At 66.9% G+C, this 230,686-nt stretch carries 197 protein-coding genes, 1 tRNA gene, 15 pseudogenes and 2 riboswitches (2 of these 215 only partly in view); of the genes and pseudogenes, 114 read left to right on the plus strand and 99 right to left on the minus strand.

The features are described 5' to 3' along the window. The 15 genes and pseudogenes from QP165_RS02630 to QP165_RS02700 all read right to left on the minus strand — a co-directional run. Nucleotides 1-781: the 5' portion of a polysaccharide pyruvyl transferase family protein gene (locus tag QP165_RS02630; protein ID WP_333993624.1), read on the minus strand. 146 nt of this gene lie to the left of the window's left edge; the window shows 781 of its 927 coding nt (coding positions 1-781); the start codon lies at nt 779-781; its stop codon lies beyond the left edge, outside the window. Beyond that, complete coding sequence (locus QP165_RS02635) at nt 778-1,395, minus strand: glycosyltransferase (protein ID WP_333993626.1); 618 nt, start codon at nt 1,393-1,395, stop codon at nt 778-780. Before QP165_RS02635 ends, QP165_RS02630 begins: the two co-directional genes overlap by 4 nt. Nucleotides 1,396-1,484: 89 nt before the next feature. Next, a pseudogene (locus QP165_RS02640) lies at nt 1,485-1,808 on the minus strand (glycosyltransferase); the annotation flags it as partial. Between the two features lie 47 nt (nt 1,809-1,855). Next, nucleotides 1,856-2,785 carry a glycosyltransferase family 2 protein gene (locus tag QP165_RS02645; protein WP_333993627.1) on the minus strand — a complete coding sequence of 310 codons (930 nt, stop codon included), beginning with the start codon at nt 2,783-2,785 and terminating at the stop codon, nt 1,856-1,858. Between the two features lie 42 nt (nt 2,786-2,827). Further along, nucleotides 2,828-3,955: a hypothetical protein gene (locus QP165_RS02650; protein WP_333993629.1), complete on the minus strand. Its 1,128-nt coding sequence runs from the start codon at nt 3,953-3,955 to the stop codon at nt 2,828-2,830. Beyond that, nucleotides 3,952-5,961, minus strand: a complete 2,010-nt coding sequence (locus tag QP165_RS02655) for an HAD family hydrolase (RefSeq protein ID WP_333993630.1) — start codon at nt 5,959-5,961, stop codon at nt 3,952-3,954. Before QP165_RS02655 ends, QP165_RS02650 begins: the two co-directional genes overlap by 4 nt. Nucleotides 5,962-6,111: 150 nt before the next feature. After that, on the minus strand, nt 6,112-7,209 hold the full coding sequence (locus QP165_RS02660; RefSeq protein WP_333993632.1) for a metallophosphoesterase: 1,098 nt from the start codon (nt 7,207-7,209) through the stop codon (nt 6,112-6,114). Nucleotides 7,210-7,404: 195 nt separating this feature from the next. Continuing rightward, the gene (locus tag QP165_RS02665) at nt 7,405-9,081 is read right to left on the minus strand and encodes a GMC oxidoreductase (protein WP_056023470.1); all 1,677 of its coding nucleotides are present in this window, start codon (nt 9,079-9,081) and stop codon (nt 7,405-7,407) included. 29 nt (nt 9,082-9,110) lie between these two features. Then, on the minus strand, nt 9,111-9,956 hold the full coding sequence (locus QP165_RS02670; protein WP_333993633.1) for a sugar phosphate isomerase/epimerase family protein: 846 nt from the start codon (nt 9,954-9,956) through the stop codon (nt 9,111-9,113). Next, entirely contained in the window at nt 9,953-10,534 is a 582-nt protein-coding gene (locus QP165_RS02675) for a gluconate 2-dehydrogenase subunit 3 family protein (protein WP_333993634.1), read from the minus strand. Before QP165_RS02675 ends, QP165_RS02670 begins: the two co-directional genes overlap by 4 nt. Further along, entirely contained in the window at nt 10,531-11,463 is a 933-nt protein-coding gene (locus tag QP165_RS02680; RefSeq protein WP_333996919.1) for a hydroxypyruvate isomerase family protein, read from the minus strand. Before QP165_RS02680 ends, QP165_RS02675 begins: the two co-directional genes overlap by 4 nt. Before the next feature lie 43 nt (nt 11,464-11,506). Next, nucleotides 11,507-11,890 carry a c-type cytochrome gene (locus tag QP165_RS02685; RefSeq protein WP_333993635.1) on the minus strand — a complete coding sequence of 128 codons (384 nt, stop codon included), beginning with the start codon at nt 11,888-11,890 and terminating at the stop codon, nt 11,507-11,509. Between the two features lie 75 nt (nt 11,891-11,965). Then, entirely contained in the window at nt 11,966-13,102 is a 1,137-nt protein-coding gene (locus tag QP165_RS02690; RefSeq protein WP_333993637.1) for a Gfo/Idh/MocA family protein, read from the minus strand. Then, nucleotides 13,099-14,168: pseudogene (locus tag QP165_RS02695) on the minus strand (sugar phosphate isomerase/epimerase family protein). Before QP165_RS02695 ends, QP165_RS02690 begins: the two are co-directional and overlap by 4 nt. Beyond that, nucleotides 14,165-15,427, minus strand: coding sequence for an MFS transporter (locus QP165_RS02700; RefSeq protein ID WP_082446158.1), 1,263 nt, complete (start codon nt 15,425-15,427; stop codon nt 14,165-14,167). Before QP165_RS02700 ends, QP165_RS02695 begins: the two are co-directional and overlap by 4 nt. Before the next feature lie 127 nt (nt 15,428-15,554). On the opposite strand from QP165_RS02700, the gene QP165_RS02705 reads away from it, so the two are divergent. Further along, the gene (locus QP165_RS02705) at nt 15,555-16,571 is read left to right on the plus strand and encodes a LacI family DNA-binding transcriptional regulator (RefSeq protein ID WP_333993639.1); all 1,017 of its coding nucleotides are present in this window, start codon (nt 15,555-15,557) and stop codon (nt 16,569-16,571) included. A 69-nt stretch (nt 16,572-16,640) separates the two neighbouring features. Next, nucleotides 16,641-16,862, plus strand: a complete 222-nt coding sequence (locus QP165_RS02710) for a hypothetical protein (RefSeq protein WP_333993640.1) — start codon at nt 16,641-16,643, stop codon at nt 16,860-16,862. Nucleotides 16,863-16,880: 18 nt separating this feature from the next. Here QP165_RS02710 and QP165_RS02715 read toward each other — a convergent pair whose 3' ends face one another. The 7 genes and pseudogenes from QP165_RS02715 to QP165_RS02750 form a co-directional block, all read right to left on the minus strand. Then, nucleotides 16,881-17,672 carry a 3-keto-disaccharide hydrolase gene (locus tag QP165_RS02715; protein WP_333993642.1) on the minus strand — a complete coding sequence of 264 codons (792 nt, stop codon included), beginning with the start codon at nt 17,670-17,672 and terminating at the stop codon, nt 16,881-16,883. After that, nucleotides 17,669-19,102, minus strand: a complete 1,434-nt coding sequence (locus QP165_RS02720) for a Gfo/Idh/MocA family protein (RefSeq protein WP_333993643.1) — start codon at nt 19,100-19,102, stop codon at nt 17,669-17,671. Before QP165_RS02720 ends, QP165_RS02715 begins: the two co-directional genes overlap by 4 nt. Before the next feature lie 69 nt (nt 19,103-19,171). After that, the gene (locus tag QP165_RS02725) at nt 19,172-21,499 is read right to left on the minus strand and encodes a GH92 family glycosyl hydrolase (RefSeq protein ID WP_333993644.1); all 2,328 of its coding nucleotides are present in this window, start codon (nt 21,497-21,499) and stop codon (nt 19,172-19,174) included. A gap of 21 nt (nt 21,500-21,520) precedes the next feature. Continuing rightward, nucleotides 21,521-22,927, minus strand: a complete 1,407-nt coding sequence (locus tag QP165_RS02730; protein WP_333993645.1) for a glycoside hydrolase family 125 protein — start codon at nt 22,925-22,927, stop codon at nt 21,521-21,523. Between the two features lie 34 nt (nt 22,928-22,961). Next, entirely contained in the window at nt 22,962-25,253 is a 2,292-nt protein-coding gene (locus QP165_RS02735; protein ID WP_333996920.1) for a GH92 family glycosyl hydrolase, read from the minus strand. Between the two features lie 74 nt (nt 25,254-25,327). After that, nucleotides 25,328-26,556 (minus strand): annotated as a pseudogene (locus QP165_RS19930) (glycoside hydrolase family 43 protein). Then, complete coding sequence (locus QP165_RS02750) at nt 26,531-29,638, minus strand: TonB-dependent receptor (RefSeq protein WP_333993646.1); 3,108 nt, start codon at nt 29,636-29,638, stop codon at nt 26,531-26,533. Before QP165_RS02750 ends, QP165_RS19930 begins: the two are co-directional and overlap by 26 nt. A gap of 336 nt (nt 29,639-29,974) precedes the next feature. Here QP165_RS02750 and QP165_RS02755 point away from each other — a divergent pair, with 336 nt between their 5' ends. The 5 genes from QP165_RS02755 to QP165_RS02775 all read left to right on the plus strand — a co-directional run bounded on the left by QP165_RS02755 (nt 29,975) and on the right by QP165_RS02775 (nt 37,648). Next, on the plus strand, nt 29,975-30,973 hold the full coding sequence (locus QP165_RS02755; protein ID WP_333993647.1) for a LacI family DNA-binding transcriptional regulator: 999 nt from the start codon (nt 29,975-29,977) through the stop codon (nt 30,971-30,973). 124 nt (nt 30,974-31,097) lie between these two features. Next, a complete protein-coding gene (locus QP165_RS02760; protein WP_333993648.1) occupies nt 31,098-33,620 on the plus strand; it encodes a TonB-dependent receptor domain-containing protein in 2,523 nt (840 codons plus the stop codon). Nucleotides 33,621-33,634: 14 nt separating this feature from the next. Beyond that, nucleotides 33,635-35,434 carry an alpha-amylase family glycosyl hydrolase gene (locus tag QP165_RS02765; protein WP_333993649.1) on the plus strand — a complete coding sequence of 600 codons (1,800 nt, stop codon included), beginning with the start codon at nt 33,635-33,637 and terminating at the stop codon, nt 35,432-35,434. Between the two features lie 49 nt (nt 35,435-35,483). After that, nucleotides 35,484-36,323 (plus strand): ROK family protein, encoded by an 840-nt coding sequence (locus QP165_RS02770; protein ID WP_333993650.1) that lies wholly within the window; start codon nt 35,484-35,486, stop codon nt 36,321-36,323. Beyond that, a complete protein-coding gene (locus tag QP165_RS02775) occupies nt 36,320-37,648 on the plus strand; it encodes an MFS transporter (protein WP_333993651.1) in 1,329 nt (442 codons plus the stop codon). Before QP165_RS02770 ends, QP165_RS02775 begins: the two co-directional genes overlap by 4 nt. Nucleotides 37,649-37,697: 49 nt before the next feature. On the opposite strand, the gene QP165_RS02780 is transcribed toward QP165_RS02775, so the two are convergent. Genes QP165_RS02780 through QP165_RS02790 form a run of 3 tightly spaced genes read right to left on the minus strand, consistent with a single transcriptional unit; the run spans nt 37,698 to nt 41,547 of the window. After that, nucleotides 37,698-40,034 carry a xanthine dehydrogenase family protein molybdopterin-binding subunit gene (locus QP165_RS02780; RefSeq protein ID WP_333993653.1) on the minus strand — a complete coding sequence of 779 codons (2,337 nt, stop codon included), beginning with the start codon at nt 40,032-40,034 and terminating at the stop codon, nt 37,698-37,700. Continuing rightward, a complete protein-coding gene (locus QP165_RS02785; RefSeq protein WP_333993654.1) occupies nt 40,031-41,044 on the minus strand; it encodes an FAD binding domain-containing protein in 1,014 nt (337 codons plus the stop codon). The genes QP165_RS02780 and QP165_RS02785 overlap by 4 nt, the downstream gene beginning before the upstream one ends. Next, nucleotides 41,041-41,547, minus strand: a complete 507-nt coding sequence (locus QP165_RS02790; RefSeq protein WP_056023528.1) for a 2Fe-2S iron-sulfur cluster-binding protein — start codon at nt 41,545-41,547, stop codon at nt 41,041-41,043. Before QP165_RS02790 ends, QP165_RS02785 begins: the two co-directional genes overlap by 4 nt. Before the next feature lie 241 nt (nt 41,548-41,788). On the opposite strand from QP165_RS02790, the gene QP165_RS02795 reads away from it, so the two are divergent. After that, entirely contained in the window at nt 41,789-42,154 is a 366-nt protein-coding gene (locus QP165_RS02795; RefSeq protein WP_056024340.1) for a DUF4440 domain-containing protein, read from the plus strand. A gap of 49 nt (nt 42,155-42,203) precedes the next feature. On the opposite strand, the gene QP165_RS02800 is transcribed toward QP165_RS02795, so the two are convergent. After that, nucleotides 42,204-44,159 carry a beta-N-acetylglucosaminidase domain-containing protein gene (locus tag QP165_RS02800; protein WP_333993657.1) on the minus strand — a complete coding sequence of 652 codons (1,956 nt, stop codon included), beginning with the start codon at nt 44,157-44,159 and terminating at the stop codon, nt 42,204-42,206. 226 nt (nt 44,160-44,385) lie between these two features. Here QP165_RS02800 and QP165_RS02805 point away from each other — a divergent pair, with 226 nt between their 5' ends. Beyond that, on the plus strand, nt 44,386-47,178 hold the full coding sequence (locus tag QP165_RS02805) for a TonB-dependent receptor plug domain-containing protein (RefSeq protein ID WP_056023534.1): 2,793 nt from the start codon (nt 44,386-44,388) through the stop codon (nt 47,176-47,178). A gap of 85 nt (nt 47,179-47,263) precedes the next feature. Here the strand turns inward: QP165_RS02805 and QP165_RS02810 are convergent, their stop codons facing one another. Both QP165_RS02810 and QP165_RS02815 read right to left on the minus strand, forming a co-directional pair. Next, nucleotides 47,264-48,874 carry a putative bifunctional diguanylate cyclase/phosphodiesterase gene (locus QP165_RS02810; protein ID WP_333993659.1) on the minus strand — a complete coding sequence of 537 codons (1,611 nt, stop codon included), beginning with the start codon at nt 48,872-48,874 and terminating at the stop codon, nt 47,264-47,266. 541 nt (nt 48,875-49,415) lie between these two features. Then, a complete protein-coding gene (locus tag QP165_RS02815) occupies nt 49,416-50,531 on the minus strand; it encodes a Gfo/Idh/MocA family protein (protein ID WP_333993661.1) in 1,116 nt (371 codons plus the stop codon). 173 nt (nt 50,532-50,704) lie between these two features. Here QP165_RS02815 and QP165_RS02820 point away from each other — a divergent pair, with 173 nt between their 5' ends. The 6 genes from QP165_RS02820 (at nt 50,705) to QP165_RS02845 (ending at nt 54,325) form a co-directional block, all read left to right on the plus strand. Further along, nucleotides 50,705-51,391, plus strand: a complete 687-nt coding sequence (locus QP165_RS02820; RefSeq protein WP_333993663.1) for a nitroreductase — start codon at nt 50,705-50,707, stop codon at nt 51,389-51,391. A 73-nt stretch (nt 51,392-51,464) separates the two neighbouring features. Beyond that, nucleotides 51,465-51,908: a ferritin-like domain-containing protein gene (locus QP165_RS02825; protein ID WP_333993665.1), complete on the plus strand. Its 444-nt coding sequence runs from the start codon at nt 51,465-51,467 to the stop codon at nt 51,906-51,908. A 198-nt stretch (nt 51,909-52,106) separates the two neighbouring features. Then, entirely contained in the window at nt 52,107-52,670 is a 564-nt protein-coding gene (locus QP165_RS02830) for a sterol desaturase family protein (protein ID WP_333993667.1), read from the plus strand. A 13-nt stretch (nt 52,671-52,683) separates the two neighbouring features. Next, nucleotides 52,684-53,445 carry a fatty acid desaturase gene (locus QP165_RS02835; protein WP_333993669.1) on the plus strand — a complete coding sequence of 254 codons (762 nt, stop codon included), beginning with the start codon at nt 52,684-52,686 and terminating at the stop codon, nt 53,443-53,445. A 63-nt stretch (nt 53,446-53,508) separates the two neighbouring features. Beyond that, entirely contained in the window at nt 53,509-53,790 is a 282-nt protein-coding gene (locus tag QP165_RS02840; RefSeq protein WP_156350545.1) for a hypothetical protein, read from the plus strand. Between the two features lie 97 nt (nt 53,791-53,887). Further along, nucleotides 53,888-54,325, plus strand: coding sequence for an ion channel (locus QP165_RS02845; RefSeq protein ID WP_056023556.1), 438 nt, complete (start codon nt 53,888-53,890; stop codon nt 54,323-54,325). A gap of 13 nt (nt 54,326-54,338) precedes the next feature. Here QP165_RS02845 and pnuC read toward each other — a convergent pair whose 3' ends face one another. The 3 genes from pnuC to QP165_RS02860 are packed head-to-tail and all read right to left on the minus strand — an operon-like array spanning nt 54,339 to nt 58,361. Beyond that, nucleotides 54,339-54,905 carry a nicotinamide riboside transporter PnuC gene (gene pnuC, locus QP165_RS02850; RefSeq protein ID WP_333993671.1) on the minus strand — a complete coding sequence of 189 codons (567 nt, stop codon included), beginning with the start codon at nt 54,903-54,905 and terminating at the stop codon, nt 54,339-54,341. Continuing rightward, nucleotides 54,902-56,056, minus strand: a complete 1,155-nt coding sequence (locus QP165_RS02855) for a phosphotransferase enzyme family protein (protein ID WP_333993673.1) — start codon at nt 56,054-56,056, stop codon at nt 54,902-54,904. The genes pnuC and QP165_RS02855 overlap by 4 nt, the downstream gene beginning before the upstream one ends. Before the next feature lies 1 nt (nt 56,057). Then, nucleotides 56,058-58,361: a TonB-dependent receptor gene (locus tag QP165_RS02860; RefSeq protein ID WP_333996924.1), complete on the minus strand. Its 2,304-nt coding sequence runs from the start codon at nt 58,359-58,361 to the stop codon at nt 56,058-56,060. A gap of 66 nt (nt 58,362-58,427) precedes the next feature. Continuing rightward, nucleotides 58,428-58,536, minus strand: a riboswitch (TPP riboswitch). A gap of 127 nt (nt 58,537-58,663) precedes the next feature. Here QP165_RS02860 and QP165_RS02865 point away from each other — a divergent pair. Continuing rightward, complete coding sequence (locus QP165_RS02865) at nt 58,664-61,561, plus strand: PAS domain S-box protein (protein WP_443019255.1); 2,898 nt, start codon at nt 58,664-58,666, stop codon at nt 61,559-61,561. After that, nucleotides 61,546-63,054, plus strand: a complete 1,509-nt coding sequence (locus QP165_RS02870; RefSeq protein ID WP_333996925.1) for a chemotaxis protein CheW — start codon at nt 61,546-61,548, stop codon at nt 63,052-63,054. The genes QP165_RS02865 and QP165_RS02870 overlap by 16 nt, the downstream gene beginning before the upstream one ends. Here the strand turns inward: QP165_RS02870 and hmgA are convergent. Continuing rightward, the gene (hmgA, locus tag QP165_RS02875) at nt 63,012-64,325 is read right to left on the minus strand and encodes a homogentisate 1,2-dioxygenase (RefSeq protein ID WP_333993675.1); all 1,314 of its coding nucleotides are present in this window, start codon (nt 64,323-64,325) and stop codon (nt 63,012-63,014) included. The genes QP165_RS02870 and hmgA overlap by 43 nt on opposite strands. 43 nt (nt 64,326-64,368) lie before the next feature. Beyond that, complete coding sequence (gene hppD / locus QP165_RS02880) at nt 64,369-65,433, minus strand: 4-hydroxyphenylpyruvate dioxygenase (protein ID WP_056023573.1); 1,065 nt, start codon at nt 65,431-65,433, stop codon at nt 64,369-64,371. A 171-nt stretch (nt 65,434-65,604) separates the two neighbouring features. On the opposite strand from hppD, the gene QP165_RS02885 reads away from it, so the two are divergent. Then, nucleotides 65,605-66,993: a carboxylesterase/lipase family protein gene (locus QP165_RS02885; RefSeq protein WP_333993678.1), complete on the plus strand. Its 1,389-nt coding sequence runs from the start codon at nt 65,605-65,607 to the stop codon at nt 66,991-66,993. Here the strand turns inward: QP165_RS02885 and QP165_RS02890 are convergent. Continuing rightward, a complete protein-coding gene (locus QP165_RS02890; protein ID WP_333993679.1) occupies nt 66,977-67,630 on the minus strand; it encodes a TetR/AcrR family transcriptional regulator in 654 nt (217 codons plus the stop codon). The genes QP165_RS02885 and QP165_RS02890 overlap by 17 nt on opposite strands. Nucleotides 67,631-67,702: 72 nt before the next feature. Between QP165_RS02890 and QP165_RS02895 the strand changes: the two genes are divergently transcribed. Continuing rightward, nucleotides 67,703-70,189, plus strand: a complete 2,487-nt coding sequence (locus tag QP165_RS02895; RefSeq protein ID WP_333993680.1) for an alpha/beta fold hydrolase — start codon at nt 67,703-67,705, stop codon at nt 70,187-70,189. 17 nt (nt 70,190-70,206) lie between these two features. Here the strand turns inward: QP165_RS02895 and QP165_RS02900 are convergent, their stop codons facing one another. The 6 genes from QP165_RS02900 to QP165_RS02925 form a co-directional block, all read right to left on the minus strand. After that, the gene (locus QP165_RS02900; protein ID WP_333993681.1) at nt 70,207-70,977 is read right to left on the minus strand and encodes a gamma-glutamyl-gamma-aminobutyrate hydrolase family protein; all 771 of its coding nucleotides are present in this window, start codon (nt 70,975-70,977) and stop codon (nt 70,207-70,209) included. Then, entirely contained in the window at nt 70,974-71,921 is a 948-nt protein-coding gene (gene epsC / locus QP165_RS02905) for a serine O-acetyltransferase EpsC (RefSeq protein ID WP_333993682.1), read from the minus strand. Before epsC ends, QP165_RS02900 begins: the two co-directional genes overlap by 4 nt. Before the next feature lie 20 nt (nt 71,922-71,941). Continuing rightward, complete coding sequence (locus QP165_RS02910) at nt 71,942-72,793, minus strand: phosphate/phosphite/phosphonate ABC transporter substrate-binding protein (protein WP_333993684.1); 852 nt, start codon at nt 72,791-72,793, stop codon at nt 71,942-71,944. Then, on the minus strand, nt 72,720-73,643 hold the full coding sequence (locus tag QP165_RS02915) for a fatty acid desaturase (protein WP_333993686.1): 924 nt from the start codon (nt 73,641-73,643) through the stop codon (nt 72,720-72,722). Before QP165_RS02915 ends, QP165_RS02910 begins: the two co-directional genes overlap by 74 nt. Nucleotides 73,644-73,899: 256 nt before the next feature. Continuing rightward, nucleotides 73,900-73,974: transfer RNA gene (locus tag QP165_RS02920), tRNA-Gln, on the minus strand. 52 nt (nt 73,975-74,026) lie between these two features. Beyond that, nucleotides 74,027-75,124: a branched-chain amino acid aminotransferase gene (locus tag QP165_RS02925; RefSeq protein WP_056023594.1), complete on the minus strand. Its 1,098-nt coding sequence runs from the start codon at nt 75,122-75,124 to the stop codon at nt 74,027-74,029. An 80-nt stretch (nt 75,125-75,204) separates the two neighbouring features. Between QP165_RS02925 and QP165_RS02930 the strand changes: the two genes are divergently transcribed. After that, nucleotides 75,205-75,711, plus strand: a complete 507-nt coding sequence (locus tag QP165_RS02930) for a MarR family transcriptional regulator (RefSeq protein ID WP_333993687.1) — start codon at nt 75,205-75,207, stop codon at nt 75,709-75,711. Between the two features lie 42 nt (nt 75,712-75,753). On the opposite strand, the gene QP165_RS02935 is transcribed toward QP165_RS02930, so the two are convergent. From QP165_RS02935 to QP165_RS02955, 5 genes are all read right to left on the minus strand, one after another. Then, nucleotides 75,754-76,560 (minus strand): pyrroline-5-carboxylate reductase family protein, encoded by an 807-nt coding sequence (locus QP165_RS02935; RefSeq protein ID WP_333993689.1) that lies wholly within the window; start codon nt 76,558-76,560, stop codon nt 75,754-75,756. Nucleotides 76,561-76,594: 34 nt separating this feature from the next. After that, nucleotides 76,595-77,101: a YbjN domain-containing protein gene (locus QP165_RS02940; protein ID WP_056023603.1), complete on the minus strand. Its 507-nt coding sequence runs from the start codon at nt 77,099-77,101 to the stop codon at nt 76,595-76,597. Between the two features lie 97 nt (nt 77,102-77,198). Beyond that, entirely contained in the window at nt 77,199-77,453 is a 255-nt protein-coding gene (locus QP165_RS02945) for an accessory factor UbiK family protein (protein WP_333993692.1), read from the minus strand. A gap of 37 nt (nt 77,454-77,490) precedes the next feature. Continuing rightward, nucleotides 77,491-78,048: a TspO/MBR family protein gene (locus tag QP165_RS02950; protein WP_333993693.1), complete on the minus strand. Its 558-nt coding sequence runs from the start codon at nt 78,046-78,048 to the stop codon at nt 77,491-77,493. A gap of 116 nt (nt 78,049-78,164) precedes the next feature. After that, nucleotides 78,165-78,923, minus strand: a complete 759-nt coding sequence (locus QP165_RS02955) for a TlyA family RNA methyltransferase (protein ID WP_333993695.1) — start codon at nt 78,921-78,923, stop codon at nt 78,165-78,167. 186 nt (nt 78,924-79,109) lie between these two features. Here QP165_RS02955 and QP165_RS02960 point away from each other — a divergent pair, with 186 nt between their 5' ends. The 9 genes and pseudogenes from QP165_RS02960 to QP165_RS03000 all read left to right on the plus strand — a co-directional run bounded on the left by QP165_RS02960 (nt 79,110) and on the right by QP165_RS03000 (nt 89,045). Next, nucleotides 79,110-79,781, plus strand: a complete 672-nt coding sequence (locus QP165_RS02960; RefSeq protein ID WP_333993697.1) for an RBBP9/YdeN family alpha/beta hydrolase — start codon at nt 79,110-79,112, stop codon at nt 79,779-79,781. A 118-nt stretch (nt 79,782-79,899) separates the two neighbouring features. Then, nucleotides 79,900-80,082, plus strand: coding sequence for a hypothetical protein (locus tag QP165_RS02965; RefSeq protein ID WP_056023613.1), 183 nt, complete (start codon nt 79,900-79,902; stop codon nt 80,080-80,082). Between the two features lie 156 nt (nt 80,083-80,238). After that, complete coding sequence (locus QP165_RS02970) at nt 80,239-81,117, plus strand: TorF family putative porin (protein ID WP_333993698.1); 879 nt, start codon at nt 80,239-80,241, stop codon at nt 81,115-81,117. Between the two features lie 106 nt (nt 81,118-81,223). After that, nucleotides 81,224-81,313: a K(+)-transporting ATPase subunit F gene (gene kdpF, locus QP165_RS02975; protein WP_037531783.1), complete on the plus strand. Its 90-nt coding sequence runs from the start codon at nt 81,224-81,226 to the stop codon at nt 81,311-81,313. Nucleotides 81,314-81,326: 13 nt separating this feature from the next. Continuing rightward, on the plus strand, nt 81,327-83,030 hold the full coding sequence (kdpA, locus tag QP165_RS02980) for a potassium-transporting ATPase subunit KdpA (RefSeq protein ID WP_333993702.1): 1,704 nt from the start codon (nt 81,327-81,329) through the stop codon (nt 83,028-83,030). 12 nt (nt 83,031-83,042) lie between these two features. Continuing rightward, a pseudogene (gene kdpB, locus QP165_RS02985) lies at nt 83,043-85,080 on the plus strand (potassium-transporting ATPase subunit KdpB). Between the two features lie 12 nt (nt 85,081-85,092). After that, on the plus strand, nt 85,093-85,683 hold the full coding sequence (gene kdpC / locus QP165_RS02990; RefSeq protein WP_333993703.1) for a potassium-transporting ATPase subunit KdpC: 591 nt from the start codon (nt 85,093-85,095) through the stop codon (nt 85,681-85,683). Beyond that, nucleotides 85,683-88,358 (plus strand): sensor histidine kinase KdpD, encoded by a 2,676-nt coding sequence (locus tag QP165_RS02995; RefSeq protein ID WP_333993704.1) that lies wholly within the window; start codon nt 85,683-85,685, stop codon nt 88,356-88,358. Before kdpC ends, QP165_RS02995 begins: the two co-directional genes overlap by 1 nt. After that, nucleotides 88,359-89,045 carry a response regulator transcription factor gene (locus QP165_RS03000; protein WP_333993705.1) on the plus strand — a complete coding sequence of 229 codons (687 nt, stop codon included), beginning with the start codon at nt 88,359-88,361 and terminating at the stop codon, nt 89,043-89,045. 141 nt (nt 89,046-89,186) lie between these two features. Here the strand turns inward: QP165_RS03000 and QP165_RS03005 are convergent, their stop codons facing one another. From QP165_RS03005 to QP165_RS03020, 4 genes are all read right to left on the minus strand, one after another. Then, the gene (locus QP165_RS03005) at nt 89,187-91,583 is read right to left on the minus strand and encodes a TonB-dependent receptor (RefSeq protein WP_333996926.1); all 2,397 of its coding nucleotides are present in this window, start codon (nt 91,581-91,583) and stop codon (nt 89,187-89,189) included. Between the two features lie 2 nt (nt 91,584-91,585). Beyond that, the gene (locus tag QP165_RS03010) at nt 91,586-92,524 is read right to left on the minus strand and encodes a FecR family protein (RefSeq protein WP_333993707.1); all 939 of its coding nucleotides are present in this window, start codon (nt 92,522-92,524) and stop codon (nt 91,586-91,588) included. Next, nucleotides 92,521-92,997, minus strand: a complete 477-nt coding sequence (locus tag QP165_RS03015; protein WP_333996927.1) for an RNA polymerase sigma factor — start codon at nt 92,995-92,997, stop codon at nt 92,521-92,523. The genes QP165_RS03010 and QP165_RS03015 overlap by 4 nt, the downstream gene beginning before the upstream one ends. Nucleotides 92,998-93,157: 160 nt before the next feature. After that, a complete protein-coding gene (locus QP165_RS03020; RefSeq protein ID WP_333993708.1) occupies nt 93,158-96,022 on the minus strand; it encodes an autotransporter outer membrane beta-barrel domain-containing protein in 2,865 nt (954 codons plus the stop codon). Here QP165_RS03020 and QP165_RS03025 point away from each other — a divergent pair. From QP165_RS03025 to QP165_RS19935, 22 genes and pseudogenes are all read left to right on the plus strand, one after another. Then, entirely contained in the window at nt 95,985-96,275 is a 291-nt protein-coding gene (locus tag QP165_RS03025) for a hypothetical protein (protein WP_333993710.1), read from the plus strand. The two genes, QP165_RS03020 and QP165_RS03025, sit on opposite strands and share 38 nt — an antisense overlap. Nucleotides 96,276-96,698: 423 nt before the next feature. Then, complete coding sequence (locus tag QP165_RS03030; RefSeq protein WP_333993711.1) at nt 96,699-97,460, plus strand: SDR family NAD(P)-dependent oxidoreductase; 762 nt, start codon at nt 96,699-96,701, stop codon at nt 97,458-97,460. Between the two features lie 46 nt (nt 97,461-97,506). Next, on the plus strand, nt 97,507-98,667 hold the full coding sequence (locus QP165_RS03035) for an acetyl-CoA C-acetyltransferase (protein WP_333993712.1): 1,161 nt from the start codon (nt 97,507-97,509) through the stop codon (nt 98,665-98,667). 2 nt (nt 98,668-98,669) lie between these two features. Beyond that, a complete protein-coding gene (locus QP165_RS03040) occupies nt 98,670-99,713 on the plus strand; it encodes a CaiB/BaiF CoA transferase family protein (RefSeq protein WP_333993713.1) in 1,044 nt (347 codons plus the stop codon). A gap of 340 nt (nt 99,714-100,053) precedes the next feature. Next, nucleotides 100,054-102,276 (plus strand): TonB-dependent receptor, encoded by a 2,223-nt coding sequence (locus QP165_RS03045; protein WP_333993715.1) that lies wholly within the window; start codon nt 100,054-100,056, stop codon nt 102,274-102,276. Nucleotides 102,277-102,395: 119 nt separating this feature from the next. Beyond that, a pseudogene (locus QP165_RS03050) lies at nt 102,396-103,895 on the plus strand (phosphocholine-specific phospholipase C); the annotation flags it as partial. An 8-nt stretch (nt 103,896-103,903) separates the two neighbouring features. Then, a pseudogene (locus tag QP165_RS03055) lies at nt 103,904-104,017 on the plus strand (phospholipase domain-containing protein); the annotation flags it as partial. A 123-nt stretch (nt 104,018-104,140) separates the two neighbouring features. Then, the gene (locus QP165_RS03060; protein WP_333993717.1) at nt 104,141-104,386 is read left to right on the plus strand and encodes a phospholipase domain-containing protein; all 246 of its coding nucleotides are present in this window, start codon (nt 104,141-104,143) and stop codon (nt 104,384-104,386) included. Nucleotides 104,387-104,570: 184 nt separating this feature from the next. After that, entirely contained in the window at nt 104,571-104,822 is a 252-nt protein-coding gene (locus QP165_RS03065) for a GCG_CRPN prefix-to-repeats domain-containing protein (RefSeq protein ID WP_333993718.1), read from the plus strand. A gap of 91 nt (nt 104,823-104,913) precedes the next feature. After that, nucleotides 104,914-105,348, plus strand: a complete 435-nt coding sequence (locus QP165_RS03070) for a signal transduction protein (RefSeq protein WP_333993719.1) — start codon at nt 104,914-104,916, stop codon at nt 105,346-105,348. Between the two features lie 38 nt (nt 105,349-105,386). Beyond that, the gene (locus tag QP165_RS03075; protein WP_333993721.1) at nt 105,387-105,953 is read left to right on the plus strand and encodes an RNA polymerase sigma factor; all 567 of its coding nucleotides are present in this window, start codon (nt 105,387-105,389) and stop codon (nt 105,951-105,953) included. Beyond that, nucleotides 105,938-106,348 carry a hypothetical protein gene (locus QP165_RS03080; RefSeq protein ID WP_333993723.1) on the plus strand — a complete coding sequence of 137 codons (411 nt, stop codon included), beginning with the start codon at nt 105,938-105,940 and terminating at the stop codon, nt 106,346-106,348. The genes QP165_RS03075 and QP165_RS03080 overlap by 16 nt, the downstream gene beginning before the upstream one ends. 2 nt (nt 106,349-106,350) lie before the next feature. Continuing rightward, nucleotides 106,351-106,797, plus strand: coding sequence for a periplasmic heavy metal sensor (locus QP165_RS03085; RefSeq protein ID WP_333993726.1), 447 nt, complete (start codon nt 106,351-106,353; stop codon nt 106,795-106,797). A 77-nt stretch (nt 106,798-106,874) separates the two neighbouring features. Next, nucleotides 106,875-108,284: a DUF1800 domain-containing protein gene (locus QP165_RS03090; protein WP_333993728.1), complete on the plus strand. Its 1,410-nt coding sequence runs from the start codon at nt 106,875-106,877 to the stop codon at nt 108,282-108,284. A 4-nt stretch (nt 108,285-108,288) separates the two neighbouring features. Further along, nucleotides 108,289-109,434: a DUF1501 domain-containing protein gene (locus QP165_RS03095; RefSeq protein ID WP_333993730.1), complete on the plus strand. Its 1,146-nt coding sequence runs from the start codon at nt 108,289-108,291 to the stop codon at nt 109,432-109,434. Nucleotides 109,435-109,586: 152 nt separating this feature from the next. Further along, nucleotides 109,587-110,252 (plus strand): dihydrofolate reductase family protein, encoded by a 666-nt coding sequence (locus tag QP165_RS03100; RefSeq protein ID WP_333993731.1) that lies wholly within the window; start codon nt 109,587-109,589, stop codon nt 110,250-110,252. Nucleotides 110,253-110,427: 175 nt separating this feature from the next. Further along, nucleotides 110,428-111,765, plus strand: coding sequence for an alpha/beta hydrolase (locus tag QP165_RS03105; RefSeq protein ID WP_333993733.1), 1,338 nt, complete (start codon nt 110,428-110,430; stop codon nt 111,763-111,765). Continuing rightward, a complete protein-coding gene (locus tag QP165_RS03110) occupies nt 111,762-113,300 on the plus strand; it encodes a GMC family oxidoreductase (protein ID WP_333993734.1) in 1,539 nt (512 codons plus the stop codon). The genes QP165_RS03105 and QP165_RS03110 overlap by 4 nt, the downstream gene beginning before the upstream one ends. Before the next feature lie 10 nt (nt 113,301-113,310). Continuing rightward, nucleotides 113,311-114,114 (plus strand): SDR family NAD(P)-dependent oxidoreductase, encoded by an 804-nt coding sequence (locus tag QP165_RS03115; protein ID WP_333993736.1) that lies wholly within the window; start codon nt 113,311-113,313, stop codon nt 114,112-114,114. Nucleotides 114,115-114,287: 173 nt separating this feature from the next. Then, nucleotides 114,288-114,629: pseudogene (locus QP165_RS03120) on the plus strand (hypothetical protein); the annotation flags it as partial. Between the two features lie 109 nt (nt 114,630-114,738). Then, nucleotides 114,739-116,952, plus strand: a complete 2,214-nt coding sequence (locus QP165_RS03125) for a TonB-dependent receptor (RefSeq protein ID WP_333993738.1) — start codon at nt 114,739-114,741, stop codon at nt 116,950-116,952. A 2-nt stretch (nt 116,953-116,954) separates the two neighbouring features. Next, nucleotides 116,955-117,992: pseudogene (locus QP165_RS19935) on the plus strand (PepSY-associated TM helix domain-containing protein); the annotation flags it as partial. 168 nt (nt 117,993-118,160) lie between these two features. Here the strand turns inward: QP165_RS19935 and QP165_RS03140 are convergent. From QP165_RS03140 to QP165_RS03165, 6 genes are all read right to left on the minus strand, one after another. After that, nucleotides 118,161-120,635 carry a TonB-dependent receptor plug domain-containing protein gene (locus QP165_RS03140; RefSeq protein WP_333993744.1) on the minus strand — a complete coding sequence of 825 codons (2,475 nt, stop codon included), beginning with the start codon at nt 120,633-120,635 and terminating at the stop codon, nt 118,161-118,163. 179 nt (nt 120,636-120,814) lie between these two features. Continuing rightward, nucleotides 120,815-122,920 (minus strand): glutaminase family protein, encoded by a 2,106-nt coding sequence (locus QP165_RS03145; RefSeq protein ID WP_333993746.1) that lies wholly within the window; start codon nt 122,918-122,920, stop codon nt 120,815-120,817. 318 nt (nt 122,921-123,238) lie between these two features. Then, on the minus strand, nt 123,239-123,613 hold the full coding sequence (locus QP165_RS03150; RefSeq protein WP_333993748.1) for a hypothetical protein: 375 nt from the start codon (nt 123,611-123,613) through the stop codon (nt 123,239-123,241). 72 nt (nt 123,614-123,685) lie between these two features. Beyond that, nucleotides 123,686-124,144, minus strand: coding sequence for a hypothetical protein (locus QP165_RS03155; protein ID WP_333993750.1), 459 nt, complete (start codon nt 124,142-124,144; stop codon nt 123,686-123,688). Between the two features lie 92 nt (nt 124,145-124,236). Then, complete coding sequence (locus QP165_RS03160) at nt 124,237-124,530, minus strand: DUF1488 family protein (protein WP_333993752.1); 294 nt, start codon at nt 124,528-124,530, stop codon at nt 124,237-124,239. 5 nt (nt 124,531-124,535) lie between these two features. Then, nucleotides 124,536-124,826, minus strand: a complete 291-nt coding sequence (locus QP165_RS03165; RefSeq protein ID WP_333993753.1) for a hypothetical protein — start codon at nt 124,824-124,826, stop codon at nt 124,536-124,538. A gap of 171 nt (nt 124,827-124,997) precedes the next feature. Here QP165_RS03165 and QP165_RS03170 point away from each other — a divergent pair, with 171 nt between their 5' ends. The 10 genes from QP165_RS03170 to QP165_RS03215 all read left to right on the plus strand — a co-directional run bounded on the left by QP165_RS03170 (nt 124,998) and on the right by QP165_RS03215 (nt 131,958). Further along, complete coding sequence (locus QP165_RS03170) at nt 124,998-125,828, plus strand: aldo/keto reductase (protein WP_333993755.1); 831 nt, start codon at nt 124,998-125,000, stop codon at nt 125,826-125,828. A 124-nt stretch (nt 125,829-125,952) separates the two neighbouring features. Next, the gene (locus QP165_RS03175; protein WP_333993756.1) at nt 125,953-126,345 is read left to right on the plus strand and encodes a ribonuclease inhibitor; all 393 of its coding nucleotides are present in this window, start codon (nt 125,953-125,955) and stop codon (nt 126,343-126,345) included. 49 nt (nt 126,346-126,394) lie between these two features. Then, the gene (locus tag QP165_RS03180; protein ID WP_333993757.1) at nt 126,395-126,895 is read left to right on the plus strand and encodes a DUF6438 domain-containing protein; all 501 of its coding nucleotides are present in this window, start codon (nt 126,395-126,397) and stop codon (nt 126,893-126,895) included. Nucleotides 126,896-127,012: 117 nt separating this feature from the next. Then, the gene (locus tag QP165_RS03185) at nt 127,013-127,294 is read left to right on the plus strand and encodes an I78 family peptidase inhibitor (RefSeq protein WP_333993758.1); all 282 of its coding nucleotides are present in this window, start codon (nt 127,013-127,015) and stop codon (nt 127,292-127,294) included. A gap of 10 nt (nt 127,295-127,304) precedes the next feature. Continuing rightward, nucleotides 127,305-127,679 carry a hypothetical protein gene (locus tag QP165_RS03190; RefSeq protein ID WP_333993759.1) on the plus strand — a complete coding sequence of 125 codons (375 nt, stop codon included), beginning with the start codon at nt 127,305-127,307 and terminating at the stop codon, nt 127,677-127,679. 109 nt (nt 127,680-127,788) lie between these two features. Next, nucleotides 127,789-128,604 carry an NIPSNAP family protein gene (locus QP165_RS03195; protein WP_333993761.1) on the plus strand — a complete coding sequence of 272 codons (816 nt, stop codon included), beginning with the start codon at nt 127,789-127,791 and terminating at the stop codon, nt 128,602-128,604. A gap of 201 nt (nt 128,605-128,805) precedes the next feature. Beyond that, on the plus strand, nt 128,806-129,549 hold the full coding sequence (locus QP165_RS03200) for a 3-keto-disaccharide hydrolase (protein ID WP_333993762.1): 744 nt from the start codon (nt 128,806-128,808) through the stop codon (nt 129,547-129,549). Between the two features lie 2 nt (nt 129,550-129,551). Next, on the plus strand, nt 129,552-130,019 hold the full coding sequence (locus QP165_RS03205) for an FAD-binding protein (RefSeq protein ID WP_333993763.1): 468 nt from the start codon (nt 129,552-129,554) through the stop codon (nt 130,017-130,019). Next, the gene (locus QP165_RS03210) at nt 130,016-131,257 is read left to right on the plus strand and encodes a GMC family oxidoreductase (protein WP_333993765.1); all 1,242 of its coding nucleotides are present in this window, start codon (nt 130,016-130,018) and stop codon (nt 131,255-131,257) included. The genes QP165_RS03205 and QP165_RS03210 overlap by 4 nt, the downstream gene beginning before the upstream one ends. Further along, a complete protein-coding gene (locus tag QP165_RS03215; RefSeq protein ID WP_333993767.1) occupies nt 131,254-131,958 on the plus strand; it encodes a gluconate 2-dehydrogenase subunit 3 family protein in 705 nt (234 codons plus the stop codon). Before QP165_RS03210 ends, QP165_RS03215 begins: the two co-directional genes overlap by 4 nt. A 51-nt stretch (nt 131,959-132,009) precedes the next feature. Here QP165_RS03215 and QP165_RS03220 read toward each other — a convergent pair whose 3' ends face one another. The 3 genes from QP165_RS03220 to QP165_RS03230 all read right to left on the minus strand — a co-directional run bounded on the left by QP165_RS03220 (nt 132,010) and on the right by QP165_RS03230 (nt 135,983). Beyond that, on the minus strand, nt 132,010-133,314 hold the full coding sequence (locus QP165_RS03220) for a hypothetical protein (protein WP_333993769.1): 1,305 nt from the start codon (nt 133,312-133,314) through the stop codon (nt 132,010-132,012). Nucleotides 133,315-133,377: 63 nt separating this feature from the next. Further along, nucleotides 133,378-134,520 carry a 3,4-dihydroxy-2-butanone-4-phosphate synthase gene (ribB, locus tag QP165_RS03225; protein ID WP_333993770.1) on the minus strand — a complete coding sequence of 381 codons (1,143 nt, stop codon included), beginning with the start codon at nt 134,518-134,520 and terminating at the stop codon, nt 133,378-133,380. A gap of 50 nt (nt 134,521-134,570) precedes the next feature. Continuing rightward, nucleotides 134,571-135,983, minus strand: a complete 1,413-nt coding sequence (locus QP165_RS03230) for a purine-cytosine permease family protein (protein ID WP_333993771.1) — start codon at nt 135,981-135,983, stop codon at nt 134,571-134,573. Nucleotides 135,984-136,100: 117 nt separating this feature from the next. Here QP165_RS03230 and QP165_RS03235 point away from each other — a divergent pair, with 117 nt between their 5' ends. The 4 genes and pseudogenes from QP165_RS03235 (at nt 136,101) to QP165_RS03245 (ending at nt 137,828) form a co-directional block, all read left to right on the plus strand. After that, nucleotides 136,101-137,138 carry an LLM class flavin-dependent oxidoreductase gene (locus QP165_RS03235; RefSeq protein WP_333993772.1) on the plus strand — a complete coding sequence of 346 codons (1,038 nt, stop codon included), beginning with the start codon at nt 136,101-136,103 and terminating at the stop codon, nt 137,136-137,138. Continuing rightward, nucleotides 137,138-137,257, plus strand: a pseudogene (locus QP165_RS19940) (DUF1330 domain-containing protein); the annotation flags it as partial. The gene QP165_RS03235 and the pseudogene QP165_RS19940, both read left to right, overlap by 1 nt. Nucleotides 137,258-137,283: 26 nt before the next feature. Beyond that, nucleotides 137,284-137,433: pseudogene (locus QP165_RS19945) on the plus strand (DUF1330 domain-containing protein); the annotation flags it as partial. Continuing rightward, nucleotides 137,430-137,828 (plus strand): carboxymuconolactone decarboxylase family protein, encoded by a 399-nt coding sequence (locus QP165_RS03245; protein ID WP_333993774.1) that lies wholly within the window; start codon nt 137,430-137,432, stop codon nt 137,826-137,828. The pseudogene QP165_RS19945 and the gene QP165_RS03245, both read left to right, overlap by 4 nt. A gap of 69 nt (nt 137,829-137,897) precedes the next feature. On the opposite strand, the pseudogene QP165_RS03250 reads toward QP165_RS03245, so the two are convergent. The 5 genes and pseudogenes from QP165_RS03250 to QP165_RS03270 all read right to left on the minus strand — a co-directional run bounded on the left by QP165_RS03250 (nt 137,898) and on the right by QP165_RS03270 (nt 142,760). Beyond that, nucleotides 137,898-139,341: pseudogene (locus tag QP165_RS03250) on the minus strand (NAD-dependent succinate-semialdehyde dehydrogenase). Next, the gene (locus tag QP165_RS03255; RefSeq protein WP_056023741.1) at nt 139,338-139,841 is read right to left on the minus strand and encodes a flavin reductase family protein; all 504 of its coding nucleotides are present in this window, start codon (nt 139,839-139,841) and stop codon (nt 139,338-139,340) included. Before QP165_RS03255 ends, QP165_RS03250 begins: the two are co-directional and overlap by 4 nt. 11 nt (nt 139,842-139,852) lie before the next feature. Next, nucleotides 139,853-141,331 carry an aldehyde dehydrogenase gene (locus QP165_RS03260; RefSeq protein WP_333993775.1) on the minus strand — a complete coding sequence of 493 codons (1,479 nt, stop codon included), beginning with the start codon at nt 141,329-141,331 and terminating at the stop codon, nt 139,853-139,855. 2 nt (nt 141,332-141,333) lie between these two features. Continuing rightward, entirely contained in the window at nt 141,334-142,158 is an 825-nt protein-coding gene (locus tag QP165_RS03265; protein ID WP_333993776.1) for an alpha/beta fold hydrolase, read from the minus strand. After that, nucleotides 142,158-142,760, minus strand: coding sequence for an amino acid synthesis family protein (locus QP165_RS03270; RefSeq protein ID WP_333993778.1), 603 nt, complete (start codon nt 142,758-142,760; stop codon nt 142,158-142,160). Before QP165_RS03270 ends, QP165_RS03265 begins: the two co-directional genes overlap by 1 nt. Nucleotides 142,761-142,859: 99 nt before the next feature. Here QP165_RS03270 and QP165_RS03275 point away from each other — a divergent pair, with 99 nt between their 5' ends. Next, a complete protein-coding gene (locus QP165_RS03275) occupies nt 142,860-143,552 on the plus strand; it encodes a GntR family transcriptional regulator (RefSeq protein ID WP_333993780.1) in 693 nt (230 codons plus the stop codon). Nucleotides 143,553-143,695: 143 nt separating this feature from the next. Here the strand turns inward: QP165_RS03275 and QP165_RS03280 are convergent, their stop codons facing one another. Beyond that, nucleotides 143,696-144,127 (minus strand): Rrf2 family transcriptional regulator, encoded by a 432-nt coding sequence (locus QP165_RS03280; RefSeq protein ID WP_333993782.1) that lies wholly within the window; start codon nt 144,125-144,127, stop codon nt 143,696-143,698. Between the two features lie 86 nt (nt 144,128-144,213). On the opposite strand from QP165_RS03280, the gene QP165_RS03285 reads away from it, so the two are divergent. After that, a complete protein-coding gene (locus tag QP165_RS03285) occupies nt 144,214-144,993 on the plus strand; it encodes a class I SAM-dependent methyltransferase (RefSeq protein ID WP_333993783.1) in 780 nt (259 codons plus the stop codon). A gap of 133 nt (nt 144,994-145,126) precedes the next feature. Here the strand turns inward: QP165_RS03285 and QP165_RS03290 are convergent, their stop codons facing one another. Beyond that, entirely contained in the window at nt 145,127-145,270 is a 144-nt protein-coding gene (locus QP165_RS03290) for a zinc-binding dehydrogenase (protein ID WP_333993784.1), read from the minus strand. A gap of 11 nt (nt 145,271-145,281) precedes the next feature. Between QP165_RS03290 and QP165_RS03295 the strand changes: the two genes are divergently transcribed. Continuing rightward, complete coding sequence (locus tag QP165_RS03295; RefSeq protein ID WP_333993785.1) at nt 145,282-145,527, plus strand: hypothetical protein; 246 nt, start codon at nt 145,282-145,284, stop codon at nt 145,525-145,527. Nucleotides 145,528-145,621: 94 nt separating this feature from the next. Here the strand turns inward: QP165_RS03295 and bdcA are convergent, their stop codons facing one another. Next, entirely contained in the window at nt 145,622-146,335 is a 714-nt protein-coding gene (gene bdcA, locus QP165_RS03300; protein WP_333993786.1) for an SDR family oxidoreductase, read from the minus strand. A gap of 76 nt (nt 146,336-146,411) precedes the next feature. Here bdcA and QP165_RS03305 point away from each other — a divergent pair. From QP165_RS03305 to QP165_RS03325, 5 genes and pseudogenes are all read left to right on the plus strand, one after another. Next, nucleotides 146,412-146,600, plus strand: a pseudogene (locus QP165_RS03305) (helix-turn-helix domain-containing protein); the annotation flags it as partial. Between the two features lie 9 nt (nt 146,601-146,609). Next, nucleotides 146,610-147,146 carry a TetR/AcrR family transcriptional regulator gene (locus QP165_RS03310; protein ID WP_333997076.1) on the plus strand — a complete coding sequence of 179 codons (537 nt, stop codon included), beginning with the start codon at nt 146,610-146,612 and terminating at the stop codon, nt 147,144-147,146. Nucleotides 147,147-147,165: 19 nt separating this feature from the next. Further along, nucleotides 147,166-147,404: riboswitch (cobalamin riboswitch) on the plus strand. A 167-nt stretch (nt 147,405-147,571) separates the two neighbouring features. Further along, nucleotides 147,572-147,760, plus strand: a complete 189-nt coding sequence (locus QP165_RS03315; protein WP_333993787.1) for a hypothetical protein — start codon at nt 147,572-147,574, stop codon at nt 147,758-147,760. Between the two features lie 55 nt (nt 147,761-147,815). Further along, entirely contained in the window at nt 147,816-149,744 is a 1,929-nt protein-coding gene (locus QP165_RS03320) for a TonB-dependent receptor (RefSeq protein WP_333996928.1), read from the plus strand. Between the two features lie 210 nt (nt 149,745-149,954). Continuing rightward, nucleotides 149,955-150,725 carry an SDR family oxidoreductase gene (locus QP165_RS03325; protein ID WP_333993788.1) on the plus strand — a complete coding sequence of 257 codons (771 nt, stop codon included), beginning with the start codon at nt 149,955-149,957 and terminating at the stop codon, nt 150,723-150,725. 19 nt (nt 150,726-150,744) lie between these two features. Here QP165_RS03325 and QP165_RS03330 read toward each other — a convergent pair whose 3' ends face one another. Then, on the minus strand, nt 150,745-152,991 hold the full coding sequence (locus tag QP165_RS03330; protein WP_333993790.1) for a S9 family peptidase: 2,247 nt from the start codon (nt 152,989-152,991) through the stop codon (nt 150,745-150,747). A gap of 353 nt (nt 152,992-153,344) precedes the next feature. After that, entirely contained in the window at nt 153,345-153,863 is a 519-nt protein-coding gene (locus tag QP165_RS03335) for a S41 family peptidase (protein ID WP_333993791.1), read from the minus strand. On the opposite strand from QP165_RS03335, the gene QP165_RS03340 reads away from it, so the two are divergent. Then, on the plus strand, nt 153,823-154,458 hold the full coding sequence (locus QP165_RS03340; RefSeq protein ID WP_333993793.1) for a hypothetical protein: 636 nt from the start codon (nt 153,823-153,825) through the stop codon (nt 154,456-154,458). The genes QP165_RS03335 and QP165_RS03340 overlap by 41 nt on opposite strands. Before the next feature lie 432 nt (nt 154,459-154,890). Here QP165_RS03340 and QP165_RS03345 read toward each other — a convergent pair whose 3' ends face one another. Together QP165_RS03345 and QP165_RS03350 are read right to left on the minus strand one after the other, a co-directional pair. Continuing rightward, nucleotides 154,891-155,244 carry a helix-turn-helix domain-containing protein gene (locus tag QP165_RS03345; RefSeq protein ID WP_333996929.1) on the minus strand — a complete coding sequence of 118 codons (354 nt, stop codon included), beginning with the start codon at nt 155,242-155,244 and terminating at the stop codon, nt 154,891-154,893. Continuing rightward, entirely contained in the window at nt 155,157-155,987 is an 831-nt protein-coding gene (locus QP165_RS03350) for a hypothetical protein (protein ID WP_333993795.1), read from the minus strand. The genes QP165_RS03345 and QP165_RS03350 overlap by 88 nt, the downstream gene beginning before the upstream one ends. 272 nt (nt 155,988-156,259) lie before the next feature. Here QP165_RS03350 and QP165_RS03355 point away from each other — a divergent pair, with 272 nt between their 5' ends. The 3 genes from QP165_RS03355 to QP165_RS03365 all read left to right on the plus strand — a co-directional run bounded on the left by QP165_RS03355 (nt 156,260) and on the right by QP165_RS03365 (nt 159,246). After that, nucleotides 156,260-156,409 (plus strand): hypothetical protein, encoded by a 150-nt coding sequence (locus QP165_RS03355; RefSeq protein ID WP_333993797.1) that lies wholly within the window; start codon nt 156,260-156,262, stop codon nt 156,407-156,409. Nucleotides 156,410-156,419: 10 nt separating this feature from the next. Next, complete coding sequence (locus QP165_RS03360; protein WP_333993799.1) at nt 156,420-157,595, plus strand: alpha-hydroxy acid oxidase; 1,176 nt, start codon at nt 156,420-156,422, stop codon at nt 157,593-157,595. Nucleotides 157,596-157,782: 187 nt separating this feature from the next. Beyond that, nucleotides 157,783-159,246, plus strand: coding sequence for an alpha/beta fold hydrolase (locus QP165_RS03365; RefSeq protein ID WP_333996930.1), 1,464 nt, complete (start codon nt 157,783-157,785; stop codon nt 159,244-159,246). Here QP165_RS03365 and QP165_RS03370 read toward each other — a convergent pair. From QP165_RS03370 to QP165_RS03380, 3 genes are read right to left on the minus strand one after another with little or no spacing between them, the layout of a single operon-like run. Beyond that, complete coding sequence (locus QP165_RS03370; RefSeq protein ID WP_333993800.1) at nt 159,218-160,315, minus strand: acetate/propionate family kinase; 1,098 nt, start codon at nt 160,313-160,315, stop codon at nt 159,218-159,220. The genes QP165_RS03365 and QP165_RS03370 overlap by 29 nt on opposite strands. Beyond that, nucleotides 160,303-161,181, minus strand: coding sequence for a hypothetical protein (locus QP165_RS03375; protein WP_333993802.1), 879 nt, complete (start codon nt 161,179-161,181; stop codon nt 160,303-160,305). Before QP165_RS03375 ends, QP165_RS03370 begins: the two co-directional genes overlap by 13 nt. Then, a complete protein-coding gene (locus QP165_RS03380; protein WP_333993804.1) occupies nt 161,069-162,634 on the minus strand; it encodes a phosphoketolase family protein in 1,566 nt (521 codons plus the stop codon). Before QP165_RS03380 ends, QP165_RS03375 begins: the two co-directional genes overlap by 113 nt. A 337-nt stretch (nt 162,635-162,971) precedes the next feature. On the opposite strand from QP165_RS03380, the gene QP165_RS03385 reads away from it, so the two are divergent. Continuing rightward, entirely contained in the window at nt 162,972-163,190 is a 219-nt protein-coding gene (locus QP165_RS03385; RefSeq protein WP_443019256.1) for a DUF3253 domain-containing protein, read from the plus strand. Between the two features lie 129 nt (nt 163,191-163,319). Here QP165_RS03385 and QP165_RS03390 read toward each other — a convergent pair whose 3' ends face one another. Both QP165_RS03390 and QP165_RS03395 read right to left on the minus strand, forming a co-directional pair. Continuing rightward, entirely contained in the window at nt 163,320-163,865 is a 546-nt protein-coding gene (locus QP165_RS03390; protein ID WP_333993807.1) for a DsrE family protein, read from the minus strand. 64 nt (nt 163,866-163,929) lie between these two features. Beyond that, nucleotides 163,930-165,639, minus strand: coding sequence for a chloride channel protein (locus QP165_RS03395; protein WP_333993808.1), 1,710 nt, complete (start codon nt 165,637-165,639; stop codon nt 163,930-163,932). A 416-nt stretch (nt 165,640-166,055) separates the two neighbouring features. Here QP165_RS03395 and QP165_RS03400 point away from each other — a divergent pair, with 416 nt between their 5' ends. Next, nucleotides 166,056-167,150, plus strand: a complete 1,095-nt coding sequence (locus QP165_RS03400; protein WP_443019257.1) for a serine hydrolase — start codon at nt 166,056-166,058, stop codon at nt 167,148-167,150. Between the two features lie 44 nt (nt 167,151-167,194). Here QP165_RS03400 and QP165_RS03405 read toward each other — a convergent pair whose 3' ends face one another. Next, the gene (locus tag QP165_RS03405; protein WP_333993810.1) at nt 167,195-167,920 is read right to left on the minus strand and encodes a hypothetical protein; all 726 of its coding nucleotides are present in this window, start codon (nt 167,918-167,920) and stop codon (nt 167,195-167,197) included. Nucleotides 167,921-168,198: 278 nt separating this feature from the next. Here QP165_RS03405 and QP165_RS03410 point away from each other — a divergent pair, with 278 nt between their 5' ends. The 14 genes and pseudogenes from QP165_RS03410 (at nt 168,199) to QP165_RS03475 (ending at nt 183,322) form a co-directional block, all read left to right on the plus strand. Next, nucleotides 168,199-169,542, plus strand: a complete 1,344-nt coding sequence (locus QP165_RS03410) for an SLC13 family permease (protein ID WP_333993812.1) — start codon at nt 168,199-168,201, stop codon at nt 169,540-169,542. 9 nt (nt 169,543-169,551) lie between these two features. Continuing rightward, nucleotides 169,552-170,612 (plus strand): annotated as a pseudogene (locus tag QP165_RS03415) (endonuclease/exonuclease/phosphatase family protein). Between the two features lie 218 nt (nt 170,613-170,830). Next, on the plus strand, nt 170,831-171,853 hold the full coding sequence (locus QP165_RS03420) for a potassium channel family protein (protein ID WP_333993816.1): 1,023 nt from the start codon (nt 170,831-170,833) through the stop codon (nt 171,851-171,853). Nucleotides 171,854-172,137: 284 nt separating this feature from the next. Continuing rightward, complete coding sequence (locus tag QP165_RS03425; RefSeq protein ID WP_333993818.1) at nt 172,138-173,151, plus strand: Gfo/Idh/MocA family protein; 1,014 nt, start codon at nt 172,138-172,140, stop codon at nt 173,149-173,151. Nucleotides 173,152-173,211: 60 nt separating this feature from the next. Continuing rightward, nucleotides 173,212-173,814 carry a hypothetical protein gene (locus tag QP165_RS03430; RefSeq protein ID WP_333993819.1) on the plus strand — a complete coding sequence of 201 codons (603 nt, stop codon included), beginning with the start codon at nt 173,212-173,214 and terminating at the stop codon, nt 173,812-173,814. Nucleotides 173,815-174,101: 287 nt separating this feature from the next. Then, nucleotides 174,102-175,280 carry an inositol-3-phosphate synthase gene (locus QP165_RS03435; RefSeq protein ID WP_333993821.1) on the plus strand — a complete coding sequence of 393 codons (1,179 nt, stop codon included), beginning with the start codon at nt 174,102-174,104 and terminating at the stop codon, nt 175,278-175,280. Further along, on the plus strand, nt 175,277-176,170 hold the full coding sequence (locus tag QP165_RS03440) for a hypothetical protein (protein WP_333993823.1): 894 nt from the start codon (nt 175,277-175,279) through the stop codon (nt 176,168-176,170). Before QP165_RS03435 ends, QP165_RS03440 begins: the two co-directional genes overlap by 4 nt. Continuing rightward, nucleotides 176,167-177,264, plus strand: a complete 1,098-nt coding sequence (locus QP165_RS03445; protein ID WP_333993824.1) for a class I SAM-dependent methyltransferase — start codon at nt 176,167-176,169, stop codon at nt 177,262-177,264. Before QP165_RS03440 ends, QP165_RS03445 begins: the two co-directional genes overlap by 4 nt. A 2-nt stretch (nt 177,265-177,266) precedes the next feature. Then, nucleotides 177,267-178,262: a Gfo/Idh/MocA family protein gene (locus QP165_RS03450; protein WP_333996932.1), complete on the plus strand. Its 996-nt coding sequence runs from the start codon at nt 177,267-177,269 to the stop codon at nt 178,260-178,262. Then, the gene (locus tag QP165_RS03455) at nt 178,253-179,068 is read left to right on the plus strand and encodes a hypothetical protein (RefSeq protein WP_333993825.1); all 816 of its coding nucleotides are present in this window, start codon (nt 178,253-178,255) and stop codon (nt 179,066-179,068) included. Before QP165_RS03450 ends, QP165_RS03455 begins: the two co-directional genes overlap by 10 nt. Further along, nucleotides 179,065-180,585, plus strand: coding sequence for a YcaO-like family protein (locus QP165_RS03460; protein WP_333993827.1), 1,521 nt, complete (start codon nt 179,065-179,067; stop codon nt 180,583-180,585). The genes QP165_RS03455 and QP165_RS03460 overlap by 4 nt, the downstream gene beginning before the upstream one ends. Continuing rightward, the gene (locus QP165_RS03465; RefSeq protein WP_333993829.1) at nt 180,582-181,412 is read left to right on the plus strand and encodes a sugar phosphate isomerase/epimerase family protein; all 831 of its coding nucleotides are present in this window, start codon (nt 180,582-180,584) and stop codon (nt 181,410-181,412) included. The genes QP165_RS03460 and QP165_RS03465 overlap by 4 nt, the downstream gene beginning before the upstream one ends. 181 nt (nt 181,413-181,593) lie before the next feature. Then, the gene (locus QP165_RS03470; protein WP_333993831.1) at nt 181,594-182,619 is read left to right on the plus strand and encodes a glycosyltransferase family 4 protein; all 1,026 of its coding nucleotides are present in this window, start codon (nt 181,594-181,596) and stop codon (nt 182,617-182,619) included. Between the two features lie 7 nt (nt 182,620-182,626). After that, nucleotides 182,627-183,322 carry a PIG-L deacetylase family protein gene (locus QP165_RS03475; protein WP_333993833.1) on the plus strand — a complete coding sequence of 232 codons (696 nt, stop codon included), beginning with the start codon at nt 182,627-182,629 and terminating at the stop codon, nt 183,320-183,322. Between the two features lie 130 nt (nt 183,323-183,452). On the opposite strand, the gene QP165_RS03480 is transcribed toward QP165_RS03475, so the two are convergent. Further along, nucleotides 183,453-183,773, minus strand: coding sequence for a hypothetical protein (locus QP165_RS03480; RefSeq protein ID WP_056023848.1), 321 nt, complete (start codon nt 183,771-183,773; stop codon nt 183,453-183,455). A 118-nt stretch (nt 183,774-183,891) separates the two neighbouring features. Further along, on the minus strand, nt 183,892-184,806 hold the full coding sequence (locus tag QP165_RS03485; protein ID WP_333993836.1) for a LysR family transcriptional regulator: 915 nt from the start codon (nt 184,804-184,806) through the stop codon (nt 183,892-183,894). 99 nt (nt 184,807-184,905) lie between these two features. Between QP165_RS03485 and QP165_RS03490 the strand changes: the two are divergent. The 3 genes and pseudogenes from QP165_RS03490 to QP165_RS03500 all read left to right on the plus strand — a co-directional run bounded on the left by QP165_RS03490 (nt 184,906) and on the right by QP165_RS03500 (nt 187,150). Then, nucleotides 184,906-185,603 (plus strand): annotated as a pseudogene (locus QP165_RS03490) (pirin family protein). A gap of 57 nt (nt 185,604-185,660) precedes the next feature. Continuing rightward, nucleotides 185,661-186,488 (plus strand): alpha/beta fold hydrolase, encoded by an 828-nt coding sequence (locus QP165_RS03495; protein ID WP_333993838.1) that lies wholly within the window; start codon nt 185,661-185,663, stop codon nt 186,486-186,488. Nucleotides 186,489-186,559: 71 nt separating this feature from the next. Continuing rightward, nucleotides 186,560-187,150, plus strand: coding sequence for an NADPH-dependent FMN reductase (locus QP165_RS03500; RefSeq protein ID WP_333993839.1), 591 nt, complete (start codon nt 186,560-186,562; stop codon nt 187,148-187,150). Between the two features lie 51 nt (nt 187,151-187,201). Here QP165_RS03500 and QP165_RS03505 read toward each other — a convergent pair whose 3' ends face one another. Continuing rightward, nucleotides 187,202-188,785: a Na+/H+ antiporter gene (locus QP165_RS03505; RefSeq protein ID WP_333993840.1), complete on the minus strand. Its 1,584-nt coding sequence runs from the start codon at nt 188,783-188,785 to the stop codon at nt 187,202-187,204. A gap of 158 nt (nt 188,786-188,943) precedes the next feature. On the opposite strand from QP165_RS03505, the gene QP165_RS03510 reads away from it, so the two are divergent. Then, entirely contained in the window at nt 188,944-190,566 is a 1,623-nt protein-coding gene (locus tag QP165_RS03510) for an FAD-dependent oxidoreductase (protein ID WP_333993842.1), read from the plus strand. Nucleotides 190,567-190,685: 119 nt separating this feature from the next. Here QP165_RS03510 and QP165_RS03515 read toward each other — a convergent pair whose 3' ends face one another. The 14 genes from QP165_RS03515 to QP165_RS03580 form a co-directional block, all read right to left on the minus strand. Next, nucleotides 190,686-190,850: a hypothetical protein gene (locus QP165_RS03515; RefSeq protein ID WP_333993843.1), complete on the minus strand. Its 165-nt coding sequence runs from the start codon at nt 190,848-190,850 to the stop codon at nt 190,686-190,688. 303 nt (nt 190,851-191,153) lie between these two features. Further along, entirely contained in the window at nt 191,154-192,395 is a 1,242-nt protein-coding gene (locus tag QP165_RS03520) for an MFS transporter (RefSeq protein WP_333993844.1), read from the minus strand. Between the two features lie 67 nt (nt 192,396-192,462). Next, nucleotides 192,463-195,003 (minus strand): TonB-dependent receptor, encoded by a 2,541-nt coding sequence (locus tag QP165_RS03525; RefSeq protein ID WP_333993845.1) that lies wholly within the window; start codon nt 195,001-195,003, stop codon nt 192,463-192,465. A 282-nt stretch (nt 195,004-195,285) separates the two neighbouring features. Further along, nucleotides 195,286-196,260 carry an alpha/beta fold hydrolase gene (locus tag QP165_RS03530; protein WP_333993847.1) on the minus strand — a complete coding sequence of 325 codons (975 nt, stop codon included), beginning with the start codon at nt 196,258-196,260 and terminating at the stop codon, nt 195,286-195,288. Between the two features lie 9 nt (nt 196,261-196,269). Beyond that, nucleotides 196,270-197,178 carry an alpha/beta fold hydrolase gene (locus QP165_RS03535; RefSeq protein ID WP_333993848.1) on the minus strand — a complete coding sequence of 303 codons (909 nt, stop codon included), beginning with the start codon at nt 197,176-197,178 and terminating at the stop codon, nt 196,270-196,272. After that, the gene (locus QP165_RS03540; RefSeq protein ID WP_333993849.1) at nt 197,175-198,164 is read right to left on the minus strand and encodes an alpha/beta fold hydrolase; all 990 of its coding nucleotides are present in this window, start codon (nt 198,162-198,164) and stop codon (nt 197,175-197,177) included. The genes QP165_RS03535 and QP165_RS03540 overlap by 4 nt, the downstream gene beginning before the upstream one ends. A gap of 111 nt (nt 198,165-198,275) precedes the next feature. Then, nucleotides 198,276-199,679, minus strand: a complete 1,404-nt coding sequence (locus QP165_RS03545; RefSeq protein WP_333993851.1) for an MFS transporter — start codon at nt 199,677-199,679, stop codon at nt 198,276-198,278. Between the two features lie 20 nt (nt 199,680-199,699). Further along, nucleotides 199,700-200,263 carry an alpha/beta fold hydrolase gene (locus QP165_RS03550; RefSeq protein ID WP_333993852.1) on the minus strand — a complete coding sequence of 188 codons (564 nt, stop codon included), beginning with the start codon at nt 200,261-200,263 and terminating at the stop codon, nt 199,700-199,702. A gap of 280 nt (nt 200,264-200,543) precedes the next feature. After that, a complete protein-coding gene (locus QP165_RS03555; RefSeq protein WP_333993854.1) occupies nt 200,544-201,812 on the minus strand; it encodes an LLM class flavin-dependent oxidoreductase in 1,269 nt (422 codons plus the stop codon). A 1-nt stretch (nt 201,813) separates the two neighbouring features. Then, complete coding sequence (locus QP165_RS03560; RefSeq protein WP_333993856.1) at nt 201,814-202,689, minus strand: LLM class flavin-dependent oxidoreductase; 876 nt, start codon at nt 202,687-202,689, stop codon at nt 201,814-201,816. A gap of 39 nt (nt 202,690-202,728) precedes the next feature. After that, the gene (locus tag QP165_RS03565) at nt 202,729-204,039 is read right to left on the minus strand and encodes a M24 family metallopeptidase (protein ID WP_333993858.1); all 1,311 of its coding nucleotides are present in this window, start codon (nt 204,037-204,039) and stop codon (nt 202,729-202,731) included. Next, entirely contained in the window at nt 204,036-205,406 is a 1,371-nt protein-coding gene (locus tag QP165_RS03570; RefSeq protein ID WP_333993859.1) for an MFS transporter, read from the minus strand. Before QP165_RS03570 ends, QP165_RS03565 begins: the two co-directional genes overlap by 4 nt. A 4-nt stretch (nt 205,407-205,410) precedes the next feature. Beyond that, complete coding sequence (locus tag QP165_RS03575; protein WP_333993861.1) at nt 205,411-206,427, minus strand: phosphotransferase enzyme family protein; 1,017 nt, start codon at nt 206,425-206,427, stop codon at nt 205,411-205,413. Nucleotides 206,428-206,437: 10 nt separating this feature from the next. After that, complete coding sequence (locus tag QP165_RS03580) at nt 206,438-207,175, minus strand: alpha/beta fold hydrolase (protein ID WP_333993863.1); 738 nt, start codon at nt 207,173-207,175, stop codon at nt 206,438-206,440. Between the two features lie 231 nt (nt 207,176-207,406). Here QP165_RS03580 and QP165_RS03585 point away from each other — a divergent pair, with 231 nt between their 5' ends. Both QP165_RS03585 and QP165_RS03590 read left to right on the plus strand, forming a co-directional pair. Then, a complete protein-coding gene (locus tag QP165_RS03585; protein WP_333993864.1) occupies nt 207,407-208,327 on the plus strand; it encodes a LysR family transcriptional regulator in 921 nt (306 codons plus the stop codon). Nucleotides 208,328-208,788: 461 nt separating this feature from the next. After that, a complete protein-coding gene (locus tag QP165_RS03590) occupies nt 208,789-209,943 on the plus strand; it encodes a class I SAM-dependent methyltransferase (protein WP_333993866.1) in 1,155 nt (384 codons plus the stop codon). 47 nt (nt 209,944-209,990) lie between these two features. Here QP165_RS03590 and QP165_RS03595 read toward each other — a convergent pair whose 3' ends face one another. Continuing rightward, nucleotides 209,991-210,728 (minus strand): hypothetical protein, encoded by a 738-nt coding sequence (locus QP165_RS03595; protein WP_333993868.1) that lies wholly within the window; start codon nt 210,726-210,728, stop codon nt 209,991-209,993. A 230-nt stretch (nt 210,729-210,958) separates the two neighbouring features. Here QP165_RS03595 and leuC point away from each other — a divergent pair, with 230 nt between their 5' ends. The 3 genes from leuC to QP165_RS03610 are packed head-to-tail and all read left to right on the plus strand — an operon-like array spanning nt 210,959 to nt 213,619. Further along, complete coding sequence (leuC, locus tag QP165_RS03600) at nt 210,959-212,362, plus strand: 3-isopropylmalate dehydratase large subunit (RefSeq protein WP_333993869.1); 1,404 nt, start codon at nt 210,959-210,961, stop codon at nt 212,360-212,362. A gap of 1 nt (nt 212,363) precedes the next feature. Beyond that, a complete protein-coding gene (leuD, locus tag QP165_RS03605; RefSeq protein WP_333993871.1) occupies nt 212,364-212,987 on the plus strand; it encodes a 3-isopropylmalate dehydratase small subunit in 624 nt (207 codons plus the stop codon). Continuing rightward, a complete protein-coding gene (locus QP165_RS03610) occupies nt 212,984-213,619 on the plus strand; it encodes an isochorismatase family protein (RefSeq protein ID WP_333993873.1) in 636 nt (211 codons plus the stop codon). Before leuD (QP165_RS03605) ends, QP165_RS03610 begins: the two co-directional genes overlap by 4 nt. Here the strand turns inward: QP165_RS03610 and leuD (QP165_RS03615) are convergent. The 3 genes and pseudogenes from leuD (QP165_RS03615) to QP165_RS03625 form a co-directional block, all read right to left on the minus strand. Continuing rightward, nucleotides 213,607-214,230 carry a 3-isopropylmalate dehydratase small subunit gene (gene leuD, locus QP165_RS03615; RefSeq protein WP_333993875.1) on the minus strand — a complete coding sequence of 208 codons (624 nt, stop codon included), beginning with the start codon at nt 214,228-214,230 and terminating at the stop codon, nt 213,607-213,609. The two genes, QP165_RS03610 and leuD (QP165_RS03615), sit on opposite strands and share 13 nt — an antisense overlap. 3 nt (nt 214,231-214,233) lie before the next feature. Beyond that, nucleotides 214,234-215,607: pseudogene (locus QP165_RS03620) on the minus strand (3-isopropylmalate dehydratase large subunit). Between the two features lie 42 nt (nt 215,608-215,649). Beyond that, nucleotides 215,650-216,795, minus strand: a complete 1,146-nt coding sequence (locus QP165_RS03625) for a CaiB/BaiF CoA transferase family protein (protein WP_333993876.1) — start codon at nt 216,793-216,795, stop codon at nt 215,650-215,652. 106 nt (nt 216,796-216,901) lie between these two features. Between QP165_RS03625 and QP165_RS03630 the strand changes: the two genes are divergently transcribed. The 4 genes from QP165_RS03630 to QP165_RS03645 are packed head-to-tail and all read left to right on the plus strand — an operon-like array spanning nt 216,902 to nt 220,336. Beyond that, complete coding sequence (locus QP165_RS03630; protein ID WP_333993877.1) at nt 216,902-217,834, plus strand: hydroxymethylglutaryl-CoA lyase; 933 nt, start codon at nt 216,902-216,904, stop codon at nt 217,832-217,834. Further along, nucleotides 217,831-218,514, plus strand: coding sequence for an isochorismatase family protein (locus QP165_RS03635; protein ID WP_333993878.1), 684 nt, complete (start codon nt 217,831-217,833; stop codon nt 218,512-218,514). The genes QP165_RS03630 and QP165_RS03635 overlap by 4 nt, the downstream gene beginning before the upstream one ends. After that, on the plus strand, nt 218,514-219,422 hold the full coding sequence (locus QP165_RS03640) for a polysaccharide deacetylase family protein (protein ID WP_333993880.1): 909 nt from the start codon (nt 218,514-218,516) through the stop codon (nt 219,420-219,422). The genes QP165_RS03635 and QP165_RS03640 overlap by 1 nt, the downstream gene beginning before the upstream one ends. Next, the gene (locus QP165_RS03645; RefSeq protein WP_333993882.1) at nt 219,419-220,336 is read left to right on the plus strand and encodes a polysaccharide deacetylase family protein; all 918 of its coding nucleotides are present in this window, start codon (nt 219,419-219,421) and stop codon (nt 220,334-220,336) included. Before QP165_RS03640 ends, QP165_RS03645 begins: the two co-directional genes overlap by 4 nt. Nucleotides 220,337-220,377: 41 nt before the next feature. On the opposite strand, the gene QP165_RS03650 is transcribed toward QP165_RS03645, so the two are convergent. Next, nucleotides 220,378-221,001 (minus strand): hypothetical protein, encoded by a 624-nt coding sequence (locus QP165_RS03650; RefSeq protein WP_333993883.1) that lies wholly within the window; start codon nt 220,999-221,001, stop codon nt 220,378-220,380. Nucleotides 221,002-221,288: 287 nt separating this feature from the next. Here QP165_RS03650 and QP165_RS03655 point away from each other — a divergent pair, with 287 nt between their 5' ends. From QP165_RS03655 to QP165_RS03670, 4 genes are all read left to right on the plus strand, one after another. Then, nucleotides 221,289-222,860 (plus strand): FAD-binding oxidoreductase, encoded by a 1,572-nt coding sequence (locus QP165_RS03655; RefSeq protein ID WP_333993884.1) that lies wholly within the window; start codon nt 221,289-221,291, stop codon nt 222,858-222,860. A 90-nt stretch (nt 222,861-222,950) separates the two neighbouring features. Beyond that, the gene (locus QP165_RS03660; protein ID WP_056023958.1) at nt 222,951-223,244 is read left to right on the plus strand and encodes a DUF1330 domain-containing protein; all 294 of its coding nucleotides are present in this window, start codon (nt 222,951-222,953) and stop codon (nt 223,242-223,244) included. Nucleotides 223,245-223,356: 112 nt separating this feature from the next. Beyond that, entirely contained in the window at nt 223,357-224,586 is a 1,230-nt protein-coding gene (locus QP165_RS03665; protein WP_333993887.1) for a class I SAM-dependent methyltransferase, read from the plus strand. After that, nucleotides 224,583-224,948, plus strand: a complete 366-nt coding sequence (locus QP165_RS03670) for a hypothetical protein (RefSeq protein WP_056023964.1) — start codon at nt 224,583-224,585, stop codon at nt 224,946-224,948. Before QP165_RS03665 ends, QP165_RS03670 begins: the two co-directional genes overlap by 4 nt. A gap of 240 nt (nt 224,949-225,188) precedes the next feature. Here QP165_RS03670 and QP165_RS03675 read toward each other — a convergent pair whose 3' ends face one another. Next, on the minus strand, nt 225,189-226,406 hold the full coding sequence (locus QP165_RS03675; protein WP_333993889.1) for an FAD-dependent oxidoreductase: 1,218 nt from the start codon (nt 226,404-226,406) through the stop codon (nt 225,189-225,191). 242 nt (nt 226,407-226,648) lie between these two features. Between QP165_RS03675 and QP165_RS03680 the strand changes: the two genes are divergently transcribed. The 4 genes in view from QP165_RS03680 to QP165_RS03695 are tightly spaced (at most 17 nt apart) and all read left to right on the plus strand, a layout consistent with a single transcriptional unit that may run on beyond the window. Continuing rightward, nucleotides 226,649-227,407: a maleate cis-trans isomerase family protein gene (locus QP165_RS03680; protein ID WP_333993890.1), complete on the plus strand. Its 759-nt coding sequence runs from the start codon at nt 226,649-226,651 to the stop codon at nt 227,405-227,407. Nucleotides 227,408-227,424: 17 nt separating this feature from the next. After that, on the plus strand, nt 227,425-228,339 hold the full coding sequence (locus tag QP165_RS03685; protein WP_333993891.1) for a polysaccharide deacetylase: 915 nt from the start codon (nt 227,425-227,427) through the stop codon (nt 228,337-228,339). After that, a complete protein-coding gene (locus tag QP165_RS03690; RefSeq protein WP_333993893.1) occupies nt 228,336-229,487 on the plus strand; it encodes an FAD-dependent monooxygenase in 1,152 nt (383 codons plus the stop codon). The genes QP165_RS03685 and QP165_RS03690 overlap by 4 nt, the downstream gene beginning before the upstream one ends. Next, a protein-coding gene (locus QP165_RS03695) for an aldehyde dehydrogenase family protein (RefSeq protein WP_333993894.1) crosses the window boundary here: on the plus strand, nt 229,484-230,686 show its 5' portion. Its footprint extends 312 nt past the window's final position; only the first 1,203 of its 1,515 coding nucleotides appear in the window; it begins with the start codon at nt 229,484-229,486; its stop codon lies off the right edge, out of view. Before QP165_RS03690 ends, QP165_RS03695 begins: the two co-directional genes overlap by 4 nt.

A 230,686-nucleotide genomic window follows, 5' to 3' on the forward strand; every position in this document is an offset into this window, starting at 1 on the left:
TATGCGCATGCAGCCGGTCGGTGACGATATGCCGGCCGCGCGACAGCAGGGCGAGCCCGCGCGCGACGCGGGCGCCTGCGAGCGCCGCATAGTGGTCGGCATGCGACTGACCTGGGCGGGGAGCGGGCAAGACGCCGTCCTCGAGCCAGTCCGTCGTGACGATGCGCCCCTCGCCCGGTGGAAGATCGTCATGCGCGATGCGTTCGTCGTCGGTGCGCAGGAGCCTCAGCACGTCGCAATCCGCGGCCCTGCGGGGCTGTCGGCCGAGGGCGAATGCCGAATCCGGAGCGAGCGCAACGGGACAGTCAAGATGGCGCCGCGCCAGTTCTAGGCTGGGCCGGTCGCGAACATAGAGGTGCAGGTCGGGATGCGCGGCGACACCCCTGGCAAACGCCGCGATACGGCCGGGTGCGCGGAAGTGGATCGACTGGGGAAGCTGGACGATCCGGCGGTCGCGGACCTGTGCGACCATGCGCTCGCGAAACTGCTGATGATGCGGCCAGATGTCGCCGAGATTGCCCCCGCCGTGGAGGAAGAGGACGCCGTGCGGACTGGCGCGCGCAAAGGCATCGGGATCGAAGCCGTCCCACGTGCAGACATAGTCGGGATCGTTCCCCGTTACCGCGCGCAGCATCGCGAGTTCGCCCAGCCAGATCGCGCTGTCGCCGACATTGGCATGGTCCGGGAAGTCGACCAGCGCATAACGGTCGCCGCGTACGACATGCGCAGCGTAGAGCGCGCGCAATGCCGCCTGCTGCGCTTCGATGACGTCGATCGTCATGCGGCGACGTCTTGCGCAGCCGCGTGTGCGGCGCGGACATCGGCGTAGAGCGCCTCGCAACGGTCGAGCCAGCGGTCGCGCGTGAACAGCCGTTCAACGCGGGCACGCGGCACGCTTCGCGGGATCGCCAGCGCGGCGGGGATCGCGGCGGCGAGTCCCGCGACGTCGTCCGCGTCGGCGAACCGTCCGGCCTCGCCGATCACCTCGCGTGCGGCACCCATCTCGATCGCGGCGACCGGCAGGCCGCACGCCATCGCCTCGATCGCGACCAGCCCGAACGGCTCGTCCCAGCACGGCGTGAACAGGAACACCGACGCGCGGCCGAGCTCGGCCGCGAGCGCGGCGCCGTCGCAATGCCCGCCATAGCGGATCGTGCCGTCGAGGTACGGGACGATCTCGGCGGCATGATAGTCGGGATCCTCGATCGATCCGAATAGCGTGAGCGCGATTCCTGCCGCACGTGCCGCGCGAACCGCAAGATGCGTGCCCTTGTTGGGGGTGATCCGCCCGCACCAGACCGCGCTGCCGTCGCCCGCGGGGCTGAACGGCCACGCGGCGGGGTCGATGCCATTGTGCAGCACCGACGCCTCGGGGGAGCGCCGTCGGGCCACCATGCGTGCAGCTGCGGCGTCGAGGTGACGGTCAGCCGGTGCGTCGGCGTCGCGCTCGCCTTCACGAACCAGTGCAACGCATCATAGGGCGGCACGTGCAGCGACGTGACCGTAGGTACGACGGCAGTCCGCGCGGGCTCGATCGGAAAACGGTGGAGGCTGTTATTGTGGACGACGTCGAACCCGCCCGCGGCGATCCTGTCGCAGGCGGCGGCATAGCCCTGGTCGACATGCGCGATCAGCGGGGCGGAACCGCGATGCTCCGCCCAGGGGAAGACGCGCTCGTAATGCTCGCGCAGCACAGGGTCGATCGTGAAGCGCGGATCGCTGTCGCCCGCCGCGAACAGCACGACGTCATGGCCGCGCGCCTCGAGACCTTCGGCAAGATACCAGCTGTGCGATTCCATGCCGCCCATGAACGGCTGCGCGATCCGCTGGCGGACGTGCGACAGGAGCGCGATCCTCACGCAGCGACGCGGCCGTCTTTGTCCGACGCCATCCTGGCCTCGAGCATCCGGATCACCGTCGCGGTGTTGGCATAGGGCTGATGGCTCTGCTGCCCGGTGAGCGCGAGATCGTCGGCATCAGGGCGACGCAGGATGCGGATCGGCACGCCTTCGCGGTCATCGATCAGCCCCATCAGCCGGAACGCGTAGAGCCAGTGCCCCATCGTCCGATATCCCCAGCGCGCCTCGAACAGCTCGGCGTTGCGCACCACGCTCTCGAGATGATGGACGGGCGGCATGTGATGCGGATGGTATTGATGATGCGCGAGCCCGCCCTTGATCCAGGCGATCGGGACACCCGCGGTGGCAAGGACCTTGCCGAAATCGGTGTCCTCGCCACCATAGCCGACATAGCCCTCATGAAAGCCACCGACCGCCTCGAACGCGGCGCGTCGCATCGCGAAGTTGAGCGACCAGAAGCAGCGATAGTCGTTGCACAGCTCGATCCCCTCGGCGGGCGGACCGCGGCGATCCGAATGGCGCACGGCGATCGCCGTGAACGCATCGCTGGTCCATTCGCCTGCCGTCGCACCGCCGGGCAGATACATGACCTCGCCCATCAACAGCCCGTCGAACCGGTCGAGATACCCCGCATAGTCGGCGACGAGATCGGGTGCGGGGATGCAGTCCATGTCGAGAAACACCAGCGCATCGCCGACCGAGGTCCGCGCCGCGGCGTTGCGCGCGACCGCGAGCGGCAGCGCGTCGCCGCCGATCATGAGCTGACGGACCGGAAAGTCGGTCTCGGGCAGATCATACGCCGTGTCCTGCATGACGGCGACGATCAGTTCGGTCGGCTTCAAAGTCTGGCGCGAGAGACCGACGACGAGATTATAGAGGTGGTCGGGCCGGCCCTTGGCGAGCGTTACGACGGATAGGGTGGACATGGCGGCTCCGTGTATCGGATGGAAATGGTAGGCGAACAGCGATCAGGCGGCGTTTCGCGCGGGCTGGTCGGGCGGGGTCCACAGCCGGTCGGCAAGCGTCTCGAGCCAGCGTGCGGCGTCGGCAGCGGGGGCATCGGCGATCAGGCCGCGCTGGCGGTCGGGCGCGTGCGTCGCCATCGTCTCGGCGATCGCGTCACCCCAGGCATCGGCCGACGACGGCAGATGCGGGCGGACGCAGGCGACGCCCGCCGCGGCGAGCGCATCGGCCTTGCGGTGCTGCTCGTCGAAATACCGCCACTCGGGGATCGCCAGCCACGGGCGCGCGGCGGCGAGGATCTGCTGGCAGGTCGTATTGCCCGTCGATGCGGTGACGAGGTCGGCCGCGGCGACGTAATCCGCCGGATTGTCCACCCAGCCGCGATGCTCGATATTGTGCGGCTCGGTTGCATGCCAGTCGCGTACGACCGGGCCGATCGTGATCCAGCGGCTGGCCGGGCGGCTGCGCGCGCCGATCCCGAGCGGTGCCTGACCGAAGCCGCCACCGCCGCCGCCCGACAGCACGAGAACGAGTTCGGCATCGGCTTCGACGCCGATCCGTGTGCGCGCCTCGACGCGGTCGGGCACATGCGTGTCGACGCCGAGGCCGCCCGCGAAGCAGGTCCGCGCGCGCATCCCGGCGTCCCAGTCGGGCTGCGCAAGATCAGCGTGAAACGCCGCGAGCAGGCCCGCGGCTCCGTCATAGGCGGCACGGTGGCCCGCGTCGCCACGGTCGCCATGCTGCAGGATCTTGACGTGCGGGACGCTGCAGATCCGCGACAGCTGCGCGATCTCCGCTGAGACGTCGCAGATCATCAGCGCGGGATCGGCGCTGGCGAACCAGCCGCTGATCGTCGCCATCGCCTGACGGATGCCCGGCCAGCCGAGCGGCGCGCAGTGAAGCGTCGCGGGGGTCGGCACCCAGTCCATCGTCGTCGCCTCGTCGCCGGTCGCCTCGAACAGCGACGGGATGCGAACGATCCTGGCCTTTGCGGGCAAGGGCGGAAATATGTCGTCGCGGGCGCAGAAGATCGTCAGCGGCCGCTCGGCGGGCAATGCATGCGCGATCGCCGCGCATCGCTCCGCATGCCCGCGCCCCTGATGATGGACGAAATAGCCGAACGGACGAGTCATGCCGCCTGCCGCGACGGGGCCGATGCCAGCCCGAGCGTTTCGAGCCCCTCGACCACGCCCGCCGCATGCCGGCGCGTGACGCGGTGAAGGCCCGTGCGGTCGGGCAGGTCGTCAAGCTCTGCATCCGCATTCGCGACGACGATCGCAAAGCCGCATTGCTCGAGCATGTCCCGGTCGTTACCGCTGTCGCCCGCGGCGATACAGTCGGCGAGCGTCAGACCAAGTCCGGCGGCATAGGCCTGGATCGCCGCCGCCTTCCCGCCGCGCGGCGCGAGGACGTCGATCAGTCGGCCGTGCGAGAAGATCACGCGCGCCCCGAGCTTCGCATGGGCAAGCGTCTGCCGGATCGTCTCGGCATCGCGTGCGGTACCGAAGAAACTGAGCTTGTGCGGCCCGTCCGTCTCGACGGGCTGCGGCTCGATCGGCAAGCGGGCGAGCGCAGACGCGACGGCATCGCGGTTCCAGTCGCGATCGAGCGACCCAGCGTACGCCGTACAGTTTGCCCAGCCGCCATCCGCGCCGCGCCGCATGATCCGCGTACCGACATCGACGATGAAGGCGTCGGGTTCGGGCAGGCCCCAGCTCTTGAGGATCGCGCGCGCCTCGGCGAAGGCGCGGCCAGTCGCAACGACGAACGGCATGTCCGCATCACGGTGCCAGGCCGCGAACGCGTCCGCGCCGTCGCTCGATCCCGTCAGCGTATGATCGATGTCGCAGGCGAGCAGCGCGGGACGGCGGCAGATCGAGCGGTACACCGCAACCGAGTCCGCGGCATAGCGTGCCCAATCGTACAACGCATGGCGCGCGAGCGCGGCAGTTCGAAGTCGCGCGTGACAGGCGGGATCACCGATGATCCGCAGACACGCGGCGGCGATGTCCGTCTCGTCGCGCGGGTCGACGAGGATGCCGTGGCCGATCCGCGACACGATTTCGGCGGGACCGCCGTTGCGCGTGGCAACGACCGGCACGCCTGCCCCCGCGGCCTCGATGAGCGTCAGCCCGAAGGGTTCGTGCAGCGCCGGGTTGACGAAGACGCCCCCCGCCGCCGCGCGCTCGTACAGCGCGGTCACGTCGCCGGCGAGATGGCGCGGCGGAAGCGCGACGCGACCACGGAGCAGCGGCTGTGCCGCCAGCGTGTGCAACTCGTCGAGGATCGCGCGCTCCTCGGGCGACGATTGCCCGCCATGCTGGCCCGCGAGGATGACGAGATTGGCCTGCTCGTGCAGTCGGATGTCGGCGGCGTAGGCGCGCATCAACGCGGCAAGGTTCTTCTTGGCGACCGGTCGCGCAATCGCGAGCACGATCGGGCGTTCGGGATGGTCGAGCCACTGCCCGAGACCGTCGACGAGCCCGGTTGCGGGCGCGGTCGTCGATCGCTGCGGGATGCCGGGCGGAAGGCAGTGGATCCGGCCGTCGACGGGAACGCCGTACGCGCGAACCTGCCGATCGGCCTCGTCGTGCGTCGACACGATCAGTGCATCGACCGCGGCGATCGCGGCGCGTTCGGCGGCGATCCGCGCCTCGATCCCGTTCGCGGCGAGCCCCTGCGCGCGCTTGTCGATCGCGAGCGCGTGTGGCGTGTAGGCGACGGGGATACCGAAACGGCGACGCGCCTCGAGCGCGACCGCGGCCGCATCGGCGAAATGCGCGTGGATCAGCGTCGGCCGGACCGCGAGCCCGGCCACGTAGCGGCAGAACGCCTCGGTAAAGGCAGGAAGATCCGCGGCGAGCGCCTCCTTCTCGAGATAACGGTCATCCCCGGTCTCGATCCGGTCGATGGTGAGCGTATCGCTCAGCCGCTCGGTCGGCATCCGGTGCTCGGCGGGCAAGTGGGGATCGCGGAACAGCCGCGTGACGATCGACACCGCAGTGACGCCCGTGCTGGTCGATTGTCGGGTCGCGGCGTCGAGCACATACGCCAGATGGCCGCCGGAATCAGCCGTTATGCCAAAGTCGATCGGTGGCGCCTTGAGACAGCCCCCAAGGGCCAGATGGAGAATGAACAAGCGGACCCCGTTTCGTTAGATACGCGAAACGACACGCCATCCGATTGTATCCCGCACCAAAAACTATCCGATTGAGCGATGTTAATAGGCCGGGCTTTTGACCGCGGTGCACTGCCCCGGGGCGTCATTCGCGGCGTCTCTCGACGCCGGTCAGCCCGGGCTGTCCCCCGGCCTGCGTAGCGTAATCCGCGTCATTTCCGACGGCGTGCCGAGCCGCAGCGCGAAGCCCGGCCAGAGCCCGGTGCCGTTGCTGACATAGAGCGTCATGTCGCCAACCCGGTAGCGCCCCGAGACATAGCCGTTGTTCGCCCGCGCGACGATACGGTCGAGCCCGCGGATCATCCCGCCATGCGTATGCCCGGAGAGTTGCAGGGCAACACCGCGCTCGGCACCGTACCGGGCGTTGCGCGGCTGGTGATCGAGCAGGACCACGGGAACGCCCGCGGGGATGCCGCGCATCGCGGTCGCGAGGTCCGGCCCCGCCTGCCCCGCGCCCGGTGCGGAGAGGTCGGTGACGCCGACGATCGCGAGCCGCTCCCCCTGCCGCTCAAGCACCCTATTAGCGTTAGGCAGCATCCGGATGCCCAGATCCGAAAGATGCCGCATCCACGCGGCGTAATCGAAGAAATATTCGTGGTTGCCGGGAATCGCATAGACGCCGTCGGGCGCGCGCAGCCTGGCGAGCGGCGCGACGTCGCGCTCCCGCATCGCCACCGACCCATCGATGAAGTCGCCCGTGACGACGATCAGGTCGACACCCGACGCGTTCGCGCGGTCGACGACCGCGCTGGCCCAGCGCGCGGGAAACAGCCGGCTGATATGGAGGTCCGTCAGTTGCAGCAGGCGATAACCGTCATAGCGCGGCGGCAGGTCGCGGACGACGACATCGATGTCCTTGACCGGCGGAACGCGGACCGCATTGGCGACGCCGAGCGCCGCAAGCGCCACCGCCAGGACCGCAATCGCATAGCGCCACGCGTCGGGCACCGCGACGGGCGCGCGCTGGACCGCCATCGCCAGCAGCATGCCGATGTCGAGCAGGATCTGCAGCACCGCGAGCAGGATGATCGCCCCGAACGCGACGTTGAACGCGATGACGAGCGCACGCGGGAATTCGGGTGCGAACACCGACCCCGACGATAGCCGGCTCCAGAGATGATATTGCGAGGCGGCCAGCACGAGGAGCGCAACGAGCAGCGTCACCCCGAGCGGCAGAGACAGCGGCCACAGCCAGCGTGCGATCACCACGAGGCAGGGCAGCGTGAAGATGAGGTGAAAGATCGTCGGTCTCCGGTTCGCGCGCTGACACGCGGCGCGCGATTACCATGTCTGACCGGAAAACACAGCGCGGGCGCGTGCGGGCGCCACCACTTGCACGCGGGTCCGAAGTTTCAGGGTGCGTGATGGCGGCGACCAGACCCGCCATCACGCTGTATCCCCGCGTCAGGCGGTGCGCGTCTGCTTCACCGCATGATCGACCGCACGTGCGGTCAGCGCCATGAAGGTCAGCGACGGATTGACGCACGAGATCGAGGCCATCTGCGCGCCGTCGGTGACGTAGAGGTTGGATGCCTCATGCGCCTGGCTGAAGCCGTTCAGGACCGACTTGCGCGGATCGACACCCATCCGTGCCCCGCCCATCTCATGGATCGCGTCGCCGGGCACATGCTCCTTTTCCTCGCTGACGACGTTGGTCAGGCCCGCGCCCTTGAGCATCGCTTCGCCCTGGACACGCGCATCCGCCATCATCCGCAGCTCGTTGTCGCGGAACCGCACGTCGAAGCGGAGGAGCGGCACGCCAAACCGGTCGACCTTGCTCGCGTGGAGCGAGACGCGGTTGTCCTCATAGGGCAGGCATTCACCGAAAGCGCCCATGCTGAACTTCCAGCCGTCATATTTGCGCATGCCCTGCTTCATCGATGCGCCGAACCCGACCGGGGCCGCAGGGTCGCGCCGTGCGCCACCCTGATAGCCATAGCCGCGCTTGAACCCTGCCCCGTCGTCGCGGTCGATGTTGCGGAAGCGGGGAATATAGACCCCGCCCGGACGGCGGCCATATTCGATGAACTCCTCCATCCCGGGAATATCGCCCGAGATGTTGACGCGGAAGATATGGTCCATGACGTAGCGGCCAAGCGTGCCGCTGGTATCGAAGTAGCTGCGGCCCGTGCCCGGTGCGCGCGAGTTCATCATGATCTGCGTCGACGCCATTGCCGAGGCGCAGAGGAAGACGAGCCCGGCGTTGACGACCTCGGCCTTGCCGGTCTTGGCGTCGATGAAGCGGACACCGGTGACCTTCTTGCGGGTGGCGTCATATTCGAGATTGGTGACGACCGCGTCGGAGCGCAGCGTGAGGCGGCCCGTCGCACGCGCGGCGGGCAGCGTCACCGCCTGCGTCGAGAAATACGCGCCGAACGAACAGCCATTGCCGCACTGGTTGCGGAACTGGCATTTGGTGCGGTTCTGGTCGGGCTTGTCCTCGGTCATGTTCGACAGCCGCGTGTTGATCAGCTTGCGGCCCGGAAACGTCGATTCGAGCCGCGGCTTGATCCACTTCTCGGCGACGTTCATCGGGATCGGCGGCTGGAACTCGCTGTCGGGCAGATAGGCGAGGTTCTCGCGCGAGCCCGAGACGCCGATATATTTCTCGACATAGCTGTACCAAGGCGCGACGTCGTCATAGCGGATCGGCCAGTCGCCATCGATCCCGTCGCGCTTGTTCGCCTCGAAATCGGCCGCGCTCCAGCGGAAGCACCAGCGGCCCCAGATCAGCGACTTCCCGCCGACCGCGCCGGGACGGATCCAGTAGAATTTGCTGCCCTCGTCATGCGCATAGGGGTTCAGCCGGTCGTCGTTGTAGAACAACTGGTTGCTGGGTGCGACATAGCCATGCTGGGCGATGAAATAATCGCTGTCGCGGATTGCCGGTGGCATGCGGTTGCGCGCCGGCACCTCGTAGGCGGGCTTGCCGTCATAGGGATAGCCCTCGCCATGTTCGACCATGACGCCGCGGTCCAGCATCAGGACCCGCATGCCCTTTTCAGTCAGTTCCTTTGCGGCGAACCCGCCGCTGACGCCCGATCCGATGACGATCGCGTCGAACCTGTCGGTCGAAGCCATGTTCTTTCCTCTCCAGGATTATGTTTTTGTCAGTACCGCAGCGCGCGGAGCGTCTGGAAGCTGGTGGTGATGTCGGGGAGATAGGGCGCGGGCGCCTCGTCATTCTCGACGTAGAAGTGGCGGACGCCCGCGCTGCCGCGCAGCTTGAACAGCGAGGCGAAATCGATCGTCCCCTGGCCGACCGCGGTCATGCTGCGATCCTTCCGCATGTCCTTGACATGATAGGAATAGAGCCGCGCCGAGAGCCGGTTGATCAGCGCACTCAGATCCTCGCCGGCATGCGCCGCCCAATAGAGGTCGAGTTCGCATTTCATCACCGAAGGCGGGATCGCGCGCAGCATCCGGTCATAGAGGCTGACGCCGCCGGGGCGGACGGTGAACTCGAAATCATGGTTGTGATAGGCGAAGCCCAGCTTGTTCTGCTTCAGCTTCGCACCGATCGCCGCGATATTGGGGAGCGCTGCGGACCAGCCGGCCTCGGTACGATGTTCGTCGGTCATATACGGCAGGACGACGGTGGTCGCGCCGAGCGTCTTGGCCATCGCGATGCTCTTGTCGAAATCCTTGAGCAGCAGGTCGTAGCCGATATGCGCCGACGGTGCCTTGAGCTGGAGCCGGTCCATCGTCCGGCGTAGCTTGGCATGGTCCATCTTTTCATAGCCGCCGCCGCCGAACTCGATCTCGCGGTAGCCGATCTTGGCGATCTGCTCGAGGGTCCCTTCGGGGTCGCTCGCGAAGATCTCGCGCACGGTATAGAGCTGGATCCCGATCGCGCCGAGTTGCGCGGCGGCGGCGGGGGCGGCGTGGAGATCGAGGCAGGCGACCGCGGCTGCGCTCCCCGTCCCGACCAGCAGATTGCGACGGGTGATGATCATGCGGCGTACACCTTGTTGACCTGAGAATAGGGGAAGGCGCCGTTATATTCGCCCGGCACCGGGAGATATTCGCGCTCCTGCGTCATGCCGATCTCGGACGTGTAATAGCCGGTGACGACCAGCTGTCGGAACGCCTCGAAGAACGTCTTTCCGCCCGTCGTCGCGGTCGGAAGTGCGCCGTTCATCGCGAGTGTCAGCAACGCATCCTGCTGTGCCGGCGTCGCCTTGGCGGCGGACACCTTGTAGTCCTGGCGGCTGCGCGCCTCGATCGCGTCGAGACCGGCGACGATCGGCACGCGGTCGCCGGGCAATCCCCAGTCGGCAAGCAGTTTCTCGATATAGGCGGGCACGCCTGCGGCGATCGCGCCCGGCGTGTCGGTGGTCGGGACGACGCGGTCGCTGAGCGCGGTCATCACCGCGCGCTGGACGGGCGTGAACACCTGGACGCTGGGCGGTCCCTCGCTGATGACGGGTACGCCGGGGGGCATCGCCACCCCCGCCGCACGCGCGATCGGCGCGAACAGCTGCGCCCCGAACATTCCCACGATCCCCGCCATTGCGGTTCTCCGATCGATCATTTTGCCTCTCCCTCGATAGCCGTGTCGATCGTGCGATAGGCGGCGACCAACCGGTCCTCCCCTGCCCGCCCGGCGACAGAATTGCCGTGTTCCATGCCGATCACCCCGCCATAGCGCTTGGCACGCAGCCAGCGGACGATCGTCGCATAGTTGATCTCGCCGGTGCCGGGCTCGTTGCGTCCCGGATTGTCGCCGAACTGGATATAGCCGACCTCGTCCCAGCAGGTGCCGAGGGTCGGGATCAGGTTCCCCGACTGGATCTGCTCGTGATAGAGATCCGCGAGCACCTTGACGTAGGGCGAATTGACGCCGCGCGCGACCGCATAGCCCTGCGATATGGTCTGCATGAAGACGCCGGGGTGATTGGTCCGCGTGTTGAGCGGCTCCATGACCAGCGTCAGCTTGTGCGGCGCGACGATGTCGGCGGCGCGGCGCATGACGTCGATCACGCGCGCGGTCTGGATGTCGTTTGGCAGGCGCGAGTCGAGGAACCCGGTGACGACCGTCGCGTGCGTCGCGTTCAGCCGCTTGGCAACCTCGATCGAGGCGCGCAGGTCGGCAAGGAACCCCTCGCGCTCGGCATCGTCCTTGCCGCCCAGCACCGGCCGCGACTGCGACCATTTGGGCATGCTGGCCACGAACACGCCCATCGCCATGCCGCGCTTCGACAGCGCGCTGGCCATCGCGACCTGTTGCGCGACGGGACGCGCCGCCGCCTCGTTATCCTCCCATGCGCGGAACCCCTGGTCCGCGGCATAGGCGATCTGTTCGAGCAGCCCGCCGCGGCTGGCGAAGCTGCCCTCGTGCGGCGCAAAGCCGAGCGAAAAGCGCGCGGCGTTCGAGACGCCTGCGCCGATCGCGCCCCCCGCCAGCGTCGCGGCACCGCCCGCGAGCATCGTGCCGCCCGCAATCACGGTCCGGCGCGACATGCTCACGCTGCCCGGCCTCGCGCTGGATCCGGTGCCGGACGGGTCATCGACCGCCCGCCCCCTTGAGATAGGCGATGATCGCCGCGCGCTTGCCGGCATCGGGCGTGCTGATCGGCATCCGTGTGCCGGGCACCTTCTTGGCAGGCGCGGCGAGGTAGGAATCGAGCGTCGCCGCATCCCATGTCAGCTTCGACGCCTTGAGCGCCGGCGAATAGGCAAACCCGGGCGTCGAGGCGGCAGCGCGGCCGACGACGCCGTAGAGGTTCGGGCCGATGCCGTTGCGCCCGCCCTTGTCGACGGTATGGCACGCGCGGCAGGCGGCAAAGGCGGGTGGTGACGCGGGTGCGGTCTGCGCGACCAGCGGTGTCAGCGCGGCACCCAGCGCCGCGACGGTTGTTCCGATACCCAAGACCAAGGACAGCTTCATTCCAGACCTCCTGATACCCGCGGCCTGGTCATGCCCCGGTGCGGGACAGACGATCCGGCGGGCGATATTACACAATCAAACGGTGTCGATCGGGCTCCACTTGACGTCGGAGCCGGCATTGGCGACGACGGCTTCGACGAAGCGCATCGTCCGCAGCCCGTCGTCGACACCCGGAAACCAGACCTGGGAGCCACGGATCGTTGCAGCGAACGCACGATAAATCGTTGCGAAAGCCTCGATATACCCCTCGGGATGACCCCCGGGTGTACGGAACATCGACGCGGTGGCGGGCTGCAACCCCGGCCCTCCTGCGCGCAGGACTTCGATCGGGCGATCGAGCCAGCGCATCGTCAGCGTGTTCGGCTCCATCTGTGCCCATTCGAGCCCGCCGCGTTCGCCGTGGATCCGGAGCCTGAGCCCGTTCTCCTCGCCCGCTGCGACCTGTGTGACCTTGAGCGTACCGCGTGGACCGCCGTCGAACCGCAGCAACGCACTGACGTCGTCGTCGAGGCGGCGCCCGGGGACGTGCGTGGTAAGCTCGGCACAGACCGCGTCGGTGCGCAGGCCCGAGACATGCTCGGCAAGCTGGAACGCGTGCGTGCCGATATCGCCGAGACATCCGCCGATCCCGGCGCGCGCCGGATCGGTGCGCCACTCGGCCTGCTTGTTGCCGTCGGTGTCGACCGGCTGGCTGAGCCAGCCCTGGAGATATTCGACCTGGACCAGCCGGACCTTACCGAGGTCGCCGTTCGCGACGCGCGCGCGGGCCTCCTCGATCAGCGGATAACCGCAATAGGTGAAGGCAAGCGCGAACTCGCGACCGCTCGCCTCGACCGCGGCGGCGATCGCCTCGGCCTCCGCGACGCTCATCGCCATGGGCTTTTCGCACAGGACGTGAAAGCCCGCTTCGAGCGCGGCGATCGCCATCGGTGCGTGGAGGAAGTTGGGCGTGACGATCGCGACGGCGTCGATCCGCTCGCCCTCGGGGAGCGCCCGCTCGCCCGCGATCAGCGCGTCGATCGACGCATAGACGCGCGCCGGGTCGAGCCCGAGGGCGTCGCCCGACCGCGTATTGCGGCCCGGATCGGTGCTGAATGCGCCGGCTACAAGCTGCCAGTCGCCGTCGATCGCCGCCGCCATGCGGTGAACGGCGCCGATGAACGCACCCTCGCCGCCGCCGACCATGCCGAGCTTGAGCCGGACGCCGCTCATGCCGTGTCGTCCCGGCGATCGAGCCCCAACAGCGACCGGATCGCGTGCTTGTCGACATTGCTCGCGGCGAAGTCGTCGAACGCGCGTTCGGTGCGGCGGATCATGTGGTCGCGGATGAACGGTGCGCCTTCGCGCGCGCCGTCTTCGCTGCGCTTTATCGCGCATTCCCATTCGAGAACCGCCCAGCCCGCATAGTCATATTGCGCCAGCTTGCTGAAGATCGCGCCGAAGTCGACCTGCCCGTCGCCGAGCGACCGGAACCGACCCGCACGGTCAACCCAGGGCTCATACCCGCCATAGACACCCGATCGGCCGGTCGGGTTGAACTCGGCATCCTTGACGTGGAAGCACGCGATGCGGTCGTGATAGCGATCGATGAAGTCTAGATAATCGAGCTGCTGCAGGACGAAGTGCGACGGATCGAACAGCATCCGTGCACGCGGGTGATGGTTCACTGCATCGAGGAACCGCTCCCAGCTGGCGCCGTCGTGGATGTCCTCACCGGGATGGATCTCGAACGCGCAGTCGACGCCGGCGGCATCGAACGCGTCGAGGATCGGGGTCCAGCGGCGCGCGAGTTCGGCAAACGCCTCCTCGATCAAGCCGGCCGGACGCTGTGGCCAGGGATAGACATAGGGCCAGGCGAGCGCGCCCGAGAAGGTGGCGTGCGCTGTGAGCCCGAGATTGGCGCTGGCGCGCGCGGCGAGCATCAGCTGCTCGACCGCCCAGCGCTGACGCTCGGCAGGCTTGCCGCGGACATGCTCGGGGGCGAACCCGTCGAACAGCGTGTCGTACGCAGGATGCACCGCGACCAGCTGGCCCTGGAGATGCGTCGACAATTCGGTCGGCACGACGCCGTGTTCGGCAAGCCGGCCGCGCAGATCGTCGCAATAGGCCTTGCTCTCGGCCGCCTGCGCGAGATCGATCAGCCGGGGATCGCACGGGATCTGCACGCCGGCATAGCCGAGCTCCCCGCCCAGCGGGCAAGACCGTCGAGCGTGTCATACGGCGCGGTGTCGCCGAGGAACTGCGCGAGGAAAATCGCCGGGCCCTTCATTCCCGTCATGCCATCGCTCCCTTGCGGCTGGTGTCACGGAACGTCAGCTGGAACAGCAGTGCGATCAGCGCGGCGGCGATCGCCGGATACCACCACATCTGGTGCCAGTCGGCGACGGTCGGTGCGGCGGGCAGCTGTGCGTACAGGAGCGCGCCGATCTGCGACCCGAGCAGCATGCCGACCCCGTAGGTGAACAGGGTCAGCATGCCCTGCGCCTGCGCGTTGACGCCCTTCGGCGTGGCGATCGTGCCGGTATAAATCGCGCCGGCAACGAAGAAGAAGTCGTAGCACACGCCGTGCAGCGCAACGCCCAGATACACCGCCCAGAGCATGTCGCCGCCGTCGCCGATCGCGAACAGCGCATAGCGGGCGGCCCAGGCGATCATCCCGACGAGCAGCAGCGGCTTGACCCCGAAGCGGCGGTACAGCCACGGCATCGCGAACATGAAGGCGAGCTCGGACATCTGCCCGATCGCCAGCGTGCCGCCGACATTCTCGATCCCCGTCGCGCCGACATAGGGCGAGGCATAGGCGTAATACATCGCCAGCGGGATCGAGATGAGCGTCGCGCAGGTGATGAAGACGAGGAACGACCGCTGGCGCATCAGCCCGAACGCGTCGACGCAGAGGATCTGCTTGACGAGCCCCTGCTCGGGCGGCGTGTCGGCCGCGACGTTGGGGAGCGTGAAACTGTAGAGGCCGAGCGCGATCGAGACGACGGCGGCGACACGGAAGATCTCCGGGCTGGCGGACAGGCCGGCCCAGCCGATGATCAGCCCTGCGGTGATCCAGCCGAGCGTCCCGAACGCGCGAACGAAGGGGAACCGGTCGACGCGGTCGCCGAAGCTCTTGAGCGCGATCGTGTTCGCAAGGCCGACGGTCGGCATGTACAGGATCATGTAGCCGAGCAGCAGCCAGACGAACGTGCTGCCGGTCTCGGGCGTCACCAGCGATGGCAGGAAGAACAGGATCACACCGCCCACGAGGTGGAGGATCACCATCAGCATCCGCGGGCTGAGATAGCGCGCTGCGGCCATGCCGAGCAGGAACGACCCGACGATCGAGGCGATCGGCCCGACCGAGAAGGCGTTGCCGATCATCGCGCCGAGCCCGCGCGTCTGCATCGCGAGCCCGAGCGTGACGTTCCACGCGCCCCAGACGAAGAACTGCATGAACATCAGCACGCTCATCCGTGCCGTCAATATCGACGACGGCTTGTCCGACACCGGTGGTGTCGAGGCTGGAATATCCGCGCTTGCCAGTGCCATGCACACCTCTCTGGTTCGATACAGCTTTTGCTGCTTCGGGGTCGAGAATATGGCGCGACCGCAAAAGTGTAAAGGATTACATTCTCGGGCCGTCGACATATTCTTCGCAGGGCTCCATGGGTTTGTGATGACGACGATAATTCAGGTCGCGACGAGCGCGGGCGTCTCCACCGCGACGGTATCCCGCGTGCTCAGCCACCCCGACCGGGTCGCCGAGAAGACGCGGCTCCACGTGCTCGGCATCGTCGAGGCGCTGGGGTACAGACCCAACGTCGCCGCCCGGTCGCTGCGGACATTGCGCGCGGCCAAGATCCTGCTGACGGTCCCCGACATTTCCAACCCGTTCTTTGCGAGCGTGATTCGCGGCGCGGAAGAAGCCGCGCGCGACGCGGGGTACGGCGTCGTGGTCGGCGATACGCGGCACGATCCGGTCATCGAGGACCAATATGCCGAGATGCTGTCGCGGCGCGAAGTCGACGGACTGATCTTCCTCGGCCACCGCCTGCCCGACCCGCTGCAGCGCGTGCTCGACCGCGCGGGCTGTGCCGCACCGATCGTCAATGGCTGCGATTATAATGTCGAGACCGGCGTGCCGGGCGTGCATATCGACAATGCCGCAGCCGGCCGTGACGCGGTCCAGCATCTGGTCGACCTGGGGCACCGCGATATCGGCATCGTGGCCGGCCCCAGCACAAGCCCGCTCAGTCGCGACCGCCTCGCCGGGGCCATGGCCGTCGCAGAGGCACATGGCGTCGCCGACCGGATACAGACGCGGATCGGCGATTACTCCGCGGCTTCGGCGTTCGAACAGGCGCGCGCGATGATCGCAGGCGGCGTCACCGCGCTGTTCTGTTTCAGCGACGAGATGGCGATGGGCGCGATCGCCGCGGTCCGCGATGCGGGGTTCGACTGTCCGCGCGACGTGTCGGTGATCGGGTTCGACGACCTGCCGCACGCGCTCTATTTCCACCCTGCGCTGACCACGATCTCGCAACCCAAGGGGCTGATCGGGCAGCGCGCGGTCGAGATGCTCGTCGCGATCCTCAACGGCGACACCGACCGCTCCGACCGCGTGGTCCTGGCGCACGAACTCGTGGTCCGCGGCAGCACGGGTCCTGCCGCGCCGCGCACTCCGCCACGTTGAGAAACGCGGCTGTCATCTGGCGGCAATGAACCACGCGTAGGACGTCCCTCGACATCGGAGGTGACTACCATGTTCAGTGCAAGCCCGCTCGTACCCGACCAGCTCGTCGACTGCATCGCGACCGGACGCGAGCCGACCGCCGCGGATCTCGACAGCGTCGCCGCACGGATGTGGCGCGAAGTCTCGACGCACCGTTCGGCCTTTTCCTGGGGCGACCTCGCGCCCCTCGCGCAGGACCGCATCGTCGCGATGCGGTCCGCGGTGATGGCGTTGCAGGGCAGCGCGCGCTGATCGCGCGCGACGCCGGTGTTATTTCAGCTCGCGGAGCCAGATCGACCGGAAGCTGATCGGCGCGCTCGGATCGCCGTGATCTTGGAGCTTGATCGGCAGCGCGCCGTGCGGGGTGTAGCGCGGTGCGCCGATATAGACGGTCTCGCCCTTCACCGCGACATGGTCCTGGACGAGCACGCCGTTCATCATCACGGTCGCATAGGCGGGGCTGGTCACGCTGCCATCCGCGGCGAAGACGGGCGCGGTCCAGACGATGTCGTAGGTCTGCCATTCGCCCGGCGCGCGCGTCGGGTTGGCGAGCGGTGCGATCTGCTTGTAGATCGCGCCTGCCTGTCCGTTGACATAGGTCTTGTTGCGGTAGCTATCCATGATCTGCAGCTCATAGCCGCCATCGCCCTCGCCCGTCGCGCCGAGGAAGACGCCGCTGTTCCCGCGCGCCTGGCCTTCGCCCGTGATCCCGGCCGGGACGCGCCATTCGAGGTGGAGCTGATAATTGCGGAAGCTGCGCTTGGTCTGGATATTGCCGGTACCCTTGCGCACCGTCAGCACGCCATCGCCGACCGTCCAGCGGGCGGGGCCATTGCCCTTGGTGCTGGTCCATTGATCGAGCGACTTGCCGTCGAACAGCACGACCGCGTCCGATGGCGGTGCGACCGTTGCATAGGCCGGCGCGACGACGACCGGCGGTTCGGGCTGCCAGACCTCGGTATCCTCGGGCCGCGGGCTTGTGGCTGCAGGTTTCGCCTGCGACGGCGGCGTCGCCTGCGTGGCGAGTGCGGCGGCGGCGAAAAGCAACGTGACAGCGGTCATAACGACCATCCTTTCCTGTATTCCCGGTCGAGAAACCGGTTTGCATCGGCGAAATTGGTGACCCGGCCCGCCTGTCCGTCATAGTCGATCGGGCGCTCGGCGCGAAGCGCGACCATGCCGAGGACCATCGTCTCGTTGAGCGGCACCGCGACCGAGAAGGGCGACGAGATCGCCTCCTCGCCCCGGATCGCGCGGATCCAGTTCATCTCGTGGCCGTCGCGTCCGCCCTGGATGCGCGGCATCGAGACCGGGACCGCGGCGGCGCGCGCCTGCGCGCCCTCGCCGATCAACACCGGTTTCTCGCCATAGGTGTCGTGCATCAGCATCCCGGACTCACCGACATACAGCACGCCGCCCTCGGGGTTCATCACCGCGTCGACCGGCATCGTATCGGGCGTCGGCGGCATCATCCCGCCGTCATACCACGTCATCGTCACCGGCCCGCCCTTCGCGTTGCCGAACCGGTAGGTGGTCATCGACGCGAGCGGATAGCTGCCGAGTTCGACGGGCGGCTTGCCGTCCCAGAGGTCGGTATCGCCACCCCAGCGGCTGTGCCGCGTCTCGATCCGCGTCGGCAGCCCGGGCTCGAGCGCCCAGACCGGGAAGTCGATGAGGTGCGCGCCCATGTCGCCGAGCGCGCCGACGCCGAACGGCACCCAGCCGCGCCAGTTGAAATGGGCATAATCGGGGTGATAGCCCCAATCGACCGCCGCGGGTCCGAGCCACAGGTTCCAGTCGAGGCTGGCGGGTTTGGCGACCGGCGCGGGGCGTGCCTCGCCCTGTGGCCAGACGGGGCGGTTGGTCCAGACATGGACGTCGCGCACGCGGCCGATCGCACCGCCACGGATCAGCTCGACGACGCGGCGCCCGTCATCGCCCGAATGCCCCTGGTTGCCCATCTGCGTCACCAGCTTCGGGTTGCGCCGCGCGAGATCGAGCAGCGTCCGCCCCTCCCGCACGCTGTAGGTCAGCGGTTTCTGGACATAGACGTGCAGACCGCGCTCCATCGCCATCTTCGCCGCGAACGCGTGATGATGATCGGGCGTGGCGATCACGACCGCGTCGATATCCTTGCGCGTGTCGAGCATCCGCCGATAGTCGGCGAACCGCGTCGCCCGGTCATAGGCGGTCTTGAGCGCGAGCCGATCCGCACGCAGCGCGCCGTTCGAATCGACCATCGACTTGGCGACATGATCGAAATCGACATCGGCGAGCGCCACGATGTTCTGGCCGGTGAGCTTGGCCATGTTTTGCGAGCCCATGCCGCCCGCACCGATCACCGCGACATTGACGCGATCGCTCGGCGCGATCCGGCGTGTGCGGCCGGCAGCCGCGGCGGCAGCGGTGCCGGGGAGCGCGAGCAACCCCGCGCTTGCCGCCGCGCCGCCAAGCCAGTTCCGGCGCGTCATGCCTGCGTTTCGCTCGGTCATGCCTTATCCTCTTCCTTGGTCAAACCTGACAGCCCCGGCACCAGCCGGCAACCCCTTGTCCGTGCGTTCTCAGGTGGTTCTGCCGTAGGACGGCGGACGATCCGCCTTTGCGCTGCCGAACTTCGACGGCTTGGGCCCCATCACGAAGGCGAGCTCGCCACCGCGCGCAAGATCCGCATGCGCGATCCAGTTCTTCGTCCAGGGCTTGCCGTTCCAGCGGACCGACTGGACATAGGGCGCCTGCGGACCATTGCCCGAGGCGGTGATCCTAAGCGTCTTGCCGCCGCCCAGCGCGACCTCGGCGGCGTCGAACAGCGGCGAGCCGAAGACATAGACCGCGCTGACCGGATCGACCGGGTAGAGGCCAAGCGCGGAGAAGATGAACCACGCGCTCGTCTGCCCGCAATCGTCGTTGCCGATCACGCCGTCGGGATCCGCCTTGTACATCTCAGTGCACAGCCGCCGGACCATCGCCTGCGTCTTCCACGGCGCACCTGCATAGGCATACATGTACGCGGCATGCTGATCTGGTTCGTTGCCATGCGCATATTGGCCGACCAGCCCGGAAATGTCGGGCGGTGCATTCTTGGGCAGCGTCGAGGGCGCGACGAACAGCGCGTCGAGCTTCTTCACGAACCCGGCATCGCCGCCGAACAGGTCGATCAGTCCGTAGATATCGTGCTGGTTGAGGAAGGTCGCCTGCCAGCCATTCGCCTCGGTATAATCGCGGTGCTTGTCGGGGTTGTGGCCAAGCTGGATCGGATCATAGTCCGCCCACCAGGTCCCGTCGGCGAAGCGCGGCCGCGCGAAACCGATCTTCGGATCGATGACGTTGCGGTAGTTGAGGCTGCGCTTGCGCAACGCCTGCGCGTCGGCGGAGGCGCCCGCCGCGTCCGCGAGCACCGCCATAGCCCAGTCGTCATACGCATATTCCTGCGTCCGGCTGACCGATTCCCAGACCTTGTCGGCAGGTATGTAGCCGAGGTCGTAATAATAGCCGCGGCCGAGCGTGCTCTCCAGATCGCGAAAGGTGCGGTCGAACGCGCGGCGGCGGATCTGCGGCCAGGCGGCGGCATAGTCCGCCTTGACGCCCTTCACGCACGCCTCGGCGAGCACCGACACCGAATGCCAGCCGATCATGCAGGCAGTCTCGACACCCTGGAGCGGCCAGACCGGCGAGCCGGCCGGGCTCTGGATCGTCTGGCGGACCAGATCGCGCGTGAACTGCGCGGCCTTGTCGGGCTGGACCAGATTGAGCAGCGGGTGGAGCGCGCGGTACGTGTCCCACAGCGAATAGGTGCTGTACGCGGGATCGCCCGGCGCCGCTGTGTGCACGTTGCGGTCGAGCCCGACATAGCGGCCATCGCGGTCGGTGAAGAGCGTCGGCGACAGGAACGTATGATACAGCGCGCTCGCCATGATCGTGCGCTGATCGGGCGTGCCGCCCTCGACGCGGATACAGTCGAGCTGCGTCTGCCAGGTCCGCGCGGCCGCGCGCCGGACGCTGTCGAACTGCCAGCCCGGGGCCTCGCCCGCCAGCGCGGCCTTGGCGCCCGCGACGTCGACCGCGGAGATGCCCGTCTTGATCAGGATCGGTTCGCCGCCCGCCTGGTCGAAGAACAGCGCGACCTTCAGCCGGTTGCCGGTGATCGCCTTCGCGCCCGCCGGTGCCGGTTTGTCGTCGTCGCCGAAGAACTCGACGCGGTCGGGGCGGCGCGACAGCTGCATCGCGAAATGGATCCGCCGACCCTTCGCCCAGCGGTGGACGCGGCGGCTGCCGGTCAGCATGCCGTCGGGCGACAGCGCCAGCGACGCCTCGTCAATCAGCACGCCCTTGTCCCAGACGTCGAGGATCATGTGCGCGAAGTCGATCAGGATGTGCCCCGCGCCCTGCGGGAAGGTGTAGCGGTGATGCCCCGTCCGCTCGGTCACGGTCAGCTCGGCGAGCACGCCCGATTCGAGCTTCACACGGTAATAGCCGGGCTCTGCCAGCTCATCGGAGAAGCGCTGGCGATAGCCCTCCTGCGGCTTGTCGAGCGCACCGGGCTTGAGCTTCAGCGGCCCGCGCGTCGGCACGACGAGCACGTCGAGCATGTCGCCGATCCCCGTCCCCGACAGATGCGTGTGGCTGAACCCCATGATCGAGCCGTCATCCTGATGATAGCCCGAGCACGCATCCCAGCGGCTGTTGTCGGTGTCGGGGCCGAGCTGGACCATCCCGAAAGGCAGCGACGGCCCGGGATAGGTGTGACCGTGACCGCCGGTACCGATGAACAGGTCGGGCTTGCCCGCGATCGGGCGCTGGCCCTGCGCACCGGCGGCGGCGACGGGCAGCACACCCGCGAGGCCGGCGAGCCCGGTGGTGGCGAGCACCTCGCGGCGGTTGGCGGTGGTCATGTGTATCTCCCGTAGTCCGTGTCAGTAGCGCGCGGCGAGCAAGGCGGGCTTGCGGCGCTCGAGATCGAGGATCAGCTCGCCGAACAGCCCGTTGGCCCAGGCGAACCAGCTGCGCGTGAATTTCGTCGGATCGTCCTTGTGGAAGGATTCGTGCATGAAGCCGGTCCCGCCATGCGTCGTCTTGAGCCAGGTCAGGCACTGGCGGATCACGGCGTCGTCATCGCTGTTCATCGCATGCGTGACGATCGACATCGGCCAGATCATGTCGAGGCCGATATGCGGCCCGCCGATCCCCTTCGCGGCGGTTCCCGCAAAGAAATACGGGTTGCGATCGCTCCACGCGAGCGCGGCGGTGCGGCGGAACAGCGGGTCGGCGCGGTCTGCGGCGCCGAGCAGCGGCAGCCCCGACAGGCTCGGGACGTTGGCGTCGTCCATGAAGATCGCATTGCCGAAGCCGTCGACCTCATAGGCCCAGACCTCGCCGCCCTGCCCGTCGGGCATCCGGCCATGCGCGCGCAGCGCCGCCTCGACTTCGGTCGCCAGCGCCTCGCTGTCCGCCGCCCCCGCGGTATCGCCGCGCGCCTCGCGCTGGACCATCGCCAGCATGCGCAGCGCCGACACCGCGAACAGGTTGGACGGGATCAGGAACGGGTAGAGGCACGCATCGTCCGACGGGCGGAACATCGAATGGATCAGCCCGACCTTGCGCGTCGGTGCGCCGTATCCCTCGAACATCAGCGTCTCGGTCGGCGAGACGTTCAGCCGCTGAAAATGATACGGACCCTTGCCGTCCTTGCGTTGCTGTTCGCGGAAGGTCGCGACCGCGCGGACCATCGCCTGCGCCCACAGCTCGTCGAACGGCGTCTTGTCGCGCGTCGCGGTCCAGTAGCCATGCGCGAGCCGCATCGGGTAGCAGAGCGAGTCGATCTCCCACTTCCGCTCGGCGACGCCCGGCTTCATCTCGGTCTGGTCGGTCCGCGCGCCGAGGTTCGATTTCGCGGTCGGATCGTCCATGAACGCGTTGGCGTACGGGTCGATCAGGATGCAGCGCGCCTGCCGTGCGATCAGCCCGACAAAGACGCGCCGCAGCCCTGCATCCTTGGGCGCGAGATGGACATAGGTCTGCATCTGCGCCGAGCTGTCGCGCAGCCACAGCGCCTCGATATCGCCGGTGATGACGAACGCGTCGGGCTTGCCATCGACGGTGCCGAGCCGGACCGTGGTGTCGAGCGTGTTGGGGTAGCAATTCTCGAACAGCCAGGCGAGCTCGGGGTCGGCGATCTTCGCCTTCACGCGCGCGATCTCGGCCTCGACCGCGGCGCTGACGAAGCGACGCTCGCCACGCGGCGGGCGCTTGCTCGCCAACGGCGCGGCGACCGCCCCGGCGGGCAACGCGGTCGTCAGCGCGAGCGCCGCCGCACCGGTCATGACGTCGCGGCGGCGGGGGTGAAGCGCACGTCGCTCATGGCTTGCCCGCCGGCGCGCTCATCGAGAAGGGCGCTGCGCTGCTCGCCGCACCCCATTTCAGGTTCGGCGTCGACCCCATCACGAAGCGCAGCGTACCACCCTTCTGCAGCGCCTCGCGCGTCAGCCACGGCTTGTCGTGCGGCGTCCCGTTGAAGCTCGCCGACTGGATATAGACATTGCCGGGGCCGTTGTTCGCCGCCTCGATCGTCAGCGGCTTGCCGCCGGGCATCGTCAGCTTGACGGTGCGAAACAGCGGGCTGCCGATCGCATATTGGCCGACCGCGGGCGTGACCGGATAGAAACCGAGTGCGGAGAACACGTACCACGCCGAGGTCTGGCCGTTATCCTCGTCACCCGGATAGCCGTCGGGCGTGGGCGCGTAGAGCTTCTTCATCACGTCGCGGACGTGATATTGCGTCTTCCACGGCGCGCCTGCCCAGTCATAGAGATAGGGCATGTGCTGGATCGGCTGGTTGCCATGCGCATATTGGCCCATGTCGACGATCTGCATCTCGCGGATCTCGTGGATCGTCTGCCCGTAATAGCTGTCGTCGAAGATCGGCGGCGTGGTGAAGACCGAATCGAGCCGCTTCACGAACGCTTCCTTGCCCCCCATCAGGTCGGCGAGCCCCTGCACGTCCTGCATCACCGACCAGCTATAGTGGAGCGCATTGCCCTCGGTGAACGCGTCGCCCCATTTATACGGGTTGAAGGGGGTCGACCAGCTGCCGTCCTGGTTGCGACCGCGCATCCACCCGCTCTGCGTGTCGTAGAGCTTGCGGTAATTCTGCGCCCGCGCGGCATAGAGTTTCGCATCCTCGGTTTTGCCGAGCGCGCTTGCCAGCCGCGAGATCGAGAAATCGGCGGTCGCATATTCGAGGCTGCGCGCGGCATTCTCGTTGATGCCGACGTCATAGGGCACATAGCCCAGCCGGTTGTAATATTCGACGCCCTCACGCCCGACCGCGCCGACGACGTTGCCCTTCTTGTCAACCGGGCGCCCTTTCGACGTGGTCGCGTTCTTGATCATCGCCTCGTACAGCGTCTCGACGTCGAACCCGCGTACGCCGTTGAGATACGCATCGGCGATCAGGTTCGCCGAATTCGACCCGATCATTACGTCGCGGTGGCCGGGGCTCGCCCATTCGGGAAGCCAGCCGGACTCCTTATACGTGTTGACCAGCCCCTGCATGATCTCGCTGTCGCGCTCGGGATACATCAGCGCGAAGAACGGGAAGACCGCGCGCCACGTGTCCCAGAAGCCGTTGTCGGTATAGAGAAAGCCCGGATGCACCTTGCCGTCATAGGGGCTGTAATGGACCGTCTGCCCCTTGGCATCGACCTCGTGGAACATGCGCGGGAACTGCAGCATGCGGTACAGCGCGGAGTAGAAGGTGCGCCGGTTGTCGATGTCGGGATCGCTCACCTCGATCCGGTCGAACTCGCGCTGCCAGACCGCCTTCGCCTTGGCCTTGGTCTGCTCGAAGCCATCGCCGCCGATCTCGCCGCGCAGGTTGCGCTCCGCCTGGTCGAGGCTGATGAACGACGACGCGACCTTGACGCCGACCTGCTCGCCCTTGCGCGTCTTGAAGCTGACGACCGCGCCGACATGATCGCCCTCGCGCACCGGCGTCGCGGCGATCTGGCCGTTGTCGTCCCAGGTCCGGCTGACGGTGAAGGCGTGGTCGAACTCGGCGACGAAGTAATTGTGGAAATTGCCCGGCACGCCGCCATGATTGTTGCGCACATAGCCGGTGATCCGGCGCCTGGCCGGATCGACCGACACCATCGATCCGCCCGCATAGCCGTCGAGGATGATGTGCGCGTCGTCGCTTTCGGGGAAGGTGAACCGGAACTGCGCGGCGCGGTTGGTCGGCGCGACCTCCGCGGTCACGTCGTAATCGGCGAGATAGACCTTGTAGCTATAGGGCCGGCTCTCCTCCGCCTTGTGGCTGTACCACGAGGCGCGTTCGTCCGCCTTGACCTTCAGCGCGCCGGTCGTCGCCATCAGCGCGAACGCGGCATAATCGTTCATCCACGGGCTGGGCTGGTGCGTCTGCTTGATGCCGTTGATCTTGTTGCCGTCATAGGTGTAGCCCCAGCCGCTGCCGGGCTTGCCCGTCACCGGGGTCCAGAAGTTCATCCCCCACGGCACCGCGACCGCGGGATAGGTGTTGCCGTACGACAGCGTATAGTCGGAATCGGTGCCCATCAGCGGGTTGACGAGATCGATCGAGGGCTGGTCCTGCGCTGCCGCGGTGGCGGTGGCGGCCGACTGCGCCGACAGCGGCACCGGTGCGACGAGCGCGATCGACGCGACCGCCGCCACCGTACCGCGCAATGCGGCGATTACCCTGTGTCTCACATCGCTCTCCCAGATGAATGTTCGTCCCGCCCGGAGGCAGTCCTCCCGGCGCGTTTGACCGCAGCGCGGATCGGCCGCGGCGCGACGCCGGTGTTGGTCATTACCACAGGCTTGATCGTGCCGTCGGCGGCAAAGACCATGCGGTCGATCGCGATCTGGCGGTGTTCGCCGCGATCGGTGTCGAGCGGCCGGCGGTGATAGGCGATGTACCAGTCGTCGGTGCCGGGCACGTTGACGACCGAATGATGCCCCGCACCGCGCGCGATCCGCAGGTCCTGCGCCAGGATCTTGCCCTTCGGCGTGAACGGCCCGGTCGGGCTCGGCGCGGTCGCATAGGCGACGCTGTAATCCGGACCGGTCCACCCGCCCTCCGACCACATCAGGTAATAGACGCCGCGGCGTTCGATCATGAACGACCCCTCGACATAGCCGGGCGGCGTGATCTCCTTGAACGTCGTCCCGTCCGGAAACGCCAGGACGCGCTTGAGGTCGGGGCTCAGCCGGACGACGTTGCAGTGCTTCCAGCCGCCATAGAAGAGATAGACCTGCCCGTCGCGATCCCGGAACGCGAACGGGTCGATCGGCTGCGCACCGTTATGGAACGCGCCGACCAGCGGCTTGCCGAGCGCGTCCTTGAACGGCCCCCCGGCGTCGCGCTGACCGCGAGACCGATCCCCCCAGGCTCGGCATCGCTCTGGATGTCGTTGGCGCTGAAGAACATGTAATAGCGCCCGTTCGCCTCGATCACCGACGGCGCCCAGATCGCATAGGCTGCCCAGCCCGCATTCTGAACGTCGAACACGCGGCGGTGCCTGGTCCAGTGGACGAGGTCGGGCGAGGAGAATGCGTCGAAGAACGTCTGCATCCCGTAGGAGGGACGGACCGTCTTGCGCTGGCGGGCGAGCTTTTGCGCAGGGGAAAAGCGGCTCGCCGCAACCGCCTTTCCGACATGGTCGGAATAGGTCGGGTAGATCCAGTATTGCCCCGCAAACACGCGGATCTCGGGATCGGCATACCAGCCGGGCACGATCGGGTTCGACGCCGTCGCTGCACCGCATGCGAGCAGACCCGCAATCGTCAGCGTGCGACGTGCTGCACGCCGCGTGACCGGGATAGCGCGCCAGGGGGCGAGAATTCTATTGAAAAAAGGTGGCTCCGCGAGGGAGCCACCAGGGGAGAGGACGTCGTGAGCCCCGCCATCAGAAGTTGAACGACACGCCGACATAGGCGCGGCGCCCGAAGTAATTCCGATAGGTGAAGCGATCCTTGGTATCGTTGCCGAGATGGCGGCTCTCTTCCGACTTGGTCAGGTTGATGATCGAGGCGGTGATGTTGAGCCGGTCGGTCAGCGCATAGGCGGCGTTGAGATCGACCTGTTCATAGGGGTCGGTATAGACGTTCAGCCCCGACTGGAGCCCGCCGACGACCTCGCCGCGACGGTTGTACGATGCGCGGACCAGCACCTTGCCATGCTCGTAGAACAGGGAGGCGTTCATCTGCGTCTTGGCGCTGCCGACGAGCGCGGACGAGCCGACCGTCTGGCCGTCGAGCGTCACGTCGGCGACCGACGTGTCGTTGTAGGTGAAGTTGACCTGCGCACCCAGTCCGAAGGACAGCGTGTGCTGTGCGTAGAGCTCGACACCCTGCGAGCGCGCGTTCGAGCCGTTCGCGACGGTCGAATAGGGCTGGATCAGCACCTGCTCGCCCGCGACGTCGCGCGTGACGTTGAGTACGAGCGGCACGACGAAGTCCGACACGTCCTTGCGGAACGCGGTCGCGCCCAGCACCGAGCCGCGGTGGAAATACCATTCGATGCCAGCGTCGTACTGCCAGGCCGAGAACGGGTTGAGTTCGGCATTGCCGCCGCTGCCCGACCAGCCCTCGAATTCGCCGAACTGGCCGCGATCGAACGCATATTCGGGCGAGCGATAGGTCAGCGACCGTTCCGACCCGAGATTGGCGAACGACGGCCGCGAGATCACCTTGGCGACCGCACCGCGAACGAGCAGATCGGAGGTGATCTCGTACGAGATGTTGAAGCTCGGCAGCCAGTCCGTGTAGGTCTTGGTCTGATCGGTCCGCGTATTGATGATCGTCTCGCGGACGCTCAGCGGCAGGACCTGACAATTGCCGTCCGCGCCCAGCGGCCGGTTCGGATCGAACGAACCGTTCGGCCCGTTGACGCAATAGTCGTTCAGATACTGGAGCCGGTCGGACGTGTTGCCCGACTGACGCGTATTGGCCATGCGCAGACCGATATTGCCGCGAAGGCCGCCGGTACCGAAGTTCGCCTGCGCATACCCCGCGAACACGCGCTCGCCCAGATCATACACGAAGTCCTTTTCGTCGACGCGGACCGCGTTGCCGTAGGTGGCGTTCAGGTAGCTCAGATATTTGTCGAAATTGATCCCGGGCACGACGTTGGCGTTAAACCCGCCGCTGATGTTGCCGATCGGGTTTTCGTAGAAGAATTCGGGCCGCGCGACCGCGCCGGCCGCCGTATCCTGATAGCGAATCTCGTTGGCTGCATCGGCGTACCATTCGTTGCGTCCGGTCTCGCGGTGGATGCTCAGGTCGCGCCATTTGCCGCCGATCTGCACCGACTTCAGGAACCCGTCGAAGCGGCGCGTCAGGTCGAGCTGAAGATACCGCTGTCCCACGTCGCTGTTGACGAAGCTCGACCCGGTCGAGCCGACGTCGATCTGGGCGATGCCGTTGCGGATGTTCTGCTGGATTTCCGGCGAGAATTCGAAGTCGGCGATACCGTTCGAGATATCCCAGTTGCTGACGAGGTTGCCGTTCTGCTCGCGACCCGGGATCGTCAGGCGTGGCTTGGCGGCGACGCTGAACCGCGTCGAAGGGCCCCCGCTCGACTTGGTCTTGCCGAGTTTCAGCACCGCGTCGAACCGGTCCTGGCTGTACTTGACCTCGGTCTCGAAGGTGTTCGAAACCTGCTTTTCGCGGCTGTAGGTGCCTGCAATCTGCGGCGTTTCCATCGTGCACGGCGTAGCGCGTGCAAGGCACCCCGTCCCCGCCGCGGGAACCGCGAAGTTCGCCGACTGGAAGATCGTGCCGCTCTTGTCGAGCGTCGCGCCGGTGAAGAAGTCGTTATAGCCCCATTCGGGGATCTTCAGGACGTTCGAGGTAAAGTCGCTGCTGTAGCCGAAGCGGAAATAGTTCGACGTGACCGTGACGTTGTCGAACGGACGGAACTGCGCGGTCGCCTGGATGCCGTAACGCTCGCGCTCCTGGTCGAACACCTCGGCATTGACCGACTGCGGCGCCCAATAGCCCGAATAATGCGTGCCGTCGCGCGCGGTGGTGCCCTGCCCCGGCCAGTAGGAGATCGCATCGTCGTTCGCGAACGGCTTGCCGTTGACGTCGGTCGCGGGGGTCAGCACGTTGCCCTGCGCGTCGCGGTCGCTCCACCAAAGCCAGCTCTCCGAGCTGCTGCGCAGTTCGCGGTTCGTGCGCTTCTGCCACACGCCGCCGACCAGCAGGCCGAACGTCTCGTCGTCATTCTTCCACGACAGCTGTCCGCCGAGCTGCGGCTCGAACTTCTCGGTCGTGTCCGAATAGGTGCCCTCGGTCGAGACGAACCCCGACCAGGCGGGGACGTCGAACGGCTTGCGCGTGTTGAGGATGATCGTGCCGCCGACACCGCCTTCCTCGAGCCGTGCCTCGGGCGATTTGTAGACTTCGGTGCTGGCGATGAAATTCGACGGCAGCAGGACATAGTTGAACGACCGCTGCGGATCGCCGCTGTCAGCACCGGCAAGGAAATTGCCGTTGAGCAGCGTCAGCGTCAGGTCGGACTGGAGCCCGCGGATGCTGACCCGGCTGCCCTCGCCGCCGTCGCGCGTGATGACGACGCCCGGGACGCGCTGCAGCGCGTCGGCGACGTTCTTGTCGGGGAACTTGCCGATATCCTCGGCGGTGATGACATCGACGAACGCATTGGCCTCGCGCTTCTGCGTCAGGCTCTGCTCGATCGAGCGACGATAGCCGGTGACGACGATGTCCTCGCCGGCGGGGTCCTGCGCGGCGGCATTCTGGGCGGTAACATCAGCGGGAGCCGCGGTGACCTGACCCGATTCGGCGGTCGCGGTCGAGGCCGGGCCAGGCGGCGTGGTCTGCGTTGGCGTCTGGGTCGGCGCACCAGCCAGCGGGGGCGCCTGTTGCGCCTGCGCGGCCGAGACGAGCGACGCGGTCAGGCTCGCGCCCGCCAGCAGCATCGCCATCGTGCGACGGCACCCGGCAAACCTCGAATGCCCCACGTTCGAAACTACGATCTTGCCAGTAATCATCAGACTTCCTCCTCCCGGTGAGAGAACCGAAGTCCGCCCACGCGCCCCTATGAAATCGCGCTGCCCACCCATGCGGGTGGTGTGTCCGTTGTACGGATCGTCACAGCGCGGCGTCTTGTTGACGTCATTTGCCGATTGCTAAAGCAAATTGTCAAATCAATTGTTGAGGGAAATTAGGCAAGGTCGCGTGTGGTATCGCTATCTTGCAGATTAGGCGTAAGAATTGATCGACGACGCAGCAGCCGCGATGGTCGGACGGACCGGGAGATTGCGAGCGGCGGTCGCTGCGCGTACGACACGCGACGTCGAGGGTTAAACCTAGGAAATGCCATCGCAATGAAACTCGCCGATCTGGCCACACTCGCCGGCGTGTCGACCGCGACCGTATCGCGCGCACTGTCGGGGCATTCGTCGGTCAACGCGCAGACCCGCGACCGCATCAAGGCACTGGCGCGCGAACATGACGTGCGGCCAAACCAGCTTGCGCGCAATTTGCGGCTGAAAAGCACGGGCGCGATCGGTCTCGTCCTGCCGCTGGGCCATGCGCGGACGCAGCATCTGACCGACCCGTTCTTCCTGACCTTGCTCGGGCTGCTCGCCGATCTGCTGGTCGAGCGCGGCTATGATATCCTGTTGTCGCGCGTGATCCCGGACGGCGAGGACTGGCTCGACCGGCTTGTCGACAGCGGACGGATCGACGGGCTGTTACTGGTCGGCCAGTCGGACCAGTTCGCGGTGATCGAGCGGGTGTCGCAACGCTATCGCCCGCTCGTCGTCTGGGGCGCGAACCGCACAGGGCAGGCGCATCTGACGATCGGGTCGGACAATGTCGAGGGCGGGCGGATCGCGGGGCGTCACCTGATCGGCCAGGGCCGGACGCGGTTGCTGTTCGTTGGCGATCCGCTGCCCCCCGAATTCGCCGACCGGCTCGCCGGATTTACCGAGGTCGCCGCGGATGCGGGACTGACCTGCGACGTGCTGTCGACCGCGATGACGCCCGAGTCGGTGCATGTCGCGATGGCGGATCGGCTGTCCCACGCGCCGCCGCCGGACGCGGTGTTCGCGGCGTCGGATGTCGCGGCAATGAGCGTGCTGCGCGCGCTTGCCGAGGCGGGAATCGACGTCCCGGGGACGACCGCGGTGATCGGTTACGACGACGTGACGCTCGCCGCACATACCTCGCCGCCGCTGACGACGGTGCGGCAGGATCTGGCCGAAGGCGCGGCGCTGATGGTCGATCGCCTGATGAAGCGGATCGAGGGCGAGCCCGGCCGGTCGGACGCGGACGGATCGGCGATCGTCGTCCCGGAACTGATCATCCGACAATCGGCCTGACGGCGACGGAGCCACACGGGCGGTAGTTTTTCACAATCGATTGCGAAAGCGGTTGCAATCGATTGTGACGGCGCTATTTGGCGGCTCCGGGCTTCAGAGAAAGCCACGCACGGGGAGGATCGCAATGAAATCACGTCACATTCTGCTGGCCGGTATCGCCGCTACGTCGTTCACGACGATGGCCGCTGCCCAGACGATGGCACCCGCGGCCGCTGAGTCACAGGCGACCACGACGCAGGCCGACACCGCCGCCCCCTCCCCGACGATCGACGGCCAGGAGGACATCGTCGTCACCGCGGTCGCGCGCGGCACCAACCGCCTCAACACCTCGATCACGACCAGCTCGATCGGGTCCGACGCGCTGATCCAGCTCGCGCCGCGCACGTCGGGCGAGCTGCTGCGCAACCTGCCGGGCATCCGCGTCGAGGCATCGGGCGGCGACGGCAACGCGAACATCTCGGTCCGCGGCCTGCCGGTCGCATCGGGCGGCTCGAAGTTCCTCCAGCTGCAGGAAGACGGTCTGCCGATCCTCGAGTTCGGCGACATCACGTTCGGCAATGCCGACATCTTCCTGCGCGCCGACTTCAACGTCCGCACGGTCGAGTCGGTCCGCGGCGGCTCCGCGTCGACCTTCGCGTCCAACTCGCCGGGCGGCGTGATCAACTTCATCTCGAAGACCGGCGAGCAGGAAGGCGGCGCGTTCCAGCTGTCGAGCGGGCTCGACTACCGCGAATTCCGCGTCGACTTCGACCAGGGCGGCAAGCTCTCGGACAGCGTCACCTATCATCTCGGCGGCTTCTACCGGATCGGCGATGGCCAGCGCGAGGTCGGCTTCGACGGCGTCAAGGGCGGCCAGATCAAGGCGAACATCACCAAGTCGTTCGGTAATGGCGGCTATGTCCGGCTGTACGGCAAGTATCTCGACGATCGCGCGATCGGCTATCTGCCCAACCCGGTCCGCGTCACGGGCAGCAACAGCGACCCCGATTACAGCAGCATCGCCAATTTCTCGATCAACAACGGCACGCTGCACAGCGCCAACATCCGTACCGCGCAGACGCTCGACGGCAACAACCGGCTGACCACGCGCTCGATCCGCGACGGCCAGCACCCGGTCGTCTATTCGGCGGGCCTCGAGACGCAGATCCCGCTCGCGGACGACTGGAACATTGTCGAGCGGTTCCGCTACGCCGACATCTCGGGCGGCTTCACCTCGCCCTTCCCCGCCAGCGTCGATTCGGCGCAGTCGGTCGCGAACGGCATCGGCGGCGCGGGCGCACAGCTCTTCTACGCCAGCGGTGCGCAGGCGGGTCAGCGGATCGCCAACCCCGCCTCGCTCAACGGCAACGGCCTGCTCGCCAACATCGTGCTGTTCGACGTCGACCTGAAGAGCCTCAACAACATCACCAACGACATCCGCCTCAACGGCTCGCTGCCGTTCGCCGGCGGGTCGCTCGCGGTCACCGGCGGCTTCTATGCCTCGCGTCAGGACATCAAGAGCGACTGGCTCTGGACCTCGTCTGTCCAGACCGTCGCGGACAAGGGCCGCTCGGAACTCGTCGACGTCCGCACCGCGGCGGGCGTGCCCGTCACGCAGAACGGCGTCCCCGGCTATTCGGCGAGCTTCTTCGGCAATTGCTGCCGCCGCTCCTATGATCTCGACTATACGACCTACGCACCGTTCGCGCAGCTCGGGCTCGAGTTCGGACGGTTCAACATCGACGGTTCGCTGCGCTACGACTTCGGCCGCGCGCGCGGCAGCGTCGCCGGGTCCGACCTCGGCGCCGCGTTCGGCACCGGCATCACGACGTTCGACATCAATGGCAACGGCGTGATCTCGACGCCCGAGCGCCAGGTCGCGGTGATTCCCAATGCCCGGTCGCCGCTCGATTACAACTACGATTACCTGTCCTATTCGGGCGGCGTGAACTTCCGCCTCACCGACAGCACCGCGCTGTTCGGTCGCTACAGCCGCGGCGGTCGCGCCAATGCCGATCGCCTGTTGTTCGGTCCCTCCATCAACACCGCGACGGGCGGGCTGACCGACCAGGGCGCAGCGGTCGATTTCGTCCGCCAGCTCGAGGGCGGGTTCAAGTTCCGCCAGGGCGGCGTCTCCCTCTACGCCACCGGCTTCTGGGCACGCACCGAGGAACAGAATTTCGAGGCGACGACGCAGCGTTTCTTCAACCGCGAATATGATGCCAAGGGCGTCGAGCTCGAGGGCCGGATCGCACGCGGGCCATTCTCGCTCTCGGCGGGCGGCACCTATACCGATGCCGAGATCACGCGCGACGTGCTCAACCCCGGGGTCGAGGGCAATCGCCCGCGGCGCCAGGCGAAGTTCATCTATCAGGCGACGCCACAGGTCGATTTCGACCGCGTGACGATCGGCGCGAACGTGATCGGCACCACCGACAGCTATGCGCAGGACAACAATGTCCTAAAGATGCCGGGCTATACGCAGGTCAACGCGTTCGTCTCGATCCGCCCGGCGGACAATGTCACGGTATCGCTGAACGGCAACAACCTGTTCGACGTGACCGGGATCACCGAGTCCGAGGAGGGTGCGACCCCGACCAACGGCATCGTCCGCGCGCGGTCGATCACGGGTCGCACGATCTCCGCCGCCGTCCGCTTCGGCTTCTGACCAGGCGGCCCGGCGTGCACCTCCTCCCGCACCGAGTGCCGCCTGCTGGCACTCGGCCCCGCCTCCGACGCCAGCTCGAACGCCTTTATGGCAGCACCGGGCTGGCGCTCTGGCCCCGGCTCGAAGCGATCCTGCGCGAGCGGGCAGCCGAGCGACCCGCCGCGATGGTCGCGCTTGACGAGGCACGGCTCGCCGATCCCGACTGGTTCGTCGCTCCCGACATGCTGGGCTATTCGACCTATGTCGACCGGTTCGCCGGAACGGTCGACGGGCTGATCGACAAGGTCGACCATCTCGAATCGCTTGGCGTCCGCTATCTGCACCTGCTCGCATTGCTCAAGGCGCGCGCGGGTGACAGCGACGGCGGGTTCGCGGTGGCGGACTATCTGGCGGTCGAGCCGCGGCTGGGGACGATGGCCGATGTCGAGCGGCTCACCGCCCGGCTGCGCGAAGGGCGGATCAGCCTGTGCGTCGACCTCGCGCTCAACCACACCGCCGACGACCATGCGTGGGCGCAGGCGGCGCGGGCGGGCGATCCGCACTACCGTGCCTTCTATCACGTCGTCGATCCCGCCGAGGCCGAAGCCTATGAAGCCGATCTTCTGCAGGTGTTCCCGACCACCGCGCCGGGCAATTTCACCGCCGTGCCCGAGATGGGTGGATCGGTGTGGACGACCTTCTATCCGTTCCAGTGGGACCTGAACTGGGCGAACCCCGAGGTCATGCTGGCGATCGTCGACACGATGCTGCGGCTTGCCAATCACGGCTTCGAGGCATTCCGGCTCGATTCGATCGCGTTCCTGTGGAAGCAGATGGGCACCGATTGCCGCAACCGGCCCGAGGCGCACTATATCGTCCGCGCGCTGCGCGCCGCGCTCGCCATCGTCGCGCCCGCGACGTTGCTGAAAGCGGAGGCGATCGTGCCGACCGCGCTGGTCCCGCCCTATTTCGGTGCGGACGAGGGCGATGACTGGAATGGCGGGTTCGAGCCCGAATGCCACCTGGTCTACAACAACTCGCTGATGGTGGCAGGCTGGGTCGCGCTCGCCGAGCAATCAGCGGCACTCCCCGCAGCGATCGTCGCGGCGAGCGGCGGGCTGCCGCGCGGCGCGAACTGGCTGAGCTATGCGCGCTGTCACGACGATATCGGCTGGGGCGCGGTGATCGGCGACCTGGCCGGGATCGACGCCGATCCGGTCGCGCGGCTGAAGGCTGCCGCACGGTTCATCGATGGCGCGGACGGCAGCTGGGCGCGCGGCGAACCGTTCCAGTCGGACGGCTCGGTCCTGCACGGCTCGAACGGCACGATGGCCTCGCTCGCGGGTCTGGAAGCCGCACAGACCGAACCCGAACGCGAGATGGCGTTTCGCCGGATCACGCTGCTCAACGCGTTGTCGATCGCGAGTGGCGGGCTGGCGACGGTCTATATGGGCGACGAGGCCGGGCTGCTCAACGACACCGACTATCGCGACGATCCCGAGCGGGCGCACGAAGGGCGCTGGCTGCACCGTCCGGCGATGGACTGGGCGGCGCTCGACGGCAAGGCGGCACGACGGATCGCCGGGGATATCAGGGCGTTGCGTGCGGCGCGCATCGCCAGCGGCGGCGCGGGCGCACCCGCGACAATCAGCACGCAGACACCGGCGCTGCTCGGCATCGCGTGCGGCAGCGATCGCGTCTTCCTGAACTTCTCCCCCCACGCCGTACGCGTCGGCGATCTCGCCGACTGGCACGACCGGGTGGCGGACAGCCCGATCGGCGACGATGCGATGATCGGTCCGTGGAGTGTGCTGTGGGCGGGCCCCGCGGCGTGACTGCCACGAGGCCGCTGTTCGGCTGCATCGAGGCGGGGGTACCAAGTTCGTGCTCGGCATCGCGCGCGACCCCGACACGATCCTGCGCACGGCGCGCATCGCCACCACCAGTCCACAGGAAACGATCGCCGCCGCGCTCGACTTCTTCACCGCGGCGCAGGGCGAATGGGGCGATTTCGACGCGCTCGGCATCGCCTCGTTCGGTCCGGTCGATCTCGACCGCACCTCGCCCGGCTGGGGCCGGATCGTCGACACGCCCAAGCCCGGCTGGAGCGGCACGGACCTGGTCGGACCGTTTGCGCGTGCGCTCGCCTGCCCGGTCGGGTTCGATACCGACGTCAACGGCGCGATCCTTGCGGAAAGCCTGTGGGGTGCAGCCGTTGGCGCGGACATCGCGGTGTACGTGACGGTCGGCACGGGGATTGGCGGCGGCGCGCTGGTCGAGGAACGCCCTGTGCACGGCAGCCGTCACCCCGAAATGGGACATATCCTGCCGCGCCGTCATCCCGACGACCGCGACTTCGCGGGCATCTGCCCCTTCCACGGCGACTGTCTCGAAGGCCTTGCCAGCGGACCGGCGATCGCGGCGCGCTGGGGGGCGTCGCTCTCGGAGCTCGACGCGGACCATCCCGCGCATGACATCGTCGCGCATTATCTCGCGCAGCTCGTCGTCGCGCAGCAGGCAGTGCTCTCGCCGCGCCGGATCGTGCTGGGCGGCGGTGTGCTCGGCACGCGGGGCCTGATCGACCGCGTCCGTATCGAGGCCGCCCGGCTGGCCAACGGCTATTTCGGAACGCCGGATTATGCCACGCTGATCACGTCGCCGGGGCTCGACGACCGTGCCGGCCTTCTCGGCGCGCTGGCACTCGCACAAAGGGCACGGCGATGACCGCATCACGATTGCCGACCAAGCCACGGCTGTCGCTGGCGCGGCTGATCGAGATGAACCTCGGCTTCCTCGGGCTGCAATTCTCGTTCGGGCTGCAACAGGCCAACATGGCGCCGATCTACGGCTATCTGGGGGCCGACGAAGCCAGCCTGCCGCTGCTGTGGCTGGCGGGACCGATGACCGGGCTGCTGGTTCAGCCCCTCATCGGCGCGATGAGCGACCGGACCTCAACGCGGATCGGCCGGCGCACCCCCTATTTCCTCGTCGGCGCGGTGCTGTGCAGCCTGTGCCTGCTGGCGATGCCGTACAGCCCGACCTTGTGGGTCGCAGCTAGCCTGTTGTGGGTGCTCGATGCCGCCAACAACGTGACGATGGAGCCGTACCGCGCCTATGTCGGCGACCGGCTGCCCGACGACCAGCGCGCGGCGGGGTTCCTGACGCAGTCGGCGTTCACGGGCCTTGCGCAGACCTTGTCCTATCTCGCGCCGTCGCTGCTCGTCTGGATAGGGTTCAACAAGGACGCGATCGATGGCAACGGCATCCCCGACATCACGCGGATCGCGTTCCTGATCGGCGCGGTCCTGTCGCTGACGACGATCGTCTGGTCGGTGGTGCGAGTCCCCGAGCTGCCCCTGCCGCCGGAGGAGAAGACGCGGCTCGCGGCCGAACCGCTGACACTCGGCGGTACGCTGCGCGATCTGCGTGCGGCGCTGGTCGAGATGCCGCGGCCGATGCGGCAACTGGCGCTGGCGATGCTGTGCCAATGGTATGCGATGTTCGCCTATTGGCAGTTCATCACCTTCGCGGTCGCGCGCTCGTTGCACGGGACGTCGGACGCGAAGAGCGTGGCGTTCCGCGACACCGTGCTGACGGTCGGACAGCTCGGCGCGTTCTACAATGCGGTGGCGTTCGTAGCGGCGATCGCGCTCGTCCCGCTCGCGCGGCGCTGGGGGGCAAAGCGTGCGCATGCCGCGTGCCTGCTCGCATCGGGTGCGGCGATGCTCGCGGTCCCCGGCATCCGAGACGAGGCGGGGCTGTTCGTCGCGATGCTCGGCATCGGCATCGGCTGGGCGAGCATGATGGGCAACCCGTACATCATGCTGATCGACATGATCCCGCCCGAGCGCAACGGCGTCTATATGGGGATCTTCAACATGTTCATCGTCATCCCGATGATCATCGAGAGCCTGACCGTGCCGCTCTTCTACCACTCGCTGCTGAACGGCGAGCCGCGCAATATCCTGTATCTGGCGGGCGCGCTGATGGTGCTGGGCGCGATCGCCACGGCGCGCGTCACGCTGCCGCCGCGCCGCGCGGTCGGCTGACCCCGTTCGCCGGTTGCGATCGGACGATCGCAACCGGCGAACGGAGCGCTCAGTCGAGCAGCTTGTCGAGCGTCAGCGGCAGATCGCGGACGCGCTTGCCGGTCGCATTGTAGACCGCGTTGGCGACCGCGGCGGCGACGCCGGTGATGCCGATCTCGCCGATCCCGTGCGCGCCCATCGGCGTGTGCGGATCGGGGATATCGGTCCAGATCACGTCGATCTCGGGGACGTCGAGATGCACGGGGACGTGATATTCGGCGAGGCTGGGGTTCATGATCCGGCCCTTGCGCTCGTCGAACTGCGTCTCCTCCATCAACGCCATGCCGAGCCCCATGATGATGCCGCCGCGGAACTGGCTGCGCGCGGTCTTGGGATTGAGGATGCGACCGCAGTCGAACGACCCGAGGACGCGGGCGACGCGCGTCTCGCCGCTGACCGCGTTGACGCGGACCTCGCAGAAAATCGCGCTGTGCGAATGCATCGACCAGTGCATCAGTTCGAGCGGGGGCGAGCCCGCCTCGGTCACCATCACCGCGTCGCGCTGCGCACGCGCAAGGATCGAGACATAGCTTTCGCGCCGCGTCGGATCCTCGAGGCTGGCGAGACCGCCGTCCTCGCTGCCGACGTCTTTCGCCGATAGCCCCGCCAGCGGCGAGTCGTTGCCCGCGAGCTTGAGGAGATCGGCGACCAGCGCGTTGTGCGCGGCGATCACCGCCGCACCGATCGCCGCGGTCTGCTGCGACCCGCCCGCCATGATCGCGCCCGGGATCAACGTGTCGCCATAGGCGACCGAGACATGATCGAGCGGGAGGCCGAGCCGGTCGGCGGCGACCATCGCGGTCGTCGTCGACGTGCCCATCCCCATCTCGTGCGCCGAAACCTCGACGAGTGCATGGCCGTCGGCGCCCAGCGTGATCCGCGCGACCGCGCCCGGCATCCGGTAATAGGGATAGGTTCCGGTCGCGCAGCCCATGCCGACCAGCCATTCGCCCTCGCGCCGCGTGCCCGGCACGCTGCTGCGCCCAGCCCAGCCGAAGCGTTCCGCGCCCGTACGCCACGCCTCGGTGATGTGGCGCGACGAGAAGGGCAGCCCCGATGTCGGATCCTTGTCGGGCTCGTTGCGCAGCCGCAGCGCGATCGGATCCATGTCGAGCGCGACCGCGAGCTCGTCGATCGCCGATTCGAGTGCGAAGGTGCCAACCGATTCCCCGGGTGCGCGCATGAAGGTGTTGGCGAGCATGTTCATCTTCACCGTCTCGACCGACAGCCTGATGCTGTCCGCGGCATAGCCCGCACGCGTGCCGAGGATGAAGGGTTCGGGCATGTTGTTGTGCGGCGTCATCGCCGCGACGCCGGTATGGAGCAGCGCCTTGAACCGCCCGTCCGCGTCCGCGCCGATCGCCACGCGCTGCTCGGTGAGCGACCGGCCGCCGACGATCCGGTACACGCCCTCGCGCGACAGCGTGATGCGCACCGCCCGCCCCGCCAGCCGTGCCGCCGCGGCGCCGAGGATCTGGTGATCCCACAGCCCCTTGCCGCCGAACCCGCCGCCAACATAGGGCGAGGTCAGCCGGACCTGATCGGTCTTGAGGTCGAACACGTCGGCGATCGTCTGCGCCTGCGCGGCGACCATCTGGCTGGCGTCGTGAAGGATCAGCCGATCATCCTCCCACACGATCGTGGCGGCGTGCGGCTCGATCGCATTGTGATTGTGCCAGGGCGTCCGATAGACATGGTCGACGCGGTGCGGTGCCGCCTCGAGCATCGCATCCGCGTCGCCGATCTCGTTGACGAGCGGTTGGCCCATGAACAGGCCGGGCTTCGGGCCCTCCGCCTTAGCCGCGGCGAACGACGTGATCGAGGGCTCTTCGGCATAGGTTGTGACGAGCAGGGAGGCCGCGTGGTCGGCCTGCTCCTGCGTCTCGGCGAGCACCAGCGCGATCGGCTGCCCGTTCCAGTGGACGCGGTCGTCCTGCATGATCGGCAGGTCCGACGGTCCGACGGCGGTCGGTGACGAGCCGAATACCGCCGGCGCATTCATCCTCGGCGCATTGAGGTGCGTCATCACCAGCACCACGCCCGGCGCCGCCGCTGCCGCCTGCGTCGCGATCGCCGTGATCCGGCCGCGTGCGATCGTCGAATAGGCGAGCGCGGCGTAGGTCATGCCGGGGATCGCGAATTCCGCCGCAAACCGTGCGGTGCCCTGGACCTTGAACGTCCCGTCGAGCCGCGACACCGACGTGCCGATCACGCCGTGCTGCTGCCGGATCAGCGGATCCGGGACGCCGCCGGGAATCCAGCTGTCGGGAGCGAGCGGCACCAGCTTGGCCATCGCGCCCTGAACCGCGGCCTGGCCCGCGTTCTTGATCGTATCGACGATGCTCATGCTGCTGCTCCGTTACGGTCGCCATGGTCGACGACCGGCGCAAGGTCGCTGAGAACTGCGACCAGTGTCCGATTGACAAGTTCGATCTTGAAGCCGTTGTCGCGCAAGGCTTTTGCATCGCCGAGTTCGGCAACCGCCGCGGCGCGGAACGCGGCAGCGGTGGCGGGGCCGCCGCGCAGGGCCGCTTCCGCCTTCGTCGCCCGCCACGGCTTGTGCGCGACGCCGCCAAGCGCGATCCGGACGTCGGTGACACGGCCGTCCTCGACCTCGAGCGCGGCGGCAACCGAGACGAGGGCGAAGGCGTAGCTCGCGCGGTCGCGGACCTTGCGATAGGTCGACGTCTGTCCGAACGACAGCGGCGGCAACTCGATCGCGGTGATCAGCTCGCCGGGTTCGAGCAGCGTGTCCTGCTCCGGCCGATCGCCCGGCAGCCGGTGAAACGCGGTGAAGGGAATCGTCCGGGCGCCGCCCGTCCCCTCGACATGCACGATCGCATCGAGCGCGGCGAGCGCGACGCACATGTCCGACGGGTGCGTCGCCACGCAGTCGGGGGACGCGCCGAGGATCGCGTGCCCGCGGTCGAAACCACCGATCGCGTCGCATCCCGATCCCGGCACTCGCTTGTTGCAGTGCGATCCGGCGGTGTCGTAGAAATAGGTGCAACGCGTCCGCTGGAGCAAATTGCCGCCGACGGTCGCCATGTTGCGGATCTGTGCCGATGCGCCGGCGAGGATCGCGCGGGCGAGCATCGGATAGCGGGCGCGGACGATCCGGTGTTCGGCGAGCGCGGTGTTGCGCGCGGCGGCGCCGATGATGAGCCCGCCGCCTTCGGTTTCCTTGATCGCGTTCGACAGACCGGTGACATCGACGAGCGTGTCGGGTGTCGCGACGGTCTCGCGGATCAGATCGACCAGATTGGTGCCACCGCCAAGATAGGCGGTCGTCCGCCCCTGTCCCAGACGCAGCGCCTCGTCCCGGTCCTGCGCGCGGGCATAGGTGAAGGGAGTCATGCCGCCATCTCCGCCGCGACGGTTTCGCGGATCGCGTCGATGATCCCGTTATGCGCGCCACAGCGACACAGATTGCCGCTCATCCGCTCCTGCAGCTCTTCGCGGGTCAGCGTGACGTCGGCGGTGAGGTCCGCGCTTACATGGCTCGGCACGCCGCGCCGTGCCTCTGCTGCCATGCCGATCGCCGAGCAGATCTGCCCCGGCGTGCAATAGCCACACTGGAAGCCGTCGTGCGTAACGAACGCCTGTTGCAGCGGGTGGAGCGCGTCGCCCTCGGCGAGCCCCTCGATCGTCGTCACCTGCCGGCCGTCATATTGCACCGCGAGCGCGAGGCAGGACAGGATCCGCTCGCCATCGACCAGCACGGTACACGCACCGCACGCACCCTGGTTGCAGCCCTTCTTCGTACCCGCGAGCTGGAGCCCTTCGCGCAGCAGGTCGAGCAACGAGACGCGGGGGTCATCGGGCAGGGGTACCGGGGAGCCGTTGATCAGTATCGACATGCCATCTCCTGCAATTCCGACGGGCCCGCATCGATGAGGGCCTATTCAGTACCGAGCGGTATAGACGGTGTCGGTAGCGGGTGCCAAGCGCGATTATACGGGTCGCGACGGCGTTGCGGCAGGGCGGCCGGTGGATCGGCCAGACGTCGCCTGCGCCCCTGAATTATCGCGGTTTTCAAGCAGGAGGCGGAACGTTCGTCGTCGCCCGGCGCTGCGCTTATCGACCATTGGGAGAATGATGATGGACGACAATCGTATCTGGGAATTCGAGGAAAGCCTGTGGACGGGCGACGCCGAGCACTACCGCGCGCTGATCGACGACGAATGCGTCATGGTGCTGCCCGAGCAGCCCTTCGTGCTGACGGGCAAGCAGGCGATCGAGGCAGTCGCCGACACGCCGCGCTGGAGCGAGGTCCGGTTCAGCGAGCAGCAGGTGATGCGCCCGCAGGAAGGGCTGATCGCGATCGCGTACAAGGCCGAGGCGAGCCGTGACGGGGCCGATGGCTACACCGCCTATTGCACGACGACGATGCGGCGGCTCGAGCATGAGGAATGGCGCGTGGTGCAGCACCAGCAGACGATCGCCCCGGTCGCCGGCGGCGCCTGAGCCTTCGGGGGCGGGGAAGACCCCCGCCCCCCTGCCCGACCACAGGTTCTCAGCGCTGGGCGGCGAACAATGTCGGCGCGTCTGCAACGAACCGGTCGAGCACCCCGTCGGCAATCTTGATCGGCCCCCCGAAGCGCGTCGCGCCGGGGGTCGACTGGATCGCCGCGGCCTGGGCGGCGAGACGGCTGGCCTCCGCAAAATACCGCGTCGCTGCGGCACTGCCCGTATTGGCGGCGTCGAGCCCCGCCGCCGTCAGTTGCAGCGCACGACCCCAGAGCTGCATCGCATCGAGCCACGGACGCGACTGTGCGGCAAACCCCGGATCGACCGTGCCCGACCGGATGACGTCGGGTGCGCCAGCGAACGCGTCGGCGCGCTCTGCCAGCTCGGCGATCGCGGTTGCCCGCGCCGATGCGTCCTCGCCCGCAATCGCTTCTCGGACGCTGTCCAGCGTCGCCTTCAGCTGCGGGGCCTGTTCCTGCCAGGGCTGGCTGCCAAAGGTCGGCGCCATGTGCTGCGTATCGAAGAAGGTCAGCAGCGCATCGGTCGCGCGCGGATCCCCGTCGGCGAGGTCCGCGGCTGCCGCGTGCCACGTCCGCTCCGCGTCATAGCCCGTATCGTTCCATGCGAACGCGATCACGCCTGCGACCGCGGGACGGCTCGGCGCCTCCTGGTTCATCGGATTGGACAGGATGCCCGTCAGTTCGCCCGACAGCCCCGCCTCACGCTTGGCATAGGGCGCGAGCAACAGCCGCCCCGTCGTCGTCGCATAGTCGTTGACCGGATAATTGTCCCACAACAGCGTCTTGCGCCCGAACGCCTTTGTCGCGGCCTTTGCATCGGGGATCGAGATCGCGGGCGGGACGACGTCCGTGCCCGTCCATTGCACGACGACGCGCGGGTCGAGATGCTTGCGGAGCGCTGCCTTGTACGGCGTTTCCTTGGCGTCGTAATATTCGGTCGGCACCATGATCAGCGGGCGCGAGTTCGGATCCTCCGCGAGCAGATAGGTCTGGACCGCATTGAGCAGCCTGGCCTGCGCGACGCCGGCCGCCTCGGGGCCGGACGCGCCGAACGCCGCCTTGTCCTTGTCGCAGTTCCACTTGGCATATTCGATGTCGTCAAGCGCGACGTAGAAGCTGCGCACGCCGATCGAGCGCAGCGCCTCGAACTTGCGTTCGAGCGACTGGGCATCGGCGGGATCGGAAAAGCAGATCGAGGGGCCGGGCGAGACCGCATACACGAAGTCGATGTGATTGCGTCGGGCCGTCGCGACCAGCGTCCCGAGCGAGCTCAAAGTCGCCGCGGGATAGGCCTCGCGCCAGCGATCGCGCGCGAACGGATCGTCCTTCGGGCTGTAGACATAGGTGTTGGCCTTCATGCTGCCGAGGAAGTCGAGGTGCCGTGTCCGGTCGGTCATCGTCCAGGGCGCGCCGTAAAATCCCTCGATCGTGCCGCGGATCGGCATCGCGGGGTGATCCCGGATGACGAGCGCGGGTACGGCAGCGCGCTTCACCAGCTGGCGGAAGGTCTGTGCGGCGTGGAACAGCCCGTCGGCGTCATGCCCGGCGAGCGTGATGACGCCGCTGTCGCCGATCGCGACGCTCGCGATCGTATAGCCCTCGGCCTGCGTGTCGGGCACGGCCTTGCCGAGGGCGAGCGCGTCGCGGACGAGCGCGCTGTCGCTGCCGCCGATGACGATGTGCGGGCGGTCCGGCGCGGCGGGCACGCGCCGCGCGGTGGCGATCGTCTCGACGCCGGCCGATGTCAGGATGGTCCGGACCAGCGCAGTCGTCGCAGGGTCGGTGCCCGGCGCGGCGACGAGCACGACCGAGCGACCAAGCGTGATCGTCCCCTGCCCCGACGTCATCGACACCGGCGTCGGGAAGATCGCAGGAAGCGTCGTCGCAACGGTGGACGCAGACGCAGGACCGGCGAATGCCAGCATCGCGGCGGTCGTCAACATCATCGCCGAGATCTGCTGCCTGCCAAACTGTCGGATCATGGCCGTCCCTTCAGGTACTATAATGGTATTACAACTGGGCTTAAGGCGCTCGGGTCGGCGCGGCAACCCGTGTTGGCCCGCAACGTAACCCAACGCTGTTGCCGCAGGGCAACACAGCTGGGTCAATCAGCCTCGCGCCCGCACGCGTAGCTTGCCGCCATTCCCGGACGACATAAAGTGTCGCGCACAAGAGCGGTGGGGAAGCCGTTCGCTACAGGGGGTAATAATGACGGACAGAAAGATGCTTGCGGCGCTGTGCGCGTCCGCATCGGTGATGGCGTTCGCCGCGCCGGTTGCCGCACAGACGGTGCAGACGTCGCCCAGCCAGGAAACGACGGCGGAGACACAGGCCACGACCGAAGAGGACGATGTCCGCAACCAGATCGTCGTCATCGGCAGCCGCGCGCCGAACCGTACGGTGTCCGACAGCCCCGTCCCGATCGACGTGATCTCGAGCAGCGCGCTGCAGGCATCGGGTACGGGCGAGCTGAACAAGACGCTCAACCAGCTCGTGCCGTCGTTCAACTTTCCGCAGCCGTCGATCGCCGATGGCTCCGACGTGACCCGCCCCGCGACGCTGCGCGGGCTCAATCCCGACCAGACGCTCGTGCTGCTCAATGGCAAGCGCCGGCACGTCTCGGCGCTGCTCAACATCAACGGGACGGTCGGACGCGGTGCCGCAGCGGTCGACATGAACATGATCCCCGCGCTGGCGATCGAGCGGATCGAGGTGCTGCGCGACGGTGCCTCGTCGCAATATGGCTCGGACGCGATCGCGGGCGTCATCAACGTCCAGCTCAAGACCGCGAGCTCGGGCGGCCGTGCGCAGGTCAGCTATGGCAAGTACATCACCACGCTCGACGGCGTGTCGGCGTTCGACGGGCTGGTCACCGCGAACGGCCAGCCGGCGCTCGATCCCAACGATACGCGGTATCTGCAGGCGAACGGGTCGGGCGAGCGCAAGGCGCGCGACGGGATCTACACGACGTTCGGCGTCAACATGGGTGTGCCGATCGGCGATGGCGGCTTCTTCAACTTCACCGGCGAATATCGCGACCGCAACTACACCAACCGCCAGGGCTACGACCTCAGGCCCAATTATATCCGCCCGACGTCGACGACCTTCGACGCGCGCGAGGCCTCGTTCAATCGGCTCGACTTCCGCTTCGGCGATGCCAAGACCGAGGACTTCAACTTCCTGATCAACACGGGCATGCCGCTGGGCAATGCCGAGTTCTACGGCTTCTTCACCTATGGTCACCGCGACGGCTTGTCCGCGGCAAATTACCGGCAGCAATCGGCGGCGACAAACCGCGACTTCTCCGCGATCAGCCCCGGCACGACGCCGACCAACGCCAATTTCGTCGGGCTGACGCCGGACGGGTATCTGCCGAAGATCCAGTCGAACATCGACGACATGTCGGCGACCAGCGGCATCCGTGCCGAGATCGCCGGCTTCAAGGGCGATTTCTCGCTCGGGTTCGGACGCAACGAGCTCAACTATCGGACCGAGGACAGCATCAACGTCTCGTTCGGGCCGCAGAGCCAGCGATCGTTCGACGCCGGCGGGCTCGCCTTCTCGCAGATCCTAGCCAATGCCGACCTGTCGCGGCAGTTCGACCTTGGCCTCGCGACGCCGCTGTCGTTCGCATTCGGCGGCGAATATCGCCACGAGATCTATCAGATCCGTCCGGGCGATCCGCAATCCTACCAGACCGGACCGTTCTTCACCCCCGCACGCGCGACGACGGCGGCGAACTGCACCGTGCTCGGCGGCGTGTTTGCAGGGGGCACGGGCATCTGCTCGTTCCCGGGCCGTGCCGCGGCGGCAGGGGCGCAGGGCTTTGGCGGACTGCCCGCATCGGCGCGCACGAACGTCGACCGCGACAGCTTTGCCGGCTATGTCGAGTTCGACGCGGACCTGTTCACGGGCCTGACCGCGACCGCGGCCGGACGCTATGAACATTACAGCGATTTCGGCGACACGGTGAACGGCAAGCTCGCGCTGCGCTACGAGTTCGTCGACGGGTTCGCGTTGCGCGGCTCGGTGTCGAACGGCTTTCGTGCGCCATCGCTGCACCAGCAGTTCTTCACCACGACCTCGACCAACTTCCTCGCGGGCGTTCCCGTCGACGTTTCGACGGTCCCGGTCAGCAGCCCCGTCGCACGCGCGCTCGGATCGCAGCCGCTCGACCCCGAGAAGTCGCTCAACCTGTCCGCGGGTGCGACGCTCAACCCGTTCCGAAGCTTCAACGTGACGGTCGACTTCTTCCACATCAAGATCCGCGACCGCGTCGTGCTGTCGGAAAATCTCGGTGCGGCGGGCGTCGGCACCGCCGCGCAGAACGCCGCGGTCCAGGCGGTGCTGGCCGCCAACGGCTTTGCCAATGTCGGCGCCGCGCGGTTCTTCATCAACGGTCTCGACACGACGACGCAGGGTGTCGACGCGGTCGCGACCTACCGCGCCAATCTCGGCGGGCTCGGCGCGTGGAATTTTTCCGCGGCGTACAACTATACGAAAAACGAGATCGACAAGCGGCTCAACAATCTGGGCTCGCTCGCGCAGATCCCCGGGCTCGTCCTGTTCGGCCGCGTCGAGGGCATCCGCTTCGAGCGCGGCCAGCCACGCAGCAAGGCGGTACTCGCCACCGACGGCAAGATCGCGGGCGTCGGCATTTCGGCCCGCACGACACGCTATGGGTCGGTGATCTCGCCCGAGACGACCGCACCGCTCGGCGCGGATGCGGCCAGCCTCACCGCGCTCGGCCCCGACGATCAGAAGCTGCGTCCGAAATGGATTACCGACTTCTCGCTCAGCTACGAGTTGCAGGGGATCCAACTCACGCTGGGCGTCGACAACGCGTTCGACGTCTACCCCGATCGTCGCCCGTTCGGTCCGCGTCCGGCCGCCGTCGGCGGCAGCTATCCCGCGACCTACCAGTTCCTGCCCTATAGCGGGTTCTCGCCGTTCGGGTTCAACGGCAGGTTCCTGTACGCGCGGGCGGCCGTCAACTTCTGAGCCGGCCCAGGGGGCGTCGCACCATCGCGGCGCCCCGCTTCGGCCCGGACGATCGGATCCTGCGCCGGGGCCGGACCAGGCCGGGTCAGCCGTTCGCGGCCCGACGCGACGATACACCCTGTGCCCGATCGCGGAGCAGCGCCGTCGTGCGTTTGCGATCGACCGCGGGCGAATAGAGATAGCCCTGCCCCAGCACGCAGCCGGCACCATCGAGCAGACCCGCCTGAACCTCGGTCTCGACGCCCTCTGCGACGATCCGGATGTTCATCCGTTCGGCGATCTGGATCAGCCCCTCGACGATCGTCATGCTGACATTGTCGGGCGCGAGATGGTCGATGAACGTCTTGTCGATCTTGATGATGTCGACCGGGACCGTCAGGAGGTGCGTCAGCGAAGCAAAGCCGGTCCCGAAATCGTCGAGCGCCAGCTTGATCCCCTTCGCGCGCAACGCGCGGATCGCGGTCTGCACCGCCTGGTCGCCGTCGCCCATATACACGGTCTCGGTAACCTCGAGGATGACGTGCTCGAGCGGCACACGCTCGCGCTCGAACGCCTCGGTCAGGACCCGGCCGACAGTTCCACCGCTGAGATCCGCCGACGACACGTTGATGCCGACATGCTGGACCGCAAGCCCCATGTCGAGCCACACGCGCATATCGGCGGCGACCAGCGCCATCATCCGCGCGGTCAGCGCGGTCGCGACATGCGCATCGGTGGTCGCCTCGTGGAACGCCGCGGCGGGGACGATCTCGTTCCCGACGCGCATGCGGCATAATGCCTCGAGCCCGACAATCTCGCGCGTGTCGAGCCGGAAGATGGGTTGATAATAGGCGTCGATGCGATGTTCGCGGAGCGCCGCGGTCACGTCGCGGATGGCGTCCAGCCGCCGCGTCATCGTCGAGCCGAGACCGGGCCAGTAGCGGACGAAACCGCCGCGCCCCGTCTCCTTGGCATGATAGAGCGCGAAGTCGGCGTTCTGGCGGACGCGGTCCGCGGATGGCTCGCTGGACAGCACCGCGCCGCCGATCGTCGCGCGCGGCACGATGATCTGCCCGCCGATATCCGCAGGCGCCGCCAGTGCGCGCAGGATCCGCGACGCGGTCTTGTCGAGGTCCTTGAGCACGTCGGCGTCCGCCAGGATCAGCCCGAATTCGTCGCCGCCAATCCGGAACGCGCTGTTCCTGCCGACGATCTCCGAAATCCGCTCGCCCGCGACGCGCAGCAGACGGTCTCCCGCGTGATGCCCGAACGTGTCGTTGACGATCTTAAGGTTGTCGAGGTCGAGCACCATGAGCGCCCACCGCCCCGACGCGGTACAGTCGAGCCGGGCGAGCGCGGCATTGAACCCGGCCCGATTGGGAAGATTGGTCAGTGCGTCGGTGAACGCCCGGCGTTCATGCTCGACGACACGCTGATGGCGGTCGATCGCGATCATGCAGAGATGGACGCAGCTCCGCACGAGGTCGCGTTCGAACGACGTCGGCCCGCGCGTCTCGCGATAATAAAAGGCAAAGGTCGCCACGGTCTGACCGCGCGCGTTGACGATCGGCATCGACCAGCATGCGCGCAACCCGTGCGGTTCGACGAGATGCCGGTGATCCGCCCAGCGCAGGTCCGACCGGATATCGGTGACCGCGATATCGATGCCGAAATACGCCGCCGTCCCGCACGACCCGGCATAGGGGCCGATCGGCACGCCATCGAGCGCGGCCGAATAGGAGGGGGTAGGCTCGGCCCCGCAAGCGGATGCAGCCGCCCCTCGACGTCGACCGTCAGCACCGAGCAGGTGACCGACGGCACCAGCGCCTCGACGTCCAGGCACAGACGTACGCACGTGGCCTCGAGCGTCTCGCCGCGCGCGATCATTTCGAGGATCGCGTTCTGCAGCCCGAGCAAGGTCTCGGTGGGAGCGCCCGCCTCGCTCTCAGGTTTGATGTTCAAGTACGCGCCCATTCCAGGAGCATGTCGTCAATTGCGTTACGAAATGATTTATACATTTGATAGGCTGTCGCGCGAATGACATTTCAACTTACAGGACCGTTTCACCACCACAGATACGGTGAATACTCGGAATATCTTCAACCAAAGTGGATTTAATTCAATCCATTCGGCAGTCCGTCATTGGCCGGCGTCGCTGCGCCTCGATCTGCCGCGCACGCATGACCGATTGCGTCCAGCATTTCGCATCCTGGTCCAGGGCCAGTCGAGCTTGATCCCGACCGGCCCTGGCTTTTCGCTCAGGCAGATTGCGGAATGATGCTGATCATTTCGTCCTCGTTCGGCGCCTTCGATGGTTTGAGTTCGAGCGCCTGATCAGGCGCTACGTGGCGGCTGCGGGTCGCCGGGTCGAGCGTGACCGCCTCCCCGGTCTCGAGCGAGCGTTCGATCGCCGCGAGCACGCGCATGTCGAGCAGCCCCTCCTCGCCGTCCGCCTCGGGGTGCCGGTCGTTGAGGATGCAGTCGGAGAAATACTGCGTCTCGTTGCCGAACTGCTCGACCGGCGCGAAGTCGTGCGTCTTGCTGCCCTCCTTGGTCTTTTCGACATAGGCGATGCCCGTCGTCGCGCCGAACATGAAGCATGGCGACGCATGGATGCTCGCCTTCGTCCCGATCAGCTCGAAAAATTCCGACGGTGCGGTCGCATAGCTGACGGTGAACTGCGCAACGCGCTCGCCGCTGAAGCGCAGCGTGACCGCCACGGTGTCATGGAAGTTGAAGCCGCGGTTCGGGGTCTTGGTGCCGACGGCGTGAACCGAGATCGGCTCCTGTCCGAACAGGTTGCGCACGGCATTGAGCGGATAGGTTCCCATGTCGGGCACGGGTCCGCCCCAATAGCCGTTATGGCCGCGCGAATTGGCCTCCGCGACATTCTGCGCGAATGTCGAGACGAAGCTGCGCAGGTCGCCGAACTCGTTGCCACGCGCACGCGTGATCATCTCGACGGTGCCGGGCTCGTTGTGGAGGCGGTAGGCGATCATCAGCTTGGCGCCGCTCTTCTGCTGCGCGGCCAGGATCTGCTCGGCCTCGGCGACACTCGATGCCATCGGCTTTTCGAGCAGGACGTGGATCCCGGCCTCAAGCGCGGGGACGGCATATTGGAGATGAAGGAAGTTGGGCGTGGCGATATAGACCGCGTCGATCTCGCCCGACTTCAGAAGCTCGTCATACTGGTCGTACGACCAGGCCTTGATCTTGTAGAGCTTGGCGAGCTTGTCCGCCTTGACGGGATCGCCCGTCACGAGCGCGGTCATCTCGGAATTGTTGGTGCGCCCGACGCCGGGCATGAACGCCTGCTGCGAGATCTGGCCGCCGCCGACGACGGCATAGCGAATCTTCTTGGTGAATCCGAACATGCTCGGCCTTTCCAGTGGTTACGGGGAATGCCGGACGAACGATGGACGCCTCGGTTTGTTGCGACGCGGCATCGCAGCCGCGCGTGCGAAGCGACGGGGCTGGCTGTGCGCAGCGTGATATTGCGGTATCGATGGCGGCATTGATTCTCACTGGGCAAGGGACCGGGCGAGCCATGCACTTCGACGACGTGATCCTCGGGCGGCGCAGCGTGCGCGGCTACACGGCAGAGCCGGTGCCGCGTGCGCTGATCGAGGAGGTGCTGACGCTGGCGATGCGCGCGCCGTCGTCGATGAACACGCAGCCCTATCACTTCCACGTCGTCGGCGGCGCGGCGCTCGATGCGATCCGTGCGGGCAACACCGAACGCATGCTTGGCGGGGTGCCGCAGTCGCGCGAATTCCGCACCGGCGCCGCCTTTGCCGGCGCGCACCGCGACCGTCAGGTCGGCGTCGCCAAGCAGCTCTTCACCGCGATGGGGATCGCGCGCAACGACGCCGACGCCCGTCAGGACTGGGTGATGCGCGGGTTCCGGCAATTCGATGCGCCGGTCTGCGTCATCATCACGTTCGACCGCGATCTGGCCGACAGCGACGACACCGTGTTCGACTGCGGTGCGGTAGCCACCTTGCTCGTCAACGCGGCATGGTCGCGCGGGCTTGGCACGGTGATCAACAGCCAGGGCATCATGCAGTCCCCCGTGGTTCGCGAACATGCAGCGATCCCGGACGACCAGGTGATCATGAAGAGCATCGCGCTCGGCTGGCCCGACGCGCAGTTCCCCGCGAACGCCGTCGTGTCCGAACGCCGCACGGTCGATGAGGCGGCGGTCTTCATCGGTTTCGAACCCGAGGACGAATAAGCGCTGCGCAGTTTTCGGTCGGGACCTTATTGGCCGCTGATCGTTGTGCGGGTTCCCCCAACGGAGTTACCCCATGAGCGACACCGATATTTCCGTCCTGAACGGCCTGATCAAGACGACCCTCGACAGCATGAAGGGCTATGAGGACGCGGCGAAGGACGCGGAGTCGACGCAGTTCGCAACGATGTTCGCCGATTTCGCGCGTGATCGCGCACAGGTCGCGACCAAGCTGCAGAACCAGGTCCGTACGCTCGGCGGCGAGCCTGAGCTGGACTCGAGCATGCTCGCAGCGGCGCACCGCACGTTCATGGATCTGAAGCAGGCGATCACCGGCAAGGATGACAAGGCGATCATCAACGAGGTCGAGCGCGGCGAGGACCATATCAAGGCGAAGTACGAAGACGCCATGAAGGATACCGACGTGTCGCCGGCAACGCAGGCGGTCATCAAGGACGGCTTCGCATCGGTTCGCGAAGGCCATGACAAGATGAGCGCGCTGAAGCACAGCATCGCGTGATTCCGCGGGGCGACGGGTCCGCCCGTCGCCCCATCACCTCCGAGGTTCCCCGCAGCAGCCTGCGACAGGGTAACACGGAGCTCTTATTTCGGCGTTCCGTCTCGCATATGCCTCGCACCACGCGTATATGTTGACCATGTCGAGCGTTTCGCAGAACTTCCCCGCCGGACCTTGCGCCGGGCTTTGGATCGGACGCTGATGTCCTGGATCGAAAAGCTCGGCATCGTCGTCTTCATGGTGCTCTTCATGGAGTGCTTTGCGTGGGCGGCGCATAAATATGTCATGCACGGCTGGGGCTGGGGCTGGCACAAGTCGCATCACGAGGAGACCGAGGGGTGGTTCGAGAAGAACGACCTCTACGCCATCGTCTTCGCGATCGTGCCGATCATCCTGTTTGTCGTCGGACTGCGCTGGGAACCGCTCTGGTGGGCCGCGCTTGGCATAACGGTCTATGGCGGCATCTATGCGTTCGTGCACGACATGCTCGTGCATCAGCGCGGGCGATTTCGCTGGGTCCCCAAACAGGGCTATTTCAAGCGTCTGCTCCAGGCGCATCGTCTGCATCATGCGGTCGAGGGCAAGCATGGCACCGTCAGCCACGGGTTCCTGTTCGCGCGCAAGCCGGCAGTGCTGAAGGCGCAGTTGCGCGCGAATGCCGACCCGCAGCGCCGCACGCCGCGGAGCGTCGACCAGCGGGACCGGGCAAGCGAGGCCGTCCCTGGCTCCGAGCCGTTGCCCGCGTCCCCCGTGTCCCGCCGATGAGCGGCGTTTCCGCATGACCGGAACGGCTGCACATCGCCAATCGAAGATCGGACTCGCGCTCGCCGCGGTCATCGTCACGGCATGGCTTGCAATCCATATCACCGGAATATTCCTGTGGCGCTGGACGCCCGGCCTTGTGCCGGTCGCGTTGGTCATGGTGCTGGTCCAGACATGGCTGAGCACCGGTCTGTTCATCATCGCGCACGACTCGATGCACGGCGCGCTCGCCCCCGGCCAGCCGCGGCTGAACGCCGTGGTCGGTGCGCTCTGCCTCTCGCTCTACGCCTGCCTTTCCTATGCGACGCTGCTGCCGCAGCACCACCGCCATCACCAGCACGCCGGGCGTGCGGGCGACCCCGATTTCCATGGCGGCGATCCGAGCCTGCTCGGCTGGTTCGGTCAGTTTTTCCGCACCTATTATTCGCATGGACAGATCGTGCGGATCACCGCGGTCGCGCTCATCTACACGCTCGTCCTCGGCGCGCCGCTCGGCAACATCGTCGTGTTCTGGGCAGTGCCCGCGCTCGGGGCGGTGCTGCAACTGTTCGTCTTCGGAACCTGGCTGCCGCACCGCGAGCGCGAGGAGCCGTTCCTCGATGACCATCGCGCGCACAGCGCGAAGATCCCGCAATTTCTGTCGCTGCTCACCTGTTTCCATTTCGGCGGCTATCACCACGAGCATCACCTCTCGCCCGGTACGCCCTGGTGGGGACTCCCCACGCGCCGTCGCGAGATGCGGGACCGCGCGACGGTATCGGGGTCGCGCACTACGTAGAATTGCGTAGTGACGCGCAGGCGGCCGGGGCTCACACTGTCACGACCGCCACAGGAGTCCGTCATGATGCCGCGCGACCCGAGCTTCTTCCGTACGCGAGTCCTTCGCGAAGCGAAGCGGATGCAGGGTGCGGCGTCGGTCGAGGCGCAGATCGCGCATCACGGCATGCTGTCCGCCTATGTCGACCAATGCCGCGCGGTCGCCGATCCCGAACACGATTGTGCGCATTGCGAGGCGGCACCGCTGTGCCGGGCGATCGCGCAAGAGGATCGCGAGGCGCGCCGTCACGGCTATCCGGCCGGGTCCGACGGCCCGGTCCATACGGATCTGCGTGGACTGCGTTGATCGCGCGGCATTGCCGGAGTTGCGGTGACGGCGCGATAGCTGGCCGCGGCGATGCCGTATGTGCCGCTGGCGCCGGGCCCGGATGCGGTGGTCGCCCGTGACCCTCTTCACGCAGCTGGCGACGTCGACCGCCATGGTCCTGCTGACGACGCTGGTCCATCTTGCCGGGCTTGCGGGGCTGTTGATGGTGATCCGACGGCGCGACGAAACGCTCAGTCCGCGTCGGCGCTGGCGCGACGTGGTCGGCATCGTCGGCGCCGCGATCGCGCTGTTCGTGCTGCACGGGATCGAGATCTGGGCCTATGCCGCGTTGTACCTGGTGACGGGCGCGCTCGCCGACCTCGGCAGCGCGCTCTACTTCTCGACCACCACCTATACGACGATCGGCTATGGCGATGTCCTGCTCGGGGTCGACTGGCGGATTGTCGGCGCGATCGAAGGGGCGAACGGTATCATCCTGCTGGGCTGGTCGACCGCCTTCTTCGTCGCGATCGTCAGGCGGATGCGGTTCGTCGAACGCGAGTTCGAGGGATGACGCAGCGCTTGGCTCAACCGTGCAGCGCGGGCACCGTCTGCCGCCAGCGCCGATACCCGATCACCGCGAGAACCACCATCGCGGCATAGAGCCCCGCGGTGGGCAGCAGGCCCTTCACGACGAACATGCCGACATACAGGATGTCGACCGCGATCCACAGCAGCCAGCTTTCGGCATGCCGGCGTGCGGTCCAATATTGCGCGACCAGACTGAAGCTCGTCAACGCGGCGTCCATCCAGGGGAGCGCCGCGTCGGTGAACCGGCTGGTGAACCAGCCGACGGCGACCGCCCCCGCCGCCCCGATGGCGAGGCCGGTCACGACGGCGTTGGCGGGCAGGCGCTCGACGACGATCGCACCGTCATCGCGCGCGCCGCGCTGCCACGAAATCCAGCCATAGACGATCGCGATCCCGAACAGCGCCTGAAGCACCATGTCGGCATAGAGCCGCACGTCGAGGAACAGCTTGAAATAGAGCGCGCAGGCCATGAGGTTGACGGGCCAGCACAGCATGCGCCGTTTCGCGGTCAGCCAGATACCGGTGAAGCTGACGAGCACCGCGGCGATCTCGAGCGGTGTCATCGCTGGCTCTCCATCTGCGTGATCGCACGCAGCAGCGCGCGTCCGGCGCCTGCGCGAAACCATTCGGCGTGCGCGAGCAGGTATCCGTCCCATGCGAGCGTCGCCGCGTCCGGATCGCCTGCGATCCCTGCGAAATAGTCGATCTCCGACAGCGCGAACTCGACATGTACCAGTGGCAACAGCGCGGCGATCATGCCGAGGTCGGCGCTGCCCAGCGGCCGGACGGTGGCATAACCGCGCAGCAGTGCGACCGCTGCGTCGGGATCGGCAATGCTGTCATCCGCCCCCTGCCCCAGATCGAGCCAGCGGACCGCCGTGCGTTCGATCGCCGTGGCGATATCGTGGACCGCGCTGGTACGGCCGGCGAGCCCGAAGTCGAACGTCGCCGCCACGCTGCCGTCCGCCGCCCACAACAGGTTCGACGGATGCCAGTCATTGTGGGTCCACAGCGGCGGCTGGACCGCAAGACGTGGCGCGAGCCCCTGCCCCAGGCTTGCGAACAGCGCGGCCAGCTCGCGGCGCCATGGTCTGGTCGCGAGATAGCCAGCGAGCGCGGGGCGTGCCGCGACATAGGCCTCGACCGCGACGATCGGGTCCGCGGCCGACAGGATCGCAAGACTGGTGACGAGCGGCTGGACCGTGCGCGCAGGCGCATCGAAACCGGCCGCCGCGTCGTGGAGCCGTGCGAGCGCGGCGCCCGCTGCCCCCGCGTGCGCGCCCGACAGGAACGGCGTCCATGACTGGCGATCGCGGTAGAGGTCCGCGCCGGGCGCCTGGCGATGCACCTCATAGGTCCATCCGTCCGCAGTGACCGCACTTTCCCCCGATGCGGTTCGCAGGACATCCGCGACGGTGACGCCGCGGGCGGCGAGATGCGCGATGAACGCGTGTTCCTCGGCCAGACCGGCGGGCGAGCGAAGCCGGTGATGATGCCGCTTCACGACGAACGCACCCGTCGTCGTCCGAACGAGCGTCGCCGCCGAAAAGGGGCGCGGCGACTGCCATTCGAGCGCGGTCATCCGCCCCGCCGCGGGAAAGCATGCGAGGATCGCCGCAGCTTCCTCGGGTGTGATGGCAGGCCAGGTCGGCGCCTCGAGCGCGGTGCCCATGCCGTGAACGCGGTGGCCGGCAGAGGACGACGGCGTCGTCATGTCAGAACGCGCGCGACAGCGTGCCCATCACCGCCGCACCGCTGCCGACATAATAGGCCGGCGCATTGCCCGTGATGATCGTCCCGCCCCGCCCCGCCACGTCGCGCGCATTGGTGCTGACCGCCTGAACGCCCGCGAGCACATGCGGGTCGGTCACGTTGATCGCGTTGATGCGCAGGTCGGTACGTTTGCCATCGAGCCACTCGGCGAGATGCACCCCGATCGACAGGTCGAGCGTCGCATAGCCCTTGATGCTCTCGTCGTTCATGAAGGTCGAATATTGGCGACCGACATATTTCGAGGCGATGCTGCCAAAGAACCGGCCATCGTCGTAGAGGCCGCCGGCGCCGAACTGGACGGTCGGGCTCGACACCGCCCGCTTGCCGCGGGTCGGCAGGAAATCCGACCCGATCGGCAGATCGTCGTCGATCCGCGCGCGCAGATATTCGCCCGACAGATACAGGCTGACCCCGGCGACCGGCCGATAGTCGATCTCCGCATCGACGCCATAGGAGGTCTGCCCGCCGACATTGAGCGTCCCGTTGACCTGCGCACCGCCGCGATCGATCACCGTCGCGAGCTGTCGGTTGCTGAAGGCGTAATGGAAGCCGGTGACCGATGCCGACAGGCTTTCGCCGATGAAGCGGTACCCGATCTCCTGCGACACCGAATATTCGTTCTTGAGCGCGTTCGTGCCCTGCACCACGACCTCGCCGCCAAAAAAATAATCGTAGAGCGCGAATTCGTTCGGCGCGCGGAAGTTGGTGGTGACGTTGGCAAACAGCTGTTGCCGGTCGTCGAGGCGGTAGTGGATCGCCGCGCGGGGCAATGCCGCGAAGCTGCTCCGCCGCACCTCGCGCTGCGGACCGGGCAGATAGTTGCGGCCGTTGCGGAGCAGGTTGACGCCCTTGAAGCCGATATCGACCGTCAGCCGCGGCGTGACCGCGATGCTGTCGGCGATGAATCCTGCCTTGGTGACGGTGACGGTGCGCTGGTTCTCATAGGCGAGCAGACGGCCATCGGCGGTACGGATCGCCTTTGCGCGATATCCCCACCGGTCCGCAGGATCGCCGTCGGCATCGACGCGCGTATAGGATTGCGTCACGCGGTCGGTGCCATAGTCGAACCAGAGCCCGGCGGTGATGCGGTGGACGCCTGCCTGCAACGTCAGCTTGCCGACGCTGCCGCCACGGACCTGGTCGCCGGTATAGTTGCCGAGCACGGTCGCCACCCCGTCGATCGCCCCCGGCAACGCGATCAGATCGGCAAGCGCCTCGTTGCCGAGGAAATTGCCCGTCGTGGCGAGCTGCGTGCCATAGGGTGCGTTGCCGTAGCCGAACTGGAGATAGCTGGTCGTATCGAGCGTCAGGCGGTCGCCGAGCACGATGTGCACCGGCGCGGCCGCATAGAGGTTGCGGAACGGCGCGCGGTAGAGCCGCCAATAGTCGGTCGACCCCGCCCGATACGCGCGCGCGAAGTTGAAGTCGCGCCCCTGCGCCTGCCATTCGGCAAGCGTCGGGCTGGGGTAGCTCGACGTGTTGGCGTCGTTGTACGACACGGCGAGGCTGGCGCGATTGCCCGCGCCCCATTCGCGGAGCAGCTTGGCGTCGATATGCTGACGGGTGTCGTAGCCGGGACCGCGCCAGTTGTTCGCGCGGGTATTGGAATAGGACAGGAACGCCTTGATCCCGCTGGTGCCGAGCGTTCCCGTATCGATCCGGACAAAGGCCCGCCGCGCGGCGTAGCTACCGAGCGACAGGTCCACCACCGCCCCGGGTCGCGCGCCCGGATCGTCGAGTTTCAGCGATAACAGCCCGCCCGCACCACCGACCGTCGGCGAGTCGATGTCGACCGACCCCTGCGCCAGCGCGATCTGCCTGAGGTTCTCCGGGTCGGCGAACTGCGACGGATAGGCAAAATAATAGCCGATGTCGTTCTGCGGTGCGCCCTCCATCAGCACGCCAATCTGGTCCTGACCCAGCCCGCGCAGCGTGAGGCTCGAGCTCGTCGAGAGACCATAGGGATCGCTCGACGCGACGTTTGCGCCGGGCAGCAGTGTGACGAGCTGGAACGCGTTCAGCGTCGGCGCCTGCTTGGCGATAAATTCGGCCGAGATCGCGCTTTGCGCGCAGGGCACGCGCTGGTCGGGCAACAGGCCTGCGGGATCGGGCTGGCCGGCGACACGGATCTCGGCGGGATCCGCAGACGGCGTGCCGGGGCGGGGATCGGTCTGCGCCGTCGCAGGCGCCGCTGCAAGCGATGCCGCCAGCGCGATCGCCGCGCACGCAGGCCGCCGGCCCTGCAGCCGAACCGAAGATGTCGAAAAGCCACGATCGAATGTGCGCACGTCCACTCCAAGCGGAGGAACGACGGAAAAACCGTTGGCCCTCCCTACGCCGGTATCAGCCGGATCAGGTTCAGCGGGTCATGGGCTGCAGCCCAATTCTCAGCCGCGCGTCAGCGGCCCCCGGGGAAGGCGCGCCTTAGGCGCTGCGATGCCCGGTGCAAAGCGCAATCGCCGCGACGATCGCTTCGCCAAAATCCGCGCCTCGATCCGCGGCGGTCGCGCCGATCCTATAATGAGGCGAAAGATGGCTGGAGCATCATATGTCGTTGGAAGGTGTTGTTGTCGACCTGAGCGCGCGCGCCGCCGCCGCGCTGGCAGACGAGATGATCGTTCTCGCGTTCAGCGCCGATGGCGCGCTGATCGAGACGAATGAGGCCGCGCGGACGATCCTCGCGTCGGTCGACGCGATCGCGACCTTCGCGACGCTGTTCCCGAACTACCCCGACGCGATCGCGCAACTGGCGACGGGTGACGCGACGACGGTCGCGGTCGAGGGGCTGCTCGCGAATACGCAGGGCCATTGCATGCATGTCCAGGGCCTGATGGGGGCGCTGTCCGGGACCGGGGGCAAGCTGGTCTTCATGGGCGCGGTGACGCCCGGCAGCCTGCACGATACCGCGCTCATCGTGCACCGCTTCGATGCGATCAACGGCGCGCTCGCGATCTGCCAATATTCGCCCGACGGCCACCTGATCGACGGCAATGCCAAGTTCTTCGAACTGACCGGGCTTGCCCGCGAGGCGATGACCGGCGGCCGGTTCGACATGTTCTGGACCGCGGCGGAGCGCCAGGCGAACGACGCCGACACCTATTGGAGCCGGTTCGAGCGCGGCGAGTCCGACACGGTCATCCGGCGTTATACCCCGTGCCCGGGCCAGAATGTCTGGGTTCGCGAGATCTTCGTGCCGACGTTCGACAAGAACTGCCAGCTCGTCTCGGTGCTGAGCTATGCCTATGATATCAGCGCGCAGCATCAGGCGACGGTCGACAATCAGGGCCGCATCACCGCGATCGACCGGGCGTTCGCGCTGATCGAGTTCGACCTGTCGGGGCGCGTGATCACCGCGAACGCCAATTTCCTCTCGCTGATGGGCTATGAACTCGACGAGATCACGGGCGAGAACCACCGGATCTTCTGCGACGCGGACTATGCGCAGAGCCCGGCCTATCGCCAGTTCTGGCAACGGCTGGGCAAGGGCGAGCTCGACCAGGGCGAATATAAGCGGATCCGCAAGGACGGCAGCGAAGTCTGGATCCAGGCGTCGTACAACCCGCTGTTCGATTATGACGGCATTCCGACGGGCGTGGTCAAGGTCGCGATGGACGTGACCGCGCAGCGCCTTGCGATGGTCGAGGCAGCGGGTCGCGCGGCGGCGATCGACCGCGCGCAGGCGGTCATCGAGTTCGACCTTGCGGGCACCGTGCTCGACGCCAACGCCAACTTTCTCGAGCTGATGGGCTATGCGCGCGACGCCGTGGTCGGCCATCATCACCGCACCTTCTGCGACGCCGGCTATGCCGCATCGCCCGACTATGCCGATCTCTGGAACCGGCTGCGCGCGGGCGAATTCGTTTCCGGCGTCTTCAAGCGGATCGCGAGCGGTGGACGCGAAGTCTGGATCCGCGCGACCTACAACCCAATCCTCGACATCGAGGGCAAGCCGCGCAAGGTCGTCAAGTTCGCGCATGACATCACCGACCAGAAGCGCCGCGACGTCGAGTTCGAGGGCCGCGCGCGCGCGATCGATCGCGCACAGGGGGTGATCGAATTCGCGATGGACGGCACGATCCTCGACGCGAACGAGAATTTCCTCGCGCTGACGGGGTATACGCTCGACGAGATCCGCGGCCGGCATCACCGTGTCTTCTGCGATGCGGGCACGTCGCAGTCGGACGCCTATGCCGTGTTCTGGGAAAAGCTCGGCCGCGGCGAATATGACGCGGGCGAATACAAGCGCCTCAAAAAGGGCGGTGCCGAGGTGTGGATCCAGGCGACGTACAATCCGATCCTCGATCTCAACGGCAAGCCCGTCAAGGTCGTGAAGTTCGCGGTCGACGTCACCGCACAGAAGCTCGCGGCGAACGATCACCAGGCAAAAGTCGACGCGATCAACCGCGCGCAGGCGGTGATCGAGTTCGACCTCGAGGGCAACGTCCTGTCGGCGAACGAGAATTTCCTGCGTACTACGGGCTATTCGCTGCGCGAGGTGGTCGGCCAGCACCATTCGATGTTCTGTTCGCCCGACTATATCCGCAGCCTGGAATATCGCGACTTCTGGCTGAAGCTGAACAAGGGCGAGGTGCATTCCGGACGCTTCCACCGGATTGGCAAATATGGCCGCGACGTCTGGATCCAGGCCACCTACAATCCCGTGCTCGACCTCAAGGGCAACCCGTTGCGCGTCATCAAATACGCGACCGACGTGACCGACCAGGTGCTGCTCGAGCAGCAGATCACATCATGCTCGATGTCGATGGCAGACCATGTCGGCGCGCTGACGCAGTCGATCACCGCGATCACCGGCGCAACCGACACCGCGACCGATCTCGCGGGCCGGACGCGCAGCGAGGCCGAGGAAGGCCGCACTGCGCTTGGTGGTGCGATCGAGTCGATCGACCTGATCCAGAAATCGGCGGCCGGGATCGCGGAGATCGTCTCGGTGATCGGCGAGATCGCGGGCCAGACCAACCTCCTCGCCTTCAACGCCGAGATCGAGGCGGCGCGCGGGCGAGCACGGCGTCGGCTTCTCGGTGGTCGCGGGCGAGGTCCGCAAGCTCGCGGAACGCAGCTCGACCGCGGCGCGCGAGATCAACCGGCTGGTCGACGAGTCGCTCGAACGCATCGCCCGCGGAACCGAACGCTCGAAGGAGGCGACCAACGCGTTCGCGGGGATCGTCGATGCCGTCCACAAGACGGGCGATGCGATCGACGCGATCGCCAAGTCGACGTCGGTCCAGGACGAGGCCTCCGCCAAGGTCGTCGACCTTATCCGCACCTTGTCGAACGCCACCGAACGTGCGGCAGCCTGAGCCGCGCCGGGTGGCGGTCGTGCGACGGACGCCGACGCTCCGTCCCGCTCCTCCCGCGCCGGTATCCGCCCGCCCGCCACGTGGCGCACCCGCGGGACTGCACGGCGCGGTGGTGGTCGGCGGCCTGACGCTCGCGGTGCCGATCGAGGCGATCCGCGAGGTCGTCCCCCGCCCGGCGGCGTTGCTCCCCTTCCCGGCGGTGCGGGACGAGGTCATCGGCGCGATCGACCTGCGCGGTGCGATCGTCCCCGTTCTCGACCCGGTGGCGCTGCTCGGCGTGCCGTCACCGGAGCGCTGCCCCGTCATCCTCATCCTGCGCGACGCGAACCGCGTCATCGGGCTGGCGATCGAGTCCATCGCCGGCGTGCTGCCGCTCGACGCCGCCGACATGACGCAGCTCGACCTGCGCGACGAAACCGATACGTTCGGACAGCCCGGGGGTGCGCGGGCGAGCCGCGCGGCACTGATCCGTGCCGCGTTCGTCCACGGCGACACGCGCGGCCTGGTGCTCGACATCGCCGCGCTTGCCGCGCTCGAGGCGATGCCGCTCGCGATCGAGCGGTCGACGGCGACGATCCGCCCGGGCAGCGTCACCACCGGCGTGCCGACGCTGCTGTTCACGGTGGGCGCCGCGCGTCTCGGTCTTGCCGCGCGCGTGATCGAGGCATCGGTGCCCGAGCAGACGATCGCGCCGAGTCCGGTCGAGGACGATCTATGGGTCGGCTGGCTGACGCATAACGGCCGGCGTATCCCCGTCGTCGATACGCTGCGGCTGTTGCGGCTCGGCGAATGCCGCCGGACGCAGCGTACCGCGGCGGTGATCCTGCGACTGCCGTCGGGGCATCTGGTCGGGCTTCAGATCGACGCGGTGAACGACATGCTGCGGATCGCGTCGGACGAGATCAAGCCGCTGCAGCAATTCGTGGTTGGCAACCGCGCCCTGTTCAACGGCTTGTACGGCACCGATGCGCCGAGCCTGTTGCTCGATCCCGACGCGATGCAGGCCGATGCGCAACTTGGTACGGTCGGGCGGATCTGCGACAAGACGGAGGCCGGGACCGGGTCAAGGGCCGCCGCGGACGTCGAGCGTGAGCGGACCAACGCCCTGCGCGCATTCCTGCTCGTGCGGCTTGCCGACCGGCGCTTTGCGATCCCGCTGTCGCAGGTCGAGGAGATCATCGCGACCAGGACGTCGGGTCTTGGGCTGACCGATCGGACGCAGGGGATCGACGATTACATCATCCACCGCGGCCGCGGCGTCCCGCTGATCGATCTCCACCGCGTCCTCGGGATTGCGGACGGCGGGAACGGTGCGCCGTTCACCGTGCTCGCTTCCGCGGACGGCAATCAGGCGGGATTCATGGTCGACGAGCTCTGTGCGGTCGAACGCTCGTCGGTCCAGCTGCTCAGCGATACCGGCGGCGACAGGGCGATGGCCCGCATCGCCGCGACGATCACCACGCGCGGCGCGACCTATCCGATCATCGACCTGCGCGCGGCGATCGAGACGTTATGCCCGCCCCCGCCCCCGCCCCCGCCCTCGCCCTCGCCCTCGCCCACGGAGGACGTGCGGGACGATCAGAGCCTGGCCTTTGAAAAGCCACTCCAGACGTCGTCGTAATCGAGCTGCATCGTCGGGGTCGCACTGGCCCAGGCGGTGGTGCGGACGACGTGGCGGGTTTCGAACATGAACGCCATCGTGCCGGTGATCTTGTGCGGCTTCAGATCCACCGTCGACGCCTTGTCATAGGTCGCCTGATCAGGGCCATGGCCGTTCATCTGGTTGTGCAGCGAGGCACCACCGGGGACGAAACCGCCGCCTTCCTTGGCGTCATATTCGCCGGCGATCAGCCCCATGAACTCGCTCATCACGTTGCGGTGGAACCAGGGCGGACGAAACGTCCCCTCCGCCACCATCCAGCGCGGCGGGAAGATCACGAAGTCGCAATTGGCGGTACCCGGCGTGTCGCTCGGCGCGGTCAGCACGGTAAAGATCGATGGATCGGGATGATCGAAGCTGACGGTATTGATCGTGTTGAAGCGCGTCAGGTCGTAGCGACACGGCGCGAGATTGCCGTGCCAGGCGACCACGTCGAACGGCGAATGGTCGAGCGTCGTCGTCCACAGTCCGCCCTGGAATTTCTGCACGACGGTACAGGGCGCATCGACATCCTCGTACCACGCGACGGGCGTTTCAAAATCGCGGGGATTGGCCAGACCATTGGCGCCGATCGGGCCAAGGTCGGGCAGCCGGAATGGCGCGCCGTAATTCTCGCAGACATAGCCCCGCGCCCGCCCGTCGGTCAGCGCGATGCGAAACCGCACCCCGCGCGGGATGAGCGCGATCGACAGCGGTGCGACGTCGATCCGGCCGAACTCGGTGGTGATCGACAGGGTGCCTTCCTGCGGCACGACGAGCAGTTCGCCATCGGCCGAGAAGAACACGCGCTCCATGTCCGCGTTCGCGGCGTAGCAATGGATACCCACGCCCGTCTGCTCGGCGACCGACCCCGTGCCGCCATAGGACACGAGCCCGTCAAGCCAGTCGGTCCCCGCCGCCGGCCAGGGTAGCGGGTCCCAGCGGAGCCGGTTGGGGCTGGGCGGCGTGTCCCCGAACGGTGCCGATTTCAGATGGACGGCACCGGCATAGGGCGTGAACGCCGGATGCTGCGCGGTCGGGCGAAGCCGGTAGAGCCAGCTCCGCTTGTTTTCGGATCGCGGCGCGGTAAACGCGGACCCCGACAGCTGTTCCGCATACAGCCCGAACGGCGCACGCTGCGGACTGTTACGGCCGATCGGGAGCGCACCGGGAACCGCCTCCGTCGCGACGTGATTGCCGAAACCGGTGACATAGCCCTCACCCGTCTCGGTCCGTTCGCCCTGTCCGTTCATCGCGACGCGCTCCTGTCCTGCCCGGTGGGATCCGCAACTACGCTCAGGCGTCGACGGTCACGACGCCGCGACGGATCTGGTCGAGCTCGATGCTCTCGTACAGCGCCTGGAAGTTGCCGTTGCCAAAGCCTTCATTGCCCTTGCGCTGAATGATCTCGAAGAAGATCGGCCCGAACATGTTCTCGGTGAAGATCTGCAGCAACAGGCCTTCCTCGCCGACATTGCCGTCGATCAGGATGCGGTTCTTGCGGAGCCGCTCGAGGTCGTGGCCATGGTTGGGCACGCGCTTGTCGACCAGTTCGTAATAGGTCTCGATCGTGTCCTGCAGCTTGACGCCGCGTGCGCGCAGCTTCTCGACGGTCGCGAAGATGTCTTCGGTCGTCAACGCCAGATGCTGGATGCCCTCGCCGTTATAGTCCTTGAGGAACTCCTCGATCTGGCTCTTGTCGTCCTGGCTCTCGTTCAGCGGGATACGGATCGCGCGATCGGGCGCGATCATCGCCTGGCTGAACAGCCCGGTCGCCTTGCCCTTGATGTCGAAATACTTCTGCTCCTCGAAGCCGAAGATCCGACCGTAGAACTCGGCCCAGGTCCGCATCTGCCCGCGACGGACATTGTGCGTCAGATGGTCGAGCAGATCGAGCCCGACATTGTTCTCGGCCTCCGCCTCCGCGGCGCCGGGGACGGGCGTCCAGTCGTCGTACAGCGACCCCGCCGCACCGTGCCGGTCGACCAGATACAGGATCGATCCGCCAATGCCCTCGACCGCGGGAATATTGTCGAGCACGGCCCCCGCGGGGGCAGGCTTTGCCCCGGCAGCGATCGCGTTCGCATAGGCCGCCTTTGCGTCGCTGACGCGGAACGCCATCGCGCTCGCCGATGGGCCGTGGCTGGCGTGGAACGCCGCCGCATGGCTGTCGGGCTCGCGGTTGAGCAGCAGGTTGATCCGGCCCTGCTTGTAGCGTGTCACCGCCCTGGTCGGGTGCGTCGACGCGGCGACGAAGCCGAACTGCTCCAGCTGCTGCGCCATACGGTCGGGGTCGGCCGAGGTGAATTCACAGAACTCGAACCCGTCCAAACCCATCGGATTGACGTCCATATGGTCCATGCTCTCAGCTCCCGATGTGGTAACGAATGAGACTAGATACGCCGGTTGCCTAGATAGTGTCAATCGTTACCATCTGCCCTGCGGCTGGTCAGGGCGGACTATGCAGGGCGCGGAATCGCCCATACACCTTTACCTCCGGAGGCCGTGATGGTCGTCATACCAGGGATACCCATGCGCGCCTTGATCATGTTGACCGCCACGATGCTGGCTAGCGCCGCACCCGCGCAGACGGGTGAGCCGACCCCGCGCGTACGGATCGACACCGGTACGCTGCGCGGAAGCGAAAGCGACGGCGTCGTCGCGTTCAAGGGCATCCCCTTTGCCCAGCCACCGGTCGGCGCGCTCCGCTGGCGCGCACCGCAGCCGATCGCAGCCTGGCGCGGCGAGCGCGACGCGACACGGTATGGCCATGACTGCATGCAGCTGCCCTTCCCGAGCGATGCCGCGCCGCTCGGCACGCCGCCCGCCGAGGATTGTCTGTACGCCAATGTCTGGAAGCCTGCCGGGGCGACGGCGAAACTGCCGGTGATGGTGTGGATCTACGGCGGCGGGTTCGTCAACGGCGGGTCGTCGCCGCCGACCTATTCGGGTGCGCCGCTCGCCCGCAAGGGGATCATGGTCGTCAGCTTCAACTATCGGCTCGGCCGGTTCGGGACGTTCGCGCATCCGCAACTGACCAAAGCCGATCCCGATCGCGGTATGCTGGCGAACTATGGTTTCATGGATCAGCTCGCGGCGCTGCGCTGGGTGAAGCGCAACATCGCCGCGTTCGGCGGCGACCCGGCCAACGTCACGATCATCGGCGAGAGCGCGGGCGGCATGTCGGTGCACACATTGCTGTCGTCGCCGCTCGGGGTCGGGCTGTTCCACAAGGCCGTCATCCAGTCGGGGCGCGCCGGGCCCGGGCCGAGCCTGGCGGATGCCGAGACCATCGGCGTCAGTTTCGCCCGGTCGAAGGCGATTGCGGCGGATACGCCGGACGCGCTGGCGAAGTTGCGCGCGCTCCCCGCCGCGCAGGTCGTGGACGGGCTGAACCTGGCGTCGATGGGCACCCCGCCCGGCAGCGCGCCGACCTATAGCAGCCCCATCGTCGACGGCAGGATCGCCGTCGATCCTGCGGCCGCGTACCGCGACGGGCGGTTCGCCAAGGTCCCGGTCATGGTGGGCGCGACGAGCAACGACATTGGCGGGCCGCAGGGTTATATGATCGTCGGCGCCCGCAGCGCCGCGCAGGCGCTGTCGCAGGCGGGCGTGCCGACCTATTATTATCGCTTCTCCTATGTCGCGACCGCAGCGCGAGACACCTCGCCCGACGGGGCTGGCCATGCGACCGACATCCCGTTCTTCTTCGACAGCGCCGACGTTAAATACGGCGCGCAGACCAGCACGACGGACCGTGCCGCGGCGCGGACCGCGAGCGAGTATCTGGTCAATTTCGTCAAGCGCGGCGACCCGAACGGCGCCAGCCTGCCAAACTGGCCGCGCTATTCGGCGGCCAGGACCGCGATGCTCGACCTCGACGCGAAGGGCGGCGCGGCGCTGGTCAGCGACACACCCTGACCGCGGCGCCGTCGCCGGTCAGCAACCGGCATAACGGCAAGGCCGCGGCGACCACCGCGTCGACGGGCTCGACATATCCCCGCGCGGTCCAGTCGCGCGCAATATGGAGCAGGCCGTACATCGCACCGGTGCGTGCGAGTCTCGGCGCGTCGGACACCGCGCGTCCCGCACCGAGCGTCGCGGCGGCGAGGTCGGCGAAGGCGTGCAGCGCGCGATCGAACGCCGCATCGACATCCGTGCCGATCCCCGACATCTCGAGCAGGAACACCCGCGCCATGTCGGGTTCGTCGCGGAGCAGCCCGTAATAGGTCGTCAGCATCGATACGAGACGCGTATCGGGATCACCGTCCCCCACCCTGCCCGCCTCAGCGACGCGCGCCATTACGAGGTCGGTCACCGTGGTGAACGCGGCGACCAGCAGTGCCTCGCTGTTCCCGAACGCCTCGTAGAAATAGCGCGGGGTGAGCCCGGCGATGCGACAGATCGTGCTGACCGTGGTCTGCCGGTAGCCGTGCTGGCCATAGGCCGTGATCGCCGCCGCGATCAGCCGCTCGCGACGATTGGCGCGTCGCTCGTCCGCGGTCAGGCCGCGGTACCGCCGCTGGTTATGCTCGGGAATTGCGTCGTCTGCTGCCAAGTGATAACGTCCGTTTCCAGATGTGGTGCGGACCGGCTGGTCGTCCCGCCTTCATGATCGGAGTACCCTGACGTGGCAACCGCAGCACCGCACGCATCGTCCCCAACCGCCGTGCAGGCGCATCACGACGTTTTGATCGTCGGTGCGGGGCTGTCGGGTATCGATGCGGCCTACCGGGTGCAGACGGAGTGCGCGGGAAAGACCTATGCGATCCTCGAGGCGCGCGACGCGATCGGCGGCACCTGGGACCTGTTCCGCTATCCCGGGATCCGATCGGACTCGGACATGTACACGCTCGGCTTCCCGTTCCGACCCTGGTCGAGCGAGCAGGCGATCGCAGGGGGCGAGGCGATCCGCGACTATATCGCCGACACCGCCGCCGCGTTCGGGATCGATCGGCACATCCGCTTCGGCGTCCGCGTGCTCACCGCGTCCTGGTCGTCCGCCGATGCGCAGTGGACGCTCGACGTCGAGACCGGCCCGGAACGCACGCCTGCATCGCTGACCTGCAACTTCCTGTACATGGGCAGCGGCTATTATGATTATGCCGCGGGGTTCACGCCCGCGTTCGACGGCATCGACGACTTTACCGGTCGCGTCGTGCATCCCCAGCACTGGCCCGACGACCTCGACTATGAGGGCAAGCGCGTGGTGGTGATCGGCAGCGGCGCGACCGCGGTGACGCTGGTGCCATCGATGGCAAAGACCGCGGCGCATGTCACGATGCTGCAGCGGTCGCCGACCTATATCGTGTCGCGGCCGTCGGAGGACGGCTTCGCACGCTGGACGCATCGGCGGCTGCCGGGCGACATCGCCGACACCGCGACGAAGTGGAAGAGCGTGCTGCTGGGGATCGCGACCTACAGCTATGCGCGCAGAAAACCCGAGACGCTCAAGGCACTGATCCTCAAGCGCGTCCGCGCGCAACTGCCCGACAATTACGAGGTCGAGCGCGATTTCGAGCCGAGCTATGCGCCGTGGGACCAGCGGATCTGCCTCGTGCCCGACGCCGACCTTTTCGAGGCGATGCGCGAGGGCAAGGCGACGATCGTGACCGACCGGATCGCGCGGTTCACGCCGCGCGGGATCGCGCTGGAGTCGGGCCGGGAACTGCCCGCGGACATCGTCGTGACCGCGACCGGGCTCGTCCTGCGGCTGATGGGCGGCGTCGAGCTTCGCGTCGATGGCGCGGTCGTGAACCCCGCGGACCGGCTGATCTACAAGGGCATGATGCTGAGCGACGTGCCCAATCTCGCGCTCGCCTTCGGCTATACCAACGCGTCATGGACGCTGAAATGCGATCTCTCGGCGCGCTATGCCTGCCGGTTGATCCGGCACATGGACGACCACGGCTATCGATCGTGCACGCCACGGGCGGACGACGCGTCGATCACGCGCGAACCGATGCTCAACTTCACCTCGGGCTATGTACAGCGGGCGAACGCGATCCTGCCGCATCAGGGGTCGAAGGCGCCGTGGAAGGTGCACCAGAATTACGTGCTCGATCTGGCAGCGTTGAAATTTGGAAAACTGGAGGATGGCACCATGAAGTTCGACAAGGCGGGCAATGCTCGCCCCGCGCCGGTGACGGCGCGGCACGGTGCCGAGAAGCCCGCACCCTCAGTCCGCACCGGCGCAATCGTGGCGGCGGGTGCCGTTGCCGCCGTGGGCGGGCTCGCGCTGTTCGCCGCGCTGACGCAGCGCCGGGTCGAGCGGCTGATCCCCGCAGACGGACAGTTCATCGATATCGACGGCCGCCGCATGCACTATCAGGACCGCGGCGACGGGCCGGCGATCGTGATGATCCACGGTCTGGCCGGACAGATGCGCAACTTCAGCTATGCGCTGGTCGAGCGGCTCGCCAACGATCACCGCGTGATCGTGATCGACCGCCCCGGCTCGGGCTATTCGGCCCCCGGCGCGGCGGCGAATATCCGCGCGCAGGCGGCACAAGTTGCTGCCTTCATCGCCAAGCTCGGGCTCGAACGGCCGTTGATCGTCGGTCATTCGCTGGGCGGCGCGGTTGCGCTGGCGCTCGCGCTCGATCACCCCGACCAGGTCGGCGGTCTCGCGCTGATCGCGCCGCTGACGCAGCCGCAGGAGATGATACCGCCTGCGTTCGACCGGCTGGCGATCACCTCGGGTGCGGCGCGTGCCGCGGTCGCGTGGACGATCGCGACGCCGCTCACGCTTCTGCTCGGCCAGCGCGGGACGGAAACGGCCTTCGCACCCGAACCCGTCCCTGCAGACTTCGTAACGCGCGGCGGCGGCGCGCTGGTCGCCCGCCCCAGGAGCTTCCGCAGCGCATCGGCGGACCTCGTTGCCGCGAACGACGATCTGCCGGCGATGGCCGCATCCTATCCCAGCCTGTCGGTCCCCACTGCGATCCTCTACGGGCGTGGCGATCAGGTGCTTGATCCCGACGTCCATGGTCGTGGTCTTGCCGCCGCGCTGCCGGGCGCCGATCTCACGCTGATCGACGGCGGTCACATGATCCTCGTCACACGGCCCGACGAGACGGCGGCGTGGATCCGGACGCAGAGCGCGCGTGGCCGCTGACGGCTGGCCCGCGCGTCCTACCGCTCGCGGCCGCCCTCGAGCGATTGCCCGATCAGCGAAAAGAACGCGCGGTTGGCGGCGCTGACCGCGACGTTCCATTCGGGGTGCCACTGCACCGCGAGCACGTCGGCGCCGCACGGTCGCGCCGAAAACGCCTCGATCAGGCCATCGGCGACGGCGCGTGCCTCGATCCGCAGCCCCGTCCCCAGTCGATCGACGCCCTGGCGGTGGACCGAGGTGACCGCGATGCTCGATCGGGCGGTTGCCGTCGCGAGCAGCCCGCCCGCGCTGAGCGCGACGTCGTGGACGTGATCGAACAGCGTCTCATACGCCGACGCGTCGTCGGTCGCCCCGTGGTGGCTGTCGTGAACGACGTCCGTGAGCGTTCCGCCGAACAGCACGTTGAGCTCCTGCAGGCCCCGGCATATGCCGAAGACCGGGCGCGCCGCGTCGATCATCCGCGCGGCAAGGTCGAGCGCGACCGCGTCGCGGTCCAGGTCGAGCGTATCCGCCGCCGCACCCGGCTTGCCATAGCGCGCCCCGGCGACGTTCGAGCGCGACCCGGTCAGCAACAGCCCGTCGAGCCGCGCGGCCAGCGCGCGCGCGTCGATCGTGTCGGCCACCGCCGGGACCAGCAGGACGGTCGCGCCGGCATAGCGCGCGAGTGGCGCGATGAAGCGTGTCGCGACCGCCTGGATCGGGCGTTCCGCCACCTCGTTACAGCACAGGACGCCGATCACCGGCCGGATCGGTCCGCCCTCGTCGCAGCACCGGCCGAAGCGCCTCATGCACCGCGACCGCGTAACGTCTCGTGCAGATGGTCCGCCGCCGCATCGGCGAGGATCACCGCGGTCGGCTGTGCAACCACCCCGCCCGGCGGCACGTCCTCGAGCAGCCAGACGTTGCCGCCGATCGTCGCGCCCTGCCCGATCGTCACGCGGCCGAGGATCGTCGCCCCGGCATAGATCACGACATCGTCCTCGACGATCGGATGACGTGCCAGCCGCTCGCGCGCGGACACGTCGGTCACGCCGAGCGGACTGCGCGCGCCGAGCGTGACATGCTGGTAGAGCTGGACGCGGTCGCCGATGATCGCGGTCTCGCCGATCACGACGCCGGTGCCATGGTCGATGAAGAAGCGTCGGCCGATCGTCGCGCCGGGATGGATGTCGATCCCGGTCCGATTGTTGGCGAGCTCCGAAATTATCCGTGCGACGATCGGGGCGCCAAGACCGTACAGCGCGTGCGCGATCCGGTGGTACAGGATCGCGACGATGCCCGGATAGCAGATCAGGATCTCATCGGCGCTCCGCGCGGCCGGATCGCCCAGGAACGCGGCGCGGACGTCGTCGTCGACCAGCGTGCGGATCGGTCCGAGCTCGGCCGCGAACAGCCCGACGATCATCGCCGCCTGGCTGACGTCGAACGACAGGATCGCCTCCTCCTGCCAATAGGCGAACTCGCTTTCGATCTGACGCTGCAGGCCGGACAACGCGCGGTGAAGGCGTGCCTCGACGAACGCATCCTCGCCGTGCGCGGGGCCGACATACGCGCCGAGCCGGCCGGGAAACAGCGCGGCGACCAGATCGTCGACGACGTGCGCGATGTCGGCCTGCGACGGGAAGCGGGCAACGGTGTGACGCCCGTTTGCCTCGCGTCGCCATGCCGTCCGCGCGGCACGAAGCTCGGCGATCGTCGATGCGATATCGTGCGGGTGGTCGGTATACGCCATCGACATATCCTCATGGTAATTCAGGCAAGCGCGGCATGGCCGGCACCGACCGCCGCGGTTTCCAACGCGACGATCGGTGCCAGCGCGTCGGCATCGGCGGGGACGACATCGGCGAGGAACAGCGTGGCGCGCACGTCGGCCAACGCAGGATCGGCGATCGCCCGGCCGAGCGCGGTGCGGAGCTTGCGGACCATGTCGTCGCTGGTCGTGGCGGCGGTCACGAACGGCAGCGTCGGCGAGTCCGGGCTGGACGCGATGATCCGCAATCGCGCCACGAGATTGGGCTCGAACCGCACGAGCGCCGCATAGGTCACCTCGTCGATCGCGGCGATGTCCACGCGCGCCGTCCCGACCGCGATCACGCTCTCGCGGTGCGAGCCGGTCCGGACGATCGTATCGAAGAACGGCGTCGGTAAAGCAGCGCGGGCGATCGTCGCGCGCAACAGGTTCATGCCGGTGTTCGAACGCGCGTCGTTGACCGCCGCGCGGCTCCGGTGGAACGCGGCAAGCGATCCGCGCGGGTCGTCGCTTCGGCAGACGATCACGCTGCGATGCGTCGGCCCGTCTCGGCCAGCCACCGCGTAGACCGGCAGCGCGAGGACGCGGAGGTAGAGAGACGGCTCGCTGACCAGCGGATAGCCGCACGCCTGCCCGAACAGCAGCCCGGGATCCCGCCACAGCGCGTGGACGTCGCGCGTCCGGTCGAGCGTGTCCGGTACCCCGTCGACCCCGTCCTCCCGGAGTGCGCGCGCGATCCCCGCCCACAGCAGGTCGTTCGCCCGCTGCTGCGCGGGATGGTCATACATGCCGAGCGACGCGACCGCGCGGATCACGAACCCGCCCCCGGTGGCGCGGATGGACCATGTCGTCATGCGCGGTGAAGGCAAAGCGGCGGACGATCTCGCCATAGCCGCGATAGACCAGCATCCCCTCGCCGATCAGTCGCGCGCGGTTGTCGCGGTGATAGGCGGGCAGGTCATACCAGGCGAGCATCGGCCGCTCATGGTGCGCCGCGTGCAGATTGTTGTTGAAGAACAGCACGCCAAATATGCCGCCGCGCTCGACGCTGGCCGCACGCCCCGGGCTGGCGAGGTCGGCGCGATGCTCCGCATAGGACCGCAGCATCGTCACCGCCATGCCGGGATAGACGACGGTCAGCGCATACGACAGGAGCCCGAAGCCGACATGGTCGAGCCACCAGAGCACCGGCACGACCGTCACGAGATGCACGACCCAGTCGCGACAGAACCGCGTCGGCTCGCTCGTTGCGCGACGGATCTCCGCGACCAGGAAGCGCGCGACCGCGATCGGTGGTCCGAAGACCATCTGGCCGAGCAGGGTCGCCTGAAGCCGTCCGAGCATCTCGGCGAAGCCGCCGCCGCCTGCACGATACCGCGATTCCGGATCATGCTGCGGATCGGTGATGACGTGCGCCGCATGATGCGCGCGGTGGCTTCGACGATACAGGGAATAGGGCAGCCACAGCGACAGCGGAACGGCCCCGATCGCATCGTTGACGACGGCATGGCGCGTCGGGTGACCATGGATCGTCTCGTGCTGGAGCGATCCGTGCCAGGCGAGCAAGGCACCGCCTGCCGTCATCATCACCGGCCACGGGATCGCCGCATGCCACGCGGTGACGGCGAGCCACCCGCCGTAAATCACCGCCGCCACGATGACCGTGGGCCAGTCGATCGTCGTCAATATCGTTGGTCGCCGCATCCTCACCTCCGCTCGGATACGTAATATCTATCGACTTGGTATGGATTGGCAGCCTGTTCGAGTTTGCCATGGGCAAAATTTAGTTGCCCGGTGCGGCATTGGCGATCTCGATGAAAACGCGATGGGCGGCAGCGGCCAACCAGAGCCGCGCGCGCTCGCGACCTGGTGCGATCCTGCGGACCGTCGGCTCAGCAGGCCGCGCGGCGGATCTGTAAACCCGGGTCCAGAGGGGTTCGATTGGCGCAATTCAGGATCTTGGCTGGGGCGGCAGGGTTCGAACCTGCGCATGGCGGCATCAAAAGCCGCTGCCTTACCACTTGGCGACGCCCCAACAGAGGCGGCCTTATAGCGGCGTACCTCGACGTGAAAAGCCCTATCGCATCTTAATCGAGCCGATGCAGCCATCCGTTCGCGTCCGGCGCGAGCCCGCGCTGGATCGAGACGAGCGATTCACGGATCCGCAGCGTCATCGGGCCCGGCTCACCGCCGCCGATCGTGAAGCGGCCCTCGGGGGCGGCGACGGTGCCGATCGGCGTGACGACCGCAGCGGTGCCGCAGGCGAACGTCTCGACGAGCCGTCCGCTGGCCGCGTCGGCGCGCCACTGGTCGATCGAATAGGGCTCCTCGCGCACGGTGATACCCTGCGCACGCGCCAGCGTGAGGATCGAATCGCGCGTAATCCCGGGCAGGATCGTGCCGGTCAGTGCCGGGGTCGACAGGCTGCCGTCGTCGAACACGAAGAAGACGTTCATGCCGCCCAGTTCCTCGACCCAGCGGCGTTCGGCGGCGTCGAGGAAGACGACCTGATCGCATCCCTGGCTGATCGCCTCCTTCTGCGCGAGCAGGCTGGCGGCATAGTTGCCGCCGCACTTGGCCGCACCCGTACCACCCTGCGCGGCGCGCGTGTAGTTCTGGCTGACCCAGATCGACACCGCCCGCGCGCCGCCCTTGAAATAGGCGCCGACCGACGAGGCCAGCACCATGTAGAGATATTCCGCGCTCGGTTTCACGCCGAGGAACACCTCGCTCGCGAACATGAATGGGCGCAGGTACAGCGCGCCGCCGTCGCTGTCGGGGATCCAGTCCTGATCGACCTTCACGAGTCGCTCGACCGATTCGAGGAACAGCGCCTCGGGCAGTTCGGGCATCGCCAGCCGGCGCGCCGAGTCCTGGAAGCGGCGGGCATTGGCCTCGGGACGGAACAGCGCGGTCCCGCCGTCCGCGAGCCGGTACGCCTTCATCCCCTCGAAAATCTCCTGCGCATAATGCAGCACGGAGGACGCCGGATCCATCATGATCGGCGCGCGAGTCGTGATCTTCGCGTCATGCCAGCCCTCGGCATCACTGAAGCGGATCACCGCCATATGATCGGTGAAGACGCGCCCGAAGCCGGGATCGATCAGTCGCTGTGCCCGCTCGTTCGCCGCGACCGGATTGCCACAGCGTTCAAAAGCGAAGGTCGCGCCCGGTTCCGGCGACATCGAGGACGACGAAGTGGTCGGCGACAATGGGGAATGCATCGAATTTCTCTCTTTCCACGGCTTGCCGTCGCCTAGGACCGATGACTAGAACGGTCAACATGCCTGCCTCAGCGTCCCAAGCATCACCCCTGTTTCTCCGCGAACCCGAATTGCGGCGCGGCATGGAGCTCTTGTATTTCGGCCAGAGCCATCTGGTACGATCGATCGATGCGGGGCTTGCCGAGCAAGGCCTGGGGCGTGCGCATCACCGCGCGCTGTATTTCATCGCGCGCAAGCCGGACATGACCGTCAGCGAGCTCCTGTCGCTGCTGGCGATCACCAAGCAGTCGCTTGGCCGGGTGCTCAACGAACTGACCGACCGCGACTTCATCGAGGTACGCCCCGGCGAGCGCGACCGCCGCCAGCGCCTGCTGCGGCTGACGCCGGTCGGCACAAAGATGGAGAGCGACCTGTTCGAAGCGGCGCGGCAGAAGATGTCGGCGGCGTACAACCATGCCGGGCATGGTGCCGTTGCCGGTTATTGGGCGGTGCTTGAGGGACTGATCCCCGAAAACGAGCGCGAGCAGGTGATCAAGCTGCGCGGCTGATCGCGGCACGGCGACCGGCGGCAATTTGCAGGAACGTCGCCGCTAGCCGGCGGTGCGCGCAGCCTCTGCCATCTCGGCGTTGCGCCGCGCGGACGCCGCGAGCGTCCGCGACAGGAGATCCACCAGCGCATCGCCGTCGTCGAGGATGTTCAGCCCCTCGCGCGTCGACCCGCCCGGACTGGCGACGCGGTCGGCGAGTATCGCGGGCGACACGTCCGCCGCACCGGCCATCCGCCCTGCCCCGTCGAGCGTGGCGATCGCCAGCCGCGCCGCCTGATCGGCAGGCAGGCCCAGCGCCTCTCCCGCCTTGGCCAGCGCATCGGCGAAACGGAACACGAACCCCGGCCCACATCCCGCCAGCGCGGTCACCGCGTCGAACTGCGCCTCGTCGGCGATCCACTCGACCAGTCCGAGCGGCTGCATCATGGCCTCGGCCGCCTGCCGCGCCGCGTCGTCGCCGTCGGCACCGTGCAGCGCAACCACACCATGCCCTATCGCGACCGGCAGGTTCGGCATCGCCCGCACCACTGCCTGCGCCTGCGACAGCGTGCCGAGTGCGGCGAGATCCACGCCTGCGAGGATCGAGATCAACAACCGCGGCGCGTAGGCGGCAAGCGGCGTGCTCTGCAGCGCGCCAAGCTGTTGCGGCTTCAGCGCGAGCATGACGATGTCGAAAGCGGCGTCGGCGGCTGCCGGCAGCGCTGCGACGACGCTGACACCCGCGGGCATCGCGCGCAGGCTCGGGCTGACGACGGTGACGCCGCGCGGGTCGAGCCTGTTGGCAAGCCAGCGGTCGAGCATCGCGCGGCCCATGTTGCCGCAGCCGATCAGCAGGACACGACCCGTCATGAGCCGCCGCCCCTGCATCCGTGCGAGCCGCCGGTCACGCTTCGCCCTGCGTCTCGATCAGTGCCGCGGCCAGTGCGTCCTGCGGCGTCTTGCCGCCCCACAGGACGAACTGGAACACCGGATAGAAACGCTCGCACTCCTCGATCGCCGATTCGACGAGCAGTTCGGCGGCCGACAACGACATCGTGCCGTCCTCGCCGCCGTCGACCATCGCTGCATGCCGGAACAACAGGATGCCGCTGGTCGACCACAATTCAAAATGCCCGATCCAGAGCTGCTCGTTGGCGAGGCCGATCGTCTCGTAGACCGCCTGTCGCCGCTCGTCGGGCACCTTGATGTCGGGAAACGCGAGGAACTGCAGGACGCTGTCGTCCTCGCGCCACAACGCGCGCAACTCATAGGTCGCCCAGCTGCCCTTGACGGTCGCGACAATCTCGTCGTCGTGACGCTCATGCTCCCAGCCATGCGCGGCGTAATACGCCTCGAGCATGTCGATGGGAGCGGCGTCCTCCTGGTCGTGGTCGGCGTGATCGAGCATCATATAGTCCTGGCACTCCCTATCGCACGACAAAGGGTGCCGAGGCAAAAATGCCCCGACAACCCCGATCGTCCCGAAAGCCCAGAAACCTGTGGAAAAGTCAGATATCGGCCCTTGTGTTGGCTTCGAGCGCATCGAGACGGGCCTTGAGCACGTCGTTTTCGTCGCGCGCAGCAGCGGCCATCGCCTTGACCGCATCGAATTCATCACGGCTCACGAAGTCGAGTCCGCCCAGCCACTCGCGCGCGCGCTCGCGAACGCCCGACTGTGCCTCGCGACCAACACCCGCAAACGTCCCTGCCGCCCCGTTGAGCACCTTGACGAAATCGTCGAACATCCGGTTTTCGGACTGCATTGTCTTTATCCTGCTAGTATCTTGCGGGTCGCATCTCTCACAACATCTGGGAGGTATGCGAGGGCGCCGCAAGGGTTTCGGCGTCGGGGTTGAGCGCGCCTATACCGTAAGCAAGCATTCCGGCAAAGCTGATCCACACCATATACGGTACCATCAGCCACGCCGCGGCCTTTCTGATCCGCGCGAACACGATGGTCGCGGCGATCGACAATGCCAGCATCGCGACGATGATCATGACCGACAGCCCGATCTTGTGCAGGCCGAAGAAGACCGGGGTCCATGCGAGATTGAGCGCGAACTGCGCGACGAACAGCGCGATCGCCGTTCCCCGCATTGCGGCTCCGCGTGCGTTGAGGATCATCGCCAGCGCAAGCCCGATCAGGATGTAGAGCGTCGTCCAGGCGACGGGAAACGCCCATCCCGGTGGCGTCAGCGCGGGCTTCGCGAGCGCCTGATACCACGCACTCTCGCTCCCGACCGGCACCGATCGACCCGACAGGAACCCGAGAAGCACGATCAGCGGAACGGTCACCACCGCCCAGCGCAGGAACGACATCCGCAACTGACCCTTTGACGCGATACCGCCCACAAACATCCTTTCGCCCTTGATTGGCACCGTCCTGCCGCGCGAAAGCGACGCCGTAAACCAAAAGCATTCGCCGTCGCTGCGATAACTGGTTCATTCTATGACGATGTGCGGCAATCGGGCGGTTATACTTCCTCCGCCGTGCCGACTGTTCCGGTCCGTGAGGCAACGAGAAACTCGATATTGCCTTCGGGTCCGGTGATCGGGCTCTCGACCACGCCGTCGACCTGCCAGCGCTGCTGCTCGAGCCAGGCGACGACCGTGTCGCAGACGCGGGCATGGATCGCCGGATCGCGCACCACCCCGCCCTTGCCGACCTCGTCGCGCCCCGCCTCGAACTGCGGCTTGATCAGCGCCATCAGCCGCGCGCCCGGCCGGGCGAACTGCATCGGCCGCTCGAGCACCTTGGCAAGCCCGATGAAGCTCGCATCGCAGACGATCAGGTCGACCGGCTCGGGGATATGCGCCGCGGTCAGGATCCGTGCGCTGGTCTGCTCATGGACGACGACGCGTTCGTCCTGCCGCAATTTCCACGCGAGCTGATTGGTCCCGCTGTCGACCGCGTAGACGCGCGTCGCACCCTGGGTCAGCAAGACGTCGGTGAACCCCCCGGTCGACGATCCGACGTCGATCGCCACCGCGCCGCGGACGTCCCAGCCGAATTGCGCCAGACCATGCGCAAGCTTGACGCCGCCGCGCGAAACCCAGGGGTGATCGCGACCGCGAACGTCGAGCGCGACATCCTCGGCGAGCGTCTGACCGGGCTTTTCGATCTTGCGCGTGCCCGCGAACACCAGCCCCGCCATGATCAGCGCCTGCGCGCGCGTCCGCGACTCGACCAGCCCCCTGTCGACCAGCATCTGGTCTGCGCGTATCTTCGCCATGGCGCCGCTATCGCGCCCAGATCCGATCACCGCAAGCTGCCTTCCTTTTGCCGCAATATCTATTGCCCACCGAACCGGTGGGATTATGTTCGCTGCAGGGATCGTGATCGGATGGCGTGCCCTAGAGCGTCCTGCGGTCATGATCCCGCCCCCGCGAAAACGGGGTCCTGGAAAAGGAGACGCGCCGTGGGTTCGTTTGCACCATATGATAGCGTTCAGCCGACCATTCTGACCGTCCCCGGGCTTGGCGGCTCGGGCCCCTCGCACTGGCAGACGCTGTGGGAGGATGCCCGCCCCGACACCGTCCGTGTCGAGCTCGGCATGTGGAATACGCCCCACCGCAACGCCTGGGTGACGCGGCTCGACGAGGCGATCCGGCGGGCCCAGGCCCCCGTCATCCTCGCCGCGTACAGCCTGGGATGCCTGGCGGTGGCGTGGTGGGCCGAACTTAGTCCGCAACCCTATGGCTGGCCCGTCGCGGGCGCATTGCTCGTCGCGCCCGCCGATGTCGATCGCAACGGCGCACAGGCCGAACTCAAGGGCTTCGCACCCACGCCGCGCACGCCGCTGCCGTTTCCGTCGATCGTCGTCGCGAGCAGCGATGATCCCTGGGTCACGCCGGCGCGTGCGCACAGCATGGCGGCGGACTGGGGCAGCCATTTCGTCGATGCCGGTCCGCAGGGCCATCTGAACGCCGCAAGCGGTGTCGGCTGGTGGCGCGAAGGTCAGGACCTCCTCAACCGCGTCATTGCCGCCAGCGGCGACGGGCGCGGCCAGGCCCTCCCGCCTGCGACTGCACGCTCGATCCTCGCGATCAGCGCGACCGATGCCGCGCAGTCGCATTATTTGGGAGGCTGAAGCGAGACCGTGAACGCGGATCACCCCTGACCCCTAACCCGGAGATTATTGAATCGATTGGCTTATGCGCGCCCGATAACGCTTGTATGACCGTCGCTGTAAAACGGAGACAAGCGATATGGACGTCAATGCCCAGGGCGAAGATACGAAGTCGGAACGGGCGGAGATCCATTTCCTCGCCGCATTGGTCGATGAACTCATGCGAAAGATGATGGCGGCAGGGATCATGTCGCAGGCCGACCTCAACGACATCGAAAACGCCGTGGCGGCACGCACCGGCAGCAACCCCAGGGCCTGGTAGGACGACCCAAGCGCCGGACGGCGTAAAAAAGCGCCGTCTATATGCGCGCTATATGCCTTTTCCCGGAATCGATCTCGAATTGCTACGACGGATGCGCCTAATCGCCCATCCCTGAAGGCATCGTCACGTGACGAGCGCCGTTCAAGGGGTGCAAGAATGAAGTTCCGTCATGCGACTGCGGTCGTCGCGATCCTGGCTTTCCCCGTCATCGCGCAGGCGCAGTCGAGCCCGACCGACCCGGGCGCGGCCACCGGCGATACCGCGCCGCCGCCGGCGCTGACGATCAGCGGGTCGGCGGCGATCGCGTCCGACTACCGGTTCCGCGGCGTGTCGCAGTCCGACCGGGAAATGGCCGTCCAGGGCGGCATCACGGTGTCGCACGAGAGCGGCCTGTACGCGGGCGTCTGGGGATCGAACCTTGCCGGGTGGGGCACGTTCGGCGGCGCCAACATGGAGCTCGACCTGATCGGCGGCTACAAGGCGAAGCTTGCCGACAACGCCACGCTCGACGTGGGGCTTACCTGGTACATGTATCCGGGCGGTGCCGATAAAACCGACTTCGCCGAGCCCTATGTGAAGCTGACGGGCACGACCGGTCCGGGGACGCTGACCGCGGGCGCGGCCTATGCCCCCAAGCAGCAGGCGATCGGCAAATGGTATGCGACCGGCGCCGATGCCGCGGCGGGCGTCTACACGAGCCCGGGCGACAAGGACGACAATCTGTACCTGTGGGGCGACGGCGCGCTGGCGCTGGCCGGCACGCCGATCACCGCCAAGGCGCATGTCGGGCATAGCTGGGGGCAGGACGGGCTGGGGCCGAACGCGACCGCGGTGTCGCCGACCGGCGCATACTGGGATTGGTCGCTCGGCGCGGATGCGACCTACCGGAACCTGACCTTCAACGTCAGCTACATCGACACCGACATTTCGGCCGCCGAGGCGACCTATCTGCGCCCCAGTTTCAGCAAGGGACAGGACGGCATCGGCAACATCGACGGCGGCACGATCGTCGCGTCGCTGACCGCGGCCTTTTGAGGAGAGAGGGTGATGGACGACCTGCTCTGGATTCTCGTCATGGTCGGGATGGTGGCGGCGACGCTCGCTTATGCCCGGCTCTGCGACAACGCATGAGGACGCACGCATGACGCTCGATCTCTGGCTCGCGGCGCTCACCGCGCTTGGCCTTCTCGTCTACCTGGTGGCGGTCCTGATCCGCCCCGAACGCTTCTGAAGGAGGCGGACCAATGACATTCCAGGGCTGGTTCCTGATCCTAGGCTTCGTCGCCATCCTGCTCGCGCTGACCAAGCCGGTCGGCGTGTGGCTTTTCACGCTGTACGAAGGGCGGCGTACCCCGCTCCACATCGTGCTCGGCCCGGTTGAGCGCGGCTTCTACAAGCTCGCCGGGATCGACCCCGATTCCGAGCAGGGCTGGCGGCGCTATGCGCTGCACATGCTGCTGTTCAACGTCGCGTTGATGGCGTTCACCTATGCCGTGCTGCGCTTGCAGGGCGTGCTGCCGGGCAACCCGCAGGGGCTGGCCGGGCTCAGCCCGAATCTCGCGTTCAACACCGCGATCAGCTTCACCACCAACACCAACTGGCAGAGCTATGGCGGGGAATCGACGATGTCGAACCTCAGCCAGATGCTGGGGCTGACGATCCACAATTTCCTGTCCGCGGCCACCGGGATCGCGCTGGCGTTCGCGCTGTTCCGCGGTTTCGCGCGGCGCAGATCCAAGGCGATCGGCAATTTCTGGGCGGATATGACGCGCGTCACGCTCTATATCCTGCTGCCGATCTCGATCGTCTACGCGCTGTTCCTGATCGCCAGCGGCGTGCCGCAGACGATGGCGGGCGTGGTCGATGTGCAGACGCTGGAGGGCGCGAAACAGTCGCTGCTGCTCGGCCCGGTTGCGTCGCAGGAAGCGATCAAGATGCTCGGCACCAACGGTGGCGGCTTCTTCAACGCGAACTCCGCGCATCCGTTCGAGAACCCGACCGCGCTGACCAACCTCGTCCAGATGCTGTCGATCTTCCTGATCGGCTTCGGGCTGACCTGGACGTTCGGCAAGGCGGTGGGCAACACCAAGCAGGGCTGGGCGATCCTCTCGGCGATGGTGATCCTGTTCCTCGCCGGCGTCACCGTCACCTATTGGCAGGAAGCCGCGGGCAACCCGGTGCTCCAGCATCTCGGCGTCACGGGCGGCAACATGGAGGGCAAGGAGGTCCGCTTCGGGATCGCCGCGTCCGCCTTGTTCTCGGTCGTCACCACCGCGGCGTCGTGCGGCGCGGTCAACAGCATGCATGACAGCTTCACCGCGCTCGGCGGGCTGGTTCCTTTGTTCAACATGCAGCTGGGCGAGGTCGTCATCGGCGGCGTCGGCGCAGGGATCTACGGCTTCCTGCTGTTCGCGATCCTCGCGGTGTTCGTCGCGGGGCTGATGGTCGGGCGTACGCCCGAATATGTCGGCAAGAAGATCGAAAGCCGCGAGGTGAAGCTCGCGGTGCTGGCGATCGCGGTGTTGCCGTTGATGATCCTCGGGCTGACCGCGCTGTCGTCGGTGCTGCAACAGGGGCTGGCAGGGCCGCTCAACAAGGGGCCGCATGGCTTCTCGGAGATCCTCTACGCCTTCACCAGCGCGGTCGCCAACAACGGCTCCGCCTTTGCTGGGCTCACCGCCAACACGCCGTATTACAACGGGCTGCTGGGCGTCGCGATGTGGGTGGGCCGGTTCTTCATCATCGTGCCGATGCTCGCCATCGCCGGGAGCCTCGCCGCGAAGAAGTACACGCCCGAAAGCGCGGGCTCGTTCCCGACGACGGGCGGGCTGTGGGTGGGGCTGCTGGTCGGCATCATCCTGATCCTGGGTGGTCTCACCTTCCTGCCGGGCCTCGCGCTCGGTCCCATCGCCGATCATCTTGCGATGATCAGCGGCAAACTGTCCTGATCGGGGGCCACCATGGCAAAGACCCAGACAAAAAGCCTGTTCACCGCCGACCTCGTCGTGCCTGCGATCAAGGCCTCGTTCCTCAAGCTCAATCCCAAGGAACTGATCCGCAACCCGGTGATGTTCGTCACCGGCGTGGTCGCGGCGCTGATGACCGTGCTGCTCGTGGTCGGGCAGGACAATCTGTCGCTCGGCTTCAAGCTCCAGCTCGCCATCTGGCTGTGGCTGACCGTGTTGTTCGGCACGTTTGCCGAGGCGCTCGCCGAAGGGCGCGGCAAGGCGCAGGCCGCGTCGTTGCGCGCGACCAAGGCGGAACTGACCGCCAAGCGGCTGAAGGGCGACGGCCGGGACTTCGACGCGGTCCCCGCCAGCCAGCTCAAGGTCGGCGACATCGTGCTGGTCGAGACCAACGACCTGATCCCGTCCGACGGTGACGTCGTTTCGGGGGTCGCCTCGGTCAACGAGGCGGCGATCACCGGCGAGAGCGCGCCGGTGATCCGCGAGGCGGGCGGCGACCGCTCGGCGGTGACCGCGGGCACGCGCGTCATCTCGGACGAGATCCGCGTCAAGGTGACGGTCGAGCCCGGCAAGGGTTTCCTCGACCGGATGATCGCGCTGGTCGAAGGCGCCGAGCGCCAGAAGACGCCGAACGAGATCGCGCTGACGCTGCTGCTCGTCGGGCTGACGATCATCTTCCTGATCGCGGTCGGCACGATCCCGGGCTTCGCCTCCTACGCCCACGGGTCGATCCCGGTGGCGATCCTCGCCGCGTTGCTCATCACGCTGATCCCGACGACGATCGCTGCGCTGCTCTCGGCGATCGGGATTGCGGGCATGGACCGGCTGGTGCGCTTCAACGTGCTCGCCAAATCGGGTCGTGCGGTCGAGGCGGCGGGGGACATCGACGTGCTGCTGCTCGACAAGACCGGCACGATCACGATCGGCGACCGGCAGGCGAGCGAGTTCCGTGCGGTCTCCGGCACCAGTCCGCAGCGCCTTGCCAAGGCCGCCTTGCTCGCGAGCCTCGCCGATGAAACGCCCGAAGGCCGCTCGATCGTGGTGCTCGCGCGCAAGGCGTTCGACGTCACGACCGACACGCTTCCCGCTGGGGCCGAGATCATCCCGTTCACCGCGCAAACCCGCATCTCGGGCGTGCAGATCGGCGACACGCTGATCCAGAAGGGGGCGGTCGATCTCGATCCTGCGCGCCAATGCCGGATCGGGCGAAACCGCAGCCGCAACCGAACTCCGCCGGATCACCGACGAGATCGCCCGCGCGGGCGGGACTCCGCTGGCGGTCGCGCAGGACGGGCGTCTGCTCGGCGCGATCTTCCTCAAGGATGTGGTCAAGGCCGGCATCCGCGAACGGTTCGGCGAGCTGCGCGCGATGGGGATCCGCACGGTGATGATCACCGGCGACAACCCGCTGACCGCCGCGGCGATCGCGGCCGAGGCCGGGGTGGACGATTTTCTCGCCCAGGCGACGCCCGAGGACAAGCTCGAGCTGATCCGCAAGGAACAGACCGGCGGCCGGCTCGTCGCGATGTGCGGCGACGGCACCAACGACGCGCCTGCGCTCGCGCAAGCCGACGTCGGCGTCGCGATGAACACCGGGACACAGGCTGCGCGCGAGGCGGGCAACATGGTCGATCTCGACAGCGATCCGACCAAGCTGATCGAGGTCGTCGGCCTCGGCAAGCAGTTGCTGATGACGCGCGGGGCGCTGACGACCTTCTCGGTCGCCAATGACGTCGCGAAATATTTCGCGATCATCCCGGCGATGTTCGTCGTGCTCTATCCGGGGCTCGGCGTGCTCAACGTGATGCGGCTGGGAAGCCCCGAAAGCGCGATCCTGTCGGCGATCATCTTCAACGCGGTCATCATCCCCTGCCTCGTCCCGCTCGCGCTGCGCGGCGTCGCCTACAAGCCGATGGCAGCCGGACCGCTGCTCGCGCGCAACCTCGCGGTGTACGGCCTGGGTGGCCTGATCGCACCGTTCATCGGCATCAAGCTCATCGACCTTGTGGTCGGTGGCCTCGGTCTCGCGTAAGGATCAACTGACATGGGCAAGGATTTCTCTTCCGCACTGCGGCCGGCGATCGTCATGACGATCCTGTTCGCGGTCCTTCTCGGGCTCGTTTACCCGCTCGCCATGACCGGTATCGGCCAGGCGATCTTCCCGAGCCAGGCGAACGGCAGCCTGGTGCGCGACGCCCGCGGCACCGTGATCGGCTCGACCGTGGTGGGACAGGCGTTCACGACCGACCGCTATTTCCAGACCCGGCCATCGGCGGCGGGCAAGGGCTATGACGGGCTCGCGTCGTCGGGGTCGAACCTCGGCCCGGCGAGCCAGGCGCTCGTCGATCGCGTGAAACCCGACATCGCCAAACGGCGCGCCGAGGGCGTGTCGGGTCCGATGCCCGCGGATCTGGTCACCGCCAGCGGGTCGGGGCTCGACCCCGATCTGTCGCCCGCCGCCGCGCTGGCGCAGGCACCCCGCATCGCGCGCGTGCGCAGCGTGCCGGTCGAGCGGGTTCGCACTTTGGTCACCGATGCGACGGATGCATCGATGCTCGGTGAGCCGCGCGTCAACGTCCTCGCGCTCAACCGTGCGCTCGACGCTCTGCAAGCCTCCGGCGCGCCCGCGCGCTGATGCCGGGCTCGGGCGACGGCAGACCTGACCCCGACGCCCTCCTGCGCGCTGCCGCGCAGGAGGGTCGCGGGCGTCTCAAGGTCTTCCTCGGTGCCGCGCCCGGAGTCGGCAAGACCTTCGAGATGCTGTCCGAAGGCGCGGCGCGCCGACGCGACGGAGCCGATGTCGTCGTCGGCGTCGTCGAAACGCATGGGCGCGCGGAAACCGAGGCGCTCACCCGCGGGCACGAGATCATGCCGCGCCGTCCGATCCCCTATGAAGGGCGGACGCTGTACGAGATGGATCTGGACGCGATCCTTGCGCGCGCGCCGGGCCTCGTCCTGGTCGACGAACTCGCGCACACCAATGCAGCGGGCAGTCGTCATCCCAAACGCTATCAGGACGTCGAGGAGCTGCTCGCCGCGGGGATCGACGTCTATTCGACTCTCAACATCCAGCACGTCGAGAGCCTCAACGACGTGGTCGCCAGCTTCACCCGAGTCCGTGTCCGTGAGACGGTGCCCGACGGCGTGCTGGAAATGGCCGAGATCGAGGTCGTCGATATCCCGCCCGACGAGCTGATCGATCGGCTGAAGGCGGGCAAGGTGTATCTGCCGCAGGAAGCGACGCGCGCGCTGTCGCACTTCTTCTCCAAATCCAACCTGTCGGCGTTGCGCGAACTCGCGCTGCGGCGCGCGGCGCAGGCGGTCGACGCGCGGATGCTCGACGACGTCCGCGCGCTCGGGCTCGGCGGCACCTGGGCGGGCGGCGACCGGATCGTCGTCGCGATCAACGAACTGCCCGGTGCCGACACGCTGGTGCGCGCGGGCAAGCGCGTTGCGGACGGCCTGCGGGGCCCGTGGACCGCGGTATTCATCGAAACCCCGCGCGCGGCCCATTTCACGGACCTTCAGCATCAGCGCGTCGCCGCCGCGATGACGCTGGCGACGCAGCTCGGCGCGGCGGTCGCCACCGTCCCCGCGACCGATGTCGTTTCGGGCCTCCAGAGCTTCCTGATCGACGCGCGCGCGACGCAGCTGGTCATGGGCAAGTCGCGACGGTCGCGCTGGTTCGAATGGCTCCACGGCTCGGTCGTCGACCGCGTGATCCGCGATACGCCGGGCGTGACGGTCCATGTCCTGCCGATGGTCGCCGAAGGGGGAGCACGCGAACGCGGCCGCCGCCGCCCGGCGCGCTGGGGCACGCCCGGTGGCTATGCGGTGACCACCGCGATGATCGCGGGGATCACCGGAATCGCCAGCGCGCTGCTCCACATCCTCGATCTCGGCAATGTCGCTCTGCTGTATCTGCTGCCGGTGATGGCGGCAGCGAGCCTCTATGGCCTGCGCACCGGCCTGTACGCGGGGATCGCCTCCAGCCTTGCCTACAACTTCTTCTTCCTGCCGCCGGTCGGCACGCTGAGCATCAGCAACCCCGAGAACCTCGTCTCGGTCGTCGTCCTGCTCGGCATCGCGATCGCGACGAGCCAGCTGACCTCGCGCGTCCGCGCGCAGGCCGATCTCGCCGCGGCGAGCGCGCGGACCAATGCGACGCTCGCCGGTTTCCTGCGCCAGATCACCAGCGTCAACGACATCGACGTCGCCGCGCAGATGATCTGCGACGACGTCGGCGGGTTGCTCGACGTGCAGGTGATCCTGCTCGTCGCCGGGACGGGCACCAACCTCGAGATCCTCGCGGCGAGCGATCCCGCCTACCATCTCGACACGATGGACACCGCCGCCGCGACCTGGGCGCTCGACACCGGCATGGCGGCGGGAAAGGGCTCGGGCACGCTCGCGGCGTCGGAATGGCTGTTCCAGCCGCTCAAGGCCGGTGGCCGCGTGCTCGGCGTGCTCGGCGTGGCGAAGGACACGACCGCCGACCCGGTCCGCGCCGACCAGCTGCCGCTGCTCAGCAGCCTGCTCGACCAGTCCGCCTTGGTGCTCGAACGGTTACGGCTCGAAGTCGAGATGCGCGATGTCGAGACCGTGCGGACGCGCGACCGGTTGCGCGCGGCGCTGCTGTCGTCGGTCAGCCACGACCTGCGCACCCCGCTCACCGCGGTCATCGCCGCGGCGGACCAGCTTGAGCATGGCGCGACGCCAGAGCTGATAGGGACGATCAAGGCCGAGGCCGCCCGGCTCAACCGCTTCGTCGCCAATCTGCTCGACATGGCGCGCGTCGAGGCGGGTGCGCTCAAGCTCAACGTCGAGCCGACCGACCTCAGCGATGCGGTGACCGGCGCGGCGCACGATGCGCGGCGCGCGCTGGAGGGCCATGCGGTCCGGCTCGACGTCCCGCCCGACCTGCCGCTAGTCTATACCGATCCGCAGCTGCTCCACCATTGCCTGCTCAACCTGCTCGACAATGCCGGGCGCTACGGCGACCCCGGCACCGAGATCGTGATCGAAGGGCGGCACCGCTTCGGCGAGCTTCGCCTCGCAGTGAAGGATCACGGCCCCGGCCTGCCGCCGGGCAAGGAAACCGAAGTGTTCGAGACGTTCCGCCGCCTCGAGGGGTCCGATCGCGCGATCGGGGGGACGGGGCTCGGCCTTGCGATCGTCAAGGCGTTCGCCGAGGCGATGGACATGACGGTCGAGGCCGGGAACCGCGACGACGGTCCGGGCGCTGCCTTCACGCTGATCTTCCCGCCAGCGCTCATCGTCCGCGATCTCAAACCCGAAAGCATCGCCTGAATGCCTGCAAAGATCCTCGTGGTGGACGACGAAGCCGCCATCCGCCGCCTGCTCCGCAACACGCTGACCCGCGCGGGCTATGCCGTGGTCGAGGCGGAGGACGGGCGCCAGGCGCTGCACCAGGCGGCGGTCGAGCATCCGAGCGCGGTGCTGCTCGACCTCGGGCTGCCCGACCGCGACGGGTTGAGCCTGATCCCGCTGCTGCGGACCCACGGCGATGCGGTGATCCTGGTCGTCTCGGCGCGCGATGCGGTCGACGAGAAGGTCACGGCGCTCGATCTGGGGGCGGACGATTTCATCACCAAGCCGTTCGACAGCGAGGAACTGCTCGCCCGGCTGCGCGTGGCGCTGCGGCATCGTGGGCCTTCCGAAACCACGCCCAAGATCGTGCGCACCGGCGACGTCAGCATCGATCTCGATCGCCGGGTCGTCTTCCGTGGCGACGACGAACTCCATCTCACCCGCAAGGAGCACGACGTGCTGGCGGTGCTGGCGCGGCATATCGGCCGCGTCGTGACGCACCAGCGCGTGCTCGCGGCGGCGTGGGGCGGCGACGAGGATCCGCGCGTCGAATATCTCCGCATCGTCATCCGCAACCTGCGGCAGAAACTGGAACATCCCGGACCCGTCGGCAGCGTGATCGCCAATGAGCTGGGGGTCGGCTACCGGCTGCGCGCGGACGCCTGACAAACGGGCGGGGCATCCTATCACGTCGCCCCGCCCGGCGGCGCGCTTGCGTGCTGCAACCCCGTTCGCTCCGCCGATCTCGACCACGCGCGGACAATACAGTGCCTTCGCCGCCAGGGGCAAAGCCTGTCAGCCAGCCTCTCAGAACGCCGCGTCGAGCCCGAGCCGGAGCGTTCGCGGGCGCAGCGGCGTCACCTGGTCGCGACCGGTGGTGAACGGCGTGCCGAGCGCGAAGCGATTGCCGCGTATGTCGGCAAGGTTGGTGATCCCCGCGGTCACGCCGAGCGCGCCGAGCCCCAGCCGGGCGGTGACGCCGCTGTCAAGATAGCTGCCCTGGCTCTGCCCGAGCACGGGGCCGACGCCGAGCCGTGACGACCCGACGTACCGGACCCAGCCGTCGATCTTGATGTCCTTCGTCCCCGCGAGCTGCTGCGTGTACACCGCGCCTGCGCGCGCGGTGATGCGCGCGATATTGGGGATCTGGCTCAGTCGCGCCGCCAGCTGCGCGCGCGTGACCGCGGGATCGGCGGCGAGGGTGCCGACGAGGTCGAACAGCCGCGCGCTCGAGGGTTCGTCGATGCGACTGTCGTTGAACGACACCGCGCCCTCGATCCGCAGCGCCTTCGTCAAACGCGCGCCCGCGGTCGCCTCGATCGTCCAGAGTTCGCCGTCGCCGATGTTGGCGGTGCTCGGCAACCCCGATCCGTCGATGAAATCCGCCTGGATGTCGCGCCACGAGGTGTGCGCGAGCGTGAGCGCCGCATCGAACCGGTCCGCACCCGGCCGGCCCGAACGCAGCCCCGTCTCGATCGTGGCGACGTGGTCGTTGCGGAACCGGCGTACGAAGTCGCCCTCGATCGCAAGCCCGCCGGGACGGAACCCCTGCTGGTACCGCAGGAACATCTGGACCTGCGGCGTCAGCTCGAACAGCGCCGATGCCGATGGCAGCATGATCGTCTGCGCCCGCTGTGCGGTCGTCGCCAGTTGCGCCAGCGTGACGCGCTGCGCGATGTCGGCGCCCTCCCCGTCGAGGACCGAGCGGGTCACACGCAATCCCCCGGTGGTCAGCAATCCGGGTAGCAGACGCACGCTGCCTTCGCCGTACACCGTCGTCTCGGCGATGCCGTTGACGACCCCGGTGGTCGGCAGCAGCGCGTCGGGCGCGCCATAGAGCCGGGTCAGACGCGTGCGGTTATGGACATAGCTGAACCCCGCGAGCCAGCCCGAACCATCCGCGCGCGACGACCAGAGCCGTGTCTCGTTTGCCTGCATCCGGGTGCGGTTGGCCTGCGCGAACAGCCGTACCGGCTCGCCGGGCGCGGTCGCATCATACCGCTCCATCAGGTCGTGCGCGGTAATCCCGCTGGTCGATCGGAAGCGCACGTCGCCGAAGGCACCGGAAAGGACGATCTGCCCCTGCCCGAAGTCTGCCGAAAAGCCTTCGGTAACCGGCGCGGACCGGCTGAGCGGGCGGCCGTCGCGGTCGGCGTACTGGCTGTCGGCGCCACGGATGCGCTGTCCGATGCCGATCAGGTCGACGCTCCAGCCCGCCGCGATATCGAGATGCGCCGCGGCGCGTCCGCCTTCGATGCGGGTGCGATTGACGTCGGTGCGGCCGAGCAGCGGCTTGTCGATATAGCCACCCTCGCTCGATGCGTTGGCGACGACACGGATCGCCAGCCGGTCGAGGAGGACGGGTATGTTCGCGACCAGCTGCGTGTCCGCGCCCGGTGCGCCATGCGTCGTCGCGGACCCGCCGATCGTCGCCGATCCGCTAAACCGCGAGGGATCCGGGGCATTGGGTACCAGCCGGATCAACCCGCCAAGCGATCCCGCGCCGTAGAGCGTGCCCTGTGGCCCCTCGAGCACCTCGACCGCGGCGAGGTCCGCGAGCCGCAGGTCGGGGTCCGGCGCATTGTAGCTCAACCGCAGGTCGCCGAAATACTGGCCGACCGTGGCCTGCGTGGGTCCCGTGAAGCTCGAATCCGCGATGCCGCGGATGAACAGCTTGTTGCGACCCGCGCCGAGATAGGTCGAGGCGACGCTGGTCAGCCGGTCGGCGAGCCGCTCCGTCCCGCCCGCCCCGCCGAACTCCAGATCGCGGCCCGCGACGCGCGCGAACTGGCCGGCGAAATGGTCCCGCGTCGTATCGCGCTTGCTGGCGGTGACGACGATGTCCGCGTTCGTTTCGGGAGGCCAGTCCGATCGGCGCGCGCGTAACGGGCGCAGCGGCTGTGCGGTCGTCGCGACCGTCGGCTGCGCCACCAGCCTCCAGCTGTTCGGCCCGATCGCCTCAACCCGCGCACCGGCGCGGCGGGCGATCAGCGCGAGCGCCGCTTCAACGCGCATTCCCCCCGGCAGGCTTGGCACGCGTCGCGCCCAGAGCCGGGGATCGGGCACCACGACGCTGATACGCGTGACACGGCCGAGCGCCATCACCTGCTGCCCGACACTGCCCGCGGGCAGCGTGACCGTCAGCGTCCCGGCAGCGGCGGGGGCCGCTGCCACGAGGAGTGCCGCGAGGGCGCCTCCCGGCATCTTCACCCGCGCGGCTCCAGCGTCCAGCCCTCCGCATCCTGGCGCACCGTGACGTCGAGCAGCGTCCCCAGCAGCGCCGGTCGCGTCCTGACGGTCTCGACATCCAGCGTGCCGCGGAACGTCCGCGCCGTCAGCCCGGGCGCGGCGACCACGCGTCGCCCGGTTTCCCGCGACAGGTCCGCCGCGACCTCAGCCAGCGGCGCGTCGTCATAGGCGAGCCGCCCTTCGCGCCAGCTACCGATGTCTGCTGTCGCGACGGTGCGGCGTACCCGCGTCGCGCCGTCGGCGAAGATGGCCTGGCCCGGATCGAGGCGCAGCGCCGCACCGTCGGGATCGACAAGCACCGCGCCTTCGGCCACCGCGACATGGATGCGCGTGCCCGCCGCCTTGACGTCGAAGACGGTGCCGAGGTCGACAAGCCGCAATGCCCCCGCCTGCACCGCGAACGGGCGTGCGGCATCGTGGCGGACCCTAAACAGCATCTCGCCGCGCTCGACGGTGGCAACGCGCGCATTGCGGCGATCGAGCCGGACGGTCGATGCACCCGCCAGCACGATGCTGCTGCCGTCGTCGAGGAGCACGGTGCGCTGTTCACCCGCCGCGGTGGCGATCGCATAGGGCTGCGGCGCCTGTGTCCACACGCCCAGCCCGATCGCACCGGCGAGCGTCGCGGCAATCGCGCCGCCGATCCAGCGGCGTCGCGCGGGTCGGGCAACGACCTCGACCGGTGCCGGCGCCATCGCCGCCCCTGCCCCAACGCCTGCTGCTGCCGCTGCCGCCGCTACCGCAGCATCGTCAAGCATCGCCACGGCGCGGTCGTACCGGCCCGAGCGCATCGTATCCGCCTCGAGCCACGCGAGGAACGCATCCCAGTCGGCGTCGGGTTCCGCCATGCGGATCGCCCAGCCCAGCGCCTCGTCGTCGATATGCGCGTCGGTCATCGCATCCGTTCCTTCAGGTCCGCGAGCGCACGAGCGGCGACGCGGAGATTGCTCTCGACCGTGCTGAGACTGATCCCCAGTTCCGCCGCGATCTGCCGCTGCGGCACGCCGTCGATCCGCGCGCGGCGAAAGATCGTGGCGGTCCGCGCTTCCAGTTCGGCGAGCGTGGCGGCAACCTGCGCCGCTTCCTGCCGTGCAGCGATCACGCGGTCGGCGGTCGGATCGGCATCGTCCTGCGCTTCGCTCCAGTCCTGGTCGCGCAGCGTCGCCTGCCGGTGCGCGCGATACCGGTCGATCATCAGCATGTCCGCGGCGCGGAACAGATAGGCGACCGGATTGCCGATCGGCCCGTCCGCCCGTCCCGACACCTTGATCCACAGATCGTGGACCAGATCCTCGGCCGCATCCGCAGCACCACGCGCGGCGAGAAAGCGGACCAGCTTGTCGCGATTGGCGAGGAAGACGGCCTCGATCCCTGTGGGAGATCCGGGGGCGGCATAACGATGACCGGTTCGAAGGGGCGGGAAGGCAGCCGTCTAGCCGAACCACCGGGAAGAAAGAAGGCGCTCCACCCGGGGGGATGGTGGAGCGCTGCCCTTGCAGGCATGCAGCGGCCGGGCATGCCTGCCTCGCCTAGAAGGCGAACTGGAGGGCCGCGCGCGCCGACAGCGCGACGTCGCCAAGCCGTTGTTCGGCGCCGACTTCCCCGCTCAGGCGCACCTCGGTCGTGCCCGTGATCGCGCGCACCTTGCCGGTCCAGCCGCTGTCACGGCTCTCGGGATCGAGCGTGAAGGCGTCGCCGCTGCCGAAGCTGGCGGTCGTGCGACCAAGCGCGCCCGCGATGCGCTCGCGCCGGCCGCCCTCGACCTCGATTCGGCTCCACTGGTCGTAGCGATTGTCGCCGCCGAAATTGATTCCCGCGGCAAGACTTGCGGTGACCGCGAGCTCGTCGCTGTTCCGCTTGCGCACCGTCAGGTCATATCCCGTGCCGCCGCCCGTCTCGCGATAGGAATCCTCGTTCAGCCGGTAATAGTCGATCGCCAGCACCGGCCGCAGGCTGAACTGCCCGATCGGCTGCTCGTAGGATACGGCGCCCGATCCGGAATAGAGCATGCCGTTCCAGTCGGCATCGGCGCGACGCTGGACGTTTTCGGTCTCGAGCTCGGCATCGAACTGCCGGACGCTGTCGAACGAGACGAACGCCGCCGACCCGCGCAGCTGTGCCGCGAAGCCGCCCCAATGCCCGCGCCAGAAGCCTGCGAGTTCATACTGGCTATGCTTGATCTTGTTGACCGCCAGCCCCTCATTGTCGGTTCCGCTGAGATAGGCGAGCGAGACGCCGAAATTGCCCGCGCTGGTCTTGCGTTCGAGCCCGCTGCTGAGACCCCAGCCATGGACATCGTACCCGGTCGTGCTGCGCTCCGCCTTCGACGCGTCCCATCCGACCGGGCTGAGAAAGAACCCCCAGCCGCCCTCTTCGGTAAACGCGCCGGCAGGCTCGCGCAGCTGCGATGCCGCCGCGCGCGAGGCGAGCGTGACGCTTTCGAACAGACCACCCGAATAGTTCGGGAGCATCTGATCGATCGCCGCGCGGAACGCTGCGCCGTCATAAAGGCCGCGAATTGCCACGGCGAGCTTCGCATCGCTGCCGATTGCGCTATCGACCGCATCGAACGCACCCGTTGCGGCGGTGTTGAGGCCGAGCTCGGTCTTGGCCTTGCGTACCACGTCGACGACGATCTCGTTCGGCGCGGCCGCGACGATCGCCCCGCGGTAGAGGAACGGCACCGTCGCGTCCGACAGCGTCAGGTTCTGCGCGCCGGTCAGCGTGCCCGATCGCAACACGACATATTGCCCGGCGATGTCGGCGCCCCCGGCGACGCGCAGCGCGAGCTTGCTGCCCGTACCGATCGTCGACGCGCCGGTCACGGTGATCAGGTTCGCGGCGGGATTGGCCTTGTCCAGCGCGACCGACAGGACCGACTGGTCCCCCAGGTTGAGCGATCCGATCGTCGCGCCGCCGCTCACCGCAAGCGTGCCGCCGCCGGATGCGACCGTCACCGCGACGTTGCCGGCATTCACCAGTCGCCCGGCAAAGACGCCCTTGCCGCTGATCGCCAGCGTGTCCGCGCCACCGCCGGCGAAGTCGGCCGTGCCGTTGAAACGGGCCGTGTCGCCGATCGCGATCGTGTCCGCGCCATCGCCGAAGGTGGCGGTGCCGGCAAAGCTGCTCGCGCCGCTCATCTCGAGCCGGTTGCTCCCCGCGCCGAACGCGACGTCGCCGCTGACCGAACCTCCAGCGAGTTCGAGCCGGTCGCTGCCGGTGCCGAAGCGGATCGCCCCCGTGATGCTCGGCGCGGCGCCGGTCGTCGGAGCCGTCTGGCGCACCACCGCGCCGCTGGTGTTTGCCGACAGGTCGATCGCCACCGACCGCGATGCGTCACCACCCGCCGCGGTGATCACGCCGCTATTCTCGACCAAGGTCACGCCGCCGGTGCGGTCGAGGATCGCAACCGCGCTGGCACCGGTCGCCGCCGCACGGACGGTGCCCGTATTGCGGATCGTCGGTACCGAGGCGCCCGTGTCGACCATCACCGCGACCGACTGGGTCGTCGTCGAACCACCACCGGTAACGGCGACGGTTCCGCCCAGCCGCAACTCGGGCGTCGTCGCGCCTGCGCCGAACCGGATCCCCGTCGCCGACGCGCCGGTGGCGTTCGCCTGCACCGATCCCGCCACCGCGACGCCGCCGGCGATCGTGACGGCACCACCCAGCCCGCCGATCGCGAGTCCCGTGGCTGCGATACCGCTGTAGACGCCGTTGCCCGTGACGCGACCATTGATCGCCAGCCCTGCCGCCGGCGTGCTGCCGGCGATCGCGCCGATCGTGACCGCCCGGTCCGCCGCGCCGATCTGGAACGCCGGCGCCGCGCCATAGGCCACGACATCCGCCAGCTTGTCGGTTGCACCCGACAGCGTGATCCCGCCTGCCACATTGCCCGCGACGACCAGCGCCGATCCGCCCTGCAGCAGATCGTCGGCGTCGAGCTTCGACGGGTCCGCCGGCGCCGTGGTCGAGCGATAGCCGGTGACCCCGATCTGTCCCTCGATCACCAGCGCGCCGCCGATATCGCCGTCCAGACGCGCGCCGACCGCGTCGTGGCCGGTCGCGGTGATGGTCCCGCCGAGCGTGACGTTCCCCGTCACCGCCGCAAGTCGCACGCCCACCGATCGATCGCCCAGCACGTTGGTCTTGCCGCTGTGGCTGAATGCGCCGGTCAGCGGTCCGCCCAGATGGACGCCCGCGGAGTCGTTCCCCTCGACGGTGATCTCGCCGCTGTTGATGATATTGCCGGTAAACGCGCCCGCCGTGCGGATCCCGGTTCGCGCGCTGCCCTGCGCGAACGGTCCGTCGAGGTCGCCGTCCTTGTCGGCATCGATCGGGGTATAGGTCTCGTCGATGATGATCTTGCCGGTGTTGGTGATCGAAGCGCTCACCCCCGCCTGCGCCGAAATGCCCGACGCGCCGTTCGAGATCGGTGACCTGGATCGTCCCCGCATTGCTGACGGCGTTGTTGCTGTCGATCGTCACCGCGGTCCCGCCCGTCGGCACGACGCTGCCCGCCGCGACGATCGAGACGTTATCGGCACCACCGTTCTTGACGGTGGACGTACGCACGACGGTCGTGCGCTTCGTATCGACCACCGTCTGCGCGGAAGCGGCAGAGGCGATGGCAAGCGTGGCGGATGACGCGAGAAGCAAGCGGTGCACGGATAGGTCCCCTTTTGGATGTCTTCTGACACCCCAGACGGAGCGGAACCGCGAAAGCCTTGGTTGAACCCGTCGGGCCGGATGCCGACGCCGCGGCCAGGGTCGGACCGCGCGCGGCGACGCGAGCGCAAGACATGTTGAAAACCACGCTGCCCGAGCGCAAAACCGGCATGGGGCGTTCAAACCTGCCCCGACACAGAAGCCGGATTCATCAAACCGGCCGAGGAGAGGTGGATTGATCCACAACGAAGACCGGACGGTGATCCGCACTGCCGATCGTGCCCTGGCGCCTGCCGAAGCCGATGCGGCGACCGTCGGCGCGCGCGGCTCGACCGGGATGCGCCGCCGACAGTCCTTGGTGCGTCCCGGAACTCCTCGCAATTTCCATTGGGATCAGAACATATGAAGATAGACGGCGTCGCAGCGATCGTGACCGGCGGGGCGTCGGGTCTTGGCGGCGGGACGGTCGAGCGGCTCGCGCAGCACGGTGCGAAGGTCACGATCCTCGACCTCAACGCAGAGCTGGGTACGACGCTTGCGAACGCGGTCGGCGGGCATTTCATCCGCGTCGACGTCACCGACGAGCAGGCGGTCGCCGGCGCAATCGCGGAGGCGGAGGCGGTGAACGGCAAGGCCCGCATCCTCGTGAACTGCGCCGGGATCGGGCCGCCGGGAAAGGTGATCGATCGCAACGGCCACCCGCTTCCGCTCGCCGCCTTCTCGAAGATCGTCACGATCAACCTGATCGGCACGTTCAACGTCCTCTCGCAATTCGCCGCCGCGCTGCACACCGCCGATCCGATCGGCGAGGAGCGCGGTGTCGTCATCAATACCGCCTCGGTCGCCGCCTATGACGGCCAGATCGGACAGGCGGCCTATGCCGCGTCGAAGGGCGGTGTCGTCGGCATGACCCTGCCGATCGCGCGCGAACTCGCCCGCTACGGCATCCGCGTCATGACGATCGCACCGGGCATCTTCTGGACGCCGCTCCTCGCGATGCTGCCGCAGGACGCGCAGGACAGTCTGGGTGCGCAGGTGCCGTTCCCCTCGCGTCTCGGTCAGCCGGACGAATATGCACAGCTCGTCGAGGCGATCGTCACGAATCCGATGCTGAACGGCGAGACGATCCGGCTCGACGGCGCCATCCGCATGGCGCCGCGATGACGGTCCGTCCCGCGTCACGTCAACCGCACCTTGTGGGAGCCTGATCATGGCCGATGCCTATATCGTCGACGCAGTCCGCACCGCGGGAGGCCGCCGCAACGGGCGCCTCGCCGGCGTACACCCGGCCGATCTCGCCGCAACCGTGCTCGACGCGCTGCTCGATCGGACGGGGATCGATCCCGCAGCGGTCGAGGACGTCATCATGGGATGCGTCACGCAGGCGGGCGAACAGTCGTTCGCGTTCGGCCGCAACGCCGTCTTCGCCTCGAGATTGCCCGACAGCGTGCCCGCGGTCACGATCGACCGGCAATGCGGCTCGTCCCAGCAGGCGATCCAGTTCGCCGCGCAGGCGGTCATGTCGGGCACGCAGGACGTCGTCATCGCCGCCGGTGCCGAGAGCATGAGCCGCGTGCCGATGTTCACCAACCTGTCGCTGCACCGGCAGGCGGGCATTGGCACCGGCCCGGTGAGCGAGAGCATTGCCGCACGGTTCGGCGTCGCCGAGTTCAGCCAGTTTCACGGTGCGGAGATGATCGCGCGGAAACACGGCTTCGACCGCGACGCGCTGGATCGCTATGCGCTCGAGAGCCACCGCCGTGCCGCTGCCGCCACCGAGGCGGGCGCGTTCACGCACGAGATCGCAGCGGTCATCGTCGACGGCGAGGCGCATCTGCGCGACGAAGGCATTCGGTACGACGCCACGCTGGAGGGTATCGGCACGGTCCGGCTCCTGCAGGAGGGCGGGGTCATCTCTGCCGCCAACGCCAGCCAGATCTGCGACGGCGCGAGCGCTGTCCTCGTCGTCAACGAACGCGCGCTGAAAGCGCATGGCCTCACCCCCATGGCCCGGATCGTCGACATGACGGTAACCGCGGGCGACCCGGTCATCATGCTCGAGGAACCGCTCTTTGCGACCGACAAGTCGCTGCGCAAGGCGGGTCTGTCGATCGACGATATCGACCTTTACGAGGTCAACGAGGCGTTCGCACCGGTTCCGCTCGCGTGGCTCGGGCATGTCGGCGCCGATCCCGCAAGGCTGAACGTCAACGGCGGCGCGATCGCGCTTGGCCACCCGCTCGGCGCCAGCGGGACCAAGCTGATGGCGACGCTCGTCCACGCGCTGCGCGCCCGAGGTAAACGCTATGGCTTGCAGACGATGTGCGAGGGTGGCGGCATCGCCAATGTGACGATCATCGAGGCGCTCTGACCATGGCGCCCCGCTCCGGCCCGCTCGTCGGCCTGCGCGTCGTGGAATTCACGGGCATCGGGCCGGGGCCGCACTGCGCGATGCTGCTTGCCGACCTTGGCGCGGAGGTCGTCCGGATCGACCGCAAGGGGGGCAACGGCTGGCCGAACCCCGTCGTCGACCGGGGCCGGACGACACGGATTCTCGACCTTCGTACGGACGAGGGACGCGAGGCGGCGCTTGCGCTGTGTGACGACACGGACGTGGTGATCGAGGGCTTCCGGCCCGGCGTGATGGAACGTCTGGGGCTTGGCCCGGATATCATGCTCGGGCGCAACCCGCGCCTCGTCTATGGCCGCATGACCGGTTGGGGACAGGACGGCCCGCGCGCGACGACCGCTGGCCACGACATCAACTATATCGCGCTGACCGGCGCCCTCGCAGCGATCGGCGCACCCGGGCAGCGGTCGGTGCCGCCGCTCAACCTCATCGGCGATTTCGGTGGCGGATCGCTGTTCCTCGCGTTCGGCGTCATGGCCGCACTGTGGGAGCGCGAACGATCGGGATTGGGCCAGGTTGTCGATGCGGCAATCGTCGATGGCGTGAGCAGCCTGATGGCGACATTTGCAGGTCTCATCCCCTCGGGGCGGATAACGCTCGACAAGTCGCGCAATCCGCTCGCCGGGACCGCCCCCTATTACCGGACCTATCTGTGCGCCGATGGCCGGGAGGTCTCGGTGGGCGCGATCGAGCCGCAATTCTGGGCCGAGATGCTCCGCCTGCTGGGCGTCGAGACCGACGATGCTGCGTCCATGCGGGACGAGGCACGATGGGGCGAGACCGCGCTTCTCCTCGAACGCACCTTCGCCAGCAGAACCCGTGACGAATGGAGCGCGGTGTTCGCCGGTTCGGACGCCTGCGTTACTCCGGTGCTGACGTTTGCCGAGGCGATGAGTGATCAACACCTTCTCGACCGGAAAACCTATCTCGGAGCGGACGGCAGCCGGACCCCCGCGCCCGCCCCCCGCTTCTCGCGCACACCCGGCGGCATCGACGACACGATGTGACACGCCGTCGGTGCATCCGCCGTCCGATGGGGACACTGGGCCCGCCGTCTCCACACCCGAAAATCTGCCGCCGCGGCGGGCGAAAGCCAAAACGTCACCGAACAGTCGCCGGGCGGTAACGCAGATCGGCAATGGCGCGAACCGAAGCTGCATCACAGCAGCCCAAGGGGACCACCATGAACCGTCTTTCCAGCCTGCTCGCGGGTGTTGCCGCACTTGCCATCGCTTCGCCGGTCCTTGCGCAGACGCTGGTCGAGCCCGCATCGCCGTCCTCAGCGTCCCCCGCCCCCTCCCCGGCCTGGTCACCACGACCACCGATGACGCGTCGACCGGCGAGATCGTGGTCCTCGGCTTCGGCGAGAGCCGGCAGATCCAGAGCATCAATGCGAGCGACCTCGCCCGCCTGACGCCGGGCACGAGCCCGCTGAAAGCGATCGAGAAGCTGCCAGGCGTAAATTTCCAGGCCGCCGATCCGTTCGGCGCCTATGAATGGGCGGTCAGGATCTCGCTGCGCGGGTTCAACCAGAACCAGCTTGGCTTCACGCTCGACGGCGTGCCGCTCGGCGACATGAGCTATGGCAACGTCAACGGGTTGCACATCAGCCGCGCGATCATCTCCGAGAACGTCGCACGCACCGACGTCGCGCAGGGTGCGGGCGCGCTCGGCACCGCGTCGACGAGCAATCTAGGCGGTACGATCGAATTCTTCAGCGACCGGCCCCGCGACACCGCGAACGTCACGGGCGGCGGCACCTATGGATCGGACAACACCTATCGCGCCTTCGCCCGCATCGACAGCGGCGACCTCGGCGGCGGCCTCAAGGGCTATCTCAGCTACGGCTATCTGACGACCGACAAGTGGAAGGGCGATGGCGTCCAGCGCCAGCACCAGGCGAACGGCAAGATCGTCAAGGACCTGGGACCACTCGGCAGCCTGTCGGCTTTCCTGAACTTCTCCGATCGCCGCGAACAGGATTACCAGGATCTCAGCCTGGACATCATCCGCCGGCGCGGGCTGCGCAACGACAACATCGCCGACAATTACCCGCTGGCGCTCCAGATCGCCAAGGTCGCGCAAAACCAGGCCGCGGCCGCGGCGGGCGCCGCGCAGCCCTGGGCGGGCGTCGGGACGGCATTTCCCGCAGGCTTCGGCACCGTCGACGATGCCTATTATGACGCTGGCGGCCTCCGTCGCGACTATCTTGGCGGCGTCACGTTCGACGCGCACCTGACGCCCGGACTGTCGCTCACCACGACCGGCTATTATCATGACAACACGGGCCAGGGCTCATGGATCACGCCCTATTCGCCAACGCCCGCAGGCGCCGCCAATGCCGACGGCAGTCCGATCACGGCGCGCAGCCCGCTCGGTTTCCGCACGACCGAATATGCGATCAAGCGCGGCGGCGCGCTGAGCAACCTTGCCTATGAGACGGGCGCGAACACGCTCGAACTCGGCGGCTGGTACGAGACCAACATCTTCACCCAGTCGCGCCGCTTCTACGGCATGACCGACAGCGCGACCCCCAATCGCGACGTGCTCGACTTCCAGAAAAACCCCTATCTGACGCAGTGGGACGGCAAATACACCACCGACACGATCCAGTATCATGTCGGCGATACCCTCCGCCTCGCCGACGGCCGCGTCGTGCTGAACGCCGGGTGGAAGGGGTTCCACGTCATCAATCGCGCGATCATGCTGCCGGCGACGACCTCGCCGCTGGCGGTCGGCCGGATCGACGCGAAGGACTGGTTCCAGCCGCAGGCCGGTATCCTGTTCAATCTTGCACCAGGCGCCGAGCTGTTCGCGGACTATAAGGAAAACGTCCGCGCCTATGTTTCGTCGGCAACGACGGGACCGTTCTCTACCACGCAGGCCGGCTTCAACGCCATCCGCGACCAGCTCAAGCCCGAGCGCTCGAAGACCGCGGAGGGGGGCCTGCGCTTCCGCCAGGGGCCGATCCAGGCGTCCGCGGTCGGCTATTATATCGACTTCTCCAACCGCCTGCTCGGCTTCGCCAACGGCGCGGGCATCATCGGCAACCCGGCGACGCTGAACAATGTCGGCAGCGTGCGCACCTATGGTGCAGAGGTCGCGGTGAACTACCGCGTGGTGACGCCACTCTCGCTGTTCGCGAGCTATTCCTACAACAAGTCGAAATATGCCGACGATGTGCTCGCCGCCAACGGCGCGGTGCTCGTCGCGACCGATGGCAGGATGGCCGTCGACAGCCCCGAGCACATGCTCAAGGGAGAGATCGTGCTCGAACACGCCGGCTTCACCGCGCGCGCCGGCGCCGACTACATGAGCAAGCGATACTTCACCTATCTCAACGACCAGTCGGTGCCCGGTCGTGTCCTCGTCGATGCCAGCATCGGCTATCGGTTCGAGGGCGAAGGCCCGCTTCACGGCATCGCGATCGAGGGAAGCGTCACCAACCTGACCGACAAGACCTATGTCTCGACGATCGGCTCGAACGGTTTCACGGCCAGCGGCGATAACCAGACGTTGCTCGCGGGCGCGCCGCGTCAGGTCTTCGTCTCGGTGAAGAAGGGGTTCTGAACCCCGTGCCGCCGCGCGGGGCTTGCCCCCGGCGTGGCGGCGTAGGACGCTCGATACGTGCCAGCAGCAGGACATCCATGCCCAACGATCGCCGCGCCTTTCTCAAGACACTCGCTGCGATGACCGCGGCGGGCACCCTTCCCGCCTCGATCGCCAAGGCGCTGGCGCTGCCCGCGACCCGCCGCACCGGGTCGATCGCCGACGTCGAGCATGTCGTGATCCTGATGCAGGAGAATCGCTCGTTCGACCATTATTTCGGCACGTTGCGCGGCGTCCGCGGTTTCGGCGACCCACGCCCCGTCATGCTGCCGTCGGGCAAGAGCGTCTTCCACCAGCCGACTCCCGATGGCGGCGCGACCGTGCTGCCCTTCGCGATGGACAGCGTCACGACCAGCGGTCCGCTGATCAAGAGCCTCGATCACAGCTGGAAAGGCGATGCCGCCGAATGGGCCCGCTATGACAGCTGGATCAAGCACAAGACCCCGCTGACGATGGGCTATTTCGCGCGCGCGGATATCCCGTTCTATTACGCGCTGGCCGACGCCTTCACGATCGGCGACGGGTATTACGCGTCGATCCACGGGCCGACCAACCCGAACCGCATGTTCCTCTTCTCCGGCACGAGCGGGCTGAGCGTCGGCGACGCGGGCAGGCAGGCGGTCGAAAATGCGGACGACGGCAACTGGACGGGGGACGCGGCCAGCGACAAGCCCGGGTTCGCCGCTTCGGGGTGGACGACCTATGCCGAGCGTCTGCAAAGCGCGGGCGTCAGCTGGAAGCTCTATCAGGAGCACGATAATTTCGGCGACAACTCGCTCGCCTATTTCAAGGCGTTCCGCGGATTGCCGCAGGATGACGTGCTGCATCGTCGCGGTCGTGCGATCGTGCCGGGCTCCACCGCGGCAAATTCCAAGGATGGCGACATGCGCCATCTCGTCGCCGCGTTCGCTGCCGACGTCGCAGCGGGCACGCTCCCCCAGGTGTCGTGGATCGTCGCCTCCGCCAAATATTCCGAACATCCCGAGGCACCGCCCGCGTTCGGCGAGTCGCTGACGTCACGGCTGCTCGACGCACTGACCGCCAATCCCGCGGTCTGGGGCAAGACCGCGTTCATCCTCAATTACGACGAGAATGACGGATTCTTCGATCACATGCCCGCGCCACTGCCGGCAATCTCGCCGACGATGGGGTACAGCAGCATCGACACGCGCGGGGAGAGCTACCAGGGTCAGGCGGTCGGGCTTGGCGTGCGCGTCCCGTTGCTGATCGTGTCGCCCTGGACGCGGGGCGGCTGGGTCAATTCGCAGGTCTGCGACCACACCTCCGTCCTCCGTTTTCTCGAGCGCCGCTTCGGCGTCGCCGAACCCAATATCTCGCCCTGGCGTCGCGCCGTGACGGGCGACCTGACGTCGATGTTCGACTTTGCAGATCCCGATGCATCGGCGATGCGTGGGTTTCCCGACACATCGGATGCCGCGACCCGCGTTGCCGCCTCGGCGAAGCGTCCCGCGCCGACCGTGCCCACACGCCAGGCGCTGCCCCGTCAGGAGCCAGGCCAGCGTCCGGCACGCCCCTCCCCTACGCGCTGGAGGTCCACGGCGTCGACGACGGCACGTCCGGCTGGACGCTGGCGTTCGTCAATGCGGGCAGCGCCGCCGCCGTGTTCAGCGTTTACAGTAGCGACGGCAGGGCCGGCCCGTGGTTCTATACCATCGGCGCGGGCAAGACCGTCACCGGGCGCTTTGCGACCATATCAGCACTCGCGGTGCATGGCCCCAACGGCTTCCTGCGCGAATTTCGCAACCCGACCGGACCCGAGCTGCGGCTCGAACGGCGTGGCACGGGCGACGCGATCGCGCTGACGATGATCAATCATGGGGCCGGCAAATGCGAACTGACGGTGCGGGCAAACGCCTATACGCCCATGCCCGCAACGATAGTCACGCTCGAGGCCGGCGCGCGGCAAACCGTCATCTACCCGATCGCCGGCAACGACCACTGGTATGATCTCGTCGTCGAGCAAGCCGGTTCGCGATGGCAGCGGCGAATGGCCGGTCATATCGAGACGGGACGCGCGAGCCGGTCCGATCCCGGGATACTGCACAGCTGATCGCACCAGCTGAGCCTTTCCCGGGACCCTGAACCAGGACCCGGCCACCGGATCCTCACCGTGATGACGCCTGCGCGCCAGCGATCTTTTTCGCCGAGATCGCGACGGAAGCCGTGCCTGGTCGCGTTCAAAGGGAGTTCGCAGCCGCGACAGGCGGTGCGACGGATCCTTGAGGAGGAGCATGATGAGGACAATCCTGCTTGCCGCACTCGCGGCCGGGGCGGCATTGACGGTGTCGGTACCAGCCGACGCGCGCCAGGGGTGCGGCGTCGGTGCGCACCGTGGCCCCGGCGGCTATTGCCGGCCCAATCGCGGTCGCGTCGTCGTCGCACCACGCGTGGTGGTCGGACGCTATTACCACGGGCGCGGCTATTGGGATGGCCGCCGCTATTGGGGCCAACGCTATCGCTGGCACGGCGGCTGGCGCTACCGCTAGGACGAGGTCGAGCAGGGACGCCGCCAGCCGCCGTCCCTGTCGGCACCAATGACCCAATTCGCTCCGGGCCGTGTGCCGGATAGGAAAAGCCATGAAGACCATCGTTGGGATAACGGTGCGCGGCGCAGGTCTGGCGCTTGCACTGACCTCCGTCCAAGCCTGCGCGCAACCCGTCGAGCAAGCCGCCACGGCGACCCGCGCGGCACAGACCGCGCCGGCGGGTCTCACGCGACAGGCCTTCCTGAAACGCCAAGCAGAACGGCTGCTGGCACGCGATACGGATGGCGACGGGATGGTGAGCGAGGCCGAGTTTCTCGCCGCCGGTGGCAAGCAGGGGACCGCCAGACGCTTTGCGACACTGGACAAAAATGCCGACGGCCTGCTCGACACTGCCGAAATCGATGCCATGCTGACGCTTCGGTTCGCGCGGATGGACGGTAACGGCGACAATGTACTGACTGCCGAAGAGCGCGCCGCGGTGCGCGCGAGGAAGGGCAAACCCGCACGCGACGCGACCGTGTCGTGATGCGGGATCGACCGGCATGGACGTAGGGCGATACGCGGTTGAGCGATCTGGATCCCGATACGACGCTCGTCGAGCGCGTCGGCCGCGGCGAGCCGGCGGCGGCGCGGATGCTGGTTGCCGCAAAACTGCCGCGCATCCTCGGGCTCGCCACCCGCATGCTGCGCAACACGACCGAGGCCGAGGACGTCGCGCAGGAGGCGTTTGTACGCGTCTGGAAACACGCGCGGTCGTGGCAGCCGGGCCGGGCGCGCTTCGATACCTGGCTTCATGTCGTCGTGCTCAACCTGTGCCGCGACAGGCTGCGGCGGCGCCGCGAGGTCACCACCGACACGCTGCCGGAGACGATCGATCCGGCCCCCGATGCGGAAGCGACGTTGCTGGCCGCCGAGCGTGGCCGGGACGTTGCCGGCGCAATCGCCGCGCTGCCCGAGCGTCAACGCGAGGCAATCCTGCTGGTGCATTATCAGGATCTGTCCGGCACGCAGGCCGCGCTGGCGCTCGACATCAGCGTCGAAGCGCTCGAATCGCTGCTGGCGCGTGGCCGGCGGACGCTGCGCGCGCGGCTCGCCGCGCCACGAGAGGATGAGGCATGCGTGAACCAATGACCCTCGATCGCTTCCGTGCACTCGCGGATGCCTATGGCGGTGTCATCGCGCGCTGGCCCGAGGATCAGCGGGACGCCGCGATGCGGATCGCGGCAAACCCCGAGGCGGTGACGATCCTGCAGGAGGCATTGGCGGTCGATACGATGCTCGACGCGTGGAGCGTTCCCGCGCCGGCATCGTCGCTGTCCGACCGGATCGCCGGCCACCGGGACATGCCGCGCCGGAACCCCGCCGGACGCGTTCGCTGGTGGTGGTCCGGGATCGGCATCGCGGCGGCGCTCGCGGGTGCGGCGTCGGGTACCGCGGCGGTCGCGACGGTCGCGACGGTGTCTTCTGGCGATGCGCCGCAGGAAAACGTCACGTCGTTCGGTGCCGTCGATCCACAGGAAGGATGACCATGAACACGCTTCGTATCGCGATCCTCGTCTCGGTCGTGCTCAACCTGTTCCTGGCGGCGGCGCTGGTCGCGGGCTTCGTCTCGCTGCGGACGGGGGGCGGGATGATCAACGCCGGGTCGCTCAGGATCGCAGGCGCCGAATTGCCCGAATCCGAGCGCCGGCCATTCCGGATGGCGTTGCGCGAGGCGCGTCGCGCGATGCGGCCGACGATCGTGCAGGCGCGCACCGCGAAGGCCGAGGCCGCGCTGTTGCTGCGCCAGCCGGTGCTCGACCAGGCGGCAGTCGTCGCCGCGCTCGACCGCGCGCGGGCCGGCGACATGGCGGTGCGTGCGGCGGTCGAGCGTCGCGCGGTCGCCTTCGCTGCGACGCTGACCCAGTCGGACCGCGCGAAGCTCGCCGACGCGATGCAACGCCGCGCCGGTCGCGTGCCCCCGTCCCGCAACTGACGCCGCGCTAATGACGCCGCGCCGGAAAGCGGCCCCACGCGCGTTGAAGTCACTGGTACATCATTGAGGTACGAGCATTGCCTGTCCAACCCGCCTTCCGATCGCCCGCCGCGATCGCGCTGAACCGCTTCGGTCTGGGCGCGCGCGCGCGCGACCTTCCGCCCGCCGATCCTAGCCGCTGGCTGGTCGATCAGTTCGACCGGTTCGAGGTTCGCCCCGCGGGGTTCGCCGCGCTCGACGATGCCGGGAAAGCGGTGCAGCGCTATCAGGCCGGGCAGCAGGCGATCCGCCGCGCTGCCCGGCAGGATGTCGGCGTCGATCGGAAGCCCGATCTCAAGGCGGGGCGCCAGGATTTTCGCCAGGACATGCAGGCGCTCTATCGCGCGGGCGTCCAGGCCCGCACCGACAGCGCGCTCGCGACCGAGGCGCCGTTCGTCGAGCGCATGGTGCATTTCTGGTCGAACCATTTCTGCATCTCGGCCGACAATCCGCAGACGACCGCCTATGCCGCCGCATTCGAGCGTGACGCGATACGGCCGCACGTGCTCGGCCGCTTCGCCGATATGGCGCTGGCCGCCGAACGGCATCCGGCAATGCTCATCTACCTGAACCAGATCCAGTCCATCGGTCCCGAAAGCGCGGCCGCCGCACGCAACCCCGACCGCAAGCGCGGCCTGAACGAGAATCTGGCGCGCGAGATCATGGAGCTTCATACGCTTGGCGTCCGGTCGGGCTATACGCAGGGCGACGTCACCGAATTCGCGCGCGCGTTGACGGGCTGGACCGTCGACGGGCTGGGCGCGGGACGCGATGCGGACGGCGACGCGAACCAGTTCGCGTTCAAACCCGCACGGCATGAGCCGGGCACCCGCACGATCCTCGGCAAAGCCTATCCGCAGGACGGCGAGGCGCAGGCGCGCGCGGCGCTGACGGACTTCGCGCGGACCCCCGCGACCGCGACGCACGTCGCGACCAAGCTCGCCCGCCATTTCGCCGGCGACGCACCACCACCCGCGATGATCGCGCGGCTCGCGGCAAGTTTCACGCGCAGCAAGGGCGATTTGCCGACGCTCTACCGCACGCTGATCGCGTCGCCCGAGGCGTGGGTCGCGCGCCCCACCAAGTTCAAGACGCCGTGGGAATGGACGATCTCGTCGTTGCGCGGGCTCGGTCGCCGGCAGGCTGGGCAGATGCAGATGGCCGCGCTGCAGATCCAGCTCGGCCAGCGTGTCTGGAAACCCGGCACGCCCGCCGGGTGGGACGACGTCGCCGCAAGCTGGGCCGGATCGGACGCGCTGCTGCGCCGCGTCGAGATCGCGCAGCGTCTGGCCGCGCCGCTCGGCGATACGATCGACGCGCGCACGCTCGCGCCCAGGATCATGCCCGCATCGCTGGGCGCCGCGACCGCAGAACAGATCGCGCGTGCCGAAAGCCCGACCAGCGCGCTGGCGCTGGTGCTGGTCTCACCCGATTTCCTGAGGAGATGATCCGATGATCGCCCGTCGCAGTTTCCTGTCCACCGCCGCGATCGGCGCGGGCGCGCTGTTCGTCGCACCCGGGCTCGCGCTCGCCACCGTGCCGACCGACCGCCGGTTCGTCTTCATCATCCAGCGCGGCGCGGCGGACGGCCTCGACATCCTCCGCCCGACGGGCGATCCAGCCTTCGCAGGCCTTCGCGGGGACCTGATCGGAGATGACGCGGGAACTAGGCTGGATAACATGTTCTCACTGCATCCGGCGCTCGCCGAGGTCGGCCGGATGTATGGGCAGGGCCAGGCGCTGTTCGTCCACGCGGTTGCCTCGCCTTACCGCGACCGGTCGCATTTCGATGGCCAGAACGTGCTCGAAACGGGTGGCGCGCAGCCCTATGTCATGCGTGACGGCTGGCTCAACCGGCTGGTCACGATGCTCCCGCGATCGAGCGACGAGGCGATCGCAATCGCGCCCATGGTGCCGACCGCGCTGCGCGGTTCCGTCCAGGTCGCGTCGTTCGCGCCGTCCGCGCTGCCGCATGCGGCGGACGACCTCATGACGCGCGTGACCGCGCTCTACGCCGACGATCCGCAACTCCACACCGCCTGGGCCGCCGCGCTCGAGACGAAGGGCCTTGCGACCGGTGCGAACAGCGGACAGGACCCCGCGAGCCTTGGCCGCCTCACCGCCGGTTTCCTGACCAAGCCGAACGGCCCGCGGATCGCGATGCTCGAAACGCTCGGATGGGACACGCACACCGCGCAGAAAGGCCGGCTGGCAAACCAGCTCAGGAACCTCGACGCGATGCTCGCCGCGCTGCGCGACGGGTTAGGCCCGGTCTGGGCGAATACGACGGTGCTCGTCGCGACCGAGTTCGGCCGCACCGTGGCGGTCAACGGGACCGGCGGGACGGACCATGGCACGGGATCGGTGGCGATGCTGGTCGGCGGCGCGGTCAAGGGCGGCCGCGTGATTGCGGACTGGCCGGGGTTGGCGCCCGCGAACCTCTACGAAGCGCGCGACCTGCGCCCGACGGGTGCGCTCGACTCGCTGATCGCCGGTGCCGCCGCGGAAAGTCTTGCGCTCGATCCCGAGCGGGTCGGGCGTGGCCTGTTCGCGCAGGCGACACGCGATCGCCCGATGACGGGTCTGCTCCGCATCTGAGCCATGACAGGCAGCATGCCGGTAGCGCGGACGCTCGCCACGCGAGGAGACGCTGGTTCAGGCCCTGCGGAACGGCAATTCGGCGCTTGCGCCGCGACGGTTTCGCGCGGAAAACGTCACGCAGCATGGCATCCACCGAAAGGATCTGATCGATGCGTAAGCTGACCGGCGCGGCGTTCGTATCGCTTGACGGCGTGATGCAGGCCCCCGGAGGACCGACCGAAGACCCGACGGGCGGCTTCGACCTGGGCGGCTGGGTGTTCGGCGTCGGCGACGACGTGATCGACCCGGTGCTGGGCGGGCTGTTCGAACCGCCGTACGCGCTGCTCCTCGGCCGGCGGACCTACGACATCTTCGCGGCCTATTGGCCGTTCGTCGAGGGCGAGATGGCCGATATGGGGGACGCGTTCACCGCGGCCGACAAGCATGTCGTGACGGACAGCGATCAGCCGCTCGAGTGGGCGAACAGCCATCGTCTCGACGGCATCGCCGCGATCGGCGCGCTGAAGCTAAGCGACGGTCCCGACCTGCTGATCCAGGGATCATCGACGCTGTACCCGCCGCTGCTGGCGGCCGGGCTGATCGATGAACTGGTGCTCATGACCTTCCCCGTCGTGCTCGGCACCGGCAAGCGGCTGTTCGGCGACGGCACGCCGCCGGGGACGCTGCGCCTGATCGACCAGCAGGTCGGCGCGAAGGGCGTGATCGTCACGCGCTGGGCACCGGCCGGGCCGGTCGCGATCGGCCCCCACCCGCATCCCAGCACCAGCGCGGCGGAAGCCGAACGCCAGCGCCGAATGACCGAGGGACGCTGGTAGTCCCGTCGCGGCCCCGCACTTCTCGGCACGGGCTTCCACCTTTGCGCTGGCCCCGCGCAAACGGACGGTAAATTGATTCAGATCACCCTGACCGGTTCGAGCCAAGGAACGGACCGGTGTCTGCATCGTCCGGCAGGGGATAGAATCGCGAGGTTACATGCCCGGACCAACTTTGGTGTTCTTACACGCGCTTGGCGCCAGCGCCCGGGAATGGCGGCAGGTCGTCGACGCGTTGCCCGACAATGACTGCGTTGCCCTGGACCTGCCGGGGTTAGGTGGCGCCGCGGATGCAGGTCACGCCGACGTAGAGACGCTGACGGACTGGCTCGCGGACGAGATCCGCTCGCGCGACCTCACCGCGTGCGTGCTCGTCGGACATAGCATGGGCGGCAAGGTCGTCACGCTTGTGGCAGCGCGCGCCGCAGCGGGGGAGATCGGCTTGTCGGGCGTCCTCGGCGTGGTGCTGGTTGCGGCATCACCCCCTGCCCCCGAACCGATGGATGAGGATCGCCGCGCGGAGATGATCGGTTGGTTCGCCGACGGGCAGATTGCGCGCGAAGACGCAGCGACCTTCGTCGATGCCAACACGGCGACGCCGCTCACGGGATCGTTTCGCGAACAGGCGATCGACGACGTGCTGCACTCGAGCCGTGACGCCTGGGTCGGCTGGCTCGAACGCGGCAGCCGCGAGGACTGGAGTGCCGATGCGGGGCGGATATCGATCCCCGCGCTGATCCTCGCGGGCGCCGAAGACGGCGATCTCGGTGAGGACGCGCAGCGCCGGCTCAACCTGCCGCATTTTGCCACCGCCGTGGTGAAGACGGTCGAGGGGGCGGCGCACCTCATCCCCTACGAACAGCCGCAGCGTCTCGCCGCGCTGATCCGCGATCACGCGACCGCGGTCGCGCACGCGATGTTGCCGCAGGATTTTGCCCGGCTGCTCGGGTCCGATCGCGTCAGCCACCGGACGCGCGGCGTGATGCTCGACCGGATGCGTCCCCCGCCGCCGCGCGCTGCGATCTGGACGGACGAGCACAGCACGACCGTTGCGGCGCTCGTCGCGCAGATCCTGCCCGATTGCGGCGCCGACCGCGACTTGGCGGATCGGATCCTTGCCGGCATCGCCGAGGGCACCGGCGACGGCTGGCGCTTCGCTGCCCTGCCGCCCGATGCCGACGCATGGGTACGCGGGCTCGCGACGCTGAACGCAGCCACCGGCGACTTTTCCATGCTCGCGCCTCAGGCCCAGAGCGAATGGCTGGACCGGATCGCGAGCGGCGTTGTCGGCATCGAGGATGACGAAGCGCATCTTTCCCCCGCACAGATGACACTCTGGTTCGAAGACGTGCGTGCCGAGACGGTCCGCGTCTGGATGTCGTTGCCGGCAACGATGGCGGCGATCGGCTATGACGGCTTTGCGGTCGGCGGCGATGGTCGGCGCAAGCAGGGCTATACCCGCACCAGTGCCGGTGATCGGGAAGCATGGCAGCCCTCGGCGGAGCGTCGGTCTTGAGGACGCCACGCCATGCCGCAACGGATGTCGTCGATGCGGTCGTGATCGGCACGGGTGCCGGAGGCGCACCGCTTGCCGCGCGTCTTGCACAAGCGGGGCTGTCGGTCGTGGCGCTGGAGGCCGGCCGTGCGTTCCGGCCCGAAGAGCATGTCGCCGACGAGGTCGCGGCCGACATCTACTGGATGGAGGAACGACTGAGCGGCGGATCGACGCCCACCGCGTTCGGATCGAACAATTCGGGTATGGGCGTCGGTGGCTCGACGTTGCACTGGGGGGCGTTCTGCCCGCGTCCCGATGCGCGCGACCTGCAACTGAAGACCCTGACCGGCGAAGGCGCCGACTGGCCGATCGCGCATGCCGAACTCGTCCGCTACATCGAGGAGGTGGAGCAGGACACCGGCGTATCGGGGCCAGCGGACTATCCCTGGGATCCCGTACGCCGCTATGCCTATCCCCCCGTCGCGCGCAACGCGTCGGCCGATGCGATGGCGCGCGGCTGCGCAGCGGTCGGGATCACCGCGACCGATGCCCCCGCCGCGCTGGTCTCGCGCGACCGGGATCAGCCGCACTGGGGACAGCGGCAAGCTTGCGTCAACTGCGGGACCTGCCACCAGGGCTGCCGCAACGCCGCCAAGACGAGCATGGACACGACCTATCTGCCGGTCGCGGTGGCGCATGGGGCCGAGATCCGGGCCGGCGCGCGCGTGGTGTCATTCGCGTTCGACGGCAGCGGCCGGATCAATGCGGTCGTGTATCATCAGGATGGCCAGGAGCATCGCCAGCGCTGCTCCGCCGTTTTCCTGTGCGCGGGCGGTGTGGAGACACCGCGCCTGTTGCTGAACCTCGGCATCGCCAATTCGAGTGGTCAGGTCGGGCGCAACTTCATGGCGCATGTCGCGACGCAGGTCTGGGGCCGGTTCGACGCCGAGATGCGGATGAACCGCGGCTATCCCTCGTCGCTGATCAGCGAGGACATGATGCGACCCGGCGATGCCGGCTGCGCGGGGGGCTATCTGATCCAGAGCCTCGGCGTGCTGCCCGTCAATCTCGCCACCGGGCTGGCACGCGGCGCGGGTCTCTGGGGCGAACGGCTGCAGACGATCCTTCGCGGCTACAACCGGATGGCCGGGATCGGCATCAACGGCGAGTGCCTGCCGCATGCCGACAACCGGTTGACGCTTGCCGACGAGGTCGACGGCTTCGGTCACCGCAAGGCGCGGATCGACTTCAGCTATCATGCCAACGAGCAGGCGATCGATCGCCACGCGCGGCGCACGCTCACCGACATCTGGGCGGCGGCGGGGGCGCAGGACATCTTCGCGGTCGATCGCTCGGCGCATACCATCGGCACCTGCCGCATGGGGCATGACGGCAACGAGGCGGTGGTCGATCCCGACGGCCGCAGCTTCGACGTTCCCAATCTGCTGATATGCGACAACTCCGTCTTCCCGAGCGCGCTGGCGGCCAACCCCGCGCTGACGATCATGGCGTTGTCGCTGCGCACCGCCGACCGTTTTCTCGCATCGCGTTTCTGAGGAGATCATCATGGATTTGGGTATCAAGGGTCGTATCGCACTGATCAGCGGCGCGGATTCGGGGATGGGCAAGGAGACGGCACGACTGCTGCTCGAGGCGGGCGTGCGCGTCGCGATCACCGACCAGCCGGGCGGTACGCTCGACGATGCACTGGCCGAACTGTCGCCGCTCGGCGAGGTCGTCGCGGTGACGGGCGACGTGACCAGCATCGATGATGTCCGCGCGATCTGGGCGGAGGTTCGCGAGCGGCTGGGCGCCCCCGATATCTACGTCAACGCGGCAGGCGTGACAGGTGCCACAGGCGATTTCCTCGACGTCGACGATGCCGGCTGGCAGCAGACGCTCGACATCAATCTGATGGGCGCGGTGCGCATGTGCCGCGAGGCGATCCCGGCGATGCGCGACAGCGGCTGGGGCCGGATCGTGCTGTTCGCCTCCGAGGATGCGGTTCAGCCTTATGTCGACGAACTGGCCTATTGCGCGTCGAAGGCCGGGATCCTCAGCCTCGCGAAAGGTCTGTCCAAGGCCTATGGCGGCGACAATGTCCTCGTGAACACCGTCTCGCCCGCGTTCATCGCGACGCCGATGACCGACAAGATGATGCGCAAGCGCGCCGACGAGCGCGGCGAAAGCTTCGATGCGGCGATCGACAGCTTCCTCGAGGAGGAACGTCCCGGCATGGTGCTCAAGCGCCGGGGACGGGCCGAGGAGGTCGCCGCCGCCGTCGCATTCCTGTGCTCGGAGCGCGCCAGCTTCATCAACGGCGCGGGCATACGGGTCGATTCCGGGTCGGTGTTCACGATCGCCGGATGACCCGGATGCAGTGAGATTAACGCATCGGCAGACCGGCGCGGCGATCCGCTGATTACGGCGCGCGTCGGTGGCCGGGCGGTAGGGCGGAATGTCCGGGTGACACGCCGCTCCCGCCCCGGTACTTGCCCGGCGTGCAGGCCATTCGCCACCTTCTCGCGCAACGCCATCTGGCCGTGCTGCTGTGCGTGGCGACGCTGTTGCTCAAGGTGCTGGTACCCACCGGCTACATGGTCGCGAGCGTTCACGGCCGGATCGCCATCACGCTCTGTCCGGGCGCGGGACCGGTCACGATGAGCGATATGCCCGGAATGCACGGGGATATGCCCGATCACGGCAAGGCGGGCGATCACGGCAAGGCCGAGATGCCGTGCGCCTTCTCCGGCCTCTCGGCCGCCGTGACCAACGCGATCGACCCGGTCCAGCTTGCCAGCCTGATCGCCTTCATCCTCGCCGTCGGCGTGGTTGCGACGCGCGTGCCCGCGCCCGCAAGACCGGCCTTTCTACGCCCGCCGTTGCGCGCGCCCCCGCTTACCTCTGACCCGTCATCCCGCGCCGTTCCCGTCGGCGCGTTCGTGAATTGCGGCCTGCGCCATCGTCGGCACCGGGCCGGCCAGAGGTATTCCCATGCTCCGATCCTATTTGCTGACAGGCGCGGCCGTGCCCTGTCTGGCGCTCGCCGTTCCGGTCAGCGCACAGAGGCGCGACATCGCCGTCGACCGCACCGACGCGACGATCGTCGTCACCGGCCAGCGCGACCCTCTCAAGCTCGACGACCAGGCGCAGGCGGGCAGTCGCCTCGGCCTTTCGATCCGCGAAACACCGGCGAGCGTCGAGGTGCTGACACAGGACGACCTGCAGATCCGCGGTCTCCGTACCGCGCGCGAGGCGTTCAACGACGTGGTGGGTGCTATCGCCGGCAACGTGCCGGGCAATCCGGCGGTCGTCAGCCTGCGCGGCTTCGCGGGCAACACCGTGTCGATCCTTCAGGACGGGGTGCGGGTTTCGGCGTCGACCGTCGTCCAGCGCGACAGCAACACTTGGCATTATGACCGGGTCGAGGTGCTGAAGGGGCCGGCGTCCGTCCTCTATGGCGAGGGCGCTTTGGCCGGGGTCGTCAACAAGGTGACGCGCAAGCCGGTGCTGGGCGAACGCCACCTCGATACGCTGCTCTCGGTCGGCAGCTTCGCCACGGTCTTTGCCGCGGGCGGGGTCAACCTGCCGCTATCCTCCACGATCGCGGTGCGCGCGGACGCCAGCTACCAGCGATCGGACAGCCTCTATGACGTCGACAACAACGACACGCTTTCGGCCGGACTGACCGCGAGCGCTTTGTGGCGGCCGAGCGACCGGCTTTCGCTGCTGGTCGCGGTCGATCATTTCGAGGATCGCTATGACGCGACCTATCAGGGCCTGCCGCTGATCCCGGGCCAATATGCCCTGCGCCCTACCGACGCCGTCACGTCGGCGACGGGGCTGGTCGCAGATCGCGCGCTGCGACGGCGCAACTATAACCCGCAGGGCGCCTATTCAGGCGCGAACGAGACGACGATCCGCTCGCGCCTCGACTGGACAATCGCCGGCGGATGGAGCGTTGCGCTCGACCTGACGGGCTACACCGCCGACCGTGCGTTCCTGCTCGCGGACAGCCAGAGCTTCGTCGCGCCGACTGCGGCGTTCCCGCATGGCAGCTTCCGTCAGACCTATCAGGACTTCCGGCACGATCACCGGTTCTGGAACGCGCGCGGCGTCGTGGGTAACGACAGCCGTATCGCCGGTCTGCACAACCGCGTCAGCCTCGGGATCGAGCATAACGATACCGATTTCGTCAGCCTGCGACAGACCGCGGCGGCCGCAGCGCTGCCGGCGGTGGACGTCCGAAACCCGGCGATCGTCCCCCTGCCCAGCGGAACGGCGATCTTCACCGCGGGCAACGTCACGTTCGACTCCGGGCTGAAGCAGAGCTCGGTGTTCGTGGAGGACGCGCTGAACCTGACACCCAAATGGCTGCTGGTCGGCGGGCTGCGCTGGGATCACATGGCGCTCGATCGCGCGACGACACAGAATGCGACCGGTGCAGTCGATCGAAACAGCCCGACCTTCGATCCCGTGTCGTGGCGGGCGGGAACGACGTGGGACGTGACGCCGGGGGTGACGCTCTACGCACAATACACGACGGCCGTATCGCCGGTGTCGTCGATCCTGCTGGCATCGATCGCCAACAGCCGGTTCCGGTTGACCACGGGCCGTGCCTATGAGGCCGGGTTCAAGGCGAGCACATGGGGCGGACGGGCGAGCGTCACGGGTGCGGCCTACCGTATCGCGCAACGCGATATCCTGACGCGCGACCCCGCCAACCCGGCGCTCGCCGTACAGGGTGGCCGGCAATCCTCTCAGGGTGTCGAGCTGTCCGGTGTCGTCGCGCCCGTACCGGCGCTGCGGCTGTCGGGCGGCGTGTCCTACACCGACGCGCGTTATGACGAACTGTCCGAACTCGTGGCGGGCGTGCGGATCGACCGCAGTGGCAACCGCCCGATCAACATCCCCTCGACCACGGTCAACGCGTCGGCGCTCTACACGATCGCGCGCAGTGTCACGCTCGGCGGTTTCCTGCGTCACGCCGGTGCGTTCTACACCGATACCGCGAACACGATCCGGGTGGCCGGGCATAGCGTGCTGGACGCCAGCGTGTCGTTCCCGGTCGCGCCGCACGCGACGCTGACGCTGCGCGGGCGGAACCTGACGGACGCGTTCTACGGCGAGTATTCCGGCTACCCGACGACCAACGTCTATATCGGCGCGCCGCGATCGTTCGAAGTCGCACTCGCGACACGGTTTTGAGCATGGCGGGGCATCGCCGATCCGCCGCATCACGCGCGCGCATCCTCGTGCGTCGTCTTCATCTCTGGCTGGGCCTGAGCCTCGGCCTGCTGTTCGTCGTGCTCGGGCTGACGGGGTCGGCGCTGGTCTTCTACACCGGCATCGACGCAGCGCTGCATCCAGCGATCCAGGCGCGGCAGAACGATCCCGCGCCAGCCATGACCTCGCCTGCATGGGATCGCGCGCTGGCAACCGGGCGCGCCCGCTGGCACGATGCGCAGGGCAAGTGGACGTTCGAAGTGACGCGCGAGAGCGGCGCGATCCAGGCCCGCTATTATCCGGCGCCCGGGCATCACGCCGACCGGACGATGGTCTGGTTCTCGGGCGACGGCACGCACATCCTCCGCGCCGAACAATGGGGCGGCTACCTCATGACCTGGCTCTACGAGCTTCACATGCAGCTACTCGCCGGTGACGTCGGCGGTCAGGTGGTCGGATGGTCGGGTGTCGTCCTGCTGCTGCTGCTGATCAGCGGTGTCGTCGCATGGTGGCCGCGCGGAAGTTGGCGCAAGGCGCTCGCGTTCAAGCGCGACGCCGCCCCGATCCGCCGGCTGCGCGACGTGCACAAGCTGTCCGCGCTCTGGAGCATGCCCTTGCTGTTCGTGTTGGTCGCGACCGGCGTGCTGCTCGCGCTGCCATCGGTCACGCAGACGCTGTTGCACCCAGCCCCCATCCCCGCACCGAAGCCACCGGACGGTGGCGCAGGCCGGACCACGATCGTGCAGGCGTTCCGGCTGGCGCAGCGCGCGTTGCCCGGCGGTCGCATCGTCTTCGTCGACATGCCGACCGCCCCGGATTCGCCGATCCGGGTGCGTCTCCAGATGCCCGGCGACCCCCACCCCAGGTTCCCCGGCAGCTATGTCTTCCTCGATCAGCCCACCGGCCGGGTGCTCGCGGTGCATGATGTCCGGCGAGGCGGCACCGGTTCGGTCGTCGCGCGCTGGATCCGTACGTTGCACGATGGAACGGTCGGGGGTTTGGCGACGCGCGTTCTCGCGGTCGTGCTGGGCTTCGTTCCCGCGTTGCTGTTCGTGACGGGCCTGCTCCACTGGCTGCGGCGGCGGCGCGCTGCTCGGGGGGCTGATGCCCGTTCGTCGTCGCTCCAGCCCGCGGGTCGCCAGGCGAGGAAGGAAAGGCGACGCGGATCGCCGCCTTTCCAGGGAAGCAGCTTACCAGTTCACCCCGAGGCGCGCGTAGAGGTAGCGGCCGTTGAAGCCGAACGGCGAGTAATAGGGGAAGCCCAGCACCCCGGTCGAGTTGTTCGCCGCGATCGTCCGATCCGGATAGACGTCGAACACGTTGCTCACCCCCAGCCCGATCTGCGCGCCCTTCGCCGCGGCATAGCGCAGCTCGAGATCGGTGATCGCGTGCTTGCCCGTATGGACGTCGGCGCTGGCGATCGTTCCCGCCTGGTTGACGTTGCCATAATAGGTCACGCGGGCGAGCGCGCCGATCTCGTCGAGCGACCAGTCGAGCGTGCCGGTCACCTTTTGCTGCGGTGTCCCGTCCTCCAGCGTCAGGATGCGGCTGCGTGCGAACAGGGTCGGCGCAGGGTTGAGCGTCGCGGTTGAGGTAGGCACGCGCGTCACCTTCACGTCGTTGATGTTGCCGGCGAGCGTGAGGTCGAACGCCCCGGCAGTCGCGGTTCGCAGCCGGTAATGCGCGACCACGTCGATCCCCTTGGTGGTCGAGGCCAGCCCGTTGATGAAGAACCGCGCCGCCGAGACGTTGAACGGGTTCAGTAGTCCCGCGACCTGCGGGCTGAACGTCGCCGCGATGTTCTCCGACAGGCCGATCTGGTCGCGGATATGGATGCGATAGGCATCCACGGTCAGGTCGAAGCCGCCGGCGCGGATTACCGTACCGACCGACAGGTTGGTCGACTTTTCGGGCTCGAGCGGCAACCCGCCGAGCGCGGTACCGACCGCGCTGGTCGACGGGTAGGTGCCGGTCTGGATCGGCACGCCGTTGCTCACGACCTGCGCGACCTGCGTGAAATATTGCTGCTGGAGCGACGGCGCGCGGAAGCCCGTCGAGGCAGTGCCGCGCACCGCGAACCAGTCGGCGATATCGTAGCGCGCCGAGACCTTGCCCGTCGCGGTGGTGCCGAAGTCGGAATAGTCCTCGGCGCGCCCCGCTATCCCGAGCAGCAGCGAGTCGGTCACCTGCGCGTCGAGATCGAGGTAGATGCTGCCGTTGCGCCGGCTCCGCTCGGTCGCGTTGAGAGGCGAGAAGCCGCCAAATCCCTGCGCGCCGGGCGCCACGCTGGTACCGGCGGGAATACCTGTGACCGTCCCCGCCACCGGATAGCCGTAGGATGCAAGCTCACCCGCGGTGATCTTGTACCCCTCACGCCGTCCCTCGATCCCGAAGGCGACGTTGAGCGACTCGAACACGTCGAACTTGCGCGTGACGTCGAGCCCGGCGACATATTGGTCATAGGCGAGCGACCCGTCGTCGAACGTGCGCGGGGTCGCGGTCCCGAAGGCGTAGTTTGCCGAGTTGAGCGTCCGGAAGTCGATCGTGTTGCGGCCATAGCTGAGCGACAGGTCGATATCGAACCCCGCGGCGTCGCCGCGCAGCCCCACCGCCGAGTTGATGTCCTTCGACTTGGTGTTGATGATCGGCAGGAAGCCGGCGGAATAGCCCGCCCGATCGAGCAATGGCTGCGCGGCGGTCGTCGCGATCCGCGGGAATGCCGCGCTGCGGCTGTCGCGGTCCTGATAGCCGCCGAACGCATAGACGCTTAGATGATCGGTGAGCGACGTCCCCGCGTTGACGAAGCCGGTATATTGCTCGACCGCGGGATCACCGTAGCGGCCGGTCACACGGGTCGGGCTGACGCGCGGATCGAAGTCCGCGCGATTGGTCGGCAGTCGCTTGGTGTACTCGCCCGACACAGTCAGATAGCCATCCCGGCCAAACCCGATGCCCTGCCAGACCGATGCGGTCAGCGTGTGCTCGCCGGTGACGTCGCGGCTGCCGCGCGCGGTGTCGACCTTGGTATTGTAGAAGCCGTAGGTCACCTGCGCGCCGCCGCCGCTGCGCGCCTGCCGCAGCCTGAGATTGACGACGCCCGCGATCGCATCCGAGCCATATTGTGCCGATGCACCGTCGCGCAGCACCTCGATCCGGTCGAGCGCGACGGTCGGAATCGTGTTCAGATCGACCGCCGCCGATCCGCGCCCGACGGTGCCGTTTGTATTGAGCAGCGCCGAGGTGTGGCCGCGAATGCCGTTGACCAGCACCAATGTCTGGTCGGGCGACAGGCCGCGAAGCGTCGCCGGGCGGATTGCGTCGGTGCCGTCGTTGGCGGCGGGGCGCGGGAAGTCGATCGACGGCGCGATCGCCGACAGCGCCGCGCCGAGCTCGGTCGTTCCCTGCCGTTGCAGGCTGGCTCCGCTGAGCACGTCGACCGGCGATGCGCTGTCCAGACGGCTTCGTCCCTCGACGCGCGTGCCGGTGACGATGATGTCGTCACCCTCTTCGGGCGTCGACGCAGCGTCCGCGACGGGTGCCGCCTGCGCCTCTTCGGACTGGCCCCCGACGGGACGTGGCGCCTGCCGTTGCGCCGAAGCGGGGGACGCCTGTCCGGCGGCCGTCGCGAGTGCGGCGGCGGTGAGCAGAAGCTCGGTGACCATCATTTCGTATTATCCCTGTCGAATCCTGCCGCCCGCCTGCGCGCTTGCACAGGCGACAGCGAGCCGCCGATCTAGACCGACCCGACCACGCAGGCTGGCTAGAAAAACTTGTGCTGGCAGGGGCTTCGGCTTTGCTGCGCTGCAGCAACGCGCTCTTGCAGATCTCGACCCGGCGATCCGCGTCACTGCGGCTTTCGCGCGCGCCCGGCCCATTTGCTCCATACCGCCGGCGCCGTGAGCATTTTCATGTACACACCGCCGACCACGGCGCGTGCCTGGAACCCGACCTGCGCCCCGTCCCTCGTCTCGTACCAGTCGCTGAGCGGCACGCGACTGGGCGTTTCACGCATGTAGCGGTGCACCGGCGCGATCAGCTGCTCGAACTCCGACCGGTCGTCGGACAGTGTCGCGCTCCAGACGATCCAGTCGAGCTTGGTATAGGTCTTCCGGCTATCCAGCGGCAGGCCGTAGGGCTGCTGGTTCTTCAGGTAGAAACCGACCTCCTGGCGCAACAGCGATGCGGGGAACAGGTTGCGGCCGAGTACCTTGTCCCAGGCGAGATTGTACTTCTGGCTCCACGTGCCGGGGCGGTCGAATGCCAGCCGTGTATGGTCGCCGTCCTGCGCCATCGTGAGCCACTTGGCGGCCATCTGCCGCGACAGCGCATGATAGCGCGTCGCTTCCGCCTTCTTGCCGAGTAGCCGGGCAAGTTCGGCATAGCTGTCGAGTGCACTGATCGCCTTGATCGACAGATTGGTGTTGTGCGCGAGGTGGCCGGCAAAATCGTCGGTGCTGAGCTGATTCTCGGGATCGAGGCCCTTGTCGCGCAGATAGACCGCCCAGCGTTGCAGCAGCGGCCAATAGCGTTCCGCGAAATCGGCATTGCCGCGGATCTTCGCGATCGCGCCGATCATCAGCAGCATGTTGCCGCTTTCCTCGACCGGCATCTGGTCGTCCTCGGTGCGCTCGCCGCCGCCATAGACCTGGCCGTTCGCCTGCGGATAGGTGCCGATGTCATGCGGCGCGAAGGGGAAGCGCCACCGCGGCATCTGCGCATAGTCGAGGATCGGGCGCAGCTGCGCCTCGAGCAGATCGGGATTGAGCAGCAGGAAGAAGGGCGACGTCGGATAGGTGATGTCGACCGTGGCGATGCAGCCATTGCTGAAATTCTCCTTGGAGAAATACAGCGGTCGCCCGTCGATGTCGGCGACGAGCTTGTGCGCGGCCAGCGTCTGCCGGTACGCCACCACCGCGATCTCCGCATAGGCACGGCCGCCGACGCGTTCGAGGTCGGCGGTGAGTTCGCGGTCGAATGCCTCGCCGCGTTTGCGCAGAGCCGTTTCCTCCGCCTCCGCCTTGAGCAGGACGTCGGCCATCGTCATGCCGTCGCGCCGCCAATAGGCGGGCAGCCGCCGCTTGAAATACTCGATTCCGTCGATGTCGTCATAGGCGACCATCGCGCGCCGCGTGTCCGCGGTCTCGCCGACGTCGCCGAAGTCGACCAGCATCGCCATCGCCGGCCGGTCCTGATGCGCGAGCCGCGGCATCGCCATGTCGTCGGCGTCGGGCATCCGGCCGGACTTGAGGAATCGATCGCGTCCGCTTTCGCCAACCGTCGCGGTCATCGTCCCCGCCTGTCGCGGCACGGCGAGCTGTGCCCAGCCCCAGTCGATGCGCAGATTGTCGCCGACCTTCTCCAACACCTGCTGCGTGTTGGTACCGATCCGCATCACGGCCATGTCCCCGACGCGGCTGGTGCCCCAGACGACGGATTGCTGTTCGTTGTCGACTGCGAGCTGCGCGCTTGCGTCGAAATACAGCTGCACGGCGTGGCGGCGCGCGTCGGTCGCGCGCACCGTCCAGCTCAGATACGTCACCGGCCGCGAGAGCAGATCGAGATCGTCGGGCAGTGCGGGCGTGAAGAACGTCGCGGTCAACCGGACACCCCCGCCTTCATACTCGTAGGTGGTGCGCGTCGGGGTCAGTGCGCGCGACGTCTGCTTCATCGCGTCGCCGGCCCCGCCTTGCCCCATGAAGCGCAGCGGCGTGCCGTCGACACGGAGCCATCCGGTCATTTGCTGGTCCGTACCCGTCCAGTGCCGGGTCGATTGCTCCGTCGTCGTGTCGGCGAGACTCCAGACGCTGAAATACGGATCATGCGCGATCAGCGGGGTCGCGGGCGTGCGCGTCGTCACGGGTTCCTGCGCGACCAGCGGCTGCGCCGCGCTGGTCGCGCAGAGCAGCGACAAAGCGACCCGGTGCCGGGCGATCGATCGGAGAAATGCCATCTGGGAAGTCCTTCACGAGGCTTTTGCGCGGCAGATGCGGCGCAGGAAGCGGGCCGGGGCGAGACGGTTCTCACATCGCGCGGAACCTCGCGCGGCTACCGTCGAATGTCGGAGGCTTTACGTCCGTTCTTGAACGGCGTGCCGGTCAGGGTCGTGGCATCGAACATCATCCTTCCCGTGGCGACACATCGATCGTGTGTTCAACGCCCTTCTCGCCGCTGTGATTAATAAGATAAAGCATTTTCTTGTTATGATCGTGCAAGGCCCGGCGGGATCATCGGCACCATGCGGCGGGTCTGACGACCGGCCGATGGCGGATCATCGGGTTCTTTCGCGACGCAGGATATGCCGGCTGACCAGGAGACAGACCAGCCATGCTGGCCCACTGGTCGCAACCAGGATCGCGCCTGGTTGTCCGAGCCCGTCGTGAAGCGCCTCGGGTCGGGCCCAGGGCCATGGCCACGAGACGTACAGGCCGTAGACGAGCATCGCGAGTGGCACGACCGTGCCGACGAGGACCACTGCGCTCACAGCAGCATTCGGGGCGCTGCGGCTCCGTCTGACGGCGTAACCCAGCACCGCCGTGATTGCTGCGGCTGGCGGCACCACGAATACGCTCAGGATCAGGGTCATCATCATAGGGCGCAGCATGTCGGCAGCAGAGAACGGCGGCAAGTCATCGCCGTGGATCACGATGCGTTAGTGCAGCCGGGCGCGCGGCCCTACCCTGTTTCCTGAACGCCGCACGGCTTTCGCCAACGCCTGTCAGAGCATGAGGAGCAGCGGCAGCACCGTTCCGATTATCAGCATGAGGATCGATACGCGCCGCGTCGCCGCATTGTTGAGCGCGATCATGACACCCAATACCGACGAGACGATCAGGCCGACCGACAGCAGCGCGACAAAGACCTGCATCGGCAGGCGGGACGGCTTGCTGGACGCTGGCGCGGGCTTCGTGGTCGGCCGGTTCCGCTCTGCCGCGCTCGCGACGGGCCGTTGCGCCTTGCGTTCACCGCCCCGATCGCGGGGCGTTGCGGAATCCTTGTGGACGCTCGCCATCCACACGATCCAGGTCGGCGGCGTACCGCCATAGCCCTTTTCCTCCTGCAGCCGGAAAGTCTGAAGCGCGCCGCTGAGCGCGAACAGCAGGATCGCGGGCGTGAAGAACACGCCGATATAATGGTGGATCCGGCGCAACTGCCGCATCGTCTGCGCCTTCATCATGATCATTCCGTCCTTGCCACCTCGTTGGTGAGCGCCGCGGCGCCGAGCTCCAGCCTCGCCGCATGGTCGAGCGTAACGCCGATGTGCGTCAGCTACTGATCGTCCAGATCCGCGGACGTCAACAATATAGGCGGCTCGCCCCCCAGGCGCCTGACGAATTCGCGTCGGGCAATGTGGTGGATTTCATCCTCATGCTCCTCGAACCCTTCCATCGCGGTCTCGGGGTCGATGCCGTCGAGCGCAGGGTCGATCAGTTCGGCAAGCGCATCCGCGGTGATCAGGAATTCGACCTCACCCAGATCGGTCGTGCCGACAAAGCCGACGCTTTCGCGTTCCGCAACCCATATGCCGGAACCGCCTTCGAAACGAACGCTGGGCTGCGCCATCGCCGTCAGCCTCCGATCGCGGAAGGCGTTGCAGGAAGACGCTCGGCCAGTGACGCGATGCCATCCCCGGTGAACGACGTCGAGGATACGCCGTCGATCAGGACAGCGCGTTCGGTCGTCAGCACCGCCGCCGCCTTGTGATCGGGATCGAGGTCGACCCACGCCCGCACCGCACCGGCCAGGTTGGTGACTTCGGGAAGGTCGCCATCGCCCCTGGGCACATTTTCCAGCGCCGCACTCATGCGCCAGTCGATCTCCGGTGTCTTGGTCGTGTCGCCCCAGATCGCCTCGGTCATCGCATTCCCTTTCCGTGGTCGCGTCGCTCGCTGCGCACCGATCGCGCAAAACGTCCGTCCGATGCAAGCAGGACGCGCCGGCCGGTCCTATTGTTCATTCAAAGCGCGGGATCGATCGCACGCCCGCGCGTTCTGCAGGCGAACGCGGCGACCGCGCCGCAGGAGATCGAGATGCGTACCGTCCAAATCGCGAAAGACACGCATGTGCCCTGTCTCGGGCAGGGGACATGGAACATGGGCGAGGACCCTGCACGGCGCGCGGAAGAGATCGCGGCGCTGCGGGCCGGCGTCGAGCTTGGCGTGACGCTCGTCGACACGGCGGAGATGTACGGCGACGGCGCCGCGGAGCAACTGATCGGCGAGGCGCTGGGGCATGTCCGTGACGATGTGTTCCTCGTGAGCAAGGCGTATCCACAGAATGCGTCGCGCGATCGGTTGCAGCGCGCGTGCGAGGCGAGCCTTCGCCGCCTGGGCACGGATCGACTTGACCTGTACTTGCTGCACTGGCGTGGCCGCATACCCTTGTCCGAGACGATCGAGGGAATGCAGGCGCTGACGAAGGCGGGAAAGATCCGTCATTGGGGCGTGAGCAATCTCGACACGCAGGACATGGACGAGCTGATCGATGCCGGCGGCGCCGCGTGCGTGACCGATCAGATCCTCTACAACCTCACGCGCCGCGGCCCCGAACGCGATCTGCTGCCGTGGCTTGCACGCAATGGCATGTCGGCGATGGCGTATAGCCCGGTCGAGCAAGGCAGGCTGATCGACGCTGCGGAGCTGGCGCTTATCGGTGCCGACATCGCGGCAACGCCCGCGCAGACCGCGCTTGCCTGGACGCTCCGGCACCCGAACGTCATCGCGATCCCGAAAGCCGCCACGGTCGGGCATGTGCGCGAAAACCGGAACGCCGCCGATCTCGCGTTGTCCGACGACATCGTCGCCCGACTGGATGACGCCTTTCCTGCCCCGCGCGGCCCTGTGCCGCTGGAGATGCTATGAGCGCGCGCGGGTGCCTGTCGGTTTATAGTCGCGGCGGGCTGCTCGACCGGGAAGCGCGTACAAAGCCTGCCTCGCTCGCCTGGAGCCCGCTGCAAGCATACGAAACCATGCAGGCCCGTCTGCCGTGACGAAGACCTTGACGATGAGTGGCGGAAATATCGTCGATATCCCCACCTTCTATGCCGAGATCAACCGGGTCTTCATGGCGGGAGAGGATTGGCAGTTGGCCAACAGCCTCGATGCGTTGGACGACCTGCTCTATGGCGGCTATGGCGCGATCACGGGACGCGAGCCGGTCCGCCTCGTCTGGCAGGACATGGCGCAAAGCCGCGCGGCGCTCGGCATCGAGGCAACGCGGGCCTTCCTGTCCGAAAAGATGCAGAGGCCCGACATATTCAACGTGACCGTGATCGGTCGTCAGCTCGACGCGCTGCGCCACGGCACGGGGCAGACCTATTTCGAAATCGTGCTCGAGATCATCGGTGATCATCGAAACATCGAGCTCGTGCCGGCGTGACCCGAGAGGCTCGGGATCGACCGGCAGCAATGACAAAAGGACGATGATGATGGTGCGTACGATTGGATTGATAGCGGGAATTATCGCGCTCGGCGGATGCACGACCGGTGCAGGCGTGGGGCCGCAAGCCGGCATACCCTCGAAACCGCAAATCCGCAGCGTGACCTACGCGACGACACCGTGCCACGGGACCTGCCCGGTCTATACCGTGACGCTCGCGGCCGACGGTGCCGGCGTGTTTACCGGCACCAGCAACACGGCGACGCTCGGCGAACGCCGGTTCAAAGCGACACCCGCGCAGGTCGGCGATTTCTTCACGCGGTTGCAGCCCTATCTTCCAGAGGGCGAACGGCTGCTGACCGGGCCGGACCGCTGTCGGATGTACGCGTCCGATCTGCCGTCTGCGGACGTGCGATGGACCGACGGCAGCCGCTCGGGTCACCTCCTGTACGACTATGGCTGCGACCGCGAGACGCACCGCGCGATGGCGGACGCGTTGCGGGCCGCGCCGCAGGCGTTGCCGATCGCCGCGTTGATCGGCAATCGCTGACGTGCCTGATCGCACCGCGCGATAATTGCGGCGGCGACCAAGGCCAGGCCTCACCGGCGTCGTCTTTGGTTCAGCTTGGCCCCGCTATCCGCGGTGCGACCTCGAAGGAGATACGCGATGAAGACGATTATGGCCGGCACGGTCGTGGCATTGCTCGGCCTCGGTGCCTGTGCCGCTACCGGAGCCGCGGACCGTGGCCAAACCGCGGCGTGCAAGGCCGATGCCGCCGCGACGCTGGCAGGGCAAGTCGCTCCGGACGACGCCGCCATCCTCAAGCGCACGGGGGGCACGATCGTCCGCCGCATCGCGCCGGGCGATCCGACGACGAGGGACTACCGCATCGAGCGCGTCACCGTCACGATCGCCGACGGCCGCATCGTTTCCGCAACCTGCGGCTGAACGCTCGGACATGGTCAGGTCAAGCCTGCTCCTGACGGTGGCGGCGCTGCTCGCGGGTTGCGCAGCGCAGCGGCCCATCGAGGGTCCGGTGCGCCTCGGCCAGATCGCCGCCGTCAACGGACCACGCGTGAGAGCCGACAAGGTGATCGAGGACAGCCGCTGTCCGGTCGACACCCAGTGTGTCTGGGAGGGGCGGCTCGTGGTGCGGGTTACCGTTCTGGGCGGCGGGTGGTCCAGGCAACTCGATCTGACGCTCGGCAATCCCGTCACTGTCGCCGACGGCAGTCTGACGCTTGTCACAGCGACGCCGTCCAAACGATCGGGCGGGCGACGCGACGAGCCCCTGCCCTATCGGTTCACGTTCCAGTTCCAGGGCGGGCTGTGAGCATCTCCAGGGGTCAACCTATAGGCGGAAAGGCTCGCCGTTGCCCTCATCCATTGACGATGCTGGCAGCATGCGCTTCGTTGCGGAAAATGAGCTTGGAGCAGACATTATGGCGTATCCCGTTGATCGACGTTCGCTGCTCGCTGGCGCCGCGCTGGGTGGCGTGACGCTCGCGAGCGCCGACGCGCGTGCGCAGTCCCGCCCCGGGCCAGCCACCCGCCAGGTCATCTACGAGCTTCGAACCTATCATCTGGTCAACGGCCCGATGCGGGCACGCCTCGACGCCTATCTCCGCGAGGCCTTCATCCCCGCCGCAAGGCGCGCGGGGTGCGGTCCGGTGGGGGTATTCACGGTCGCCATCGGTGAGGGCAGCCCGAGCGTCCTCGTCCTCGTCACGCATCCCTCGATGGCGGATTTCCTTGCCATGCCCGACAGGATGAGCGCTGACGCGCGCTATGCCAAGGCGGCCGAGCCGTTTGCCAATGCCACGCCCGAGGCGCCGCCCTACGCCTCGATGGACGTCAAGTTGATGCGGGCCTTCCCGCACGTCCCGGACCTCGAGGTTCCAGACGCCGCCAGTGGCAACGCAGCGCGCATCTTCGAGCTGAGGACATATTACAGCCATAGCGACAAGTCGGGCGCCACCAAAATCGACATGTTCGACACCGGCGGGGAGATTGCGATATTCCGTCGTACCGGCCTGACACCGGTCTTCTTTGCCAAGGACCTGACGGGGCATCGTCTTCCCAGCCTGACCTACATGCTGACCTTCCCGGATCTTGCGACGCGCGAGCGGAACTGGAAGACATTTGCCACGGATCCGGCCTGGCGCACGCTGATCGCGACACCGGGACTTACCGACCCCGAAATCACCACGGGAATAGGAAACCAGATCCTGGCTCCGACGCCCTATTCGCAGATCTGACCGGCTAGGCGGGCTTGGCTCTGCCTCGATCACGTTGATGACAACTGCGCCATTCGCGTTCGCAACGTCGCCACCACGCACCCATTGGACGCAGCCGGAAGCGTTTAGGGCTTTTCTACTGACCTATTATCGTGGAACATGTGCCCTTGATCGTACCGCGCCAACATCCAAAGGCGACGGACCAATCCTTTGGAGAGACCCATGCGTAAGACGGCATGCATAGCGCTGGCCATGTTGGCATTGACCGGATCGACGATCGCTGTCGCGAAGGATGGCACCCCGAACACGCTCACCGCGCGCGAGCGGTCGGCCGGGTGGAAACTACTGTTCGACGGTCGGAATCTCAACGGCTGGGGCTCGTTCTCGGGCGGCGCGCCGTCGCCGGCATGGCAGGTGCGCGACGGTACGCTCGAACTGACCGCGACCAGTGGCAAGATGAGCGGCGGCGATCTCGTCACCGCCGATCGATACGGTGCGTTCGAACTGACGCTCGACTGGAAGGTCCAGGCCGGCGGCAACAGCGGCGTCCTCTATCTCGCGCGCAATCTGCCCGAAACCAAGCAGGTCTACGAGACGGGGCTCGAGATGCAGGTCCTCGACGACGCCGGCCATCCCGACGGCAAGATCCCGTCGCATCACGCGGGTGCGCTCTATGACATCACGATCCCGCCAACGGGCATCTCGCACCCGGCAGGTCAGTGGAACCACGCCCGTCTTCTCGTCGAACCGGGTCGTATCCGGCAATGGCTCAACGGCACGCCGACCGCCGACACATCCTATGGCGACGAAGCCTGGCGAAAGCGGGTCGCCGCATCGAAATTCGCCAAGATGCCGTTCTTCGGCACGTTCGGGGACGGCGTGATCGCGTTGCAGGACCACGGCGAGCCGGTCGCATTCCGTAACATCAAGATCCGCCGCATCGGCCCCAGCGCGAAAGCAGGCTGATCATGACGCCCCTTGCCGCCGCCGCCACCGAGTCGTCCTATGACGTGATCATCGTCGGCTCTGGCGCGGCGGGCGGCATGGCCGCGTTCAGCCTGACCAAGTCGGGGCTTCGCTGCCTGATGCTCGAGGCCGGGCGCGATTATGATCCGCAGGCCGAGGTCAACATGTTCGCCCCCGAAAGCGATGCCCCGCTGCGCGGCGCGTCGACGCCCGACAAGCCGTTCGGCTATTTCGACGCGACCGTCGGCGGTGGCTGGCAGATCGACGGCGAGCCCTACACGATGCGCGAAGGTTCCGATTTCCGCTGGTACCGCCCGCGGATGCTGGGGGGCGCACCAACCATTGGGGCCGCCACGTTCCCCGCTGGGGCGCGTATGATTTCAAGCCGTTCTCGCGCGACGGCCTCGGCGTCGACTGGCCGATCGGCTATGACGACGTCGCGCCCTTCTATGATCGTGTCGAGCGCATGATCGGCGTCAACGGCGGCCGCCTCGATCTCGAGAACCACCCGGATCTGCCCGCAGGCTGCCTGATGCCGCCGCCGCGGCCGCGTGTCCCCGAAATGCTGATCAAGGCGACTGCGGAAAGCCTCGGTATCCCCGTACGCTCGGCGCACACCGCGGTTCTGACGCGCGACATGCCCGACCCCGTCGCGCCGCGCAAAGCGTGCTTCAACGCCACGCCGTGCACCCGTGGCTGCACGATCGGTGCGATGTTCCAAACGACGACGTCCTTCCTGCCGATGGCGAAGGCGACCGGGCGGCTGACGACGATCACCGACGCGATGGTATCGCGCGTGACGATGGCGACGCCCGGCAAGGCCGCCGGCGTCGAATATGTCGACCGCAAGACCGGCCAGCGCCATCAGGTCAAGGCGCGCGCCGTGGTGCTGGCCGCGGGGACCGGCGAGACGACGCGCCTGTTGCTCAATTCGGGCGAACGCGGACGCGGCTTGGCAAATGCGTCGGGCGAGCTGGGGCGCAACCTCACCGATTCCACCGGCGCCTCGTTCCGCGCCTATGTTCCCGCACTCGCGGGTCGCCCCCGTTACAACGAGGACGGGATTGGCGGTCAGCATATCTACATCCCGTTCTGGCTGTACGGGCAGCAAAAACGCGGCGAGCTCGACTTCGCGCGTGGCTATCATTTCGAGATCGGCGGCCGGTTCGGCGTCCCGCCCGCCGAGGCCTTGCCGAGAGCATGGGGTGCGGCGCTCAAGACGGCGGTCCGCAACACATCCGGCTCGACGATCGCCCTCACGCTGCGCGGCGAGATGATCCCCAACAAGGACACGTTCTGCGAGATCGATCCGGTCACGAAGGACCGGTTCGGCATCCCCGTCCTGCGCTTTTCGTTCCGCTGGTCGCAGAACGAGATCAACCAGGTCGCGCATGGTCGTCGCACCGCGCACGCCGTCTTCAAGCGGATGAACGCGACGATCCTCGATCCCGATCTGCCGCCCGAACAGATCATGACCGCGGGCGGCGAGATCATCCACGAGCTCGGGACCGCGCGCATGGGAGCGGATCCGCGATCGTCCGTGGTCGACGGCTATGGTCGCGCGTGGGAAGTCGACAATCTGGTGCTGATGGACGGCGCAGTCTTCGCGTCCGGCGCACACAAGAACCCGACGCTGACCATTCTCGCGCTGGCGCTGCGCGCATCGGAGCGATTGGCCAAGCGTATCAAGACAGGAGCGTTCGCATGACGCTTTCGAGGCGCACCACGATGCAGTGGATGATGACCGCGGCGCTGCTCCCGCTCGCGCGCTGGTCGCCCGCGGACGCGGTGCCGGCGGGCAGCGGGACCGCGGTGGCGTTCGACACGGTCGCGGACTGGCCGTCCGTCCCCGCCGCCGCACCGGCAAAGGGGTATGGCCGCGACCCGAACCTGATGGAACCCAAGGTGCCTTGGCCGCTGACGTTCAGCAGCGGACAGCGCGGCGTCGTCGATCTGCTCGGCGACATGATCCTCCCCGCCGATCCCGTATCGCCCGGCGCTGGGGCGCTAGGGGTCGGCGCATTCATCGACGAATGGATCAGCGCGCCCTACCCGGTCCAGCAGGCGGACCGGCAGAAGATCCTCGCCGGTCTCGGCTGGCTCGACGCGCAGGCAAGCGTGCTGCACGGCAAGCCGTTCGCCGCTATCACCGTGCAGCAACGCGGCGCGATGCTCGACGTGCTGAGCACCGCCGCCCCAAAAGCCAGCATGACCGCGCCCGTCGCGTTCATGGACACGCTGCGCAAGCTGTTCGTGCTGGGCTTCTACAGCCTGCCCGAAGGCAAGGCCGACATGGGATATATCGGCGACACGCCAAGCGAAGGCCCCTATCCCGGCCCGTCGCCGGAAGCGCTCGCGCATTTCGCCAAGCTGATCGGCGCGATGGGGCTGACATACGCCCCCGTCTAGCGGGCAGCGTCGGTTATTCGCCCATCGCAGTCGCCTCGCGCGCCGCCTGAGTCAAAGCGAGTATCCGAAGATCACCAGCACCGATTTCTTCAGACGACCGTCACCGCCCTGGGCCGCGCCGGATATGAACTGTCCGGCGCCGACATAGGGGTCATTCCGGCCGATCAGGAATTCCGAATACACCTTGATCCGCTTCGATCGCTTCGACGACCAGACCGCCCCGATATCGAGCCGCTCGCTATCCCTGAACCCGCGCGCATCCTTGAAGAAACGGCCATAATTCACATAGGGGGCAATCTCGAACGGCAGGCTCCCCGTATCGATCGATCGGCCGATTTCACCGAATATATAGGTTCCCTTCGTCGCGATGTTGTACGACGCATCGAACCCGCCGACGGTGATCATGTCGTTACGGCCCGGATTGCGCGGATCGATGTCCTGCCGCGCGACCAGCGTCTTGGCATGCCAGGCGCCTTTGCTCCCGGTCAGGCTTGCCGCGAGGATACGCTTGCTGCCGTCCGCGCGCGTGTCGAAATTGTGGATCGTCGAGAACCAGCCGGAGATGGTGGCGCTGAGCTTCGCATCCGCGGTCGCCGCCAGCGTATAGCTGGCATTGCCGATCACCATGTTGCGTTCGTCGTTGCGCGAGCCGTCCGGCACATAGCTGTCGGCCTTGCCGATGTTCGTCGAATAGCGCGACGAGTCCGAACTGATCCCCGCACCGGCCGGTCCGCTGGCGGGAAAGAAGCCGAGTTCCACGCGATAGCGGGGTGTCTCATGGCGGAACTTCACGCCGAGATTATAGGTCTCCTCGAACCCATAGACGAACGCCAGGTCGTTGAGGATCGATGATCCCCAATACCGGTCGTCGAGCGGGACCGGCTGCACGCCGGCGGTCAGGCTGTCGGCTTCGGTCAGGTTGACGCCGCCATAGGCGTACATCAGGAACCGTACCTCGCCCGGATAGTCGCGGTACCCGGCCGGCTTGCCATAGATGAAATTGCCCCCGAGGAACCGGTATTGCGCCGACCCGAACACCGTGTCGGACGTATAGTCCGCCGTCAGCGCCAGCGTATCGAACGAGAGATGGCTCGACGTTCGCGGCTCGCCGCTCGCGGCCGCGTCGTTGAAGCGGAGATCGTACCGTCCCCGCAGCGTCGCACCGACTTTCAGGCCTTTCTTCGGCGATGCAGGCGGTGCGACGTCCGGCTTGGCAATTGGCGGCGACGCGGTCTCCCCGCCATCGGCCGTCGCCTCGTCCGCATTGCCGGTCGGTGACGGGGCGCCCTGCGGGCACGCCGCGCCGGGAACGCATTGCTGTTCGATGACGATCGGAACGGGCGGTGTCCAAGGCATGCGTTCTCCTTCGCGGAGATGACCTCCGCGTCGCTGATTTCGAGATATCCGGGCTGGCGGCCGCTAGGTCGCGGTGGTCGGCATCAGGCTCCGCTCGCCCACCACCGCCAGGCCGTAGCCCGACAGTGCCACCAGCGTTCGGTGCGTGTTCGTCAGGAGGATCATCCGCTCGACGCCAAGCTCGGTCAGGATCATCGCGCCCACGCCATAGTCGCGAAGCTCCTCCATGTCGGACGGCGACAGGATCCCCGCACGCGCCTTCAGCGCCATCGAGAAGCGATCGTCCCGCTGCCGGTTGATCGCGATGACGACGCCGGCGCCTTCTTCGGCGATCATCCGCATCGATCGCTCGAGCACGTCCATCCCCTGTCCGTCGCCGGCAAAGATGTCGGTCAGCGCCGAGATCGCGTGCATCCGGACCAGGGTCGGCTCCTCGGGATCGAGCACACCCTTGACCAGCGCGATCTGCTCGGTGCCGGTCGCGCGGTTGCGATAGGTGATCGCGCGCCACTCGCCGCCCCATCGGCTGTTGAACGTCACCTCGGTACATTTCTCGACGAGATGATCGTGACGACGGCGATACGCGATCAGATCGCGGATCGTGCCGACCTTGAGCCCGTGAAGCTGCGAGAAACCGATCAGGTCGCTCAACCGCGCCATCGTGCCGTCGTCATTCATGATCTCGCAGATGACGCCGGACGGGTTGAGCCCGGCCAGCCTCGCGACATCGACCGCGGCTTCGGTATGGCCGGCGCGGACCAGCACGCCGCCATCGCGGGCGATCAGCGGAAAGACATGGCCGGGCGTGACGATCTCACTCGGGCCGTTGGCAGAGTCGATCGCCACCGCAATCGTTCGGGCGCGATCGTTGGCGGAGATGCCGGTGGTGACCCCGACGCGCGCCTCGACCGAGGTGGTGAACGCGGTCTCGTGCCGCGTGCCGTTCTTCGGCGCCATCGGCTGAAGCCCGAGCTGATCAACCCGGTCGCGCGTCATCGCGAGGCAGATCAGCCCCCGGCCGTATGTCGCCATGAAGTTGATCTTTTCCGGCGTCGCCATCTGCGCGGGAATGATGAGGTCGCCTTCATTCTCGCGATCCTCATCATCGACGAGGATGAACATCCGGCCGTTCCGCGCCTCCTCGATGATCTCCTCCGGCGAGGACAGGAAGTTCGGACGTAGGCGGGTCATCGTGTCGGGCGCCATGGCGTCCCTCCTGCTGGCTGGGTCGGTGAAGTGGCGGCTCGCGACGTCGGTCATCGCGGCGTCACCATGGCGGGCGCGGCTACTTCGGCTGTACGTTCGGACTTGCCCGCGCCGAGGCCGAGATAGAGCACGCCGGTCACGATCGGCGCGAGCAGCCAGCCAATATCCATCCCGCCGATCGATGCCGCGAAAGGCCCCGTGTAGATGGCGGAACTCAGGAACGGCAGCTGCACGGCGATGCCCGCGAGATAGGCGATCGCCGCCCTGACGTTGAGGCGCCCGTAGATGCCGCCATCCGCCTCGAAGAACGAGGCGATGTCGTATCTGCCCTTCCGGACGACGTAGAAGTCGATGATGTTGATCGTCGCCCAGGGCGCCAGCACCACCATCAGGCCGATGACGAAGCCGATGAACCGGGGCACGAACGTGTCGGCGGACGTCGTCGCGACGCCGAGGCAGCCACCAAGCACGATCACGGACAGCACGATCCGCGCCCTTCGCCCCGGCATCCACGACGCCACGAACGTCTGCGCCATGGTGATGAGCGACAGGACGGCGCCATAGATGTTGAGCGCGTTGTGGCTGACGATGTTGAAGATGAAGAGGAGCATCAGGACCGGCGCGAGCGCACCGACCGCACCACTGACCTGAGTCATGGGATCCGCGCCGACGGGCGCGCCGGCAACCGCCATCGCGCCGAGTATGAACGACGCGGCCGCGCCCAGCGCAGCGCCGGCGAAGCTGGCGAGGAACGGCCCCCGGATTCCGACGCTCGGCGGCAGATAGCGCGAATAATCCGACGTGTAGCAGGCATAGGAGATGTGCCACACCGCCCCCAGCGAGAACATCGCGAACCAGCCCGCCATCGTGAACCCGCCGCGCCAGACGATTTCGGACGAGAGCCCCTCGGTCAGCCTGAACGCGGCATAGAGCAGGCCGAGGCCCATGAACCACATGCCGACCCGGTTGAGCAGGTGAATGACGTTATAGCCGAGGATCCCGATCCCCGCCGCGGCCGCGGCGGACAGAACCGCGCCGACCGGAAGCCCGATCCCCGGCACCAGCGCGTGCACCGATTTCGCCGCCAGCACGATGTTCGAGGTGAAGAAGCCGACATACAGCAACGTCGCAAACGTCACGACGAGCAGCGCGCCATAGCGGCCGAACTGCCCCCGGCTCTGGATCATCTGCGCCAGGCCCATCTGCGGCCCTTGTGCGGAGCATGCCGCGAGCACCAGCGCGCCGACCAGATGCCCGAGGATGATCGCGGAGATGCTCCAGCCCAGCGAAAGGCCAAAGACCTGGATCGCCATCGCACCGGTCACGACGGGCAGCGGTGCGATGTTCGTGGTGAACCACAGGGTGAACAGGTCGCGCACGCGTCCATGTCGCTCGTCGAGCGGCACGAAGCCGATGCTGTTGGCTTCAATGGTGGCGGCTGGCGCCTCTCCCGGGGTTGCCATGGTCAGCAAGTCCTCTTATCATTTTTGGTATACCATCGGACGGTATGTCCTGCTAACGATTGATGCAAGTCAAAAAACATAGGGGTTCAATCATGCCCCTGAGGAAAGGATCGACGGATGAAGTTCTCGCTCTTCCTGCATATGGAACGCTACGACGAGGCGATCTCGCACCGTCAGCTTTACGAAGACCTGCTCGCGCTCTGCGACCTCGCGGAGGAAGGCGGGCTCCACAAAGTGTGGATCGGCGAGCATCATTCGATGGAATACACGATCTCGCCCAACCCGATCCCGCTGCTGGCCGCGGTGGCGGAGCGGACCAAGAACATCCGGCTGGGCGCGGGTACGTTCATCGCCCTGTTCTGGCACCCGATCCGCATGGCGGGCGAAGCGGCGATGCTCGACGTCATCAGCAACGGCCGCGCGGAAATCGGTCTGGCGCGGGGCGCCTACCAGTTCGAGTTCGACCGCATGCTGAATGGCGTGTCGGCCAATGACGGCGGCAAATATTTGCGCGAGATGGTGCCGGTGGTCCGCAAGCTGTGGGAGGGGGATTACGCGCATGACGGCGAGATCTGGCAGTTCCCGGTGTCGACCAGCGTGCCCAAGCCCGTCCAGACGCCGACGCCGCCCATCTGGATCGCCGCGCGCGATCCCGACTCGCACAAGTTCGCGGTTGCGAACGGTTGCAGCGTGATGGCGACGCCGTTGTTCAAGAACGACGACGAGGTGAAGGATCTCGCGCGCAAGTTCGACGAGGCCTGCGCCGCCAGTCCCGACGTACCGCGGCCCCAGTTGATGATCCTCCAGCACGCGCATGTTCAGTCCAGCGACGCGGACGGTCAGCGCGCCGCCGAGGCCATCTCGCTGTTCTTCCGGAATTACGGCGCCTGGGCGAGCAACAAGAAGCCCCCGGTCAATGGCTTCCACCACGACATCGCGCCGCTCGACGCCGAACGATTTCCCGACTTCGTGCCCGAGCAGCTGCGCCAGAACATCATGATCGGCACACCCGAAGAGGTCATCGCCCGCCTCAAGACGTATGAAGCCCTGGGGGTCGACGAATACAGCATCTGGCTCGACAACACGATGTCGTTCGAGGAAAAGCGCGACTCGATCCGCCGGTTCATCGATCAGGTGGCGCCGGCCTTCGCCTGATGCCCAAGGCCTATTGGATCGCGCGCGTCGACGTCACGGACGCCGACGCCTATGCAACCTACATGGCGCTTGGCCCGTCCGCGCTGATCGCCAATGGCGGCAAGCTGCTGTCGCGCGGCGGCAGCGCGGTTGCGCTGGAGGGGCCCCGCCCCGCCAGCGCAACGTCGTCATCGAGTTCGAAAGCATGGCGGCGGCGCTCGCCTGTCATGCATCGCCCGAATACGGCGCCGCGCGTGCGGCCCGGACGGGCGCGGCCGAGGTCGAGATACTCATCGTGGAAGGACTGTCAGAATGACGATCGATCGGACTACCAGCGCGGCTTTCGACCGTGGCCTGGCCACCAGACGCGAAGTGCTCGGCGATGCGTATGTCGACAAGGCGCTTTCCGCGGCGGACGACTTCAACTGGCCGATGCAGGAACTGACGACCGAATATTGCTGGGACCATATCTGGAACAGGCCGGGGCTCGATCGCCGCAGCCGCAGCATCCTCAACCTCGGCATGATCGCCGCGCTCAACCGCGGGCACGAGTTCAAGGCGCACATCCGTGGCGCGCTCGCGAACGGCGTGACGCGCGAGGAGCTTCGCGAGATCCTGCTGCAGATCGCGGTCTATGTCGGCGTCCCCGCCGGGGTCGACAGCTTTCGCCTGGCCCGCGAAGTGTTTGCGGAGATCGACGGGGAAGCCTGACGTCGTGACAGGTGCGGGGTGCCGCACCTGTCACGTATCCCCGCCGCTGCGCTATTCCGGACGGCGCCTCTACAGCCCGCCCATCATGACATATTTCAGCTCGAGATATTCGGCGATGCCGTGGCGCGAACCCTCGCGCCCCTGTCCCGACGCCTTGATCCCGCCGAACGGCGCGACCTCGGTCGAAATCGCCGCCTCGTTCAGCCCGACCATGCCATATTCGAGCGCCGCCGCGACGCGCATCGCGCGGCCGATGTCGCGGGTATAGGCGTAGGCGGCGAGGCCGAATTCGGTATCGTTCGCCAGGCGGATCGCTTCGGCTTCGTCGGTGAACCGGATGACGCCCGCAAGCGGACCGAACGTCTCCTCGCGCGCGATCACCGCATCGGCCGGCACGTCCGCGATCAGCGTGGGCGGATAGAACAGCCCTTCCCCCCGCGTCCCGCCCGTCACCAGACGACCGCCACGGCGCACCGCGTCCGCGACATGGTCGTCCACCTTGACCACCGCACGCTCGTTGATCAGCGGCCCGATCGTGCTGCGCGGATCGGTGCCACGACCGACGACGAGGTCCGCCATCCGCTCGCGCAGGCGTTCGACGAAGCGATCATGGACCAGAATCCTGAACGAGGAAGCGGTTGACGCAGACGCAGGTCTGGCCTGCGTTGCGGAACTTCCCGAGCATCGCACCCTCGACCGCCGCATCGAGATCGGCGTCCTCGAAGACGATGAAGGGGGCATTCCCGCCAAGTTCGAGCGACAGTCGCTTCAACGTCGGCGCCGCCTGCGCGAACAGCAACCGGCCGACCGGCGTCGACCCGGTGAACGACAGCTTGCGCACCACCGCACTGTCCATCAGCGCGCCGCCGATCGCGGCCGCGTCGCCCGTGACGACATTGAAGACCCCCGCCGGCACCCCGGCCTCTTCGGCGAGTGCCGCAAGCGCCAGCGCGGTGAGCGGCGTCTCGGGCGCGGGCTTGAGGATCATCGTACAGCCGGCCGCGAGCGCCGGCCCGACCTTGCGCGTAATCATCGCCGCGGGGAAGTTCCACGGCGTGATCGCCGCGGTCACGCCGACCGGCTCGTGCCAGACGAGGATGCGCTGGCTGGCCTTTGGCGCCGGGATGATCTCGCCATCGACGCGCCGCGCCTCTTCGGCGTACCAGCGCAGGAAGCTTGCGGCGTAGACGATCTCCCCCGCCGCTTCGGCGAGCGGCTTGCCCTGTTCCGCGGTGAGGATCTGCGCAAGCGCATCGCGGTGGTCGTGCATCAGCGCGTACCAGCGCATGAGGATATCCGCGCGCTCCATGGCGGGGCGCGCGCGCCAGTCGACCAGCGCGCGCTCGGCCGCGGCGATCGCGCGTTCGGTATCCTCGCGCCCGAGATGCGGAACGGTCGCGATGACGTCGCCCGTGGCGGGATCGTGGACGGGACTTCCCTGCCCCGTCGCCGCGATCCACGTGCCGTCGATCAGCGCATGGTCGCGAAACGGATGAAGCGTGCGCACCGTCATGCGGCTTCCAGCACCGGTGCGGGATGATCGGCCATGCTGCCCCTGTGATAGATCAGCACGGGGCGCTCGGTCAGCGCGATACGCCGGACCGCGCCGATGACGATCGCATGATCGCCACCGTCATAGTCGCGCCACAGCGTGCATTCGATCACGCAGGCGACGTCCGGGAGCACGGGATTGCCGAGCTCGCTCAACGTCCAGTCGAGCGCGGCGACCTTCTCGGTCCCCTTCGACGCGAAGGCCATGGCGAGATCCTGCTGTCCGGCCGCGAGGATATGGATGGCGAAGCTCTGCCGGCTGAGGAGATGCGGGTAGGTCGCCGATGTCAACGCGGGGCACACCAGCACCAGTGCCGGGTCGAGCGACAGCGAGGTGAATGCGCTGGCGGTAAACCCGGCGATCGCGCCATCGGGATCCAGCGTCGTGACGACGGTCACGCCGCTGGGGAAGCCAGCCATCGCCGTGCGAAACTGGGCGGGATCGATCGAATGGTCAGTCATGTCTCTCTCCTTCAGCGCATCACGAACGGGTCGCCCATCGGTTGATCCGACAGGTTGACCCAGACGGTCTTGAGTTCGGTGTAATCGAGGACGGCGTGGATACCGCCCTCGCGGCCATAGCCGCTGGCGCCATAGCCCCCGATCGGCGCCATCGCCGACACGGCGCGGTAGGTGTTGACCCACACGATGCCCGCATGGACATCGCGCGCCATCCGGTGGCCGCGTGCGAGGTCGCGCGTCCAGACGCCGGCGGCCAGCGCATAGTCGGTTCCGTTGGCAAGGCGGATCGCGTCGTCCTCGTCGCTGAAGCGCATGATCGCGGCCACCGGTCCGAACACCTCGTTCTGCACGATGTCGAGATCCGCCGACCCGCATTCGAGCAGCGTCGGCTCGTAATACCATCCGGACTGCGCCGCGGGCCGCTTGCCACCGGCGAGCACCGTCACGCCCTGCTCGCGCGCCCTCGCGACCATCGTCTCGACGATACCGAGTTGCTGCTCCGTCGCCATCGGTCCCATGTCCGACGACGGATCGAGCGGGTCGCCGATCGAGATGCGCGCGATACGTTCGCGCAGCGCGACGACGAACCTGTCATAGATGCCGTCCTGCACCAGCAAACGCGACCCTGCGACGCAGCTCTGGCCCGAGGCGGCATAGATCCCCGCGACGGCACCATTGACCGCGCCTTCCAGGTCCGCGTCGTCGAAGACGATGTTCGCCGACTTGCCACCGAGTTCGAGCGACAGCTTGGCGAAATTCTCCGCCGTTGCGCGCACGACATGGCGTGCGGTCGCGGCGCCGCCGGTGAAGGCGACGCGACGAACCAGCGGATGACGCGTCAGTGCCGCGCCCGCGCCCGCGCCGAACCCCGTCACGACGTTGACGACGCCGTCGGGGAAGCCGGCCCGTGCGACCAGTTCGGCAAAGCGCAGGATGCTGGCCGATGCGTGCTCGGACGGCTTGATGACCAGCGTGTTGCCTGCCGCCAGCGCGGGCGCGAGCTTGATCGCGGTCAGATAGAGCGGGCTGTTCCACGGCACGATCGCGGCGACGACGCCGAGCGGCTCATGGATAGTGAACGCGAACATGTCCGCCTTGTCGATCGGCAGCGTGCTGCCCTCGAGCTTGTCGGCCAGGCCTGCTGCGTAATGGAAGAATTCGGGGAGATAGGCGAGCTGTCCGCGCGTCTCGCGGATGAGCTTCCCGTTGTCCCGGGTCTCGAGTTCGGCGAGTTCGCCCGCGTTCTCGGCAACCAGGTCGCCGAGGCGCCGGAGGAGCTTGCCGCGCGCGCTGGCGGTAAGCCCGCGCCATGCGGTCGAACGGAAGGCGGCATCGGCAACGCGGACCGCGTGATCGACATCCGCGGCATCGCCGTCCGGAAGCGTCGACCAGGCCTCACCCGTAGCCGGGTTGATCGAGGCATAGGTTGCACCCGACGCGGCCGGGACCGATTGCCCACCCACGAGCATCTGGAACGTGGTGGTCGTCATCTTCAATCTCCGAGGGAGGGGTGGTGGCGCCCGATCGAGGCGAGGAAGTCCATCAACAGCGCGTTGGTCGCATCGGCCATTTCGACGGGCATCATGTGCCGGGCGCCATCCACGATATGGAAGGCCGCGCCGGGAATCCGCGCGGCCAGGGCTTTGGCCATCGCGGGTGTCGATCCGACGTCATGTTCGCCGGTCGCGACGAGCGTCGGAACGTCGAGGTTCGACAACTCCGCCTCGCCGTAGCGATCTTCGGTCGCGAACAACCGGTAGGTCACTGCGTACCCGGCCGGGTCATTGGCGATGAAGCTCGCGCGCAGGGCCGCAAGATAACCAGCGTTCTCGTGTCGGAACTTCGCACTGAACCACCGCTCGATCGCACCGTCGATGTTCGCGCGCGGACCATCCGCGGTGACATCGGCCACCCGGGCAAGAATCGTGTCTCGCACGTCCGGCGCGCGGTCGAACACGCCGTTCAGGAGCACCAGCGCCTCGACCCGCTCACGGTGGCGCAATGCCATGGCGCGCGCGACGAGTGCCCCCATCGAAAACCCGATCAGCGCCGCTTCGTCGATGCCCGCATGATCGAGCACCGCGGCGACATGATCCGCATAGCTATCCAGACCCGCATCTGCGGGCGGCATCATGCTGCCACCATGACCGAGCATGTCGATGGCGATGACCCGGTAGCGCGTCTCGAGCACGGGCACCTGCGCCGCCCACATGTCGCGCGACAGCCCGACCCCGTGGATGAGGACCACCGCAGGTCCCGGACCGCCGCTATCGTCATAGGCCAATGGCGGGTTCACCGTGTCGAGGACGGCCGTCATCACGACGGCTGCCGCGCGGCCTTTTCGGCTGCGATGTCTTCGAGGTCCCGGTACCGGTTCCCGATGCGCGGATGGACGCGGCCGCCATCCGCCGCGCCGAGAACGATGACGATCTCATCGGGGAGCGGCGCATCCGAGATCGAGAACTCGCCGGTGATATAGTGCGACCGCTGGCCCTCGTCGTCCTTGTGCATCATCGGCACCTGGATCGACGTTCCCAGCCCACCACGCTTGTTGGTGAAACTCAGATAGGACTTTGCCTGCACCGCGTCGCGATAGTGGTTGCCGAAGCGCAGCGTGTGGATCAGCGCCGAGGCATGCTCGATCTCACCGCCCGCGCCGACGACCGCTGCCTTGCCATAGGCTTCGATCCGGTCGGCGCCACCGATCGCTGCAACGAGGCGCTCGACGATCAACGCACCGAGATCGGACGCATGAGCGCGGATTTCGGGCTGGAGATCCTCGACGAAGCCGCGTCCCGCCCAGGGATTCTGCACGACAGCGGCTACCATGACGGTCGTGACCGGAGTCCCGGCCTGCTTGCCGCCTTCGATGCGCACCTCTTCGACGTACGAGACGATCTTGCGAATGCTGAATGCCATGTCTAGCAATCCTCCTGCCTGTATGGTGTCTGTTGGTATACCATAGGAATGGACAATGGCAATTGTTCATTTAAGAAGGTGGTCGAGGGGACACCGCCGATGCCGAATGACGACGTCAATATCCTGGACCGGATCGAAGCCCGGCCACAGACGCTGCGCCTGATCGCGCTGGACCGCGTTCGCGATGCCATTCTGGAAGGGCGGATAAGCCCGGGCGAACGCCTGGTGGAACGCAACCTCGCCGAGCGGTTGGGCGTGAGCCGATCGGTGATCCGCGAAGTCATTCGCAATCTGGAATCCGAGGGTCTCGTCGAGGGAACACCGTCGGGCCCCCGCCTCGGCATCATCACGATCGACCAGGCCGAACAGATCTACGACATCCGCATCCAGCTTGAGTCCTCCGCGGTTGCGGCGTGCGCTCGCGTGGCTACCGAGGCCACCGTGGCGGCACTCCGGTCGGCGCTGGCGGCGATCGCGGACGCGCATGCACAGCAAAGCGCGATCGGTGCGTTACGCGCCACGACCTGCTTCTACGAGATCATCTTCCAGACGGGCGGGCACGTCATCGCGTGGGAAATCGTCCAGCGCCTCAACAGCCGGATCAGTCAGCTCCGCGCGATGACGCTGTCCGTCGTCGGGCGGCAAGCCGCTGGCCTCAAGCGGCTGGCCGGAATGGTCGATCTCATCGAACAACAGGATGCATCGGGGGCCGCCGCGGCGTGCCAGAAGCATGTGCGTGAAGCCGCCAAGATCGCCTGCGACAGACTGAGGGAAGCCAAGACATCGGGCTGACGATCTGAGACCCATGCGCGTGGAGCCCCTCGCCTGCGATGTGGGCGGCTCCAAGACCGGGACTGGTTCGGTGTACGAGGGCGTCCCAGGCGAGCGTAACGTGGACAAAGCGCGTAGGCACGCCCGCCATCACAAAGGCCGCATTATGAGACCGGGGTGTAATGCGGCGCAAAACTGCGCGCGAGTTCGGCAAGGCTGACCGCGCCAAGGCGCGCGACGAGCAGGGCTTCGGCCTCGCGCAACGCATCTTCCACCGCCGCATTGACGACCTTCTCGACCGCGCAGGCGGCGTCCGGATGTTCGTTGCCGATCGCGAAGAGACGCGGCCCCCCGACCGCGCGGTGAACGTCGAGCAGCGACACCGCCTCCAGATCGGCCGCGATCGCCCACCCGCCGCCATGCCCCTTCTCCGACCGCACATATCCCGCGTCGCGGAGGCCCGCCATCGTGCGGCGGACCACGACCGGGTTGGTACCCAGCATGCGCGCGATCGCCTCGGACGTCATCGGGCCATCATGCCGTGCCATGTGGAGAAGCACATGAAGCATTCGCGAGAGGCGGCTGTCGGTACGCACGGCGCGATCCTTCGCACGCCGCGCGGGATTGGCAAGCATTCCGATTCACGATACTTATTATGTTACATGATTCGCGGAGTGCAACGATGCCTGAGTTCGAGAACCCCGACCATTGGGATACCACGGCGCAACAGTATGAAAGGACCGCCCATCCCTTCACGTCGCTTTATGCCGAGGCGGCGCTGGCACGCGTCCGACTGACCCCGGACAGCCGCGTCCTCGATGTCGCGGCGGGCACGGGTGCGCTTGCGCTGGCCGCGGCGCGGACGGGGGCACAGGTGCTGGCAACGGACTTCTCGCCCGGGATGGTCGCGCGTATCACGGCGGCAAACCTGCCGAACGTCGAGGCGCGCGTCATGGACGGACAAGCACTGGCGCTCGAGGATGGCAGCTTCGACGCCGTCTTCTCCATCTTCGGCGTCATCATGTTTCCGGACTGGCGCAAGGGTCTCGCCGAGATGGCGCGGGTGACGCGCAAAGGCGGACACGGCGTGATCGCCACCTGGCAGGATCGAGGCGCGGCGACGTTCCTGCTGCTGGGCCAGATCCGCCGCACGCTGTTCCCCGACCTCGCAGCCATGACGATGCCCGAGGCGGTACAGGCGCTCAGCGATCCGGCCAATCTGGCGCGTGAACTGATCGCCGCCGGATATCACGATCCGGGGATAGAGCATGTCACGCACGACTACCAGCTCGACATCGCGGCTCTTGCGGAGCCGGACACGCTCTTCGGCATGTCACCCGACTGGACCAGTCTGAGCGATGCGCAGAAAGCCGCGGTCATCGGCGAGGTGCGGCAAATGGCTGCGGGGCGCGCGACCCTGCCTATCCCCTCGACCGCGTTGGTGGCGGTGGCTCGCCGCTGATGGCCAGCGGCTCAAGCTTTACCGGTACAGGCGGGTCCGACGCCGTCATCGACCCGCAGCCTTGAGACCGCGCACGTCGGAAGCGCCGACAACGACCTGGTAGCGAGGTATCGAATACGACACACGTACCGGATTAGAACGCGATCATCACCTTGCCGAGATGATTGGCCGCCGCGAAATAGCGGACCGCGTCGGGTGCATCGTCGAAGGCGAAAATCCGGTCGACGACCGTCGTCATCCGGTTCGCCACCATCGCGTCGAGCAGGTCGACGAACATGGCGGCTGCCATTGGCATCAGAACGCAAGGTTACCCGGCAGGCGTTGCAGCGGTGCATCGCCGCCGGTGTCAGCACGGGCGATCTCGCACCCGCCACGGACGTCGCGGGGCTCACCGCGCTGTACGATGGACTGGTGCTGGGCGTCTCGATCCAGGCGCGGGACGGCGTTTCGGCCGAGACGCTGCGGGCCGGTATCGCTCACGCGATGGCGGCGTGGGATATGCGTCGCACGGGACCCGCAGCTTGCATCGGTTGACAGCGCTCTGTCCTGCGCCCGACCATTCCCCCGGACGGTTGCAGCGCGAGCTTTGATACCACCGACCTCGCCCGCGCCACTGCCATCATCCAGTTCAGGCGCCGAACGCACCGTCGATCGTATGCATCGCACCGGTGACGAAGCCCGCCTCGGGGCCTGCGAGCCACGCGACCATTCCCGCGACTTCCTTGGGCCGTCCGTGACGCTTGATCGCCATGAAGCTGTGCATGAGGTCCTTCATCGGACCGTCCTCGGGGTTGGCATCGGTGTCGATCGGCCCGGGCTGAACGACATTGATCGTGATGCCGCGCGGTCCGAAGTCGCGTGCAAGCCCGCGCGCCAATCCTTGCAGCGCCGACTTGCTCAGCGCGTACGACGCCATGCCGGGTACCGGCATCCGGTCACCATTGACCGAGCCGATCACGATGATCCGCCCACCCTCGGGCATCTGGCGGGCCGCCTCGACCGACGCATGATATGGTGCATGAACGTTCACCCGGAACAGCCGGTCGATCGCGTCCGGGTCCTGTTCGAGTGCATCGCCGAGGATCGCGAACCCGGAGTTCACGACCAGAATGTCGAGTGGCCCACTATCGCGGACGCGTGCGATGACCGCGTCGCGATCGGCGCTATCGGTCTGAACCGCGGTACTTCCGGTCTCGGTCGCAAGCTGCTCGGCCGCCGCCTGCGATCCCGCATAGGTGAAAACCACGGACGCACCGTCCGAGGCGAAACGCCGGACGATCGCCGCACCGATCCCGCGACTGCCGCCGAGCACGAGAACCGATTTTCCTTGAAACGAGGTCATGGCGCACATCCTTGAGCTTTTATGTAGGGATCATTACATATAAATCCGAATCGTCACGTCAAGGTATTCTGTAATAATGACTACAGATAACAAAGTCCGTACGCGCGGTCGCCCAAGGCGCTTCGATCCCGAAGACGCGATCGCGACCGCGCGGCAGCTTTTCCATGCGCATGGCTATGACGCGGTCAGCGTCTCGGACGTCACGACGGCGCTGGGGATCAATCCGCCCAGCTTTTACGCCGCCTTCGGCAGCAAGGCCGGGCTCTATGCGCGCGTGCTGGACCAGTATGCCGCGACCGGCGCGATCCCACTTGCACAGCTTCTGCGGGACGACCGGCCTGTCGCCGCTTGTCTCGCAGCGGTTCTGGAGGAGGCCGCCCGCCATTACGCGGCCGACCCGAATGCGAGCGGCTGCATGGTGGTCGAGGGTACCCGCTCGAACGATCGCGACGCGCGCAAGGCCGCCTGCGATGTCAGCAACGCGGCCGAAGCGACCATTCACGCGTACATCGCCACCCGCCATCCGGAAAATGCCGGGCGTCTGACGGATTTCGTCAGCACGACCATGTCCGGTCTCTCCGCCAAAGCGCGCAACGGGCACGGGCTGGATCGACTTCTCGCGACGGCGCGTCTTGCGGGACTGGCGCTCGCACAGGCTCTGCCGGACGCGACGATCCGCGAGCACTCGGATCTCGTACCACTCGTGATCTCCATTGGTCATTCGCGCGCGTGTCCCCGCTTCCCGACCTTTGCGGCGATGGCTGCGACCGATTGCCGGATCGTCTTTGTCAGGATACATCGTCCCCGCTGACCTGCTCCGCTGGAGACGGTCGGCATGATCGCGTCGGTGCCCCGAGAGGGGCTTAATAGGGAACGCGGTAAGGGTGGTTCGCCGCCCGAAGCCGAGGCTGTCCCTGCAACTGTAAGCGGCGAGCGCGATGCATATCGCTTCTTCCCTCACGGGAAGGGGCAGCCACTGGGCCGGACGTTACGTCCTAAAGGCCTGGGAAGGCCGTGCATCGTGTGATGACCCGTGAGCCAGGAGACCTGCCGGCGTCTGGTCGCTCTTGCCTGGCCCAGGGGGTGGCCGCGGCACGGTACTCCGTCGAGCGACGACGTGTGCGGTGGGGACCGCACGGGCATGCGTGCCGGTCGCGATGGCGTCCGGCTGGCGCGGATGTCGGCCGTTCGCGGGAGGTCCCTGCCGGGTTCGCTCGACGCCCGGGGATTACCGTAATGCCGTTTTTGTCTTCGCGCCTCGCGTTCGCGGGCGCTTTGCTGTCACCTGTTTTCGCAGCACCGCTCAATGCGCAGTCTATGCCTGCCTCCGACAATGAAGACATCCTAGTTGTCGGCCAGCATGCCCGCGACACGCTCACCACGCCAAACGCGACCGGCAGCCGCCTGAGGCCTCACGCCGCTTGAGACCCCCGCGACGATCTCGGTCATCGATGGCACCACGATCCGCGCACGCGGCGACCTGTCGGTGATCGACGCGACAAGCCGTGCGCCGGGCATCAGCAACGCCGGCAACCCCGGCAACGGTGGCACCGCGCTCGCCGCACGGGGCTTCAGCGGCCAAGGATCCGTGCTCCAGCTCATCGACGGCATCAGGCTGTTCCCGGCTGCCGGCACGATCACCTTTCCGACCGATCCGTGGATGGTCGAACGGATCGACATCCTGAGTGGTCCGGCCTCGGTGCTCTACGGCCAGGGCGCGCTGGGCGGCGCGGTCAATGTCCTGATGCGCAAACCCGATACGCAGCGGACGCACGTGGAGGGCGAGATCGGCTACGGCTCGCAGGACAGCTTCCATGTCGCGGCGGGCGCAGGCGGGCCGATCACCGAGCGCCTCTCCTATCGCATCGACGGCAGCTATCGCCGATCGGACGGCTATGTCGATCGTGGCCAGTCGCGCAGCCATGCCGTCTCGGGCACGCTGCGCTGGGCACCGACCGACACGCTCGTCGTCACCGCACGGGACGATTACGGCGACCAGAAGCCGATGCGCTATTTCGGCACGCCGCTGATCGAGGGACGGCTCGACGACCGCATCCGGGACCGCAACTACAACACACGCGACGGCTTTATCCGCTACCGCGACAACCGCACCAGCCTGCAGGTCGACTGGACGCCAAGCGACGCGGTCACCGTCAGCAACCAGGCCTATCGCCTCACCTCCAAACGCTCCTGGCTCAATCTCGAAAGCTATTGCTCGATCGCCGCAGACGGCGTCTGTTCCAACGGCAGCGGCAACACCGGCACTCCCGGCCGCATCCTGCGGACCGACATGACCGGGATCGTCCACGACCAGACGCAATGGGGCGATCAGGGCAGCGTGACGCTCAGGACGGACGTCGCCGATGGCGTCGGCAACGACCTTGTCATGGGCTTCGACGTCAACCTCATCAAACTGACCTATTCACACAATTTCGGGTCTGATCCGCAGGTTTCGGAGGTCGATCCCTTCGCGTTCGATCCCGGTCTGATCGTCGACACACAGGGCATCGCGCCGCGCTATCGCACGCGCACCACCGAATATGCGGTCTTTGCCGAGGACCGGCTGAAGCTCGGCACGCACGTCTCGATCGTTGGCGGCGTCCGCTACGAGCGTGACACGATCCGCCGCTGGTCGATCGATGATCCAGGCGGCGCAAGCACCGAGACGTTCGCGCTCGACAAGCGGCTGCACAATGTGACCTGGCGGGTCGGGAGCGTCTATCAGACGATCCCGACGGTGTCGCTCTATGCGCAATATGCCACCGGCGTGGACCCGCTGGGGACGCTGACCACCTATTCGACCGGGCAGGTGCAGTTCGGCAATGCGGTCGGCGACCAGGTCGAAGTCGGCGCCAAGGCAATGTTCCTCGACGGGCATGGTACCGCGACGCTCGCCGCCTACCGCATCGTCAAGAAACGCCTGCTGGCGCAGCTCACCCCGACGAGCCCGGTCGAGCAGGTCGGCCAACGATCGGCCAAGGGCATCGAGGCCGCAATATCGCTCGATCTGCCTTACGGTGTGGGCATCGATGCGAACGGCAGCGTGCTCGACGCGACGTTCGACGACTTCGTCTCCGGCGGCACGCGCTTCGACGGCAACACCCCGCCGGACGTCCCCGAGACGCTCGCCAATCTCTGGCTACGCTGGAACGCAACGCGCGCGCTCCAGGCGCGCGCCGGGTTGCGCTATGTCGGGCGCCGCTATTCGGACAACGCCAACAGCTTCCGCGTTCCCAGCTACACCATTGTCGATGCCACGCTTTCCTATGCGGTGACGCCGCACCTCGCGGTCGATATCCACGGCTACAATTTGTTCGACCGGGACTATGCGCTCAGCACGTACAATAACCAGCAATGGGTGCTTGGCCGTCCCCGCTCGGTCGATGTCTCGCTCCGTGCCGGCTTCTGACGCCCGCAGGCGGCCGGCGTCTGGAAAAACGGCGACACTGCCGCCTTTCAAGATCACAGATCGTGTTTTCGGAATTGCGGCCGTTAAGCGGTTGACGTAGCATCGCCAAATCCTCGGGAGTCGTTCGAAATGATCCAGCGTCACCGCTAAAGCGGCAAGGCATACGCTAGCGGAGCGATCCGCCGACCGGACTCTGTTTTCGAGAGCATCATGCAAAGACTGAAGAACAAGACGTGCGTCGTCACCGGCGCTGCGCGTGGCATCGGCCGCGCGATCGCTGCCCGGTTCCATGACGAAGGGGCTGTCGTCATCCTCACCGACAGGGACGACGCGGCAGGTGCAGCGGCTGCGGCTGAAATAGGATGCCGGTTCGTATCGCTCGATGTGAGCGAGGAAGCCGCATGGTCGCGACTGGCCGGCATCGTTCCCGTGGCCGACGTGGTGGTCAACAACGCCGGCGTGACGGGGTTCGAAGCCGGCATGGCACCCCACGACCCGGAACACGCCAGCCTCGCGGACTGGCGCGAGGTTCACCGGATCAACCTCGACGGGACCTTCCTCGGCTGTCGCTACGCCATCCGCGCGATGAAGGCGGCGGGCGCAGGATCGATCATCAACATGTCGTCCCGCTCGGGTCTGGTGGGCGTTCCCGGTGCTGCGGCCTATGCCTCGTCCAAGGCGGCCATTCGGAACCACAGCAAGACGGTTGCGCTCTACTGCGCGCAACAGGGCTGGAAAATACGCTGCAACTCGATCCACCCGGGCGCCATCCTCACGCCGATCTGGGAGCCGATGCTGGGCAGCGGTCCTGATCGGGGCGCCAGGATGCAGGCGCTTGCCGCGGATACGCCGCTCAAGCGGTTCGGAATGCCTGACGAAGTCGCGGCGATTGCGGTCATGCTGGCTTCCGATGAAGCCACCTACGTCACCGGGACGGAGCTGAGCATCGACGGCGGGCTACTCGCCGGAGGCGGAGCCTGACGCCGCCGATTTCGCGCTCTTATTTCGAGACACCGGGCGCGACGATCTTGAACGCCTTTGGCGGTTCCGCGCCCATCAGGTTCTCGACGAAATAGTCCCATCGCCGCCGCATCATATAGTAGGATTGGTCGCCGTAGCCGTGACGTGCGCGGGGGAACAGCACCAGATCGAAGTCCTTGTTCGCCTTCTGGAGCGCGTCGACCACCAGCAACGTCGATGACACCGGGACGTTATCGTCCAGAATACCATGTGCCAGCATCAGCTTGCCCGTGAGGTTCTGGGCGAAGTCCTGATTGGCCTGCAGGTCGTAATTCGTCGTTTTTCCGTTGCTCTCCAGCAAGCCGAGATACTTCTCGTAATAATCGTCCTCATAGTTCCGGTTGTCGTGGTTGCCGCTCTCGGCAATCCCGACCTTGAAAAACTCGGGATAGCGAAACATCGCGGCCGCGGTCGCGTTGCCGCCGCCTGAATGCCCCCAGATGCCCACGCGATCGGTGTCCATCCATGTATTGCGCGACGCCAGGTCCTTGATCCCGGTGACCTGATCAGGGACGGCCTGCTTGCCCATGTCGCGATAATAGAAGTCCTGAAACGCTTTCGAGCGGCGCGGCGTACCCAGCGCGTCGATCTCCACGACGGCGAAGCCGAGCTGCGCCAACGCACCCGCGTCGCCCATCGACGGCGCGAACTGCCGGGAGGAAATCGTCCCCGTGAACGGCCCCGGATAGATATAGTCGATGACCGGATATTTCTGCCGCGGATCGAGCCCTGCCGGCTTGAAGAGCAGCCCGTAGCACAGCGTCTTGCCGTCGGCGCACCGGACGGCGATGTTCTCCGGCGCCTGCCAGCCCGCCGCGCGCAACCGGGTCACGTCGCCCTTCGCCAGATCCGCGACGACGGCGCCGTCCGCCCGTCGCAAGACCGCGGTCTGCGGCTCCTGCGGGGTCGAGTAGATATCCACGAAGTAGCGGCCATCGCTCGACGGCACCGCGATATGGTCCTGCCGCTCGGGCGTCAGCAGCGTCGGTTTGCCGCCCTTCAGATCGATCGCGTAGATGCTGCGGTAGTAGGGATCGACGCCGGGCTCACGCCCGATACCGGCGATCAGCATCTTCCCGCTGCGCTCGTCGATATAAACCGGGTGGTCGACGTTCCAGCGGCCTTGCGTCACCTGCCGCACCAGCTTGCCGGTGTGTGCGTTGTACAGATAGTAATGACCCCAGTCGTCGCGCTGGGACCACCACAGGATCTCGCCGCGCTCGGACAGATAACGCCAGTTGATCCCCTCGTCATTGTAGCCGCTGTCGAACCAGGTCGGCACGGTCTCGGTGAACACGTCGCGCACCGTGCCCGTGGCCGCATCGGCGATACGCATCGTCTCCACCTTGTGGTCGCGCGAGGTCGACACGAATGCGAGCGTCCGGCCGTCCTTGGCCCATTGCATGTCCTGTGGACCCTCGCCGCACACCACGTCGTCGCACAACGACGACCGGTGCGGGTCGGGCGACATCTTCAGTCGGACCACAGTACCATCGCCGACATCGACGATGACGCGCTGGATATGGATGATCTCCTTGTCACCGACGAACGGGTATTTCCACGTATCGGTGCGGGAGTGGCCGACCTGCGTCGTCGTGGTCGTGAAGTCGGCCACCGCGCGCTGATCCTGCTGGAAGGTCGCGACCTTCTTCGAGTCGGGCGACCAGATCACGATCGCCTGATCCGAATGTTTCCAGCCGGCATTATCCGTTGCGTAGCCGAAATCCTTGACGCCATCGGTCGTCAGCTGCCGCTCCGCGCCGGTGTCGACGTCGCGTACCCACAAATTCCAGTCGCGCAGGAATACCGCACGCTTGCCGTCCGGGGAGGCGACCGATGACGCCCGGCTGCGCTGCGCCGGGCCGGCTGCGACCTGCTTGGCCTGCGGGCCAGCCATCTTCGTGCACTTGTAGGGCTGCGCCAGCGCGCAGGAATATCGCTCGCCACCAACGCTCACGATCGCGGTGTTCGCCGCGAAATCCGGCTCAAGTCGCTCGACGAACAGCTTCTTCGCGTCCTGTTCCTTCAGCCCGGCCGCATTGAGCGATGCCAGCAGCGCCGCCGTCTCGAAGGCCGGGGCCTTGGTGCCCTTCACCGCATCGCCCAGCATGATCGTCGGCACGCCGTGGCTGGTGTCCGCATACCAGAAGTGCCGCGCATCTATCCAATGCGCGGTCCGCACCGCGTGGTCGACCAGCGACGACGTGTACGGGCCCAGTTGGTGCATGGCGCGATCATAGTCGGCGGCGGTCACAGCCGGTCGCTGCTGCGCGGCCGCCGTCCCGGCAATCGTGGAAGCCAAAAGCAAGCAGGCGATCAACCGCATCAGGGAGCTTTCTGAAGGTTAGGAACTGACGAGCCACGCAAGGAAACGAGGGGCCGTAATCCCTCCGCTCACCCTGCGCGTTTCGGTCCCACTTGGACTGGGCATGGCTATCATGCAGACCCGCGGCGGCGATCACAATAGCGCTAGTCGAGCACGCGCAGCATCAGATGACGCGCCGACCATTCACGCCTGGACATTCCCCGTCCGGTAGCTCGCTCGTCTCCAACGCAAGCGCTCCGCGCCGCCGCCATTCGTCACGCGAGCGCGCGGCCCAACTGGCTATCCGTGCCCTTAGCGATATCAGCCCGCGTGATCGGGACTGCCATGTCCGGCGTGACACCCCGGTCGGGTTGCGGGGTCGTCGGAAACCGGCCGATCAGCGGCAGGTCGGCTTCGAGGCCGGTCTCGGGCAGACGCACGAAATAGAAGCAGCCGCCGTTGATCCCGCGCCGGTTGCCGCCGGTCGTCTCGCCGATCAGCGTTGCGAGACGGTTGCGGCGGACGAAATCGGCAAACTGGAACGTCGCCGAGCTGTTCTGCGGCCCGATCAGAACGCGCACGTCGCCCGCATAGCGCCTGCCCCGCGGTCTGATCGGGTCGACGCGGTCGCCGGGCGCATCGAGCCGCAGGAACCGGTCGTCGATCCTCGTCGCATTCTCCCCCAGATGGTCGAAACTGCGGTCCCACGTGTCGAGTGCAGGCCGCAGGTCGTCGGGCACGGTGCGGTAGCGGATGAGCCGCTGGACCTCCTCGAACGGCGTCTCGCGTAACACCAGCCGCTCGGCGAGCGCGTTGCCACAGTCGAGCCCCCTCGTTCGCGCGCAGATCGACGACCAGTCGCGGCACGCGCTCTGCGACCAGCCGATCGACCGCCTCGTCGAGCCAGCCGCGCCAGTCCCACTTGCTGTCGTAGAGCCCCCAGTTCGGCATCGACAGGAGCGCGGCGTCGCCACGCCGCTCGATCGTCCAGACCGGCGTGTCGCCGCTCGCATCGACGCCGGCGTGCGCGGTGGCGCGGCGCTGCGCCAGCGAGACGCCGGCAACGCTCGCGGCGCGTCGCCGTCCGCCAGGGTCCTCCACCATCATCCGGTAGCGATCCTGCCCGAACAGCATCGAGAAGAAGATGTCGAAGGTCTCGTAGCGGTCGTCGCCCTGCACCGAGAGAAGCCGGCGACGCTTGGCATCGTTGTGCCCGTCCGCACGCGCGAGAGGCATGAGCGCGGCGAAAATGGCGCTCGCGGATCGGCCATTGACCGCCAGGATGCGGCTGCCCGGCGCGATCCCCGTGGTGAATGGATCGGCCGTGACGACCATCGCGTCACCGATCCAGAGGAAGTCGAGCGGCAACCGGTCGGGCGCTTCGAATAACGCGGCGGCGACCGCGCGGCGCTGATTGTAGAAATTGGCATAGCTATGGCCGCAGCGCACGATCGCGAGGAAGCGCGACAGCGTGAGGTAGAACGCCCGAAGCGTCATCGGGACGGCCACCGACTGGTCCAGCGCATCGAAACGGGCGTCGATCTCGCGAGGCGTGTTGTAACGGTGGAGACCGGGGTGGAGCGCGGCATATGCCCTGCGCAACAACGCGACGTCTGCGCGCATCGCCGCGGCGCGGAGGAGCGTCGGACCGGATGAGGTCCGCGCGAGCAGTGGCCGGGCGGCAAAGGTGACTCCGAGCCCGCCGAGTACGGCGCGGCGAGACGGTGGCGATGCGGTCATGTCAGCTCCGACGTTATGAATGCCCTCTTCATCATGGCGGAGCGCATCCTGGTCGCCTCATCATCGCCTATCTGATGCGGTTTATGGCTTGTGAGACGCCCGGTACGCACTCGGCGACCGGCCATAGCGCCGCTGGAACGCGCGGTTGAAGCTGGCTTTCGAGGCGAACCCGGCGTCGAGCGCGATCGCCAGAACCGGCCGGGAATCATTCGCCGCCAGTGCCGCCGCCACATCCTCGCAGCGAAGCCCGTTGACGAAATCCGAAAAGCCGACGCCCAGCCCCTCATTGAGCGCGCGCGACACATAGGTCTCGTTGGTCGCAAGCAGGCTCGCCAGCCGCCGCAGCGTCAGCGCGTCGTCGCGGTACCAGCGATTGTCGCGGACCCGCGTCGCCCATTCCTCCGCTTGCGCCTGCCAGTCCCGGGCGGGGGTGATCGAACGTCCGGGATCCGCAACGCGTCGAGCGCCGGAAACGGCAGTGCGAGATACCGCCATCCTGCGATCCCGAGATACAGTGCGAACGCCGCGATCGCGACGTAGAGCGGCATCAGCCCCCTATAGCCGAGCGGCGTCACAGCATCGACCAGCAGCCAGCCCGCCCAGACGATCGCCAGCAACGGATAGGCGACGGCGGTGCGGCCGAGCCACGCAGTCGCGAACCGCGCGTCGTCGCTGCGCCTTTGCGAAAGGGCGTCACGGTAGTCGCGCAACAGTCGCGTCGTCCACGCGCCATAGACGACAAAGCTTATCGCCAGCAGCGCTGCGACGATCGCGCTGCCGGTCGTGAAAGCCAGATCCGCCCAGCGATGCTTCAGCGGCGTCGGCAGGAGGAAGGCGGTAGTCTGATAGCCGAACTGGAGCGCGCCCGGCAGCAGATGTCGCCAGGCCGCGGGCGACCAGCGGCCGGTGACGAGCGCATGGGCGTGAAGATAGAGGAGCGGCGGGACCAGCAGCGCGTTCGAGAAAGGCGCGAACGTCAGCCACCACCAGCGATCGTAGAAGCCGGCAAACCCGATCAGCCACGGCACGAAGACGCCGGTCATGACGATCAGCAGCGCGGCGAGCATACGCGCCGCCAGCCGGTTGTGAAACGATGCCGACAGGCCAACCGCCAGCGGGAGCAGAATCGCCGCCGCCACCGTGAGGACTGCGGTCCGCCAGCCAAAGACCAGATCCATGACGATCAGCTTAGCTCCGACCACACCAGAAGCCAGCGATCACATATCGGCGAAAGCGCCCGACCGTCTCGCCTCGATCGACGCCGTCACGGACCTGCACAGTCTGCAACCTCCCCGGCACACCAAAAGCAGTTGCTGATCGGTTTCCGGAGGGCGCAGTCTGCTCTCATCGCTCCAGCCAAGGCCGAGCGATGACGCGGACGGCGAGCGCTGCCGGCCCCGTCGGCCATCCCGGACAACCGGGAGGCTTCAGGCGCAAGGAGATGGGCAGGATGAAGGCTTGGATACCCGCGCTGATCGCCGCAGGCGCAGGCACCGCGGCGGCGGCAACGCTCAGCCTGACCGGCAGCCTCGGCGTCGCCCCGAGCTCGCGGGCGATCGCCGTGCTCGGTGCCACCGCGACGGCCGAAAATCATTTATGACACACGCACTATGACGCGGCTTGACCGTGCGAACAACGTCGCGGACCTGCGCCTGATGGCGCGGGGTCGGCTGCCGCGGCCGATCTTCGACTATATCGACGGTGGCGCGGATGACGAAATATCCCTGCGACGCAACGTCAGCGCGTTCGCGGGCTATGACCTGGTCCCCGACGTCCTCAACGACGTTTCGGAAATCCGGACCGAGACCCGGATTTTTGGCCAGTCTTCGCGGTGGCCATTGATGCTGTCACCCACCGGCCTCACGCGCATGTTTCACGGGCAGGCAGAGCTCGCCGTCGCCCGTGCCGCCGCGCGACACGGGCTTCTCTACAGCCTCTCCACGATGGGCACGACGCGGTTGGAGGATCTCGCGCGGGCCTATGCCGGACCGAAGGTCTTCCAGATCTACATCTTCAAGGACCGCGGACTGACCGCCGAATTCGTGGCACGCTGCCGGGATGCGGGCTTCCACGGCCTTGCGCTGACCGTCGACACGCCCGTCGCGGGCAATCGGGAGCGCGATCGCGTCAGCGGCCTCTCCCTGCCCCCGACGCTGACGCTCCGGTCGTTGCTCAGCTTCGCGCTCCACCCCGGCTGGTCGATCCCTGCGCTGACCGGGTCCAGGTTCGACCTCGCAAACGTCAGCCACAAGGTCGACGCGCTGGCGTCGGGGCCGATGAGTCTCTTCGACTATATCGGTGGTCAGTTCGACCGCTCGGTCGGCTGGCGCGACGTCGAGTGGCTGGCACGCGAATGGAACGGGCCGCTTGCGATCAAAGGCGTGATGACGCCCGAGGACGCGCGCCGCTCGATCGCCTCGGGCGCGACGGGCGTCATGATCTCCAACCACGGCGGGCGGCAGCTGGACAGCGCACCTGCCCCGATTGACCAGATCATGGCGGTCCGGGATGCCGTTGGTGACGCACCGGACGTGATCTGCGACGGCGGTATCAGGCGTGGGTCCGACGTGGTGAAGGCGCTGGCGCTGGGGGCGACCGCCTGCTCGATCGGGCGCCCCTATCTCTATGGACTGGCAGCAGGCGGCGAACGAGGCGTCGATCGCCTGCTGACGCTGCTGAAAGACGAGTTCGTACGCACGCTGACGCTTGCAGGCATCAACGACATCGCGGACGTATCCCGCCGCCATGTTCGCAATCGTCGAAGCGAGCGCGTGCCCGGCCGATGAACACCGCCGCACGATGCTGGCGGCCCGGTGTCTTGGTTCCGCTACCTACCGTCATTTAAGCGGCACAGACCCAAGTGTCTTCCGTCAGGGCGCACTCGAGCGATGACCGTCAAACACAGTTGCACCGGTTCCAAAGTGTCTTACACAGGCAAGACAGTGGCGGGACGGGGTAATGCATGTGAGCCGTATGGTCTGGTTATCCTTATTGGCTTCGCTCGCGTGGTCCGCACCGTCGCAGGCGACCTTACCGCCGGTCGCCGCTCCGACGTTCACGCGCTGCCTGGATGCCAAGGATCGCCCGGAACTCGCGCCGTCGATGTGCGCGCGCATGACGGTGCCACTGGATCACCGCCTGCCGGATAACCGGCAGCTTTCGCTGTTCGTCCGGAAGTTTCCCGCCGGGACGCGGCCGAAAGGCCAGCTCTGGCTTATCGCCGGGGGGCCTGGCGAGGCCGGGTCCTCCTTCTATCCGTTTCTCGCATCCTTGCGCAAAGCCGCGCCCGGCTATGACCTGATGATCCCCGATCATCGTGGCACCGGCTTCTCGACGCGGATGTGCGAGACCGAAGAGTCAATCGGCAGCGCCGGCGGGACGGCGCTGGTCGGCGCGGAATGGGCCACCTGCTTCGCAAGCCTGAACATGGATGCCAGCCGCACGCGCGCCTTCTCGTCCAGCAACGCGGCGTACGATCTTCGGGCACTGATCGACGGCTTCTCGCAAGGCGGCCCGACCTTCCTGTACGGCGTGTCGTACGGCACCCAGCTTGTCCTGCGAACATTGACGATCGCGCCACCCCGCCGGCTCGATGGTGTCATACTCGACTCGCTCGTCCCGCCAGAGACGAGCGCGGTCTGGGATCTCAGTCACCGCTCCGCCGTGGTCGATGCCGTTGGCCGTCGCGTGCTCGCGCAGTGCGATCGGACGCCGTCCTGCCGAGCCTCTCTGGGCGGGTCCGCCAGCGGCGCGATGCACGATGTGCTGGTCGATCCGGCGCTACGCGGCGTTCTCGGCGAGAACCCGAAATATTTGTTCGGTGCGATGCTGGATGTGCCGGAGGTACGGGCCCGCATTCCGGCAATCCTGTCGGATCTGCGCCAAGGCACGGTAACATCGTGGACCGAAGCGAAGCTGCGATTGGCGCAGATCGGGAATACGCTGCTCCCCTACCCGCAATCGAACGCGTCGATCCCGCTTGTCGGGCTTATCAGCGCGTCCGAAAACAACGCGCGGCCGGCTCTCAGCGACGCTGTCGTGGCGCAGGAGGAACGGGACTTTCTCTTCGCCAGCCCGTTGCCGGGCCTGCTGACGCGTTCGGGCTTTCCGCTGTACGAACGCGACGGCGCCTTTGGCCGGCTGCCATCGCGAACGCCCCCGATATTGGTGCTTCACGGTACGCTTGATCCAAAGACACCCATCGAAGGCGCTGCGGCCCAGATCGCCATGCTCAAGAAAAGCGGCACCGTGGCGCTGGTCACAGTCACGGACGCCCCGCACTTCTTGTTGTTTACCGCGCCCGACTGCCTGGTGCCCGCTGTCCGTCGTTTCCTGACCCGTCGGCATGCGCGCCCTTCGGTTTGTCGATACGGCCCCGATCAGCCAGCGCGCGGCTCGGACCGACCGGCTAGCGAGAGCCCCTCGCGCCGGAGGTAAGGGCAGCGACGGCGCGCGCGATTTCGGCGTTTTCGAGCGACGCGAGGACCCGCACGACGACACGTCCAGCCGTCGCAGCAGGGTCGATCGAAACGCCCGCCCAACCGAGATCCGCACAAATCGCGGCGCGGACGACGGCATCGTTTTCGCCAATCCCGCCAGTGAAGACGATCATGTCGGCGCCACCGAGCACCGCCATCATCGCGGCGACGTGCTTTGCAACCGAGCGGCAGAACATCGCGACCGCCAGCTTTGCGTCCGCGTTCGTTGCGGCAACCGCATGCAGTTTGCGCAAGTCGCCCGACACGCCGGAGATTCCGAGCAACCCCGAACGGTGGTCGACCAGCCCCTCGATGCCGGCGGCATCCATCCCCCGCTCCCGCATGAGATACAGCAGCAGGCCTGGGTCGAGATCGCCGGCACGCGATGCCATGACGATGCCACCCGACGGCGTCAGGCCCATCGTCGTATCGACCGACCTGCCGCCGCGCAGGGCGGTGATGCTGGCCCCGCTCCCGAGGTGCGCGATGATCAGCCGTTCGGGCAGATCGGGCCCCAGCTGGCGGACGATCGACTGGCAGGACAGACCGTGGAAGCCGTAACGCCGTACGCCGTCCGCCCGGAATACCTTCGCGATCGGCAGGACCGCGGCGACCTCCTCGAGGTCCTTGTGGAAGCCCGTGTCGAAACAGGCGATCTGCGGCACATCCGGGTACCGCGCCTGTGCCGCGCGGATCAGCGACAGCGCGGCCGGGCCGTGCAAAGGCGCGAACGCCGTCGCACGCTCCAGTCGCGCGAGGACGCCCGCATCGATCTCGACAGGATCGAACAGGTCCGGCCCACCATGGACGATGCGGTGCCCGATCGCCGCGGGCCGCGCGCCGTCCAGAGCCGCGTTGATCCGCTCGACCATATCGGCGGGCTGCGCACCCTCCACGTCTCCGGACGTGCGTTCCTCGACCCCGTCCGGTCCGCCGGCATAGAAGCCGAACTTGAGCGACGAAGACCCCTCGTTGAGCGTGAGGATACCCGTCCGCCCCATGCTCGCCACCGCGCTCACCGCCGCCATTGCCAGTCGCGGATCTCGGGCAGGTCGTCGCCCTCTTCATAGACGTGCAGCTTGTGCCGCTCGATCAGCGCCCAATAGCGCGCCGTCTCGTCCGCCACGCGGTCGCGCAGCCGGGGGATCCGCTCGATCGCGTCGAGCGCGAGGCGGTAGCGGTCGAGATCGTTGAGCACGACCATGTCGAACGGCGTCGTCGTCGTGCCCTCGTCCTTGTACCCGCGGACATGGATATTGTGGTGGTTGGTCCGGCGGTAGGTGAGCTTGTGGATCAGCGCGGGATAGCCGTGAAAGGCGAAGATCACCGGCGTGTCGGTCGTGAACAGCGCATCGAACGCGCGCTCGTCGAGCCCGTGCGGATGCTCGGACTGCGGCTGGAGCACCATCAGGTCGACGACGTTGACCACGCGGATGCGGATGTCGGGGATATACTCGCGCAGCAGCATCACCGCCGCCATCGCCTCAAGCGTCGGCACGTCGCCCGCACAGGCCATCACGACATCGGGCTCGCCCTCGTCGCTCGCCCAGTCCCAGGTCCCGGCACCGGCGGTGCAGTGGCGGACGGCATCATCGATGCCCAGCCAGCTTGCCTCGGGCTGCTTGCCCGCGACGATCACGTTGACGTAGTTGCGGCTGCGCAGGCAGTGATCGGCCACCGACAACAGGCAGTTGGCGTCGGGTGGCAGGTAGATCCGCACCACGTCGGCCTTCTTGCTCGCGACATGGTCGAGAAAGCCCGGGTCCTGGTGCGACAGGCCGTTATGGTCCTGTCGCCAGACATGCGAGGTCAGCAGATAGTTGAGCGATGCGATCGGCTTGCGCCACGGAATTGTGCGCGTGACCTTCAGCCATTTCGCGTGCTGGTTGAACATCGAGATCGACGATGTGCACGAACGCCTCGTAGCATGAGAACAGCCCGTGCCGCCCGGTCAGCAGATAGCCCTCCAGCCACCCCTGGCAGAGATGCTCGCTCAGCACCTCCATCACGCGGCCATCGCGGCTGAGATCGGTGTCGTTCGGCTCGGTCTCGGCCATCCACGCCTTGCCCGTCACGTCATAGACCGCCTGCAAGCGGTTCGACGCGGTCTCGTCGGGCCCGAACAACCGGAAGGTCGCAGCGTCGGCGTTGAGCGCCATGACATCGCGCAGATATTTGCCCAGCACGGCGGTCGCCGCGGCCTTGACCGCGCCCGGCTCCGATTGCGCGATCGCGTATGCGCGGAAGTCGGGCAGCGACAGCGGCTTCAACAACTCCCCGCCATTGGCATGCGGGTTCGATCCCATGCGGCGATGGCCCGTCGGCGCGAGCGTGGCATAGTCCGCGCGAAACCTGCCGGTTTCGTCGAACAGCTCGTCGGGGCGGTAGCTGCGCATCCACGCCTCGAGCTGCGTCAGATGCTCGGGATCCTTGAAGTCCGCGATCGGCACCTGGTGCGCCCGCCACGTGCCCTCGACCGGCTTGCCGTCGACGACCTTGGGCCCGGTCCACCCCTTGGGTGTCTTGAGCACGATCATCGGCCAGCGCGGTCGCTCGCCGACCGCACCGCCCGCTCGCGCCGCGGACTGGATCGCGGCGATGCGGTCGAGCACGGTGTCGAGCGTGGCGGCGAGCAGCTGATGCACCTCGGCCGGATCGTCGCCCTCGACGAAATGCGGTTGATAGCCATAGCCGCGCAACAGCTCGGTCAACTCTTCTCGACCGATGCGCGCGAGCACGGTCGGGTTGGCAATCTTGAAGCCGTTGAGATGCAGGATCGGCAGCACCGCGCCGTCGCGCGCGGGATTGAGAAACTTGTTGCTGTGCCAGCTCGTCGCCAGCGCGCCGGTCTCGGCCTCGCCGTCGCCGATCACGCAGGCGGCGATCAGATCGGGATTGTCGAACACCGCGCCGAACGCATGCGCGAGCGAATAGCCGAGCTCGCCGCCTTCATGAATCGATCCCGGCGTTTCGGGGGCGACGTGGCTGGGAATCCCGCCCGGCCAGGAGAATTGCCGGAACAGCCGCTCCATCCCGCCGCGGCTGCGCTCGATCGCGGGATAGCGCTCGGTGTAGGAGCCTTCGAGATAGGTGTTCGCGACCAGCCCCGGCCCGCCATGCCCGGGGCCAATGATCGCGATCATGTCGAGCTCACGCGCAACGATGACCCGATTGAGGTGGACGTAGAGCATGTTGAGCCCCGGCGTCGTACCCCAATGCCCGAGCAGCCGGGTCTTCACATGCGCGATCGCGAGCGGTTCATCGAGCATCGGATTGCTGCGCAGATAGATCTGGCCGACGGACAGATAATTCGCTGCGCGCCAGTATCCATCCATCCGGCGGAGCATGTCTTCGCACAGTGGACGCGTCACTGCGGTTACGGGGACCGCCGCAGCGGGAGGATCAGCCGGGCATGATGCACCGTTCGTCATAGCGATTGTCCTCTGCGCGGATTTCGCGCGACAACATACCTAGCAGTTATGTCGATCGCATGTCGGTTTCTCTTGGAGGGCCGAGACTGCAGACTTCCGCCCACCTGATTTTGGTAGCGGACGCTCATTCCTGCTCGCCTCACCCAGGCGCTATCCCGGCCCGCCCCTGTCCGAGCGAGGCAGGGAGCCTGGATCGCCGCTTGACCGATTGGCGTGCGAGGCCGACGCCGTCTGCATGACCGATCCAAGAGCCATGGCGCTCTCCCTGCTTGCCCGCCGCGCACCGGGCGCGACGATATGTCCGAGCGAGGTGGCCCGCGCGATCGCGCAGGATTGGCGCGGCGCGATGCCCTTGGTCCACGCTGCGGTAGACGGATTGGTCAGCGACGGGCTGGTACGACTGAGCTGGAAGGGACAAGCGCTCGAAGCACGCTCAGGACCGTACCGGATCAGCCGTCCCGGCGACGCATAAAGCCGGGACATGCTCCTGCGTCCGTCGCCACCGCCACATCGCGCGGCGACACGACGCTTGAGGCGGGCCGGTAACCACCGACGCTTATTGCAGCGATCCGTCAGCCCGCGGCACGGGGCATCGACCGATCTAATCGGGGATCAAGGCCCACCCACGAAGCTGCAGCGTCGCCATCGTCGTCAACGCAGACACATCGATATCGACATTCTTGGCAACCGCTGCGGGATCGATCGTGTTGCCGACCAGCGCCTGACTGCAAACGCGCACCGACACGCCTGCGGCACGCAGGGCGGCGATCAACGGCAGATTGGGGTTCTTCGCCGCCTTGGTGCGCGCGCTGTAGGCCGCGTCGGTCGTCACCAACGGCGTCGCCGGGCCGTGGACGATGACGACGACATCGCCGGGTTTGGGCCGGACGCCATCTGCGCCGAGCAGGTTGAGGAACCGTGCGACCTTCTCGAGCGCCGGGTTGACCTGATCGGCCGAGCCTCCGGCCTTGGTGATGCTGAACAGCACGCGGTAGCGAAGCGCGGGATCAGGGCGTTCGCTCGCTGCGGGCACGGGCGAGATCGCGCCATAGCCCTGCACGACAGGATGGCGGAGATCCGCAGCCATCGCGCCGCTTGTCGCCATCAGCATCATCATCACCGCAGCCAGACCGGATCTGACGACCATAGCGCACTCCCATGTTACCCGCCCGGATGTGGCAACGGACTTGACCCGATCCACCGGACGACAGTCAGGCTTCACCAAACATCTCGCGCTGGGATTTGTCCAGTTCCTCGGCATAGCGTCGTCGCGCGTGCGATTCCGACACGATCCCGAGCACATTGCCGCCCCCGGCGACGATGGCCATTTCGTCTGCGCCCGCCGCATCGAAGGCAGCCATGACGGACTTTATGTCAGCGTCGGGTGACAGCACCTCGTCTTGATGGATCGCCAGCGTGCCGATCGCGTCGGTCGACGCGACGCCCTCGGCAAACGCGCTGGCGGTCTGGACGATGCCCGCGTAGCGATCCTGCTCGTCCACCAGGACGACGCGACTGGTCGACCCCAGCGGAAACAGACGGCGAAATTCGGCGACGGTGATCCGCGCAGGCGTCGGCCGCTCCACCTTTCGCATCATGCGTCCGGCGGTCAGCATCCGGACCCAGCCTACGTCGCGCGCGCTCTTGATCGTCTCGCCACGAAGGTGAAGCCGCCACGTCGAGAAGGAATAACCGAACGTCTCGCGCACGATCGTGGAGGACACCAGCGACGCAGCGATCGTTGCGCCGGCGAGCGAGAAGTCGTGCGTCGCCTCCAGTACCAGCATGGCCATCGTCATCGGCCCGCCGACGACCGCGACCGCCAGTGCCGCCATTCCCACCAGCGCCGCATTCTCGCGATCGACCAGCCCCTGCCCGGCAATCCAGCCCAACCCGCCTGCGTAGAGCTGGCCGAGCAGGCTGCCGAGGAACAGCGAGGCGAAGAACAGCCCGCCCCGGAAACCGAAGCCGAGCGAGATCACCGAAGCCGCGCTCTTCATGATGAGGATTGCGGCAAGGATCGTGAGGGGGACGCCATATTCGAGGTCGATGTGGAGAGCACCGTGTCCTGCGGACAGGATCTGCGGCGTCAGCCACGCGAGCGGGATCAACAGCAGGCCACCGACGATCGGTCGCCACGACGTGCGGACGGGCATGCGCCGCGTCAGTGCCTCGACCCCGGCAACCGCGCGCATCAGAAGGATGCCGAATGCCGCGGTGACGGCCCCAAGACCGGCGTAGATGAGGTAATGGTGCGTCTGAACCTGCTCGGCGACGGTCGCGTGGACCAGATAGGGCTGCGCGCCCAACGCCTGCGCGACGAGTACGCCGGACAGCGAGGCCGCGGCGACGGGGGCGATTGCAGCGGGCGTGTAGGCGCCGATGACGATCTCGAACGCGTAGAACGCGCCGGCCAACGGGGCGCCAAAGGCACCTGCGATCGCGGCGCCCGTGCCTGCACCGACCAGGATCCGCAGGTCGGCACGGCGCAACCGGAACCAGCCGCCCGCGATCGAGGCGACGACCCCGCCAAGCTGCGCATAGGCCGCCTCAAGCCCGACCGATGCGCCGAACCCGTTCGAGATGATCGTCTGGCCGGAGATGACGAGGCTGTCGCTCCTCGACATGCGACCGCCGTGCAGCGCGTTCGCCTCGACGGCGTCGACCATGCGTCGCGTTCGCGCCTTCGTGAACCACGAGAAGAGTGCCAGCACGACACCGCCGAGCGGCAAGGCGAGCAGCGCCAGCAAGGGTATCGCCGGCGTCGCGCTCAACCGCTGACCGCTCGGGAGGTCGAAAAGCAGATGCTGGATCGTGCGCGCAATCATCCCCTGCACGACGCTCAGCAAACCGGCCGCGCCGCCGATCGCGACCGCCAGCAGGATCAGCACCGCTTCGCTCGCGCGCAGGCGCTGCCGCATCCATGACGTGGCCGACCGTATGGCTGTGACGTCCATGCTCACGCGCGCGCGGCCCGACACATGGCGCTGCGACCCGGTGGGAAATGCGCAGCAGCGCGGCGAACATGACCGGCGTGATGGCGCCACTCAGGATCCGGAGCAGCACGGCGCCGGTTCATGGTGTTGCCTGTCCCGCACCGGTGATGCTCGCCGGCACCACGAGGATGGGCAACGGCACCAGGAGAGAGCGAGGCAGACGCATGGCGCCGGTTAAACCCAAGCCGTCGTCCCGGCTATACCGATCTCGGCGGCAGCGATTCCGCCGAGGACGGATTCAACATCCCCGCGCCGAGCCGAGGCCGCTGCGGGTCGAAGCCGATGCGATCCGGTTCCGCTTCACGAGCAGGCGGCTACAAGACCTGAAAGGGGAAGTGTCGTTGTCATTTGAATTGCTGTGTCGCCGCGTGGGCATCGTTGCCGGTCTGTCCGGGCTCGCGGCGTGCGTTCCTGCCGGTCGACAGCCTGTCTCGCCCGCATCCGTACCGATCACCGTGCAGACGACCACGCCTGCCCGAACACCGCCAAAGCCGGTGCCAATCCGGGCCCAGCCGTCGGCCGACCTGCTCAACGCCGTCCAGGCGCTGGGCGCCAGCTTCAAGGGTGAGGCTGGCATCAGCGTCCGCGATATCGACGAGGGTTGGGTCGTCGCCTGGGAAGGCGACAGTCCGCGCCCGCAGCAGAGCGTGAGCAAGTTCTGGGTCGCGATCGCGGTGATGGATGCGATCGACCGGGGCCGGATGTCGCTCAGCGATCCGGTGACGGTCACGAAATCCGATCTCACCGTGTTCCACCAACCGATCCGGACGCTGGTCGGCGCGGACGGCTACCGGACGACGATCGGCGAGCTGCTGCGCGGGGCGATGACGCGCAGCGACAACACCTGCAACGACGTGCTTCTGTGGCGCGTCGGCGGCCCCGACGCGATCAACCGCATGCTCGCAGGAAAGGGCGTTGCGGGCGTCAAGTTCGGCCCGGGGGAGCGGCAGTTGCAGGCGCGTACGGCCGGACTGGAATGGCGGCCGGAATGGGCTGGCGGCTGGGGATTTCTTCAGGCGCGTGCGGCGATGACCTATGAAGCGCGCGACAAGGCGCTGCGTCGGTATCTCGCAGCGCCGCTCGACGGCGCCTCGGCCAATGGCGTGACGCTTGGGCTGTCGCTGCTGGCGCAGGGCAAGCTGTTGAGCGCACGCTCGACCGCGTCGTTGCTGACCCTGATGCGCTCCAGCAAGACCGGCCCGCTTCGTCTGAAATCGGGCCTCCGCCCAGGCTGGACTCTCGCGCACAAGACGGGGACGGGCCAGGACCTCGGCACGCTGTCGACCGGGTATAACGACGTCGGATTGCTCGTCGCGCCCGACGGGCACCGCTATGCAATCGCCGTGATGATCGCGAGCACGCGGCAACCGATCCCGGTGCGGATGCGGCTGATGGGCGACGTGACACGCGCCGTCGTCGCGGCTGCGGGCCGGTGATCGCGAACCACCGCCGATGCGCGCGCTATGGGGCCGGCCAATCGCTAGCGATCGGCGGCCCCTGCAGTGGTGACGTTCCAGGTTGCGAGCGTCTTGCCCGTACGAGGGTTGTCGATCGCCACCTCGTCCATCGTCACGCCGACGACGCAGATTGGGCGCTGCTCGGCCCCCGCAGGCTGGCGACAGGACACCGGCCCCTGCCCCGGTATGTCGGCAATCCGACCCGCGATCCGCAGCTGGAATCCGCGTTCGGCCTGGAGTGCGTCAGGTTGCAGGCGAACGACGGTTTCATACGGCTTGCCATTCCGCTGGCCCAGTCGCGCGCCGTCACCGTCGAAGAACTGGGCGATCGCCAGCGTCTGCCCCGGCAACGTCACGGCGTCCGTTCCATCCGGCGCGGGATTGTCGCGCGTTGCGGGGCACGCCTCACTCGCCGTCCAGGGTCGCGCTATCCAGAACCCCTCGACGGTCTCCCCTGCGGTCGCCTGCCCCGCGGCATCGAGGATGTCGGCGCGGGTCCAGACGACCGGCGCGACGTGCACCCGGAGGGCCTTGTCCGTCTCCTCATACCGCCAGCGCATTGCGGCGTCGCTTTCGGCCTCGGCCGGCCCGCGACATCCGAACGGAAGTCGCAGTTCGAAGCGTTGCCCCGCAGCGTCGGCGACAGCCCTGGGCATGGCCTGACCCGAGGCGACCGCGTCTGCCATCTGTGCGGCCAGCGTCATGATATCGGCACGGGCCAATACGGCATTGCCGGGCGTCGGCGGCACGACCGGTTCGCGCGCAGCGGAAGGAGCGGCAGCCACCGGTTTGGCAACGACAGGCTCGACGCTACGCGGTGACGTTCCGCGCCCGATGAGAAATCCGGTCCCGCCAACAGCCAGAGCGGCCGCAATACCGCCGGCAAGAGCAAGACGACTTTTCCGCAAGCTTGGCTCATCCATTGCTGACCGATAGCAAAACCGGTCAATTTCGCATACCCGATCGCGATGCCCACGACCCACATCGCGATGGCCATATTGCACAGCCCCAATTCACGGAGGCCTGCATGACACTCGATCAGGTCCTGACCCTGGTCGTTCTGGTCACGGTCGTCGCAGCGCTGATCTGGGACAAGGTGCGCTCCGACGTCGTGGCGCTGAGCGGTGCTGCCGTCCTGCTGATCACAGGCGTGGTCCGCCCGATCGAGGTGCAGGGTGCCTTTGCCAGCCCTGCGATCATCGCGCTCGCGTCGTTGTTCGTCATCGCCTACGCGCTCGAACTGTCGGGGCTGCTCGACCGGGCGATCGAAGCCGCGGTCAAGATGTGCAAGCGCCTGGGATCGGCCGGCATCTGGCTGATGCTGGGCGCGATCGGCCTGGTGTCCTGCTTCCTCAACAGTACCCCGATCGTCGTGCTGGGGGCACCGGTGGTCCGCGACGTCGCCACCGCGTTGAAGCTGCCGCCCAAACGCTATCTGATGCCGCTGTCGTACATCACGGTTCTGACGGGCTGCTGCACGCTGATCGGCACGTCGACCAACCTGCTGGTCGACGACATGGCGCGTGTCGCAGGGCAGCCGCGCTTCGGCATGTTCGAGATCACGCCGGTCGGGCTGCCGATGGCGCTGGCGGGCGGCATCTACCTTTTCCTGTTCTCGGGCAAGCTCATGCGCGGCAGCCTCGCCGACCCGGCTCCGGTCGCATCGGCGCGCGAGATCGATGTCCCGGGTGCGCAGGTGGGCGACTCGTCGCTGTTCGCGGAGCATCGTCCCTTCCAGCCGGTCAAGGCGGCGATCGCGCTGGGCGTCTTCGTCGCTGCGATCGCGGTCGCCGCGGCCGGGCTTGCGCCGATCGCCGCCTCCGCCTTTGCCGGCGCGGTCGTGTTGATCCTGTTGCGGGTCATCACGGCGGACGAAGCCTATGGTGGCCTGCGTCCGCAGATCCTGATCCTGATCGCGGGCATGGTCGTGATCGGCATGGCGATGGAGCAGAGCGGTCTCGCCGCCCAGGCGACCGGGGCACTGGTCGGATCGATGCAGGAGTTCGGCCCGCTGACCGCGCTGATCGTGCTCTACGGCATCACCATGGTGCTGACCGAATTGCTGTCGAACGCGACGGTCGCCGTGCTGGTCACACCGATCGCGGTCGCGCTGGCCGAAAGCCTGGGCGTCAGTCCGCGCCCGTTCCTGGTCGCGGTGATGATGGCGGGCAGCGCGGCGTTCGCGACACCGTTCGGCTACCAGACGAACGTCATCGTCTACCAGATGGGCGGATATCGCTACATGGATTTCGTGAAGGTCGGCCTGCCGCTCAACCTCATCACCTATGCCGTCGCGATCCTGGCTATCCAGACGTTTTTCCGTTCTGATGAAGACCGGCCGTGGCTTGGTTGGTCGCCCTGCCCGATCTAGACGGCACGCATGCGCATACTCATCGTGCTGATCCGGGTCCTTGCCGGATTGCTGATCCTGGTCACCGGGCTCAGCCTTTTCGAATCCAATGAATGGTGGATCCGGATATGGGATTTTCCGCGCGTCCAGATCCTCGCAGGCCTGGTGCTGGCTGCCGGCCTGTCGCTTTGGCTCGATCGGCGCGCGGGACGCGGCATCGCCGTGCTGTGCGCCGTCGCCGCGGGCTGGCAGCTGTACCGGATCTATCCCTACACACCGCTGGCAAGGACGGAACTGGCCTTCGCCGACAATGTACCCGGCGCGAAAGGCGCGTGTTTCAGCGTGTTGTCGCTGAACGTGCTGGAATCGAATCGCGACTATCCGCGGACCGCACGCCTGATCGACCGGATGCGCCCCGACATCCTCCTGCTCATGGAAACCGACCGCCGCTGGGCAGACGCACTGGCGACCCAATTGGCCCGCTATCCCCACCGGCTCGAACGCCCCATCGAAAACACCTATGGCATGATCCTCGCCACGCGCCTGCCCATGCGCGATGGCCGGATCGAGACGATCGCAGAGAAGGACACGCCGTCGATCCACGCCGAGCTGACGGCCGGTAGCGCGTTCCGGGTGATCGCGCTTCATCCAAGGCCCCCATCCCCGGACAGGATACCGAGGCCCGCGATGCGGAGATCGCGATCGCCGCAAAGCGCGCGGCGAGTACCAGGCTGCCCGTCCTCGCGATCGGCGACTTCAACGATGTCGCCTGGTCGCATACGTCGCAGCTCTTCAAACGGGTCGGGGGGTATCTCGATGCGCGGATCGGTCGCGGTACGTTTGCAACCTTCCCCGCCCGTACGCCTTTGCTCGGCTGGCCGCTCGATCACATGTTCGTCACCCCCGACTTCAAGGTTCGCGACCTCGCGGTCCTCGAGGATGTCGGTTCGGATCATCTGCCGATCCATTCGCGTCTCTGCCTGACAGGCAGGCCGGCCACGAACGGGACGCCTGAACGCGTATCGAACGAAGATCGGAAAGACGTGAAGGAGGTTCTGCAGGACTATCGCGAGGAACGCCGCGACCGCTGAGCGTGGCGCAGCCGGGCGGGCGCCGGAATGCCGAGGGCGTCGGCATAACGAGGCGCGCCGCAAGATCACCGGCTGCAATTGAACGGCGCGTTCGACCGGGTTCCGCTGGGACAGGCGATACGGTTCGAGGCCTGTGACCGCGGCAGACCCCATCTCCATGCGCCGATCCTCGACGAACCGCCGCTTCACACCGGCTGCGCAGCGATGCATGAGATGGCATGACCACGAACGATGCAGACATCGTGCACTATCGCCTCCGACGCCAGAGCCGAACCCCGGCGTGGCTGGCCCTGTCCTGGCGGGCGCTGGTTGCGCTGGCGCTGATCGGCATCGCGCTCGCGGTCCATTGGTTCGATCGCGATGGCCTGCGGCAGAACTCGGGCGAGCCTGTGACGTTCGCCGACATCCTGTACTTCACGATGATCACCGTGACGACGGTCGGCTACGGCGACATCGTGCCCGTGACGCAGCAGGCGCGGATGTTCGATACCTTTGTCGTGACACCGATCCGGCTGTTCGTATGGCTCATCTTTCTGGGAACCGCGTATGATTTCTTGCTTAAAGGCGTCTGGGAGAAATGGCGTATGTCGGTAATCCAGCGACACCTCGAAGGCCATGTCGTGGTTGCCGGTTTTGGTACAAGCGGGTCTGAAGCCGTAAGTGAATTGATCCGTCGTGGTGCCGATCCAGGCATGATCGTCGTCGTCGACGAGCGCGCGTCGGCGTTACGCGCAGCGGAGAGTTGCGGCACGACGGTGATGGACGGCAACGCCACGCGCAACGCCGCGCTGGAGGCGGCCCGTCTCTCGAACGCCCGAGCGCTCATCGTCTCCGCCGGGCGCGACGATACCTCGATCCTTATCGTGCTGACGGCGCGGCGGATCGCGCCCGATCTGCCGATCAGCGTAGTGATCCGGTCGGAGGACAATGAAGCGATCGCGCATCAGGCAGGCGCCAACGTGGTCATCAACCCCGCCAGCTTTGCCGGTCTCCTGCTCGCCGGCTCGACCCACGGCGCGCATACCGCCGAATACATGGCCGATCTCGCCGCGTCCGGTGGGCGTGTCGTCCTCCGAGAGCGCGAGGTCACCGCCGAGGAAGTCGGCAAGCCGCTTGCCGATATCACCACCGGTCTCGGTCACCGCATCTATCGCGGGCATCAGGATTTCTGCTTCTGGGAGCCTGAAGCGTCGAGTCTGGAGGCGGGCGATATCATCGTCGAGGTCGTCCCTCGTCGCTGAACCGCGGCCCGAAACCTGTCCGCGTCCTTTCGATACTGACCGGCAGAGCGCCACCGCAACGTGTGGACGTACGCGCACAGATATTGTTGGTCTCGGAGCCTGGTGAATCGATTACCGGCATCCGCTAAGGGGAACGAACCTGGTGGTTTTCCGAGGGCATTTTGACGCACGCAATTGATCGACGTTCGCTGCTCCTCGCTGCCGCGGTTGGCGGCTCGGCTCTGGGCACTTCCATGGCGTCAGCCTCATCAACACCGCGTCAGGCGGGAAAACCCCCGTTACGCGTGGCTGTCGCTCGGCTGACCCACGGCCATGTCGCCGGTCTTTTTGGCGATCTTGCGCAAAACGCGGTGCAGGTGGTCGGCATTTACGAGCCCGATCGTGCGGTCTCGGCCCGGTATGTCCGGGAGTTCGGGATAGATCCGGCGCTGGTGCATGATCGGCTCGCACCGATGCTGGACGGGACAAAGCCTGACGCGGTCCTCGCATTCGGGTCCGTTGCGGAACATCGGGCGGTGGTCGAGGCCGCCGCACCGCGGAAGCTGCACGTCATGGTGGAGAAACCGCTGGCGTTCGACGTCGCGGAAGCGGAGGCGATGGCAGCGCTTGCCCGCCGTCACCGCATCCACCTGCTCACCAATTACGAGACCAGCTGGTACCCAAGTCGTTCAGCGCTTCATACGGCGATCACCTCGGGCGTTGCGGGTGCCATCCGCAAGGTCGTGTTCCGAGATGGTCATTATGGCCCGAAGGAAATTGGCGTACAGCCTGAGTTCCTGTCGTGGCTGGTCGATCCGGCGGCGAATGGCGGCGGTGCGATTGTCGACTTTGGATGCTACGGCGCAAACCTCACGACCTGGCTCATGGGCGGACGCCCTCCGATCAGCGTGACCGCGGTGACGCAGAAGCTGAAGAGCGATCCTGTATATGCACGGGTCGACGATGAGGCGACGATCGTGTTGACGTATCCCACGGCCACTGCGGTCATCGAGGCATCGTGGAACTGGCCGGATCACCGCAAGGACATCCAGCTCTTCGGCGAAAAAGGCCTCCTTATTACCCCCGATAGCCAGACGGTCATGGTGCGCAGGAGGGGAGAAACACGCGATCGTCCACTTCCGGTCCGCGAGCCATCTTATAAAGATCCGTTCTCTTTCCTTGCGGCCGTGGTTCGAGGGGAAATGATGGTACCCGATCTCGATCCCTCATCGCTCGCGAACGCGGTGATCGTGGCCCGTATCCTCGAGGCGGCTCGGCGGTCTGCCGCGATCGGGCAGACGGTGAAACTTGCATCGTGAACGGGGAAAATCGGCGCACAGCCGCCGTTGCTTCGGCAGTCGGACAGGGTAGGATACCCTATGCTGCTAGCGACACTGCTCTTGATTGCGACGGTTGGCCAGGACGTGTCCGAACTCACGTTCAGGCGAGTGATAGCGGACAATGCGACCTATCACCGCGAACGGTTCATCGAGGCAGGGCTTATGCCAATCGAGGAGGCTGCGAAAAAAGGACGGAATGTTCGGCGCTTGCTCGTCTCGGTCTGGATTCCGGGCCGTCCGCCCGTGATGGAAATCGAGCGGCAGAGCGACGGTTCGGTGACGCTCCTCCTCGCGTGGCAGGATAAACCTTCGGAGCGGCATCCGCTTGACGCCTCGGTTTGGAAGGATCTTACGGCGCTCGATAAAGCCGTGTTCGCGACGCCAAAATACGACCGGAACGAAATCGGGAAACCCCCTGAAGGCGTTTATGGCTGCCACGGCGATACGGCCGCTTTTGAAGCGAGTATCGAGGGTCGGGTGCAGACCGCGGCGGCTAGCCAATGCCTCCCGAGAATGGAGTCCTTCGACGACGCCAAGCGATCCGTGATCGCGCTGTTCTCGAAAGTGGCCATTACCACCCAGGCTGGTTGCAAGACAGATGATGCCCGGCCAGCCGAGGCCTTGATTCACTGTTTCCGCTGAACAGGACTGTTCCGAAGGTCCGCACTTGGGCGCCAGCCGCGGCCGACCGCTTTGCGCCGCTGCCCCAAATCAAGAACGTCTTGGATCTGACGGATAGCGGATCGCGCAGGTGATGATGCCACCGAAGCGCGCGGGACGGCGTGCCCGCCGGGAGCGACTATCGCAGCCCCGCCTAGAGTGGCAACATATGTAACCTTAAGAACACTTTAACAGCCGTTTTCACAGACATTTGTGGACTTTGCCCATCGGTTGGCTAGCCCCGGCCTCTGCTTTGAGAGGACGTAGTTATGGGCGAACGGGTCGGGATCGCGGTGATCGGACTGAATGGCGCGGTGGCCACCACCGCTGCGGCGGGTATCGCGATGATCCGTGCAGGGTCGAACGACCTGTCGGGCCTGCCGCTCGCCAGCCGCGACGTCGAGGGCATGGCGGCATATCGCGACCTGCATTTCGGCGGCTGGGACCTCAGCCATGACGACCTCGCGACCGCCGCGCTGAAGCACGGCGTGCTTACCGAGGGCGATCTCGCCAACGGGGCCGCCAGCCTGTCCGGCATGCGGCCCTGGCCCGCCGTCGGATCGACCGATTTCTGTGCGAACATCGACGGCGCCAACAAGATCGCTGCGCCCGGCCACCGTGCCGCGGTCAAGCATATCCAGGACGATCTCGCGCGCTTCAAGAGCGAGCAGAATCTCGACCGGGTGGTGATGATCAATCTCGCCTCGACCGAGCGCAAGGCCGACCTCGGTGCGGACGCGCTGACCAGCGTCGAGGGGTTCGAGCGCGGTCTCGACAGCGACGACGCGGCGATCAGCCCGGCGATGCTCTACGCCTATGCCGCGATCGCGAGCGACACGCCCTATGCCAATTTCACGCCGTCGGTCGCCGCCGACGTCGCCCCGCTCGCCGAGCTTGCCAGCCAGCGCGGCGTGCCGATCGCCGGCAAGGACGGCAAGACCGGGCAGACGCTGCTGAAGACCGTGATCGCGCCCGCGTTGCGTGACCGCGCGCTGCACGTCGACGGCTGGTTCTCGACCAATATCCTGGGCAACTCGGACGGCCTCGCGCTCGACGATCCCAAAAGCCTCGCCTCGAAGGTCGATACCAAGAAGTCGGTGCTCGACCAGATCCTCGGCTATCCGGTCGAGGATCACATCATCATGATCCATTATTACAAGCCGCGCGGCGACAACAAGGAAGCGTGGGACAATATCGACCTGACCGGCTTCCTCGGCCAGAAGATGCAGTTGAAGCTGAACTTCCTGTGCAAGGACTCGGTGCTCGCCGCGCCGCTCGCGATCGAGATCGCGCGCTGTCTGGCCCTCGCGCAGACGCGCGGCGACGGCGGCGTGCAGGACCAGATGGGGATCTTCTTCAAGATGCCGCAGACCGCCGACGGCGGCGAGCCGATCCACGCGTTCGGCGAGCAGCAGCTGATCCTCGACACCTGGCTCGACCGCCGGTGAGTTTTGGCGCAGCGTATCTGCCGCTGTTGCGCGAACTCGGCGACCTGAAGCGGATCCGCTCGGCGGAGCGCGACGGGTCGATCGCAGAGCGGTTGTTCGCGCGCGGCTGGGCCGCGCTGGCGGCGGGCGAGGCACCGGTGGCCGTCATGCGCCGCACGGTTGCCGCCGCGCTCGCCGCGGCCCGGCTGGGCGATCTCGACCGCGCGACGCTGGCCAAGCTTGGACTTTCGGACGCGGAAGCGCGCGCGGTACTCGAACGCGCGTTCGACGAGGTGACGGTACTGCTCGACCCGGCGCTCGCCGCCGAGCTGCGCGATGCGCTGCCGGACGGGGCACCGGCGGCCGGGCCGGTGCCGCGGTTCGTGCCGCAACTGGCGACCCAACCGCGCGCGGGCGTCACCTGTCCGGGCCGGCCGCGCCTGTTGCTCCAGCCACCCGAGAACCATGCCGAGCATTGCCTGATCGTCGCGGTGTACGGCGTGCTCGCAGCGCCCGGCTATGGCGCGGATCCGGCAGAGGTGTTCCTCGCGTCGATGGCGCATCATTTCCACAATGCCGCGATGCCCGATGCGGGGTTTACCGGCGAGGTGCTGCTCGGCGACCTGCTCGACCGCGTGATCGATGCCGCGCGCGAACAGGCGATGGCGATGCTCGATCCGGCGCTCGCGGCGCAGGTCCGCGCGGCGATTGCACCGATCGCCGGCGATGCCACCCCGGCGGCGCGCGCGTTTCACGCCGCCGACGTGCTCGATCGGGTGCTGGAGATCGAACAGCATCTCCGCGCCGCGTCGGCAACGATGGACAGCGTCCTCCACACCTATGAGCTCGTCCATGCCGGACCGGTCAAGACGTTCCACGACCGCGTGCTGAGCGACGTCGGCCTGTTGTGACCTATTGCTCGCCGCTTTCCGGACGGCCGCTGGTCGCGGATACGCCGCATTCGCTCGCCGCCCCCGGCGAGCGCTGGCCGGTGGTCGACGGCATCCCGTATCTGCGGACGGACAGCGAGGGTCTGGTGGCCGTAGCGCTCGACCATCTCGACGCGGGCTGCCCGGACGATGCGCTCGTCGCGCTGCTGACCGACCAGGATGCGTGGTGGACCGGCCCAGCAACCGATCTCGGCGAGCTGAAGCAGCTGGTGCGCGAGCGCGACACACTGTCGCTGCGCGCGGCGATGGCGTTGCTCCGGATGGGGCCGGTGGCGGATTATTTCGCGCATCGCTGGAGCGATCCGACCTATCTCGCCGGGCTCGCGCTGGTCGAGGCGCACTGGCGGCAGCCGGATACCGCGTTCGAGTTGGCCTGCGGAATCGGTCATTATCTCCGCGAGCTTACCGCGCGTGGCGTCGCGTGTGTCGGCGCGGACGTGGTGTTCTCGAAATGCTGGCTCGCCAAGCATTGGGTGGCACCTGCCGCAGACTATGTCGTGTTCGACGCCGCGGCAAAGTGGCCGGTCGCGGCGCAGCGCTACGACCTGGTCGCGTGTCACGACGCCTTTTATTTTCTGCCCGATCAGCCCCGTATCGCCGACCTGTTGCGTGAGGCCGTCGCACCCGGCGGCGTGCTCGCCGTGAGCCATGTCCACAATGCCGCCGTCGCGGGCGGGGCGATGGGACCGGCACGCGCCGGCGCCGAATGGGCGAAGTTGTTCCCGAACGCCGGCGTCTATGACGAGCGCGAGCTGCGTCGCGCGTTGCTGGCGGGCGATGCCCCCGTCCCGACCCGGTGGTCCGACGATCCCGCGATCGAGGCCTGGTCGATCGTCGAGCCGGACGGCAATGCGCCACGGCTGCTGACCGGCGGGCTGGCGATGCCGGTTGCCGACGCGGTGCTGGTTCCCAATCCGTTGCTCGGTGATCCTGAGCCGCGCTGGCCCTCCGAACGCTACCGCGCGGAATATGGCGCAGCGGCGACATGGCTGTCGGATACCGGCGACGCGGCGCGGCACCGTCGCGTCCTGGACCTGCCGGCGCGGTGGTGGTGAGCATGCGCTGGGGCATCGTCGGCTTCGGCTGGGTCGCGCGCGATTACATGGCGCCGGGGATCGCGGCATCGGGCGGAACCGTGGTCGCGATCGCCGACCCCTCGCCGATGGCGCAGGCCAGCGCGATGTCGGGCGGTATCCTCGCCTACGATACCGCCGAGGCGATGCTGGCCGATGCCAAGCTCGACTGCATCTACGTCGCCACGCCCAACAACCTCCATGCCGACCCGGTCCGCGCAGCGGTCGCGGCGGGCGTTCCGGTGCTCTGCGAGAAGCCGATCGCCGCGACGCTGGACGATGCCGAGGCGATCGGATCAGCCGTCGCGGGACATCTCTACGGCACCGCGTTCGATCAGCGCCATCACCCCGCACATCGCGCGATGGCGCAGGCGATCGGCGACGGGGCGATCGGCCGACCGATCGCGGTGCGGATCGTCTACGCCTGTTGGGTCGACCCGAGCTGGTCGCCGACCGCTAGCGATGGCGGGTGCAACTGGCGCGCCGATCCGGCCGCAGCGGGCGGCGGCGCGGTCATCGACCTTGCGCTCCACGGCCTCGATCTGGCGGCGATGCTGGTCGACGAACCGCTCGCGCGCCTGCACATCGACCTGCAACGGCGCATCCACGACTATCCGGTCGACGATGGCGGGATCCTGTCGGGGCGCACCGCAGGTGGCATCCTGCTCCAGAGCCACGTCGCGTATAACTGCCCCGAGGTGCTGCCCCGCCGCCGGCTCGAGATCCTCGGTGAGGACGGGCTGCTGGTCGCGACCGACACGATGGGCCAGACCGAGGGCGGCACCGTGATCCGGCGTTGCGCGCGCACCGGGGACGAGACCGCCCTGCCCTTCGACGCCGCGCTGTCGCCCTTTGCCGCGCAGGCCGCCGCGTTCGCCGCCGCCGTCCGCGGTGACGCGCATGATTTCTCCATTGACCGGGACCTGTCGCTGATGCGCCTATTCGACGCCGCCTATAGCGAGGCGCGATCATGCCTCTGAGCTGGTATGCCTGCGCGCATTGCGGTTTCTGGCAGCGCCACTTCGCGCCCGCCGATTGCCCGGTCTGCAACGACACGCGCAACGACCTGCCCGAGGACGGCTGGCGCTTTCTTCCCGAGCAGGACGTCGCCGCAAGCCATGACGGCAGCTGGCGGCAGGTTGCCGACGATCTCTGGGCCTTCACCACGACGCCGCATCTCGGGCTCGGCGGCACCGGCTGGCTGATCGTGCGCGACGGCGGCAACATCGCCTTTGAGGCCGCCCCCTATTATTCGCCCGCGATGCTCGACCAGATCGCGCGGCTCGGCGGCATCCGTTATCTCGCCGCCAGTCACGCGCATGGCTATGGCGCGCTGTTCCAGCTCCAGCGCGACTGCGCGCCCGAGATGCTCGCGATCCACAAGGACGACCTCGGCATGACCAAGGCGTTCCGCGTCACGACGCCTTATGATGACGTCCTGGAGATCGCGCCGGGCTATACGCTGCATCACGTCGGCGGGCATTACGAGGGTCAGGCCGCGCTCCATGACGCGGTCGGCAAGCGCTTGTTCTGCGGCGACATGTTCAAGATCGACCAGGACGAAGCGGGTGTCAGCCACGCGATCTCCAGTCACAAGGCGTTCCACAAGGACATCCCGCTGACGCATGGCGAGATCCGCCATTACCGCGCGGTGATCGCGCCGCTGGCGTTTGATGCCGTGCTGACCCCGTTCGAATATGCCCCCGAAGTTGGCCGCGATGTCGCCGTCGCCGTGCTCGACGAGGCGCTGGCCCGTGCGCCTGGCGTGAAGAGGATCCCGCTATGACCCGCACTATCACCGGCCTGCCCGAGCAGTTGGACGCGGCCTGCCATCTGTATCTCGACGCGTTTCCCGCGGGTGACATCGTCGCGTTCCCGATCGACGGGATCGACCGTGTCGGTATCCCGGTCTGGGTGGTCGCGCTGTTCCCCGAAACCACCGACCTCGACGGCATCATGCCCTACGGCGTCGGCTATGGCGCGACCGACCAGGCCGCGATCCTCGGCGCGCTGGGCGAGATCGCCGAGATGGTCTGGCCGACGCTGACCTTGTCCGCGCGCGGCAAGACGCATGGCAGCTATGCCGACCTCGTCCGCGAACGCGGCGAGCGCGGGATCGCCGATCCGCTGACGCTGTGCCTTCCCGCAGGGTCCCCGGTTGGCCGCGAGACGCCGCTCGACTGGGTCGAGGCCCGGCGGTGGGCGGACGGCTCGAGCGTCCTCGTGCCGATCGACCTCGCCGCCTATTCCGCCAAGGAACTGGCCCCCGGCTACGTGCCGTTCACGACGATCATTTCCAACGGGATGGGCGCGGGGCCGGACCTCGACTGGGCGATCGGCCACGGACTGTGCGAGATTCTCCAGCGCGACGGCAACGGGCTGCTGTTCCGCGCGCTCGACCGCGGCGTCGCGATCGACCTGCCCGAATCCCTGCCCGCCGAGATCGGCGACCTGGTCAACCGGTTCGCCGCCGCCGACGTCCGCGTGATCCCCAAATTCGCGACCGACGAATTCGGGCTCGCCAACGTCTATTGCGTCGGTGTCGATGCGCGCGAGCCCGCGGTGCCGATCATGGCGACCGCGTGCGGCGAGGCGGCGCATCCCGACGCGGTGCAGGCGCTGGCCAAGGCGATCGCCGAATACGCCGCAAGCCGCGCGCGCAAGGCGTTCGCGCACGGCCCGATGGCGCTTGCCGAGACGATCGCGCCGCGCGGTTATATCGACCGGTTCATGGCGCAGGCCGGCGGCGCCGCGAAATCGAGCGACAGCCGCGCCTTCACGGAGATGCAGCGCTGGACCGATGTCGACGCCGCGACCCTGCGGGACTGGCTTGCCGGGACGATGCTCGCCGAGCGCAGCCGCCATGCCTTTGCCGACCTGCCCCGCGCCGACGTCCCCGATGCCCGTGCGCGCGGCCAATTGGCGCGAGAGGCGGTCGAGACCGCCGGGTTCGACATCCTCTACGTCGACATGTCCCCAGCGGATGCCAGCGTCGCGGTCGTCAAGGTGATCGTGCCGGGCATGGAGGTCGAGACGATGAGCTATTACCGGATCGGCGAGCGCAACGTCGCCAAACTCGTCGCGCTCGACAGCCCGCTGGTCAGCTTCGGTGGCGAGGCAAGCGCGACGCGCCGGCCCGTCCGCCTCACGGACGAAGCGATCGCACGGCTGGGCGGCCAGCCCTTCTTCGATACCGCGCTGGCAGACGACATCGTCGGCCCGCTCTATCCGCTCTACCGCGAACCCGAAGCGCATCACGTCGCCTGGTCCGAGCAGAGCCTCGAGACGGACGCGACACGATGACGCTCCGCTTCGCCTACAACACCAACGGGGCGGCCAACCACCGGTTGGACGACGCACTGCACCTGATCGCGGACGCGGGCTATGACGGCGTCGCGCTGACGCTCGATCATCACCACCTCGATCCCTTTGCCGACGATTGGGCGCACGAGGCGGAGCGCGTCGGCGCGCTGCTCCGGTTGCTCGGCCTGGGATCGGTGATCGAGACCGGTGCGCGCTATCTGCTCGACCCGCGCGACAAGCATGAACCGACGCTGGTCACGGCGGACCCCGCAGGGCGTGAGCGGCGAGTCGCGTTCCTCGCCCGCGCGCTCGAGGTCGCCGCGATCCTCAATGCCGAGACGGTGTCGTTCTGGGCGGGTGTGCCGAAACCCGGTGTCGCCCGGCACGATGCGCTCGACTGGCTCGACGCGGGGCTCGCCAAGGTCGTCGAGCATGCGGCACGGACCGGCATCCCGGTCAGCCTCGAGCCGGAACCCGGCATGCTGATCGAGACGGTGGAAGACTATGCGCGCCTCGCGCGCCGCCATCCGGACCTGCGTCTCGCGCTCGACACCGGCCATTGCCTCGTCACGCAGGATATCGCCCCCGACGCCGCGGTACGAACCTATGCCGACCGCCTCGGGACCGTCGCGGTCGAAGACATGCGTCGCGGCGATCACACGCATTTGCCGTTCGGACAGGGCGACATGGACATCCCCGCCATCCTCGCCGCGCTGGAGTCGATCGGCTTCGACAAGCTGGTCTGCGTCGAGCTGTCGCGCGAGAGCCCGCGCGCGCATCAGGCGATTCCGGAGTCGATCGCCTATCTGCGCGCGGCGCTGTCCTGATGCGGATCGGCTTCGTCTCGCGCCGCTTTTTCCCCGCGATATCGGGGATGTCGATCTACGCGATCAATCTGCTGCGCCAGCTCGTCGCAGCGGGCCATGACGTGACGATGATCAGCCAATATTACGGCGACCCCGCACGCGCCCGCGTCTATGGCGGCGGCCCCCGCCCCCGGTGCCGGGGGTGCGCGTCGTCGGCCTCGAAGCGCTCGGCGAACAGGACGGCGGCGACTTCGAACGCGATATTGATGCGATGGTCGAGGCGATTGCGCGCGACCATGCGGCGCATCCGTTCGACCTGCTTCACGCGCAATATGGCTATCCGACCGGCTGGGCGACGATGATCGCCGCTCGGCGTCTCGGCCTGCCCTGCGTCGTGTCGATCCAGGGCGGCGACGGGCATTGGGTCGGCTCGTGCTGCGAGACGCACCGGCTCGCGATGGTGCGCGTGCTCGACCATGCCGGCGCGCTGCTGATCGGCGGCGCCAGTTTCGCCGGAGAAGTCCACGACCGGCTCGGCACCCCGCTCGACCGGTTCACGATCGTGCCGGGGGCAGTCGACACCGACCATTTTACGCGAGCAGTGATGACCGCGCCCGAAGGTCCGGTCCGGTTGCTCTATCACGGCCGCGTCGACCGCCGCAAAGGCGTGCTCGACTTCCTCCAGGCGCTACCGGCCGTGCGCGGCGACTGGCACGCGACCATCTCCGGCATCGGTCCCGACGTCGACCCCGCGCAGGCGCTTGCGACAGAGCTGGAACTTACCGACCGCGTGACGTTCAGCGGCTATGCGGACTATGATGCGGTGCCGGAACTGTACCGCGCGCATGACGTGTTCGTATCGCCGACCTACGCAGAGGGGTTCTCGAACACCATCCTCGAGGCCATGGCGTGCGGCCTTGCGGTGGTTTCGTGCCACGCCGTCGGCGTGGTCGATTGCATCCGCGACGACGAGAACGGAATGCTGACCGATCCCGGCGATGTGCCGGCGCTCGCGGCCTCGCTGACTCGTATCATCGCCGATACCAGCCTGCGCACGCGTCTGGCGACCGCGGCACTGGAAGAATGCCGCCGGGTCTATAGCTGGGACGCGGTCGGGCAGCAGATCGTCGGCATCTACCGCGACCTGAGCGGCCATCCGCAAACTAAGTTCGATACGACCCTGCCGATGACCCCCTGCCGCTTCCGCAGCGAACCACATCTGTTGTGAGCGATCGATGAAGCTGCTCGCAATATCACCGCATCTGGACGACGCGGCCTTCTCCGCAGGCGGGCTGCTGGCGTTGCGCGTCGACCAGGGCTGGGACGTCACCGTTGCGACGTGCTTCACCGGCAACGTCGCGCAGCCAACCGGGTTCGCGCTCGCCTGTCAGCTCGACAAGGGGCTCGGCGCCGACATCGACTATATGGCACTGCGCTGTGACGAGGATTACGCTGCGTGCCGGGCACTCGGCGCGCGCGCGATCCATCTGCCGTTCCTCGAGGCACCGCACCGCGGGTACGCCTCGGCCAACATGCTGTTCGCCGAACGACTGCGAGACGACCGGATCGTCGACGCAATTGCAACGGCGCTGGGCGAGCTGCTCGCGGCGGAACGGCCGGATCTCGTGCTGGGGCCGTTGTGCCTCGGCAACCATGTCGACCATCATGTCGTGCTGGACGCGATCCGGCGATCCTGTGCCGATCATGCCGTGTTATTATGGGAAGACTGGCCCTATGCCGATCGCGAAACCCGGGTCGCCGCAGTGCCGACGCTGATCGAACGTCTGACGCCAGAAACTCGGGCCCGTCGCATCGCCGCGTGCGCAGCATACGCCTCGCAACTCGGTTTCCAGTTCGGTGGACTCGAAGCCATGTCCGAGCGGACCGAACGGATCGCCGAGGAACGCTTTTACACTTTGCACATGGCCTGATCCGTCAGCCACCCACGCTGCCGGACACGTAAATACCGCAGGCCGCTCCGCAACCTCGGCCGCACGTTCAGCATTCAAGTTCAGCGGATCGGCGCCGACTTCGACCTCGATCTGCATCCGCCCCGGGCGCTCAATTACCTTCGGCGTCGACCATGAAGACGACAGGCTTGCCGCGCGACATCGGCTCCCAGCCGGCCGCCACAGCGGCGCGGACGCACCGTGAGATCATCGCGTCGTCGAGCTGTAGCCGACCATGCGGCAACCCCTTCAACAGCCGCTTGGGCGCCGGAAATTCCATCAACGCCTCGCGCTTGGCGTCCCGCTGGAGAAGGGAGATCGTCATCCCCTTCCACCCCCCATCGTCCGACGGATAGGGTTCGCGCTGGAGGTGCCAGTCATATGTTACCCCATCGACATCGACGGTACCGGCATTGCTTCGAGACTTTGACATTCTTGGGCCCCTAGCATGCCAACGCTGCCAAGGCACCGGCTCGCGATTTTCGACCTGCCTCTGCTCAGCCATGCATCCATCCGGCTGAACGGACGGCGACAGTTGCGATTTCCCCGACCTACGCGCCGTCCCACGGCGCATTCGCGAGCTCGCGGGCCAGATAGTCGATAAGCGCCTGCACCCGAAGTGGTCGCAGCGGGCTTGGCGGCATGACGAGGTGTAGCCCCAACGGGGTCACCGACCATTCCGGCATCGCGACCTTCAGTTTGCCGTCGCGCAGTTCGCGCCAGACCAGGAACTCGGGCTGGATCGCAAGCCCCTGCCCCGCAACGAGCGCTGGATTGAGCAGATCGGCATTGTCCGTCCAGACGCGCACCGGCGGCTCGATCGCCTCCTCCCCGAACGTCGGATGCGTGAAGCGCCACGCCCTCGACGCACCACCCGTATAGGCCAGCGCGCAATGCCGGCTCAGCTCGGCGGGGTGCGTCGGCATGCCGTAGCGGTCGAGATAGTCGGGCGACGCTACAAGCAGCAACCGGACCGTGCAGAGCCGCCGCGACAGCAGCGAGGAGTCGTTCAGGCTGGCGATCCTGAGCGCCAGGTCGAACCCTTCCGATACCAGATCGACCTTGCGATCACTCAGCGCGAAATCGACGGTGATTTCGGGATAGGCCTGCAGGAAGGCCGGCAATACCGCCCCCAGATACGCGATGCCGAACGACAAGGGCGCGCTGATCCGCACGCGTCCGCGGGGCACGGTGGATTGCTCGCCCGCCTCGTCCTCGACGGCCTCGCCCTCGCTCAGGATGCGCGATGCGCGCGCCAACGCGGCGCGGCCGGCATCGGTGAGCGCTACCCGCCGCGACGTTCGTGCAATCAGCGTCAGGCCCAGGCGCGCCTCAAGTCGCGTGATCGCCTTCGAGACGGTGGGATCGGACATGCCCATCTCGCGTGCTGCACGCGAGAAGGAGCCGTGTTTGGCGACCGTGGCGAAGATCGCCCAGGCTTCGAGATCGGGAAGGCGCTTCGTCATTTTCGGCAAGATTGAAATGCCAATCTTGCCGTTTCGTCAAGCCCGATCATGGCGCATCTTCAGGTCATCGGAGCAGCAGCGCTCCCCAGGAGTCCGAACATGATCGACCGTCGCCCCTTCGACAGCCTTGGTGGTGCCAACCATGGCTGGCTCGATGCCAAGCATCACTTCTCGTTCGCGAGCTACTATGATCCAGCGCGGATGGGTTGGGGTGGGATTCGCGTGTGGAACGATGATACGATCGCGGCCGGGACCGGTTTCCCCCGCATCCGCACAACGATATGGAGATCATCACCTATGTCCGCGAAGGTGCGATCACGCATCAGGACTCGCTCGGCAATGTCGGCCGCACCGAGGCGGGCGATGTGCAGGTCATGAGTGCGGGATCGGGCGTCCGCCACTCCGAATATAACAGGGAGCCGGGCACCACCCGCATCTTCCAGATCTGGATCGAACCGAAGACGCGCGGCGAAGCGCCGTCATGGGGCGCCAAGCCATTTCCCAAGGGCGACCGGTCGGGCCAGTTCGTCACGCTCGCCAGTGGCTTTGCAGACGATGGCGACGCCCTGCCGATCCGCACCGATGCCCGCATCGTCGCGGCCACGCTGAAGGCCGGCGAAACCGCCGAATATCCGCTCGGCGCCAACCGCCACGGCTACCTCGTGCCGGCGATGGGCACGATCGAGGTCAACGGCACCCGCCTGGAGGCGCGAGATGGCGCCGCGATCGCCGACGAGTCCGTGTTGCGCGTGACCGCCATCGAGGACGCGGAGATCGTCCTCGTCGACGCCGCCTGATTGTCACCTTCGACCCGTAGCGTGCCGCGTACCCAACCAAGCCCGAGGAGACCTCGAATGCCCTTCATCACCACCGCCGACGAGACCGAAATCTTCTACAAGGACTGGGGCAACACGGACGCACCCGTCGTCATGTTCCATCACGGCTGGCCGCTCAGCTCGGATGACTGGGATGCGCAGATGATGTTCTTCGTTCAGAAGGGCTATCGTGTCATCGCGCATGATCGCCGCGGCCATGGTCGTTCGACGCAGTCGGCGAATGGCCACGACATGGACACCTATGTCGCGGATGTCATCGCGCTGACCGACGCGCTCGATCTGCGCGATGCCGTCCATGTCGGCCACTCGACCGGCGGTGGCGAGGTCGCCCGCTATGTCGCGCGCGCCAAGCCGGGCCGGGTCAAGAAGGCGGTGCTGGTCAGTGCGGTTGCGCCAATCATGATCAGGACCGACGCCAACTCGGACGGCGTGCCGATGGACGTATTCGACATGGTGCGCGAGCAGACGGCCACGAACCGTTCGCAATTCTACTACGACTTCACGCTGCCCTTCTTCGGGTACAACCGCGACGGCGCCGAGGTAAAGGAGGCGGTGCGGCTCAACTGGTGGCGCCAGGGCATGATGGGCTCGGCGCTCGCCCATACGCTCGGCATCAAGGCCTTTTCCGAGACCGACTTCACCGACGACCTCAAGGCGATCGACGTGCCGACGCTGGTCCTGCACGGCGAGGACGACCAGGTGGTTCCGTTCGCGACCACGGGCAAGATGTCGGCCGAAATCGTGAAGGACGCCAAGCTCATCTCCTACCCCGGCTTTCCCCACGGCATGCCGGTGACCAATGCCGATCGGATCAACGCCGATCTGCTCGCCTTCATCGAAGGCTGATCCCCGGGCAGGGCACGGAGCGATGGGGCGCTCCGTGCTTTGCACGACACGCTTAACGAGGAATTGCCGCGATGCCCGACCGGGTTCTGATCATCTACGGCTCCTATCGCTCCGACCGACAGGGCATTCGCCTTGCCGAGTGGCTCGTCCGCGCCTTTGCCGAGCGCGGTGCATCGGCCGAGCTCATCGACGCCAAGGCGGTCGATCTCCCCATGCTCGACCGCATGTACAAGGAGTATCCCAGCGGCGAGGCGCCGCCCGCGCTGGAAGCACTCGCAGAAAAGATCAGGACGGCCAACGCCTTCGTCTTCGTGACCGGCGAATATAACTGGGGCGTGCAGCCCGGGCTCAAGAACCTCACCGACCATTTCCTCGAGGAATGGTACTGGCGACCCGCGGCGATCGTCAGCTATTCGGCCGGACGTTTCGCCGGTGCGCGCGCCGGCCTCGCATGGCACGGCGTCCTGTCCGAGATGGGCATGGTGGTCGTGTCGAGCACGATCGCGGTGGGTGGGATCGGCAATGCCTTCGATGCGACCGGAGAACCGGCGGGCGACGGTGGCGCCGCCCTCACCCGCGCCTTCCCGCGCTTCGCCGACGATCTCGGCTGGTGGACGCAGGCCGCCCGCGCCCAGCGCGCGCGGCTCGACCCGCCTTATTGATCCGGCCGCCGTCCGCGCATCGTCATCGCGGGCCCGAGCAACCGAGCGCGTTCACCCCTTCGCTGCCGCTGCGGCCAGTTCCTCGAGGTCGAGATCGTGCTCGAGATCGTGGAGCGTCTCGTCATCGATGCGGCCCGCACGGTGCAGGCGAACCAGCTCGGCACGGCCGGCCGCGACCGCGGCGATGATGACGTCGAAATGGCTCGCGATCGCCACGTTTCGCTCCTCCACCGTACCGTCGAACGCATCCGCTGCCGTCGCCCGGGTGCGGTAGCGCCGCAGAAGCTGCGGGTGGATGACCGTCCCGTCGACCGCCACCGCCTCGCGTTCCACGAGCGCCAATTGTGCCTGGAACAGCATCATCTCCGCCGCGTGCAGATCGAGCGGCGGTCGCGCGCTGCCGTCATCATGCGGCTTTACGGCCCGGATGACCCAGCCGAGCGAGGTGCCCTGCACCAGGACGGTGACAAGGATCACGACGAACGCTGTGACGAGCATCAGATCGCGCGCCGGCATCGTCTCGGGCAGCGAGAGCGCGACTGCGAGCGTCACCACGCCGCGCATCCCGGCCCAGCTCATCACCACCGCCGCCCGCGTTCCGAGCGGTTGCTGTCGCGTCCACCCGATGCGGCGCGCGGTGGCGACGCCGGCATCGACCGCGAAGATCCACAGAAACCGCGCGGCAACGACCGCCAGGACGATGAGCAGCACGGGCCGCGCCATCGTGTCTATGACAATGTCGAGCCCGCCGACCCGGTCCAGCAGCCCCCGCAAGGACAGGCCGATGAGCAGGAACACGGTGGCTTCGAGAAGGAACACCAGCACCTGCCAGAATGCCATCGCCCGGATGCGCACGCGGGCGGTGAAGACGACATGCTGATACCAGCCGCAGACAAGGCCCGCGGTGACGACGGCAATGACGCCGGACACGTGCAGCAGTTCGCCCGCAATATAGGCGCTCCAGCAGACCAGCACGGTCGCTGCGATCATCAGCGTATCGTCGCCAAGCCGGCGGAGCAGGATCACCCAAAGCCCGCCGATCGCCGCGCCCACCGCGATGCCGCCCGCCACCAGCACGAAAAACGTTCCTGTCGCAGCACCGATATGGAAGCTGCCGGTCAGCACCGCCGCCACCGCGAAACGGAACAGCACCAGCCCCGCGGCATCATTCAGCAGGCTCTCGCCCTCGAGCAGCGTGGTCAGCCTGCGCGGGAGTTTCACCCGCTGCAACACGGCGCGGGCGGATACCGCGTCGGGCGGCGACAGGATCGCGCCCAGCGCGACGCAGGCAGCCCAGGGCAGTCCCGGCATGAGCAGCCGGGTCACGATCGCCACGACCGCCGTGGTGAAGAAGACGGCGCCCACCGCCAGCGAGAGAATGCCGGCCATGTGCCGCCGGAACGGTGCAACCGCGGTGAACCACGCGCCGTCCATCAGCAGGGGTGGAAGAAACAGGACAAGCACCAGCTCCGGATCGATCGCGATCCCTTGCACGCCGGGTACGAAGGCCACCGCGCACCCGCCGACGATCAGCGCGACTGCCGGCGGTAGCGACAGACGGCGCGCCAGATAGTGAAGCGCCAGCACCACCAGGAACATCAGGATGATCAGCTCGAAGTTCGCCGCTGGATGCACAAAGCCGCCCCTTTTCCTGCCGTCCGATGGTCCTGCAATCTGTCCCGAACGGCGTCAATGCGGTCGGGTCGCGCCCGCATTTGGGCTGCGCCGTTCCCGCGCGATTGCCGTCGCGGCGTTGGACGGGCTAGTGTCGGGGCGCAGAGGGGAAAGCGCTCATGGAAACGATCGGCCGTGACCTGCGGGAAATGCAGCGGGTTCCGCTGCAGCCTGCGCATATTGCCGCGATCCGGGCGGCGGGAAAACGCGCGCACTATCGCAAGGGAACGATGCTCGCCGAGATCGGCGCTCCGGCCGACCGCTTCGTCTATGTCGAGGATGGGGAGATCGAGGTCGTCAACCCGTTCACGGGCGATCGTCTGGTGCCTTCGACGCTGGGGCCCAACCAGTTCATGAGCGAGATCTCGCTGCTGTCCGGCGGCACATGGTCGCTACCGATGCGCGCAGCGAGCGACACGACCGTGGTCGAAGTCCCGCGATCCGCGATGCTGCGCCTGATGGCAGCGATACCGGAAATGTCGGACATCGTCATCACGGTGCTGGCGGCACGCCGTCGGCGACAGCTGGATGCCGGCGACGGCATGCTGGTGCTCGTTGGCGAAGACGAGGACAGGGCCGTCAGACGCGTGGCGGAGTTCGCCGCGCGCAACCGCCTGCCCTACCGCTCCTACCCGCTGGGCAGCGACGAGGCCGCGCATGTCGCCAGCAGTTGCGGAACCGCACCGCTGGAGCCCGTCGTGGTGTTCGGCCGCGACGTGGTGGTGAGCGATCCGACGCCGGAAAAGGTGGCACGGCTGCTCGGACTCGATCAGGATGTTCCTGAAGACGAGGCATTCGACGTGCTCATCGTCGGGGCCGGCCCCGCCGGCGTGTCGGCGGGGGTCTATGCGGGCGCCGAAGGGTTGCGCGCGCTGGTGGTCGACGAGACCGCGATTGGCGGCCAGGCCGGCACGTCCAGCCGGATCGAGAATTATATGGGCTTTCCCACCGGCATCTCCGGCGCCGATCTCGTGTGGCGCGGCGAGGTGCAGGCGATGAAATTCGGCACGCGCTTCGTCATGCCCCGGCGGATCGAGTCGCTGGACCAGCTCGACAACGGCGCCTTCTGTGCGACCTTCACCAATGGTCGGCGCGTTCTCGCCGCCTCTGTCGTGGTTGCAACCGGGGTGCAGTACAGACGCCTGCCGATCGCACGCCTCGCCGACTTCGAGGGCACGGGCATCTATTATGCGGCGACCGAGAATGAGGCGCGCTTCTGCCGCGATACGGAAGTGTTGGTCATCGGCGGCGGTAATTCGGCCGGGCAGGCCGCGATGTTTCTCAGCCGTACGGCGCGGCACGTTCGCCTGCTGGTACGCAGCGACACCCTGGCCTCGTCCATGTCGAGCTATCTGTCGAGCAGGCTTGAGGCGGACCCCGCGATTACCATCGAATACGGCACCCATGCCGTCGAACTTCATGGCGGGGACACTCTGGAGGCGGTGACGATCCGCAACGGAGACGGCGATCGCACCGTGGCAAGCTGCGCCGTCTTCGTGATGGTCGGCGCGGCGCCCAATACGGGCTGGCTCTCCGAACTGGTCGCTCTCGACGACAAGGGCTTCGTGCTCACCGGCGAAGCGGCTGGCGCGACGTCGCCTTTCGCCACGTCATGCGCAGGCATCTATGCCGTCGGCGACGTCCGCGCCGGGTCGGTGAAACGCGTGGCGTCCTCGGTAGGAGAGGGATCGGTCGTCATCTCCAACGTGTGGGAGCATGTGCGCGGCCTGGATCGATCCTGATCGGACGCCGTCTCCGCGGTTTTGACGCAGGCCACGACGCTCGGGCTGCCCTGCCCCACCCCCAACCCCTGACATCCGGTCATGTGTCCGGGCGCCAATTGCCTGGCGCCGTTCACCGATCACGTCCGAGCGAAGCGCGTCGATCTATAGGGCCGGGGCGAATATTGCAGGTCCTTCACCCACGGATAGGTCGGCACGCGGTGCCTGTTGGCAATGTGCGGGATGTCCTGGTCGATCGCGCCGGGCGACAATACCATCAAATGCGGGTTGGCGAGCGGCTTCATCGTTGGATTGAGATAGCACCGCGCGCTTGCCGGCCGTGGGGAGATAGAGTCCACGTACCGGGTAGTCGGCCTTCGTCTCCGCATGGAGATACTGGGAAAGCGGCCAGGCCGCTTTCCCAGTATCGGGGCAGCCTACAACTATAACTTGCCATCGTTGCCAAGCCGACTGTCAATCCTACCACACCTCAAGATATCTTCACTGTACGCCGCGTCATATGTAAACATGCTGACAGAGTAAGAGCACGTCATTTCGTTGGACGTGAGCGGCTGGCGACAGTTCGGCAGACCGGAAGTTTTCGTTCCTCACGTCATGATTTGCCCCTTGGTATGCTGCAATGGCCATCGTCGGCCGAACAATGTCAAAAGCATTTGAAATAACGCCGCAAGGATCAGAGCGACGGACACACCGCATGCCTGCGCCACCAACCCGAAGACTCCGCTACCCAGCGCGATCCCGGCATAGGTCGCCATCTGGTAAAGCGCGAGGCTGCGCGCCAGCATCATGGGCGGTGCCGACATCTGGACCGACACGTTGAAGGTCGACAGCGCCAGCACGGTCCCCGCCCCAGCGGCTAGAAGCGCCGCGCCCGTCGCGATGAAGCCGAGATCGGCCGCGATGCCGATCGCGCCACAGGCGACACCCATCGATGCGATCCGTACGGTAGTCTCGTTCGATAGCGACTGCCGGAACCATCGGCTGACGAACGAGCCGAGGATCGATCCGAGGCCGAAGATCGCCAGCAGTGTGCCGAAAACCCGCGCATCGCCACCGACCAGATCGCGCGCGACGAGCGGCATCAACGCCAGGATCGCGCTGGACATGGTCCCGAACAGGCCGGCGCGGATCATGCTTATGCGCAGCGCCCGCGATCCCACCGCATACCGGACACCGCCGAGCATCGAGGCACCGATCTTCTGGCGATCGGGCAGTTTGCGCGCGGTTGGCCGCCACCGCGACAGGACGACGATAAGCCCCACGAAGCTGATCGCGTTGACGAGAAACGCCGCCGTCGCGCCTCCCGCGCTGACGATCACGCCGCCGACAGCAGGACCGACGGTCCGCGACAGGTTGAACCCCAGTCCATTGGCGACGATCGCGGCGGGGATGACGGGGCGTGGTACGAGGTCGCCGACCGAAGCCTGCCATGCCGGCGCATGAAAGGCCGCACCACAACCGAGCAGGAAGGTCATGCCGAGGAGCAGCGCTGGAGTCAGCCGATCGAGCCATCCCAGGATCGCCAATGCCAAGGCGACCAGCAGCATGAAGAGTTGCGCGCCAAGCATCAGACGGCGACGGTCGCCATTGTCCGCCACCGCGCCCGCCAGCAGCGATACCAGCACGATCGGCAGCGCCGCTGCGGTCTGCACGAGCGCGACGTATTTTGCGCTGTGCGTCAACGACAGCATGATCCAGGCGGCACCGACCGACTGTATCAATCCGCCGAAATGCGACGCTGTGCTCGCCAACCAGACCGCGCGGAACACGGGAAAGGCGAACGGCGAGGTTGCGGTCGATGCGGCCGGGTCTTCGGCAGAAATACGCATGATATCCAATCGTCCCGCCGCGTTAAGGCCCCGCGCACGGCCCGATCGGGGCGGTGCATGGGCGCGATCAGAATCTGTATTTCATCTGGAGGCCATAGGTGCGCAGGTCGGGCAGACCAACGATCAGCGCGGAATTGTAGGTGCTGTAGCGGAAGTTGTTGGTGAACACGCTGGCGTCCGCGATCGTCGTGTACGATCGGTTGTTGGTCACGTTGTTGACGAACGCTTCGATCGAGAAGCCGTTCTGGCTGGCCCCCGTCCGCAGGTTGATCGTGTTACTGACCCGCGTCTTGACCAGATTGGCGGCGTCCGCCCACATGCCCGACTTGAACGCATAATCGACGCGCCCGAACCATGACGCGCGGTCCAGCCCGCCGATATCGCCGGTGTACTGGCCGCCCGCGGTCGCCGCATATTTCGACGTGTTCGGATTTTCGTTGCCGCTGAAATCTGTAATGCCGGAATAGGCGATCACGGTCGCGTTCTGAAACTTCTTGATCTTGCTGTCGGTCAGCGCCGCCGAGAAGTTGAGCGCGATCGCCCGGGTAGCATTGAACGTGCCGTCCAGTTCGATGCCGCTCATGTCGACCGCGCCGGTATTCGCCGAGCCGCGAATGATCTGCGTGGTGTTGGTGACCGTGTCGACGACGTTCATCGTGATCGCGTTGATCTGGCTGCGCCACGGCGCGAAGTATCCGTCCAGCGACATCCGCAGCCTGTTGTCGAAGAAGCGGCCCTTGATGCCAATCTCGTAGTTCGTGACCTTTTCAGGGGAGACCGCCACGTTGATGCCCGCCGCGCTGGCCAGATTCTGCTGGGCCACGCTGTAGGTCAGGAAAGCGGTGTTGAAGAGACCCGGGTTCACGCCCTTCGAATAGGACGCATAGGCCATCACGGCCGGCGTCGCCTGATACTGGGCGATGAAACGGGGCAGAAAATGCTTGTAGTTCTGGTTCAGCAACTTCGATCCGCCGGCGTAGAAGCCCACGGGAACGAACAGATCGGTGGTCGCGGTATATCCGGTCGGCTGCGCATAGGCGTACAGCTTGTCGATCTGATAGCGACCCTCGGCATTGAGGGTCAGCTTGTCGGTGACCGCGTAGGACAGGCCATAGAACGCGCCGAAGGTACGCGACCGGGTGGCACCGCTGACGGCCGAGGCATAGGCACCCGTACCGAGCGCGCCGTTGCCGCCGCCAAGACCGCCCTGCGAGAAGCTGTTCAGATAGCTCCCGCCGAAGCTCGCCTTGAACGGGCCGCCCTGATCGTAGCTGGCGCGCAACTCCTGCGAGAAATCGCGGTTGATGCGCTCGACCAGATAGGGAAAGTCGAAGTAGCTGCGACCGCCCGGAGTCAGGTTGACGATCGTCGTATCACCGTAATTGTCGAGATCGGACAATTGGCTGTAGCGTTCGTTATTGTAGCTGGTCAGCGACGACAGCGTCACCCCGGTGTCGCCGACCTCGTAATCGGCACCCAGATGCATGTGATAATAGCGTCGCACCAGACCATAGCCCTGAACGCCGTCGTCCGGATTGACCAGGCGGCCGTTCGGGTTGGCCAGAAAGTCCTGGATGACCGAGTCATTGGTCGTGTTGGACGAAGGCGTCGTGCTGCTGAGTTTCGGCGCCTTGCCGCAGAAGAACGGGTTCGAGACGGCGGCACCGGTGGGCGAGCGACCGGTCAGCGTGCAATTGGACTGGCCGGGCACGACCACCGCCCCGGCGGCGTTGGTGATGGTGTAGGCCGAGATCAGACCCTGCGCGGGTGCGCCGTCCTTGTCCTCCGACAACAGCCCGAACGCCTTGATCGTCAGCCGGTCCGTCGGCTTGGCGACCAGCATGACCGTTCCGCTGGTGGTCTTCTGGTCGCCAAGCGTCTGGCCGGGCACCGCTTTGTTCTCATACGAACCGTTCTTCGAGAAGCGGTCGCCGCTGATCCGGAAGGTCAGCTTGTCGCCGAAGATCGGACCTTCGAGGTCGGCGTGCAGCTTGTAGTTGTCGCGCGTGCCGATCATCCCGCCGACCGATCCGGCGAGCACATCACCTGGCACCTTGTTCACGACGTTGATCGCACCGGCGAACGTGCTGCGACCGAAATACGCGGCCTGCGGCCCTTTCAGGACTTCGACGCGCTCGGGATCGCTGATCGAGGAGAAGGCGCTCGGCGAGGCGACCGGCGCGCCGTCGATGAACAGCGCCGATGTCGGGTTCGTCGCCGCCGACGGGGTGAAGCCGCGGATGATGACCTGCTGGAACGAACGGTCGTTGCGACCCGCCGCGTTGTTGTTGACGTTCACGCCGGGGGTGAAGTTCGCGATGTCGTTGATCGTCGTGACGCCGCGTACCGCAAGGTCCTGACTCGACAGCGCGGTGACCGCGACCGGTGTCCGGAGAATGTCCTCGGACCGGCGGCGCGCGGTGATGACGATATCGCCGCCCGGCGGCGCGTCGGCTTGCGGGGTAGCGTCGGTTGCGGTTGCGGTTGCGGTTGCGGGCTGCGGATCGGCCGTCTGGCCCGCGGCAGGCGCCGCTAAGAACGTAACGCCCATCATCAGGACGGGCACCAGCGCGGAAGTCGACCGTGCAAATTGCTTCAGTCTATTCATGATAAATCCCCTTCAATACCAATTGATCGCAATCGATTCCCGACCAGGGGAACGATCGCCCACCGAAAAAACGGTGGTCGCGAGTTCATGAACACGTCCTGCGGCCGGCTTTTCTATCCGAGACCTGGCGCGGTCCCGGCGATATGCTCTGCCCTATCGGCAATGATCGGGATGCTCGTGCACCCTTCTTTCGCGACGATCATGATATCGTCACATGGTTCCTATAAGACGGATGATGGACGTTGACCGCTGTGTGGATAGTGGGGGTCGCTGATCTCCGTCTCAGTGCGCGGGGACGGTCCTGTCGAGGAACGTCTTGATATCCTGCGCGAACCGGTCAGGGATTTCCCACATCGGCCAGTGACCGACATTTGGGTAGCGCACGAGGTCGACATGCGTGTTGGCGAAGCGCCTGACCGACGCCTCCGCCCCTTGCGCGATGACGGTATCGCGCTCGCACCATTGCAGCAGCACCGGCGCGCGGATCGTCCCGGCGATCGCACCGACATCGGTCGTCTTGAACAACTCGGCGTTCGATTTCAGGAACGATTGCTGGCGCGCGACCGCACCCGGCAGGTTCGCCTGATCATACATCATCCGGGTCAGGTACGGCGGCACGTCCCAGCCGGGATGCGACGTGTCCTGGAATACCCATTTGTAGAAGATCTTCGGATGGTAATCGGGCAGCACTGCCTTGTTGAACGCCATCATTGTCCGGATCTTCCAGTCGACCGCGCGGGTCTGGCTGGGGCGCTCGAGCGGAAGGATCGAGAACGCCATCGCGGTGATCCGCTCCGGGTGGCCCGACGCATATTGCAGTGCGACGTTCGACCCGTTCGAGGTCGCGATCACCGCGATCTTCGAAATGGCCAATCGGTCGAGCACGCCGCCGACCAACTCCGCGGCGCGTGCGGTCGTATAGAGGGCCTTGGGATCGAGGCCGCTCAGGCCATAGGGTGGCCAGTCCATCCGGACGATCGTGTAATAGGGCTTTAGCCGCTCGACGAGCGGATCCCATTCGTGGAGGTTGACGCCGGTGCCGTGCAGCATCAGCACGGGTGGCCCCTTCCCCTCGACCCGGACATGCACGTCGACGCCGTCGATCTTGAAGAACTGCGACGGTGCGCCCGCATAGCGCTCGACCAACGCGGCGCGGTCGCTGGCGAACCACCCGGCACGGGCGGGCACGTACCAGGCGAGCCCGACGAGCAGCAACAACGCGACGACGCCTGACGCGCCTTTGATCCAGGAGGTCATTAACAATTCCTAACGCGTGGCCGGCGAATGGACGTCGTCCACGAAACGGGAGAGCGCAGCATCGAACGCGACCGGCGTATCGGCGCTGACGGTATGGCCGGCATCGGCAAAGGCGAGCACGCGCCCGTGCGGAAGGCTGGCGGCGAGCGTCTTCAGCCCGGCGACCGGCATCGCCGCATCCTTGCCGCCGACCACGAACACCACGGGAAGCGGCAGCTTTCCCGCCATGTCGGCATTGTCGATGCGAAAACCGCGCATCGCTCTGCGGCTATAGACCGGCCAGCTGAACTGCTGCCGCACCCAGGCCGCGCGGGTCGCAGCCGACAGCGTGCTGCCCGACATGAACGGGACGAGCGCATCGCCGCCAGCCGCGAACCGGTCGAGGTCGCCCGACATCAGGTCCGAGTTGGCCCGCCCGTACGCCGGGTCCGCGCGCACAACCTTGTTCGCGGGAATCAGACCGCCGGTGGTCGACACCATCATCAGTCCCGCGAGCGATCCCGTCCCGTATTTCCGGACATAATCGACGGCGGCATAGCCCCCCATCGACCACGCGACGATCGTCGGCCGGTCGAGCTTGGCCGCGGCAATGACCGCGGCGAGATCGTCGGCCCACAAACCTGTGTCGGCATACGCCTCCTCGCGCCATGGCTTGCCGGACGCGCCGTGCCCGCGCAGGTCGAACGCTACGAAGTGAAAGCGCCTGGCGAGTTCGGCATCGGCCTCCTGCGGCGCCCAATATTCCTTCGAGAAGCCCGCGCCGTGGATCAGCACCACCGCGGGCCCCGCCCGATTGCCCCATTCCTCCATCGCGATCGGCAGGCCGCCGCCGCCCTCTACGAAACGCACGTCCGCACCATGAGCGGCCGACGCGAACAGCAGCGCGGCCGCTGCAATCGCACGCGAAACGCGGATCATGGTCGGATCGCCTGCAGATAGGCATCGACCATCAGCGCAAACCGGTGCGGGACCTCCATCGGCGGATAATGGCCGACGTCTGGCATGCCGACGAAGCTGATCGCGGACGCGGAATCGAGATGCGCGACGAGCGCCCTCCCCTCGGTCGGCGTCATCACCGGATCATGCATGCCCCACAGGATCAGCACCGGCGCCTTCACGCTGTGCAGCCGCGCCATCGTCGTCTGCCCGTCTGCGGTCAGCGCGTGCAGCTTGAACTTGTTGGGTTCGGCGACGCGCAGGTTGCTGCGATAATAATAGTCGACCGTCGCGGCGCTGAGCCGGCTCTGGTCGCCGTACAGGAACGCAAGATATGCCTGCCAGAAATCGCGGCCTTCGATCCCCGTCGCCTTGGCGGCCGCGAGCGAAGCGTCGAGCGCCGGCGTCGACGGCAGTTTCAGGTTGGTTACCGAATCCGACGGCGTGTTCGACAGCACCAGCGCAGCGACGCGCTCGGGATAGGTCGCGGCGAAATAATAGGCGAGCGTGCCGCCGCTCGACACACCGACCAGCGTCACCTTCGAGATCTTCAGCGCGTCGAGAAAGGCGGCGGTGAACGCTTCGGGCGCACCGATTCGGGCAACCACCGCGTCGGAAACCGGTCCCGACAGCCCGGTCGGCGGCTGGTCGAACCGGACGACGCGGTAATGCGCCTTCAGTTCGGCAGCGACCCCGTCCCACGCGTCCAGCGTGCTGCGCGATCCGTGCAGCAGGAGCAGCACCGGTCCGCGACCTTCGTCTCGGTAACGGACATGGACCCCGGCCACATCGATGTAGCGATCGGCCGGTCGGCCAAGCTCGATACGCAATTGTTCGAGGGTCAGGCGCGTCGGAACGTCAATTGGTCCGCCAATTGGTACGGGGACCGGTACAGGAGCCGGTACCGCTGCGATCAGCGTTACCGCCGCCCCGGCAAGCCCAAATATCGATCGAAGCGAAATCTTCATGCGCGGGTCCTTGGCTGCGATACGGGTGCCGGGCGTGCTGAACGAAACGTGGGAGGCCTGTTTGCCCTGCCGTCCGGCTTCTCGGCGGAGCATGCCGGAGTTGCCTGCCGCCTATGCTTGTTCTTGACCTGGATCAATCTCAGGGCGACGCACGACGTCGCTCCGTCCCCCGAGCGGATAGAGCGTCATGAACACCGCGTTGCAGGCGTAGAGAACCACGGGCAGCACCGCGAACGCGACGTAGAGCGAGGTAATCGCCGATGCTGGCTGCGTGATCAGCTGTCCGTTCTTGGTCGGCATGTAATGGGCGTAACCCAGATAGACGCCGACCAGTCCGACGCCGAACGCGAACGCGGTCTTCTCGATCACCGCGATCACGCTCGACAACAGCCCCTCGCGGTGCCGCCCGGTCATGTCGCGATCATAGGCCAGCGTATCGCCGAGCATCGAGATCGACAGCAGGATCATCCCGCCCGAGCCGAACCCGGCGAAGATCGCGCGTGCGACCAGCCCGGCATCGGTGATCGACGCATCCGCGGTCAGCCAGCTCAGCGACACCGCGCACATGCAGGCTACACCGATCAGATACGCGTTGCGCTTGCCCGTCCGCCGTTCCAGCCACAGCCAGACCGGCATCGACAGCGCTACCGTGACGTTGCTGGCGATCGCGAACTTGATCTGGCCCGCGTAGCCGACCTTCAGCACGTTGAGCATGAACAGCAGGCTGGTCGTCGCGGCGCTCGCGAACGACAGGAACTGGAAGACCTTCGCGCCGACCAGCAGCATGAACGGCCGGTTGAGCAGAATCAGGCGGAACTGGCTGCCGTCCATGTGCGGCGCATGCGGTTTGGGCTCTAGCTCGGGCGCGTTGGCGGTGCCGAAGAACGACGCGGTCATCGCCGAGACGATCACCAGCGCCATGACGAAGCCCATCACCATATAGCCGCGCGCGCCACCGCCGCCCCAGCTGATGATCCCGGCAGTCCCGGCGATCGCGATCAGCTGGCCTATCGACACGAACACCGTGCGGAACGACAACAGCCGCGAGCGTTCGTATTTCGACTCCGTCATCTCGGACGGCATCGCCATGTACGGCACGTTGAACAACGAATAGCCGGTCGAATAGAGAATCAGCGCGACCAGCATATAGAGTGTGACCATGGTGTCGCTCATGACGGGCGGCGCGAAGATCATCAGGAACGAGCCGGCGGACACGACCGCGCCGAACAACAGGAACGGGCGCCGCCGGCCCCATCGACTGCGCGTCCGGTCGCTCATCGTGCCGACGAGTATGTCGGCGAACACGTCGTACAGCTTCGACACCATCAACAGGTATCCGGCGATCTCCGGCGACTTGCCGAGCACCGTCGTCATCAGCGCGGGAAAATAGGCGGTGACTGCGTTGAGCATCACCGAGACGCCGACCGTGCCGACACCGAAGCCGAGGCAGGTTCGCATCGACAATCGGGTGTCCGCCGCGGAGATCGGTGCGGAGGCGGGGCAAGTTGCCGTCATGGTCTGTGATCCTGCGCCGGTCATGCTGGCGTATCGAGGAAGGCGGTGATCGCACCAGCCTTGGCTGCGGGATCGGAGGCGACTGCAGCGATCATCGCGCGGGGAATGGCGGCGGCGGCGGCGGCGACCGAGGCGTTGAGGACCGCGAGTTCGCTGTCTGCCTTGAGCAGCAGCACCGGTGCCTCGATGAGCGGCATACGCTCGAGCGCACGGTACCGGAACGCCGCCAGATACGGCAGCGGATAGGTATCGAGCGCCTTGAGGACGTCGAGCGCCGCGTCGTGGAGGATCTGTGGCGACGGCATCGGCCCGTTGAGGCGGTTGGCCGGAATCTTTTCGAAATGCGGGAAGAACAGCGCCTGGTCGCGGACGAAGTTGAACGCCCAGTTCAGATGCATGCCATATTGGTCGGGGACGATCTTCGGCGCATAGTTCGCGAGGATCTTGTCGCGCATCGCGTCGCCGTAATCGGTGATGCCGTCGAGCACCGCATGCACGATCCGGTCGGGATAGGCCGCCGCCAGTTCGCACGCGATCCGCGCGCCGGTATGCGTGCCGTACACGTCGAACCGATCGATCCCCATCGCATCGGCAAGGCGGACGACGCTGTCGGCGAAATAGGCGATGTCGGGCTCAAGCTGCGCGGGCGCGGGGAGTCGCCGTTGCCCAGCGTGTCGGGCGCGATCACCGTCCGCCCCTGCGCTGCGAGCGCCTGCATCAACGGCGCCATCCAGCGCGACGACGAGGGCGAGGCGTGGACCAGGAACAGCGGCGCGTGCACCGGATCGGCGGCGACGATCTGCCGCAGGTGGACCTGCCCCTCGTCGATCGAGACGAACGCGCGTTCGATCCGGTGCGAGGCGATCATGCAGCCATGCCGAGATGGTTGCGCAGTTGCGATCCCTGGTACGCTTTGCGCAACAGCCCGCGCTGCTGGAGGATCGGCACGACCTCTGCGCAGAACACGTCGAGTTCGAGCGGCATGAATGCGGGCTGCAACGTGAATCCGTCGCACGCCTCGGCGTCGATCCACGTTTCCATGTGATCCGCGAACTGCTCGGGCGTGCCGACGAAGATGCCATGGCCGCGCGGCTTGCCCGCATAGTCGCGGCAGAAGTCTGCGAGGCTGCGACCGCTCTCGATCGCCGGGGCCATCATCTTGCGGATATCAGCGGGCGGGAATTCGCACGTCGCGGCGATGTCCTCGATCGGGATCGGCGCATCGGGAGCGTGGACGGTGAGGTCGTAGCCGATCGATTCACTCAGATATTCGATGCACAGCGCGTCGTCCGCGAACTCGTGCATCCGGGCCTGCGTCGTCCGCGCCTCCTCCTCGGTGCTGCCGAGGATGAAGGCGAGACCGGGCATGATCTTCACCAGGTTCGGGTCGCGACCCGCCGCGGTGATGCGCGCGCGCATGTCGTTGCGATAATCGCGCCCCGCCTCGATCGTCGGCGCGGCGCAGAAGATCGCCTCCGCGCTACCCGCCGCGAACGCACGACCGTCGGGCGACTGTCCGGCTTGGACGATCAGCGGACGGCCTTGTGGCGGGCACGGCATGGCGAGCTTGCCGGCGAAATCGAACCACGCGTTCTGGAGCGCGTCCGACTTGCCGTCGCAGGAGCTGCGCCAAAAGACCTCGGTCGCGTCGAGAAACGCCTGCGCACGGTCGTAGCGCAGCGACTTGTCGAGCAGTTCGGTCTCACCGAAATTGAGCGCGGCGTTGACGTGCGCGGTGGTGACGATGTTCCAGCCGGCACGACCGCCGCTCAGGTAATCGAGCGCGGCGAACTTGGCGGCGACCTCGGCGGGTTCGTTGAAGGTCGTCGAGACGGTCGCGACGAGGCCGATATGGCTGGTCGCGCCGGCCATCACCGACAGCAGCGTGAACGGATCGAGCGTCGGGATCGCGAGGCGACCGGGCGTGCGGCCGGCGGCGTCGCGGCCCTGGAGCTGGTCGCCGAACACGATCGCGTCGAAACAGCCGGCTTCAGCAGTGCGCGCGACACGCTCGTAATAGGCGCGGTCGAACACCGCGGCGGGGGTCGCGTCCTGGTCGCGCCAGCCACCGGGATAGAAGCCGATACCCTGGAGAAAGGCCCAGAGGTGAAGGCGGCCATTGGGGTTTTCCATTTTACGCGGCCTTGCTGAAGGGGTTGGCGGGGCGAGGGACGCCGATGCGGCTGCGCCAGCAATCGCCGGCCCGGAATGCGGTTGCGGGCACGAGCGCACGGGCGGCGGCGATCGCCGCAACATCGGGGTTGCCGGTCAGATGAATGCCGGCTGCGCCAACGGCCTGCGCGATCGCCAGCGTCGCAGCGACCTCGGATGCGACGCTCTTGAGAAGAATCGCCGGGCGATAGGGCGCGGCGGCGGCGCGTTCGATCTGCGCCTTGACGTCGCCGACCGATGTCGCCGCGATCAGTACAACGTCCGCCGGCACGGTAGAGTCGATGATCTCCCCGACGGGTTCGCGGAACAGCAGGGGATAGCCGAGCTTGGGTCGTGCCGCATTCAGCGGGCCGACGGTCGAGAAATACGGTCCCTCATAGTGCACCCGGCGGACCTTGGTACTCTCGAGATACACGCCGCTCGTTTTGTCGAGGACCAGTGCGTCGCCGTCCCAGCTGTCCCACAACGCCTGCGTCGCGCCGATGAAGTCGTCATGTTTCACCACCGCCTCGCCCGGGGGCAACGCATAGCTCGCGCCGTACGCGGTATCGAAGCGTGCGGGGTCGGTGCAGGTCGGCATCCACCCGGAACGCCCGTCGCTCAGTATATCGATCGCCGACAGCGCGCGGGCGACGTGGAACGGCAGGCTGTGCAGCGCCGGCAGCACGCCGACGACTACCGCATTGCGCACCACGCCCAGAGCCCACGGCATCGTCACCAGCGCCTCGATGCCCGCGGGCGCGACGACGCCATCGACATCATTGCCGAGCAGCAGGAAATCAATGCCGGTCGCGTCGATCCCGGCCAGTTTGGCGGTCAGGGCAGGGACGCCGCCCAACGACGGATCCATACATGCGGAAAGTAACATACTGATCCTTCAGACTGTGATGACGTGCTCGCCGATCGCGTGGATCGGCTCGCAGCCGTCCACGGTAATCACGACCAGGTCTTCGATATGGATGGAGCCGCCGATGCCGACCTCGACCACCGGACAGTCGACGCTGATCACCATGCCGGGCTCGAGCGTCAGATTGTGCTTCTTGTAGAAGCCGCCCGCTTCGAGCCCCGGTTCGTCGGAATGCATCAGGCCGACGCTGTGCGGGCCGAAGCCGATCATGTCGGCGACCCCCGCCTTCTTGAGCGCCGCGTAGCCGAGCGCTGCGATCTCGGCATAGTCGAGGCCGGGGCGCAGCTGCTCGCGAATGGCGTCCCAGCCGAGCACCGCCGCCGCCGCCGCACGCCTGGCGGCCGGCGCAGGCTCGCCGACGAAGACGGTGCGTGCATAGTCGCCGTGGTAATTCTGGAAGTGCCCGACGCCGTCGAGGAACAGCGACTGCCCGTCGCGGATCCTGTCGCCGGTCGGCAGGTCCGACGAGACGCGGTCGACGGTCATGAACAGCGACCGATTGCCGCGCTTGGCGCTTTCTACGCCGAACAGGTTGCGGACCTGGTGATAGCTCGCACCCTCGCGCAGTTGCGCGACCACGGCGTTGACCGCGGCGGCATTGGCCCCTGCCCCGCGCCGCATCAGCGCGAGTTCGAGCGGCGATTTGGCGATCCGGATCCAGCGCAGGATATTGTCGGCCGGCGCCAGCGTACCCGGCCGATCGTGCCGCTCGCAGACTTCGGCGATCACGGGATGATCGAACGCGACCCGGCCGTTCCAGAGTCCCATCGCCTTCAGCGCTCGGGTCAAGGCACCACCAGCGTCGTGCAGCAGCGGTTCGACGGCCAGGACGGCGTCGGTGCCGATGTCGCGCCGCAGTTCGACATCGGATCGTGGATCCGTGCCTCGGTCGGCGAACATGCCGTGCCGCACACCCAGTGCGTCTGGATCGCCGTCGTCGCCCGCTTCGACGAAGAGGTAGCTCTGGATACCCGATCGCGCGCCCCCGTCGGCGAAGGTGTAGTAATAGATGAAATGCGACGTGACGATCGCCGGTTTCTGGCGCTGGTCACGCGACAGGATCGCGAAGGTCGTCGGTGGCTGGCCCAGCCGCGTCGTGCCGATCTGGGGCCAGTAGCCGAGCATGTGATAGACGTTGAGCGGATCGCCGACGACGATACCGTCGATATCGAATCGTTCCATCACCTCGTACGCGCGCGGCAGGTTCATCGGGCCCCCGTCACGCAGCGCGTCGAGCAGCGCGTCGTCTTGGGCGAGCCAGTCTGTCGTATCGGCGATCATGCCGCCGCCACCTTGAATGCGGGGGTTCGGTTCGCACCAGCCACCCGCGCGAAGCAGAAGGCCGCCACGAGATAGGCTGGCACAGCGACGCACAGGATCGCGTAACCGACCAGTTCGGGTCGCCCGAACACATGCTGGGTCAGCACCGCCACCAGCACCGGGCCCAATGCCGCGCCGAACACCGTGTTCATGAGGCCGGTGATCGAGATCGCCATCCCGCGCATGTCGGCAGGCGCCTCGGCCTGCAGATAGGTGAGCGTCGCCGCACCGACCATCGCGGTGATCCCGGCAAGTGACCCGCACAGCACGCACGCAAGCGTCAGGCTGGGCGCGAGCACCGCGCAGGCCGACGGCAGTGCGACGAACGGCAGTATCACCAGCAGCTTCGGAATCGCGTCATGCCCGGACCGCTTGACGATCCGATCGACGATCCAGCCACCGACGATCGGGCCGAGCAACCCCGACACGATCGCCATCGGCCCCAATAGTGGCGCGACCTCGGCGGGTGTGACGCCGAACTTGCGCGAGATCATCGCGACCTGCCACGCGAACGCACCGTAGGTGCCGAGAAAAAACGCGGCGAACCCGAGATAGATGGCGACGAACTTGCTGCGCTCGGTCCAGAAATGCGCGAGTGTCCGCGATACCTGCGAACCCCAGCTTTCCCGCGTCGTCGTCATCACCGCACCACGGCGCGGCGGCTCGCGCGTTGCGAGGAAGGCCAGCGCAACCACGGTGCCGGCGAGGCCACACACGACGAACACGGTCCGCCACGGCGCCAACCCACCCAGTATCGGCCAGCCGGCGAAATCGCCGCGCGCGGCCGCCCCCAGCAGGAACCCCGCGACGGAGATCGACACGCCCTGCGCGATCGCCTGGCCCATGATGTAAAACCCTACCGCACGCCCCCGTCGACCGGGCGGGAACAGGTCGGCGATCAGCGAGATCGCAGCGGGCGCCAGCGCCGCTTCGCCCAGCCCGACCAGCAGGCGCGACAGGAACAGCTCGCCGAACGATCCGGCCAGCCCGCCGCCGATCGTCGCGCAACTCCACACGAAGATGCCGATGACGATCAACCAGCGGCGCGAGGTGCGGTCGGCGACGACGCCCAGCCACACACCCATCACCGCGTAGAACAGCCCGAATGCCAGCCCCTGCAACAAGCCGATCTGCACATCCGAGATCAGCAGTTCGCTCTTCACGCCATCGACGACGATGTTGAGCAGCCCGCGGTCGATCACCGAGACGATCGACGCGACGAACAGCAGCAGCAATATCGTCCAGGCGCGCAACGGCGGCGGATAGCCTTGGTCGGCGGACGCGGTGGCGATGGCAGATGTTGCGGCGGTGGGGTTCGGGCTGGTCATGCGCTTACAGCAGGCCCAGGGGACGTGCGCGCGACTTGATGTATTCGCCGAGCCAGTCGAGCCCGCGGAAGCGCAGCGTGCCGCGCCCGACGCTCTTCGACGATTCCGCCATGCCGGCGACCAGGCGGAAGGCCTTGGCGAGCAGGAACAGCTCCTTGTTTGCCTTCTCGGCCTCGGTGAACGGACGCACCGTCTCGTAGCCGCGCTCGAACGCCTCGCCATAGCTTGGCGAGAAGCCGTAGAACAGATTGCCCCAGACGTAGTTCTGGACGTCCTGCATCATGTAATCTTCGCCGAGCCCGTCGAAGTCGAGCAGCGTGATCTGCCCGTCCTCCGACACATGGACGTTGCTCGGGTGGAAGTCGCAGTGACAGATGCCCATCGGCACGTCTTCGGCCTGGAGATCGATCAGACGCTGCTTCAGCCGGTCGGCGATGATCGCATAATCATGCAGGTCGTCCGGGCGATCGTAGACGAACGCCAGCAGCGCAGGCACGGTCTCCTCGAAGCGCCACGCATTGTCGGACGAGAACGGTGCGTCGCCGTGATATTTCAGACCGTGCATATGCATTTGCGCGAAGGTCGCGCCGATCCGCTCGGCGATGCCGATGTCGAGCATGTCGCCGAACTTGTGCCCCGGCGCCCAGTCGTACAGCGCGATCGCGCGCTCGCCCTCGGGCAGATCGACCTTGAAGTAGAGATTGCCGTCCTTGGCGCGAACGCCGGTCGAGGCGGCGAAGCCCTCGCCGCGCAGGTAATCGAGGAAATCCAGCTCATAGGCGACCTCGTCGACGTCGCGGTAGGTCTTGCGCCAGACCCGCGCGGCGTATCGCTCGTTGTCGTCCTGGACGAGGTAGACGTCGTTCATGCCGCGGTAGAGCAGGAACGCGGTGACCTTGCCCGACAGCGCGTAGCGGCGCGTCATCTCGGCGGCGATGAAACTTGGGTCGAGCACCGAATGCGAGACGACGGCTTTGACGAGAGGCGTCTCGACGAGCGGCTCCTGGACGACGGTGGCCAATGCTGATCTCCTAGGTGTGCGGACCGTCGAGGAAGCGCCGCAGCGCCTGCCCGATCCGGTCGAGGGATTGGGGTAACTCGAGAATGTCGCGAGGGAAGCGCTCGATCTCGACGATCCGCGCATCGGATACGAGCGCGGCCGCGGCGCGCGATTGCGCGGCGATGTCCTCGGGTGGCTGGAGCAGCAGGAAGGGTTGCCGGATCAGCGGCAGGCGCGCACCATAGTCGTAGCGCCACACGCCCTGATATGCCCAGGACGCCCGGTCAATCGGCGCGAGCTTGTCCGCCCAGAGTTGCGCGGCACGACGGAGCGGCACGCCCGGCGTGCGCTGCGTGACGATGAAATCCCAGAGCGGCGCGGCGAGTGCCAGGGCGCCCGTGCCCGCTTCGTCCAGCGCGTCGGTGGCATCGTGCGCGGCCTGAAGCCGGTCGGCTCGCTCGGCGGCGCTGCGCATGGGAATGCCCGAACAGACGACATGGCGGACAGCAACTGGCGCCGCGAGCGCGAACTCGATCGCGAGCAGCGCGCCGGTATGCACGCCGAAGACATCGCATCCGGTATCGCACGTCAGGCCGAGAAGCGCGGCGGCTTCGACGAGGCATTCGGCATAACCGGTCATCGACAAGGCCGCTGGCGGGGCGTCAGACATGCCATAGCCCGGCGTATCGAACGCGATGACGTGACGATCGGTCGCCATCGCCGCGATCAGCGGCTCATATTCGAACGACGATGCGGGGGTCTGGTGCAACAGCACGAGCGGACGGCGGGACGCCCCGGCACGGCGGCATGTCGGTAGTGGATCTGCCCATAGCGGCCATCGACATAACCCCGGCGGACGCTGGGCACCCCGCCCGCCGCCCGTCTGGCCCCGTCCGGATTGATATCCAGGCTGTCGACATCACCGATCATAGGTTAAACCTGCGGCGGGACGCGGCGACGGTCTATACCTGTTTCCACTATATGGTTATACGCCTTGGGCATGGCCATAGAACTTCGCGCGCTCGAACATTTCGTCAACGTCGCCGAAAGCAGCGGCTTTGCCGCCGCCGCGCGGAAAATGCGCACGAGCCAGCCAAACCTGTCGCGCAGCATCGCCCAGCTCGAAGCGTCGATGGGCGCCAAGCTGTTCGACCGCACGACGCGTGGCACCGCGATCACCGAGGAGGGCCGCCGCCTCCTGCCCCATGCGATATCGATCATCAACGAGATCGCGCGTGCGCAGTCCTTGTTCGAGACGCCGCAGGAAGAAGAGATAGAACAGGTCGGGATCGGGGTTTCGCCCAGCCTGCTCTACCGCGGACTGCCCGCGGCACTCGGCGCGCTGACGCAGCATCCCGACAAGCGCAATATCGTGATCTCGACCGGCACGCTCGAGGAGCTGCTCGAACAGGTCCGCAAGCATGCGGTGCACGCGGCGCTCTGCATCGTGCCCGATTATATGAGCGGACGACGCAGCGACCATGCCGACGTCACCTTTCAGGAACTCGCCGACGAGGAAATGATTCCGGTCGCGCGCAGCGGTCATCCGGTGTTCGCGGGCGAGCGGAGCATGGCAGACCTCAGCGCCTATGACTGGGTGGTGCCGCACCAGATGTCGGTCAGCTATCGCTTCGAGAGCGCATTCTTTCGACGCAACCTGACGGTGCCGGCGCAACGGCTGAACTGTTCCTCGATGCACCTCCTGATGACCGCGATCCTCGACTGGTCGTTGATCGGCATCGTGCCGCGGTTCCTGGTCGAGCGGGAACTTGCCGGGGGAACGCTGCGCGTGCTTGACATGCCAGAGCTTCATTTTCCCTATGCGTTGAGCATGATCACGCTGAAGTCAGCGATCCCGACCCAGGGCGTCGCGGCGGTGCTGCAATCGCTTCGCACGCACATGCAACGCGATCCGAAGTGACGCGTGATGCATTTCCGGTATAGCGATATGTCGAAATTGCGCATTGCAGCGACGGACTAGCCACGCCAGTTTTCCTCCAAGTTTCCAGACCCGGCTAGGCTCGGGCAGTCCGGAGAGAACCGACATGACGACCCCGCTTCCCACGACCCCCAAGGGGTTGGCGACCATTCCCGGCCAGCGGTTGGTGGATGCGCAGACGATGTCGATGATCGTCGCGCTCGCCTCGCAGCAGACGGTGATGCGCGCGAGGATCGACGCGTGCGAGCGGCTCCTGGTCGAGAACGCGGTCCTGGCGCCGGGTGCGATCGATGCGTTCGTTCCCGATGCGACCGCGCAGGCCGAGCGCGACCAACTGCGGCAGCAGAGCATGACCAAGATCTTCCGTGCGCTTCACGAAGCGGGCGAGGCCGACCTTGCCGCCCTCTCCGCCACCAACGCCACCCCCGATCCGAGGATGCAGCATGACCGGCATGAACGAAGGCAGCCCCGCGATGCTCGGCCACCCGATGATCGCGCAGCCCAACCACGACGAACTCGTCGAGCAGATGTTCGTCCGCGACCTGAAGGTGTTCGTCAGCGGTACGCTCGAACCGACGCAGCGGGCGATCGCGCAGAAGCTCGAAGCCGTCGCGCCACTGGCCAATAGCAACAGCCCGGTCGAGGATCTGCGCGACCGGATGATGGGCATCGAGAGCTTCAAGACCTGGATCGGTCTCAAGCGTGAATCGCAGCGGCACCTGTGGTCCGCGGTGGGCGAAAGCGTCGAGCGTCAGAAGGACACCCTTGAGGCACTCGGCCAGATCGCCACGCCGCGCGGTTCGGTCACGCTCGATCCCGATTTCGTCGCGCCGGCCTACATCACCGGTGCCGATATCCATCTGATGCCGGGCGGTAACGCGCTCGACGACGGATCGCTGCTGCAGGGCGCGGTGATGGATCGCGGTGGAGCGGTGTTCATGCTGGGGCGCAACGGCGGCATGCTCAACGACCTGCGCGGACATACCGCGATGGCGCATCTGCCGACCGCCTATCCCGACATGAAGCCGCTGAAGATTCTCGAGATGGGCTGCGGCATCGGCACCAGTGTCGTGCCCGCCGCGACCTGGTTCCCCGACGCGGAGATCCACGGGATCGACGTCGGGGCGTCGATCCTCCGTTATGCGCATGCACGGGCCGAGCATCTCGGTGCGCCGGTCCACTTCTCGCAGCAGAGCGCCGAGCACACCAACTTTGCCGACGGCAGTTTCGACGTCGTGTTCAGTTGTGTCGTATTGCACGAGACATCGCAGGCGGCCGCGTCGAACATCCTCGCCGAATCGCGTCGCCTGCTCCGGCCGGGTGGCGTCGCGATCCATCTCGAAGTGCCGTTGATGAACACGTTCGGCATGATGTGGGAGGAACTGTCCGCCGAGATCGAGGCCGAGTTCAACAACGAACCTTATTGGCGCGGTGCATTGTCGGCGGATTACGGCGCACTGATGGGCGCTGCGGGGTTCAAGGACGTCAAGGTCGGCTACCAATCGACCGCGTTCGCCGGACCGCATTCGCCGCTCAAGTTCGGCGATACGTCCGATGGCGTGTTCCGGTCGTGGTTCGTGACCTCCGGCACGGCCTGAGCGGCCTGCGGATCGACCGTCATCGCACCGCTGCGATGACGGTCGGTCTAGGGCAGCGTCGTCACGGACGTGAGCTCATAGACGGTCGGAACCTGATCCCAGCGCATGCGCAGGAAGGTGAAATCGGAGTCGCGCACCCATAGATCGGCAGCCGGCCAGTCGTCACGCCAGCGGATCGCATAGCGGCGCGCCACGAAGTCCCCCGCGACGACGGATATCGCCTCCCGGCCGAGATAGGCGACATCGATGCGCAGTGGCACCGCCCCACAGGCTTCGTCGCCGTTCGGAGACACCGAATTGGTGACGGCCGCTATGCCGATGAACCGTCCGGGGTCCTCGGTACCACGGATCGCCGCGATCAGGGCGTCGCCCTGCAGCGGGTGAAGCCCGAGATAGGGGATGCGGGTCGGCGTGGGCAACGTCACGTGGCTGGCACGGGTGCCGACCCGGGCGGCCATGCGGACGCTGTCGTCGTCGACGTCGAACCACATCGTCGCATACGGGACCCCGGCCTTGACGATCCGGCAAAACCCGTCGCGCGCGCGCCAGTCCGCGTCCATCGCGAGCGTCACGTCGCGCAGCAAGGCCTCGTCGTCGATCTCGCACACCGCGCGCAGGACGTGGCCGTCCGCATGATGCAGGATCTCGAACCGCTCGCGCCCGGTGTCCCGCCCATCAGTGAGATATCCGATCGTCCCGGTCACGCCGCCGGTGACGACGCGTGCCCCCATCCCCGCCGCGAGACCGCCCGGCATATCGTCTGATCCGGGTGCACGCCGTTCCATCGCAACTCTCCCCGCGCATCTGGCGCAGGACGGTTTAGGCGCGCGCGCCACGACCACGGCGCGGCGACGCCGCAGTGTCCACGGTGCGACCAGGATGTCGGGTGCTGTCGTTGACCCATCGAGCGTCGGGCGATGATTGCTCGGCGGATCGACGGACACCTCTGATCGCCACACGGATACCCCGTGGTCAGGACGGGCGAAGACCGTGCCTATCGCCTATCGTCCCGCCCATGCCGACGACCCTGTATCAGAAATTGTGGGATGCCCATGTCGTCGTCGACCTGCCGGGCGACGATGCGCTGCTGTATATCGATCGTCACCTCGTCCACGAGGTCAGCAGCCCGCAGGCGTTCCAGTCGCTGCGCGATGCGGGGCGGCGACTGCGGCGTCCGAAGACGCATCTTGCCGTCGCCGACCATGCCGTACCGACCAGCGCGCGCGGCACGCGCATTGCCGACCCGCAGGCCGCCGCACAGGTCGATGAGCTCGAAGCCAACGCCGCCGCCTTTGCGGTACCATATCGGGCGCTCGAGGGCGATGGACAGGGGATCGTCCACGTCATCGGTCCCGAGACGGGGTTCACGCTGCCCGGCATCACGATGGTCTGTGGCGACAGCCATACGACCACGCACGGCGCGTTCGGCGCGCTCGCGTTCGGGATCGGTGCCAGCGAATGCGGGACGGTCATGGCCGCGCAGTGCCTGAAACAAACACGCGCCAAGACGATGCGCGTCGACCTGATCGGCACGCTGTCGCCGTTCGTCTCCGCCAAGGACGTCGCGCTTGCCTTCATCGCCAAGGTCGGTGCGTTGGGTGCAGCGGGTCACGCGGTCGAATATGCCGGCCCGGCGGTCGCCGCCATGTCGATGGCCGCGCGCATGACGCTGTGCAACATGACGATCGAAGCCGGCGGCCGGATCGGCCTGATCGGACCCGATGATACGACCTTCGCCTATCTTAAGGGGCGCGAGATGGCACCGGCCGGCACAATGTGGACGCGGGCGGTCGAGTACTGGCGCACGCTTCGCTCCGATAGGGATGCGGCGTTCGACACGATCGTGACGATCGACCTGTCGGACATCGCCCCGCATGTCAGCTGGGGCACCAGCCCCGAGGATTGCGCGCCCGTGACCGAAAGCGTGCCCGATCCCGCGACGATCGCCGATCCCGGGGTGCGCCGCCGCGTGGAAAAGGCGCTCGCCTATATGGGCTTAGCGGGCGGAACGCCGCTGGATACCATCGTCATCGACCGTGTGTTCATCGGGTCCTGTACCAACGGCCGCATCGAGGATCTTAGATCGGCGGCGGATGTCGTCGCAGGCCGGCGCATTGCACCAGGGGTCAGCGGCATCGTCGTTCCCGGATCGACCGCGACCAAGCATCAGGCCGAGGCCGAAGGGCTCGACGCGATCTTTCGAGCGGCCGGGTTCGAATGGCGACATGCCGGTTGTTCGATGTGCGTCGCGATGAACGACGACCGCCTCGCGCCCGGCGAGCGCAGTGCCTCAACCTCCAATCGCAATTTCGAAGGGCGCCAGGGCCCCGGAGGCCGCACGCACCTGATGAGTCCTGCTATGGCAGCAGCGGCGGGGATCGTCGGGCACCTCGTCGATGTCCGCGAGCTGGGAGCCTGACATGCAGCCCTTTACCCGCCTTTGCGGAACCGCCGCCGCGTTGCTCGAAGAGAATATCGACACCGACATCATCTTTCCCGCGCGTTTTCTGCTGATCACCGACCGGCACGGGCTCGGCCGTTATGCGTTCCACGACCGGCGCTTCGATACGCAGGGTGAAGAAATCGCATCGTTCGTAATGAACCAAATGCCGTGGCGAGATGCTCCGATCCTGATTACGGGTGCGAACTTCGGTTCCGGGTCGAGCCGCGAACAGGCGGTCTGGGCGCTGCTCGGCCAAGGCATCCGCTGCGTCGTCGCAGAAAGCTTCGGCGAGATCTTCTACGGCAACTGCTTCCGCAACGGGGTGCTGCCGATCGTCCTGAGCCTCGCAACGATCGCAGCGCTGGCCGCCGCAGCACAAAGTGGACAGCCGTTCATCATCGACCTGGAGACGCAGACGATCCGCGTCGGCGACGCGCCACCCCTCGCATTCGAGATCGCCGCGCAACACCGACTCGCGCTGCTCAACGGGTGGGACGAGACCGACATGATCCTGAACGCGCGTGGCGACGCCATCGCGGCTTTCGAGGACCGCCACAGACGTATCCAGCCCTGGCTGTTCGAGACGGAAGAACCATCATGAGCGACGATCTGACCGCCAATTATGCAGGCGTCTACGGCACCAAAGTCGGCTTCGGATGCCGCCCTGCGCTGCTGATGATCGATTTCTGCCAAGGCTATTTCGACCCGGCCTGCGACCTGTACTCGGGCGTCGAGGACGCGCTGGCCTCTGCGCTCCGGGTACGCGCGGCGGCACGGGCGGCGGGGGTTCCAGTGATACTGACCAACGTCGTCTATCATCCCAGCGCGATCGATGGCGGCCGCTTCTACGAAAAGGCCGCACCGCTCCGTCACTTCCTGAAGGGCAATCCGATGGGTGCATGGCCCGAGGGGCTGACGCCCGAGCCGGACGAGCTCGTCATCTCGAAGCAATATCCGAGCGCGTTTTTCGGCACCTCGCTCGCGTCGACGCTGACCGCGATGGGGATCGACAGCGTGCTACTGACCGGCCTGACGACGAGCGGCTGTATTCGCGCGAGCTGCGTCGATGCGATGTCGCATGCGTTCCGCACGACCGTCGTCGCCGACGCGTGCGGCGATCGTCATGCCGCGCCGCACGAAGCGAACCTGTTCGACATGAACGCCAAATATGCCGATGTCGTCGGCGAGGATGATGTCGTGGCATTCCTCGGCGGGCTTGCTCAGCCGAGGTAGACCCAGCCGCGGCGCACCCGATCGTTGGCGACGAAGCCGTCGATCTCGGCGCGGCGCTTCAGCGTCAGGTCGATCGCATCGAGCCCGTCCAGCAGCATCTCCTTCGCCTCGTCCGCGATCGGGAAGGCGTGGGCGGTACCGTCCGGACCGGTCAGGATTTGCGTCGGCAAATCGACGGTGATGCGCAATCCCTGCGGATCCGGCGCGAGCGCGGTCGCCAGCGACGCTATCGCCCCTGGCTCGAGCGTGACGGGCACGATGCCGTTGCGGATGCAATTACCCTGGAAGATCGGGTTGAACGACGACGCGACGATCACCCGGATGCCGTATTCCGCAAGCGCCCACGCGGCGTGTTCGCGACTGGAGCCGCAGCCGAAATTTGCGCCGCCCAGGATGATCCGGGTGTCCGCATAGGCGGGCTGGTTCAGGACGAAGCTGGGATCAAGATCGCGCGTGCCGATCCCGACATAGCGCCAGCCCGCGAACAGCCCATCAGCCAGGCCGGTCTTCGACACCGACCGCATCTCACGCGAGGGAATGATCGCGTCCGTGTCGATATCGTCGCGCAGCAGCGGCGCGGCGACGGCGGTCAGGCGGGTAAAGGGTTCCATCGCTCAACGCTCCAACACACGGGGGTCGGCGATCCGGCCCGCGATCGCGCTGGCGGCCACCGTCTCCGGACTGGCGAGATGCGAGCGGGTTTCGGGACCTTGCCGGCTTTCGAAATTGCGGTTGGTCGACGTCACGACCCGCTCGCGTGCGCCGAAGCTCTCGCCGCCTGCGAAGAAGCACATCGAGCAGCCGGACTCGCGCCACTCGAAACCGGCGGCGCGAAAGATCCGGTCGAGCCCCTCGGCTTCGGCGGCATACTTGACCGCGGTCGAGCCGGGGACGCAGATCGCGCGCACGCCATCTGCTACCTTGCGCCCGTCGAGCAACGCGGCGGCGCGGCGCAGGTCCGACAGGCGGCTGTTCGTGCAGGAACCGATAAAGGCGGCGTCGATCGGCAGACCCAGCAGCACGTCACCGGCCGCCAAACCCATATAGGCAAGCGCGCGGGCTGGCGCGTCGGCGGGCACCCTGCCGTCGAGCGCTACCGAGATCCTGCGGGCTGATCCCCCAGCTTATCGTCGGCGCGACCTGAGTGGCATCGATCGCGATCTCCGCGTCGAACACCGCGTCGGCATCGGTGGCGAGCGTTCGCCAATAGGCGACGGCGTCGTCCCAGGCGGCGTCGCCGGGCGCGTGCGGACGGCCCTTCAGATAGCCAAAGACCATGTCGTCGGCAGCGATGATCGCCGTGAAGGCGGAGAATTCGGTTGCCATGTTACACAGCGTCATGCGCGCCTCGACGTCGAGCGCGCGGACCGTGTCGCCGGCATATTCGACGACATGCCCTTGCCCCCACTCGACCCGTGCTTCGCCAGGATGTGAAGCGCGAGATCCTTGGCGGTCACGCCGCGCCCCAGTTCGCCCGAGATCGTAACGCGCATCGTCTTGGGCTTCAGCACGCGGAGAGTCCGGGTGGCGAGCGCATGTTCGGCCTCGGTCGAGCCGATGCCCCACGCCAACGCGCCGAGCGCGCCTTGCGTGCAGGTGTGGCTGTCGGGGCAGACGAGCGTCGCACCGGGCAGGACGATAGCCTGTTCGGGGCTGATGACGTGAACGATCCCCTGCCCCGGATCGCCGATGTCGAATAGTGTGATGCCGGCCGCGTTGGCTTCGGCGCGAGTGACGCGGATGAAGTCGGTGCCGGTCGGCATGATCGTGCGATCCGTCCGGCCGGGCAGCGTGTCGACGACGTGATCCATCGTCGCGAAAACCTGCCGTGGGGCCGCGACCTGGCGGCCGGCTTCCGCAAGGCTTTGCAGTGCGATGCCGCCGGTGCGTTCGTGGAGGAGGACGCGGTCGATCAGGATCAACCCACCATCCGCGAGCGGCGCGACCGCGTGATCGCGCCAGATCTTCTCGAAGATCGTCAGGCCCATCGTCAGGCCACCGCGCCGGACGTGAACAACGCGTCGATGGTGTCATTCGACATGCCTGCGTCCAGGAGTAGCGCGCGCGAGATCGGCACCGGGGTCGCCAAGGTCGTGGCGGACGCCGAAGCGTTCGCCGTCGACCTCGATCGGCAGCGCGGGAAGGCGAGCCGGCGTCCCATCCGGCAGGTGCAGATCGACCAGGCCGCCTTGCGCATTAAGGTGGAGGTCGTCGAACAGATCCTCGGGCCGGGCGATCGGCGCGACCGGCAGGCCGACCGCCTCGCACTTCGCGAGCAGCACGTCGCGGTCGATGTCGGCGAACATCGCACGGATTCGCGGCAGGATGCGGTCGCGCGCAAGCACGCGGTCGTTGTTGAGCGCCAGCGTCTCGTCGCTTGCGAAATCGTCGAGCGCGAATGCGGTGCAGAACGCGACCCATTGCTGGTCGCTGACGACGCCGACGAAGATCTGGCCCTCGCCGGCGGTCGCGAACACGTCGTAGATCGCCCATGCCGAGACGCGCGCGGGCATCGGTGCGGCCGCGGTGCCGGTAACCGCCTTCTGCGCCATGTGCTGGCCGACGAGGAAGGCCGTGGTCTCGAACAGCGAGCATTTCACCTGGCCGCCCGCGCCGGTGCGGTGGCGGCGTTCGAGCAGGCCGAGGATGCCGATCACGCCGAACATCCCGCCGGTGACGTCGATCACCGATGCCCCCGCGCGGAGCGGTCGTCCGGGCGGTCCCGTCATGTAGGCGAGCCCGCCCATCATCTGTGCGACTTCGTCGAGTGCTGTGCGGTTCTCGTACGGACCCGCAAGGAAGCCCTTTGCCGAGCAATAGATCAGACCGGGATTGTCCGCCGACAGGGCGTCGTAGCCGAGTCCGAGCCGATCGAGCGCGCCAGGCCGGAAATTCTCGACGACGATGTCCGCGGCCGCCGCCAGCGCACGAGCGGCCGCGATACCGCCGTCGGACTTGAGGTCGAGGCAGACGCTGCGTTTGTTGCGGTTATACATCGGGTAATAGCCTGCGCCCGAGCCGAGCAGCCGGCGTGTGCGGTCGCCGCCGATCGGCTCGACGCGGATCACGTCGGCGCCCATGTCGCCGAGGATCAGCCCGGTCGACGGGCCCATCACCATGTGGGTGAACTCGACGACCTTGAGGCCCGCCAGCGGCAGCCCGCTGAGCGGGGACATTTCCGTATCCGACATCCGGTCACTTTCTCCTGATCCGTCGCCACCCTGCCGCGCCCGCGTCATCGCTGGCCACCACGCTGAGACGACTATCCGAGGACCGGAAAAAATGACCGATATCGATATAGTGGTAAGCGAAGTCGGCCCGCGGGACGGCTTGCAGAGTATCACCCGCGTCATGCCGACCGCGGCGAAGAAGGCATGGATCACGGCCGAAGCGGCAGCGGGGCTGCTCGAGATCGAGGTTGGCAGCTTCGTGCCGGCGAAACTTCTGCCGCAACTCGCCGACACTGCCGAGATCGTCGCGCACGCCCGCACCATTCCAGGCTTGACGGTCGCGGTCCTCGTGCCGAATGCCAAGGGCGCGGCTGCGGCGATCGCGGCGGGTGCGCACAAGATCACGCTGCCGCTATCGGTCAGCGAGACGCACAGCCTGGCAAATCTTCGGCGGACGCACGCGCAGGTGCTGGCCGAGGCGGAAACGATTGCGGACATGATCAAGGCCGTGCCCAACGGCGAGCGCCCGCATTTCGAGGGATCGCTGTCGACCGTGTTCGGCTGCACGCTGGAGGGGACCATCCCCGATGCGCAAATCGCGCGGCTGGCGGAGGGACTGATGGTGGCTGGGTGTGACGAGGTCGGGCTGTCGGATACGACCGGCTACGCCAACCCTTCCGCGGTCAAACGACTGATCGCGCTGGTGAAGTCGGCGGCCGGCGATGACGCGCTGACCGGAATCCACCTGCATAATACACGCGGGCTTGGCCTCGCGAACGCGCTGATGGCGCTGGAATGTGGACTGACGACGCTGGATTCGTCGCTCGGCGGACTTGGCGGGTGCCCGTTCGCGCCAGGCGCGTCAGGCAACATCGTCACCGAGGACTTGTGCTTCATGCTCGCCGCGATGGGCCTGCGGACCGGGATCGACCTCGACGCACTGGTCGCTGTGCGGTCAATCCTATCCGATGCTTTGCCGGGTGAGCCGCTGTTCGGCTTCCTTCCCGACGCGGGTCTTCCGCTCGGCTGGAAGGACGCGGCATGACGCTTATCGGCACGAAGATGATCCGCGAGGACAAGACCGCGCGAGAGCTGTTCGAGGCGGTCATGGCCAATCCGACGCGCGCAAAGTTCGGGTTCGGCGAGAAGCTGGCGATCGTGAACATCGATTTCCAAAACGCCTATACCCGGATCGAAGAGTTCAAGACCGCATACGAGACCGACCCGCGCCAGATCGAATACGCCAACACGATCTCGCGCCTCGCCCGTGCAAAGGACATGCCGGTCGTGTGGACGCACGTCGCCTATATGGACGACGCCAGCGATGCAGGCGTGTGGGGCACGCGCACCGATACGCCGGACAGCTTGCAGAACATCAAATACGGCTCGCGCCGGCATGCGTTCGATGATCGCTGCGAGATCGATCACGTGAAGGATGCGGTCTACACCAAGCGGATGCCGTCGCCGTTCTTCGAGACGCCGCTGCAAAGCCTGCTGGTCTGGCACAAGGTCGACACCGTGGTCATCACCGGCGGTTCCACTTCAGGCTGCGTCCGCGCCGCGGCGGTCGACAGCCTCAGCCGTGGCTACCGGACGATCGTGCCGATCGAGACGTGCGCCGACAAGCACGAGAGCTATCACTTCGCGAACCTGACCGATCTCCAGCTAAAATATGCGGACGTCGAGCCGGTGCAAACCGTGATCGACTGGCTGGAGGCAAGGTAATGCAGGAAGGCGCTGCCGATCCCGGCCTGTACGACTTCAGCCCCTATCGCGACCGGAAACCGATCGTCTGGCCGGGCAACAAAAAGGTCGCGGTGTGGGTGTCGCCCAACCTCGAATATTACGAGATCGACCCGCCCGCCAATCCGCATCGGAAAAGCTGGGCGAATCCGCATCCCGACGTGGTCAGCTACAGTCACCGCGACCACGCCAACCGCGTCGGCCATTGGCGAATGGCGGAGGTGATGAGCAAGCACGGCTTTCCCGGCTCCGTCTCGCTCTCGGTCGCCTTGTGCCAGCACCACCCGGAGGTCGTCGCGGACGGCGCGGCGCGCGGCTGGGAGTTCTTCAGCCACGGCATCTACAACACGCGCTACAGCTACGGCATGGACGAGGCGCAGGAGCGCGCGATCATAGAGGATTCGATCCGCACGGTGCGCGAGGCGACCGGCCAGACGATCCGCGGCTGGCTCGCGCCAGCGCTGACGCACACGCCGCGCACGCTCGACCTGATCGCGGAATACGGCCTCGACTACACCTGCGACCTGTATCACGACGACCAGCCGATGCCGGTGAAGACGGCGAGCGGCAACTTGATCTCGATGCCGTACAGCCTCGAGGTCAACGACCATTACGGCTTCTTCATCTACAACATGTCGCCGCGTGAATACGCGAACACGCTGATCCGCCAGTATGAACGGCTCGCCGACGAAGCCGAGAGGGATGGCGGCGCAGGCGGCACGGTGATGTGCATCCCGCTCCACTCCTACCTGATCGGCCAGCCGCATCGGATCGGTGCGTTCGAGAAGGTATTGCGCCATATTGCCGCCGATGGTCGGGCGTGGATCACCCGCGCCGGCGACATCGCCGACGCGTACCGGAATCAGATTGGTCGGGAGCAGATCGCATGAGTCTCGACCCGACCTATCTCGACTATGCCAAGCGTCGCCTCGGCTACGACCACGATCTCTATCCGTACGACATGCTGCCCAAGCGCGCGCCTATCGCCTGGCCGGACGGCAAGACGGTCGCCACATGGATCGTCGTCAGCCTGGAGTGGTTCCCGATCACGCCAGAGGACAAACCGTTCCGCGCGCCCGGCCACATGCAGACCGCCTATCCCGATTACCGTCACTACACCGCACGCGAATATGGCACCCGCGTCGGCTTCTATCGCCTGCTCGATGCCTTCGCGAAGGCCGGCGTGCGGGTATCGGTTGCGGCGAACAGCGCGATCGCCGAACGCTATCCCTCGATCATCCGCGACATCGTTGCGGCCGGGCACGAGATCATCGCGCATTCGACCGACATGAATGGCACGATCGCCAGCGGTCTGCCGTTGGAAGAGGAACGTGCGCTGATCGCGTCGTCGCTCGACACGTTTGAGCGCGTCGCCGGCTTCCGCCCGCGCGGCTGGCACTCGATCGCCCGGTCACAGAGCTTCAATACCGTGCCACTGCTGAAGGACCTCGGCGTCGATTATTGCGTCGACTGGGCAAACGACGAGCTGCCCTGGATGTTCGCGAACGGGCTGGTCAACGTGCCGCTCAACCACGAACTGTCCGACCGGCAGATCCTGAACGTCCAGCAGCAGTCGGTCGACAGCTATGCCGAACAGATCCTCGACGCGTACGACTGGCTCAGCGCGGAGGCTGCGGTACAGGGCAGCGGCCGGCTGCTCCCGTTGCACCTGACGCCGTACATCATAGGATTGCCCTACCGCATGGACGCGTTCGAAGCGCTGCTTGGTGAGCTGGCGGGGCGACCACAAACATGGTTCGCAACCGGCGGCAACGTGTTCGACCGGTATATCGCGCAAGGCTGACAGACATTGCTCTCCCGCGGAAACGGGAGAGCAACGCCGCTTCAGGCGATCCCCAGCCGCGCCCTGAGCGAACCCTCCGGTTCCTCCGCCAGGACAAGCCCGCGCGCGATCAGCGCCGGCAGCATCGTTCCCGCGAATGCCTTGAGCCCCTCCTCCATATCGGGCGGCGTCAGGTGGATGCCGTCGATAACCCCTTCCAGATACAGCGCCTCGATCTGGTCGAGCCCTGCCATCGCGGTGAAGGTACGCAGCAGCACTTTCGGACCAGCTTTGGGTGCGGGCAGATCGCGGTCGATGACGACGATGTCCGGCGATATCCGCGACCAGAGGGGGTCCGCGTCGCTCTGGACCAGCATCGGCCGCTCATGCTCCGCCCAGAGCGCATGCGTGGCGGCCACAAAGTCGACACCGTCGGCCAGGCTCTGCGCGGTGTGCGGCTGCACCAGCGTCGTCGGCTGCCACCCGGCATTGCCCGACGCCAGCCGGTCGAGTTCGACGAGCGACGGCGCGACGGTAACGGGGTTGTCGAACCCGGTATCCACCGTGGGCACGAAGGCGATGCCGCCGGCGCCCGGCGCCATCGACTTGCCGATCGCGATCGAGATCGAACCCCGCCGCGCCGCCATCGCCGAGCAGCAACAGGGCGACGCGGGCGGTACTGGCAAGCGCGACGATCTTCGCCGCCCAGGCGGGATCGTTCAGGCGCGCGTCGGCGATGCCGACCGATACGATCAACGGCGCGCGGGTCATGGGGGTTACTCCGATGTCGGGTCGAACGGGGTCGAGCGATGATGCCTCTGTCATTCGGCCAGAATGGCCAAGCACGACCGACAGTCGTTCGTAGCGTCGGATTTAGCCGCCAGGCGGACAGGTTCGCGGACGGATCGCGTGATCGGGTATCGGATAGCGCACCTGCCACGCTCGCATCACGCGTCCGCATGATGCACGGACGGTGCTCGATATCGCTGACGACCCGGGGATGATGATGACGTTGATGCACGACCTGATCGCCGCCATCGGCAAGGATGCGGTCAGCGACGATCCCGCTGCTCGCGCCGTCATGAGCAACGATGTCTATCGCGGGGCCGGCGTCCCTGCCCTGATCGTCCGCCCGACCACGGTCGAGGCTCTGCAGGCGGCAGTACGCGTCTGTGCGGCGGCAGGCGTCGCGATGGTACCCCGCGGCGGCGGCGCCTCCTACACCGACGGCTATCTGGTCGATACGGGCGGGCACGTCCTGTTCGACACCGGCGCGCTCGACAGCATCGAAGTCGATGCCGAAAATGCGGTCGTCACGGTTGGCGCGGGCACGACCTGGGCGAAGCTCAAGGACGCGCTGACGGTACACGGGCTGCGCACGCCGTTCTGGGGTCCCTTTTCCGGACTTGTGGCGACGGTCGGCGGCGGCATCAGCCAGAATACGCTGAGCCACGGCAGCGGCGCATACGGTATCTCCGCACAGTCGGTGCTGTCGCTCGACATAGTGCTCGCGTCGGGAGAACTGCTCAGGACCGGCACGTCGCAGGCAACACGCTATTACGGCCCCGACCTGACCGGACTGTTCACCGGCGACTGCGGCGCATTGGGGATCAAGGCGACGATCCGCCTGCCGCTTATCGCGATCCGGCCGCATTCGGAGGCGGTCAGCTTTGCATTCGACAGTTTTGCCGCGTGCCATGCGGGCGTCAGCAAGGCGCAGCGCGAAGGACTCGACGATTCGCATTTCGGCCTCGATCTCGCACTTTCGCAGGGGCAGATCGCGCGGCAGGACGGCGTCGGCGCGAAGCTGAAGATCGCTCGCGACCTGTTCGCCAAGGCCCCCAACGCGTTCGTCGGCGTGAAGCAACTGATCCGCATGGCGCTCGCCGGCGACACGGCGATGCAGGCCGGCGCCTATATGTGTCACTTCATCATCGAGGGCGTCGATGCGACCGACGCGGTCGCGCGCGCGAACAAGCTCCGCGCCGCGATCGCGCCATATGGCCGCGAGATCGCCAACACCGTGTCGAGCTTCGTCCGATCGCTGCCGTTCGCACCGCTGACCAACATCCTCGGCCCCAGCGGCGAACGCTGGGTGCCGATCCACGGCGTGCTGCAGCAGGACAAGGTCGTGCCGTTCCACGACGCGCTCAAGACGTTGTACGAGACGCGCAAGACGGAGATGGATCGGCTCGGCATATGGTCGGGCACGATGTTCAGCCCCGCAGGGTCGAGCGGCTTTCTCTATGAGGTCGCGCTCTATTGGCCCGACGACCGCACCGACTATCACCGCCATACGTTGACGGCCGACCATGTCGCGAGCCTGAAGCCCTATGCCGAGAACGCCGAGGCACGCGCGTACACGCACGAACTGAAAGCGGCCATCATCGCGCTGTACCAGCAGTTCGGTGCCGCGCATTTCCAGATCGGGCGCGCGTATCCCTATCGCGATCGGCTCGACCCGCAGGCTCTCGCGCTCCTGCTCGGGATCAAGGCGGCGCTCGATCCCAAGGGACTGATGAACCCCGGCGCGCTCGGTCTTTGACCGGCAGGCGGACAGCGACACGCATGGCCTTCGCGCATCTCCGGTCGGAGCTAGGCTGACCGCTTCCCCGCCCGCTTCAAGGATATTGCCATGGCCGCTTACATCGTCGCGACCGTCAACATTACCGATCCGGTCCGCTTCGCCGCGTACGGCAAGGCTATTGCCGGTCTCAGCGAACGCCATGGCGGCGAATATATCGTCCGCGGTGCCATAAGCGAAGTACTCGAAGGCGACGTCTCGCCCAGCGAGCGTGTGGTCGTCAGCCGTTACCCGTCGGCCGAAGCCGCACGCGGCTACGCCAGATCGGCGGAATATGTCGCTGCCGCGGCGCTCCGCGTCGGTGCAGGCACGGTCGAAATGCGTTTGCTCGTCGATCCCGACTGACGAAGCGCGGATCCGAGCCGATATCCGTCAGGCGGATACTCCGCCACAGTGCCTATCTTGCGGTCCGTGAATTCCGCAAAATTGGCGCCAGCCAGCATTGGAGTTCTAGTATATGCTCAACACCTTCCAGCAGGCGCTGCATCCCATGCTGCCGGCCGTCACACATGACGAGGCGGCGCGGCAGGAGTTCACCAAGAGCTTCAAGGGATTCATCCAGGCCAAGTTGCTTCCCGGTCTCGGACCCGTCTATGGCGGCCGCGTCTCGCAAGCCTTCGAGCGCGAGCATGGCCGCGCGCCGGTCGATCGCCGCGACATCCGCACCGCGATGGTCGACGACCTGTATTTCCAGCATTACGCCTCGGCGAACCGCACCGCGCAGGAATTGCTGTGGGAAGCCACCAACATCAGCGTCGAGCGCGAGCTGCCCGAACTGATCGAGAAGGCCAAGACGCTGTCGGCTGGATCGAGCGCAGTGCTCGACATCCCCGAGACGTTCGAGACGCCGCGCTACATCACCGCACTGGATATCCACTGCATGCCGGGCGGCTATGCGACCGAGGTCGCGCCTGACGACGTGTCGGTCGGCGTGCTCTACGATCGCGGCGTGTACCTCTACGCGATGGGCTATACCGGGCCGATGAACGACGACATGGGGCGGTCGGTCTGCAATTACGTCAAGCGCAACCTCAAGGGGTTTTCGCCGAAGCGGATCCTCGACATGGGCTGCACCGTCGGCCATTCGACGCTGCCCTATGCGGAATTATTTCCCGATGCCGAGATCTGGGGGATCGACGTCGCCGCCCCACAAATCCGCTACGCGCACGCGCGCGCCGCGGGGGTTGGGCTGAACGTCAATTTCGCGCAGATGAATGCCGAGGAGACGCGTTTCCCCGACGGCCATTTCGACCTGATCGTCAGCCACATCCTGCTGCACGAGACCAGCGGCAAAGCGATGCCGCGGATCTTCGACGAATGCGCGCGCCTGTTGTCGCCGGGCGGCTACATGATCCACGCCGATCTGCCGCCGTTCGACCTGATGGACCCGTTCACGCAGTTCATCCTCGACAACGAGACCTGGTATAATAACGAGCCGTTCTGGGGCGCAATGCGCGACACCGACCAGGTCGCCCTTGCCGAGAAGGCCGGCTTCGACCGGAGCGAGGTGCGCTTTGATACCGCGCCGATGGCGGTGATGGAGTTTGCCGCGCAATCCGGCGGCTATAGCGAGGAAGCCGCGACCGCGGTCGCCGAACGAGATTTCACCGCAGGCGAGTTCGCCCCGGGCGGCGGCTGGGAAGTCCTGATCGCCCGCAAACCCCTGGTACAGGCAAAAGCAGCATGACGACCGAGACCCAAGACCGCCCGCACGTCGTCAAGGACGCCAAGGGCAAGCGGCCAGTGTTCTACGAAGCGCCGGGCATGGACCAGGCGATGTCGATGATCATGGTGCTGGCGAACGAAATCTCCGTGATTCACGATCGTGTGGACTCGGTCGAGCGGATCGCCGCCAAGCATGGCATAGACCTGGCGGCGGAGATCGAGACGCTCGAGCTGGACCAGACCGCGTTGGAAGCGCGCGAGGCCTGGCGGCAGGATTTCCTGGAGCGGTTGTTCTACTTGATGCGCAAGGACGCGCATGAGGCCGGGCAGGCTGCGACGCATGAAGGGTATCGCTCGACGATCGCGGAGATCGCCGAGGGTTGATCCGCGGTTGACGACGACGTCAGGTCACGCTCCGTCCTCACCGTTCCTTCTCCCAACTGGGCAAGGGAGAGACGCCGAAGGCCGCGATCGGTGAGGCGCTCTTCTGATCCTCCCCCGCCAGGGGAGGTGGCAGGCGCAGCCTGACGAACGGGGAGGCATGCGCAGCCTTGGTTCCGTCCCCGCCCCTCCGACGCCGTCCGCGCCCCCTGGCGGGGAGGATCAGAAGGGCGGCTGCGAGCCTCAAACGATCGCAGCCTCGTCCTTCAGACTCTGATACATCGACTGCCGCAGCAGATACGCCCGACGCTGATCGGGATCGCCCGCCAGCACAGCCAGCCGCACTTCCTGCTCGCTGCGGCCACCACCCTGCGATTCCATCATCTTCTTGTTCGCGATCGTCTGCGACTGGACGAAGGTGTTGGCGATCGTCCGACGCTGGCGGTCGTAGTGCGCCAGCGAAGACTCCGCCTTGGCATCGTCAAGGATGATGTCGCGCAACCGGGTCGTCAGGTTCCACACGTCGTGGATGCCCGAATTCATCCCGAACCCGCCGAGCGGATTGTTGAGATGCGCGGCGTCGCCGGCCAGCAATACCCGGCCATGGTGGAACGCACCCGCAACGCGCTGATGCACACGGTACAGCGTACGATGCGACGTCTCGACCTTGGTGCCGTCACCGACAAGACCGTCGAACACCGCATTCTTCTTCGCGTCGGACAGCAAGTCGGCATCCTGCGCGGCGATGTTGGTCGGCACGAGGACGCGCCAGAAATCCGGCACACGGAGTAGCACGCACCATTCGTCGCGATCCGACACGTAGTTGACGCCTGCCAGTCCGTCGAAATGCTGCTCGATCGGATAGCGCGTGGACAGTGTGAGGAAGCGTTCGGGATAGGTGAAGCCGTCGAAGCTCGTCCCCGTCCATTTGCGGACCGTCGAATTGGCGCCGTCCGCGGCAATCAGATAGTCCGCGCGGATTGTCTCGATCGCCATTGGCGTCTCGATCGACACCGTCACGCCGTTGACGTCCTGATCATAGGCCAGCACGCGACGCTGGAACCGCGCTTCCCCGTTTGGCAGCGCGTCGAGCGTGCCGGTCAGCAACCGCGCGAGCTTGAACTGTTCGCATTGCAGGCGATACGGGTGCGCCGACACGTCCGCCAGCTCGCCGAGATCGAGTTCGATCACGTCGCCGCTGCGGCGGTTGCGATAATGATAGGTCGGCGCGCGCAGTCCAACCTGCTCCAGTTCGCCCAGCACACCGAGTTCAGCGAGCATGTCGAGCGTCGGCGGATGCAGCGTCGACGCGCGCATATCCTCCGGGCAGTCGGGGAGCGCTTCCAACAGGATCGTGTCGATCCCCATCATGGCGAGGCGATACGCCGCTACCGCGCCCACCGGGCCACCTCCTGCGACGACAACCTGCGTTCGCCGGATCTTCGTGTTCGTTCCGGTCATGTCCGCCACACAGCTTCCCCCGTACAATCGCCTACTCGTCGCAATGGGGTAGCGGTCGTGCGAAAACCGGCCTGCGCATGGATCAACACTGTTCGACAGACGACCAATCAGGCGCGGCAGCGCCGCATGGAAATTGCGCCAACCCGCCTTCGACTGACCGCCAAGCGGAGACATGTATCCGAAACCGTTACGGTCCATGCCGCCGGATGGTTTTGTAAGCGCCGCTTACAGGAGGCGCACGGATGGTAGATTCTCTGGGGTCACGGATGAAGTTCGCGGTCGTCGCGCCGTCCACCAATACCAGCGTGGAGCCCGAATACGCCCGCATGCAGCCGCGTGGGGTGACCAACCATTTCTCGCGCATTGCCATTCCGGACACCAAGGTGACCGACGACGACAGCTTCATGGTGATGCTCAACACGATCCGCGATTCCACCTTCGACGCGGTCGACGTGTCGATGTCGATGGAGCCGGGCTGCGTCATCATGGGCATGTCGGCGGAAACGTTCTGGGACGGTGCCGAGGGTGCCGACCGCCTCCACAAGAAGATGGTCGCGCGGACCGGTGGCGTCCCCGTCATCATGGGATCGACTGCGGTCGACGCGGCGATCAAGGCCTACGAAACCGATCGCAAACCGATCCGGAAGATCGGCATCATCACGCCGTACATGCCGGTCGGCGACCGCAACGTACAGAAGTTCTTCGAGGACCAGGGTTACGAGGTGGTCAATCTCGTCGGTCTGAAATCGCCCTCGCCGATGATGATCGCACATGAATCCAAGCAGATACTGAAACAGGCCGCGATCGACGTGTCCGACGGCGTCGACGCGATCATCCAGGCGGGCACCAATCTCGCCTTTGCCGACGTTGCGGCGATCGCCGAATTCTGGCTGGAGAAACCGGTGATCGCGATCAATACCGCGACCTATTGGCACGCGCTCAGAACGATGGGCATTTCCGACCAGATCGACGGCTTCGGCCATCTGCTCAGTCACTGCTGACCCCCAGGAGCACTCGCATGGACTATGATTACATTCCCCTTCCCGCCCGTCAGCCGCTCGTGTGGCCGAACGGTGCGCGCGTCGCGCTGATCCTCACGTTCAACCTCGAGACCTGGGATCTGACCAAGGATACCGACAAGCCCTATTATGCCGGCGGCCCGTCGATCCTCCCCGATATCCTGCCCGGCAACGTCCCGGATTTCCCGAACTACAGCTGGCGCGAATATGGTCAGCGGGTCGGCATCTGGCGACTGTTCGAGCTGTTCGACAAACTGGGCGTCAAGGCGAGCTGCACGACCAACGGCGTGACGTTCGAGCGACGCGGCGCGATGACCGATGCGGTGCTGGCGCGCGGCTGGGAATTGCTGACGCACAATTGGGAGCAGGGCGAACTGCTGACCAACTTTGCCGGCGACCCTGAGAAGGAGCGCGAGATCGTGCTGCGGACGCTCGACCAGTTCGAGAAGTTCACCGGGCGCAAGTCAAAGGGGTGGCTGTCGTCGAGCTTGCGCGGGACAATGCAGACCGCCGACATTCTCGCGGAATATGGCTGCAGCTTCTACTGCGACATCATGAACGACGATCAGCCGTACCTGCTGAAGACACCGAACGGGCCGATCGTGTCGGTGCCCTATTCGAACGAGATCAACGACTTCACGTTCATCACGCGCAAGAACTTCACCACCGACCAGTTCGCGCAGGCGCTGATCGAGGAGCTGGACGTGCTGTACGAGGAAGGCGCGACCACCGGGCGGATCATGAACGTCGGCCTGCACCCGCACGTCTCGGGCCGCGCGCACCGGATCCGCGCGCTGCGTGAGTTCATCGACCATGCGAAATCGCTGCCGGGCGTGTGGTGGGCGACGCGTGAAGAGATCGCCGACTGGTATCTCCAGAACCATGAGAGCCATATTCCTGGCCAGTTAGGGTGAGCCGCAGCGAACGGATCACGATCGTCGGCGGCGGCATCGGCGGGATGACCGCCGCTGCCGCGATCGCGCAGGCAGGCTTCACGGTGACGTTGCTGGAGGCAGCGCAGCAGTTCGGGGATATCGGCGCGGGGGTCACGTTGTCGCCCAACGCGATGAAGGCGCTCGACCATATCGGCGTGATGGAACAGGTCGCCGGCGCCGGGGTCGAGCCCACCCGCCAGCGTATCCAGCACTGGCAGGACGACCGCGTTCTGGTGCCGATGGAACGGGCGAGCGCGCGTGCGAAATACGGCGCGCCCTATGTGACGATCCACCGCGCCGACCTGCACGCCGAACTGGTCCGCGCAGCGACCGATGCCGGCGTCGATCTGCGGACCAGCGCCCCGGCCGCTTCGACCGAGGGCACGACCGTGATCCTCGCCGACGGAGTTCGCGTCGAAGGCGACGTGATCATCGGCGCAGACGGCGTGAAGTCGGTCGTCCGCCAGCGGTTCGAGACCACACCCGCAAAATTCACCGGCCACGTCGCCTGGCGCGCGCTGGTGCCTGTCGACGAGGCGATCCGCTCGGTCACCCAATGGCCGGGGATCCATATCGGTCCCGGCAAGATGATCACCCGCTACCCCGTGCGGGGTGGCGGGCTGCTCAACATGGTGTTTTTCGCGCGCCAGGATGGCTGGACCGAAGACGGCTGGACGCTACCCGCCGATCCTGCCGACTTGGTCGCAACCTACGCGGGCTGGTCCGACGAGGTGCAGGCGATGATCGCCGCGGCTTCGACGGTGCCGCTGTTCAAATGGGCGATCAACGCACGAGCTGCGCTGCCCGACTGGACGGTCGACGGCAACGTCGCGCTGCTCGGCGACGCGGCGCATGCGATGACGCCGTTCCTCGGTCACGGCGCTGCCTGCGCGCTGGAAGATGCGGTGGTCCTATCGCGTGCGCTTGCCCTGTCTGAGACGACGGAAGAAGGCCTGCGCCGCTACGTCGCGGCGCGCCACGACCGCGCGAGCTTTATTCAGGCGGAATCCAACGCCAATGCCGATCGCATGCAGGCGGACGACGCCGCGCTGTTCGGGCTCGGTGCGATGAAGGACGAGGAAAGCCTCGGCCTGTTCGACTACGATTGCCGGAGCGTACTCGTATGATCGCCAATGCCACACCCTTCGACGGCCACGCCATCGCGCCCGAGACGCAGGCGTTTCTCGGCCAGTCGCACAAACTGCTGATCGATGGTGCGTGGGTCGACGGCGAGACCGGCGAGACGATGGAGACGCGCGATCCGGCGACCGGGCTGATCCTCGCGCGGTTCGCGATCGGCGGCGCCGGCGATATCGACCACGCCGTCGCCGCGGCGCGGCGCGCGTTCGACGGACCGTGGTCGCGGCTGACCGTCGCCGAGCGCACCGCGCTGCTGATGCGGCTCGCGCGCGCCATGAACGACGACGCGCAGATGCTGGCCGAGCTCGACGTTATCGACAACGGCATGCCGATGTTCATCGCCGGGCTCACGGTCGCCAACTGCGTCGAGATGGTTGACTATTACGCCGGCGGGATCATGCGGATCGAGGGCACGACGACCGCCCCGCCCCGCCATGTGTCCGCCGAAGCGGAGGCGCTGACCTACACGTTGCGTGAGCCGGTCGGCGTTGTCGGCCAGATCGTGCCGTGGAACGTACCGCTGTCGACCGCGATCCTGAAACTCGCGCCGGCGCTGGCGGCAGGCTGTACCGTGGTCATCAAGCCGTCCGAGGAGACGCCGCTGTCGATGCTGCGGCTCGGGCAGCTGATCCTCGACGCGGGCTTTCCGAACGGCGTGGTCAACATCGTCAACGGCTTCGGGTCTAGCGTCGGCGCAGCGCTCGCGGAACATCCCGATGTCGACAAGATCTCGTTCACCGGATCGACCGCGACCGGCAAGCGGATTGTCCAGGCGGCGGTCGGCAACCTGAAAAAGGTCTCGCTCGAACTCGGCGGCAAGTCGCCGGTAGTAGTCCTGGCCGACGCCGACCTTGCGCTGGCAATCCCCGGCGTGGCGATGGCGACGTTCTTCCTTCAGGGCCAGAACTGCATGGCCGGCACGCGGATCTTCGTCCACGAAAGCATCCACGATCAGCTGATCGAGGGGCTCGCGACATTTGCCGGCGGCATGACGCTTGGCCACGGGCTCGATCCCTCGAACATGCTCGGGCCGATGATCTCGGACGCGCATACCGCTAAGGTGATGGGCTATATCGATGGTGCGATCGCCGAGAGTGCGAGGCTGGTCGCTGGCGGCAAGCGCCTCGGCCGTCCGGGCAATTTCATACAGCCGACGATCTTCACCGATACCCGGCCAGGGATGGCC

This window comes from Sphingomonas sp. 22R3R2A-7, assembly GCF_036856055.1.
Lineage (GTDB): Bacteria > Pseudomonadota > Alphaproteobacteria > Sphingomonadales > Sphingomonadaceae > Sphingomonas.

Excerpts from the sequence above, each read along its gene's own strand:
- QP165_RS03670 (WP_056023964.1), top strand. The coding sequence starts at position 224,583 with ATGACGACCGAGACCCAAGACCGCCCGCACGTCGTCAAGGACGCCAAG.
- leuD (WP_333993875.1), bottom strand. The coding sequence starts at position 214,230 with ATGGAACCCTTTACCCGCCTGACCGCCGTCGCCGCGCCGCTGCTGCGC.
- QP165_RS02720 (WP_333993643.1), bottom strand. The coding sequence starts at position 19,102 with ATGACCGAGCGAAACGCAGGCATGACGCGCCGGAACTGGCTTGGCGGC.
- QP165_RS02795 (WP_056024340.1), top strand. The coding sequence starts at position 41,789 with ATGGACGACAATCGTATCTGGGAATTCGAGGAAAGCCTGTGGACGGGC.
- QP165_RS03285 (WP_333993783.1), top strand. The coding sequence starts at position 144,214 with ATGCCTGAGTTCGAGAACCCCGACCATTGGGATACCACGGCGCAACAG.
- QP165_RS02995 (WP_333993704.1), top strand. The coding sequence starts at position 85,683 with ATGCCGGGCTCGGGCGACGGCAGACCTGACCCCGACGCCCTCCTGCGC.
- ribB (WP_333993770.1), bottom strand. The coding sequence starts at position 134,520 with ATGGCGCCCGACACGATGACCCGCCTACGTCCGAACTTCCTGTCCTCG.
- QP165_RS02910 (WP_333993684.1), bottom strand. The coding sequence starts at position 72,793 with ATGACGACATGGTCCATCCGCGCCACCGGGGGCGGGTTCGTGATCCGC.
- kdpA (WP_333993702.1), top strand. The coding sequence starts at position 81,327 with ATGACATTCCAGGGCTGGTTCCTGATCCTAGGCTTCGTCGCCATCCTG.
- QP165_RS02955 (WP_333993695.1), bottom strand. The coding sequence starts at position 78,923 with ATGGCGAAGATACGCGCAGACCAGATGCTGGTCGACAGGGGGCTGGTC.
- QP165_RS02755 (WP_333993647.1), top strand. The coding sequence starts at position 29,975 with ATGAAACTCGCCGATCTGGCCACACTCGCCGGCGTGTCGACCGCGACC.
- QP165_RS02945 (WP_333993692.1), bottom strand. The coding sequence starts at position 77,453 with ATGCAGTCCGAAAACCGGATGTTCGACGATTTCGTCAAGGTGCTCAAC.
- QP165_RS03520 (WP_333993844.1), bottom strand. The coding sequence starts at position 192,395 with ATGCGTATTTCTGCCGAAGACCCGGCCGCATCGACCGCAACCTCGCCG.
- kdpF (WP_037531783.1), top strand. The coding sequence starts at position 81,224 with ATGACGCTCGATCTCTGGCTCGCGGCGCTCACCGCGCTTGGCCTTCTC.
- QP165_RS02730 (WP_333993645.1), bottom strand. The coding sequence starts at position 22,927 with ATGACCGGTGCGGCGGCGCTCGCGCTGACGACCGCGTTGCCCGCCGGG.
- leuC (WP_333993869.1), top strand. The coding sequence starts at position 210,959 with ATGCCGACGACCCTGTATCAGAAATTGTGGGATGCCCATGTCGTCGTC.
- QP165_RS02830 (WP_333993667.1), top strand. The coding sequence starts at position 52,107 with ATGTCCTGGATCGAAAAGCTCGGCATCGTCGTCTTCATGGTGCTCTTC.
- QP165_RS03365 (WP_333996930.1), top strand. The coding sequence starts at position 157,783 with ATGGTCTGGTTATCCTTATTGGCTTCGCTCGCGTGGTCCGCACCGTCG.
- QP165_RS02935 (WP_333993689.1), bottom strand. The coding sequence starts at position 76,560 with ATGACGGGTCGTGTCCTGCTGATCGGCTGCGGCAACATGGGCCGCGCG.
- QP165_RS03190 (WP_333993759.1), top strand. The coding sequence starts at position 127,305 with ATGGTCAGGTCAAGCCTGCTCCTGACGGTGGCGGCGCTGCTCGCGGGT.
- QP165_RS03080 (WP_333993723.1), top strand. The coding sequence starts at position 105,938 with ATGCGTGAACCAATGACCCTCGATCGCTTCCGTGCACTCGCGGATGCC.
- QP165_RS02700 (WP_082446158.1), bottom strand. The coding sequence starts at position 15,427 with ATGGCACTGGCAAGCGCGGATATTCCAGCCTCGACACCACCGGTGTCG.
- QP165_RS02965 (WP_056023613.1), top strand. The coding sequence starts at position 79,900 with ATGGACGTCAATGCCCAGGGCGAAGATACGAAGTCGGAACGGGCGGAG.
- QP165_RS03475 (WP_333993833.1), top strand. The coding sequence starts at position 182,627 with ATGAAGCTGCTCGCAATATCACCGCATCTGGACGACGCGGCCTTCTCC.
- QP165_RS03540 (WP_333993849.1), bottom strand. The coding sequence starts at position 198,164 with ATGAAGATTTCGCTTCGATCGATATTTGGGCTTGCCGGGGCGGCGGTA.
- QP165_RS03450 (WP_333996932.1), top strand. The coding sequence starts at position 177,267 with ATGCGCTGGGGCATCGTCGGCTTCGGCTGGGTCGCGCGCGATTACATG.
- QP165_RS03265 (WP_333993776.1), bottom strand. The coding sequence starts at position 142,158 with ATGACGGCCGTCCTCGACACGGTGAACCCGCCATTGGCCTATGACGAT.
- QP165_RS03630 (WP_333993877.1), top strand. The coding sequence starts at position 216,902 with ATGACCGATATCGATATAGTGGTAAGCGAAGTCGGCCCGCGGGACGGC.
- pnuC (WP_333993671.1), bottom strand. The coding sequence starts at position 54,905 with ATGACACCGCTCGAGATCGCCGCGGTGCTCGTCAGCTTCACCGGTATC.
- QP165_RS03355 (WP_333993797.1), top strand. The coding sequence starts at position 156,260 with ATGAAGGCTTGGATACCCGCGCTGATCGCCGCAGGCGCAGGCACCGCG.
- QP165_RS03230 (WP_333993771.1), bottom strand. The coding sequence starts at position 135,983 with ATGGCAACCCCGGGAGAGGCGCCAGCCGCCACCATTGAAGCCAACAGC.
- QP165_RS03005 (WP_333996926.1), bottom strand. The coding sequence starts at position 91,583 with ATGCCGGGAGGCGCCCTCGCGGCACTCCTCGTGGCAGCGGCCCCCGCC.
- QP165_RS03140 (WP_333993744.1), bottom strand. The coding sequence starts at position 120,635 with ATGATGGTCACCGAGCTTCTGCTCACCGCCGCCGCACTCGCGACGGCC.
- QP165_RS03555 (WP_333993854.1), bottom strand. The coding sequence starts at position 201,812 with ATGGAAAACCCCAATGGCCGCCTTCACCTCTGGGCCTTTCTCCAGGGT.
- QP165_RS02715 (WP_333993642.1), bottom strand. The coding sequence starts at position 17,672 with ATGACCGCTGTCACGTTGCTTTTCGCCGCCGCCGCACTCGCCACGCAG.
- QP165_RS03025 (WP_333993710.1), top strand. The coding sequence starts at position 95,985 with ATGATGATCTTGCCGGTGTTGGTGATCGAAGCGCTCACCCCCGCCTGC.
- QP165_RS03480 (WP_056023848.1), bottom strand. The coding sequence starts at position 183,773 with ATGTCAAAGTCTCGAAGCAATGCCGGTACCGTCGATGTCGATGGGGTA.
- QP165_RS03060 (WP_333993717.1), top strand. The coding sequence starts at position 104,141 with ATGATCAATCATGGGGCCGGCAAATGCGAACTGACGGTGCGGGCAAAC.
- QP165_RS03000 (WP_333993705.1), top strand. The coding sequence starts at position 88,359 with ATGCCTGCAAAGATCCTCGTGGTGGACGACGAAGCCGCCATCCGCCGC.
- QP165_RS03660 (WP_056023958.1), top strand. The coding sequence starts at position 222,951 with ATGGCCGCTTACATCGTCGCGACCGTCAACATTACCGATCCGGTCCGC.
- QP165_RS03325 (WP_333993788.1), top strand. The coding sequence starts at position 149,955 with ATGCAAAGACTGAAGAACAAGACGTGCGTCGTCACCGGCGCTGCGCGT.
- QP165_RS03035 (WP_333993712.1), top strand. The coding sequence starts at position 97,507 with ATGGCCGATGCCTATATCGTCGACGCAGTCCGCACCGCGGGAGGCCGC.
- QP165_RS03640 (WP_333993880.1), top strand. The coding sequence starts at position 218,514 with ATGCAGGAAGGCGCTGCCGATCCCGGCCTGTACGACTTCAGCCCCTAT.
- QP165_RS02825 (WP_333993665.1), top strand. The coding sequence starts at position 51,465 with ATGAGCGACACCGATATTTCCGTCCTGAACGGCCTGATCAAGACGACC.
- kdpC (WP_333993703.1), top strand. The coding sequence starts at position 85,093 with ATGGGCAAGGATTTCTCTTCCGCACTGCGGCCGGCGATCGTCATGACG.
- QP165_RS02885 (WP_333993678.1), top strand. The coding sequence starts at position 65,605 with ATGCGCGCCTTGATCATGTTGACCGCCACGATGCTGGCTAGCGCCGCA.
- QP165_RS03185 (WP_333993758.1), top strand. The coding sequence starts at position 127,013 with ATGAAGACGATTATGGCCGGCACGGTCGTGGCATTGCTCGGCCTCGGT.
- QP165_RS02760 (WP_333993648.1), top strand. The coding sequence starts at position 31,098 with ATGAAATCACGTCACATTCTGCTGGCCGGTATCGCCGCTACGTCGTTC.
- QP165_RS03390 (WP_333993807.1), bottom strand. The coding sequence starts at position 163,865 with ATGGTCGTCAGATCCGGTCTGGCTGCGGTGATGATGATGCTGATGGCG.
- QP165_RS03235 (WP_333993772.1), top strand. The coding sequence starts at position 136,101 with ATGAAGTTCTCGCTCTTCCTGCATATGGAACGCTACGACGAGGCGATC.
- QP165_RS03375 (WP_333993802.1), bottom strand. The coding sequence starts at position 161,181 with ATGTTCAACCAGCACGCGAAATGGCTGAAGGTCACGCGCACAATTCCG.
- QP165_RS03095 (WP_333993730.1), top strand. The coding sequence starts at position 108,289 with ATGATCGCCCGTCGCAGTTTCCTGTCCACCGCCGCGATCGGCGCGGGC.
- QP165_RS02790 (WP_056023528.1), bottom strand. The coding sequence starts at position 41,547 with ATGTCGATACTGATCAACGGCTCCCCGGTACCCCTGCCCGATGACCCC.
- bdcA (WP_333993786.1), bottom strand. The coding sequence starts at position 146,335 with ATGACCTCGTTTCAAGGAAAATCGGTTCTCGTGCTCGGCGGCAGTCGC.
- QP165_RS03565 (WP_333993858.1), bottom strand. The coding sequence starts at position 204,039 with ATGATCGCCGATACGACAGACTGGCTCGCCCAAGACGACGCGCTGCTC.
- QP165_RS02670 (WP_333993633.1), bottom strand. The coding sequence starts at position 9,956 with ATGATCATCACCCGTCGCAATCTGCTGGTCGGGACGGGGAGCGCAGCC.
- QP165_RS03010 (WP_333993707.1), bottom strand. The coding sequence starts at position 92,524 with ATGACCGACGCGCATATCGACGACGAGGCGCTGGGCTGGGCGATCCGC.
- QP165_RS03210 (WP_333993765.1), top strand. The coding sequence starts at position 130,016 with ATGATCGGCGTCAACGGCGGCCGCCTCGATCTCGAGAACCACCCGGAT.
- QP165_RS02815 (WP_333993661.1), bottom strand. The coding sequence starts at position 50,531 with ATGTTCGGATTCACCAAGAAGATTCGCTATGCCGTCGTCGGCGGCGGC.
- QP165_RS02925 (WP_056023594.1), bottom strand. The coding sequence starts at position 75,124 with ATGTCGCCGGAACCGGGCGCGACCTTCGCTTTTGAACGCTGTGGCAAT.
- QP165_RS03160 (WP_333993752.1), bottom strand. The coding sequence starts at position 124,530 with ATGGCGCAGCCCAGCGTTCGTTTCGAAGGCGGTTCCGGCATATGGGTT.
- QP165_RS03685 (WP_333993891.1), top strand. The coding sequence starts at position 227,425 with ATGGACTATGATTACATTCCCCTTCCCGCCCGTCAGCCGCTCGTGTGG.
- QP165_RS03395 (WP_333993808.1), bottom strand. The coding sequence starts at position 165,639 with ATGCGGCAGCGCCTGCGCGCGAGCGAAGCGGTGCTGATCCTGCTGGCG.
- QP165_RS03460 (WP_333993827.1), top strand. The coding sequence starts at position 179,065 with ATGACCCGCACTATCACCGGCCTGCCCGAGCAGTTGGACGCGGCCTGC.
- QP165_RS02840 (WP_156350545.1), top strand. The coding sequence starts at position 53,509 with ATGATGCCGCGCGACCCGAGCTTCTTCCGTACGCGAGTCCTTCGCGAA.
- QP165_RS02950 (WP_333993693.1), bottom strand. The coding sequence starts at position 78,048 with ATGTTTGTGGGCGGTATCGCGTCAAAGGGTCAGTTGCGGATGTCGTTC.
- QP165_RS02780 (WP_333993653.1), bottom strand. The coding sequence starts at position 40,034 with ATGAGCATCGTCGATACGATCAAGAACGCGGGCCAGGCCGCGGTTCAG.
- QP165_RS02645 (WP_333993627.1), bottom strand. The coding sequence starts at position 2,785 with ATGTCCACCCTATCCGTCGTAACGCTCGCCAAGGGCCGGCCCGACCAC.
- QP165_RS02940 (WP_056023603.1), bottom strand. The coding sequence starts at position 77,101 with ATGATGCTCGATCACGCCGACCACGACCAGGAGGACGCCGCTCCCATC.
- QP165_RS02635 (WP_333993626.1), bottom strand. The coding sequence starts at position 1,395 with ATGGTGGCCCGACGGCGCTCCCCCGAGGCGTCGGTGCTGCACAATGGC.
- QP165_RS03380 (WP_333993804.1), bottom strand. The coding sequence starts at position 162,634 with ATGCTCCGCCGGATGGATGGATACTGGCGCGCAGCGAATTATCTGTCC.
- QP165_RS03545 (WP_333993851.1), bottom strand. The coding sequence starts at position 199,679 with ATGACGGCAACTTGCCCCGCCTCCGCACCGATCTCCGCGGCGGACACC.
- QP165_RS03220 (WP_333993769.1), bottom strand. The coding sequence starts at position 133,314 with ATGCCTTGGACACCGCCCGTTCCGATCGTCATCGAACAGCAATGCGTT.
- hppD (WP_056023573.1), bottom strand. The coding sequence starts at position 65,433 with ATGGACCATATGGACGTCAATCCGATGGGTTTGGACGGGTTCGAGTTC.
- QP165_RS03420 (WP_333993816.1), top strand. The coding sequence starts at position 170,831 with ATGACCACGAACGATGCAGACATCGTGCACTATCGCCTCCGACGCCAG.
- QP165_RS03330 (WP_333993790.1), bottom strand. The coding sequence starts at position 152,991 with ATGCACCAACTGGGCCCGTACACGTCGTCGCTGGTCGACCACGCGGTG.
- QP165_RS02855 (WP_333993673.1), bottom strand. The coding sequence starts at position 56,056 with ATGACGACGCCGTCGTCCTCTGCCGGCCACCGCGTTCACGGCATGGGC.
- QP165_RS03665 (WP_333993887.1), top strand. The coding sequence starts at position 223,357 with ATGCTCAACACCTTCCAGCAGGCGCTGCATCCCATGCTGCCGGCCGTC.
- QP165_RS03535 (WP_333993848.1), bottom strand. The coding sequence starts at position 197,178 with ATGATCCGCGTTTCGCGTGCGATTGCAGCGGCCGCGCTGCTGTTCGCG.
- QP165_RS03510 (WP_333993842.1), top strand. The coding sequence starts at position 188,944 with ATGGAAACGATCGGCCGTGACCTGCGGGAAATGCAGCGGGTTCCGCTG.
- QP165_RS02865 (WP_443019255.1), top strand. The coding sequence starts at position 58,664 with ATGTCGTTGGAAGGTGTTGTTGTCGACCTGAGCGCGCGCGCCGCCGCC.
- QP165_RS03255 (WP_056023741.1), bottom strand. The coding sequence starts at position 139,841 with ATGACTGACCATTCGATCGATCCCGCCCAGTTTCGCACGGCGATGGCT.
- QP165_RS03430 (WP_333993819.1), top strand. The coding sequence starts at position 173,212 with ATGCTGCTAGCGACACTGCTCTTGATTGCGACGGTTGGCCAGGACGTG.
- hmgA (WP_333993675.1), bottom strand. The coding sequence starts at position 64,325 with ATGAACGGACAGGGCGAACGGACCGAGACGGGTGAGGGCTATGTCACC.
- QP165_RS02650 (WP_333993629.1), bottom strand. The coding sequence starts at position 3,955 with ATGACTCGTCCGTTCGGCTATTTCGTCCATCATCAGGGGCGCGGGCAT.
- QP165_RS03360 (WP_333993799.1), top strand. The coding sequence starts at position 156,420 with ATGACGCGGCTTGACCGTGCGAACAACGTCGCGGACCTGCGCCTGATG.
- QP165_RS03290 (WP_333993784.1), bottom strand. The coding sequence starts at position 145,270 with ATGTTCGTCGACCTGCTCGACGCGATGGTGGCGAACCGGATGACGACG.
- QP165_RS02805 (WP_056023534.1), top strand. The coding sequence starts at position 44,386 with ATGACGGACAGAAAGATGCTTGCGGCGCTGTGCGCGTCCGCATCGGTG.
- QP165_RS03065 (WP_333993718.1), top strand. The coding sequence starts at position 104,571 with ATGAGGACAATCCTGCTTGCCGCACTCGCGGCCGGGGCGGCATTGACG.
- QP165_RS03180 (WP_333993757.1), top strand. The coding sequence starts at position 126,395 with ATGGTGCGTACGATTGGATTGATAGCGGGAATTATCGCGCTCGGCGGA.
- QP165_RS02705 (WP_333993639.1), top strand. The coding sequence starts at position 15,555 with ATGACGACGATAATTCAGGTCGCGACGAGCGCGGGCGTCTCCACCGCG.
- QP165_RS02915 (WP_333993686.1), bottom strand. The coding sequence starts at position 73,643 with ATGCGGCGACCAACGATATTGACGACGATCGACTGGCCCACGGTCATC.
- QP165_RS02690 (WP_333993637.1), bottom strand. The coding sequence starts at position 13,102 with ATGAGCGGCGTCCGGCTCAAGCTCGGCATGGTCGGCGGCGGCGAGGGT.
- QP165_RS03200 (WP_333993762.1), top strand. The coding sequence starts at position 128,806 with ATGCGTAAGACGGCATGCATAGCGCTGGCCATGTTGGCATTGACCGGA.
- QP165_RS02675 (WP_333993634.1), bottom strand. The coding sequence starts at position 10,534 with ATGATCGATCGGAGAACCGCAATGGCGGGGATCGTGGGAATGTTCGGG.
- QP165_RS03550 (WP_333993852.1), bottom strand. The coding sequence starts at position 200,263 with ATGGGGATCGATCGGTTCGACGTGTACGGCACGCATACCGGCGCGCGG.
- QP165_RS03635 (WP_333993878.1), top strand. The coding sequence starts at position 217,831 with ATGACGCTTATCGGCACGAAGATGATCCGCGAGGACAAGACCGCGCGA.
- QP165_RS02900 (WP_333993681.1), bottom strand. The coding sequence starts at position 70,977 with ATGAGGCGCTTCGGCCGGTGCTGCGACGAGGGCGGACCGATCCGGCCG.
- epsC (WP_333993682.1), bottom strand. The coding sequence starts at position 71,921 with ATGGCGTATACCGACCACCCGCACGATATCGCATCGACGATCGCCGAG.
- QP165_RS03645 (WP_333993882.1), top strand. The coding sequence starts at position 219,419 with ATGAGTCTCGACCCGACCTATCTCGACTATGCCAAGCGTCGCCTCGGC.
- QP165_RS03270 (WP_333993778.1), bottom strand. The coding sequence starts at position 142,760 with ATGGCATTCAGCATTCGCAAGATCGTCTCGTACGTCGAAGAGGTGCGC.
- QP165_RS02785 (WP_333993654.1), bottom strand. The coding sequence starts at position 41,044 with ATGACTCCCTTCACCTATGCCCGCGCGCAGGACCGGGACGAGGCGCTG.
- QP165_RS03170 (WP_333993755.1), top strand. The coding sequence starts at position 124,998 with ATGCGTACCGTCCAAATCGCGAAAGACACGCATGTGCCCTGTCTCGGG.
- QP165_RS03530 (WP_333993847.1), bottom strand. The coding sequence starts at position 196,260 with ATGACCTCCTGGATCAAAGGCGCGTCAGGCGTCGTCGCGTTGTTGCTG.
- QP165_RS03125 (WP_333993738.1), top strand. The coding sequence starts at position 114,739 with ATGCTCCGATCCTATTTGCTGACAGGCGCGGCCGTGCCCTGTCTGGCG.
- QP165_RS03455 (WP_333993825.1), top strand. The coding sequence starts at position 178,253 with ATGCCTCTGAGCTGGTATGCCTGCGCGCATTGCGGTTTCTGGCAGCGC.
- QP165_RS03595 (WP_333993868.1), bottom strand. The coding sequence starts at position 210,728 with ATGGAACGGCGTGCACCCGGATCAGACGATATGCCGGGCGGTCTCGCG.
- QP165_RS03515 (WP_333993843.1), bottom strand. The coding sequence starts at position 190,850 with ATGAAGCCGCTCGCCAACCCGCATTTGATGGTATTGTCGCCCGGCGCG.
- QP165_RS03675 (WP_333993889.1), bottom strand. The coding sequence starts at position 226,406 with ATGACCGGAACGAACACGAAGATCCGGCGAACGCAGGTTGTCGTCGCA.
- QP165_RS03215 (WP_333993767.1), top strand. The coding sequence starts at position 131,254 with ATGACGCTTTCGAGGCGCACCACGATGCAGTGGATGATGACCGCGGCG.
- QP165_RS03030 (WP_333993711.1), top strand. The coding sequence starts at position 96,699 with ATGAAGATAGACGGCGTCGCAGCGATCGTGACCGGCGGGGCGTCGGGT.
- QP165_RS02800 (WP_333993657.1), bottom strand. The coding sequence starts at position 44,159 with ATGATCCGACAGTTTGGCAGGCAGCAGATCTCGGCGATGATGTTGACG.
- QP165_RS02710 (WP_333993640.1), top strand. The coding sequence starts at position 16,641 with ATGTTCAGTGCAAGCCCGCTCGTACCCGACCAGCTCGTCGACTGCATC.
- QP165_RS03115 (WP_333993736.1), top strand. The coding sequence starts at position 113,311 with ATGGATTTGGGTATCAAGGGTCGTATCGCACTGATCAGCGGCGCGGAT.
- QP165_RS02750 (WP_333993646.1), bottom strand. The coding sequence starts at position 29,638 with ATGATTACTGGCAAGATCGTAGTTTCGAACGTGGGGCATTCGAGGTTT.
- QP165_RS03275 (WP_333993780.1), top strand. The coding sequence starts at position 142,860 with ATGCCGAATGACGACGTCAATATCCTGGACCGGATCGAAGCCCGGCCA.
- QP165_RS03195 (WP_333993761.1), top strand. The coding sequence starts at position 127,789 with ATGGCGTATCCCGTTGATCGACGTTCGCTGCTCGCTGGCGCCGCGCTG.
- QP165_RS03070 (WP_333993719.1), top strand. The coding sequence starts at position 104,914 with ATGAAGACCATCGTTGGGATAACGGTGCGCGGCGCAGGTCTGGCGCTT.
- QP165_RS02725 (WP_333993644.1), bottom strand. The coding sequence starts at position 21,499 with ATGACCACCGCCAACCGCCGCGAGGTGCTCGCCACCACCGGGCTCGCC.
- QP165_RS03495 (WP_333993838.1), top strand. The coding sequence starts at position 185,661 with ATGCCCTTCATCACCACCGCCGACGAGACCGAAATCTTCTACAAGGAC.
- QP165_RS03385 (WP_443019256.1), top strand. The coding sequence starts at position 162,972 with ATGGCGCTCTCCCTGCTTGCCCGCCGCGCACCGGGCGCGACGATATGT.
- QP165_RS03625 (WP_333993876.1), bottom strand. The coding sequence starts at position 216,795 with ATGTCCCCGCTCAGCGGGCTGCCGCTGGCGGGCCTCAAGGTCGTCGAG.
- QP165_RS03260 (WP_333993775.1), bottom strand. The coding sequence starts at position 141,331 with ATGACGACCACCACGTTCCAGATGCTCGTGGGTGGGCAATCGGTCCCG.
- QP165_RS03485 (WP_333993836.1), bottom strand. The coding sequence starts at position 184,806 with ATGACGAAGCGCCTTCCCGATCTCGAAGCCTGGGCGATCTTCGCCACG.
- QP165_RS03350 (WP_333993795.1), bottom strand. The coding sequence starts at position 155,987 with ATGGATCTGGTCTTTGGCTGGCGGACCGCAGTCCTCACGGTGGCGGCG.
- QP165_RS03570 (WP_333993859.1), bottom strand. The coding sequence starts at position 205,406 with ATGACCAGCCCGAACCCCACCGCCGCAACATCTGCCATCGCCACCGCG.
- QP165_RS03040 (WP_333993713.1), top strand. The coding sequence starts at position 98,670 with ATGGCGCCCCGCTCCGGCCCGCTCGTCGGCCTGCGCGTCGTGGAATTC.
- QP165_RS03205 (WP_333993763.1), top strand. The coding sequence starts at position 129,552 with ATGACGCCCCTTGCCGCCGCCGCCACCGAGTCGTCCTATGACGTGATC.
- QP165_RS02970 (WP_333993698.1), top strand. The coding sequence starts at position 80,239 with ATGAAGTTCCGTCATGCGACTGCGGTCGTCGCGATCCTGGCTTTCCCC.
- QP165_RS02680 (WP_333996919.1), bottom strand. The coding sequence starts at position 11,463 with ATGTCGCGCCGGACCGTGATTGCGGGCGGCACGATGCTCGCGGGCGGT.
- QP165_RS03610 (WP_333993873.1), top strand. The coding sequence starts at position 212,984 with ATGAGCGACGATCTGACCGCCAATTATGCAGGCGTCTACGGCACCAAA.
- QP165_RS02820 (WP_333993663.1), top strand. The coding sequence starts at position 50,705 with ATGCACTTCGACGACGTGATCCTCGGGCGGCGCAGCGTGCGCGGCTAC.
- QP165_RS03680 (WP_333993890.1), top strand. The coding sequence starts at position 226,649 with ATGGTAGATTCTCTGGGGTCACGGATGAAGTTCGCGGTCGTCGCGCCG.
- QP165_RS03590 (WP_333993866.1), top strand. The coding sequence starts at position 208,789 with ATGACCGGCATGAACGAAGGCAGCCCCGCGATGCTCGGCCACCCGATG.
- QP165_RS02775 (WP_333993651.1), top strand. The coding sequence starts at position 36,320 with ATGACCGCATCACGATTGCCGACCAAGCCACGGCTGTCGCTGGCGCGG.
- QP165_RS03155 (WP_333993750.1), bottom strand. The coding sequence starts at position 124,144 with ATGATGAAGGCGCAGACGATGCGGCAGTTGCGCCGGATCCACCATTAT.
- QP165_RS03245 (WP_333993774.1), top strand. The coding sequence starts at position 137,430 with ATGACGATCGATCGGACTACCAGCGCGGCTTTCGACCGTGGCCTGGCC.
- QP165_RS02665 (WP_056023470.1), bottom strand. The coding sequence starts at position 9,081 with ATGGCTTCGACCGACAGGTTCGACGCGATCGTCATCGGATCGGGCGTC.
- QP165_RS03525 (WP_333993845.1), bottom strand. The coding sequence starts at position 195,003 with ATGAATAGACTGAAGCAATTTGCACGGTCGACTTCCGCGCTGGTGCCC.
- QP165_RS03410 (WP_333993812.1), top strand. The coding sequence starts at position 168,199 with ATGACACTCGATCAGGTCCTGACCCTGGTCGTTCTGGTCACGGTCGTC.
- QP165_RS03370 (WP_333993800.1), bottom strand. The coding sequence starts at position 160,315 with ATGGCGGCGGTGAGCGCGGTGGCGAGCATGGGGCGGACGGGTATCCTC.
- QP165_RS03085 (WP_333993726.1), top strand. The coding sequence starts at position 106,351 with ATGAACACGCTTCGTATCGCGATCCTCGTCTCGGTCGTGCTCAACCTG.
- QP165_RS03145 (WP_333993746.1), bottom strand. The coding sequence starts at position 122,920 with ATGGCATTTCTCCGATCGATCGCCCGGCACCGGGTCGCTTTGTCGCTG.
- QP165_RS02835 (WP_333993669.1), top strand. The coding sequence starts at position 52,684 with ATGACCGGAACGGCTGCACATCGCCAATCGAAGATCGGACTCGCGCTC.
- QP165_RS02930 (WP_333993687.1), top strand. The coding sequence starts at position 75,205 with ATGACTAGAACGGTCAACATGCCTGCCTCAGCGTCCCAAGCATCACCC.
- QP165_RS03340 (WP_333993793.1), top strand. The coding sequence starts at position 153,823 with ATGAGCCGCTGGACCTCCTCGAACGGCGTCTCGCGTAACACCAGCCGC.
- QP165_RS03465 (WP_333993829.1), top strand. The coding sequence starts at position 180,582 with ATGACGCTCCGCTTCGCCTACAACACCAACGGGGCGGCCAACCACCGG.
- QP165_RS03500 (WP_333993839.1), top strand. The coding sequence starts at position 186,560 with ATGCCCGACCGGGTTCTGATCATCTACGGCTCCTATCGCTCCGACCGA.
- QP165_RS03585 (WP_333993864.1), top strand. The coding sequence starts at position 207,407 with ATGGCCATAGAACTTCGCGCGCTCGAACATTTCGTCAACGTCGCCGAA.
- QP165_RS03100 (WP_333993731.1), top strand. The coding sequence starts at position 109,587 with ATGCGTAAGCTGACCGGCGCGGCGTTCGTATCGCTTGACGGCGTGATG.
- QP165_RS03435 (WP_333993821.1), top strand. The coding sequence starts at position 174,102 with ATGGGCGAACGGGTCGGGATCGCGGTGATCGGACTGAATGGCGCGGTG.
- QP165_RS03315 (WP_333993787.1), top strand. The coding sequence starts at position 147,572 with ATGCCGTTTTTGTCTTCGCGCCTCGCGTTCGCGGGCGCTTTGCTGTCA.
- QP165_RS03165 (WP_333993753.1), bottom strand. The coding sequence starts at position 124,826 with ATGACCGAGGCGATCTGGGGCGACACGACCAAGACACCGGAGATCGAC.
- leuD (WP_333993871.1), top strand. The coding sequence starts at position 212,364 with ATGCAGCCCTTTACCCGCCTTTGCGGAACCGCCGCCGCGTTGCTCGAA.
- QP165_RS02685 (WP_333993635.1), bottom strand. The coding sequence starts at position 11,890 with ATGAAGCTGTCCTTGGTCTTGGGTATCGGAACAACCGTCGCGGCGCTG.